This window comes from Arthrobacter sp. DNA4 (genome assembly GCF_024362385.1).
Taxonomy (GTDB): domain Bacteria; phylum Actinomycetota; class Actinomycetes; order Actinomycetales; family Micrococcaceae; genus Arthrobacter.
Map to the genome: position 1 here is coordinate 1,184,292 of NZ_CP101466.1, position 230,686 is coordinate 1,414,977.

Annotated in this window: 190 protein-coding genes, 2 tRNA genes and 13 pseudogenes (1 of these 205 running past the window's edge); 120 read left to right on the forward strand and 85 right to left on the reverse strand. The window is 66.8% G+C overall.

Annotated elements, in window-relative coordinates; genetic code table 11:
• Both NMQ03_RS05580 and NMQ03_RS05585 read right to left on the reverse strand, forming a co-directional pair.
• Positions 1–507 carry the beginning of a four-carbon acid sugar kinase family protein gene (locus NMQ03_RS05580; RefSeq protein WP_255174756.1) on the reverse strand. It extends 693 nt beyond the left edge of the window, so only the first 507 of its 1,200 coding nucleotides appear in the window; the start codon lies at positions 505–507; its stop codon lies beyond the left edge, outside the window.
• Complete coding sequence (locus NMQ03_RS05585) at positions 504–1,493, reverse strand: 2-keto-3-deoxygluconate permease (RefSeq protein WP_255174757.1); 990 nt, start codon at positions 1,491–1,493, stop codon at positions 504–506. Before NMQ03_RS05585 ends, NMQ03_RS05580 begins: the two co-directional genes overlap by 4 nt.
• A 187-nt stretch (positions 1,494–1,680) precedes the next feature.
• Between NMQ03_RS05585 and NMQ03_RS05590 the strand changes: the two genes are divergently transcribed.
• Positions 1,681–2,346, forward strand: a complete 666-nt coding sequence (locus NMQ03_RS05590; RefSeq protein WP_255174758.1) for a DUF3841 domain-containing protein — start codon at positions 1,681–1,683, stop codon at positions 2,344–2,346.
• A gap of 497 nt (positions 2,347–2,843) precedes the next feature.
• Positions 2,844–3,686, forward strand: coding sequence for a triacylglycerol lipase (locus tag NMQ03_RS05595; protein WP_255174759.1), 843 nt, complete (start codon positions 2,844–2,846; stop codon positions 3,684–3,686).
• 87 nt (positions 3,687–3,773) lie between these two features.
• Here the strand turns inward: NMQ03_RS05595 and NMQ03_RS05600 are convergent, their stop codons facing one another.
• The gene (locus NMQ03_RS05600) at positions 3,774–4,994 is read right to left on the reverse strand and encodes an aromatic acid/H+ symport family MFS transporter (protein ID WP_255174760.1); all 1,221 of its coding nucleotides are present in this window, start codon (positions 4,992–4,994) and stop codon (positions 3,774–3,776) included.
• A gap of 220 nt (positions 4,995–5,214) precedes the next feature.
• On the opposite strand from NMQ03_RS05600, the gene NMQ03_RS05605 reads away from it, so the two are divergent.
• The 3 genes from NMQ03_RS05605 to NMQ03_RS05615 all read left to right on the forward strand — a co-directional run bounded on the left by NMQ03_RS05605 (position 5,215) and on the right by NMQ03_RS05615 (position 8,923).
• Positions 5,215–6,489: a S8 family serine peptidase gene (locus NMQ03_RS05605; protein WP_255174761.1), complete on the forward strand. Its 1,275-nt coding sequence runs from the start codon at positions 5,215–5,217 to the stop codon at positions 6,487–6,489.
• Positions 6,490–6,564: 75 nt separating this feature from the next.
• Complete coding sequence (locus tag NMQ03_RS05610; protein ID WP_255174762.1) at positions 6,565–7,566, forward strand: hypothetical protein; 1,002 nt, start codon at positions 6,565–6,567, stop codon at positions 7,564–7,566.
• Positions 7,567–7,663: 97 nt separating this feature from the next.
• Positions 7,664–8,923 carry a S8 family serine peptidase gene (locus NMQ03_RS05615; RefSeq protein ID WP_255174763.1) on the forward strand — a complete coding sequence of 420 codons (1,260 nt, stop codon included), beginning with the start codon at positions 7,664–7,666 and terminating at the stop codon, positions 8,921–8,923.
• A gap of 27 nt (positions 8,924–8,950) precedes the next feature.
• Here the strand turns inward: NMQ03_RS05615 and NMQ03_RS05620 are convergent, their stop codons facing one another.
• Positions 8,951–11,179 (reverse strand): PKD domain-containing protein, encoded by a 2,229-nt coding sequence (locus tag NMQ03_RS05620; RefSeq protein ID WP_255174764.1) that lies wholly within the window; start codon positions 11,177–11,179, stop codon positions 8,951–8,953.
• A 165-nt stretch (positions 11,180–11,344) separates the two neighbouring features.
• Positions 11,345–12,921, reverse strand: a pseudogene (locus NMQ03_RS05625) (alkaline phosphatase).
• Between the two features lie 187 nt (positions 12,922–13,108).
• Between NMQ03_RS05625 and NMQ03_RS05630 the strand changes: the two are divergent.
• Positions 13,109–13,891 (forward strand): SDR family oxidoreductase, encoded by a 783-nt coding sequence (locus tag NMQ03_RS05630; protein ID WP_255174765.1) that lies wholly within the window; start codon positions 13,109–13,111, stop codon positions 13,889–13,891.
• A gap of 16 nt (positions 13,892–13,907) precedes the next feature.
• Here the strand turns inward: NMQ03_RS05630 and NMQ03_RS05635 are convergent, their stop codons facing one another.
• On the reverse strand, positions 13,908–15,893 hold the full coding sequence (locus NMQ03_RS05635) for a S8 family serine peptidase (protein ID WP_255174766.1): 1,986 nt from the start codon (positions 15,891–15,893) through the stop codon (positions 13,908–13,910).
• 329 nt (positions 15,894–16,222) lie between these two features.
• Positions 16,223–17,512: a GAF domain-containing protein gene (locus tag NMQ03_RS05640; protein WP_255174767.1), complete on the reverse strand. Its 1,290-nt coding sequence runs from the start codon at positions 17,510–17,512 to the stop codon at positions 16,223–16,225.
• A gap of 142 nt (positions 17,513–17,654) precedes the next feature.
• Here NMQ03_RS05640 and NMQ03_RS05645 point away from each other — a divergent pair, with 142 nt between their 5' ends.
• The 8 genes from NMQ03_RS05645 (at position 17,655) to NMQ03_RS05680 (ending at position 27,587) form a co-directional block, all read left to right on the forward strand.
• Positions 17,655–19,445 carry an NAD(P)/FAD-dependent oxidoreductase gene (locus NMQ03_RS05645; RefSeq protein ID WP_255174768.1) on the forward strand — a complete coding sequence of 597 codons (1,791 nt, stop codon included), beginning with the start codon at positions 17,655–17,657 and terminating at the stop codon, positions 19,443–19,445.
• A 24-nt stretch (positions 19,446–19,469) separates the two neighbouring features.
• Entirely contained in the window at positions 19,470–20,525 is a 1,056-nt protein-coding gene (locus tag NMQ03_RS05650) for a 2,3-butanediol dehydrogenase (RefSeq protein WP_255174769.1), read from the forward strand.
• A 431-nt stretch (positions 20,526–20,956) separates the two neighbouring features.
• Complete coding sequence (locus NMQ03_RS05655) at positions 20,957–21,673, forward strand: hypothetical protein (protein WP_255174770.1); 717 nt, start codon at positions 20,957–20,959, stop codon at positions 21,671–21,673.
• A gap of 8 nt (positions 21,674–21,681) precedes the next feature.
• Positions 21,682–22,353: a type II CAAX prenyl endopeptidase Rce1 family protein gene (locus NMQ03_RS05660; RefSeq protein ID WP_255174771.1), complete on the forward strand. Its 672-nt coding sequence runs from the start codon at positions 21,682–21,684 to the stop codon at positions 22,351–22,353.
• Positions 22,350–22,991, forward strand: coding sequence for a class I SAM-dependent methyltransferase (locus NMQ03_RS05665; RefSeq protein WP_255174772.1), 642 nt, complete (start codon positions 22,350–22,352; stop codon positions 22,989–22,991). The genes NMQ03_RS05660 and NMQ03_RS05665 overlap by 4 nt, the downstream gene beginning before the upstream one ends.
• 91 nt (positions 22,992–23,082) lie before the next feature.
• Positions 23,083–25,353 carry a magnesium-translocating P-type ATPase gene (gene mgtA, locus NMQ03_RS05670; protein WP_255174773.1) on the forward strand — a complete coding sequence of 757 codons (2,271 nt, stop codon included), beginning with the start codon at positions 23,083–23,085 and terminating at the stop codon, positions 25,351–25,353.
• Positions 25,354–25,512: 159 nt separating this feature from the next.
• Positions 25,513–25,791 carry a hypothetical protein gene (locus NMQ03_RS05675; protein ID WP_255174774.1) on the forward strand — a complete coding sequence of 93 codons (279 nt, stop codon included), beginning with the start codon at positions 25,513–25,515 and terminating at the stop codon, positions 25,789–25,791.
• A gap of 116 nt (positions 25,792–25,907) precedes the next feature.
• On the forward strand, positions 25,908–27,587 hold the full coding sequence (locus tag NMQ03_RS05680; protein WP_255174775.1) for a GAF domain-containing sensor histidine kinase: 1,680 nt from the start codon (positions 25,908–25,910) through the stop codon (positions 27,585–27,587).
• A gap of 56 nt (positions 27,588–27,643) precedes the next feature.
• On the opposite strand, the gene NMQ03_RS05685 is transcribed toward NMQ03_RS05680, so the two are convergent.
• The 3 genes from NMQ03_RS05685 to NMQ03_RS05695 form a co-directional block, all read right to left on the reverse strand.
• Entirely contained in the window at positions 27,644–28,330 is a 687-nt protein-coding gene (locus NMQ03_RS05685; protein WP_255174776.1) for a response regulator transcription factor, read from the reverse strand.
• Between the two features lie 88 nt (positions 28,331–28,418).
• Positions 28,419–28,742, reverse strand: coding sequence for a hypothetical protein (locus tag NMQ03_RS05690; protein ID WP_255174777.1), 324 nt, complete (start codon positions 28,740–28,742; stop codon positions 28,419–28,421).
• Positions 28,743–28,765: 23 nt separating this feature from the next.
• Positions 28,766–29,347, reverse strand: a complete 582-nt coding sequence (locus NMQ03_RS05695) for a hypothetical protein (protein ID WP_255174778.1) — start codon at positions 29,345–29,347, stop codon at positions 28,766–28,768.
• A 272-nt stretch (positions 29,348–29,619) separates the two neighbouring features.
• Between NMQ03_RS05695 and NMQ03_RS05700 the strand changes: the two genes are divergently transcribed.
• Complete coding sequence (locus tag NMQ03_RS05700) at positions 29,620–30,321, forward strand: hypothetical protein (RefSeq protein ID WP_255174779.1); 702 nt, start codon at positions 29,620–29,622, stop codon at positions 30,319–30,321.
• A gap of 26 nt (positions 30,322–30,347) precedes the next feature.
• On the opposite strand, the gene NMQ03_RS05705 is transcribed toward NMQ03_RS05700, so the two are convergent.
• The 4 genes and pseudogenes from NMQ03_RS05705 to NMQ03_RS05720 all read right to left on the reverse strand — a co-directional run bounded on the left by NMQ03_RS05705 (position 30,348) and on the right by NMQ03_RS05720 (position 33,707).
• A complete protein-coding gene (locus NMQ03_RS05705) occupies positions 30,348–31,430 on the reverse strand; it encodes a tellurite resistance/C4-dicarboxylate transporter family protein (protein WP_255174780.1) in 1,083 nt (360 codons plus the stop codon).
• A gap of 20 nt (positions 31,431–31,450) precedes the next feature.
• Positions 31,451–32,359 (reverse strand): SRPBCC family protein, encoded by a 909-nt coding sequence (locus tag NMQ03_RS05710; protein WP_255174781.1) that lies wholly within the window; start codon positions 32,357–32,359, stop codon positions 31,451–31,453.
• A gap of 99 nt (positions 32,360–32,458) precedes the next feature.
• On the reverse strand, positions 32,459–33,229 hold the full coding sequence (locus tag NMQ03_RS05715; RefSeq protein ID WP_255174782.1) for an alpha/beta fold hydrolase: 771 nt from the start codon (positions 33,227–33,229) through the stop codon (positions 32,459–32,461).
• A gap of 84 nt (positions 33,230–33,313) precedes the next feature.
• Positions 33,314–33,707: pseudogene (locus NMQ03_RS05720) on the reverse strand (TfoX/Sxy family protein).
• Positions 33,708–33,940: 233 nt separating this feature from the next.
• On the opposite strand from NMQ03_RS05720, the gene NMQ03_RS05725 reads away from it, so the two are divergent.
• The 6 genes and pseudogenes from NMQ03_RS05725 (at position 33,941) to NMQ03_RS05750 (ending at position 38,171) form a co-directional block, all read left to right on the forward strand.
• Positions 33,941–34,429, forward strand: a complete 489-nt coding sequence (locus NMQ03_RS05725; RefSeq protein ID WP_255174783.1) for a hypothetical protein — start codon at positions 33,941–33,943, stop codon at positions 34,427–34,429.
• A 10-nt stretch (positions 34,430–34,439) separates the two neighbouring features.
• Positions 34,440–35,661 (forward strand): annotated as a pseudogene (locus NMQ03_RS05730) (Nramp family divalent metal transporter).
• The gene (locus NMQ03_RS05735; RefSeq protein ID WP_255174784.1) at positions 35,658–36,068 is read left to right on the forward strand and encodes a hypothetical protein; all 411 of its coding nucleotides are present in this window, start codon (positions 35,658–35,660) and stop codon (positions 36,066–36,068) included. Before NMQ03_RS05730 ends, NMQ03_RS05735 begins: the two are co-directional and overlap by 4 nt.
• Positions 36,055–36,402: a PRC-barrel domain-containing protein gene (locus NMQ03_RS05740; protein WP_255174785.1), complete on the forward strand. Its 348-nt coding sequence runs from the start codon at positions 36,055–36,057 to the stop codon at positions 36,400–36,402. The genes NMQ03_RS05735 and NMQ03_RS05740 overlap by 14 nt, the downstream gene beginning before the upstream one ends.
• Positions 36,403–36,605: 203 nt before the next feature.
• Positions 36,606–36,809 (forward strand): cold-shock protein, encoded by a 204-nt coding sequence (locus NMQ03_RS05745; RefSeq protein ID WP_015936345.1) that lies wholly within the window; start codon positions 36,606–36,608, stop codon positions 36,807–36,809.
• Positions 36,810–37,217: 408 nt separating this feature from the next.
• Positions 37,218–38,171: a plastocyanin/azurin family copper-binding protein gene (locus NMQ03_RS05750; RefSeq protein WP_255174786.1), complete on the forward strand. Its 954-nt coding sequence runs from the start codon at positions 37,218–37,220 to the stop codon at positions 38,169–38,171.
• Positions 38,172–38,236: 65 nt separating this feature from the next.
• Here the strand turns inward: NMQ03_RS05750 and NMQ03_RS05755 are convergent, their stop codons facing one another.
• Positions 38,237–38,971: a FadR/GntR family transcriptional regulator gene (locus NMQ03_RS05755; protein WP_255174787.1), complete on the reverse strand. Its 735-nt coding sequence runs from the start codon at positions 38,969–38,971 to the stop codon at positions 38,237–38,239.
• Between the two features lie 190 nt (positions 38,972–39,161).
• On the opposite strand from NMQ03_RS05755, the gene NMQ03_RS05760 reads away from it, so the two are divergent.
• The 3 genes from NMQ03_RS05760 to NMQ03_RS05770 all read left to right on the forward strand — a co-directional run bounded on the left by NMQ03_RS05760 (position 39,162) and on the right by NMQ03_RS05770 (position 42,091).
• A complete protein-coding gene (locus NMQ03_RS05760; RefSeq protein ID WP_255174788.1) occupies positions 39,162–39,707 on the forward strand; it encodes a gluconokinase in 546 nt (181 codons plus the stop codon).
• 36 nt (positions 39,708–39,743) lie between these two features.
• Positions 39,744–41,147, forward strand: coding sequence for a GntP family permease (locus NMQ03_RS05765; RefSeq protein ID WP_255174789.1), 1,404 nt, complete (start codon positions 39,744–39,746; stop codon positions 41,145–41,147).
• A gap of 116 nt (positions 41,148–41,263) precedes the next feature.
• The gene (locus tag NMQ03_RS05770) at positions 41,264–42,091 is read left to right on the forward strand and encodes an SDR family NAD(P)-dependent oxidoreductase (RefSeq protein ID WP_255174790.1); all 828 of its coding nucleotides are present in this window, start codon (positions 41,264–41,266) and stop codon (positions 42,089–42,091) included.
• 8 nt (positions 42,092–42,099) lie between these two features.
• Here NMQ03_RS05770 and NMQ03_RS05775 read toward each other — a convergent pair whose 3' ends face one another.
• From NMQ03_RS05775 to NMQ03_RS05790, 4 genes are all read right to left on the reverse strand, one after another.
• Positions 42,100–42,897, reverse strand: a complete 798-nt coding sequence (locus NMQ03_RS05775; RefSeq protein ID WP_255174791.1) for a hypothetical protein — start codon at positions 42,895–42,897, stop codon at positions 42,100–42,102.
• 169 nt (positions 42,898–43,066) lie between these two features.
• Complete coding sequence (locus NMQ03_RS05780; protein ID WP_255174792.1) at positions 43,067–44,767, reverse strand: phospholipase C; 1,701 nt, start codon at positions 44,765–44,767, stop codon at positions 43,067–43,069.
• A 61-nt stretch (positions 44,768–44,828) separates the two neighbouring features.
• Positions 44,829–45,845, reverse strand: a complete 1,017-nt coding sequence (locus NMQ03_RS05785; protein WP_255174793.1) for a DUF6454 family protein — start codon at positions 45,843–45,845, stop codon at positions 44,829–44,831.
• Positions 45,846–45,981: 136 nt separating this feature from the next.
• Positions 45,982–47,394 (reverse strand): PLP-dependent aminotransferase family protein, encoded by a 1,413-nt coding sequence (locus NMQ03_RS05790; protein WP_255174794.1) that lies wholly within the window; start codon positions 47,392–47,394, stop codon positions 45,982–45,984.
• Between NMQ03_RS05790 and NMQ03_RS05795 the strand changes: the two genes are divergently transcribed.
• On the forward strand, positions 47,393–48,319 hold the full coding sequence (locus tag NMQ03_RS05795) for a DMT family transporter (RefSeq protein WP_255174795.1): 927 nt from the start codon (positions 47,393–47,395) through the stop codon (positions 48,317–48,319). The genes NMQ03_RS05790 and NMQ03_RS05795 overlap by 2 nt on opposite strands.
• A 20-nt stretch (positions 48,320–48,339) precedes the next feature.
• Positions 48,340–48,960 (forward strand): FMN-binding negative transcriptional regulator, encoded by a 621-nt coding sequence (locus tag NMQ03_RS05800; RefSeq protein WP_255174796.1) that lies wholly within the window; start codon positions 48,340–48,342, stop codon positions 48,958–48,960.
• Between the two features lie 21 nt (positions 48,961–48,981).
• Here the strand turns inward: NMQ03_RS05800 and rlmC are convergent, their stop codons facing one another.
• Positions 48,982–50,109: a 23S rRNA (uracil(747)-C(5))-methyltransferase RlmC gene (gene rlmC / locus NMQ03_RS05805; protein ID WP_255174797.1), complete on the reverse strand. Its 1,128-nt coding sequence runs from the start codon at positions 50,107–50,109 to the stop codon at positions 48,982–48,984.
• Between the two features lie 209 nt (positions 50,110–50,318).
• Between rlmC and NMQ03_RS05810 the strand changes: the two genes are divergently transcribed.
• Together NMQ03_RS05810 and NMQ03_RS05815 are read left to right on the forward strand one after the other, a co-directional pair.
• On the forward strand, positions 50,319–51,755 hold the full coding sequence (locus NMQ03_RS05810) for an amino acid permease (RefSeq protein ID WP_255174798.1): 1,437 nt from the start codon (positions 50,319–50,321) through the stop codon (positions 51,753–51,755).
• Between the two features lie 95 nt (positions 51,756–51,850).
• Positions 51,851–52,612: an IclR family transcriptional regulator gene (locus NMQ03_RS05815; protein ID WP_255174799.1), complete on the forward strand. Its 762-nt coding sequence runs from the start codon at positions 51,851–51,853 to the stop codon at positions 52,610–52,612.
• Between the two features lie 3 nt (positions 52,613–52,615).
• Here the strand turns inward: NMQ03_RS05815 and NMQ03_RS05820 are convergent, their stop codons facing one another.
• Positions 52,616–53,377, reverse strand: a complete 762-nt coding sequence (locus NMQ03_RS05820) for an IclR family transcriptional regulator (RefSeq protein WP_255174800.1) — start codon at positions 53,375–53,377, stop codon at positions 52,616–52,618.
• 100 nt (positions 53,378–53,477) lie between these two features.
• Here NMQ03_RS05820 and mmuM point away from each other — a divergent pair, with 100 nt between their 5' ends.
• Together mmuM and NMQ03_RS05830 are read left to right on the forward strand one after the other, a co-directional pair.
• Positions 53,478–54,434, forward strand: a complete 957-nt coding sequence (gene mmuM / locus NMQ03_RS05825) for a homocysteine S-methyltransferase (protein ID WP_255174801.1) — start codon at positions 53,478–53,480, stop codon at positions 54,432–54,434.
• A 55-nt stretch (positions 54,435–54,489) separates the two neighbouring features.
• On the forward strand, positions 54,490–54,837 hold the full coding sequence (locus NMQ03_RS05830) for a DUF3846 domain-containing protein (protein WP_255174802.1): 348 nt from the start codon (positions 54,490–54,492) through the stop codon (positions 54,835–54,837).
• On the opposite strand, the gene NMQ03_RS05835 is transcribed toward NMQ03_RS05830, so the two are convergent.
• On the reverse strand, positions 54,834–55,388 hold the full coding sequence (locus NMQ03_RS05835; protein ID WP_255174803.1) for a dihydrofolate reductase family protein: 555 nt from the start codon (positions 55,386–55,388) through the stop codon (positions 54,834–54,836). The genes NMQ03_RS05830 and NMQ03_RS05835 overlap by 4 nt on opposite strands.
• Positions 55,389–55,610: 222 nt before the next feature.
• Here NMQ03_RS05835 and NMQ03_RS05840 point away from each other — a divergent pair, with 222 nt between their 5' ends.
• On the forward strand, positions 55,611–56,006 hold the full coding sequence (locus NMQ03_RS05840) for a hypothetical protein (protein ID WP_255174804.1): 396 nt from the start codon (positions 55,611–55,613) through the stop codon (positions 56,004–56,006).
• 16 nt (positions 56,007–56,022) lie between these two features.
• Here the strand turns inward: NMQ03_RS05840 and NMQ03_RS05845 are convergent, their stop codons facing one another.
• Together NMQ03_RS05845 and NMQ03_RS05850 are read right to left on the reverse strand one after the other, a co-directional pair.
• Positions 56,023–58,098, reverse strand: a complete 2,076-nt coding sequence (locus NMQ03_RS05845; protein ID WP_255174805.1) for a bifunctional diguanylate cyclase/phosphodiesterase — start codon at positions 58,096–58,098, stop codon at positions 56,023–56,025.
• Between the two features lie 213 nt (positions 58,099–58,311).
• A complete protein-coding gene (locus tag NMQ03_RS05850) occupies positions 58,312–58,581 on the reverse strand; it encodes a GlsB/YeaQ/YmgE family stress response membrane protein (RefSeq protein ID WP_043452229.1) in 270 nt (89 codons plus the stop codon).
• Positions 58,582–58,780: 199 nt separating this feature from the next.
• On the opposite strand from NMQ03_RS05850, the gene NMQ03_RS05855 reads away from it, so the two are divergent.
• Positions 58,781–59,644, forward strand: a complete 864-nt coding sequence (locus tag NMQ03_RS05855; RefSeq protein ID WP_255174806.1) for an HAD family hydrolase — start codon at positions 58,781–58,783, stop codon at positions 59,642–59,644.
• 3 nt (positions 59,645–59,647) lie between these two features.
• Here the strand turns inward: NMQ03_RS05855 and NMQ03_RS05860 are convergent, their stop codons facing one another.
• Together NMQ03_RS05860 and NMQ03_RS05865 are read right to left on the reverse strand one after the other, a co-directional pair.
• Entirely contained in the window at positions 59,648–61,012 is a 1,365-nt protein-coding gene (locus NMQ03_RS05860; protein ID WP_255174807.1) for a UDP-glucose/GDP-mannose dehydrogenase family protein, read from the reverse strand.
• Positions 61,009–62,166, reverse strand: a complete 1,158-nt coding sequence (locus NMQ03_RS05865) for a glycosyltransferase family 1 protein (RefSeq protein ID WP_255174808.1) — start codon at positions 62,164–62,166, stop codon at positions 61,009–61,011. Before NMQ03_RS05865 ends, NMQ03_RS05860 begins: the two co-directional genes overlap by 4 nt.
• A gap of 258 nt (positions 62,167–62,424) precedes the next feature.
• Between NMQ03_RS05865 and NMQ03_RS05870 the strand changes: the two genes are divergently transcribed.
• Positions 62,425–63,282, forward strand: coding sequence for a DUF2382 domain-containing protein (locus tag NMQ03_RS05870; RefSeq protein WP_255174809.1), 858 nt, complete (start codon positions 62,425–62,427; stop codon positions 63,280–63,282).
• A gap of 438 nt (positions 63,283–63,720) precedes the next feature.
• The gene (locus NMQ03_RS05875; protein ID WP_255174810.1) at positions 63,721–65,037 is read left to right on the forward strand and encodes a DUF6350 family protein; all 1,317 of its coding nucleotides are present in this window, start codon (positions 63,721–63,723) and stop codon (positions 65,035–65,037) included.
• A 13-nt stretch (positions 65,038–65,050) separates the two neighbouring features.
• Here the strand turns inward: NMQ03_RS05875 and NMQ03_RS05880 are convergent, their stop codons facing one another.
• Positions 65,051–65,482, reverse strand: a complete 432-nt coding sequence (locus NMQ03_RS05880) for a hypothetical protein (protein ID WP_255174811.1) — start codon at positions 65,480–65,482, stop codon at positions 65,051–65,053.
• 39 nt (positions 65,483–65,521) lie between these two features.
• Between NMQ03_RS05880 and purN the strand changes: the two genes are divergently transcribed.
• Positions 65,522–66,103 carry a phosphoribosylglycinamide formyltransferase gene (purN, locus tag NMQ03_RS05885; protein WP_255174812.1) on the forward strand — a complete coding sequence of 194 codons (582 nt, stop codon included), beginning with the start codon at positions 65,522–65,524 and terminating at the stop codon, positions 66,101–66,103.
• Positions 66,104–66,110: 7 nt separating this feature from the next.
• Here the strand turns inward: purN and NMQ03_RS05890 are convergent, their stop codons facing one another.
• On the reverse strand, positions 66,111–67,463 hold the full coding sequence (locus tag NMQ03_RS05890) for an MFS transporter (RefSeq protein WP_255174813.1): 1,353 nt from the start codon (positions 67,461–67,463) through the stop codon (positions 66,111–66,113).
• A 142-nt stretch (positions 67,464–67,605) separates the two neighbouring features.
• Between NMQ03_RS05890 and purH the strand changes: the two genes are divergently transcribed.
• A complete protein-coding gene (gene purH, locus NMQ03_RS05895; protein ID WP_255174814.1) occupies positions 67,606–69,291 on the forward strand; it encodes a bifunctional phosphoribosylaminoimidazolecarboxamide formyltransferase/IMP cyclohydrolase in 1,686 nt (561 codons plus the stop codon).
• 121 nt (positions 69,292–69,412) lie between these two features.
• Here the strand turns inward: purH and NMQ03_RS05900 are convergent, their stop codons facing one another.
• Positions 69,413–69,586 (reverse strand): hypothetical protein, encoded by a 174-nt coding sequence (locus NMQ03_RS05900; RefSeq protein ID WP_255174815.1) that lies wholly within the window; start codon positions 69,584–69,586, stop codon positions 69,413–69,415.
• A complete protein-coding gene (locus tag NMQ03_RS05905; protein ID WP_255174816.1) occupies positions 69,570–70,538 on the reverse strand; it encodes a serine protease in 969 nt (322 codons plus the stop codon). The genes NMQ03_RS05900 and NMQ03_RS05905 overlap by 17 nt, the downstream gene beginning before the upstream one ends.
• A gap of 328 nt (positions 70,539–70,866) precedes the next feature.
• On the opposite strand from NMQ03_RS05905, the gene NMQ03_RS05910 reads away from it, so the two are divergent.
• Positions 70,867–73,086: an NADP-dependent isocitrate dehydrogenase gene (locus NMQ03_RS05910; protein ID WP_255174817.1), complete on the forward strand. Its 2,220-nt coding sequence runs from the start codon at positions 70,867–70,869 to the stop codon at positions 73,084–73,086.
• 87 nt (positions 73,087–73,173) lie between these two features.
• Here the strand turns inward: NMQ03_RS05910 and NMQ03_RS05915 are convergent, their stop codons facing one another.
• The 7 genes and pseudogenes from NMQ03_RS05915 to NMQ03_RS05945 form a co-directional block, all read right to left on the reverse strand.
• Positions 73,174–73,695, reverse strand: coding sequence for a hypothetical protein (locus NMQ03_RS05915; RefSeq protein WP_255174818.1), 522 nt, complete (start codon positions 73,693–73,695; stop codon positions 73,174–73,176).
• Positions 73,692–74,993: a serine/threonine-protein kinase gene (locus NMQ03_RS05920; protein ID WP_255174819.1), complete on the reverse strand. Its 1,302-nt coding sequence runs from the start codon at positions 74,991–74,993 to the stop codon at positions 73,692–73,694. Before NMQ03_RS05920 ends, NMQ03_RS05915 begins: the two co-directional genes overlap by 4 nt.
• A gap of 282 nt (positions 74,994–75,275) precedes the next feature.
• Positions 75,276–76,712 (reverse strand): hypothetical protein, encoded by a 1,437-nt coding sequence (locus NMQ03_RS05925; RefSeq protein WP_255174820.1) that lies wholly within the window; start codon positions 76,710–76,712, stop codon positions 75,276–75,278.
• A 90-nt stretch (positions 76,713–76,802) separates the two neighbouring features.
• The gene (locus NMQ03_RS05930; protein ID WP_255174821.1) at positions 76,803–77,762 is read right to left on the reverse strand and encodes a hypothetical protein; all 960 of its coding nucleotides are present in this window, start codon (positions 77,760–77,762) and stop codon (positions 76,803–76,805) included.
• A gap of 141 nt (positions 77,763–77,903) precedes the next feature.
• Entirely contained in the window at positions 77,904–79,040 is a 1,137-nt protein-coding gene (locus NMQ03_RS05935) for a Gfo/Idh/MocA family protein (protein ID WP_255174822.1), read from the reverse strand.
• 139 nt (positions 79,041–79,179) lie between these two features.
• Positions 79,180–79,887 (reverse strand): ABC transporter ATP-binding protein, encoded by a 708-nt coding sequence (locus NMQ03_RS05940; protein WP_255174823.1) that lies wholly within the window; start codon positions 79,885–79,887, stop codon positions 79,180–79,182.
• 2 nt (positions 79,888–79,889) lie between these two features.
• Positions 79,890–81,307, reverse strand: a pseudogene (locus NMQ03_RS05945) (ABC transporter permease).
• Between the two features lie 352 nt (positions 81,308–81,659).
• Between NMQ03_RS05945 and NMQ03_RS05950 the strand changes: the two are divergent.
• Positions 81,660–83,045, forward strand: coding sequence for a polysaccharide lyase family 1 protein (locus NMQ03_RS05950; RefSeq protein WP_255174824.1), 1,386 nt, complete (start codon positions 81,660–81,662; stop codon positions 83,043–83,045).
• Between the two features lie 78 nt (positions 83,046–83,123).
• Here NMQ03_RS05950 and NMQ03_RS05955 read toward each other — a convergent pair whose 3' ends face one another.
• From NMQ03_RS05955 to NMQ03_RS05970, 4 genes and pseudogenes are all read right to left on the reverse strand, one after another.
• Positions 83,124–84,221, reverse strand: a complete 1,098-nt coding sequence (locus tag NMQ03_RS05955) for a sugar-binding protein (RefSeq protein WP_255174825.1) — start codon at positions 84,219–84,221, stop codon at positions 83,124–83,126.
• 49 nt (positions 84,222–84,270) lie between these two features.
• A complete protein-coding gene (gene mmsB / locus NMQ03_RS05960; RefSeq protein WP_255174826.1) occupies positions 84,271–85,557 on the reverse strand; it encodes a multiple monosaccharide ABC transporter permease in 1,287 nt (428 codons plus the stop codon).
• 45 nt (positions 85,558–85,602) lie between these two features.
• On the reverse strand, positions 85,603–87,159 hold the full coding sequence (gene mmsA / locus NMQ03_RS05965; protein ID WP_255174827.1) for a multiple monosaccharide ABC transporter ATP-binding protein: 1,557 nt from the start codon (positions 87,157–87,159) through the stop codon (positions 85,603–85,605).
• Between the two features lie 131 nt (positions 87,160–87,290).
• Positions 87,291–88,480, reverse strand: a pseudogene (locus tag NMQ03_RS05970) (ROK family transcriptional regulator).
• A 235-nt stretch (positions 88,481–88,715) separates the two neighbouring features.
• Between NMQ03_RS05970 and NMQ03_RS05975 the strand changes: the two are divergent.
• Positions 88,716–89,575, forward strand: a pseudogene (locus NMQ03_RS05975) (nitrilase-related carbon-nitrogen hydrolase).
• A 10-nt stretch (positions 89,576–89,585) separates the two neighbouring features.
• Here the strand turns inward: NMQ03_RS05975 and NMQ03_RS05980 are convergent.
• Positions 89,586–91,202 carry a PucR family transcriptional regulator gene (locus tag NMQ03_RS05980; protein WP_255174828.1) on the reverse strand — a complete coding sequence of 539 codons (1,617 nt, stop codon included), beginning with the start codon at positions 91,200–91,202 and terminating at the stop codon, positions 89,586–89,588.
• Positions 91,203–91,486: 284 nt separating this feature from the next.
• Here NMQ03_RS05980 and NMQ03_RS05985 point away from each other — a divergent pair, with 284 nt between their 5' ends.
• Complete coding sequence (locus NMQ03_RS05985; protein WP_255174829.1) at positions 91,487–92,917, forward strand: amino acid permease; 1,431 nt, start codon at positions 91,487–91,489, stop codon at positions 92,915–92,917.
• Positions 92,914–94,650 (forward strand): NAD(P)/FAD-dependent oxidoreductase, encoded by a 1,737-nt coding sequence (locus NMQ03_RS05990; RefSeq protein ID WP_255174830.1) that lies wholly within the window; start codon positions 92,914–92,916, stop codon positions 94,648–94,650. Before NMQ03_RS05985 ends, NMQ03_RS05990 begins: the two co-directional genes overlap by 4 nt.
• Here the strand turns inward: NMQ03_RS05990 and NMQ03_RS05995 are convergent.
• A pseudogene (locus tag NMQ03_RS05995) lies at positions 94,647–95,163 on the reverse strand (gamma carbonic anhydrase family protein). The gene NMQ03_RS05990 and the pseudogene NMQ03_RS05995 overlap by 4 nt on opposite strands.
• A 40-nt stretch (positions 95,164–95,203) precedes the next feature.
• On the reverse strand, positions 95,204–96,064 hold the full coding sequence (gene purU, locus NMQ03_RS06000) for a formyltetrahydrofolate deformylase (protein WP_159632582.1): 861 nt from the start codon (positions 96,062–96,064) through the stop codon (positions 95,204–95,206).
• A gap of 276 nt (positions 96,065–96,340) precedes the next feature.
• On the opposite strand from purU, the gene glyA reads away from it, so the two are divergent.
• The 10 genes from glyA (at position 96,341) to NMQ03_RS06050 (ending at position 105,296) form a co-directional block, all read left to right on the forward strand.
• The gene (gene glyA, locus NMQ03_RS06005; RefSeq protein ID WP_159632581.1) at positions 96,341–97,639 is read left to right on the forward strand and encodes a serine hydroxymethyltransferase; all 1,299 of its coding nucleotides are present in this window, start codon (positions 96,341–96,343) and stop codon (positions 97,637–97,639) included.
• Positions 97,640–97,642: 3 nt separating this feature from the next.
• Complete coding sequence (locus NMQ03_RS06010) at positions 97,643–98,545, forward strand: bifunctional methylenetetrahydrofolate dehydrogenase/methenyltetrahydrofolate cyclohydrolase (protein ID WP_255174831.1); 903 nt, start codon at positions 97,643–97,645, stop codon at positions 98,543–98,545.
• A 183-nt stretch (positions 98,546–98,728) separates the two neighbouring features.
• On the forward strand, positions 98,729–99,865 hold the full coding sequence (locus NMQ03_RS06015; RefSeq protein ID WP_255174832.1) for a sensor histidine kinase: 1,137 nt from the start codon (positions 98,729–98,731) through the stop codon (positions 99,863–99,865).
• The gene (locus NMQ03_RS06020; RefSeq protein WP_255174833.1) at positions 99,862–100,527 is read left to right on the forward strand and encodes a response regulator transcription factor; all 666 of its coding nucleotides are present in this window, start codon (positions 99,862–99,864) and stop codon (positions 100,525–100,527) included. The genes NMQ03_RS06015 and NMQ03_RS06020 overlap by 4 nt, the downstream gene beginning before the upstream one ends.
• A 151-nt stretch (positions 100,528–100,678) precedes the next feature.
• Entirely contained in the window at positions 100,679–101,011 is a 333-nt protein-coding gene (locus NMQ03_RS06025; RefSeq protein WP_255174834.1) for an SHOCT domain-containing protein, read from the forward strand.
• Positions 101,012–101,086: 75 nt separating this feature from the next.
• Positions 101,087–101,650 (forward strand): hypothetical protein, encoded by a 564-nt coding sequence (locus tag NMQ03_RS06030; RefSeq protein WP_255174835.1) that lies wholly within the window; start codon positions 101,087–101,089, stop codon positions 101,648–101,650.
• 10 nt (positions 101,651–101,660) lie between these two features.
• A complete protein-coding gene (locus NMQ03_RS06035; RefSeq protein WP_255174836.1) occupies positions 101,661–102,494 on the forward strand; it encodes an exodeoxyribonuclease III in 834 nt (277 codons plus the stop codon).
• A 16-nt stretch (positions 102,495–102,510) separates the two neighbouring features.
• Positions 102,511–103,554, forward strand: a complete 1,044-nt coding sequence (gene trpS, locus NMQ03_RS06040) for a tryptophan--tRNA ligase (protein ID WP_255174837.1) — start codon at positions 102,511–102,513, stop codon at positions 103,552–103,554.
• 4 nt (positions 103,555–103,558) lie between these two features.
• Complete coding sequence (locus NMQ03_RS06045) at positions 103,559–104,263, forward strand: 2'-5' RNA ligase family protein (protein ID WP_255174838.1); 705 nt, start codon at positions 103,559–103,561, stop codon at positions 104,261–104,263.
• 58 nt (positions 104,264–104,321) lie between these two features.
• On the forward strand, positions 104,322–105,296 hold the full coding sequence (locus NMQ03_RS06050; protein WP_255175542.1) for a YihY/virulence factor BrkB family protein: 975 nt from the start codon (positions 104,322–104,324) through the stop codon (positions 105,294–105,296).
• A gap of 21 nt (positions 105,297–105,317) precedes the next feature.
• Here the strand turns inward: NMQ03_RS06050 and NMQ03_RS06055 are convergent, their stop codons facing one another.
• The 5 genes from NMQ03_RS06055 to sdhC form a co-directional block, all read right to left on the reverse strand.
• Positions 105,318–106,094, reverse strand: coding sequence for a S9 family peptidase (locus NMQ03_RS06055; protein WP_141940544.1), 777 nt, complete (start codon positions 106,092–106,094; stop codon positions 105,318–105,320).
• A gap of 177 nt (positions 106,095–106,271) precedes the next feature.
• On the reverse strand, positions 106,272–107,054 hold the full coding sequence (locus NMQ03_RS06060; protein WP_255174839.1) for a succinate dehydrogenase iron-sulfur subunit: 783 nt from the start codon (positions 107,052–107,054) through the stop codon (positions 106,272–106,274).
• Position 107,055: 1 nt separating this feature from the next.
• The gene (gene sdhA / locus NMQ03_RS06065; RefSeq protein ID WP_255174840.1) at positions 107,056–108,855 is read right to left on the reverse strand and encodes a succinate dehydrogenase flavoprotein subunit; all 1,800 of its coding nucleotides are present in this window, start codon (positions 108,853–108,855) and stop codon (positions 107,056–107,058) included.
• A gap of 108 nt (positions 108,856–108,963) precedes the next feature.
• Positions 108,964–109,425 carry a succinate dehydrogenase hydrophobic membrane anchor subunit gene (locus tag NMQ03_RS06070; RefSeq protein WP_255174841.1) on the reverse strand — a complete coding sequence of 154 codons (462 nt, stop codon included), beginning with the start codon at positions 109,423–109,425 and terminating at the stop codon, positions 108,964–108,966.
• Between the two features lie 3 nt (positions 109,426–109,428).
• Positions 109,429–109,764 (reverse strand): succinate dehydrogenase, cytochrome b556 subunit, encoded by a 336-nt coding sequence (gene sdhC / locus NMQ03_RS06075; protein ID WP_026265921.1) that lies wholly within the window; start codon positions 109,762–109,764, stop codon positions 109,429–109,431.
• A 320-nt stretch (positions 109,765–110,084) separates the two neighbouring features.
• Here sdhC and NMQ03_RS06080 point away from each other — a divergent pair, with 320 nt between their 5' ends.
• The 28 genes and pseudogenes from NMQ03_RS06080 to NMQ03_RS06215 all read left to right on the forward strand — a co-directional run bounded on the left by NMQ03_RS06080 (position 110,085) and on the right by NMQ03_RS06215 (position 139,080).
• On the forward strand, positions 110,085–111,218 hold the full coding sequence (locus NMQ03_RS06080; RefSeq protein ID WP_159632567.1) for a mannose-1-phosphate guanylyltransferase: 1,134 nt from the start codon (positions 110,085–110,087) through the stop codon (positions 111,216–111,218).
• A gap of 97 nt (positions 111,219–111,315) precedes the next feature.
• Positions 111,316–112,533: an amidohydrolase gene (locus tag NMQ03_RS06085; RefSeq protein WP_255174842.1), complete on the forward strand. Its 1,218-nt coding sequence runs from the start codon at positions 111,316–111,318 to the stop codon at positions 112,531–112,533.
• A 127-nt stretch (positions 112,534–112,660) separates the two neighbouring features.
• A complete protein-coding gene (locus NMQ03_RS06090; RefSeq protein WP_255174843.1) occupies positions 112,661–113,095 on the forward strand; it encodes a MarR family winged helix-turn-helix transcriptional regulator in 435 nt (144 codons plus the stop codon).
• A 44-nt stretch (positions 113,096–113,139) separates the two neighbouring features.
• On the forward strand, positions 113,140–113,571 hold the full coding sequence (locus NMQ03_RS06095) for an organic hydroperoxide resistance protein (protein ID WP_255174844.1): 432 nt from the start codon (positions 113,140–113,142) through the stop codon (positions 113,569–113,571).
• Positions 113,568–114,584 (forward strand): NADP-dependent oxidoreductase, encoded by a 1,017-nt coding sequence (locus NMQ03_RS06100; RefSeq protein WP_255174845.1) that lies wholly within the window; start codon positions 113,568–113,570, stop codon positions 114,582–114,584. The genes NMQ03_RS06095 and NMQ03_RS06100 overlap by 4 nt, the downstream gene beginning before the upstream one ends.
• 294 nt (positions 114,585–114,878) lie before the next feature.
• Positions 114,879–115,949, forward strand: coding sequence for a BMP family protein (locus NMQ03_RS06105; RefSeq protein WP_255175543.1), 1,071 nt, complete (start codon positions 114,879–114,881; stop codon positions 115,947–115,949).
• A 180-nt stretch (positions 115,950–116,129) separates the two neighbouring features.
• Positions 116,130–117,716 carry an ABC transporter ATP-binding protein gene (locus NMQ03_RS06110; RefSeq protein ID WP_255174846.1) on the forward strand — a complete coding sequence of 529 codons (1,587 nt, stop codon included), beginning with the start codon at positions 116,130–116,132 and terminating at the stop codon, positions 117,714–117,716.
• Positions 117,717–117,837: 121 nt separating this feature from the next.
• Positions 117,838–119,086: pseudogene (locus tag NMQ03_RS06115) on the forward strand (ABC transporter permease).
• Positions 119,083–120,408: an ABC transporter permease gene (locus tag NMQ03_RS06120; RefSeq protein ID WP_255174847.1), complete on the forward strand. Its 1,326-nt coding sequence runs from the start codon at positions 119,083–119,085 to the stop codon at positions 120,406–120,408. Before NMQ03_RS06115 ends, NMQ03_RS06120 begins: the two are co-directional and overlap by 4 nt.
• Positions 120,409–120,428: 20 nt before the next feature.
• Positions 120,429–120,836, forward strand: coding sequence for a cytidine deaminase (locus NMQ03_RS06125; RefSeq protein ID WP_255175544.1), 408 nt, complete (start codon positions 120,429–120,431; stop codon positions 120,834–120,836).
• Complete coding sequence (locus NMQ03_RS06130) at positions 120,833–122,149, forward strand: thymidine phosphorylase (protein WP_255174848.1); 1,317 nt, start codon at positions 120,833–120,835, stop codon at positions 122,147–122,149. Before NMQ03_RS06125 ends, NMQ03_RS06130 begins: the two co-directional genes overlap by 4 nt.
• Positions 122,150–122,155: 6 nt before the next feature.
• The gene (locus tag NMQ03_RS06135) at positions 122,156–122,785 is read left to right on the forward strand and encodes a DedA family protein (protein ID WP_255174849.1); all 630 of its coding nucleotides are present in this window, start codon (positions 122,156–122,158) and stop codon (positions 122,783–122,785) included.
• Between the two features lie 133 nt (positions 122,786–122,918).
• Entirely contained in the window at positions 122,919–123,644 is a 726-nt protein-coding gene (locus NMQ03_RS06140; protein ID WP_255174850.1) for a DedA family protein, read from the forward strand.
• A gap of 53 nt (positions 123,645–123,697) precedes the next feature.
• Entirely contained in the window at positions 123,698–124,834 is a 1,137-nt protein-coding gene (locus tag NMQ03_RS06145) for an adenosine deaminase (RefSeq protein WP_159632554.1), read from the forward strand.
• Between the two features lie 79 nt (positions 124,835–124,913).
• On the forward strand, positions 124,914–125,504 hold the full coding sequence (locus tag NMQ03_RS06150) for a MazG nucleotide pyrophosphohydrolase domain-containing protein (protein ID WP_255175545.1): 591 nt from the start codon (positions 124,914–124,916) through the stop codon (positions 125,502–125,504).
• Positions 125,505–125,622: 118 nt separating this feature from the next.
• Positions 125,623–126,903: a phosphopyruvate hydratase gene (gene eno, locus NMQ03_RS06155; protein WP_110542781.1), complete on the forward strand. Its 1,281-nt coding sequence runs from the start codon at positions 125,623–125,625 to the stop codon at positions 126,901–126,903.
• Positions 126,904–127,039: 136 nt separating this feature from the next.
• Positions 127,040–127,717, forward strand: a pseudogene (locus NMQ03_RS06160) (septum formation initiator family protein).
• A 27-nt stretch (positions 127,718–127,744) separates the two neighbouring features.
• Positions 127,745–128,416, forward strand: a complete 672-nt coding sequence (locus NMQ03_RS06165) for a DUF501 domain-containing protein (protein ID WP_255174851.1) — start codon at positions 127,745–127,747, stop codon at positions 128,414–128,416.
• Positions 128,413–129,360 carry a Ppx/GppA phosphatase family protein gene (locus NMQ03_RS06170; RefSeq protein ID WP_303694922.1) on the forward strand — a complete coding sequence of 316 codons (948 nt, stop codon included), beginning with the start codon at positions 128,413–128,415 and terminating at the stop codon, positions 129,358–129,360. Before NMQ03_RS06165 ends, NMQ03_RS06170 begins: the two co-directional genes overlap by 4 nt.
• 3 nt (positions 129,361–129,363) lie before the next feature.
• The gene (locus tag NMQ03_RS06175) at positions 129,364–130,746 is read left to right on the forward strand and encodes a S8 family serine peptidase (RefSeq protein ID WP_255174852.1); all 1,383 of its coding nucleotides are present in this window, start codon (positions 129,364–129,366) and stop codon (positions 130,744–130,746) included.
• A gap of 59 nt (positions 130,747–130,805) precedes the next feature.
• On the forward strand, positions 130,806–132,269 hold the full coding sequence (locus tag NMQ03_RS06180; protein ID WP_255174853.1) for an NAD(P)/FAD-dependent oxidoreductase: 1,464 nt from the start codon (positions 130,806–130,808) through the stop codon (positions 132,267–132,269).
• Between the two features lie 112 nt (positions 132,270–132,381).
• Positions 132,382–132,455 (forward strand) — tRNA-Leu (locus NMQ03_RS06185).
• A gap of 247 nt (positions 132,456–132,702) precedes the next feature.
• A complete protein-coding gene (locus NMQ03_RS06190) occupies positions 132,703–133,935 on the forward strand; it encodes a branched-chain amino acid ABC transporter substrate-binding protein (protein WP_255174854.1) in 1,233 nt (410 codons plus the stop codon).
• Positions 133,936–134,087: 152 nt separating this feature from the next.
• On the forward strand, positions 134,088–135,095 hold the full coding sequence (locus tag NMQ03_RS06195) for a branched-chain amino acid ABC transporter permease (protein ID WP_159632548.1): 1,008 nt from the start codon (positions 134,088–134,090) through the stop codon (positions 135,093–135,095).
• Positions 135,092–136,339 (forward strand): branched-chain amino acid ABC transporter permease, encoded by a 1,248-nt coding sequence (locus NMQ03_RS06200; RefSeq protein WP_255174855.1) that lies wholly within the window; start codon positions 135,092–135,094, stop codon positions 136,337–136,339. The genes NMQ03_RS06195 and NMQ03_RS06200 overlap by 4 nt, the downstream gene beginning before the upstream one ends.
• Positions 136,336–137,316 (forward strand): ABC transporter ATP-binding protein, encoded by a 981-nt coding sequence (locus NMQ03_RS06205; RefSeq protein ID WP_255174856.1) that lies wholly within the window; start codon positions 136,336–136,338, stop codon positions 137,314–137,316. The genes NMQ03_RS06200 and NMQ03_RS06205 overlap by 4 nt, the downstream gene beginning before the upstream one ends.
• The gene (locus NMQ03_RS06210) at positions 137,309–138,016 is read left to right on the forward strand and encodes an ABC transporter ATP-binding protein (protein WP_369693215.1); all 708 of its coding nucleotides are present in this window, start codon (positions 137,309–137,311) and stop codon (positions 138,014–138,016) included. Before NMQ03_RS06205 ends, NMQ03_RS06210 begins: the two co-directional genes overlap by 8 nt.
• A 149-nt stretch (positions 138,017–138,165) precedes the next feature.
• Positions 138,166–139,080, forward strand: a complete 915-nt coding sequence (locus tag NMQ03_RS06215; RefSeq protein ID WP_255174858.1) for a Bax inhibitor-1/YccA family protein — start codon at positions 138,166–138,168, stop codon at positions 139,078–139,080.
• 101 nt (positions 139,081–139,181) lie between these two features.
• Here NMQ03_RS06215 and galK read toward each other — a convergent pair whose 3' ends face one another.
• Both galK and galT read right to left on the reverse strand, forming a co-directional pair.
• On the reverse strand, positions 139,182–140,369 hold the full coding sequence (gene galK, locus NMQ03_RS06220; protein WP_255174859.1) for a galactokinase: 1,188 nt from the start codon (positions 140,367–140,369) through the stop codon (positions 139,182–139,184).
• Positions 140,366–141,523 (reverse strand): galactose-1-phosphate uridylyltransferase, encoded by a 1,158-nt coding sequence (galT, locus tag NMQ03_RS06225; RefSeq protein WP_255174860.1) that lies wholly within the window; start codon positions 141,521–141,523, stop codon positions 140,366–140,368. Before galT ends, galK begins: the two co-directional genes overlap by 4 nt.
• A 101-nt stretch (positions 141,524–141,624) precedes the next feature.
• On the opposite strand from galT, the gene NMQ03_RS06230 reads away from it, so the two are divergent.
• From NMQ03_RS06230 to NMQ03_RS06245, 4 genes and pseudogenes are all read left to right on the forward strand, one after another.
• Entirely contained in the window at positions 141,625–142,581 is a 957-nt protein-coding gene (locus NMQ03_RS06230; protein WP_255174861.1) for an aldose 1-epimerase family protein, read from the forward strand.
• A 35-nt stretch (positions 142,582–142,616) separates the two neighbouring features.
• Positions 142,617–143,958, forward strand: a pseudogene (locus tag NMQ03_RS06235) (AI-2E family transporter).
• A 3-nt stretch (positions 143,959–143,961) separates the two neighbouring features.
• Positions 143,962–145,198 (forward strand): annotated as a pseudogene (gene ilvA / locus NMQ03_RS06240) (threonine ammonia-lyase).
• Positions 145,199–145,206: 8 nt separating this feature from the next.
• The gene (locus NMQ03_RS06245) at positions 145,207–145,836 is read left to right on the forward strand and encodes a rhomboid family intramembrane serine protease (RefSeq protein WP_255174863.1); all 630 of its coding nucleotides are present in this window, start codon (positions 145,207–145,209) and stop codon (positions 145,834–145,836) included.
• A 120-nt stretch (positions 145,837–145,956) separates the two neighbouring features.
• Here the strand turns inward: NMQ03_RS06245 and greA are convergent, their stop codons facing one another.
• Together greA and NMQ03_RS06255 are read right to left on the reverse strand one after the other, a co-directional pair.
• Positions 145,957–146,451 (reverse strand): transcription elongation factor GreA, encoded by a 495-nt coding sequence (greA, locus tag NMQ03_RS06250; protein ID WP_159632538.1) that lies wholly within the window; start codon positions 146,449–146,451, stop codon positions 145,957–145,959.
• 151 nt (positions 146,452–146,602) lie between these two features.
• Entirely contained in the window at positions 146,603–147,061 is a 459-nt protein-coding gene (locus NMQ03_RS06255) for a DUF4307 domain-containing protein (protein ID WP_255174864.1), read from the reverse strand.
• 133 nt (positions 147,062–147,194) lie between these two features.
• Between NMQ03_RS06255 and mca the strand changes: the two genes are divergently transcribed.
• Both mca and NMQ03_RS06265 read left to right on the forward strand, forming a co-directional pair.
• Positions 147,195–148,100: a mycothiol conjugate amidase Mca gene (gene mca, locus NMQ03_RS06260; RefSeq protein ID WP_255174865.1), complete on the forward strand. Its 906-nt coding sequence runs from the start codon at positions 147,195–147,197 to the stop codon at positions 148,098–148,100.
• A 97-nt stretch (positions 148,101–148,197) separates the two neighbouring features.
• Positions 148,198–148,539, forward strand: a complete 342-nt coding sequence (locus NMQ03_RS06265) for a hypothetical protein (RefSeq protein ID WP_224025447.1) — start codon at positions 148,198–148,200, stop codon at positions 148,537–148,539.
• 24 nt (positions 148,540–148,563) lie between these two features.
• On the opposite strand, the gene NMQ03_RS06270 is transcribed toward NMQ03_RS06265, so the two are convergent.
• The gene (locus NMQ03_RS06270) at positions 148,564–149,307 is read right to left on the reverse strand and encodes a hemolysin III family protein (protein WP_255174866.1); all 744 of its coding nucleotides are present in this window, start codon (positions 149,305–149,307) and stop codon (positions 148,564–148,566) included.
• A gap of 147 nt (positions 149,308–149,454) precedes the next feature.
• On the opposite strand from NMQ03_RS06270, the gene NMQ03_RS06275 reads away from it, so the two are divergent.
• Complete coding sequence (locus tag NMQ03_RS06275; RefSeq protein WP_255175547.1) at positions 149,455–150,216, forward strand: isoprenyl transferase; 762 nt, start codon at positions 149,455–149,457, stop codon at positions 150,214–150,216.
• A gap of 239 nt (positions 150,217–150,455) precedes the next feature.
• Entirely contained in the window at positions 150,456–151,874 is a 1,419-nt protein-coding gene (locus tag NMQ03_RS06280) for a PhoH family protein (RefSeq protein ID WP_255174867.1), read from the forward strand.
• Between the two features lie 426 nt (positions 151,875–152,300).
• Here the strand turns inward: NMQ03_RS06280 and NMQ03_RS06285 are convergent, their stop codons facing one another.
• Together NMQ03_RS06285 and NMQ03_RS06290 are read right to left on the reverse strand one after the other, a co-directional pair.
• Positions 152,301–152,948, reverse strand: a complete 648-nt coding sequence (locus NMQ03_RS06285) for a GNAT family N-acetyltransferase (protein WP_255174868.1) — start codon at positions 152,946–152,948, stop codon at positions 152,301–152,303.
• Between the two features lie 42 nt (positions 152,949–152,990).
• On the reverse strand, positions 152,991–153,785 hold the full coding sequence (locus NMQ03_RS06290) for a hypothetical protein (RefSeq protein ID WP_255174869.1): 795 nt from the start codon (positions 153,783–153,785) through the stop codon (positions 152,991–152,993).
• A 60-nt stretch (positions 153,786–153,845) separates the two neighbouring features.
• On the opposite strand from NMQ03_RS06290, the gene NMQ03_RS06295 reads away from it, so the two are divergent.
• The gene (locus NMQ03_RS06295) at positions 153,846–154,391 is read left to right on the forward strand and encodes an A24 family peptidase (RefSeq protein ID WP_255174870.1); all 546 of its coding nucleotides are present in this window, start codon (positions 153,846–153,848) and stop codon (positions 154,389–154,391) included.
• 40 nt (positions 154,392–154,431) lie between these two features.
• Positions 154,432–154,902, forward strand: coding sequence for an NUDIX domain-containing protein (locus tag NMQ03_RS06300; protein ID WP_255174871.1), 471 nt, complete (start codon positions 154,432–154,434; stop codon positions 154,900–154,902).
• An 18-nt stretch (positions 154,903–154,920) separates the two neighbouring features.
• Here the strand turns inward: NMQ03_RS06300 and NMQ03_RS06305 are convergent, their stop codons facing one another.
• From NMQ03_RS06305 to NMQ03_RS06325, 5 genes are all read right to left on the reverse strand, one after another.
• A complete protein-coding gene (locus tag NMQ03_RS06305) occupies positions 154,921–156,606 on the reverse strand; it encodes an MDR family MFS transporter (RefSeq protein ID WP_255174872.1) in 1,686 nt (561 codons plus the stop codon).
• Positions 156,603–157,274: a TetR/AcrR family transcriptional regulator gene (locus NMQ03_RS06310; protein WP_255174873.1), complete on the reverse strand. Its 672-nt coding sequence runs from the start codon at positions 157,272–157,274 to the stop codon at positions 156,603–156,605. The genes NMQ03_RS06305 and NMQ03_RS06310 overlap by 4 nt, the downstream gene beginning before the upstream one ends.
• A 146-nt stretch (positions 157,275–157,420) precedes the next feature.
• The gene (locus NMQ03_RS06315; RefSeq protein ID WP_159632527.1) at positions 157,421–158,848 is read right to left on the reverse strand and encodes a class II fumarate hydratase; all 1,428 of its coding nucleotides are present in this window, start codon (positions 158,846–158,848) and stop codon (positions 157,421–157,423) included.
• An 87-nt stretch (positions 158,849–158,935) separates the two neighbouring features.
• Positions 158,936–159,550, reverse strand: coding sequence for a carbonic anhydrase (locus tag NMQ03_RS06320; RefSeq protein WP_255174874.1), 615 nt, complete (start codon positions 159,548–159,550; stop codon positions 158,936–158,938).
• Positions 159,551–159,559: 9 nt separating this feature from the next.
• A complete protein-coding gene (locus NMQ03_RS06325) occupies positions 159,560–160,240 on the reverse strand; it encodes a DUF4245 domain-containing protein (protein ID WP_255175548.1) in 681 nt (226 codons plus the stop codon).
• Positions 160,241–160,464: 224 nt separating this feature from the next.
• On the opposite strand from NMQ03_RS06325, the gene glpX reads away from it, so the two are divergent.
• Together glpX and NMQ03_RS06335 are read left to right on the forward strand one after the other, a co-directional pair.
• A complete protein-coding gene (glpX, locus tag NMQ03_RS06330) occupies positions 160,465–161,487 on the forward strand; it encodes a class II fructose-bisphosphatase (RefSeq protein WP_200830737.1) in 1,023 nt (340 codons plus the stop codon).
• An 89-nt stretch (positions 161,488–161,576) separates the two neighbouring features.
• Positions 161,577–162,632: a peptidoglycan bridge formation glycyltransferase FemA/FemB family protein gene (locus NMQ03_RS06335; RefSeq protein ID WP_255174875.1), complete on the forward strand. Its 1,056-nt coding sequence runs from the start codon at positions 161,577–161,579 to the stop codon at positions 162,630–162,632.
• Between the two features lie 90 nt (positions 162,633–162,722).
• On the opposite strand, the gene manA is transcribed toward NMQ03_RS06335, so the two are convergent.
• From manA to NMQ03_RS06355, 4 genes and pseudogenes are all read right to left on the reverse strand, one after another.
• Positions 162,723–163,967: a mannose-6-phosphate isomerase, class I gene (gene manA / locus NMQ03_RS06340; protein WP_255174876.1), complete on the reverse strand. Its 1,245-nt coding sequence runs from the start codon at positions 163,965–163,967 to the stop codon at positions 162,723–162,725.
• Between the two features lie 42 nt (positions 163,968–164,009).
• Positions 164,010–165,659, reverse strand: a complete 1,650-nt coding sequence (locus NMQ03_RS06345; protein WP_255174877.1) for an LCP family protein — start codon at positions 165,657–165,659, stop codon at positions 164,010–164,012.
• Between the two features lie 10 nt (positions 165,660–165,669).
• Positions 165,670–166,247, reverse strand: a pseudogene (gene purE, locus NMQ03_RS06350) (5-(carboxyamino)imidazole ribonucleotide mutase).
• On the reverse strand, positions 166,244–167,392 hold the full coding sequence (locus tag NMQ03_RS06355; protein WP_255175549.1) for a 5-(carboxyamino)imidazole ribonucleotide synthase: 1,149 nt from the start codon (positions 167,390–167,392) through the stop codon (positions 166,244–166,246). Before NMQ03_RS06355 ends, purE begins: the two are co-directional and overlap by 4 nt.
• A 222-nt stretch (positions 167,393–167,614) precedes the next feature.
• On the opposite strand from NMQ03_RS06355, the gene NMQ03_RS06360 reads away from it, so the two are divergent.
• Positions 167,615–168,175 carry a GtrA family protein gene (locus NMQ03_RS06360; RefSeq protein WP_159632519.1) on the forward strand — a complete coding sequence of 187 codons (561 nt, stop codon included), beginning with the start codon at positions 167,615–167,617 and terminating at the stop codon, positions 168,173–168,175.
• A gap of 13 nt (positions 168,176–168,188) precedes the next feature.
• Here NMQ03_RS06360 and NMQ03_RS06365 read toward each other — a convergent pair whose 3' ends face one another.
• On the reverse strand, positions 168,189–168,890 hold the full coding sequence (locus NMQ03_RS06365) for a TIGR03089 family protein (protein WP_255174878.1): 702 nt from the start codon (positions 168,888–168,890) through the stop codon (positions 168,189–168,191).
• Between the two features lie 390 nt (positions 168,891–169,280).
• Between NMQ03_RS06365 and NMQ03_RS06370 the strand changes: the two genes are divergently transcribed.
• Genes NMQ03_RS06370 through NMQ03_RS06380 form a run of 3 tightly spaced genes read left to right on the forward strand, consistent with a single transcriptional unit; the run spans position 169,281 to position 174,962 of the window.
• The gene (locus tag NMQ03_RS06370; RefSeq protein ID WP_159632517.1) at positions 169,281–169,814 is read left to right on the forward strand and encodes a WhiB family transcriptional regulator; all 534 of its coding nucleotides are present in this window, start codon (positions 169,281–169,283) and stop codon (positions 169,812–169,814) included.
• A gap of 29 nt (positions 169,815–169,843) precedes the next feature.
• The gene (locus NMQ03_RS06375; RefSeq protein WP_255174879.1) at positions 169,844–173,206 is read left to right on the forward strand and encodes a glycosyltransferase; all 3,363 of its coding nucleotides are present in this window, start codon (positions 169,844–169,846) and stop codon (positions 173,204–173,206) included.
• A complete protein-coding gene (locus NMQ03_RS06380) occupies positions 173,199–174,962 on the forward strand; it encodes a DUF5719 family protein (protein ID WP_255174880.1) in 1,764 nt (587 codons plus the stop codon). Before NMQ03_RS06375 ends, NMQ03_RS06380 begins: the two co-directional genes overlap by 8 nt.
• Before the next feature lie 58 nt (positions 174,963–175,020).
• Here the strand turns inward: NMQ03_RS06380 and NMQ03_RS06385 are convergent, their stop codons facing one another.
• Positions 175,021–175,533, reverse strand: coding sequence for a metallopeptidase family protein (locus NMQ03_RS06385; RefSeq protein ID WP_159632514.1), 513 nt, complete (start codon positions 175,531–175,533; stop codon positions 175,021–175,023).
• A 118-nt stretch (positions 175,534–175,651) separates the two neighbouring features.
• Between NMQ03_RS06385 and NMQ03_RS06390 the strand changes: the two genes are divergently transcribed.
• From NMQ03_RS06390 to NMQ03_RS06405, 4 genes are all read left to right on the forward strand, one after another.
• Entirely contained in the window at positions 175,652–176,038 is a 387-nt protein-coding gene (locus tag NMQ03_RS06390; RefSeq protein WP_255174881.1) for a DUF3499 domain-containing protein, read from the forward strand.
• A 79-nt stretch (positions 176,039–176,117) separates the two neighbouring features.
• Positions 176,118–176,345 carry a Trm112 family protein gene (locus NMQ03_RS06395; protein WP_159632512.1) on the forward strand — a complete coding sequence of 76 codons (228 nt, stop codon included), beginning with the start codon at positions 176,118–176,120 and terminating at the stop codon, positions 176,343–176,345.
• A gap of 75 nt (positions 176,346–176,420) precedes the next feature.
• A complete protein-coding gene (gene ahcY / locus NMQ03_RS06400) occupies positions 176,421–177,887 on the forward strand; it encodes an adenosylhomocysteinase (RefSeq protein ID WP_255174882.1) in 1,467 nt (488 codons plus the stop codon).
• A 64-nt stretch (positions 177,888–177,951) separates the two neighbouring features.
• Complete coding sequence (locus tag NMQ03_RS06405; RefSeq protein ID WP_255174883.1) at positions 177,952–179,190, forward strand: Ig-like domain-containing protein; 1,239 nt, start codon at positions 177,952–177,954, stop codon at positions 179,188–179,190.
• A 1-nt stretch (position 179,191) separates the two neighbouring features.
• On the opposite strand, the gene NMQ03_RS06410 is transcribed toward NMQ03_RS06405, so the two are convergent.
• Positions 179,192–179,992 carry an RDD family protein gene (locus tag NMQ03_RS06410; RefSeq protein WP_255174884.1) on the reverse strand — a complete coding sequence of 267 codons (801 nt, stop codon included), beginning with the start codon at positions 179,990–179,992 and terminating at the stop codon, positions 179,192–179,194.
• 88 nt (positions 179,993–180,080) lie between these two features.
• On the opposite strand from NMQ03_RS06410, the gene NMQ03_RS06415 reads away from it, so the two are divergent.
• On the forward strand, positions 180,081–181,073 hold the full coding sequence (locus NMQ03_RS06415) for a stage II sporulation protein M (protein WP_255174885.1): 993 nt from the start codon (positions 180,081–180,083) through the stop codon (positions 181,071–181,073).
• Positions 181,074–181,197: 124 nt separating this feature from the next.
• Positions 181,198–182,409: a TIGR01906 family membrane protein gene (locus NMQ03_RS06420; protein ID WP_255174886.1), complete on the forward strand. Its 1,212-nt coding sequence runs from the start codon at positions 181,198–181,200 to the stop codon at positions 182,407–182,409.
• On the opposite strand, the gene NMQ03_RS06425 is transcribed toward NMQ03_RS06420, so the two are convergent.
• Together NMQ03_RS06425 and NMQ03_RS06430 are read right to left on the reverse strand one after the other, a co-directional pair.
• A complete protein-coding gene (locus NMQ03_RS06425; protein ID WP_255174887.1) occupies positions 182,400–184,229 on the reverse strand; it encodes a long-chain fatty acid--CoA ligase in 1,830 nt (609 codons plus the stop codon). The genes NMQ03_RS06420 and NMQ03_RS06425 overlap by 10 nt on opposite strands.
• A 67-nt stretch (positions 184,230–184,296) precedes the next feature.
• Positions 184,297–186,024 carry a dolichyl-phosphate-mannose--protein mannosyltransferase gene (locus tag NMQ03_RS06430; protein WP_255174888.1) on the reverse strand — a complete coding sequence of 576 codons (1,728 nt, stop codon included), beginning with the start codon at positions 186,022–186,024 and terminating at the stop codon, positions 184,297–184,299.
• 45 nt (positions 186,025–186,069) lie between these two features.
• Here NMQ03_RS06430 and rsmI point away from each other — a divergent pair, with 45 nt between their 5' ends.
• On the forward strand, positions 186,070–186,945 hold the full coding sequence (gene rsmI / locus NMQ03_RS06435; RefSeq protein ID WP_255174889.1) for a 16S rRNA (cytidine(1402)-2'-O)-methyltransferase: 876 nt from the start codon (positions 186,070–186,072) through the stop codon (positions 186,943–186,945).
• A gap of 204 nt (positions 186,946–187,149) precedes the next feature.
• Complete coding sequence (locus NMQ03_RS06440) at positions 187,150–188,649, forward strand: NAD-dependent succinate-semialdehyde dehydrogenase (protein WP_224025469.1); 1,500 nt, start codon at positions 187,150–187,152, stop codon at positions 188,647–188,649.
• 61 nt (positions 188,650–188,710) lie between these two features.
• Here NMQ03_RS06440 and NMQ03_RS06445 read toward each other — a convergent pair whose 3' ends face one another.
• The 3 genes and pseudogenes from NMQ03_RS06445 to NMQ03_RS06455 form a co-directional block, all read right to left on the reverse strand.
• The gene (locus tag NMQ03_RS06445; protein WP_255174890.1) at positions 188,711–191,188 is read right to left on the reverse strand and encodes a DUF3488 and transglutaminase-like domain-containing protein; all 2,478 of its coding nucleotides are present in this window, start codon (positions 191,186–191,188) and stop codon (positions 188,711–188,713) included.
• Positions 191,185–192,648: pseudogene (locus NMQ03_RS06450) on the reverse strand (DUF58 domain-containing protein). The gene NMQ03_RS06445 and the pseudogene NMQ03_RS06450 overlap by 4 nt, the downstream one beginning before the upstream one ends.
• Positions 192,649–192,657: 9 nt before the next feature.
• Positions 192,658–193,758, reverse strand: coding sequence for a MoxR family ATPase (locus tag NMQ03_RS06455; protein WP_255174891.1), 1,101 nt, complete (start codon positions 193,756–193,758; stop codon positions 192,658–192,660).
• 162 nt (positions 193,759–193,920) lie between these two features.
• On the opposite strand from NMQ03_RS06455, the gene NMQ03_RS06460 reads away from it, so the two are divergent.
• The 5 genes from NMQ03_RS06460 to NMQ03_RS06480 all read left to right on the forward strand — a co-directional run bounded on the left by NMQ03_RS06460 (position 193,921) and on the right by NMQ03_RS06480 (position 200,106).
• Positions 193,921–194,826, forward strand: a complete 906-nt coding sequence (locus NMQ03_RS06460) for a TatD family hydrolase (protein WP_255174892.1) — start codon at positions 193,921–193,923, stop codon at positions 194,824–194,826.
• A gap of 255 nt (positions 194,827–195,081) precedes the next feature.
• Entirely contained in the window at positions 195,082–196,281 is a 1,200-nt protein-coding gene (locus NMQ03_RS06465) for a resuscitation-promoting factor (protein ID WP_255174893.1), read from the forward strand.
• A 112-nt stretch (positions 196,282–196,393) separates the two neighbouring features.
• Positions 196,394–197,266: a 16S rRNA (adenine(1518)-N(6)/adenine(1519)-N(6))-dimethyltransferase RsmA gene (gene rsmA, locus NMQ03_RS06470; RefSeq protein WP_159632499.1), complete on the forward strand. Its 873-nt coding sequence runs from the start codon at positions 196,394–196,396 to the stop codon at positions 197,264–197,266.
• Positions 197,263–198,240 carry a 4-(cytidine 5'-diphospho)-2-C-methyl-D-erythritol kinase gene (locus tag NMQ03_RS06475; protein WP_255174894.1) on the forward strand — a complete coding sequence of 326 codons (978 nt, stop codon included), beginning with the start codon at positions 197,263–197,265 and terminating at the stop codon, positions 198,238–198,240. Before rsmA ends, NMQ03_RS06475 begins: the two co-directional genes overlap by 4 nt.
• A gap of 33 nt (positions 198,241–198,273) precedes the next feature.
• On the forward strand, positions 198,274–200,106 hold the full coding sequence (locus tag NMQ03_RS06480; RefSeq protein ID WP_255174895.1) for an ABC-F family ATP-binding cassette domain-containing protein: 1,833 nt from the start codon (positions 198,274–198,276) through the stop codon (positions 200,104–200,106).
• A 55-nt stretch (positions 200,107–200,161) separates the two neighbouring features.
• Here NMQ03_RS06480 and NMQ03_RS06485 read toward each other — a convergent pair whose 3' ends face one another.
• Complete coding sequence (locus NMQ03_RS06485; RefSeq protein WP_159632496.1) at positions 200,162–200,788, reverse strand: TetR/AcrR family transcriptional regulator; 627 nt, start codon at positions 200,786–200,788, stop codon at positions 200,162–200,164.
• Positions 200,789–200,922: 134 nt separating this feature from the next.
• Here NMQ03_RS06485 and NMQ03_RS06490 point away from each other — a divergent pair.
• The 9 genes from NMQ03_RS06490 to sufU all read left to right on the forward strand — a co-directional run bounded on the left by NMQ03_RS06490 (position 200,923) and on the right by sufU (position 212,980).
• A tRNA-Gln gene (locus tag NMQ03_RS06490) sits at positions 200,923–200,994 on the forward strand.
• Between the two features lie 103 nt (positions 200,995–201,097).
• Entirely contained in the window at positions 201,098–202,576 is a 1,479-nt protein-coding gene (glmU, locus tag NMQ03_RS06495; protein ID WP_255174896.1) for a bifunctional UDP-N-acetylglucosamine diphosphorylase/glucosamine-1-phosphate N-acetyltransferase GlmU, read from the forward strand.
• 2 nt (positions 202,577–202,578) lie between these two features.
• On the forward strand, positions 202,579–203,559 hold the full coding sequence (locus tag NMQ03_RS06500) for a ribose-phosphate diphosphokinase (protein WP_255174897.1): 981 nt from the start codon (positions 202,579–202,581) through the stop codon (positions 203,557–203,559).
• A gap of 276 nt (positions 203,560–203,835) precedes the next feature.
• Positions 203,836–204,459, forward strand: coding sequence for a 50S ribosomal protein L25/general stress protein Ctc (locus NMQ03_RS06505; RefSeq protein ID WP_255174898.1), 624 nt, complete (start codon positions 203,836–203,838; stop codon positions 204,457–204,459).
• A 120-nt stretch (positions 204,460–204,579) separates the two neighbouring features.
• A complete protein-coding gene (pth, locus tag NMQ03_RS06510) occupies positions 204,580–205,185 on the forward strand; it encodes an aminoacyl-tRNA hydrolase (RefSeq protein ID WP_255174899.1) in 606 nt (201 codons plus the stop codon).
• A 208-nt stretch (positions 205,186–205,393) separates the two neighbouring features.
• Positions 205,394–208,030 carry a LuxR family transcriptional regulator gene (locus NMQ03_RS06515; protein WP_255174900.1) on the forward strand — a complete coding sequence of 879 codons (2,637 nt, stop codon included), beginning with the start codon at positions 205,394–205,396 and terminating at the stop codon, positions 208,028–208,030.
• Between the two features lie 70 nt (positions 208,031–208,100).
• A complete protein-coding gene (locus tag NMQ03_RS06520; RefSeq protein ID WP_255174901.1) occupies positions 208,101–210,671 on the forward strand; it encodes a helix-turn-helix transcriptional regulator in 2,571 nt (856 codons plus the stop codon).
• A 511-nt stretch (positions 210,672–211,182) separates the two neighbouring features.
• Positions 211,183–212,508 carry a SufS family cysteine desulfurase gene (locus tag NMQ03_RS06525; RefSeq protein ID WP_255174902.1) on the forward strand — a complete coding sequence of 442 codons (1,326 nt, stop codon included), beginning with the start codon at positions 211,183–211,185 and terminating at the stop codon, positions 212,506–212,508.
• Between the two features lie 22 nt (positions 212,509–212,530).
• Positions 212,531–212,980 (forward strand): Fe-S cluster assembly sulfur transfer protein SufU, encoded by a 450-nt coding sequence (gene sufU / locus NMQ03_RS06530; RefSeq protein WP_159632488.1) that lies wholly within the window; start codon positions 212,531–212,533, stop codon positions 212,978–212,980.
• Positions 212,981–213,068: 88 nt separating this feature from the next.
• Here the strand turns inward: sufU and NMQ03_RS06535 are convergent, their stop codons facing one another.
• From NMQ03_RS06535 to NMQ03_RS06545, 3 genes are read right to left on the reverse strand one after another with little or no spacing between them, the layout of a single operon-like run.
• The gene (locus tag NMQ03_RS06535) at positions 213,069–213,290 is read right to left on the reverse strand and encodes an SCO4848 family membrane protein (RefSeq protein WP_255174903.1); all 222 of its coding nucleotides are present in this window, start codon (positions 213,288–213,290) and stop codon (positions 213,069–213,071) included.
• Positions 213,291–213,293: 3 nt separating this feature from the next.
• Positions 213,294–213,791, reverse strand: coding sequence for a DUF2505 domain-containing protein (locus tag NMQ03_RS06540; RefSeq protein ID WP_255174904.1), 498 nt, complete (start codon positions 213,789–213,791; stop codon positions 213,294–213,296).
• 44 nt (positions 213,792–213,835) lie between these two features.
• Entirely contained in the window at positions 213,836–215,341 is a 1,506-nt protein-coding gene (locus NMQ03_RS06545) for an SDR family oxidoreductase (RefSeq protein ID WP_255174905.1), read from the reverse strand.
• A 235-nt stretch (positions 215,342–215,576) separates the two neighbouring features.
• On the opposite strand from NMQ03_RS06545, the gene mfd reads away from it, so the two are divergent.
• Positions 215,577–219,263, forward strand: coding sequence for a transcription-repair coupling factor (mfd, locus tag NMQ03_RS06550; protein WP_255174906.1), 3,687 nt, complete (start codon positions 215,577–215,579; stop codon positions 219,261–219,263).
• A gap of 6 nt (positions 219,264–219,269) precedes the next feature.
• Positions 219,270–220,082 (forward strand): metal-dependent hydrolase, encoded by an 813-nt coding sequence (locus tag NMQ03_RS06555; RefSeq protein WP_255174907.1) that lies wholly within the window; start codon positions 219,270–219,272, stop codon positions 220,080–220,082.
• An 80-nt stretch (positions 220,083–220,162) separates the two neighbouring features.
• On the opposite strand, the gene NMQ03_RS06560 is transcribed toward NMQ03_RS06555, so the two are convergent.
• The 6 genes from NMQ03_RS06560 to nirB all read right to left on the reverse strand — a co-directional run bounded on the left by NMQ03_RS06560 (position 220,163) and on the right by nirB (position 227,276).
• Positions 220,163–220,426, reverse strand: a complete 264-nt coding sequence (locus tag NMQ03_RS06560) for a hypothetical protein (RefSeq protein WP_255174908.1) — start codon at positions 220,424–220,426, stop codon at positions 220,163–220,165.
• Between the two features lie 52 nt (positions 220,427–220,478).
• Entirely contained in the window at positions 220,479–221,198 is a 720-nt protein-coding gene (gene deoC / locus NMQ03_RS06565) for a deoxyribose-phosphate aldolase (protein ID WP_255174909.1), read from the reverse strand.
• A 147-nt stretch (positions 221,199–221,345) separates the two neighbouring features.
• Positions 221,346–222,215 (reverse strand): FAD-dependent oxidoreductase, encoded by an 870-nt coding sequence (locus tag NMQ03_RS06570; protein WP_255174910.1) that lies wholly within the window; start codon positions 222,213–222,215, stop codon positions 221,346–221,348.
• A 224-nt stretch (positions 222,216–222,439) separates the two neighbouring features.
• Complete coding sequence (locus NMQ03_RS06575; RefSeq protein WP_255174911.1) at positions 222,440–223,588, reverse strand: uroporphyrinogen-III synthase; 1,149 nt, start codon at positions 223,586–223,588, stop codon at positions 222,440–222,442.
• Between the two features lie 14 nt (positions 223,589–223,602).
• Positions 223,603–224,634 (reverse strand): uroporphyrinogen-III C-methyltransferase, encoded by a 1,032-nt coding sequence (gene cobA / locus NMQ03_RS06580; protein ID WP_255174912.1) that lies wholly within the window; start codon positions 224,632–224,634, stop codon positions 223,603–223,605.
• Positions 224,635–224,636: 2 nt separating this feature from the next.
• A complete protein-coding gene (gene nirB, locus NMQ03_RS06585; protein WP_255174913.1) occupies positions 224,637–227,276 on the reverse strand; it encodes a nitrite reductase large subunit NirB in 2,640 nt (879 codons plus the stop codon).
• Between the two features lie 259 nt (positions 227,277–227,535).
• Between nirB and nirD the strand changes: the two genes are divergently transcribed.
• Complete coding sequence (gene nirD / locus NMQ03_RS06590) at positions 227,536–227,916, forward strand: nitrite reductase small subunit NirD (RefSeq protein WP_255174914.1); 381 nt, start codon at positions 227,536–227,538, stop codon at positions 227,914–227,916.
• 49 nt (positions 227,917–227,965) lie between these two features.
• Here the strand turns inward: nirD and NMQ03_RS06595 are convergent, their stop codons facing one another.
• A complete protein-coding gene (locus NMQ03_RS06595; protein WP_255174915.1) occupies positions 227,966–229,714 on the reverse strand; it encodes a phospho-sugar mutase in 1,749 nt (582 codons plus the stop codon).
• A 57-nt stretch (positions 229,715–229,771) separates the two neighbouring features.
• The gene (locus NMQ03_RS06600) at positions 229,772–230,590 is read right to left on the reverse strand and encodes a purine-nucleoside phosphorylase (protein ID WP_255174916.1); all 819 of its coding nucleotides are present in this window, start codon (positions 230,588–230,590) and stop codon (positions 229,772–229,774) included.
• Positions 230,591–230,686 lie beyond the last annotated feature (96 nt).

Sequence of the window (230,686 nt, forward strand, 5' to 3'; positions counted from 1 at the left end):
CAGGTCCTCCGGGGTGCGGTGCGCCTCCCGGCCCACCAGTTCAGTCGAAAGACCTCCGGCGGCAAGCGCTGCCGCCACGTCGCCGTCGAACCTTCCCTGTGCGGTCTGCGCACCGTTGACGTGGACGATGCCACCCACGGTGGTCCTTCCCGTGGCCGGAAAGGCAGGGGCCACCAATGCCATACCCCTGACGCCACTGACGGCAGCCAGCGCTGCGGCAACCTCGGCACCGACGTTGCCGCGGAGCAGCGAGTCGATCTTCTTGAAGATCTGCCGGTCCTGTTCCATCGCCCGTGCCACGGCCGCGGTGACGGCGGCTGCTGCATCTTCCGCTGAAAGGTAGCGGCTCTCGGTGTTGACCGACAGGATGTCCGCTTCCGGCCAGGACGAGTCCAGGTCGAGGATCACGGAACTGCTGTGGGTGGGTCCGTAGGCTGCGGCCGCATCTGCCGCTCCCGTCAGGTCGTCGGCGATAATGGCCCAGCGCTTGGCTGCGGTGGTGTTCATACTGCTGGGGTTACCTCGCGGGTTTCCACGGGCTGCTTGGCTTTCAGGCGCTTAGCGTACCAAGCGACCATGAGGGGGCAGCCGATGGCGGTGACCACCACGGAGGCTGCCACCAGAACCGTGGCGGGACCCGCCGCGGCGGAGTAGGCCGGGTTGGCTGCGGCCACCAGCATGGGGACGGTGGCTGCGTTGCCTGCGGTGGTGGCTGCCGCGAGGCCGGCGATGCCGGAGCCGCCGGTCAGCTTGTCCGCGAAGAAGAGCACGGCGCCGCCGCCGATCAGCACGAACAGGCCCAGGGCCACACCGAGCAGTCCTGCGTTAAGCACCTGGCCCAGGTTCAGGCCGAAGCCGAGGGCCAGGGCGAAGAACGGAATCAGCACCGGGGCCGCGGAGGAAAGGAACTTGCGCATCGCCGGGTCCAGGGCACCCAGGATGGCACCGAGGAGCAGGGGGATGATGGCACCCACCAGGGCCTGCCACGGGAAAGCTGACAAACCTGCGACGCCGAGCGTCACCATGGTCAGGAACGGGCCGGATTCCAGCGTCATCACTGAGTAGGCCGCAACGTCCTTGGGCTTGCCGTACTGGCCCATCAGGGCCATGTACATGCCGCCGTTGGTGTCGTTGAGCGCGGCCAGGATGGCCAGGACGGACAGGCCCGAGAGCAGGCCGCCGTCGATGGGAAGTTCACCCATGAACCGGCCGGCAATGACGCCGATGATGATGGCGAACAGGACCTTGCTGCCGAACAGGACGCCGCCCTTTTTCAGGATGTACGGGGTGGCCTTGATGTCGATGCTCGCGCCCATGCAGACGTAGAACACCGCGAGGATGGTGGTGCCGCCGGTGAAGAGCGCGCCCGTGAAGGAGCCGAAGAACTTGGCGGAATCCGGAGCGAAGGTGCCAAGAATGGCGCCGATGAGCAGGGGAATCAGCATCATGCCGCCAGGAACCTTTTCCATGGTGGCCTTGATTGGGACAGACATAAAGCAACCTCATTGTTGTCTGGGGGAGAGGGGAGGTCGGGCTGCAGGCCCGAAGCATGATGTAGATCATAGCCACTGCTGCGCGATTGGCGCAAGACATATTGCGCGAAACGCGCAAGAGTGGCGGTAGCCACGCACCCGACCTGCCGCCGTCGTCATTGTCAGTGGCAGGCCTTACCCTCGGCCTGTGTCAAACTTTCCCGTTACCCGTGCCCGCGCGGACCGCGCAGTTCCCGCGGGCCGCGTCGGCTACGACCTGAACGACGACCGCCTCCTGCTGCGCACGTTCCAGCCTGAAGGGGTTCTGGAGGAGCTCCTTACCACCGGGCAACTCATCCCGGATCCGAGCCGGGCGGAGCCGCTGTTCGCCGATGCCTACGACTGGATGCTCCGGCAGATGGACCGCCGCCTTCCCACCGGCGGCGACGGGGCCCTTTGGTTCTGGGCGCGCATTACCCGTGAGTACCTGGTTGACAGCTGCAGGCAGCACCGCGGCGACGTTCTGCTGACCTGCCGGATCCCGCGGGAACGGGTTCTGATGTCCCACTTCTCGGACTGGCACCGCGCCCTGGGCGGCACACCTCACGTGCCGGAATTGCCGGGCGAGAGCGACGATGACTATGGCGCGCGGCTGGACCGGATCTGGGACGAACTCAACGAGCGCAAGCGGGCGGCCGGTGTGCTTGGCAAGGGGTTCCGGGACTGGCCCGAGGATCTGCGCAGGGATCTCGAGCGGAGCTGGGAGCAGTTCCTCGACCCGTCAACCTACGGCAGGTGGGACACCGTGCAGGCAACGGCGCATGCTCTGTACGCCGAAGACGTGGTAGGCGCTGTGCGACTGGACCCGCGATAGGAGCCCGTCGGGTGCGGGAGTTCCCGGGGCCTGCCTGAGTGCCCGCCGCGGGAAGGCTGGCATCGGGCGCGACTGTAGACCCGCCGCGGGAAGTGGGTCGCTGCTGCCACCCGACCGCGCGGACCGCCAGCTCCGCGGGAGCCCCCGAAATCGCCGGAACGGTGCCGGGACGCCGGAACGGAGCGGCGATCCGGCACCGTTCCGGCGTCTTCGGCGTCGCCGGCGAAACTGCACGTTCGTGCAAACACCCGTGATCGCTTGTCCCGCCGCCGGGAGGCCCAGAATTTGCTACTCACCAGTAACAACGAGTGTGCCGTGCGTCAAAGTTGCCGGGGCGGCTCGTGCTGTTGAGCCCGGGTTTTGGCCGCACGTTCGTGCACTTCCGCTGCGCAGGAGCAGCAACACTGCCAGCATGGAAAACCTCGGCCGGAACTGATGGTCACCCCCAAGGCCATCAGCCCCGGCTTCCCCATAGACAGACGAACAAAGAGGTTTCCATGTCATTCCTTAGCCGGGCCCTGTCCATATCCGCTGCTGCAGTCCTCGCCTCCTCATTGATGGCCGCTCCCGCCCAGGCCGTCGACGTGTCCCCGCCCGGAGCCAACGACTGGTCCTGCAAGCCGTCGGCCGAGCACCCGTATCCGGTGGTCCTGGTTCCGGGGACTTTCGAGAGCATGGAGAAGAACTGGTCCACGCTGTCGCCGTACCTCAAGAGCCAGGGGTACTGCGTCTTCGCCCTCAACTACGGCGAAACGAACGGGGTGTACGCCACGGCGCCGGTCAAGGATTCCGCGAAGGAGCTGGCCCCGTTCGTTGATGCTGTCCGTGGCGCCACCGGTGCCAAGCAGGTGAACCTGGTGGGCCACAGCCAGGGCGGCATGATGCCCCGCTACTACATGGGCTTCCTGGGCGGGGCCAAGTACGTCCATCAGCTTGTCGGCATCGCACCGTCCAACCACGGCACCGAAGGCGTGATCCTTCCGCCGCCGGACCTGCTTCCCACGCCCGACTACACCGCGGCAGGCTGTGCGGCCTGCGCGGACCAGCAGGCCGGTTCGCCCTTCATGCAGGAGCTCAACTCCATCGGCGATACTGTCGCCGGCCCGGCCTACACGGTCATCTCCACCATCCACGATGAGGTGGTGATCCCGTACAACAGCCAGTTCCTGAACGGATCCGCGCGGCAGGTCACCAACATCACCATCCAGGACAAGTGCCCGGCGGACGTCTTCGAGCACGACCAGACGCCGAACGATCCCGTGGTGCACCAGCTTGTGGGCAATGCGCTCGCCCAGGCGTCGGGTCTGGCGGATCCCGCCTACCAGCCCGCCTGCATTTAGGACGTCAAAGCAGTACGACGGCGGGAGGCCGGCTTCCAGAGCCGGCCTCCCGCCGTCGTCATTGTCTGAGGCGCCGGGCAGGTGGCGTCAGTTGCTGCGCTCCTCCACCGGCTGAGTGGCGGCAATGGAGTGCGGTACCGTCACGAGCGCCACGACGGCCAGGGCGCCGGCGGCGGCGAACGCGTAGAAGCCCCACGGGTAGGCGATGCCGGCGGCAACCAGGCCGCCGGTCACGGCAGGTCCGGCGATGGCTCCCACGCGGCCCACGCCGGCGGCGAAACCGAGGGCGGTGGCGCGCAAGCGGGCCGGGAACAGCTGGCTGACCCAGGCGTACACGAGCACCTGGGAGCTGAAGACGAACACTCCTGTGACGAAGACCAGGGCGTTGAGCAGGATGGCGTTATCAACCTTGACGCTGAGAAGGGCAAGGCAGACGGCGGACAGGCCAAACCAGAGCAGCACGATCCGCTTGGTGCCGTGCTTGTCCGCCAGGATGCCGGCGATGATGAGGCCGGCAACGGCGCCTAGGTTCAGCACCAGGAGCAGTGAGATGCCTGCGCTGACGGGATAGCCGGCGGAAGCCATGAGCTGCGGCAGCCAGGTGTTCAGGCCGTAGACCAGCAGGAGCCCCATGAACGAGGCGGCAGCGATGGCCAGGGCCACCAGGGGATACGGCTTCTTCGCCAGGTCGCGGACACCGGCCTTCTCCTGCCGCTTGGCGTTCCGCTCTGCCGGCAGGGTCTCGGGGAGCTTGAACCAGAGGAGGGGCACCAGGGCCAGGCCCGCGATGCCGCCCACCACGAACATAGTGCGCCAGTCCGGGATGACCATCAGCGCCAGGAAGGCCGTGGCCACCGCACCTGCGTGGTAGCCGGTCATGGTCCGGGTGGTCGACTTGCCGGCGGAACCGGCGGGTGCGTAATCGTTCATGTAGGCCAGGGCGACCGGAAGGCAGGCGCCCAGCCCCAGGCCGGCCAGCAGCCGGAACGTGCTGAAGACAGCCACGTTGGGAGCCCACACCACCGCGATGGTGAAGATGGAGAACCACAGAACGCAGGCAACCAGCAGCTTGCGGTGCCCGAACCGGTCCGACAGCGGGGCAATGAACAGTGCGCCGAGCCCGACGCCGACGAGGGAGATGGTTGCGGCCAGGGTGGCGCCGACCGCGTCGAAGCCGAGTTCGCCGGTTTTGATGAGTGTGGGAATGACGGTGCCAAGCACCACCAGGTCGAAGCCGTCCAGGACCATGGCCAGCCAGCAAAGCCAGACCGGCCAGCGTGACGCGCGGGTGGAAGGAGACGTAGTCATGTAATCCTCTTTGATCAGGGAAGCGGGAGCAGCACGCCGCGATGCGAGCCCGGTCACCAGGGGGAGTGATCCACGGCATGCTTTCTGAAGGGAGGCTACCGTTAAGTTCATTAAACGTACAAATGTTCGATTAGCGAACACCGGGTGGCGAAACTCCTCTTACCAGAGTTGCTTATGGCAAGGCCTATTCAGGTGGGGCCCGTGGGGCGCAAGATAAGCCATGAAAAAGATGCTTACCGCAGCCCTGGCTGCGATGGTCCTGGTCCTCAGCGCCGTAACGGCGGCTGCCCCGGGGAACGCCGCCGCGCCGTCCTCGCCGTCCTCGCCAGTACCGGGACAAATCCTGGTCAAATTCCGGGACAACAGCGCCGCTGCAGGGGTCCTTGGCCAGCATGGGCTCACGGACGGCCCGGCGGTAGGCAGCACCGGCGCCCACCTCATCACAGTGCCGGCGGGCAGGGAACTGCAGCTCGTGGCTGCGCTCGGCCGCAGTTCCGCCGTTGAGTACGCCGAACCGGACGAATTGGTTACCGCCGCCACGGCCGACCCGTACTTCGACCGCCAGTACGCCCTGCAGAACACGGGCCAATCCTTCACGAACACCGACGGAACGGTAACCGTCGCCGCGGGCACCAACGACGCCGATGTGGACGCCGTCGAGGCGTGGGCTGTCACCAACGGAACCGGCGTCCGGGTGGCCATCATCGATTCCGGGGTTGCCATCAACCACGAGGACATCTCATCCAAGGTGGTGGACCGGGCAAACTTCAGCGACACCCAGATCCTCGCCCCGGAGGATTACGACCAGTACGGCCACGGCACCCACGTGGCCGGCATCGTGGCGGCCACGGCGGACAACTCCCTGGGCGTGGCAGGTGTATGCCCGGGCTGCTCCATCCTGGACGCCAAAGTCCTCAACAGCAGCGGGTCCGGCTCTTCCTCGGGCATTGCCAAGGGCATCGACTGGGCCGTCGGCAAGGGTGCCAAGGTCATCAACATGAGCCTGGGCCAGCGGGTGTCGTCACGGACCCTCGAAGCTGCCGTGAACAACGCCTGGAACCAGGGAGTGGTAATCGTAGCCGCGGTAAGCAACGCCGGTACCCAGGCCCAGGTCTACCCGGGCGCCTATCCGAACGTCATCGCAGTAGCAGCAACCGACAACAATGACGCCAAGGCATCCTTCTCCACGTACGGCAAGTGGGTGGACGTCGCTGCCCCGGGGGTCCGGGTCTACTCGACCCTCCCGAACTACACGTCCGTCCTTGGCACGCAGAACAAGCTTTCGCCGGGCTACGACATCCTCAGCGGCACGTCAATGGCCGCGCCCATTGCCGCTGCCACTGCCGCACTTGTGTGGAGCACCCCATCGGGCACCTCAAACGCATCCGTCCGCGCCAAGGTGGAATCTTCGGCTGACCCCATTCCCGGCACGGGTTCCTACTGGGCCCATGGGCGGGTGAACGCCTGCAAGGCAGTCGGCGCCCCGGGTTGTTGAGCGTGGCAGGCGGGGGGACAGGCCCCGCCGTCGTCCTCCCGCCGTCCGGTCCTGATTCTCGAAGGAGGTAACGGGATGCAGCCAGCGCTCCCTCGTTCCAGACGCTTTCGGCTCGCAGCAGCAACGGCCGTGGGCCTGCTGGTGCTCTGTGCCACGGGCTGCGCCGGCACCCCGGCTCCACCGGGCAGCGCGTCACCGGCGCCGGATATCCATATCGCTGCTGTGGGTGACATGAACCCCCCTGCGAATACTGACCCGGACAGCCCATCCGGACGGAACGGTGCGGCAATCGCCAAGCTGGTCAAGAACAACGATATTGACGCGTTCCTGGGACTCGGGGACTTCCAGTACAGCACCGGATACTGCGAGGACTACGTGAACTTCTGGAAACCGCTGTGGGGCGGCACCCTGCCCAGGATGTACTGGGTATCCGGCCCGAACCACGACTGGCAACCCGGCCGCAACGAAGACCTGGACAACTTCATGAACGGCGAATGCCCTGGATCCGCGGACAAGGCAGCGATCAACGAAGAGCGCGGGTTCACCCCGAACGGCCAGCCGTACTCCAGGGATTTCGGGAAGTGGCACTTCGCGTTCCTGCCATCCGCGCTGTGGCGGTACGACACAGCGGACGCCAAGGCCGCGACCGGCTGGCTGGATAAGGATCTTTCTGCTGCGGAGGCGGCGGGCCAGCACCTGGCAGTCGTGTACCACGAGCCGTACTTCACGTCGGAGACGAGCGAGCACCGGCGGACGGCTGCCCAGAAGCCGTGGATAGACGTGATGTGGAAGCACCGCGTCCGGCTGACCCTCTCAGGTTCGCAGCACAACTACGAGCGGTCCTGCCCCGTCAACAAGGCAGACCAGTGCGTCGATGAGGGCATGACCGCGTTCCAGGTTTCCACGGGAGGCATAGACCTGCGTCCTTTCACCAGCAGTCCGCAGTACATCGCGAAGCGGTTCAGCGACACTCACGGGTTCCTCCGGCTTACGCTTCATGCCGATGGTTCATTCGACTGGAACTTCGTGGCCACCACGGGGTCAGGGGAGGATTCGGGAACCCGCTCCGCGCCGTGACCACACCTGGTGATTCTGCCCGCGAGGCGCGGCGGAGACCATCTTTGGGGCTTTTACCCCTAGCCGGACTGCGCGGCGCAGGGCAAAAATAGCCGGCATGAGAAAACTCTTCGCCGCCGGTCTCACGGCAGCCGTCATGGTGCTTGGCCCTGTCCCGTTGGCCCTTCCCGCCACCGCCGCGCAAGGTGCGCCTGCCGCGCTCGGGCACATCATTGTCAAGTTCCGCGACGCCGGTGCTGCCGCCAACGTCCTCCACCGGCACGGCCTCGCTGGTGGGTCCAGCATCGGCGGCACGGGCGCCCAGTTGGTCAGCGTTGCCCCGGGAGGCGAAACGCAGCTCATCGACGCACTAAGCCGGGATCCCGCCGTCGAATACGCCGAACCGGACCAGCCGGTGGGTGCCGCCACCTCTGACCAGTATTTCCCCCGCCAGTACGCCCTGCAGAATGACGGCCAGTCGTTCACCAACACCGCCGGCGACATCACGGTCCCCGCCGGCACCAAGGACGCTGACGTGGACGCCGTCGAGGCGTGGAACACCACCACCGGCAACGGCATCAAAGTCGCCGTCCTGGATTCCGGCGTCGCCAGCGACAACCCGGACATCGCCTCCAAGGTGGTGGCCCGCGCCAACTTCAGCAGCTCAGCCACCAAGGCCGGCGACCCCGTCGCGGAGGACTACTACGGCCACGGCACCCATGTGGCCGGCAACGTCGCCGCGACCGTGGACAACACCATCGGGGTGGCCGGCGTCTGCCCGGGCTGCACCATCCTGGTAAGCAAGGTCCTCAACGACAGTGGCGTCGGGTCCAGCTCCAGCCTGGCAAGCGGCATCGACTGGGCGGTCAGCAACGGAGCCAGGGTGATCAACATGAGCCTGGGAGTGCGGGCGTCGCGCACCCTGGAAGCCGCCGTCAACAACGCCTGGAACAAGGGGGTGGTGCTGGTGGCTGCGGCGGGCAACGGCGGCAACCAGACCAAGATCTATCCGGGCGCCTACCCCAACGTCATCGCCGTCGGCGCCACCGACAACAACGACGCCAAGGCCTCCTTCTCCACTTACGGCGCCAGCTGGGTGGACATCGCCGCGCCCGGCGTGAACGTCTACTCCACGTTCCCCAACCACCCGTTCGTCCTGGCAACACAGAACAACCGCTCGCAGGGCTACGACGTGGGCAATGGCAGTTCGATGTCCTCGGCCATCGTGGCCGCTGCCGCCGCCCTCGCCTGGAGCGCACACCCCGGCGCGACGAACGCGTCCATCCGCGCGGATGTGGAATCCACTGCCGACGAGGTTGCCGGCACGGGCACCGACTGGGCATACGGCCGGGTCAACGCGGCCGCCGCCGTGAAGTAGCCCGGTGAAGTAGCCCGCGGCCGGAGCCTAGCCCGCGGGCTTCAGGGCGGCCTGCCAGGCGGCAACCGCACGCGCCCCGCCCAGGGTCCAGGTGGCCGTCCCTGCTGAACCTGCCGTGCCCTGGACCTTGTCCGCGAGCTCGGCGATCTGGCCACCGGCGGCCTGCCAGCGCTGGGTCCAGCCGCTGGGTGCTGAGGATACGACCGGGGATGCGCAGTCGCACCCCACGCCGCCGATCAGCATGGCGCCGTTGGTGGAGGTTGTGATGCTCGGGGCGGTGATGCTGGTGGCGGTGTACGTGGCGTCCACGGCCGTCGCGACCGAGCTGTCAAGCGGCGTGGTGTTGTTCACGCCCCGGTAGCCGGTGATGCCGCCGCCCCACTTCACGGCGGTGCCGAGGCTCCACGAGTAGCTGGCAGGATCCGAGGCGCCCACAACGTGGTAATAGACGAAGACCCTGGCGCCGGAGGTGGACGAACTGTTGATGCCCAGGCCGTTGACCAGCGGAGCCCAGCCCGCCGGGACGGATGCCATGGACGGGTTCAGGTCTGCCGTGATGGCGGCGACCAGGACGTCGCCGGCCGCAGTGCCGGCGGGAGCGCTGATGGAGACGGCGGAGGCGGCTGTTCCTGCGTAGGTGGTCACTGAGCCGACGGCGGTGATGCCGGCGGACGCCGTAGCTGCACTGACGGTGACGGTGGTGCTCGCCGAGCTGGAACCGGCGCTGTTGGTGGCGGTGAGCTTCGCGGTGTAGGTACCGGCTGCCGCGTAGCTGTGGGCGGGATTCTGCGCCGTGGACGTGCCGCCGTCGCCGAAGTCCCAGGCCCAGGACGTGGGCGTGCCGGTGGACGTGTCGGTGAAGGCGACGTTCAGCGGCGCGGTCCCGGAGGTGGGGGAGGCCGAGAAGGACACCACCGGTGCCGTGGTGGCGGATCCCAGCGGGCGGTCCGAATACCAGTAGCGTTTGGCTACGTCGTCGCTGGCCATGACCACGATGCCCGTGGAGCTGTCCACCCCCTGCTTGGTGGTGGTCACATTGTTCATGTTGGACGACGAGGCGCTTTGGATGATGGGAGTCCCGCGGCCGGTGCCGAAGACCGGGTTGTCCATGGACGCCGTCTTCTCGTAGATACTGCCCGCAACCCCGGAGTACGCGCAGCCGCCGACCGTGGTGGGCGGTGCGGTCTGGAAAGCATGGACCAGGTTGTTCTGGGTGTCCAGGACAATCTGCGGCCTGCTGACGCAGTCGCCCGTGGTGGAGATGGTCGATTGCGTGAAGGATCCCGTGCCCGGTTTGAAGACGAGCAGCAAAAGCTGCGGCAGCGTGGGATCACTGGAGACGTCGTTCAGGCTGGTTTTCACCGCAGCGAAGACCCGTCCGCTGGTATCCGACTGCAGGGACTTGATGTTCAGGTGGTCATCGGCCTGCCCCTGGCCCCGGATGGCCGGCTGGAAATTCCAGGACGACGACGCGGTGGGGGAGGTCCCGTCCGTGCGCGAGGCCCACCACACCGAGCCGGTGAGCTGGTCGCTCCACATCACGCCGATCTTGTTCTTGTTGTAGGACACCACGGCGGAGATGTCGTCCGGTGCCGGGTGCGGGTTGGAGACCGGGAGGACGAACGGCGCAGCCCAGCTGGAACCGCCGGGCGCCGAGTTGTTGACGTAGACCGTGTTGGTGAATCCGCTGGTGCTGTTGCCGGCCACCTGCGTCCACGTGGCCCAGATGGCGCCGGTGCTGTCCTCATCGATGGTCATCGACTCGCTGCTGTTGTTGGTGATGACCGTGGGGAACCCGGCGTCCAGCGTGTACTTCCCGCCGGAGTAGCTGTACCGGTAAAGGTAGGCGGGCTGTCCGGCGGCAGAGGGCACCGGGTTGGCGTCGGTGGAGACCGTGACCACGTGCGAGGCGATATAGAGGTGGCTGCCGTCCCACATGGTGTCCGCCAGGGTGCTGCCGCGGGTGTCACTGACCACGCCCGTGTTCACCCAGGTGGCGCTGGGGCGGTCCAGCCGGTAGATGCCCCAGCCGCTGCCGCTGGTCCACATGTCCGCCCACCAGGAGCCGTCATTCCACCAGAGTTTGCTCTGCGGTTTGTCAGAGGTGGGCGGATTGGCGACGCCGGAATAGGTGATGCTGGGGGTGCCGTAAACGGAGTCGGCGGATGCCGGGGGAGACGCGACGAGGGCAAAGCCAACTACCAGGGCCAGGACCACCGCGTGCCGTAACCACCTGGGGAAAACTGCGATCTTCATGGCCGTCTCCTGGGCGCTGATGCCGCAATGGCGGATGCTCTTGTTCCTGAGGTACCAACCGCCGGCCCAGTCTCGACGGAAACCCCATGAGGCTCCAAGAATAGGCCTGAGTAACTCAAGGAACAAGAGCATCTGCCGTCACGGCTGACGCACATGCCGCCGAGGTCAGGCGCGCGGCTGCAGCCCCGGGACGCCGTCGCGGATCTCGAAGGAGGCCTTGGTGGAGACCGGCGCACCCGGTGTCGTGACATGCTCCAGCACCCTGAAGTCCGCGGTCATGGCGTCCCTGGTGATGCGCGTGTTCACGTAGCCGCGGTTGTCGTTATAGAACTTCAGGTGCGGGTTCCAGGCCATGGTGGCGTCCGTGGTGGAGCCGGTGCCGTTGCCCGTGGAGGTGATGGAGGTGCAGACGAGCTCCGAGCCCACCACAGGGGAGGCGGGATCCTTGTAGTCCACCTTGACGTCATTGGCCCAGTTGCGGTGCACATCGCCGGTGAGCAGGACGGCGTTCCGGACGTTTGCGTTCACCCAACCTTGGGTGATGCGGCGGCGGGAGGCCGCGTACCCGTCCCAGCCGTCCATGGACACGTCGTCGATCTCCGGTGCCTTATTGCGGTCGCGCTCGGCGAAGAAGACCTGCTGGCCCAGGATGTCCCACCGCTGGGTGGAATTCCTGAATCCGTCCAGCAGCCACTTCTCCTGCTCGGCGCCGGTGATGGTCCGGTCCTCCGCCAGCCGCTCGGTGACGTTCTTCTTCCAGCCGTCGCCAGCCAGCTGGTCGTCACGGTACTGCCGGGTATCCATCATGTGGAAGTTGGCCAGCTGGCCCCACTGGATCCTGCGGTAGATCTTCATGTCCGGGCCTGACGGGAGCGACGACGGGCGGAGCGGCATGTTCTCGTAGTAGGCCTGGAACGCGGCGGCGCGTCGCTGCCGGAAGTGCTCGGTGCTGTCGTTGAGCTGGCCGGCGTCGTTGTTCTCCGGCACGTCGTCCGCCCAGTTGTTGTCCACCTCGTGGTCATCCCAGACCACTGCCCAGGGTGCGATGGCGTGCGCGGCCTGCAGGTCGGCGTCGGCCTTGTACTGGGCGTGCCGCTGCCGGTAGGTCTGCAGCGTGACGGTCTCGGGGCCCTCGTGGTCCCGCGGGTTGCCGCCGCCGATCACGTAGCTGCCCTTTTTGTATTCGTAGAGGTAGTCGCCAAGGTGCAGCACCAGGTCCGGGTGGTCCTCGGCCAGGCGGCGGTAGGCGGTGAAGTAGCCGTGCTCGTAGCAGCTGGCGAATGCCATGGCCAGAGCGGCGGGTGTCTCGTGCAGCGCAGGGCTTGTAAGCGTCCGGCCCACGGGGCTCACGTGGCGCGGAACCGGTAGAAGTACTCGCGGCCCGCCTTCAGGCCCCGGAGTTCCACGTGCACTGAGTGCGCGGCCTCAGGACGCGCCTGCTCCACGCCGCGGGCCACCACGTTGCGCATGCCCTGGTCTTCGGCCACCTCCCACTGCACCGCCACCGGCCGCGACGGCATGCCGCCCAGTCCGTCCTCCGCCACGGGGTTCAGCGCCAGGCGTGTCCACAGCACGAAGCCATCCGGCCACGGCTCGCCGGAGGCGATGCCGAGCATGAAGGGATCGGTGCGGAGGCCGGCGTCGTCCGCGGTGGAAACGGCGACGGCGGCACTTGGCAGGGCGGCGACGAGGCCGGCTCCGAGGCCGGCGGAGATGAGGGTTCTGCGGGAGATGTTGTCCATGGCTCCCACGCTATTTCCAGCCGTTGTACAGGCTTTGAGGAGGATATGAATGAGCGGTTAACTGCGTGACAAGGATTGTTATCTATCGCTTTGGGTCCCGCGGTGGACGGGCCTTTGGACTCTGGCTTCCGCAGGGCCTGCCGGGCAGAGTTGGGGCCGACCCATCCGGCCAGGGAAAGAAGACGCCATGCCCCGCACGTCCGTTATCACCGGCGCCGCCTCCGGCATCGGCAAGGCAACCAAGGAACTGCTCGAGCAGCGGGGCGAACGCGTGATCGGAGTGGATCTCCACGATGCCGAGGTGGTGGCTGACCTCTCCACCGCGGAGGGCCGCGCCGGCCTGGTGGACGCGGTACGAAAAGTCAGCGGCGGCAGGATCGATGCCATTTATGCAGTGGCCGGGCTTGCCATCGCGGCTCCCGTCACGGTGGCCGTGAACTTCTTCGGCACAGTCGCCTCGGTCGATGGGCTCCGGCCGTTGCTGGCCGGATCGGAGGCGCCCCGCGCCGTGGTGGTGTCCTCCATGGCCGCCCTCATGGCCACCGACGATGAGCTGGTGGCGATGCTCACCGCCGGGGACGAGCCCGGTTCCTTGGCCCGGGCCGGGGTCCTGGCCAAGGAACCGGCCACCACCGGCGGCCTCATTTACTGCTCCACGAAGCTGGCACTGTCGCGGTGGGTCCGCCGGCAGGCTTCCACTGCAGCGTGGGCAGGGGCCGGGATCCCGCTGAACGCCGTGGCGCCCGGTGTCATCGCCACCCCCATGACCGCCGAGCTGATCGATACCGAACAGGAGCGCGAGGCGCTGCTGAAACAGGTCCCGATGCCGCTGAACGGCATCGCGGAACCCATCGTGGTCGCCCGCCTGCTGGCCTGGCTCAACAGCGCCGAAAACACGCACCTGTGCGGTCAGGTTGTCTATGTTGACGGCGGCAGCGACGCTGTCCTGCGAGGTGACTCCGTCTGGTGACGGAGGGGGCCGGCCCCTAGCTGATGGCAGTCATGACGTTCCAGCCCGGGCCCACGTTGATGCGCCAGCCGAACAGGCCGTTGCCTAGGCCGGGGTAGGTCCAGAGGGTTCCGTTGGTGTCGCGGGCGACGAGGTCCGGTTTGCCGTCTCCGGTGAGGTCGCCTGCTGCGCTGATGGCGGTCATGACGTTCCAGCCGGGGCCCACGTTGATGCGCCAGCCGAACAGGCCGTTGCCCTGGCCCGGGTAGGTCCAGAGGGTGCCATCGGTGTCGCGGGCGACGAGGTCTGGTTTACCGTCCCCGGTGAGGTCGCCTGCTGCGCTGATGGACGTCATGACGTTCCAGCCGTCGCCGACCTTGATGCGCCAGCCGAACAGGCCGTTGCCGAGGCCGGGGTAGGTCCAGAGGGTCCCGTTGGTGTCGCGGGCAACCAGGTCCGGTTTCCCGTCCCCGGTGAGGTCGCCTGCTGCGCTGATGGACGTCATGACATTCCAGCCGTCGCCGACCTTGATGCGCCAGCCGAAGAGCCCGTTGCCGAGGCCGGGGTAGGTCCAGAGGGTCCCGTTGGTGTCGCGGGCGATGAGGTCAGGCTGACCGTCTCCCGTGAGGTCGCCTGCTGCACTGACCGCGGTCATGACGTTCCAGCCGTCGCCGACCTTGATGCGCCAGCCGAACAGGCCATTGCCCTGGCCCGGGTAGGTCCAAAGGCTCCCGTTGCCGTCCTGTGCCAGGAGGTCTGCCTTGCCGTCGCTGGAGAAGTCCCTGGCCACCGGAGCCGCAGCCGGACCGGTAAAGAGCAGGCGGTTCGGGGTGCCCGTTGACACGTTGGTGACAGTGCCCTGGGTGGCGGCGGACGTGAGCTCCGCTGCCACCGCAGCAGGCGTCTGCTGCGGGTTCCGCGACAGGGAAAGCGCCGCGGCACCGGCAACGTGCGGAGACGCCATGGACGTACCGCTCAAGGTGGCTACCGACGTGGTGGAGGTGTCCCAGTCGGACTGGATGCCCACGCCCGGTGCGTACAGGTCAACGCAGCTCCCGTAGTTCGAGAAGCCTGCCTGCCGGTCCGAGGAATCGGTGGCGGCGACGGTCAGGGCCTCGGCCACCCGTGCCGGGGAGGTGGTGCAGGCGTCCACCGCGGCGTTTCCGGCAGCCACCACGGCTGTGACGCCGTCATTGATGATTCCCCTGATGGCGTCATCCAGGGTGGTGCTGGTGGGGCCGCCAATGCTGAGGTTGGCCACCGCGGGCGTGCCGGCGGCATGCTGGGACGCGATCCAGTCGAGCCCCGCGATGACGTCCGAGTCATATCCGGAACCGTCGCAGCCGAGCACCCGCACCGGAACCACGCTGGCTGATTTGGCCACCCCGAAGGTCTTCCCGGCGATGATGCCGGCGACATGCGTGCCGTGGCCGTTGCAGTCGCTGCTGCCCTTGCCGTCGGCGATGGCCGTCCAGCCCGCGGCCACCCGGCCGCCAAAGTCCGTGTTTTCCGCCAGGACGCCGGTGTCGATGACGTAGGCGCTGACGCCCGCGCCACTGGAGGTGGGCGTGAAGGTGTTCGAGAGCGGAAGCGCCCGCTGGTCGATCCTGTCCAGGCCCCAGGGCGGTGACTGCTGGGTGTCGGAAACCGAAACGGGCGAATCCGGCTCAATCAGGGAGATCCGGGGCGAATGTGCCAGGGCAGCCGCCTGCCATTTGGTGGCGGTGATGGCCGCTCCCCGGACCGCTGCGGAGAACGTCCTGCCGACCCGCACACCCTGGGACCGAAGGGACTGCGCCTCCGCTGCCACGTCCGAGCCCTTTGTGAAACTGACCAGGTAGCGGCCCTCGTCACCGGCCAGGGGGACGGCCGCCTGCGCGCCACCGCTGACTGCGGGCGAGGGCAAAGGAGCGACGGTCACCACAGGGGTGGATGCCGTGGCCGGGGGAGCCGTCAGCATGACGGCAGCCGCGGCTGCCAGCACCGCGCCGGCAGGGCCCCGGAATCGCTTGGAAAATGACATGGGTGGCCTCCTGTGACCGATCCATCCTGCGGTGAACAAACCTCGAGCGGTTCCGCAAGCCGTTCCGGGCACGGCAAAGGAGGCAGGTGTTGGCAACGGGTACAACGGTAAGCAGTAAATTCGGTAGCCCCAGACATCCCTTGTGCTCCCCAGCTTTCGGCGGAAACGGAAACCATTTCCTGGTCCACACTGCCCGTCCTGTCCAGGATCCCCGGCTGAGCCCGGGGTCTGTTTTCCAGCGCAGGCGTAGCGCCTGGGCAGCCGGACGGTGTGGTCCCGGCCATTTTACAACTCCCCGGTTACGGAAGCGGCGGCCCCAGCTTGCACGCTCAACCAGCGGGGCAGGACGCCCGGAAGGCCAGGTACCGCGGATCGCCGCGGCCCACCAGCCGGCCCAGTGCGTCGACAGCCAGCGGGTCAACAGCTCCCATGTCGGTGGAAAGCCACTGAACCAACAGCGAAGCGTCCCCGCAGGCCCGCACGGCCGATCCAACGGCCATGTCCAGTTGGTCCCGCAGCAGTTGCACCGCAAGGGCAACCGACCGGCGCAGCAGGGGTGCCCGGTACGCTTCCAGCGCTTCCGCCACAAGCCCGTCGCGCAGCAACCGGAGCACCCGCCCTGAATCGGAATGTCCGGCCAGGCCAGGGGCCAGGCGGTAGGGGTTGGACTCCACGGCGCCGCCCAGCATGGACCGCACCCGGAACATCTCGGTCCGGATGGCCTGCGGGGTTCCGGCATCCCCGTGCAGCTCGTAGGCCAGTTCCTCCGCGGACCAGCCCTGCGACCGCGAATCCAGCAGCGCCAGGATTTCCGCCCGGCGCAGGGTCAGCGGCGTGCGGCTCCCGTCAGCGAACACCGCCGTGGGCTTGTCGCCGAGCAGTTCCAGCGACTCCACCGCCACGGTCCGGGCTGCAGTGGGCGCAGGCCGCCGCGACGCACGCACGGAATGCCGGGCACCCGGGGAGGTGCCGCCGTCTGACGTTCCCAGCAAGGCTTCCGCCACCCGGACGGCGCACCGGACCATCCGCAGGGTGTCCGCGCTGATGGTGTCCAGCGGTCCGGACACGTCCAGTACGCCCAGCACCCGTCCCGTGGCCGGGTCCGTAATGGGCGCCGCCGTGCAGGCCCACTCGTGGTGCGTGCGCACCAGGTGCTCGGCGGAGAACAGCTGCACGGCGCTGCCGGTAACCAGGGCCTCGCTGATGGCGTTGGTGCCGATGCCTGCCTCGGACCAGTCCGCGCCTTCGGAGAACTCCAGCGTGTCGGCCCGCCGGAGCACGGCCGGGCTGCCCACCCGCCACAGGATCTCGCCGCTGGCATCGGTGAGGACCAGCAGGTGGCGGCCGGACCGGGATTCATCGGCCAGGAGGTCGTGGAGCGCCGGCATCACCTGCTGCAGACGGTGTTCCCGCCGCATTTCAAGGACCTCGGACACCTCGTGCAGGTGCCGCGGGCTGTGCTGGTCCGGGCTGATGCCCAGGGCCATGGAGCGCCGCCACGACTCCACCAGCGGCGTGGGGATCTCGGGCCGCGGGACACCGGCGATGACCAGCTCGTGCGCGCGCCGCAGCGTCCGTGCGTACCGCGCCGGGTCCGAAAACCTCTGGCCGTAGTCCACCGTTTCCTCCTCGCAGCCGGCTCCCTTGCCGGATCCGTGTAACGCCGCTGTTACCCACGCCGGGTTCAACTAGTGATGCAGCGCACGCCCGCCCCAGCATATCGGGCAGGCGGGGCCCATGAAACAGCACAAAGGAGTGGAGATGACCCAAACACCCACGGCTGCCGCCCAGGCCTGGCTTGCCGGGCTGGATGAGGCGCTGCAGCGGCGCGACGTGGACGCCGCGCTGGAGCTCTTCGAGGACGACTGCTACTGGCGGGACTTCGTGGCGTTCACCTGGAACCTCAGGACGCTGGAAGGAAAGGCAGACATCCGCCGCATGCTGGAGGCCACCCTGGACCGCGTGCAGCTTACCAACTGGGCGCTCGCCGAGGACGCCACCGGCGGCACGGAGAACACGGAAGCGTGGATCACGTTCGAGACCGGCGCGGCCCGCGGCTACGGCCACCTCCGGCTCCGGGACGGCAAATGCTGGACGCTGCTGACCACCATGCAGGAGCTCAAGGGCTTCGAGGAAAAGAAGGGTCCGCGGCGCGAGCAGGGCGTGGCCCACGAGATTGTCCGGGGGCGCCGGTCCTGGAAGGAGCTCAAGGAGGAGCAGGAGGCGCGGCTGGGCTACGAGGAGCAGCCCTACTGCGTGATCATCGGCGGCGGCCAGGGCGGGATTGGCCTCGCCGCCCGGCTGAAGCGGCTTGGCGTGCCGACCATCATCGTCGAGAAGAACCAGAACCCCGGCGACTCCTGGCGCAACCGCTACAAGTCCCTGCACCTGCACGACCCCGTCTGGTACGACCACCTGCCCTACCTGAAGTTCCCGGACGACTGGCCCGTCTTCGCCGCCAAGGACAAGATCGGTGACTGGCTGGAGCATTACACCCGCATCATGGAGCTGAACTACTGGTCCGGCACCGAGTGCGTGGGGGCTGCGTACGACGACGGCACACAGGAATGGGCGGTCAACGTCCTTCGCAACGGCGAACCAGTGACACTCCGGCCTAAGCAGCTGGTCTTCGCCCTGGGCGTCTCCGGCTACCCGAACATCCCCACGTTTGACGGCGCCGGGTCCTTCCTGGGCGAGCAGCGGCACTCCTCCCAGCACCCGGGCGGCGGGGACTGGACGGGCAAGAAGGCCGTGGTGATCGGCTCCAACAACTCGGCGCACGATATCTGCGCCGACCTCTGGGAGCACGGCGCCGACGTCACCATGGTCCAGCGGTCCTCCACCCACATTGCCCGCAGCGAGTCCCTGATGGACCTGGCGCTGGGGGACCTGTACTCGGAGCGGGCGCTCGCGGCCGGGGTGACCACGGAGAAGGCCGACCTGCTGTTCGCCTCCCTGCCCATGCGCGTCCTGCCCGGGGCCCAGGTGCCGGTGTACCAGGAGATGGCATCCCGGGATGCTGGGTTCTACTCCCAGCTGGAGGCAGCCGGGTTCGACCTGGACTTCGGCGTGGACGGGTCCGGCCTGTTCGTGAAGTACCTGCGGCGCGGCTCCGGCTACTACATCGACGTCGGCGCCTCCCAGCTGATCATCGACGGCAGGGTGAAGCTGAAGAACGGGCAGGTCACCAAGATCACCGGCAACGCCGTGGTGATGGACGATGGCACTGAGCTGGAGGCGGACCTGATTGTCTACGCCACCGGGTACGGGTCCATGAACGGCTGGCTGGCGGACCTGGTCTCGCCCGAAATTGCGGACCGTGTGGGCAAATGCTGGGGATATGGCTCAGACACGCCAAAAGACCCTGGTCCGTGGGAGGGGGAGCTGCGCAATATGTGGAAGCCCACCAACGTGCCCAACCTCTGGATCCATGGTGGCAACCTGCACCAGAGCCGGCACTACTCCGCCTACCTGGCGCTGCAGTTGAAGGCCCGGATGGAAGGACTCGACACACCGGTCTACGAACTGCAGCCCAGCCACCACACCCGCTAGCCGCGTTTACAGCATGGAGGAATCATGAAGGCAGCACGTTTCCACGCCCGCAAGGACATCCGGATCGAGGACATCCCGGAGCCGGAGCTGCGGGCGGGGGCGGTGAAGATCGACGTCGCGTGGTGCGGCATCTGCGGCACGGACCTGCACGAGTTCCTGGAGGGACCCATCTTCTGCCCCGCGCCGGGGCATCCGCACCCGCTGTCCCACGAGGAATCCCCGGTGACCCTGGGGCATGAATTCTCCGGGACTGTGGCTGAAGTCGGCGAAGGCGTGGAGGGGCTGGAAGTGGGTGACAACGTCGTCGTCGAACCCTATTTCGTGGACGGGACCTGCGACATGTGCCAGGCGGGCAGCTACCACCTGTGCCGGCAGATGGGGTTCATCGGGCTGTCCGGCGGCGGGGGAGGGCTGAGCGAGAAGATCGTGGTGGACCAGCGGTGGGTGCATCCCATCGGCAACATCCCGCTGGACGAGGCCGCACTGATCGAACCGCTGTCCGTGGCACACCACGCGGTGGCGCGCAGCGGCGTCAAGGCCGGCGACACCGCGCTGGTGGGCGGGTCCGGGCCGATCGGCCTGCTCACGGCGGCGGTCCTCAAAGGCATGGGCGTGACCACGATCATCAGTGAGCTCACCCAGGCCCGCAAGGAGAAGGCCACTTCCAGCGGCGTGGCGGACCACGTCCTTGACCCAAGCAAGGAGGACGTCCCGGCGCGGGTTCGCGAGCTCACCGGGGGCACCGGGGCGGACGTCGCCTTCGAATGCGCGGGCGTGAACGCCGTCCTGGACACGATGCTCGACGCCGTCCGGCCCGGGGCTGTGGTGGTGAACGTGTCCATCTGGGGTTCGCCCGCCACGGTGGACATGCAGAAACTGGTGGTGAAGGAGATCGACCTGCGCGGCACCATCGCCTACGTCCGCGACCACCCCGCCGTGATCAAGATGGTGCAGGAGGGCAAGGTGGACCTCAAGCCGTTCATCACGGGCAGGATCGCGCTGGAGGACCTGGTGGAGCAGGGCTTCGATACCCTCATCAACCACAAGGACACTGCCGTAAAGGTGCTGGTGCATCCGTAAAGCCGGCGAAGCTGCGGGGTGGGGCGTCGTTCACAGCCCGCAGCCTTCCTGCTGCCGCAGCCGCCCTCGTGCTTCCGCGTCAGGGTTCGGGAAGCTCCGCCGGTTCGCATGTCCTTGAATCCACAGGCGCCCCGATGTACAGGTAGGCCGGGCTTTTCGCCCGGATACTGACCATTGCTCCGGCCGCGTTCGCGCTGCTCATCGTCCTCGTTGCGAGGAAGCACCTGCCGTCGGCCAGCTTGTGCACGCTGGCCGTCAGATGCATGGTCCAGCTGATGCCGGGGAGCTGTTGTTCCAGGGCGGCGATCAGCTCCGCACGCAGTCCGGAGCCAAAGGTATGGCTTGGACTTTAGTCCCTGTTGTGGAGTAACCCCCAGGCGTACCTTGAGGGTGGGTTCCACAGCCGCGGAACCTGCATCCAAGGGGGCATCATGACCAAGCCCAGGCTTTCGGCATTCAGCGTTCTCGGGCTCAGCGGCCTGATGGTCCTCACCGCCTGCTTCGGCCCGCCGGCGCCGGGCCCCACCACCAGTTCCGCGGCCCCCAGCCCCACCGCGAGCAGCGCCGGCCCCACCACGACAGCGAGCCACACCACGACGCCGGCCCCCACCATGACGGCGACCCCGACGACGCCGGGCAGCACCTCAGCCGCGCCCACCACCCCAGCGGCCACGCCGCCGTCGTCCGCCCCGGCAAGCGCGCCGCCCACACAGGAACCCACCCCAACGGGGCTGCCTGAACAAACCGGCCCGTTAACCATCTACTACGTGGCGGTGGGCGACAACGGCGTCTCGGGACCGAAGATCGGGTGCGGTGACAGCTTGGTGGCCACCACCACGGCACCCGTCCGCTTCACGGACCAGGTGGGCCCCAGCGTCGGGACCCTGCTGGCCAATAAGAGCCGGGATGTGGGCCTGTCCGGGCTGATCAACGTCCTGTACCAGTCGAACCTGACCTACCTCGGCGGCGAGCTGAACGGCAGCACCATCACTATCTGGCTCTCCGGGCAGTTCATGCTGGCCGGCGTCTGCGACATCCCGCGGGCCAAGGCGCAGCTTGAGTACACGGCCATGGCCGCCTCCGGGGCCACGAGCGCACAGGTGTTCGTCAACGGTAAGCCAATAGACGAAGTACTGAGCCTTAAGTAATGGGTCCGGTGAGCCGTCCTTCCGCCCTGCGCCAGCTGGCGGCCGCAGTCCTGCCGGTGGCGGTGCCCGCCGTGATGCTGCCGGTCTTCCGCCAGGTGGTCCGCCGGTTCGGGGACCGGCGCGGCTACCAGGCGGGGTTTGCCGCTTACTGGACGCTGTGCTGGGGAATGGCCCTTGCAGTGGTAAGCCCGCCCCGGCTGGTGGAGCTCTGGCGGACGCCGGACGGTCCGGTAACGCAGCGGCGCGGGTTATTCCGGGGCATTTTGCTCCTGCCGCCCGCGGGTGCCATCACCACCGAATTGATCCCCAACGCCAGGGCAGCGGGTACGACGGCGGCGCTCACCGCCATGGGCATCGGCGTCACCAACGCGATGGCTGAGGAGGCGCTCTGGCGGGGTGTGCCAATGGCTGTCTCTCCTCACCGGAAAGTCCTTGGCTGGCTCTGGCCGGCCCTCGGTTTTACGGCATGGCACCTGGTTCCGCTGTCCATTCAGCCCCATCCGCGGGGCCGCTGGCCGGTGCTGCTGGGTGCCGGGCTGATCGGCCTGGGGTACGGATGGGCCGCCCAAAGGAGCGGGTCACTCCTGGCCGTGTCCATTGCGCACGCCGCCACCGACTCCTGCGGCGTCCGGGCCGCGCGAAACATCTGGTTGCCTGTGAGCGGGGAGGTATCCGGTTGAACAGCCTGCAGCACCCGATCTTCGCCCGTGCTTTTGCCCGCGCCGTGGGCAGAATGGACCGTGGCGGGGCCCTTGAACACCGCCGACGCATCCTGGCCGGGCTGCAAGGATCAGTGATTGAAATTGGTGCGGGAACCGGATCCTCTTTTCCGCTCTACCCACCGGCCGTCACCCGCGTCCTGGCCCTTGAGCCCGATGACTATCTGAGGAGCGTGGCGCAGCAGGCAGCAGCATCGGCCAGTGTTCCGGTGACTGTTGTTGATGCGGCCGCCGAGCACATCCCCGCGGAAACCGGCAGCGCTGACGCCGTGGTGGCCAGCCTGGTCCTCTGCAGCGTCAAGGACCAGGCCGCCGTCCTTGCGGAGATCCGCCGTGTCCTGCGCCGTGGAGGAACCCTGGCCTATTACGAGCACGTCCGGTCCGGACACCCTTTGCTGGCCAAGGCAGAAGACGTGCTGACCCCGGTGTGGGGACGGTTCATGGGCGGCTGCCACCTCAACCGGGACACCCTTGCCGCCATCACCGCAGCAGGATTCAGTGTGCAGGACAACGAACGGTTCGGCTTCCCGGTGCAGCGGCTGAACCCTTCCCTCGCCCACATCCTGGGCACGGCCACCAGTCCCAGCGTGCAACATTGATCCGGAACGACGGCGGCAGGCGGCGTCCCGCGGTCGTACCCTTGTGCTCTAAAGGGAACATCCCAGCCTCGCCTTTCCGAACGGATCCGGCATGACAGACGTGAACGTCCGGGAGCGCAGCTCCCTCCAGTTGGCCATCACCGACGCCGCGAGCCTGACGGCGGACCAGGCGCTGGCGCACCTGGGTTCCGGCCCGGGCGGCCTCAGCGGGGAGGAAGCGGCCGCCCGCCTCCAGCAGTTGGGCCCCAACGCCGTCCGCACGCACCGCGCCAACGCCTGGGCCGTACTGGGGCGGCAGTTCGCCAGCCCCATCCTCATCCTCCTGATTGTCACCGCCGGGTTGTCCCTCTTCCTGGGCGACGCCACCAACTCCATCGTCATCGGCGTGATCCTGCTGGCCAGCGTGGGCCTCGGCTTCACCAACGAGTACCGTGCGGAGCGGGCCTCGGAAGCCCTGCACGACCGCGTAACGCACCGGGCCGTGGTGCTCCGCGACGGAACCACCAGGGAAGTGGACGTTACCGCCCTGGTGCCGGGCGACGTCGTCCATCTCTCCCTGGGCGCCATCATCCCGGCGGACATCCGGCTCCTGACCACCAACAACCTTCTCTGCGATGAAAGCATCCTCACCGGGGAGTCCCAGCCTGCGGCCAAGGAAGCTGCTCCCGTTGCCGCCGGTTCAGCATTGGGAGACCTCGCCTCCTGCGTGTTCATGGGCACGGTGGTCCAGTCCGGCGGCTGCACCGGGGTGGTGGTGGCCACCGGCGGCCGGGCCGAATTCGGGCGCATAGCACTCGGGCTGGGCGAGAGGCAGCCGCAGACCGAGTTCCAGCTGGGACTCAAGCGGTTCTCCTTCCTGCTGCTGCAGGTAGCCATGGTGCTCACCTCGCTGATCTTCGTGGCCAACCTGCTGCTGCAACGTCCGCTCATCGAATCCCTGCTGTTCTCGCTGGCAATTGCCGTCGGCATCACCCCTCAGTTGCTCCCCGCCGTGGTCAGCACATCCCTGGCCACCGGCACCCGGCAGCTGGCCAAGCGGAAGGTGCTGGTCAAACGCCTGGTATGCATCGAGGACCTGGGGGACATGGACATCCTGGTCACGGACAAAACCGGCACCCTCACTGAGGGCAGGATCAGTTTCACCCGGGCGCTGCCGGTAATGCCGGAAACATCCGATGACAGGCTGTTCAGACTGGGGCTGCTGGCCACGGAGACCGACTACACGGAAGGCAGAACCTCCCGGGCCGGTCAAAATCCGCTGGATGCCGCCCTCTGGGACAGCCCCGGTGCCTCCGCATTCGAACCGGCCCGCTATGAACGGCTGGATCTCATCGGCTTCGACCACCAGCGTCGCCGCACCACCGTGCTGGTCCGTGAAGCCGGCGGTCCCGCGCAGCTGGTCACCAAGGGCGCCCCGGAGGACGTCCTGGCCCTGTGCGGGCCCACGCCACCCGCCGTCCAGGCGTTGCTGGACGAGCAGTTCGACGCCGCCTCCCGGGTGGTTGCCGTGGCCACCCGTCCGGCTGCAGACCTGGTGGAGCTGGCCCCGGCTGATGAGCATGGGCTGACGCTGGCCGGGTTCCTCGTTTTCCTGGACCGGCCCAAAGCCAACGCCCGGCAGTCCCTGGACCTGCTGGAGGCGTTGGGAATTTCAGTAAAGATCGCCACCGGGGACAACGCCAAAGTGGCTGAAAGAGTCTGCGCGGATCTGGACGTGATCTCCGGCGGCACCCTCACCGGCGCCCAGGTTGAGGCCATGTCCGACGCCGACCTCGCCCCCGCCGCCCGAACGGCAACGATCTTCGCGCGCGTGTCGCCCGAACAAAAGGCACGCATCATCGCCCTGCTGCGCCTCAGCGGCGGATCGGTGGGCTTCATGGGTGACGGCGTCAACGACGCCCTGGCACTCCACAAGGCGGACATCGGCATCTCCGTCGATACCGCCACTGACGTTGCCAAGGACGCAGCCGACGTCGTCCTCCTGGACAAGGACCTGGGCGTGCTGGCGGACGGCGTGATGGAGGGGCGGCGGATCTTCGCCAACACCATCAAGTACGTGCTGATGGGCACGTCCAGCAACTTCGGCAACATGTTCAGCGCGGCAGCAGCCTCCGTGGTGCTGAGCTTCCTGCCCATGCTGCCGGGCCAGATCCTGCTGAACAACCTGCTGTATGACTCCGGGCAGCTGGCTATTCCGGGGGACCGGGTGGACAAGGAGCAGCTGCGGGCGCCGTCCCACTGGGACATCGCCTTCATCCGCCGGTTCATGCTTCTCTTCGGGCCCATCAGTTCGCTGTTCGACTTCGCCACCTTCGCCCTGATGCTGTTCGTGTTCACCGCTGCGCCGGGGAGTTCCGGGTAGCTGGTTCATCGAATCCATCGCCACCCAGACGCTGATTATCTTCGCCATCCGCACACGGCGTGTTCCCTTCCTGCGCAGCTTACCGTCAGCCGGCCTGATCGCCGCGTCGCTCGGCGTGGTGGCGCTGGGAATCTTCCTGCCGCTCTCGCCCCTGGCCGCGTGCTGGGCTTCGACCCCCTGCCGGTACCGTTCTTCCTGGCGCTGCTGGGCATGGTGGTGGTGTATCTGGTGCTGGTGGAGCTCGCCAAGCAATGGTTCTTCGCCCGCGACGCCCAGCAGCTGCCGGCGCCGCCGCCGCCCGTCCAGCGCCGGCACGCCACCCACCACATCTCCCGGCGGGCGTTCCGGTTCAGCATCCCCGTCAAGGTAGTCCCGTCGGGGGCCGGCACGGGCAGAAGACGCCGGATACGGCGGGACAGGCCTGTCCGTAATCATTAGTCCAATCGCCAATGATGCTTGTTAGCATGGTCGCAGAGACACTGGGGGCTCTTAAATAACGGATCCGGGGTGATGCAGCCCGCCGTGGATGCGCTGATTTTTGGAGCGTAATTTTCATGTGGCGTGAACCTATTAGGCGGCGGACCCGGGAACTCCTGCGGGAGTTTGTAGAGCGGGCGGATGATCTTGTCCGGGCACAGGAACATGTCGAGGGGCTGCTCGGCGCAGTGGTCTCCATGACAGAGGACCTGAGCCTGGAAGCGGTACTGGACCGGTTGGTGCAGTCGGCGTGCGAACTGGTGGGGGCGCGCTACGGGGCCCTGGGCGTCATCGGCGACGACCAACAGCTCAGCCACTTCATCACCGTGGGCATCGATGAAGAAGGTGCCCGGGTCATCGGCGACCTGCCCACAGGCCATGGCGTGCTTGGGGAGCTGATCCGCGAACCCAAGCCGTTGCGACTCCATGACTTGGGCGAGCATCCCATTGCGGTGGGGTTTCCCGCCAACCACCCGCCCATGAGCACCTTCCTGGGTGTACCGGTCCGGGTCCGCAACGAAGTCTTCGGGAACCTCTACCTGACCGAAAAAATCGGTGAGCAGGACTTCACAGGTGAGGACGAGGACCTCGCTGTTGCCCTGGCGGCTGCGGCCGGCGTGGCCATCCAGAACGCAAAGTTGTTCGATGACAGCAGGCGCCGCCAGCGGTGGCTGGAGGCGGGAATGGAAGTCAGCGACCGCTTGAAGGACCAGCCGCGTTCCGATATCGAGAACCTGGACATGATCGCCGAGCACGCCCTCAACGCCTCGGCCTCCGTCCTGTCGCTGATTGCGTCGGTGGGTGCGGACGGAACCATCAGGTGCCGGACCTCGGTGGGCGCCCAGGCGATGCCCGGGGGCCAGGAACTGCCCGCCGCCGCACTCCTGTCTGAAGTGCTGGAGACAGGGGAGTCCCGGGTCCTGGCCGACCCGCTCCTGGTGTTCGATCCGACATCCGCCGAGAAGCTTGGGCCGGTCCTGGTGGCCGCCCTGGGCAGCAACAGTGACGGCCATCGCGACAGCGTCCTCATCCTGGCCAGGGCTGTTGGCGGAACGCGGTATACGGACGTGGATGTTGAGCAAAGCGCCGTATTTGCATCCCGGATAGGCCTGACGCTGGACCTGCTCAAGGCGAACCAGTTGCGCGAAGAGCACGCCCTGTTCATCGACCGGGAACGGATCGCGGCGGACCTGCACGACCTGGTGATCCAGCGTCTCTTCGCTGCCGGGTTGAGCATCCAGGGCCTGCGCCGCTACACCGCGGACCCGCCTGCCCATGAGCGGCGCATCGCCGGGATCACCGCCGAACTGGACGACTGCATCCACCAGCTCCGCGACACCATCTACTCGCTCCAGGCCCGCGAGCCCGGCAAAGAACTTCTCAGCGGCCGCTTGCTGCGCGCTGTGCAGGAAGCCGCGAACGCCGCCGGGTTCCTCCCCAGAATTCAGATTTCAGGCCCCGTGGACGATGTGGTGGACGATGAGGTTGCCGAACAACTGCTGCGGGTGCTGTATGAGGGCGTCAGCAACGCGGTGCGGCATTCCGGATCGGAGGACATCTCCATCCAGCTCGCCGCGCAGGACGGTGAGGTGGTCCTGACCGTCCGCGACACCGGTCGCGGGTTCAAGGACCCTGAGCGGGTCAGCGGGTTGGCCAACATGAAGAACCGGGCCACCCGCCTGGGCGGGGACTGCATTATCGACAGCATCCCCGGCAAAGGCACCAGTGTGACGTGGAGGGCACCCGCTGGCGGCTGAGCGGGCCGTACCGCGGCGGACTCCAGAAGGTTATACGGTGACGGCCGGGACGCAGGTCAGTGCAGCAGTTCCCACGCCCGGGGGATCGGTGCAGGGATCAGGTGACTCCTCCGGCGGAAGCCAAGTTTATGGAGCACGGAGGAAACCGTGGCGGAGACGGTGGCGTCGGGCAGCACCATCTCCTGCCCGATCTGGGGGTTGGTGAGTCCGCGGGCCATGAGGGCAAGGACGTTCCGTTCGGTCCGCGTCATGGCCTTCAGCCAGGGGGCCGAAGCGCTGGCGTACAGGCTCTCGGCCACCCGCTCCCTGACGCTGGGGCCGATGGGTGGGATACCGGCGGCGGTGCTGCGGATGCAGTTGATCAAGGCGTCGTTGTCTCCGATCCGCTTGAGCACGTAGCCTGAAGCGCCTGCCAGGACCACTGCCCGTACGGCGTGCTGTTCGTCCCAGCCGGTAAGGATCAGGCACCGCACGTCAGGAGAGGTGGAGCGCAGGTCGCGGCACACCTCGATGCCAGTGCCGTCCGGCAGCCTGTCGTCCAGCACCACGATGTCCGGTTGCAAAACGTGGATCAGGCGGCGGGCTTCTGCAGCGGACCCGCTTTCGCCCACGACGTCGAAACCAACGTGCTGGAGCAGGTCGCCCAAGCCCCGGCGGACCATTTCGTGGTCGTTGAGGATGAAGACCCGGATGGACGGGACGGGAGACCAGGACTCATCGGGGGGTGCTGCAGGTGTGTTCATGAAGACGCTCTCATCGACTCGATGTCCTCCCCGGCTGCCCTTTCCCTGCAGCCGCCCCTCCGGAAGGACCTCATTAAAACATCGGCACTTACTGCCATTCAATTCCCAGCGCCGTCCCGGAAGAGGCCGGAATCTCCCGGGGGACGCTGCAAACGGCGCAGACGGTGCTGTGCTCCGGCCCGGCCACCCACTGGTGGGACTCCTCCAGCCGGTATTCGTACCGGCCTCCGAGCTTTTGCAGTCGGTTCAGGGCCACGCTGGCAGTTTCCCACGAACCCCAGCGGCCCACCACCCCTCCACTGTCCTTGGAAATGACATTGCACCCGCCGTGCCCGAGCTCGGTGCCGTGCTTCAGGCCGCCTGGCGGTTCGTTGCCGGCGTGTACTGCCTTGTACTCGTCCATGGTTGCCATGTTCCGTACCCTTCTGCCCCGGCTCAGGCGGCCTGCTGCTGTGGCCGGGCGAGGAAGACCTCCAGCGACTGGAGCGTGTCGACTGCGTCCTGGAAGACCGGGTTGCGGTGCGGATGCAGCCGGTGCAGCAGCCCTCCGTTGTATTGGAGCCGGCGGCGTGCGGTGCTGACGGCGCGGACAGCGTGCTTGAGATCTTCAGGACGGCGCGGCAGGACGCTGTTCAGGCACTGGATCGATGCAAGGGCGACGGCCAGGACGTTGGCATCCATTTGCTGGCCCGCTGCCCGGTGCTGCCGCAGCTGGGCGGCGAGACCGTCCCAGATGTCCCGAGCGGCCGCCCGGGCCACCTCTGTCCGGGCCCCGTTTGCGGAGAGTCCCCGGTCCAGGAACGCCTTGTACAGGGGGTCGAACCGGCCGGTCAGCGCTTCTGCCTTCTCCATGTCGTCACCGTCCGGAGCTGATGCCGGGACGAAATTGGACGGGTGGAGAAGCATCGCCCGCCGGCGCGCGGCGTCCGCCTGCGACAGGGGCGCGGGACGGAAGGTGAGGATGTCAGCGGACATGTCGGCCCTTTCAAAATCCAGCAAGCTGGGGTGCGGCTGCATGCCGGCGGGCATCCTTGACGGTGCCTCCGGCGGAAAGTCACTGGGGGTTTCACTGTGGAAAGCCGCTCCGGCCTCGCAATCTGAGGACCCGGACGGTGCCTTTACAAGAATGCCAAGCCTCCCGCGCCCGCTATAGGGCTGAAGGTCCCGTCCTCGAAGCGGGCCACCGGCGATCACCGGGGGCTTTGTGCCCTGTTTCAGGGTCCGGGGCCGCCCTAGCCTGAAACAAGCAGGGCAGTGTAAGGCCGCCTGCCGGATCCGGGAGGCACACGGTGAAATCGGCAAACGCAAGCATCATCGCAGGCGTGATCCTCATTGCCCTGGGCGGCCTGTTGCTCCTGGACCGGCTGGGCGTCATGAACACTTCAGCGTTCGTGGCGCCGCTGATCTTCGCGGCCGTGGCGGTTCTGTTCCTGTCCCTGTTCATCCGGCGCCGGGAGAACTGGTGGGCGGCGATCCCCGGATCCGTGTTCCTGGGCCTGGCCGCGGTCGTCATCGCCACCGAGCTCACAGGAGGAGCCTGGGGTGCGGCCTTCCTCTTCCTCTTCATGGGGGCCGGGTTCGGCGCCGTGTTCGTGCGGGAACCGGGCAATTGGTGGGCGCTGATCCCGTCCGGTGTCATGTTCACGCTGGCAGTCATCGTGGGCCTCCCGCAGGAACTGCAGGGTGCACCCACTGCGGCCGTCCTCTTCCTCGGCCTGGCGGCCACCTTCGGCGTGCTTTCCCTGGTCCCGGTCCGCGTCGATGAGGCCAGCCATTACACGGAACGGATGAAATGGCCGTTGATTCCGGCCGGCATCCTTGCCGTCATGGGCCTCATTTTCGTGCTGCAGGCCATGGCCGTGCTGATCCCGGTGGATTTCGTCTTCCCTGCGGTGATGATCGTGGGCGGCATCGCCCTCATGGTCTACGCCTACCTTGCCCACCGCGATGGCCGCCAGAGGGCCCACGGTCCCGGCCCGCGGGCAGGCTGACTCCGGCACGCTGTGCGGGACCCCCGTCAGGTGCCAGTCCGCGGCCGGGACGGGGCAACGAGCGTGGCCCACAGATGCCAGAGCATGGCCCCGAAGGTGGCGAGGAACGCTGCAACCGCCAGCCACAATTCGGCCCGGCCGATCGCTGCCACCAGGGGCAACTGGTCCGCCCGGCCCAGGTAGATCCCGGCCACGGCGTACATGCCGAGGGGAAAGATGACGCTCCACAGGCCAGGCTCGTAGGACAGCGGCACCCGGTGCAACACGTGGCGCCACCAACCGGCGGCCAGGAGTACCGGGAAGAGCCATGAGGCGAAGGACCAGAACACCACGGAGGCTCCGGCCACCAGCCCGCGTGTGGCATCGACCATGGGCGCACCCGCCATCTCCACGATCCGCGCACCCGCCAGGACGCTGATGGCCATCGCACCCATGGCCACGAAGTACTGGGGGCGGAGGTCCTGCGGCAGGATGGGGTAGGTCATGAGCCGCAGCGAGACTAAGATCCCCACGGCCGCATAGAGGATGAGCCCCACCGACCAGGCGACGACGGCGACGAGTGCCAGGGGCGCGCGCCAGTCGGGGCCCGCGAGTGGCTCGATCGACGCGGCCGCAACCGCCACGGACTGGCTGGCCACGCACCAGATGAACCAGGAGCCGTTGGCATCCTTGACCACGGGCCGCTCGGACCTTCCCAGCACTGCCGTCCACGGCACCACATAGCCGAGCACCACCCAGGCCAGCACGGCAACCGCAAGCAGCACCGCCGTCGCGCCCTGCCATCCCGCCATGCCAAGGCGCGTCCCCAGCACGTTTGTTCCGGCGATGAACGTGAAGAAGCCAAACGCCCGCCCGGGATCCATGAAGTCGCTGCGCACGACGGCGGCGAACCTGGCCAGGCGGAACAGGCTAAGCACAAGAATCAGGAGGTAGGAGAGGGCGCACACCACCAGCACCGCCATGGACATCGCGTGGAAGCCCTCAAGGTCGAGCCCCACGGAGATGATGCCGCTGGCCATGGTGAGCGCGAAGTAGCCGGGGGTGAGCGTCCGGACCGCCTGGCTGGCGCGGGAGCCGAAGGAGTTCCGGGCGTCGGTGGCGGTGTCCATGGCACCAAGCTTAGGGCGGCTCAGAGCCCGCCAGTGCGGTGTTCCGCCTTCGCCTTGATACCGGCCAGCTGGTCGGCCTGGCCGCGCTCGGACATCTTGATGATGAGCGCGTCGACCGCGGCCTCCGCCATGTTCCGGGGGACGGTATCGGACCGGATGCTGAGCCGGGTACCGCCGTCCCCGGGCGCCACCTCCACCCGGAAGACCGGGCCCAATGCCGCCTTGGACGTGAAGTGGCTCTTTGGGACGTACTCGGTGTATTCGTGCGTGGTCTTGAGCGGAATGCCAAGGACTTTCCACGACGCCTGGAACGTGGTCCCCACACCCTCGGGGGTGGTCACCAGGTCCGAGATCTGGACGTCCGGCCCCAGCCAGACCCGCGGATCCTTCACCAATTCGAAGACGTCCTCCAGCGGGGCGGCGATGGTCACGCTGTCAGACCAGGCCAGTGTCTGGCTGAACTTCGCCTCGCTGGCGTGCGGGACCGTCTTCTTCCCGGTCTCCAGCAGGCTCTTGACGTTGGCCACCATGCCCTGGATGTCGTCTTCGGTCAGTCTGGCAAACAATGCCTGGGCGGGAACCCGGACCAGGGGTGCATCGATTTCCAGGGCTGACTCGACGGCCAGTTCGGTGCCGCTTCCATTGAGCGGTTCCAGGGAAAACGTGATGACAGGCCCCACGGACGCCTTGGATACGATGCGCTTGTTGGGCATCACCTCCCGGTACTCGTGGGTCACGTGCATGGGAATGCCCCACGCCTTGGCGGACCAGCGCGCGGACGTGCCCACGCCGTCGGGTTTGATGTCCAGGTTGGTGACGTCGCTGTCTCCGGGGAAGGCCGTCATCCAGTTTGTCGGGTCGCTCAGGAAGGTGAAGACCGTTTCCACGGGGGCCTTGATCACGGTGCTCCGGAGAATAGTCCTGGTCATGTCCTGTCTCCTTTCCGGCAGGGCGGGATTCCTGCATTGTCCCTTCCAGTGCAGTCCCCGGGGCGCCGCAGAAACAGAGGAAAAGGTCCCAGCCGGCAGCTACGACGCTGCCTGTGCCCGTGCCCGTGCCCAGTGCGCACCCAGCAGCGCGGCAACCCGCTCCGGCTCCGCACGGTGCGGCGGGTCGAAATGGTGCTTACCGGGAAACACCTCCAGCCGGAAATCAGGGAAGACGCGGGCCAGGCGCCCAGCGTTGTCCCCCTGCTCATCCGGGCTGCTCATGCCGCCCAGCACAAAGAGCACCGGTTTATCGAAGGCAGCCAGCTTACCGCGGTCCAGGGCATAGGTGTTGAACGCATGCAGGAAGGCGCTGATCCCCGCCGGGCGCCTGGCCATCCACGGCGGCGGCGGGCCCGGCGGCGGAGGCGGCAGGACGGCGTCGGGCTTCACCTGCAGCCTCATGAAGGCGGCCATGAATTCCTCCTGCGGCAAGTCGCCCAGTTCGCCGTACCGGTGCCACAGCCGCGTGTGCTCCGGGCTCCAGTCCCAGGTGCCCGCCCAGGCTGGCTCGAGCAGGGCCAGGCTCAGCAGCCGTTCCGGGTGCCGGGCCGTGAGTGCCAGGGCCGCTGCGCCACCACCGGAATACCCCAGCAGATGGAAGGTGTCCCAGCCGCGGGCGTCCGCCTCGCGAAGCACGCCGTCCGCTTCGGTATCCAGGCTCCAGCCCGGCGGGGGAGTATCACCCGCATAGAGCTCAAGGTCCTTGGCCACGGCCTCAACGGTGCCTCCCAGTGCCGCCAGCAGCGCGCCGTATGCGGGGCCGGCGGGGAGGACGCTGCCGGGCAGGAGGATGACCCGGAACGGTTCCATGGCAAGGGCTCCTTCAGGCCGCACGGCAACGGTGCGCCGCCGATGTGCTGGTTTCCTTCGGGGGTGCTGCAGGGGCGGACACGGTTACTTCGCCGCCGCTCCGCGGGCCCCGGTTTTGGTGGCCCGGGCCTTGGCTTCCTTAGGCGGCAGGGTGGCGACGTAGGCCAGGGCCTTTTCGGCCCAGGCCCGCGCCCGGGTGTCATCGCCGTCGCCCTCTTCATTCCACACCTCCGGCAGTCCGGTGTAGCCACCCATGGGCCTGTCCGAACGTCACGGTCCGTTCGGAGGACTCCAGCAGTTCCTTGTCCTCGCGGGAGAGCTTCACACCAATGGTGGACCCGAACAGCCCGGCGAACATGTTGCCGTTGACGAACGCTCCCAGGTTGCCGAACATCGGCTTCACCACAACTCCGGGATGGCTGGGAACCACGCGGCGGAACCGCTCTTTTTCTTCCTCGGTTGCCTTGGGCATTTCCATGGCGTCACCTTCCGGTGGCAGGGTTTTTCCGCAGATCTGGATGCAGGATATGCCCGTTCGGTGCCGCCGTCGAGGGCTGGCCGCCACCCCGGTGCAGCAGGCAAGAATTCCGCCCCTGAGCAGGTCAAACTTCACGGCTGAGTGCTATACCTAACCGTAGGCAACTAAAATTTGGCTGCCTGGCGAAGGGCGAATTCCGAGGATCCGGGGGCTTCCCCGGAGGGTTGGAGGCGATGGTGCTGACAACTCCAGGGCCGGCCCCGGCTGGACGCAGCACGCGGCCGGGCCGGAAGCACCTGGGCGGGCTGGCCCTCGCTGCGCTCACCCTGCTCACCGGCTGCAGCGGCGGCACCAGCCAGTCAGTGTCCACGGCACTCAAGGACAGTTCCTCCGCCGTCGCCACCGCCCGCATCGCGCTCCGCCAGGACATGGACGGCAAACTGACCCGTGCCGCCACCTCCACCACGCTTGACGATGAGCTCAAGGAGATCCAGACCAGCCGGGGCACGGTCCTGAAGCTCTCCCCGGCCACCCAGGAGGACCGCGAGACCCAGAAGCAGGCGCTGGACGTGCTGGACCAGTGCGCCGCCGGCTTTGCCACGGCACGCGCCGCGTTGGCAGCGAACGACGGCGGCACCCCCTCCGTGTCCGACGGGGACAAGGCGCTCGCCGGCGCGCAGGACGCCCTCAAGCAGCTCGAAGGCAAGGTGGGGTCCCAATGAAGGCTGAACCGTGAAGCGGCTCCTGGGCGTCGCGCTCGGGATCCTCACCGCCATCGGCGGGTTTGTGGACATCGGGGACCTGGTGACCAACGCCGTCGTCGGATCCCGCTTCGGCCTGTCCCTGGTGTGGGTGGTGGCTGTGGGTGTGGTGGGGATCTGCCTGTTCGCCAACATGTCCGGCCGGGTGGCGGCGGTGTCCGGCCGGGCTACGTTCGAGGTGATCCGCGAACGGCTGGGACCGCGGGCCGGGCTGGCCAACCTTTCGGCGTCGTTCCTGATCAACCTGATGACCGTGACGGCTGAGATCGGCGGCGTTGCCCTGGCCCTGCAGCTGGCCAGCAGCGTGTACTACCTGCTGTGGATTCCCGTGGCGGCGCTGGCAGTGTGGCTGGTGGTCTGGCGGGTCCGGTTCACCATCATGGAAAACGTCACGGGCCTGCTGGGGCTGACCCTGATCATCTTTGCGGTGGCACTGTTCCTGCTCAAGCCGGACTGGGCCGCGCTGGCCGGACAGCTGGCGCCTGCCGTGCCGGAACAGGAAACGGTGTGGACATACAGCTATTACGCCATCGCCCTGTTCGGCGCGGCCATGACCCCGTATGAGGTGTTCTTCTTCTCCTCCGGTGCCGTGGAGGAGGGGTGGAAGGTGAAGGACCTGCTCCAGGAGCGGATCAACGTCCTGGTGGGATTCCCGCTGGGCGGCCTGCTGTCCGTCGCCATCGCCGCGTGCGCCGCCGTCGTCCTGCTGCCGGCCGGAATCTCGGTGACGTCGCTGTCCCAGGTGGTCCTGCCCGTTGCGGAGGGCGCCGGGAAGATCGGGCTGGCGCTGGTCCTGGTGGGGATCGTGGCGGCGACGTTCGGTGCGGCGCTGGAAACCACGCTCTCCAGCGGCTACACCCTGGCCCAGTTTTTTGGCTGGTCCTGGGGCAAGTTCCGCCGCGGAGGCCGCCCGCTTCCACCTGGCCATGATCGTGTGCCTGTTGGTGGGCATCGCGGTCCTGGCTACAGGCGTGGATCCCGTGCTGGTCACCGAATATTCGGTGGTGTTCTCGGCCATCGCCCTGCCCCTGACCTACCTGCCCATCCTCATCGTGGCCAACGATCCCGAGTACATGCGCGAGCATGTCAACGGGCGGGTTGTCAATGTCCTGGGCATGGTCTACCTGGTGATCATCCTGGTGGCCTCCATCGCCGCCATCCCCCTCATGATCGTGACAGGAGCCGGTTCATGACATCCTCACCCGACCCGCTGCTTCCGGCCCCGCAGGTGGCCGGCCGCGTCCTGGACGCCCAGTTGCACCTGCTGGACCGGCAGGTTTTGGACCACGACGGCGTCCCGGTCACCACCGTCGACGACCTCGAGCTGAGCGGGCCCGCAGTGGACGTGGAGATTGAAGCGGGGACGGCGGCGCCGGTCGTCACTGCATTGCTGACGGGGTCGGTGCTGGGGACGCGCATCTTTGGCGGGAGGCCGCCGTCGTCCCGGCTGATCCGGATCCCGTGGAAGGACGTGGCGGAGGTGGGCGTGGTGCTGCGGCTTGGCATCAGCGGGGAGCCGCTGGACGCGAGCTGGGTGGAGCGGTGGGTCCGGGACAAGATCATTGCGCGCATTCCGGGAGGCCGCCATGATCCTCGGTGACCTGCTGGGCACCCCCGTTCATGATGCCGACGGCGGGAGGCTGGGCCGGGTGGCAGATGTCCGGTTCGTCCTGGACGGCACCCCGCATCAGCTGATGGCGGAGGCGCGCCTGCTGGGGCTGGTCGTCGGCCCGCACAGCACGGCCTCCTTCATGGGCTACGACCGGAACGGCCTCACGCGGCCCCGGCTGGTGGCCCGGATCCTCCGCTGGCGGCACCGCGGATCCTTCCTGGTGCTGTGGGAGGACATCGCCCTGGTGGGCTCACACTCGGTCCGGCTACGGCCCGGGTTCACCCGCTACAGCCCGGCGCTGCAGGACACTGCGAAGGGATAGGACGGAGTTGAACAGGCCTGCAATTAGGCGTGCGGCGGATCTCCTGTAGAGTTGACCCTGTTGTTGTGTTTATGCAGTTGGTAGTTCAGGCAGTACGCACGGTCGAAAGTCCGTGTTCTTCTGAAGTAGCGGTTTTTGAACACCCCACGCCGGAGGGCCCGAAAGTCGGGACGTTCCCTCCACCTTCACGAAGGACAAGAATAATGGCTACTGGTACCGTCAAATGGTTTAACGCTGAAAAGGGCTTCGGCTTCATCTCCCCGGACGACTCCTCGCAGGACGTTTTCGCGCACTACTCCGCGATCAACTCCTCCGGCTTCCGCTCCCTCGAAGAGAACCAGAAGGTTTCCTTCGACACCGAGCAGGGCCCCAAGGGTCCCCAGGCCACCAACATCCAGGCTCTCTAATTTCCTAGGGATCCGGGACCGTTAGGTTTCAAAAGCAGGGCTTGCCGTTTCGCGGCAAGCCCTGCTTTTTTGTTAACCCGGGCCTTTTGTGGTCCGCTCCCAGGCCCTCGATTTTGCCTCCTCGACAAAGTTCAGTTGAAGGAGCAATCTGTTTAGTGCGTACGTACGCAGCGTGCCAACCCCACGCCCACGGCGGCGTTTGGAAAACTCCAACCAGCGCGGCACCAGTTGGGGTGGTGCATGTCCGGCACGATGCTCGGTAAGCCCGGCTGCCTGCGCTCCCCGGCATCGGCAGCCGGCACTTTCACTCCGATAATCAGTGGCCGGTTCGGCCCCATGAGCAGTGACTTGAATCGGCCATAGCTGTATACCGGCTGATGGCCGGTTGCCGTTCAAGGAAGCATTGCTATGAAGAGTAGTCGGGGAAGCAATTCCAGATTCAAGACACTGGCGTTTATCGTTGCCTTCGCTGTTTCGCTGCTGGCCTCAATGGCTGCAGCAGGCCCCGCCTCGGCGGGCCAATTGGGCCACCGGACGTGGCAGGTCCAGGTGGGCTCTGAGTCCCGCAACCAGGCAATCCAGGGCATGCAGTTCCTCCCCTCGGAGATTTTCATCAACGAGCAGGACACCATTACGTGGGAGGCCAACTCCGCGGAGATCCACACAGTGACATTCCTGGCGTCGGGACAGCCGTTGCAGCCATTCGATCCATTCAACAACGATGAGTTGTTGAAGCGCGGAGGGGACAGCTACGACGGGCATTCGTACTACAACTCGGGCCTCCTGGCCAACGTTGACGTGCCCGGCTTCCCGGACGCCAGGAGTTACAGCCTGGCGTTCCCGCGCGAAGGCGACTTCACCTACTACTGCCTGGTCCACGGCATGGTGATGAAGGGGACGGTACACGTCCGTGAGCAGGGGACTGACTATCCGTACAGCCAGTCAGACTACGACAAGTCATCGCGGGCCGAGGAGCGGTCCATCCTGCGGGACGGACGCGAGCTCACCGCGGACCTGGCGGACCAGGCCAACAGCCACAGGGTGATCGCAGGCGGTGACGACGGCGTTGCGATGGTCATGCGCTTCGTGCGGCCCGCCGTGACGGTGCATGTGGGCGATACCGTCGTGTTCGCCAATACCGGCATGGACGCTCCCCACACCGTTACGTTTGGTACCGAACCGGCGAACATTTTCGCCCCGTCCGGCGATCCGACGCATTTCACCGGGGGCAACCTCAACTCGGGCATCATGTGGCCCGGCGCTGAGTTCGCGGTGACGTTCCAGACAAAGGGCACCTTTGATTACATCTGTGCACTCCATGACTACATGGGCATGGTGGGCAAGGTGAAGGTCGTCGACTGACGCCTGGTTTCCACGCGGTCCGGTTGGGGCGGTTGCCCCGGCCGGACCGCTTTGCGTGTCCCCAGTCAGTGCAGCCCCATCGCCTCGCGCACTTCGTCGAGGATGTGGTGCATGGCGCGTTCTGCCACGGCAGTGTCTCCGCCGGCCACGGCGGCTGCCACATCCTCGTGTGCCTGCAGCGCCTCGGCCCGCGGCTTGAACGGCATGAGCCCCTGCCGGGTGCGGCTGGTCAGGACCTCCGCCACCATTCCCTCCAGCGCCCGGAACATTTCGTTGCCGCAGCTGCGCAGCAGCAGTTGGTGGAACGCGATGTCGGCGGCAAGGAAAGCCTGCAGGTCCCCGGCTTCCCCCAGCCGGCGGAGGTCCCCGGCCAGGGAGACCAGCTGTGCGCGTTCGGCGGCGCTGGCCCGGCGTGCGGCGCCGGCGGCAGCGATGGGCTCGACGGCGATGCGCAGCTCGGTGAGGCTGCTGTACTGCAGCTCCCGCCGGTCCGAGGCCAGCCGCCACCGCACCAGCTTCGGGTCGAAGACATTCCATAGCGACGGGTCCTGCACCACGATGCCCACCCGCCGCCGGGAGTAGACCAGGTTCATTGACTCCAGGACTTTCATGGTGTCCCGGGCAACGGTGCGCGAAATTCCGTAGTCGTGCTGCAGGCCCTCAAGGGTAAGCCTGCTTCCCGGCGTGAGGCGCCCGGAGGCGACAGCGACCCCCACCGCCTCCAGCACCCGTTCGTGCATGGCCGGGGAGGACCCGCCGTCGTGCATTTCATCGCCATCCTGGACTGTCGCCGTCGACATTCTTTCCCCGTTCGCTCATGCGCCGCTGCGCCCTCCCAGAATACCGGGGATTGGACCAAAGGTATGACTTGTGACACGAATAGATAGCATCTTTTGGACAGAAAGGTGATACCTTATCGCTTGGCCCGTTTCAGACGGGTCCACCGCGAGCTTCTTCGAAAGCCAAAGACGTCTTCTCCGGAGGTATGACATGCAGTATCCAGCCACGCACCTCGTGGTCATGGGCGTTGCCGGTTCCGGCAAATCCACCCTGGCCGCGGCCCTTTCCCGCCAATTGGGCTGGGCATGCGCCGAAGCGGACGAATTCCACCCCGCCGCAAACATCGCCAAGATGAGCCAGGGCATCCCCCTCCAGGACGAAGACCGCTGGCCGTGGCTGGAGGAGATCCGTGACTGGATGACCGCCCAGGCTGCCGCCGGCAAGAGCACGGTCCTTACCTGTTCCGCGCTCAAGCGTGGCTACCGCGAGCTGTTGTCCGGCGCCCAGGGCCGGGTCATCTTCCTCCACCTGGACGGCGGGGCGGACCTGATCAGCGAGCGCATGCAGGGCCGGGAAGGGCATTTCATGCCGCCTACGCTGCTGCCCAGCCAGCTGGCTACCCTGGAGCCGCTGACCCAGGAAGAGATCGCCGCCGGCAGTCTCCGCCTCGACATCTCGCGCTCACCCGAAGAGCTGGTCGCCGCCGTCGTACAGGCCCTCAACCTCCCCACCGGCCAGGCGCCCGGCGCGTCCTGACCCCCCAAATCCCCAACCCTGTTTCAAAGGAGAACCATGACCATCGAAGGATGGACCCAGACGATGGGCGCAGGTCCGTTGCTGCTCATCGCCGCGGCGGCAATTCTCGTGCTGCTGTTCCTGATCATCCGGCTGCGGATCCACGCCCTGATCGCCCTGATCCTCATCAGCCTCGCCACGGCCTTCGCCACGGGAATCCCCGCCAACAAGGTGGTACCCGTCCTGGTTGACGGCTTTGGCACCACCCTGGGGACCGTGGCCCTGCTGGTGGGCCTGGGCGCGATGCTCGGCCGAATCGTGGAAACCAGCGGCGGCGCCAAGGTCCTGGCCGACTACCTGATCGGCATCTTCGGTGAAAAACGCGCCCCGTTCGCCCTGGGCCTGGCATCACTGATCTTCGGCTTCCCCATCTTCTTCGACGCCGGCCTGGTGGTCATGCTGCCCGTGGTCTTCGCCGTCGCCCACCGCCTGGGCGGGGGAGTACTCCGCTACGGCCTGCCCGCCGCCGGCGCCTTCTCGGTGATGCACATCTTCCTGCCGCCGCACCCGGGCCCCGTCTCCGCTGCCGCCTTCTTCGACGCGAACATCGGCCTGGTGCTCATTGCCGGCCTCATCACCGCCATCCCCACGTGGTACGTCACCGCCTACCTCTACGGCCTGTACACGGGCAAGAAGCTGGTCCTCCCCGTCCCCGAAATCCTGGGCCACGCCAGCGCCGAGGCCGAGGCGCACCCTCCCCGGTTCCGCACCATCATCGGCCTGCTGCTCCTGCCGCTGGTGCTGATCTTCCTCAACACCGGCCTGAACACCCTGGCTTCCTCCGGTGCGCTGGATGAGTCCGTCAAGAAGGAACAGTGGTTCCAGGTCCTGCGCACCATCGGTGAAACCCCGGTAGCCCTGCTCATCGCAGTGCTTGCGGCGCTGTTCGTGCTGGGAACCCGACGGGGCCGCGACGCCGGTGCCCTGGAGAAGCTGCTCGAGTCCTCCCTGGGGCCGGTCTGCTCCGTCATCCTGATCACCGGTGCCGGCGGCATGTTCGGCGGCGTCCTGCGCACCTCCGGCATCGGCAAGGCGCTGGCGGACGTGCTGGGCAACGTGGGCATCCCGCTGATCCTGGCCGGGTTCCTGATCTCCGCCATCCTGCGCATTGCCCAGGGCTCAGCCACCGTCGCACTGACCACCACCGCCGGCCTGATTGCTCCCGCCGTGGCGGGTGGCGGCCTGAACGGCATGCAGATCGCCGCCATGGTCATCGCCGTGGCCGCCGGATCCGTGGTGGTGTCCCACGTCAACGACTCAGGCTTCTGGCTGGTGGGCCGCTTCTTCGGGATGGACGTCAAGACCACCCTGAAGACCTGGACCGTCATGGAAACCCTCATCGGCGTGATGGGCTTCGCCGTCGCCGCCGTCATCTTCCTGGTGGCCGTCGCGGTGGGCTGACCCCTCCTGTCCGGGAGCACGGCGGGGCGGCTGGTGGGAACACCGGCCGCCCCGCCGTCGTTATGCCCCTTGGTGTGCCATGCCGGTGCACCACCCAGCCGACCAAAGGACACCCCTTGACGACTTCCCGCACCATCGTGATCACCGGCGCCAGCGACGGCATTGGCGCGGCAGCCGCAAGGACGCTGGCCCAGGCAGGGGAGCAGGTGGTCGTCGTCGGCCGTTCCGCCGGCAAGACCCGCGCCCTGGCCGGGGACATCGGCGCCGACCACTACCTGGCCGACTTCGCCGACCTTTCACAGGTCCGTGACCTCGCGGAGAAACTGAAGGCAAACTACCCGCGCATCGATGTCCTGGCCAACAACGCCGGCGGGATCATGGGCAAGCGGACGCTCACCGTGGACGGCAACGAGACGACCTTCCAGGTCAACCACCTGGCGCCGTTCCTGCTCACCACGCTGCTGATGGACACGCTCACCGCCAGCGACGCCAAGGTGATCAACACCTCCAGCGCCGCCAACAACTTCGGCAAACTGGACCTCTTCGACCTCAACGCCGAGCACGGGTACAGCACCAACCGCGCCTACGGCACGGGCAAGCTCGCCAACATCCTGTTCACCTCCGAGCTGCACCGCCGCTTCCATGACCAGGGGATCACGACGGCGGCATTCCACCCGGGCGTGGTCCGCACCAACTTCGCTGCGGAGTCCGGCAGCTCGTGGCGGCACGCCTACACCACCCTGCTGAACCGCTTCATGCTCAGCCCGGACCAGGGTGCCGACACGATGCTTTGGCTCATCAACGGCACCGCCGGCACGGACTGGATTTCCGGCGCCTACTACGCCAAGCGCGCCCTGGCCAAGGCCAACGCCCAGGCCTACGACGCCGGACTGGCGCGCGGGCTGTGGGAGAAGAGCGAAGAGCTGGTCAAGGCCTTTGCCTGACCGCTGTTTCACTCACAGCCGACGCCGTCGTGGTCTGCATCCAGTCCGTAGATATCGCGGCCGATGACCTCGACCGGGCCACGGACGTAGGCCGGTCCGTTGCCGCTTCCACCTGCGCAGTCAACGTCGGAGGCGATGGGAACGCAGCCTGAGTAGTTCGGGTCGCAGCCGGGGTTCGTTCCCGGCACGGGCTGGGGTGCAGGCAGGGGCGCAGGAGCGGGAGGTGCGGCGGCCTTGGCGGCGGCCTCTGCAGCGGCCTTGGCTGCAGCCGCGTCCTGGGCCGCCTTCGCCTCAGCCGCTTGCCGGGCAGCAGCCTCTGCCGCGGCCTTATCGGCGGCGTCCTTGTCCGCTGCGGCTTTGTCCGCGGCCGCCTTGTTCGCCGCCGCTTTGTCTGCCGCAGCCTTATCTGCCGCAGCCTTATCTGCCGCGGCCTTTGCGGCGGCCGCGGCCAGTTTGTCGGTGACCTGCCTGGACACTGAGGCCTCGAGCCACACCAGCCTGCCCGACTCGTCCTTGGTGCATATGTACGTGGTTCCGCCAGAGACCTGACGGGCACTGATGCTTGTGCAGGGTGTGTCCGCGATGGGCTTTGCAGAGGGTGTTGCCGTGGTGGATTCGGTGGCGGGGCCGGCCGCCGCGGTCAGCGAAGCCTGCGTTGTGCAGCCGGTCAGGAGCAGCAGCGCGACGGCGGCGGTCCCGGCGCCCAGGGCCTTGTTCGCGCCCTTCCGCCGGAGGCCGGCGGCCGTGGGTTCCTGTTCCCGGCGGCGGGCAGGAAGAGGAGTGGAAAAGTTACGACTGGCAGGCATGGGTCCCCCAATGGCGTGCGCTGGATGCGGATGGCACGGCCAGCGTAGCTTCGTCCATCAGGGGGAGCCGCGGTTAAGCGCAAATCTTGAGTGTTAAGCGGCAGGAGCGCTGCCCGGTTGATGCCGGACAGCGCTCCCGCCGTTCCTGCTCTGCAGCAGCGGGGTTATGTCATTGCCCTGCAGGGTGCCCGTTGTGGGTGATCGAGGCAACGGCGCCCGTCTGTTCGTTCAGCAGGACCTTGTCGTTGCGCTCATGATGGAAGTTGAACATTGCATCCACTGACCCGGCCTTCGCATCGGCCGAGGAGTCGCCGATCTGGCCGGTGTGCCAGTTGTCCTCGATGAACCTAAGGATGGAGGCCTGGTCGGTTTCGGTGTGGTCCACAAAGTTCTTCTTCGCATACGGGGAGATGACCACCAGGGGCTGGCGGGTACCCGGTCCGCAGCGGTCGGCGTAGCCGCCGGCCACGGGGACGCCGTTGGCAGCGGCGTTCAGGCACCATGCGGCGTCGTCGGTGCCGGTGGAGGCGTTCTTCGGCTGCGCGGCGGCGTGGTCGTACCAGCCGTCGGAATCGTCATAGGCGAGTACCACGGCGGTGTTGTCCCAGTTCCTGGACTGCTGGATCTGGTTGACGGTTTTGGCGATGAAGTTCTGTTCGTCGACCGGATCCGAGTAGGCGGCATGGCCGTCCTGGAACTCCGAGGCCTTGAGGAAGGACACGGCAGGCATGTTGTCGCTGTCCACCACCTTGCTGAAATCGGTCAGGTCGTACTGGTGGTTGGCCTGGCCGTCGTGCCCGATTTCCGCGTCCGATGCCGGCGCCAGGTGGTGCGGGTTGGCAGTGGAGGCGTAGTACTGGAAGGGCTGGTGGTGCGGGGAGTAGTCCACCACGGAGGCACCCGCGGCGTTGGTGTGGCTGGCAAGGCATGATGCCGGGGTGCCATCGGCAGCGGCGGCGGTGGGCGCGAAGCCGCCCTGGAACCAGCCCCAGGACGTACCCTGGGCGTTGAGCAGGTCGCCGATGTTCCGGCCGGTCATGCCGGCAAGGTTGTTGGTCTTGGCGTGGCTGTTGTTGGAGCAGTCATCGTAGACCGGGTCGGGGTCGTTGATCACTGTTCCGACGCCGTTCGCGTCGGGCTGCCGGACCGCGCTGCTTCCGGTGGCCGGCGTGGCGACGGGCTGGCCGGCGGCGGTGTATTCCTTGGCGCCGTGGGTCTGGCCCGAAATCAGGTTCAGCGCGCCGGGGGTGGAAGGACCGAAGACGGTGCTGAAGTGGTTGTCGCTCATGGCGTAGTTCTGGGCGTAGTTCCAGATGCCGGTGACGGTGTTGCCGTCGTAGTAGTCCATGGTCAGGCCGGGGCGGCCGTACTGGTTGGTGCCGCAGGCGTCGCGGCTGGTGAACTGGACGAACTTGTCCATGAGCCCGCCGTTGTAGGCGTTCTGCTCGGCCTTGTAGCCGTGGTCCTGGTCGCACGTGACGGCCTGCATCGGGGAGAGCCGTGCGGGCTGGACGGAGTTGGGGTTGTTTGGTGCCAGCAGGCCGGCGTTGGCCAGGGTATTGATGTCCCTGGGTGTGTCGTCCGCCGCCGTGAAGGAGCCGGCAGGGGAGCCTGAGCCCTGCAGCGCCTCACCCGGAGTGTTTGCCGCTTTGGGATAGGTGGCGAAGTAGTGGTCGAATGACACGTTTTCCTGGAAGAGGACCACGACGTGCTTGATGGGCGTCGCCGTGCCGTTTGGGGTGCCGGCGGCGGTGGCCGGCACAGCACTGACGCCGACCAGTCCGGCCGTCACTGCCGAAGCAGCCAGGACGGCCGCGCCGGTGGCCGCAGCAACTCTATTTCTGGTGAATCTCGGTGCGGTAAAAGGCATGGGGTATCCAATCGTTCCTGCTCGAATGCATTGCCGCCGAAAGCGGCAGGTGCCGGGGGTGCTACTTGGAGGTGGCGTCGGCCTCGTAGGTGAGGATCTCGGTGCCATTGCCTTCGTCGCCGTTGTCGGGGGCCACCGTCATGCTCAGGTGGTTGCCGTCGGCGGTCATTTTGAACGGGTTGCGGGTGGCCACGTGCCCGGCAGTGGACCACTGCTGGAACGGGACCTCACGTGTCACCTGATGGGATTTCAGGTCGATCATTGCCATGCCGCCCTGTTCATAGGTGGCTGCTGTCCCGCCGGCGGACGGAGTCTGCGGAAGGTTGGTCACTCCGGCGCAGAGCATCCTGGCATTGGGGACGTACTGGCAGTCCTGGTAGTCGATGAAGTAGTTCGGGTTCTCCCAGGTGGACAGCTCCTTGCCCTGGAGGTCCCATTCGGCGAACCGACGGGAACCCCGGGTGTTGCCCACGAGGTGTCCGGTCTGCTTGTCCAGGACGATGCCGCCGAAGTGGTCTTTGACCTCAAACTGCTTGTGCACGTCCAGGGTCTGTGCGTCCACCTTGTAGATGATGGCGCTGCTGTCCGGCCGGTACTGGGCTACCGGAACCCACACGTTGGTGCCGTCGAAGTCGATGCCGCCCGGGTGGTACATGTCGCCCTCGCCCAGGATGATGTCCTTTTGAAGGTTGCCGGCCTTGTCCATGACAAACAGGTGGCCGATGCCTTTGCCGGGCGTGCGGTCGTACCCGCCCTGGGGAGTGGGGTACTTGACGGTGGGTTCGAGGATCTGCACGGCCGAGAGGAAGATGTGGTCCTGGCTGTAGGCGATTCCCTCGGTGTGGTAAGTGGGGAAGTTCAGCTTCAGCCTGGACGTTTGCTGCCAGGCGGTGTTGCGGGTGACGGAGTCGAACGCGGTGGCCAGGTCAGTGTCCGTGTCATGGTGGGTTCCGGCTGCGGGACTGGTGCCCTGCGCCGGGACGGTGGCCTGTGCTGCGGCGGTTCCGCCGGCCGCGCAGGCGGCAACGATGAGGGAGGCGGCCAGTGCCAGGGAACGCCGGTTGGGTTTGGGGCTCATGGTGGGGGGCCTCTTAAGGTTGGGGTCTCAACAGGAGCTCTCAAGTTACTAATGGGTAATGAACCGGGAATGGCGGAACGGTGAACTGCCGCTGTCGCAGGACTGACCGGTTGGCGCCGGCGGCTGCCCCGGCACCCTAACGGCTGTTGCGCGCGAGCGCCTCTCCGATGATGCGGGCACCTTCCGGGTAGGCGCCGGGGTTCGGTCCTGAGTAGTTGAGGCGGATGAACGCGCCGGCGGGCTCGGCGGGAAACCACTCGGTGCCGGCGGCGATGATCACGCCGGCGTCCCCGCAGTCACGCACCAGCCGTGGAAGGTCCGTGGTGTCCGGCAGCCGCAGCCACAGGTTCAGTCCGCCCCTTGGCAGGTTGTCGAGGTGTGCCTGCGGAACGTGCTCCCGGATGCTGGCGGCCAGCAGGTCCCGGCGGGACTGCAGTTGCTGGCGGAGGCTGCGCAGGTGGGTCTGCCATCCGGGTTGCGTCACCACGTCCAACGCCGCTGCCTGCAGGAGTCCGCTGACATACATTGACTCAGCGGCGCGGTGGCCCAGGATGCGTTCCCGCGCCGGCCCGCGCACGATCACGGCGGCAATGCGGATGGCCGTGGACACGCTCTTGGTCAACGACCTGATGTAGACCACATGGCCGGAATCATCCTGCGTGGCCAACGGGACGGGGTTCGAGGTGATGCCGAAATCGTGGGCCCAGTCATCCTCCACCAGGAAAGCGCCATGCCGGCGGGCAATGTCGAGGATCTCGTCGCCCCGGCCCGCCGCCCACTGCGCCCCGGTGGGATTCGCATAGTTAGGCTGCACGTAGAACGCCCGGGCCCCGGTCTCGGCAAAGGCACGGTCCACGTCGGCGGGGTCCGGGCCATCGGGCCCCGTGGGCACCGGGACCACCCGCACCCCGGTCTGGGCGGCGGCCAGGATGGCACCCCAATACGACGGCGACTCCATGAGCAGAGGCTGTCCCGCGCCCACCAGTGCGCGGAAGATGGAGCTGAGTCCGCTTTGGCTGCCCGGCAGGACGATGACGTCGTTTGGCGTTGGGGGCGTAATTCCCACCGGGGTTGCCGAGCCCAGCTCCTGGGCGAACCACTGCTGCAGTTCGGGCATGCCGGCGGCGGGCGGCCGGGACAGGGCGGCGTCGCCGCGGGCGGCGCGGGCCAGCGCGGACCGGACCAGCCGTTCCGGCAACAGCTCGCGGTCCGGGTAGCCGGAGTGGAACCAGATGGCCTCGCCGGGGACACTGCGCATGGTGCCCGACGACGGCGGCAGCGGAGATGACGGCGAGCGCAGCGCTGCGGTCTGCCAGCCATAGTCCGACGGGCGTGCGGTGCGGACGGCACGGACAAACGTCCCGACGCCGGGCCGGCTTTCGATCAGGCCCTGCGAGGCCAGCGCCTGCAGGGCCTTCTGGACCGTCACCGGGCTCGCCTGGTACTCGGCCACCAGCGAGCGGGTCGACGGCAGTTTGGCGCCGGGCGCCGCTCCCGCAAGCCATTGCCGGAGTGCCGTCGCGATCCGTGAACTGCTATCGTTGTTCATGAAAGAACATAGTAGCGCTACTGTCCTTGATGGCCCACTGATACTGCCCCGGCCGTCCACCGGGATCTGGTGGGGCCTGCTGGGCGTCGCGGCCTTCTCCTTCACCGTTCCCTTCACCCGCGTGGCCGTGGCCGCGATCCCGCCGCTGTTCATCGGTTCCGGCCGGGCCGTGGTGGCCGCTGCCCTTGCCGCCGCAGCGCTCGCCATCACCCGCCAGCGGCTGCCCCATCCAGGGACCTGGCTGCGCCTGGCGCTCGTAGCCGGCGGCGTCGTCGCCGGCTTTCCGCTGCTTACTTCCTACGCCCTCACCGCCGTGCCCGCCGGGCACGGCGCCGTGGTCATCGCACTCCTGCCCGCCGCCACGGCCACCGTGGCCGTGCTGCGCACAGGCGAGCGGCCACCGGCCCTCTTCTGGGCCGTGACGGTGCTTGGCTCCCTGGCAGCCATAACCTTTGCCGTCCTGCAGTCCGGGGGAGCGGGACAGTTGCACTGGGCGGACCTCCTGCTGCTGGGCGCCGTTGCCTGCGCTGCGGTGGGGTACGCGGAGGGTGGCCTGCTGGCCCGCGAACTGGGCTCCTGGCAAACCATCGCCTGGGCGCTGGTCCTCGCCGCGCCGGCAATGCTGGTCCTGGCCGTTGTCTCCGTCCAGGGCCAGCCGCCGTCGGCCACTCCCGCCCAATGGGCCGCGTTCGGCTATCTGGCAGTGGTCAGCATGTTCCTTGGCTTCTTCGCCTGGTACCGCGGGCTGGCCACCGGCCCCATGGCACAGGTGAGCCAGATCCAGCTGCTGCAGCCGGTAATGAGCATCTGCTGGGCCGCGCTCCTTTTGGGCGAGGCACTGACCTGGACCACGGTGGCGGGCGCCCTCGCCGTCATCCTCTGCGCCGCCGCGGCCGTCCGCATCCGGCTCAAACCAACCTCCTAGCCGCACGAAAGGCCACTCCCATGTACATTCCCGCCCACTTCGCCGCCCGGCCCGGCGCCATCCGGAACCTCCTGGCACACGCCGGTGCCGCCAATCTCGTCACCATGACCGACGGCGGCCTGCTGGCAACGCTGCTGCCCGTCGCGTTCAACCCGGGGGTGGGGGAGCATGGCGCACTGCAGGCGCACATGGCGCGGAACAACCCGCAGTGGTCCAGCGCTCCCACCGCGGAGGCGCTCGCCATCATCCAGGGCCCCGATGACTACATCTCGCCGTCGTGGTATCCCGCCAAAGCAGAGCATGGCCGCGTGGTTCCCACCTGGAACTACAGCACCGCCCACGTCTACGGCGAGCTGGTGGTCCATGACGACGCCGGCTGGCTGGCACGGCATGTGCGGCACCTGACCGGCCTGCACGAGGGCGGCCGGCAGGATCCGTGGACTGTGGACGACGCCCCGGAGAAGTTCATCGCCGGGCAGCTGCGCGCGATCGTGGGCGTGGAACTGGTGATCACCAGGATCGAAGCGAAGGAGAAACTGAGCCAGAACCGCTCCGATGCCGACGCCGCGGGGGTGGCGGCGGGCCTCCGGGCCGACGGGCGGGAAGCCGGAGCGGCCGCCGTCGAACGCGTCCGCCCCTGAGTCCCGGGAATCAGGCGGGCGCTAGGCTGTCCGTTCCAGGAGCACCATCACCTCGTAGTGCGTGGTCTGCGGGAACATGTCCAGGACCCGTGCCCGCCGTGCAGTGAAGGACGGGAGCGCGGCCAGGTCGCGGGCCAGCGACTGGGCGTTGCAGCTGGAGTACACCACGTGCTGCACGTCCGAGGACTCCAGCCAGCCGCACAGCTCCTTGCCGATGCCGCGCCGCGGCGGGTTCACGATCACCAGTTCCGGCGACTGCTCCGCGGCGAGGGCGAACGCGGTGGCGTCCCCGGCGTGGAACTCCATGCCCGCCAGGCCTGCCTCGTCACTGCTGAGCCGCGCCGAGACGATGGCCTCGCTGCTGGCTTCAATGCCGGTAACCGTCCGGGACGGGGCAGCGCTGTGCAGGGCGAAGCCGCCCACGCCGCAGTACAGGTCCCACACCGAGCCCGGCGCCAGTTCGTTGACCCACTCGCGCCCCTGCCGGTACAGGGCCGCGGCCATGCCGGTGTTGGTCTGGAAGAAGCTCTGGGGCCTCAGGTGCAGGTTGATGTCATTGACCCGCATCTCCAGGGTGGACTGCTCCGTCAGCAGGATCTCGCGGTCGCCTTCGAGTACGGCCTTGTGCTCCGGAAGCAGGTTGACGGAGACCACCTTGACCTGCGGCAGGTCGGCCAGGAGCTCCGGAAGGTGCTTCCGGATCCGCGGCAGCACCTGTTCCGATCGAAGCACCAGGCGGAGCATCACGTCACCTGCCGGGGATTCGGTGATGATGACGTGTTTGAGTTCACCGGTCCGGCGTGGAACGTCGTAGGGGGTCAGGCGGAGGCGGCGGATGTAGGTGGCCAGCACCGGGAAGACGGCCCGCAGGCCGGGGGAGCAGACGCCGCACTTGCGCAGGTCCACGCCGTGGCCGTCGGCGTCGAGGATTCCGATGGTGGGGTTCTGCGCCGTCCCGCCGATCACCATCTTGGCCTTGTTGCGGAAGCCGGACTCCTGGCTGGCCACGGGCTCCAGCCACTCCAGCGAGGCGTGGTCGGACAGGAGGCCCTGGCAGTGCAGCTGCTTGCCGGTCAGCTGTTCGCCGTACGGCCTGCCCATCTGGGTGCAGGAGCGGCAGGTGCCGGCATCAAAGTAGGAACAGCGCATGACTGCACAAGTTTACCCGGTCGCCTTCCCGGCCAGGACGGGAAGGCGCGACGGCGGCACCCGGCCATGTGCCGCCGTCGTACCTTCCATCGGGGCTCCAAACGTAACTCCGTGCAATATGAGCATGCTTCCATGCTTTTGATGCTGCTAAATTCGGCAGCCGTGCTACTTTCGGCACTGACACCGTGCATTTCTTCGTTTGGAGACCCGTGGAACCCACACCCCCGCTCACCCTCGATCCACGGCCTGCGGCGCCGCAGCCCGTGGAGTCCGTCCTCCGCCGTTCCATGGGGCCGCGCCATCTGGTCATGATCGCCATGGGTGGGGTGATCGGCTCCGGCCTCTTCGTCAGCTCGGGCTACACCATCTCCCAGGCCGGCCCGCTTGGCGCCGTCATCGCGTACCTGGTGGGCGCCTTCGTGGTGTACCTGGTCATGGCATGCCTGGGCGAACTCGCCATCGCCTATCCCGTGTCCGGCGCCTTCCATATCTACGCCGCCCGCTCCATCGGACCGGCCACGGGGTTCGCCACGGCCTGGCTGTACTGGCTGTGCTGGGCCGTGGCCATCGGCTCAGAGTTCACCGCGTCCGGGCTCCTCATGCAGCGCTGGTTCCCCGACGTCGACGTGTGGGTCTGGTGCCTGGTCTTTGCCGCCATCCTCTTTGGCTTCAACGCCGTCTCCTCCCGGTTCTTCGGCGAGGCCGAGTTCTGGTTCGCCATCGTTAAGGTGGCCGCCATCATCGGCCTGATCGTCCTGGGCGGGGCGGCGTTGTTCGGCTTCCATCCGCTCAGCAACGGCGGCAACCACCCGCTCCTGCTCCAGAACTTCGCCACGGAATCGGGGCTCTTCCCCAACGGATTCACCGGCATCCTGGTCACGGTCCTGGCCGTCTTCTATGCCTTCTCCGGGTCGGAACTCATCGGCGTCGCCGCCGGTGAAACCAAGGACCCCGCAACCGCCATTCCCAAGGCCATGCGCACCACCGTGATTCGGCTGCTGATCTTCTTCGTGGGCGCCATTACCGTTATCGCCGCCACCATCCCCTACACGGAAGTGGGGCTGGATGAGAGCCCGTTCGTCACTGTCTTCTCCGCCATCGGCGTCCCGTTCGCCGCGGACATCATGAACTTCGTCATCATCACGGCCCTGCTGTCCGCCGGAAACAGCGGCCTCTACTCCTGCGCCCGGATGCTGTATTCACTGGCCGACGAAGGGCAGGCACCACAGGCCCTGAAGAAGCTGAGCCGCCGGGGCATCCCCCTGGTTGCGCTCTCCGTGAGCATGGTGGGCGGCCTCGCTTCCCTGCTCAGCAGCGTGGTGGCCCCGGAAACGGTGTACCTGGTCCTCGTCTCCGTGGCAGGCTTCGCCGTGGTGGGGGTGTGGATGTCCATCACCGCCTCGCACTACTTCCACCGCCGTGCCTTCATCCGCGACGGCGGCGACCTCTCCACCCTCGCCTACCGGGCGCCCCTGTTCCCGCTGGTCCCCATCCTCGCGTTCTCCCTCTGCGTCATCTCCCTGGTCGGCATCGCGCTTGACCCGGCCCAGGCGGCGGCGCTCTACTTCGGCATCCCCTTCGTCGGCGCCTGCTACGCCTACTTCCACTTCCGGCACGGACGCAGCTTCGCGCGGGCAGGCCGGTAGGCAGGGCACGGACGACGACGGCAGCGCCGCGGGTGGAACGAGCAGCGCCCGTGGAACAATGGGGCCGTTGTCAGCAGCCGGGAGGGCAGGAAAGCGTGGAATCAACCGCCGAGGCGTCCTCGATGGCGCAGGGACTGCGGATCCTGCGGCACGTGGTGGAACGGGAAAAGCGGGGGCAGGCGCCGCTGGGCGTTTCGCAGCTCGCCGCGGAGCTCGGCATGGAACAGAGCCGGGTGTCGCGCCTGGCCCAGGAGCTGTGCGGCCTGGAACTGCTGGAACGCTTTGACCGCGGACCATTCCGGACAGGCCCCCGCTTCTTCAGCCTGGCCTCCGCCTTGAACACGGGCTGGGTCCGGGAGGCGAAGCCGCTGCTCGAGGAGCTGGTTGCCGGGCTTGGAGTGCGGGCACGGCTTTCGATCCGCGACGGGTACCGGGTCATCCTGCTCCGCGCCTCGAGCAATGAAGCCGTGCCCGGCAGTTTCGTGGTGCCCGGCATGGTCACGCCCGTCTGGTGCACCGGCGCCGGGAGGGCCCTGCTGTGGGACTTCGACCGGTCCGCCCTGGCGGACCTGCTCGCGGACGTGAATTACATCGGCATCGGCGGACCGGGCGCTGCCCACACCACCGACGGCATCTGGGACCTGCTGGTGCGGGACCGCACTGCCGGCTTCATCGCCGCCGAGGAGGAGTTTGAGCACGGCGTGGTGGAGCTGGCCGTGCCAGTGCGGGACGCCGGCGGTTCCATCATGGGGGCGCTCAGCGTGCTGGGCAGCCGGGGAGAGTTCGGGGCTGATTTCGCCTCGGCGGCAGCTGTGCTTTCGTCCGCCGCCGCGCGCCTCAGTGCACCCGGAACCTGACACTCAGCTCCGGTAGCCGAGCCTTGACTCAAGCCAGGATCCCTGGGCCACCAGGGCAGCTGCGCACGATTCCCGCCGCGGTTCCAGCCGGTCCTTGATGCCCACGATCTGCAGGGCCGCCACCACGTCGCCCTTGAAGTCGCGGACCGGCACGGCCAGGGAGTACAGCCCGGGCTCGGCTTCTTCATCCACGATCGAGTATCCGCGGGCGCGCGCGGTTTCCCGCCGCGCCAGGAACTCATCCACGCCTGCAGGCGTGTTGGGGCCGTGGCGCGTGAACGCGACCTTTGAAAACACGCTCCGGACCTCCTCTTCCGGTGCTTCCCACAGGACCGCCTGGCCGGCGTCACTGCAGTAGGCAGGATAAGGGCGGCCCAGCCATGAACCCACCAGGTTGCTGCCGGCCGGGACGCTCTCACCGATGGTCACCGTGCTGTCACCGCTCAGCACTCCAAGGAAGCACGCCTCATTGGTCCCGGCGGCCAGGGCGTCCAAGGCGGCGGCGCCGTCGGCCTGGAGCCGGCGTTCGGTCAGGAGCTGCGCGTCGGTGTAGACCGACCAGTCCAGGACGTAGGTGCGCGCCGCAGTGCGGGCCAGGAAGCCTTCCTGTCCGCCGGTCCGCAGGCTGCGGGACACCTGGCTCCGGTCCCGGTCCAGATCGGCGGCGACCTCGGCAGCGCTGCCGCCGGGAAACCCCCGTGCGTGGCGTTCCCCAACGGCAAGCAGGGCCTGGATTCCGCGGCCCATGCTGGAGGTCTTCGACATAAAAGTTAGTCTAGCGATCCGAAAGGGGCCCTCCGGTGTGGCCGGTTGCTGGTGCCGGTAACACTCAGTAAAAGCATGAGCCCATGCCTATAGTGAACTCATGCCTCCCATTTCTTCCCTCTCCGCCGCACTGGAATCCGGTCGCACCCTGATTGCCGACGGCGCCCTGGCCACCGAGCTGGAGGCGCGCGGCTGCAACCTGGACGACCCTCTGTGGTCGGCCAAGGTCCTGCTCGAGCAGCCCGGGCTTATCCGGGACGTGCACCGCGACTACTTCGCGGCGGGGGCGAACATCGCCACCACGGCCAGCTACCAGGCAACGCCCCGGGGGTTTGCGGCACGGGGCATGGCTGAGGAGGAAGCCCTTGACCTGGTTGCACTGTCCGTACGGCTGGCGGATGAAGCCCGGCGGGAGCACCTGATGGAGCATCCGGACGCCGGGCCGCTGCTGGTGGGGGGCTCCGTGGGCCCGTACGGCGCCTACCTCGCGGACGGCTCGGAATACCGGGGGGACTACAGCCTCGCCCCCGGCGAGTTCGAGGAGTTCCATGCTCCCCGCGTAGCGGCACTGGTCAAGGCCGGCGTGGACTTCCTCGCCTTCGAGACGCTGCCCTCCTTCGCCGAGGCGGAGGCCCTGCTGGCACTCAGCCGGGAACACGGCGTCGACACCTGGTTTTCCTTTTCCCTCCGCGACGGCGGCCACATCAGCGACGGCACGCCGCTGGCCGATGTGGCGCAACGCGTGAACGGGCACCCGCACGTTGCGGCGGTCGGAGTGAACTGTGTGCCCCTTGACCTGGTAGGCCCGGCGCTCGCCGCCCTGCGCCTGCACACGGAGATACCCCTGGTGGCCTACCCGAATTCGGGGGAGACCTACGATTCCGCAACCAAGACGTGGAGCCAGGCAAGCGGAGGGTACGGCGGCTCGGCCGGGGGAGGGGCGCCTGCAGGCCTTGCCGCCGGTGCCGGTGAATGGCAGCAGGCGGGCGCACGCATCCTGGGCGGCTGCTGCCGGACCACTCCCCGGGACATCGCCGCATTGGCCGCGCAGGCGTAGCGTTCCGGGAACACTGCCGCCTCCACGGGTGTTAAACCCAGTGGAGAAGCGAACAATGGACACCAGAACTTACACAGCACTTGTCATACCGGTAAGCAATGCCGAGCCCATCCGCCTGGAGCAGGTGGACGCGGACCTGAAGGCCCTTGAAGCCCTGGTGGGCGGCCCGCTGGAATCGGTGATCCGCGGCGACTGGCATGTCTACCTCAACGCGGAAAGCGTCACGAGGCTCCTGCCGGTCAACTTCCGCGCGGGGCAGCTGATGCACGAATGCGGCCTGGACCTTGACGGGATCCGCGGCACCGCAGTGTTCCTGGGCCGTGGCGAACACGGCACCGAGGCAGACCTCCCCGAGCACCTGGAGCGGCTCGTGGAGGAGCTTTTCGGAGCATTAGCCGCCTAATCCCTGGCGCGTACCCCGTAGGTGCTTAGCACGTTGCCCTTGCTGGTTGCCGACTGGTCCTGCAGCACCAGGCGGGTCAGTGGGTCGCCGTCCTCGAACAGCCGGCGGCCGCTGCCGGCGATCACCGGGTGGGTCATCAGCTGCAGCGAGTCCAGCAGACCGGCGAACAGCAGCTGCCGCACCACGGAGATGCTTCCGCACACGGCGATTTCCCCGCCGTCGCGTTCCCTTAACGCGCCCACGAACTCCGTCAGCGGCGCGTCCATCACCCGCGAGTTCTGCCATTCCAGCGGTCCCGTCAGCGTGTGCGATGCAACGAACTTCTCCACGGGGTTGATGAACGCGGCAAAGTCCTGGTCCTGCGGGGCGGTGGGCCAGTAATCCGCCCACTCCTGGTAGCTCACGCGGCCCAGGATGACGGTGTCCACGGTGTTGATCATCCTGGCCAGGCCCGTACCGAGCTCCTCGTCGAAGCTGTCGAACTGGAACTTGAAAGGTTCGGACACCACCCCATCCACGGAGTGGAACAGGCCGGCAGTGACTTTGCGCATGGGAGCCTCCAGATAATATGCGGACAGGCCTTACGGTATTCGGCCAAGTCCTGTGCGGGAAGGGTTTTGGGCCGGTCGTTTCGGCCCCCGGATCCGGACGACGCCGGCAGTCACGTTAGCTTCATCACTCGCCGTGTTGTCTTGCGCAGTTTCGAACCTGCCGGGCCCCATACTGGTGAGTGAACGGCTTTCGCCGTCCCCCGGCCAGGCAGGAGGAAGTGCATGGAAACCCTGAAAAAAGTCGTGACCAACCAGTATTTCCCTGCCGGCGCCGTGCTGTCTGCCGTCCTGCTGTTCTGGGTTGTCGCCATGCTGGGCGGGCTGTCGCTGCTCAACAACAACCAGCCGCCGTTGACCACCCTGACCTGGATGCTGTTCGTCTACGCCGCAGCTGTGCTGACGCCCCTCGCGGGACTGCTGGCCGCCGCCGACCTGGTGCGGCGCTGGCGCCGCAACCGTGCTGCCGTCCCGGCCCCCTCCGCGGCCGCCGGCACGGTCAACGTTCCTGCCGGTGCCGGGGAATCGGGCCAGCCCGCCCAGCCCCAGGCTTCCCAGTCCCAGAACTCCCAGCCCGCGCCGGCCAAGCCGCAGCGCCCGGGCCGCCAGGAAGCAGCCTGACCCCGGAGTCTTCCGGCTACCTGCCTTTCAGCGCGTTGAGGGCCTCTTCCGCGTGGTGCAAAGCCTGGTGCAGCCTGTCGCCGGGTTCCGGCAGCGAGAACATGTACCCCTGCAGTGAATCGCACTCCAGCGCCGTCAGGTAGTCCGCCTGCGCCGCCGTCTCGATGCCCTCCGCCGTCACGGTCAGGCCCAGGCTGTGCGCCATGTTGATCATGGAGCTGAGGATGGGCAGGCGCTCATTGCCGGTCCGCACCATGGACACGAAGGTCTTGTCGATCTTGACGGTGTCCACGGGCAGGTCCTGCAGCCGGCCCAGCGAGGAGTAGCCGGTGCCAAAGTCATCCAGTGCCACCCGGGCACCCGCGTCCCGCAGTGCGCTGAGCTGCTGGATCAGGCTGCAGTCGGCGTCGAAGAATACGCTCTCGGTAACTTCCACGACCAGCTGGTAAGGCGCTACACCGCTGGCTTCCGCCAGTCGCAGGACGTTCCCGGCGAAATCGGGTTCCTGCAGTTGCACGCCGGAGACGTTCACGGCCAGGGACCGTGACGGATCCCCGCTGAGCCACTGTGCCAGCTGCACCATTCCGGTGGCCATCACCTCGGCCCCGATCTCGCCGATCAGCCCGGTGCGCTCGGCGAGTGGGATAAAGATCGACGGCGGTATCCGCTCGCCGCCCCGGTCCCACCTGGCCAGCGCCTCCATTTGGACCACCTGCCCCATGCGGTGCGAGACGATCGGCTGGAAGTCCACGGTGATTTCACCGCGGGGCACGGCCAGCTGGAGCCCGCTTTCCATGTGCGTCCGCTGCACCAGCGCCTGCATCATGTCCGGGTGGAACCGCAGGAACCGGTTCTTGCCGGCGGCCTTGGCGGCGTACATCGCGATGTCCGCATGCCGCAGCAGTTCGGAAGGGCCCACGCTGTCCTGGCCCAGGGAGGCGAGCCCCAGGCTCAGGCTGGGGCGGAGGACGGTGCCGCCGATAGTCACCGGGACGTGCAGGCAGCGCACAATGCACGCCGCGATTGCGTCGGCGTCGGGGCAGGCAGTCAGGAGCACCACAAACTCGTCGCCGCCCAGCCGGGCCACGACGTCGGCCGTGGGAACGCAGCCGCGGAGCCGGCGTGCCACCTCGATGAGCATGTCGTCGCCCGCCTGGTGGCCAAGGATATCGTTGACTTCCTTGAAGTCGTCGAGGTCCAGGAGCAGGACATCCACCGTCTTCAGCCGCGGTTCCTGCAGGGATTCGGCCAGGGCATCGTTGAAGACGGCCCGGTTGGCGAGCCCGGTCAGCGGGTCCTGGAAGGCCATGGCGCGCAGCTTCTCAGCCTGCACGGCGAGGTCCATCATGGCCTGCTGTGCCTGCTCCTGAGCTCTCCGCCGCGGCGTCACGTCGCGGAAGCTCCATACGCGGCCCACAATTTTCTCGCCCACGCGTTGCGGGCGGGAATAGCGCTCCAGGGTGCGGCCGTCGCGGAGTTCCACCACGTCGTGGCTTTCGCCTGCCGGGTCCTCCTGGACTTCGCCCAGCCGCGCGACGAAGGGCACTGGATCTGCGATCTGCGCCATGACCAGCCGGAGCGCCGGCTCCTCGCTGTCGGCCTCCATCATCTCGGGAGGGATGCCCCACATGGTGAGGAACTGGTCGTTGAATCCGGCCACGCTGCCGTCGGTGGCGATGACCAGGATGCCGTCTGCGGTTGATTCAAGGGTGGCCGTCAGCAGGGACATGGCCTCGCGGAGGTTGGCGTCGGCCGTCTTGCGGTGCGCAGTGCCGCGGGCCGAAAGCAGCAGCCGTGCGCCGGCCGGGTCCTGCCCGGGGAGGACGGCCACGGCCAGTTCAACGGGGACCTCGGTTCCGTCCCCGCGCAGGGCGCTGATTTCCAGCGGCGGTGGATGCTCTTCCGGGTGGGTGAGGAGCTGGTGCAGCAGGTGGGCCACGTCGTCGCGGAAGCCCTCGCCGATCAGAAGCCGGTGGTCCAGGCCTGCGAAGGCGTCCCGGGGCAGGCCAAACAGCCGTGCCGCTGCCGCGTTTACCGCCAGGACGGTGCCGTCCGCAGCCAGGGCCATAAGCGCATCCGGACTTGCGTCCATGACACCGCCAAAAGTTTGTAATGCCACATTGTTGTCACGGCCCGAAAAACCGGTCATCACACCACCCCTTCGCAATCATAAAGGCCGCAGGGGGAAATTGGGCCGGTCACCCTAACTTCATGTTGGTCCAGCAAAAACCTGGCCCCGGACGTAAAAAGCGCCGGACCCCACAATGGGGTCCGGCGCCTCTTACTGATGAATATGGGAAAGCGGCTACACCCGGCGGCCGCTGCGGTTGGTGACGGCGCCGTAGATCAGCAGCACGATGATCGAGCCGAGGATGGCCAGCAGCCACGTCCTGATGTCGAAGAATTCGGCCAGTCCGCCGCCGAAGATCAGTGATCCGATCCAGCCGCCCAGGATGGCCCCAACGACGCCGAGGACCATCGTGATCACCCAGCCGCCGCCTTGGCGTCCCGGCAGGATGGCCTTTGCAATGGCTCCAGCAATCAGGCCCAAAATGAGAAATCCAATAATGCCCATGTTGCCACTCCTTGTCAGTAAGTTGTACCGGGCCCCCATTTCCGGTTCCCTCATTCAATCAGCAGGCTTACTACTCTGCAAGGCTTTCAATATCACAGGATGACTGTCAGTTTGACCCGAATTCGGGAAATTTTTCTCCGCCGGTAAAGCGGCTGCAGCTAGGATTGGATGTCCCTGCATCTGGTGAAGGAGCTCCGGCATGTCCAGCCACACCCAGCGGCCGCGAGCCATATTCCTTGACATCGACGGCACCTACGCCGATCACGGGCTTGCTCCGGAGGTCCATGTGGACGCCGTCCGGACCGCCCGGAAGCGGGGCCACCTGGTGTTCGTCTGCACCGGACGTCCCCTGTCCATGGTGCCCGGGCACATCCTCGAGGCAGGATTCGACGGCACCATTACCGGAGCCGGTGCCAGGGTGGAGGTCAGCGGTGAAGTCCTCAAGGACACCCGCTTTGAGCCGGAGTTGGCGGCACGCATCGTCGAAACGCTCGACGCGCACGGTGCCGCCTACATCCTGGAAGCGCCGGAGGCCCTGCATGGCCGCACGGGCGTGGACCGGCGGCTGCGGGAGGTCCTTGGGCCCATCTTTGCCGGCCGGCCGCAGCATGACGGCGTCCTCAGCACGGATGTGGATCCGCTCGAGGACATCCTGGGGCCCATGCAGTACAGCGACGACCTCCGCGCCACGTCCTACGCCAAAATCTCCTGCTTCGATTCACCGGTGCCGCTGAGCCGCCTGATGGAAACCTTCGGCCCCGGGGTGGGGCTGATTCCCAGTTCGCTGTCGGCGCTGGGCGAGCGTGCCGGGGAGATCCACATGGCGGGCACCCATAAGGCCGTGGGTATCCAGGTGGTGGAGGCCCGGCTCGGCCTGGACCGGGCAGACATCGTGGCCATCGGCGACAGTGCCAATGACGTCGAGATGCTTGAGTACGCGGGCGTGGGTATCGCCGTGGAAGGAGGCCATCCCTCCGTTCTTGCCGTAGCGGACAGGGTTACTGCCGCGCCGGCCGGTGGCGGCGTTGCGCTGGCCTTCGCCGAGCTGGGGCTCCTGGGCTAAGCCTCAGTATGCGGCCGCCGCCAGGGCACCCGCGGTGGTCCCGAGCCCGCGCACCACCCAGCCCTGTTCCTGCCAGGCCGCAGCATCCAGCACATTGCGCGCGTCCAGGACCACCCGGCGTCGTACCTGCTGCCCGGCCGAGGAGGGGCACAGCCGCCGGTACTCGTCCCATTCGGTGAGGAGCAGCACCAGCTCGGCGTCCTGGAGCGCCCGCGCCGCGGAGGCCTCGAAGCGCAGGCGTGGGTAGCGGCGCCACGCAAGGTTCACTGCTTTGGGGTCCGTGACGGTCACATGGGCACCGGCGGCGGCCAGCCGGTCCGCAACATCCAGTGCAGGGGAGTCGCGGATGTCGTCGGTATCCGGTTTGAAGGAGGCACCCAGCACGGTGATGGAACGCCCGGCGAGCATCCCGCCACACAGTTCCGCCGCCAGGCGCACCGTACGTTCCCGCTGGCCCAGGTTCACCGCATCCACCAGCCGCATCCAGTCCTCCACCGCGGGCACGCCGAGGGCGGCGGCCTGGGTGCGGAAGCTGCGGATGTCCTTGGGCAGGCAACCGCCGCCGAAACCAAGCCCCGCGTGCAGGTACCGGCCACCGATCCGCGGATCCAGCCCCATCGCCTCGCTGAGTTCGGTGACATCAGCACCCGCGGCATCGCACAGTCCAGCGACGGCGTTGATGAAGCTGACCTTGGTTGCCAGGTACGCGTTCGCGGCCGACTTGATGAGTTCTGCCGTGGCGAAGTTGCAGACCAGGCGCGGGATCCCGGCAGCCAGCAGCGGCTCATAGACAGCGTCCAGGGCCGCCGCCACCCCCAGGGGCGCGCCGGTGGCGGGGTGGAAGGCGGCGGCCCGGCCGCCGTCCACGCCGTAGACCAGCCGGTCCGGGACCAAGGAGTCTTTGACGGCGGTGCCCTGCCGGAGGAACTCCGGATTCCAGCCGAGCAGCACATCAGGCCGTGCGGCCAGGACGTCCTGGAGCATGTCCACGGTGCCAACGGGCACCGTGGATTTACCGACGACGACGGCGCCCGCGGCCAGGTGCGGCAGCAAGGCCGCCGCGGCGGAGACCAGGAAGGTGAGGTCGGCGGCGTCGGACGTCCTGTCCTGCGGCGTCCCCACGCACAAAAAGTGCACCTGTGCGTCCCCTGCCCCGGCGGGATCGGTGGAGAAGCGCAGCCGTCCGGTGGCGCGGCCGTGCTCCAGCAGTTCATCCAGTCCAGGTTCGTGGAACGGTGCGGCACCCTGTGCCAGCTGCGCCACCTTTCCGGGGTCGACGTCGATGCCCACCACGGTGTGGCCCATGGAGGCCAGGGTTGCTGCGTGGACCGCGCCCAGGTAGCCGCAGCCGATCACGGATATCTTCATGATGATGCTCCTGCCTTTGAAACCTTCTGTGCGGGTGCGGCCGCCCCCGCGATGACGTCCGCGTAGTGCTGCACCAGTTCCGTGCAGAGCGCGGGCCAGGTTCTGTCCTGGACCGAGGCGTGTGCTGCGGCCGCAAATGCCCGCCGTTTGGCGTCGTCGCCCACGAGGTCCTGCACCCGGGCCCGCAAGGCGGACAAGTCGCCCGGTTCGTAGAGCCATCCGGTGCGCGAGTTCTCCACCAGATCCAACGGGCCGCCCCGGCCCGTGGCCACCACGGGTACGCCCGATGCCATGGCCTCCTGGATGGTCTGGCAGAAGGTTTCGAACTCGCCGGGATGGACGAACAGGTCGAACGATGCCACCGCCCGTGCCAGGTCATCACCGCCCAGGAAGCCGGTAAACGCCGCCCCGGGTAAGGCCGCCTCAAGGGCTGCCCGCTGCGGGCCGTCGCCCACAACCACCAGCCTGGTGTTGGGAATGCCGGCGAGGGCGGCAAGGTCTTCCACCTGCTTTTCGACCGCCAGCCTGCCCACGTAGCCGATGATCCGTTCCCCGCCCGGGGCCACTGAAGCCCGCCACCCGTCGTCGCGCTTTTCCGGCGAAAACCGGGCGGTGTCCACACCGCGCCGCCACATCCGTACCCGAGGGATGCCCCGGCCGCGCAACTGGTTCAGCGCGAACGTGGAGGGCGCCAGGGTGCGTGTTGCCAGTAAGTGGATGTTCTCCACCCGGTTCCAGGCCCAGTTCTCCAGGAAGGGCACGCCGTACCGGGCGGCGTAGCTCGGAACTTCGGTCTGATAGATGGCCACGATGGGGATGCCCAGCTGGTGCGCAGCCTGCGCGGCACGCCAGCCCAGCACGAACGGCGAGGCAAGGTGGACCACATCGGGCGCGTACTCGGCAAGGATTCGCTTGACCCGGTACACCCCTCCCAGCGCCACCCGCACGTTCGCATAGCCCGCCAGCGGGACCGCGGGCAGCCTGTGCACCTCCGCCCCCTTGACGCGGTCCCCGGCCTCCCCGTCATGTCCGGAGGGCGCGAGGACCAGAACCTCATCGCCGCGCTCCTGAAGGTGGTCCAGGACCCGCAGGATGGAGTGGGTGACACCGTTCATCAACGGCAAAAAAGATTCGGCAACAATTGCGATCCGCACCCTTCAACCGTGGGCGCCTTCCTTGAAATGGCGGGGGAGAAAGCGTTACCCGAAGGAAAAGGCCGGATGAACAACTGCCCCTGAGTTTCAAATTATTTAGTAAGTAGGCTTGGCATCTGATGCTAAGCATGCTTACGGTAGTGGGGCGGTCAGCGCAAAGCCTCAAGCAGCCGGGGCGGAAGCCAGACGTCGGGGACAACCCGCGCCAGGACATCCATTGCTGGCAGACCCAGTGCAAAGACACATCCAAGGAGAGTCATGCTCAACAGGGAAAATCTTGAAAACCTGCTCACCAAGGGCGGCAACGTCGTCGGTTCCGATGGCACCAAGATCGGTTCGATCGGACAGTTGTACGCAGACGACGACACGGGTGAGCCCACATGGGTCACGGTCAAGACCGGCCTTTTCGGAACTTCGGAGTCGTTCATTCCGGTCGAGGGCGCCCACCACCAGGGCGACGACCTGGTGGTGCCTTACACCAAGGAACACGTCAAGGATGCTCCCCGCGTGGACGCAGACGGTCACCTCACCCCAGAGGAAGAGGACCGGCTGTACACGTACTACGACCGTGGCGCACGGACCTACACCGAGGCCCGGACCGGCACCGACAGGGATGTTGACCTGCAGGGCGACGCCGACCTGAACGCCGGCACCCCCACGGCAGGCATCACATCCGACCGCGACACCTACGACCGCGACACGGATGCCCGGGGAGCCGTTGGCCACGACACCTCCGGTCCCACCACGGACGACGCCATGACGCGGTCCGAGGAGAGGCTGCACGTGGGCAAGGAGCGTGAGGCCACCGGCCGGGTACGGTTGCGCAAGTACGTCACCACCGAAAACGTCACCAAGACCATCCCGGTGGAGCGCGAAGAAGTCCGGATTGAGCGTGAGCCCATCACCGACGCAAACCGCGGTGCCGCCCTCGGCGGACCTGACATCAGCGAGGAAGAACACGAAGTGATCCTCCACGAGGAGCGCCCCGTCGTTGAGAAGGAAGCTGTTCCGGTGGAGCGGGTCCGGCTGGACAAGGACGTTGTCCGCGACGACGTCACGGTCAACGAGGAAGTCCGCAAGGAGAACATCGAAACAGACGGCGATCACCGCCGCTGACCGGCGCGGGGGCTTCGGCCCCCGTCCCGCGGGCGGGCTGATTGAATCAGCAGCCCTGACACGGTGAACGGCGCCGGGAGCTACCTTGGGGGCTCCCGGCGCCGCTGCCGTTTAAAACGCTGGTGCAGCCGCGCCGGAAGCGGTGGCTGCACCAGCCAGTAGGACGAATATCTTCAGAACTTACGGTTCATCTCTCATTCGCGGCTCCTGTTTTCCCGGTTGACGGTATCCGGGTACACGGCTGGCAGCGTCCACGTCCGGCAGCCAGCAGAAATCGCACCATGCCCTCAGCGGGGCGGCGGGTTTTGGTTTCTACCAATTTTACGGCGGGGCAGGGCAAAAAGCGCCGCACGCCGGGGCACTTGATTGGTGATCAGTGCCGCCCTGGAGCCTGTCGTTCGCGGGTCCGGCACGCCCGGCGTGACACCATGGAACACGATGAAACTGCGCGCTGATCAGACCGGAGACCGTGGCCTACCCATGCCGTTATGGCTGCAGGGTGCCCTTGAAGCGGCGCAGGCGGCCATCATTTCGGCCCTGGTGGTCGTGGCGCCCATCGTCGCTGTCTGGGCCACTGCGGGATTCCAAAACGGGCAGTTCGAAGTCCTGGCCCGCCTGGCCGGGCAGTCCTGGCTCCTGGTCCACGGGGTGCCGCTGGAACTTGCCGGCACAGGACCCGGGACTGCCACCCACGGCGGGTCCGGCATCCTGAGCCTGATTCCCCTGGGCCTGACCCTCATCCCGTTCCTCCTGGCCTGGCGCGCCGGCCGGCGGCTGGCCCGCGCCTCCTATACGGACCAGCTGTGGCAAGCGCTGCTGGGCTCGTGGGCAGTGTATGCAGCGTTCGGCGCTGCCACCGGGTTCGTCTGCCGCAGCACCGACGTCGGCATCAACCTCTGGTTCGCCATGCTGGTTCCCCTGGTCCCGTTCGGGCTGGGAATGGTGATTGGCGCACGGAGGGAGGCCGGGTCCTGGAGCCGGCTGATCGGCGTTGACGCCGTGGACTGGATCTCGCGCACCAGCCAGCACTCACGCTGGGCCGGATCGTACTTCGCATCCGCGGCCAAAGCAGGGTCCGTCGCCGTGCTGTCCGCCCTCACCCTGGCCGCAGTGCTGCTGGCGGCAGACCTGTTCATCCACTGGAACCTGGTGGTTTCCGTTTATGAAGCGCTCGACGCCGGCCCGGTGGGAGGTGCCGCCCTCACCATCGCGCAGCTCGGCTTCCTGCCCAACCTTGTGGTGTTCGCCCTCGCCTGGACGTCCGGCGCCGGATTTGCCATGGGGGCAGGCTCCCAGGCCGGGGCGCTGGGCACCGCCGTCGGGCCGCTTCCGTCCATACCGGTCCTGGCTGGCATCCCGTCGGGGTCCCTGGACTACGCCTTCGTGGCCCTGGTTGTTCCGGTGCTGGCAGGTGTCATGGCGGGATGGTGGTTCCTGCGGGAGGGCGAAAACCACTTCGACGAATGGCTCGCCATCAAGGTCCACGCCCGCTGGTTCACCGCCGCCGTCTCCACGCTGGTGCTCGGCGTGCTCGTGGGGGTGGCGGCGGGCCTGCTGACTGCCTCCCTGGCCTGGATCGCCAGGGGGTCAGCCGGCCTTGGCCGCTTGACGGCCATTGGGCCCGACCCCCTGTGGACCGGCCTGTGGGTCGCTGCCGAGGTAGGCATCGGCGTCGTTGTCGGTTACGCTGCCGGACCGTGGCTGGAGCGGGAGAAGACCGGGGCAGCGGAACACGATGCGGAGCTGGTCCACTAGGACCAGGCCGCGGCTAGCGGACCTTGGCGGGCAGGACGTCCTGGAACTGCGCCATGCACGCATGGGTCGCCCGGTCCGTCAGCGCCCGGCCCAGGCACGCCTGGTACTCGCGCACTTGGTCAAACAGGACCATGGTGGTGACGATCAGCAGCACCATGACGGCGGCCACCACCAGCCCTGAAATGGTGCCCAGGAGAACCAGCCTTGATTCCTTAAGGCGGATTGACCGGACCAGCAGGACTATCCCCAGGACCAGGCCCGCGGCGGTCAGCACGGTTGCCAGCCACAGGTAGCCGACGTCCAACTGGTACACGAAGAACGATCCGAAGACCGAGACCACGAACATCCGGAACAGGGTGCGGGTCTTGGCAAGGGAAGCTTTCGCCGCCTCGCTGAGCGGGGGCCTGACCTGCTGCTGCCCGCTCCGGCCCGGTTCGCTGTTCATGTTTTCCAGCGTACGCGAGCCTGCACCTAAGCTGGACCAATGCGTATCGTCGTCCTCGTTTCCGGAACCGGGTCCAATCTCCAGGCAGTTATCGACGCCGTCAAGGCGGGGGACCTCGACGTGGACATCGCAGCGGTGGGCGCGGACCGCGAGGGAACCTACGGCGTCGAGCGCTCCGCTGCCGCCGGGATCCCCACCTTCGTAGTGGACTTCAAGGCTTACCCGGACCGCGCAGACTGGAACGCAGCGCTGACCCGGGCTGTGGCCGCCTACAAGCCGGACGTGGTGGTGTCATCCGGGTTCATGCGGATCGTCAGCCCGGAGTTCATCGACGCTTTCCAGGGCAAATACCTCAACACGCACCCGGCCCTTCTCCCGGCCTTCCCCGGTGCGCACGGCGTGCGCGATGCCATGGCATACGGCGTGAAGGTCACCGGCTGCACCGTGCACTGGGCAGACGCCGGCGTGGACACTGGCCCCATCATTGCCCAGGAAGCCGTGGCCATCGAGGACACCGACACCGAGGAAACCCTGCACGAGCGCATCAAGGTGGTTGAGCGCCGGCTGCTGGTCTCCACCCTGGCCGCCTTGGCCGCCGACCCCGCGTACTCCGCCGCCTAGGGCGGGTTTACTGCAGGCGCGCCTGCCGGGTTTCCGGGGAGAAGAACGCCATCCACAGCACGGAGGCCAGCACCAGGGCACCGGCCAGGGCGAAGGATGTGGCCAGCCCGAATTCCGGCCAGAAGTAGTTGGCAAAGATCAACGGCCCAAAACCGGCACCGAGACGCGAGAATGTGGACGCCCAGCCGAACCCGGTGCCGCGCAGTTCGGTGGGATAAAGCTCAGAGACATACGCATAGAGCACCGGAATGGCCACCTGCACCACGAACCCGAACACCAGCAGCCAGAACACCGCGGCCGTGGGGATGTCCACCACGAACGCCACGATCACCAGGGTCAGTGCGGACAGCGGACCGGTGATGGCAAGGATCCATTTACGCCCCACCCGCTCCACCAGGAGCGCCGCCACCACCACGCCCAGGAAGCCGACGGCGGCCATGGACGCCGTGGTGACGAACGCCTTGTATTCGGCGAACCCGGCGCCGATAAGGATCCTCGGCATCCACGTCAGGGACAGGTAGTAGACCAGCAGGATGCTGAAGAACAGGGCCCAGGCGGCAGCCGTGATCTTCCAGTTGAACTGCCACACCGAGCGCAGCTGGGTCCAGGCGCTGCCGGCGGAAAGCCGTGGAACGTCCCGGGCATCGGGAAGGCTGTAGGCGCGGGGTTCCGCCCCGGTGGCTTCCACCAGCCCGTCGATGATTGTGGCGGCCTCCTCCCGCCGGCCCTTCCTGATCAGGAACAGCGGCGACTCCGGCACGCTCCGCCGGATCCAGAAGACCAGCAGGGCGGGAAGCACCATCACCAGCATGGTCAGGCGCCAGTCGCCGTAGAGGGCCACCAGTCCGGCGGAGACGAACCCTGCCAGGGCTGCGCCGATGGGCCACCAGCCGTCCATGGCTGTCAGCACCTTGCCGCGCTGCTTCCGGGGGGTGAACTCACCCACCAGGGCGTAATCCACGGGAATGCAGCCACCCAGGCCAAACCCGGCCATGAACCGGAAGACGCAGAACCAGATGAAGTCGGGGGCGAACGCGCCCAGGACGGTAAACACCGAGAACAGCAGCAGGGTGGCGGTGAAGGCCTTCTTGCGGCCCACGGTGTCCGCAATCGTTCCCCAGATGAAGGCACCCAGGGCCATGCCGATCAGGTTCGCAGTACCCACCCAGGCGGCCTCTCCGGCGGAGAGCGACCAGTGCTTGGAGAGCAATGGAATCAGGATGCCGTTCAGGGTCACATCCCAGGCGTCGAACATGAAGCCGAGGCCCCCGATCAGGAAGATCCTGCCCTGGACTTTCCATCGCCAGGGAAGTTCCTGGACCACCTGTTCGCCGCTGGGCACAGTGGTGTAAGTGTTCATCGCCGCCTCCTGTTCAAAACTCTAGCCCGCGCCCACGGCGTTCACACTCCGGCCGACACACCGGCCAACCGCGCCTTCGCGATAAACTGGCCCTATCCCCACCAACCGCGGCCCTGTTCCGCGAGATAAGACGGAGACATTTGTGAGCTTCACGCAGCATGAGCGCGTATCCATTGACCGTGTACCCATCCGCCGGGCCCTGATCTCGGTTTACGACAAAACCGGTCTGGAGGAGCTCGCAACGGGCCTGCACGCCGCGGGCGTAAAGCTCGTCTCCACCGGTTCCACGGCCAAGAAGATCGCCGCCGCGGGCATTCCCGTGCAGGAGGTTGAGGAAGTCACCGGTTCGCCCGAGATGCTGGACGGCCGCGTCAAGACGCTGCACCCGCGCGTCCACGGCGGAATCCTGGCGGACCGCCGCGTCCCGGCCCACATGGAAACCCTCGCCAGCATGGACATCGAAGCCTTCGACCTGGTGGTGGTGAACCTCTACCCGTTCGTGGATACGGTCAAGTCCGGTGCCGCGCAGGATGACGTCGTGGAGCAGATCGACATCGGAGGCCCCGCCATGGTGCGCTCGGCCGCGAAGAACCACGCCGCCGTCGCCATCGTGGTGGATCCGTCCTTCTACGGCCAGGTGGTGGAGGCTGCCGCCGCCGGCGGCTTCGACCTGAAGACGCGCCGCCGCCTCGCCGCCAAGGCATTCGCCCACACCGCCGCCTACGACAACGCGGTGGCCACCTGGACCGCCAGCCAGTTCCTGGACGAGGACGGCGACGGCGTCATCGACTGGCCCGCCTACGCCGGCCTGTCCCTGGAGCGTTCCGAGGTCCTGCGCTACGGCGAGAACCCGCACCAGCAGGCTGCCCTGTACGTGGACAAGGCTGCGCCGATGGGCATCGCCCAGGCGGACCAGCTGCACGGCAAGGCCATGAGCTACAACAACTTCGTTGACGCCGACGCCGCCCTGCGCGCCGCCTACGACTTCGCTGAGCCCGCCGTCGCCATTATCAAGCACGCCAACCCGTGCGGTGTGGCCGTCGGGTCCGCCGACGCCGCGGACCCCATTGCCGATGCCCACGCCAAGGCCCACGCCTGCGATCCGGTCTCCGCGTACGGTGGCGTCATCGCCGCGAACCGCACCGTTACCGCCGGCATGGCGAACACCGTCAAGGACATCTTCACCGAGGTGGTCATCGCCCCCGGCTTCGAGCCCGAGGCAGTGGAGATCCTCTCCAAGAAGAAGAACATCCGCCTGCTCGCCCTGCCCGAGGGCTACGGCCGCTACCCCACGGAGTTCCGCCAGGTCTCCGGCGGCATGCTGGTCCAGGTCAGCGACAAGGTGGACGCCGACGGCGACAACCCCGCCAACTGGACCCTCGCCGCCGGTGAAGCCGCGGACGGGAAGACCCTCGCGGACCTTGCCTTCGCCTGGACCGCCTGCCGGGCCGCGAAGTCCAACGCCATCCTCCTCGCAGAGAACGGCGCCGCTGTGGGCATCGGCATGGGCCAGGTCAACCGCCTGGACTCCTGCCGCCTGGCCGTGGAACGGGCCAACACCCTGGGCGTCACGGTGGAGTCCGACGTCGAAGGTGCCGGCGGCGCTTCCAACGCGGACGCGAGCGGCGCACCAGAGCGTGCCCGCGGTGCCGTGGCCGCCTCTGACGCGTTCTTCCCGTTCGCCGACGGGCTGCAGATCCTGATCGACGCCGGCGTCCGCGCCGTGGTGCAGCCGGGCGGTTCCGTCCGGGATGAGGAAGTCATAGCGGCAGCGAACGCCGCCGGCATCACGATGTACTTCACCGGAGCCCGCCACTTCTTCCACTGATCCCCACCGCCGCCCTCACCTCGCTGCGCTCGGCCTGGGAACCCGGGCGGCGTGGGCCCGGATAAACGAAACGGCGCCCGTCCCCTTCGCAGGGGACGGGCGCCGTCGTCGTTGGGCTGGTTCAGTCCTTCTCCTCTTGGCGGGGACCGGGCTCCGGGAGCTGAATCTCCCGGGGCTTCGCCGCCGCCATCCGCTCCTCTGTCCAGTACTCGAGGACTTCCTCGGGGGACTGGTTCAGGTCCACGTGGCTGACGGGATCCTCCTTCGGATCAGGTGCCTTAGGACTTTGCTGCACTGTTGAAGGTCGCTTGGATGACTTTGCCCCAGTACGGGCCGTACATCACAGCTGAGCCGTTGTAGCCATAGCTGTTGATGGAGTTCTGTACGCCGTCTGAGCCGATGCCGATGAACCACGGTCCGCCCGATGAACCGCCCGTCATGTCGCACGGGATGCCCTGGGTACCGAAGTGGGGGTTGTTGGGGTCATCCGTGGCCGTACCGGTGCAGCTGAACAGGGACGTGCCGTTGAACGGCGAGGCCTGTGGGTAGCCGTACGACGTGTAGGTCAGGCCCCGTGCCTGGTTGAAGGCAGTGCCAGAGCCGCCGACAACGTCGGTGAGTCGGTCACCGTTGCTGTCCTTATTCACGACGGCGAAGCCGGTGTCATAGGTCATGTCGCCGTTGGAGGCCCACTGGGTGGGGGCGTACAGGGCCCTGGCGGTCCATTTGCCGTAGGGTGCCGCGCCGTTGTCGTAGGCGGGCACGAAGACGAAGTTGGTGGCGTACGCGCCCGGGCCCTCGTTCACGCAGTGACCGGCGGTAGCCACGGTGCTGCCGTTGGTCGAGGCGACGGCGTTGCCCGAGCACACATAGTTGGTGCCGCCCATGGTGAAGAAGACTTTGCCGATGTGGGAGACGGGATCCTCGCTCTGGGCAATGGTGGGCTTGCCCTTGGTCCCCTTGGTGGAGGAAGGCTTGCCCTTCTCGACAAGGGCGGCGCTGGAGCGGTTGCCGCGGCCCAGCGCCTTGCTTACCAGGGCGTCACCTGAAACGGCGCTCTGCATACGCTCCGGGGTCCAGTAGTCCGCTGCGCCGTCTGCATTGAGCGTGACGCCGGCCACGGACGGTGCCTCATGTCCATCCGACGGTGCCGGCGCGGCTGAGGCCCCGCCCGCCGAGGTGAGTGCCAGCACGGCGGCAGCCGAGAAAGTCAGGAGGCCGGAAGCCAGAGACCTGGTGCGTGTCATTGTTGTCCTGTCTGAACGGGGTTTGGCCCTGGATCGGGAGTGACTTAGCGAATTTATCGCCACGGGACAAGTTTGTACACAGTAGTGAGATATCAAATACCGGCTTAGGACCCTTTCCCTGCCCCGGCTGTCTTCTGGTTGACGACGGTGGCCCCGGCACCCGGGCGTGTCCCGCCGTCGGCCGTTCTCTATCGCTGTAATCCTGCTCACCGCCGGGGTAACGCTGGGACTCCGGTACGGTTCAACGCCATGTCCTCGGGTAAGTTGTACATGGTGAAATAGACCGAATTTTTCACAATCAAGCCGACCCACAGGGAGACGCCCGCGCATGTCCAAGATTATCTACACCCACACCGACGAAGCGCCGATGCTGGCTACCTATTCGTTCCTGCCCATCATCGAGGCGTTCGCTTCGACTGCAGGTGTGGAGGTGGAGACCCGCGACATTTCGCTCGCCGTCCGCATCATTGCTGTGTTCGGTGACTACCTCACCCCGGAGCAGCAGATCGGTGACGCCCTTGCTGAACTCGGTGAGCTGGCGAAGACGCCGGAAGCCAACATCATCAAGCTGCCCAACATCAGCGCCTCCATCCCGCAGCTGAAGGCGGCCATCGCCGAGCTGCAGGGGCAGGGCTACGCCCTGCCGGATTACCCGGACAACCCCTCCTCCGACGAGGAAACCGCCGTCCGCTCGCGCTACGACAAGATCAAGGGATCCGCCGTGAACCCGGTCCTGCGTGAAGGCAACTCGGACCGCCGCGCCCCGCTGTCCGTCAAGAACTACGCACGCCAGAACCCCCACTCCATGGGCGCCTGGACCGCTGACTCCAAGACCAACGTGGCCACCATGGGCCAGGACGACTTCCGCTCCAACGAGAAGTCCGTGGTCATCGAGTCAGACGGCACGATCGCCATCCAGCTGGTCCGCGAGGACGGCTCCGTGAAGGTCCTGAAGAAGGCATTCCCCGTCCTGGTAAGCGAGGTCATCGACGGCACCGTGATGCGCGCCGCCGCCCTGGACGAGTTCCTGAAGGCCCAGGTTGCCCGTGCCAAGGAAGAAGGTGTGCTGTTCTCCGCGCACCTGAAGGCCACCATGATGAAGGTCTCGGACCCCATCATCTTCGGCCACGTGGTCAAGGCCTACTTCTCGGAACTGTTCCAGACCTACGGCAAGCAGCTCTCCGCCGCCGGCATCAGCCCCAACAACGGCCTTGCCGCCATCCTCAGCAGCCTCGAGGACCTGCCGGAAGACGTCCGCGACGGCGTGCAGAACCTGATCAAGAAAGGACTGGAAGACGGCCCCGCCCTGGCCATGGTGGATTCTGACAAGGGCATCACCACCCTGAACGTCCCCAGCGACGTCATCGTGGACGCCTCCATGCCCGCCATGATCCGCAGCTCGGGCCACATGTGGGGCCCGGACGGCAAGGAAGCGGACACCCTGGCGGTCCTGCCGGACAGCTCCTACGCCGGCATCTACCAAGTGGTCATCGATGACTGCCGCGCCAACGGCGCCTACGACCCCACCACCATGGGCACCGTGCCCAACGTCGGTCTCATGGCACAGGCGGCTGAGGAATACGGCAGCCACGACAAGACGTTCGAGATCCAGGAAGCCGGCAAGGTGCAGATCGTTGACGGCTCCGGCAACGTCCTGATCGAGCACGAGGTCTCCGAGGGCGACATCTGGCGCGCCTGCCAGACCAAGGACGCCCCCATCCGCGACTGGGTCAAGCTGGCCGTCACCCGCGCCCGCGCCTCCCAGACCCCTGCCGTGTTCTGGCTGGACGAGGAACGCGCCCACGACGCCAACCTGATCGCCAAGGTCAACGAGTACCTGAAGGACCACGACACGGAGGGCCTGGACATCCAGATCATGGCCCCGGTCAAGGCCACTGCCTTCACCCTGGAACGCATCCGCAAGGGCCAGGACACCATCTCCGTCACGGGCAACGTGCTCCGCGACTACCTGACGGACCTGTTCCCCATCCTGGAACTGGGCACCAGCGCCAAGATGCTCTCCGTGGTCCCGCTGATGAACGGCGGCGGACTCTTCGAGACCGGCGCCGGCGGCTCGGCCCCGAAGCACGTCCAGCAACTGCTCAAGGAAAACCACCTCCGCTGGGACAGCCTGGGTGAATTCCTGGCCCTGGCCGTGAGCTTCGAGCACCTGGCCACCACCACGGGCAACGCCCGCGCCCAGGTCCTGGCCGACACCCTGGACCGCGCCACCGGAACGTTCCTGCTGGAGAACAAGTCCCCGAGCCGCCGCGCCGGTGAGCTCGACAACCGTGGCAGCCACTACTTCCTGGCCCGCTACTGGGCCGAGGAACTGGCCAAGCAGACCAACGACGCCGACCTGGCCGCCGCGTTCAGCTCGGTCGCCAAGGAGCTTTCCTCCCAGGAGGAAACGATCGTGGGCGAGCTGGCCGAGGTCCAGGGCTCACCTGTGGACATCGGGGGCTACTACCGACCGGACGACGCCAAGGCTTCGTCCGTGATGCGTCCTTCCGCCACCCTGAACAAGGTCATCGCCAGCCTGGCCTAATACCGGCTGGTAAGGCAGAGAGAAGCGGTGCCCCGGTTTCCACCGGAGCACCGCTTCTTTTGCTTGGTCGCCTTGGCGGGCGCGGGTTCAGTTCTTGCCTTTGCCCTTGTCGCCGTTGTTCTTTCCGCCGTCCGTTCCGTTGCCGGCGGTGTTGCCCTGTGCCGGTGCCTGTGCCGGTGCCGGTGCCACCTCGGGAGCTGGCTGCGGCGCAGGTGCGGGGGAGGGGTCCTGTGCTGCCTGGCCGTCGGCAACGCGGGCGTCTTCTGCAGCCTTCGCGGCCGCCGCCTGCGCGGCAACCGCTTCAGTGAGGTCTGCCCGGACGGCGGTGGCCACCGTGGTGATGCTGCGGCGGCGCTCTTCGGAGACCTGGCCCTCTGCCTGGGCAGCTGAAAGGTCCGCTTCCAGACCCTCCAGTGCCTTCAGCGCGGCTGCCGGATCGTTTTGGGATGAAGCCTGGGTGACCTCAAGGACCCGTGCCTGGAGCTGTGTTGCCGCTTGGCGCTGCAGTCCGCTCCCGGGGGCGGCGCAGGCGTTGAGGACGGTGGCAGCCAGCAGGGCCGCGGTGCAGGCCAGCAACAGCCGGCCCGGCACACCCTGCCGCAGGCTCACGGCGCCACGCTCTTTTGAAGTTCCTGGAGGTGGTCGCCCAGGACGCCCGTCACCGTGGGGTAAGGGACGACGTCGGCGGGCCGGGCGGTGATGCTCATCAGCACCGCGGCAGCGGCTGCGGCGATCACCAGGGCAGCGAGCACTACGGCCAGCCAGATCCGCTGGTTCCTTGACAGGCGGGGCTTGCCGGAGGCCTTGGCCGGGGAGGGGGCGGCTGCCGTCCCGGAACCGGATTGCCGGACAGGATCAGATTCAGGCACAGGATCAGATGCGGTTGCAGGAGCCTGGGCCGACGGATCGTCAGAGGACCCGGAAGCCATGGCCCCGGTGGCCTCAGCTGCCTCCCGGACTTCATCCACTGATTCTTCGGCAGTGATGGTCGGAGGGTGGAAGGGCATGGTAAGCAGTACCCGCGTGGTCTCCGGCGCCAGTTCTCCGGGCGTTGAGGCCGGGGAAACCAACGCCTGGCGGAGGGCGGTCTCTATGTCGGCGGCCGATGGCCGCTCCAGCGGCTCGATGGTGGTCATGGAACGGATGAGGTCGGCCCATTCGGAGGGGACGTCGTCGGGAATTTCCGGGGCGCGGTGGAGCCGGGCAACCGCGGATTCCACGGCGCTGCCGGGGTATTCCACGGTGCCCTTGATGCATTCCAGCAGCACCAGCCCGAAGGAGTAGATGTCCGTGGCTGACGACAGCGGCTTTCCCAGGGCCTGTTCCGGGCTGAGGTAGGCGGCGGTGCCCACCATGGTGCCCGTGGCCGTGAGCCGCGTAGAATCGACAATCCTGGCGATGCCGAAGTCCGTGAGCTTGGGCCGCAGTGGCTCGCCTGGCCGGATCTGGACCAGGAGGATGTTGCCCGGTTTGATGTCGCGGTGGATGATGCCCAGGCCGTGCACATAGGCCAGCGCGTCGGCGATGCCTGCGCCGATGACGCTCAGCTCTTCAAGGGGTACCCTGCTGTGCCGGATACGGGCACGCAGGTCCTGGCCCTCCACGAGCTCCATGGTCAGGAAAGGCCGGGGCTCATCCGGAATGCGGTCATCGATACCGGCGTCGAAGAGGGTTACCAGGCCGGGGTGGTTGAGTGTGGCGAGGAGCTGGATTTCCGCTTCCTGGCGCTTGAGTTCCTCCGCGTCCGGGGCCTGCGGGGCGAAGAGCTTCAACGCCACATCGCGGCCCAGGTTTTCGTCCCGCGCACAGTACACCGATGACATTCCGCCGCGGCCAATGACATCACCCAACCGGTAGCGACCGCCGACAACTTCATTCTTGATGGAGCTAGGCGATTCCGCCACCATGACCGTTCCTCCCGGTGCGCTGCGGCACTGTCGTACCTCAAATTATACGGGCGGTGAGGTGGAACCGGCGATTGACCGGGGTCTTTCCCGTGGCGGCAGGCCGACGGCCCGGCGGTGAAAGCGTCTACCTCCACCGCCGGACCATTGGCTACAAGGACATGTGTGCTGATGACATGTTTTGTATCGTTGCTTCGTTTCCGGGCTGGTGTCCTCCTTCCGTCAGCCCGCTGAGCGCTGCCGCTTCAGGCGCCTCGCTGCGGGCGTTTCCTGTTGCGGGTGAAGTTAGGACACCTTGCGCTTGCGGAGCGCCAGGAGTCCGGCGGCCAGGAGCAGCAGGGCGAGGGGGACCAGTGATCCGTCCCAACCGGTGTTGGCGAGGCCGGTGTGGGCACCGCCTCCGTTGGCAAGGGCAGCATTGCCGCCGGCCGGGGTGCCGCGGGGTACCGTCACGGTGGCGATTGCCCCGCCCACCGCAGTTGAGCCGTCCGGTGCTGCCGTGAAGCCCTCTGCTCCCGTATCACCGGTGCCCCCGCTGGAGTCACCGTCCGTGGTGCCATTACCAGCGCCGTTGTCGCCACTGGTGTCCGAGCCCGGGGTGCTGGTGCCGGGATCCATTGTTCCGGGATCAACTGCTCCCGGATCAAGGGTGCCGGTGTCGCCCGTGGTTCCGTCGCCCGGGGTGGAGCCGGGACCTGATGTTCCCGGCGTGCCCGTGGTGTTGTCGCCGCCGAGCCCGATGCCGAGGTCAACGCCAAGATCGACAACAGCATCCAGGCCGCTGCCGTCTGCAGTCCCGGCGCCCACAGCAGCACCAAGGTCTGCGGCTGCATCGATGGCTCCTGCCGTGTCACCGTTAGTGACAGCCCCGAGGGTGATGTCGAGGGCTGCGTCCACCGTGCTGCCGGCTCCGGTGGCGTCACCATCTGTGAGGCCGCCCAGCCCCAGGCCTACGGCTGCATCGACCACGAGGTCTGCCGTGGTGCCGTCCGTAGTACCAGTGCCGGCGGTGGCGGGGTCGGTGATGGTCACAGTCCCGAGGCCGAGGTTGACGTCTGCCGCGGCTGCCAGGTCGGTGGTGCCTGTTGTAGCCCCGGTGCCGGGGGTTGCAGGATCAGTAGTCGCCACAGTGCCGAGTCCGAGGTTGACGTCTGCTGCCGCTGCCAGGTCGGTGGTGCCGGTGGTGACGGGATCGGTGGCTGTCACTGTCCCGAGTCCGAGGTCCACGGTGGCGCCGACGGCGAGGTTCGCCGTGGTGCCGTCCGTCACTCCGCTGCCGCTGGTTGCAGGATCAGTAGTCGCCACGGTGCCGAGTCCGAGGTTGACGTCTGCTGCCGCTGCCAGGTCGGTGGTGCCGGTGGTGGCGGGATCGGTGGCTGTCACTGTCCCGAGTCCGAGGTCCACGGTGGCGCTGACGGCGAGGTTCGCCGTGGTGCCGTCCGTCACTCCGCTGCCGCTGGTTGCAGGATCAGTAGTCGCCACAGTCCCCAGCCCCAGGTTGACGTCCACTGCGGCGGCGACACCTGTTGATCCGGACGGCGTTGGGTCACCCAGCAGGCCCAACGATGTCGAGTCAGCGGGTGCCGCCGCCGAGATGAGGGCGGAGGCGGAAAGGTCCGTCCCCCTGGTGGTGTCCGCCGCGTTGGCGGTGGCGCAGCCGAAGGCCAGGAGGCCGCCGGCAAAGAGGGTGCTCAGCAGCCCTCTGCGAAGAGTGCAGTTCATGGTGTTTACTCCTGAAATAGTTGAGTGTCCGGGCGCTGGACAGCTGCCCGTAAAGCCGCGTGCTGCCCTCGGGAGGGCAGAGGGCCTCAACTAGTCAGGGGAAGAACCGGGGTCGAATGACACCGGCGCAGGGGCATGCTCGGGGGACCGGTCGGCGCGAACACTCCCGGCCCGGTCAAAGTCAAAGTAGAAGGGGTTGAACCACGCGGCGGCAGGGGATGTGCCGCCCGATGATCCTCCGCTGCCCGTGCCGGACGCCGGGGCTGCGGGAGCCTGGGCAGGCAGGGGCAAGGGGTCCGGCAGGGGCTGCTCTGCAACAGAGCCAGCCGTCGCGGATACCTCGAACTGCGGCGCCGCCGTATGGGCCAGGATGCCCGCGCCCGAGGGTTCCATGCTCGTACCGTTGTGGGCTGCGGGTGAGGCGGATGACGACTCAACAGCCTGGTCAGATTCCGGGGCCGTGACCATGCCATCCGGCGCATCTTCCACGGCTGCGGGCTGATCCTGGGCGGGAGCAGGGACTGCTTCGGTGGGGACATCCACTTGCACGGCATCCAAAGGCGGGACGGGCAACGGGGCAGCGCCGGTCAAAAGATCTGAAACCGGTTGGAGCACCGGCTCAAGGACCGGAACCGTCTCGGCTGCAGGGGCTGCAACTTCCTGGGCCACACCGGCAGCCACGGTATCGGCCAACTCAACAAGGGGAGCCGAGACCTCGGAAACAGTTCCGGCCGGAACCAGCTGGTCCACCACGGGAACGGCGGCAATAAGGTCGTCTGCGAGGCCGGCAACCGGCGTTACGACAGGCTGCAGCAGCCCGGGGGATTCGGCGGGTCCAGTCGTGGAGGCGGCAGGAACGGGTGAAACCGTAGCCGCAAGATCATGGCTCAGGGACGACACCGAACTGGTAACGCCACCGAGCAGTGAAGTGGAATCGGTCCCGGCATCGGCAGTTGCAGCCGTAGATGAAAGGGTTAACCAGGTGGCCGCGGCCGCTCCTGCCAGGAGCACCGGGCGCAGGGCATGCCATGGAGAACTACTACGAGCCATGCGTACCACCCCCCAGTGACCGGCGCAATCGATGCTTTCTAAATGCTAAGACTGCTTATCGCATGAAGTCCAGCATTCACTCAAGGGAATTTACAAATGCCGGTAACGGACGCAGAAACTGTCAATGGCAGAACCGGGCCGTCACGGTGACTTTACGTTCGGGCAAGAGCTGCCCGCCGCCGTCGTACGCCGCCTTTGAGGATCCTGCTGGTGGCTGTCGTTGGGGTAGGTCACTCCGAGTTGGGCGCGCACACCGTCGAAGAGGCGCATGGTGTTCAGGGTGTCCTCAAGCGGCATGACCGGACTCTCGGTCAGCCCCTGCTGGACACACCTCATCACCTCGCGCAGCTCGTAGGCGTAGCCCTTTCCCACGACGTCGAAGGTCTCCGTCCGGCGATCCTCCCACCCCTTGGCGATGACGAGTTCGCGGGGGTTGTTGATGGAACCAACGCTTTGCAGGAAGCCCAGGCTGCTTACCACCGTGGCAGTGCGGGGTCCGTGGGCCAACAGGGAGGAGGTGAGCTGGACCTGGGCGGCGTGGCCGTAACCAAGGCTCAGGGCGTTCTGCGCATCGACGCCGTCGTCGTTGACGAAGCCTGTGGCGCTCACGGTCTGCGGGAAGCCGAGCGTGCCGAGCGCCCATAGGAGCGGGTAGACGGACAGATCCAGCAGTGCGCCCCCGCCGTCCTTCCGGGCCCACAGCCTCGCGGTGGGAGAGTACGGTGCCGGGAAGCCAAGGTCAGCGGTCACCCAATGGATGTCGCCCAGCTCTCCGGAAGCAGCGATTTCGAAGGCACGCTGCATCGAGGGCAGGAACCGGCTCCAGACCGCCTCCATGAGGAAAAGCTTCCGGCTGCGCGCCACCTCGATGAGCTCCGCCGCTTCCCGGGCGTTGATGGTGAAAGCCTTCTCGCACAGCACGTGCTTGCCGGCGTTGAGGGCGGCGAGAACCATCTCGTGGTGCTGCGCGTGCGGCGTCGCGACGTACACAACATCCACGGCGTCATCGGCGAGCAGCCGCTGGTAGCCGGGCACCCCGCCGTCGTCCCCGTACGCCTTGGAAAAGTCATACGCCACGGCAAACGCGTCCGCGCTGTCCTGCGCCCTGGAACTGACCGCGTACAGTTCGGCATCATCAAGCAGCGCGAGATCCTGGGAGACGGCGCGGGCAATGCTGCCCGTGGCGATGATTCCCCAGCGCAGGGGAGCCCCGGTGGCGGACCGGGGATCCTGGTTGGGCTGGGTGGAAAGCCACGGCTTTGCGATCGGAGCAGTCATAGCTGCAATCCTGTCACAGGGCCGCCGGACGGCCCCGGAATTCCGCACTTTGTGCGGTGGCGGGCAGCGGGAAGAGGCCGACGGCGGGAGGATACGTTGGGCGTTCCCCGCCGGCCCTGCCGGGCCAGGTTTCTCCGGGTCAGGCCGTGGCGACGACGGCGCTCCGTCCCCGGACCGGCTCTTCCGTCAGCTTGCCCTGCTGCAGGCGGAACCGGCGGTCGGTCTTGTTCGCCAGGACCTTGTCGTGGGTGACCACCAGGATGGTGGTGTTGTGGTCGCGGCTCAGTGAGCTGAGGAGCTCGATGATGTGGTCGCCGGTCTGCTCATCCAGGTTGCCGGTCGGCTCGTCGGCCAGGATCAGCTTCGGCTCGTTGGCCAGGGCACGGGCAATGGCCACGCGCTGCTGCTCGCCGCCGGAGAGCCTGTTGATCCGCCGGTCGTGCTTGGACGGATCAAGCTGGACCTGTTCCAGTAAGTCCTTGGCGCGCTGCAGCCGGGCGGCCCTGCGGACCCCGGCGAACTCCATGGGCAGCATGACGTTGTCCAGGGCGGACAGGTTGGGGATCAGGTTGAACTGCTGGAACACGAAGCCGATGTCCCGGCGTCGGTATTCCGTCAGCTTGGTGTCCGGCAGGCTTGCCAGGCTGACGCCGTCCACCACGACGTCCCCGCTGGTGGGTTTGTCCAGCGCGCCCAGCAGGGACAGCAGGGTGCTCTTGCCGCTGCCGCTCTTGCCCACGATGGAGGCCAGGGTGCCCTGCTCCAGGACAAAGCTGACGTCGTTGACCGGCTTGATGGTGCGGTCACCGGACTTGAAGGTGCGGACGAGGTTCTTGACTTCAATCATGGCTATTCTCCTCGCAGGACTTCGATGGGACGGATGCGCGCGGTGAGCAGCGCGGGGACCAGGGCGCCGATGATGGCGACGCCGAACACGGCGGCGATGCCACCGGCGATGACGCCGGGTGATGCGCTCGCGGTGACCGAGTTCAGCAGTTGGGTGGCGCCACCGAAGGGGCCGCCCTGGAAGCCGCCTGCCCCGCCGGGCCCGCGGCCCGTGGTGGCAGTGGTTCTGGTGGTGTTGCTGCTGATCAGGGCGGACGCGATGCCGCCGCTGGCGAAGGATGCGATGGCTGCGCCCACTGCGCTGCCCAGGGCCGCCAGGACCAGGGCTTCGAGGACGAACTGCAGGCCGATGGTGCGGTTGGGTGCGCCGATGGCCTTCAGGACGCCGATTTCGCGGCGGCGCTCGCGGACCAGCATCACCATGATGAGCAGGATGATCAGTCCGGCGGTTCCGAGGGCGGCAATGAAGGCGATGAAGGAGATGTTCTTGACGCTGTCCAGGGAGCTGACCGCGGTCTGCAGGTTCTGCCCCTGGGTGACGTCGGCCTTGCCGGTGCCCAGGGCGGCCTGCAGGGCCGTCTTGGCGGAGGCGACGTTGTCCATCGAGTTGACGGTGACGATCATGCTGGACAGTTCACCCGGTGTCCCGGCGAGCGTCTGGGCGGTGGGGAGCGTGACGTAGACGGCGTTGTTCCCGAAGGCAGTGCCGGCGTCGAACAGTCCCGTCACCGTGTAGGTCTGGTCGTTGATGGTGAAGGTGGACCCAACGGTGAGGCTGTTTTTCTCCGCCAGCGTGGTGCCCAGCAGTGCTCCGGTGGAGGCTGCCGAGTAGTCACCCAGCCCGGTGCCCTGCGTAATGTTCAGCGCCTTGCCCGTGGTGTCCACTTCAGCGCCGATGCCGGTGGCTGTGATCGGCAGGGACCGGGCCGGCTGCTGTGTGGTTCCGGTGGACCCGGTGGTTCCGTTGGCCTGCTGGTTGCGGTTGCCCAGGGTGCCTGCATCCACTGCCGCGGTGAGGCTTGTGGTCAGGGTGGCCGCGGCCTGGCCGCCGGGGCCCGCCTGCCCGGTTTGGCCGCCCGGTGCGGTTTGTCCAGCCTGCGCCGTCTGTGCCGCGGCAGCAGCCGTGTTCCGCAGCCGCAGTGATGAGGTCCCGACGACGGCACTGACGTTGGGGACGCCGGCGGCGGTGGCTGCCTGGTCGGCTGTGAGCGGCTCGCCGCCGCCTTCGAAGCCTTGGCAGGGTTGACGGTCAGGACGGTGCCGACGGAGGCGTTAAGCTCCTGCACTTTCGCCCCGACTGCCTGGTTCGCCACCAGCATGGCCAGTGCCAGGCCAATGGCGACGGCCAGCACCGCAACAACAGCTGCGGTGCGGACCTTGTTTCTGAAGGCATTGCCTACGCTTCGGGCAAGGACGCTCACGTTACTCCTATGGCTCAGGTGCCGGCGCGGGAGGCCGGCTTCGCATCAACCCTCGCCGGGCATGCTGTGCAGGAATCCGGCCAAAGCTGTGTGTGTGCTGTGAAGTACTATTGACAGCTTTGTCACAGGAGTACTACTTATTAAGGGTCTCCTCAGAAAGCGTTTTCTGACTGGAGGCGTAAACCCATCCGATGCACCACGTACCAAGGCATGTGGTCTATTTGGCATGCCGGAAACCAGGCCAATGACGTCCCTGAAAAAGCTTCGACCCTCCTCAACCATGCAGCGGTCCCTACCGCGCGTCGCTTCGATCTCCACTTCCGTCGCCTGTGCGCTGGCCTTCGGAATTTCCATGGCAGCTCCCGCCCCGGCTACGCCCGCTCCAGGCGGCGGCGGCATCATCCGTGCCGATGATGGGGCACCAACTGGCTGGGCCGCCGTCGGAAGCGGTACCAAGGGCGGCGCCGGCGCACCTGCCGCAAACATCTATGAGGTGGGCACACTTGCCGGGCTGAGAACTGCACTCGCCAACCATGGCGAGCCAACAGCGCCGAAGGTGGTTTACGTCAGTGGCACCATCGACGGAAACCAGGCCCCGGACGGCCGCATCCTCGGAGAGCAGGACTACGCGTCCGGATACGACATCACCAAGTACATGTCCTGCTTCGGGCCGGAGGGCAAGGCGTGGAGCGACCAGACCTTCGATTACTGCAAAAAGCAGCGCCAGCTTCGCCAGACGGGCAGCAACAACATGAAGCGGCAGATCGAGGTCAGCATCCCAAGCAACACCACCCTTGTTGGGGTGGATGGCGGCGCTGGCTTCGTGGGTGCCAACATCGTGATCCTCAACTCCTCGAACGTGGTGATTCGAAACCTCAGCATTGAAGCGCCCGTGGATTTCTTCACCACATGGTCTCCCGACGACGGTGACGGTGCCTGGAATGCGCGCTTTGATGCTGTCTCTTCGGTGACCTCCGACCACGTTTGGATAGACCACGTCCAATTATCCGACGGCAGGTTCCCCGATATTGAGGCGCCCATGGGCTTCCGTGGGAAGCCTGCGAACCGACACGATGGACTGCTGGATCTTAAGGACGGCACCAATTTCGTCACTGTTTCCAACAGCAGGTTGTCGAACCACGACAAGACCATGCTCCTGGGCTCGGGCGATGAGCATGTGGATAAGGACGGCGGGAAGCTTCGTGTCACGTACATTGGGAACCTTTTCGAGAACATCCAGCAGCGCGGTCCGCGCGTACGCTTCGGCCAGGTCCACGTGGTCAACAACTACTTCGTTGGCAGCACGGATCATCCCGAGTACCCCATGATCAGTGAAGGGCAAGGCGGGCACAGCTACTTCCTCGGCGCCGGATATGAATCACGAATCTATTCCGAGCGGAATGCGTTCGAGTACACCGGGCCCGGAGCTGACCAAAGCGTCATGGTCAGCAGCTACAACGGCAACCGCTTCAGCGATACTGGGTCCTGGTTCAATGGCTCGGAAGCCGACCTGAACGCCGTAGCCCGTGCATCTTTTGAGCAGCACCGCGCGGAGGCTCTTACTGAAGCAGAAGCGACAGGAATTCCCGCCGCCGACTGGACCGGCTGGGACTTCACCACAGATGTTGGCTGGGACCCCAATGACGCATATAGCTACAAGGCATTCACAACACGGGAAGCCGTCCGGAACCACGCCCTGCAGTTCACGGGACCGGGGGTGCTGAGCGTCAAGCGATAAGCACACGCAGGAATGCCCGGCCCCACCGAGGGACCGGGCATTCCGGTTGCCGGGCGTACCGGCTGGTTCTAAAGGGTGTTACTTGGTGATCGGGCCGAGTACGGGATCGTCCTTGTAGGCCGTCTTCACGTTGGCGGCGGTCACGATGACCGGCTCCAGCAGGTAGGCCGGAACGGTCTTGACCTTGTTGTTGTAGGACTTGTCGTCGTTGACCTCAGGCTTCTTGCCTGCCTGGAGGTCCTTGACCATGGTGATCGCGTGCTCAACGAGCTTGCGGGTGTCCTTGTTGATGGTGGAGTACTGCTCGCCCGCGAGGATGGACTTGACGGATTCAACCTCGGAGTCCTGGCCGGTGATGACAGGAATCGGCTTGCCGTCTGCCTTGACCGAGGTCAGGACGGCGCGGGCCAGGGTGTCGTTGGGGGAGAGTACTCCGTCCAGGGTTGCGCTGCCATAGCTGCCCGTGAGCAGCGTGTCCGCACGGCGCTGGGCGTTCTCTGCCTTCCAGCCCTGGGTCACTGCCTGCTCAAAGCCGGTCTGGCCGGACAGGACCTTGAGGGTGCCGTCGTCGATCTTCGGCTTCAGGACGCTCATGGCGCCGTCGAAGAACACCTTGGCGTTGGCGTCGTCAGGGGAGCCGGCAAAGAGCTCGATGTTGTACGGGCCTGTCGGCTTCTTGGCCTTCATGCCGTCCAGCAGGGCCTGTCCCTGGAGGACGCCGACCTTGAAGTTGTCGTAAGCGACGTAGTAGTCCACGTTCTCGGTGTTCAGCAGCAGGCGGTCATAGGCGATGATCGTGGCGCCGCTGTCCTTGGCCTGCTTCAGCTGCGTTCCCAGCTGGGAGCCGTCGATGGCGCCCACGATGATGACCTTGGCACCCTTGGTGACCATGGCGCTGATCTGGTTCTGCTGCTCCGACACGCCGCCGTTGGCGAACTGGACGTCAGCCTTGAACCCTGCACCGCTGAGGCCGTCGTTGAAGAGCTTTTCGGCCAGAACCCAGTTTTCACTGGTCTTCTGCGGGAGTGCCACGCCGATGGACGAGTCCTGCGGGAATCCGCCCGCGCCGCCGCTGGCTCCGCCCGAAGGGGACTCCGAGCGGCCGCAGCCCGTCAGCGCCAGTGCTGCGATGGCAGCAACCGCTGCGGCCTTCCCTGCTTTACCAATCATTCGCATTGTTGGTTCTCTCTCTGTGTTGTGTGTAACTCGGTCAGGTCGCGCGAGCTCAGGCTTCCCTGGCGATCGCTTCCTTGGTGGAGGTGGTCTCGTCGGGCTGGAGCGGGTTGCTCGGGCCACTGCCGGAGGGACGGTTGAAGTTCCTGGTCAGCATGCCGATGATCGAGGTCTTGCCCTGGGATTTGTTGTAGACGTCGAAGGCGACGGCGATCAGGAGCACCAGGCCCTTGATGATCTGGGTAAGGTCGGCGCCGACGCCCAGGAGCTGCAGGCCGTTGTTGAGCACTGCCATGACCAGGCCACCGATGATGGACCCAATCACGGTGCCTACGCCGCCGGTAACAGCGGCGCCGCCGATGAAGACTGCCGCGATGGCGTCAAGTTCCCAGCCGACACCATCGAACGGACCTGATGCGGTGGACCGGCCGACGAAGATCATGCTTACCAGGCTTACCAGGATGGACATGTTCATCATGACCAGGAAGTTGACCTTCTTGGACTGGACGCCGGAGAGCTCTGCTGCATGGCGGTTGCCACCCACTGCGTAAACGTGGCGGCCGATGACCGTGCGGGAGGAGATGAAGCCGTAGATCAGGACCAGGACGGCCAGGATGAGGCCCGGGATGGGGAAGGACGTGCCCGGACGGCCCGTGGCGAACAGGTATGTGGCGTAGAGAATGGCGGCGCAGACGAGGACCAGCTTGAGGACGGTGACCCACATTTCTGGAACTTCAGCACCGAGTGCCTTGGCCCTGGCGCGGGACCGGAGTTCGCTGACAACCACGAAGGCAGCGGCGGCAAGGCCGAGCAGCAGGGTCAGGTTGTTGTAACCGATGTTGGGTCCTACTTCGGGCAGGTAGCCGGAGCCCAGGTACTGGAAGTCCGAGGGGACGGGGATGGTGTTGGACTTGCCCACGAACTGGTTGAAGCCGCGGAAGAGGAGCATGCCGGCCAGCGTCACGATGAACGCCGGGATTCCGACGTACGCGGTCCACCAGCCCTGCCAGGCACCGATCAGGGCACCCAGGAGCAGGCCGAGGAGGACCCCGGCATACCAGGGAATACCCCAGTCTCGGATAGCCAGGGCCACGGTGACGCCCACGAAAGCCGCGACCGAGCCGACGGAGAGGTCGATGTGTCCGGCAATGATCACCAGCACCATGCCGATGGCCAGGATGAGGATGTAGGAGTTGCCGTTGAAGAGGTTGATGACGTTGCCGGAGGTAAGCGTCCGGCCTTGGGTGGCAATCTGGAAGAAGATGATCAGCGCCACCAGGGCGAAGATCATGCCGAATTGGCGGGTATTCCCACCAAAAAGCTTCTTGAGGGCGTTCATGGTTTCAGTCCTTGTGTCCGGAAGGTTCTGGAATGGGCCAGAGGGTCAGGCGGCTTTGCGGGCGGAGGTCATCAGCTTCATCAGGCTTTCCTGAGTGGCCTCGTCTTTGTTCAGGACGCCGGTGATGGCGCCTTCGAAGATCGTGTAGATGCGGTCGGACAGGCCCAGGAGTTCGGGGAGCTCCGAGGAGATGACGATGACTCCCTTGCCCTGGTTGGCCAGCTGCTGAATGATGCCGTAGATCTCGTACTTTGCCCCGACGTCGATGCCGCGCGTGGGCTCATCCAGGATCAGCAGGTCGGGATCGGTGAACATCCACTTGGCCAACACAACCTTCTGCTGGTTGCCGCCGGAGAGTTTGGCCACGCCTTCCTCCACGGAGGGCGTCTTGGTGCGCAGGGATTTGCGGTATTCCTCCGCCACCGTGAACTCCTGGTTGGCGTCGACCACAAAGTTGTGGCTGACTTTCCTCAGGTTCGCCGCCACGGTGGTGGTCTTGATGTCGTCGAGCAGGTTCAGGCCCAGGGTCTTGCGGTCCTCGGTGACGTAGCCCAGCCCGGCGTCGATGGCCTGGCGGACATTCTTGAGCGTGACCTCGCGGCCGTCCTTGTAAATGTGGCCGCTTACGAACCTGCCGTAGGACCTTCCGAAGACTGATCGGGCCAATTCCGTGCGTCCTGCCCCCATCAGGCCGGCAAATCCCACGATCTCGCCACGGCGGACGAAAAAGTTGGAACCCTTGCACACGAGGCGGTCCTGGACGGCCGGGTGGCCCACGGTCCAGTCCTTGACCTCGAAAAACACTTCCCCGATTTTGGGGGTGTGGTCCGGGAACCGGGATTCGAGGGTGCGGCCCACCATGCCCTTGATGATCCGGTCCTCGTCGACGCCGTCAGCCTTGACGTCAAGGGTCTCAATGGACTGGCCGTCGCGAATAATGGTGATGGAGTCGGCGATCTGCTCGATCTCGTTGAGCTTGTGGGAAATGATGATTGAGGTAATGCCCTTGGCCTTTAGGCCCAGCATCAGGTCCAGCAGGTGCTGTGAGTCCGATTCGTTCAGGGCCGCGGTGGGCTCGTCCAGGATGAGGATCTTCACGGACTTGTTCAGGGCCTTGGCGATTTCCACCAGCTGCTGCTTGCCGACACCGATTTCCTTGATGGGGGTGTCGGGGTCGTCCCGCAGGCCCACACGCGCCAGGAGGTCCAGGGACCGCAGCCGGGCCTCGGCCCAGTCGATCACGCCGCGCTTGGTGGGTTCGTTGCCCAGGAAGATGTTCTCCATGATGGACAGTTCGGGGATCAGTGCGAGTTCCTGGTGGATGATCACAATGCCCGCGTGCTCGCTGGCGCGGATGTCCCGGAACTGCTGGACCTGTCCCTGGTAAACGATGTCGCCGTCGTAGCTTCCGTACGGGTACACGCCGGACAGGACCTTCATGAGCGTGGACTTGCCTGCGCCGTTTTCGCCGCAGATGGCGTGGATCTCGCCGGCCTTCACCCTAAGGCTCACATTCGACAAGGCTTTAACGCCGGGGAATTCCTTGGTGATGGACCGCATCTCGAGGATGACCGGATCCGTGTGCGTGGTCTGGGACGTCATGAACCCTAACCCTCCAATGCAATGACTTCTTTGTCCGGTAAGCAAAGCGCAGGGCCGTCTGAACCAAAAGTAAACTGGATCACAGCTATTGTCGTCAAGTCTTTAACGCAATTACCGGATAACGAAATGGTCTAGGGCTTCCGGATGCCGGCGTGCTGGAAGACGAGGGCAGCCGCTCCCAAGGCCTCTGCACGGTCGCCGAGCGAGGACATGGTGAGGGTTGTCGTCTCACCGATTACCGGCACTGCATGGCGGATCAATCCTCTGCGGATGGGGTCCAGCAGGATGTCGCCAAGGCCCGCCAGGGGTCCTCCCACCACGATGACCTCGGGGTTGATCAGGTTGGCCACGTTGCCCAGTGCGCGGCCCACGGCCAGTCCGGCATCGTCCACGACGCGAAGGGTGGCGGAGTCCCGGTTCAGGGCTTTGCGGACAATGTCAGCCGGAGTCATCGGAGGGTCTTCGCCGCGGCTGAGGAGCTCGATCATGGTGGTGGTGGAGGCGATGGTTTCCAGGCAGCCGCGGTTGCCGCAACGGCACACCAGGCCCTGCTCATGGATGGTCGCGTGCCCTATTTCGCCGGTGATTCCCACGTTGCCGTAGTAGGGGGCGCCGTTGAGGATCAGGCCGGCGCCGATGCCCGATCCGATTTTCATGAACATCAGGTTGCTGACCCCGGAGTGCTGCCCCCACGTCACCTCGGACCAGGCGCCAAGGTTGGCGTCATTGTCAACAAACACGGGAATTCTCAAGGTTTCCTCAAGGTGCTGGAGGATGTTGATGCCCACCCATTCGGGAAGGATTGCGCCCTGGGCCACCGTCCCGGTCCGGCGGTCGATGGGGCCCGGAATGCCGACGCCGCGCCCACTACCGAGGAGCGCTCCACCCCGCTTTCCCGCAACAGTTTCTCCAGCACCGCCACCGCGGCCTGGATACCGTCATCCGCCTGGTGGCCCAGGGGGAGCATTATCGATTCTTCGGCGATGACGTGGTAGCTGAGCGAGGCGAGGACCACCCGCAGGTGCCGCCGGTCGAAGTCGATGCCCACGGCCACGGCGCCGTTGCTGTTCAGCCGCACGTTCAGTGCCCGCCGCCCGGAACTGGTGATCGGCTCGGTGGATGCCAGGCCCGAATTGAGCATGATCTTGACGATGTTGGAGACCGTGGCGGTGGACAGCCCCGTCTGCCGGGCCAGTTCCGCCTGGGTGGACGGGCCGCCCATCAGGGTCTCGATAATCCGCTGTTGGTTCAGCTGCCGCAGGGCGGACTGCGATCCGGGATTTTTAGGTTTGCTCCTCGTTGAGCGCGTAGTTGCGGACATGCTAAGAAGATTGCCCTACCGCTGCGCTTGTAGTCAAGAAGTTAACGCATGACTCCGGCGGACGCAGTTGGCAACGGTACGCAGGGCTCCGACCGAATCCCCGTGCATTCCGTCCCGGCCTGCGTGCGGGTGGGTCCAAACGACCCGTCATCCACCGTCTGCGGCTGGCTAGGCTGGTAGGCGGAAACAGTCCAGCCCAGCCACGTTCCCGTGGACGGGCATGAAGAAGGTGGTAATGATGCTGCTCTCCGTCCTGCAGGCGAACGCGGTGGTCCTGGATATTGGGGCAAACCTGCGCATCGTGGACGATGCCGCCCGCCGGGCCGCGCAGGCCGGCGCCCACGTGCTGCTCACGCCGGAACTGTTTCCCGTGGGCTACGCCCCGCTGCGGCTGCGCAGCGAACTGGATCCGGCGGCCCTCCCCGCCATCCGCGGACGCCTGGCGGACATTGCGCGCCGGAACAGGATCGCGCTCGTCTACAGCCTGCCCGCCCCGGTGGGCGCCGAACCGAAGTCCGCCGGTGCGGCCGGATGGCACATCTCAGCCACCCTGGTGGACGCCTACGGCGTGGAGATCCTCAACTACGCCAAGGTGCACCTCTTTGGCGGTGAGGAACGCGAGGCATTTGTCGCAGCCGGGGAACCTCCCGCCGTCGTGGATTTCCACGGCATCCGTACCTCACTGCTGATCTGCTACGACATCGAGTTCCCGGAGGCCGCACGGGCGGCTGCTTCCCGGGGCGCCGAGCTGGTCCTGGTGCCCACCGCATTGTCGGCCGGCTTCGAGGCAGTGCCGCAGGTGCTTGTCCGCGCCCGTGCGCTGGAAAGCCAGCTCACTGTGGCGTATGCCAACCACTGCGGAACCGAGGACGCCTACGCCTTTGGTGGCGGAAGCGTGGTGGCGGGGCCCGACGGGACGCTCCTCGCCGAGGCCGCGACGCCCCGGCGCTGCTGTTTGCCGAGGTGGGCGCGGAGGCCGTCCGGGCAGCACGCAATGAGGTCCCGTACCTGCGGGAACGCCGGCCCGGACTGTACCGGGAGTGGGAGGAAGCTCTACTGCGGGAACCGGGCCACCCGGGGGGCAGCGGCGAGTAGCCGCTGCCCGTCAGTCCGCCCTGCCTGCCAGGTTGTCTGCATACTGCAGCGCAATCCACAGCTCTGCCCGCACCTGTGCCTGGTTCAGGTCCATCTCGAGCAGTTCACCCAGGACGCCGATCTGCCGCCGTACGCTGTTCCGGTGCAGGCCCAGCAGCTTGGCGGACGCGTCCCAGCTGCCGTTCTCGCTGAGCCAGCCGCGGAGGACTGCCAGCAGCGGATGGCGCCGGTCCGGCTCCAGCGCCAGGACCGGCCGCAGGAGGCGTTGGGCCAGCAGTGTCCCGGCGTCACGGCCCAACAGTCCGGTGACCGACCAGGACACCTCATCGGCCCGGATGCTCACTCCGCTCCTCTGGACCTGGCTGCGCAGGGAGGTAGCGCGCTGGTAGGCGGCGGGCAAGTCCGTGAGCTCGGTCGGTTCGCCGACCACCAGGCGCCACCCGAGCTTCTCCACATCGGCAAGCAGGGCATCATCCACCCTGAGCCGGGTCACGGCGGCGAACCCGTAGTCAGTGATCTCCACCAGTTTTGTGTCGAGCATCCGGCGCCACTGCAGCAGCTCCCGGACCGGGCCGTCACCGGCCGGCCAATGGGGTGCTTCCACGTTGATGCCCTGCACAACCCGCATGGGCGCGGACCGGGTGGAGGAAAGGCTCTGCGCCATCAGGTCCTTGAGCCCGTTTACATGCTTGGTGCCGCCCGTGGTGAGGCTTTCGGGGTGCAGCAGGACGGCGGTGGCCAGCTGGCTCGGGGCCAGTGACCCGCTGGTCCGTTGCCGCACCAGCAGCTCGAGCAACCCGACCGCGGACTGGACCACGTTGTTCTGCGCAGGGGTCAGCGGAACGTCGGAGCCCAGAACCAGGGCACCAAGATTGGCGTCCTTGGTGCTGCGCAGCGGGTGGCCCACCACCAGCGCCGAGCCCGGCAGGTCAAAGCCGTCCATCTCCACCCGCGGGCCGCGGCCGGACAGCAGCCGTTCCAGCATGGGTTCGAGCAGGGAAAGTTCGACGGCGGTGCTGCCGCCGGCACTGGTGCCGCGTGCCCGGACCCGGCCGTCCGCCCCCACCATGACCGCCCATACGGGCACGCGCTGGACCAGGGCGGCCAGCAGCTCATGCTCCGGTCTGGGTGAGAGGACAGCCCGCATGAGTTGCCGGTTGGTCTCCGCCAGCTGTCGGAAAACCCGGGCATTGTCGGTCTCCAGGAGCTGTGAGAACTGGAGGCCGATCGCCGCGAACGGAAGCGACTCAGGCACCTCGAACAGGGTGAGGTTGTGCCGCCGGCACGCGTCCAGCACCACGTCCGGGACGGCATCGAAGTAGGGCCTGATCCCGAACCCGAGGGCCGCCACCTTGGCCTCCACCAGCCGCTGGACATACCCATCCACCCTGGCCGGCGTGCCGCCGTCGCCCAGGAAGGGAAGCCCGGCGGTGAGCAGGAACTCACCCTCGGGCAGGTAGGGTGTGGGGTCCTCCAGTTCGCTGGGTTCAACCCACCGCAGGAGACGGCCGCCGCTGCCGCCGTCGTGGAGCGTTTTCAACAGCGGCGGCAGCTGGTCAAGGAACTGCTGGAGGGTGACGAAGCTCAGCCGTCCGGACTCCGCGGGTTCAGCGGTCGTGGCTAGCACCGGCGTCGGCCGGCTTCCGGCAGCCGGCGCACCCGGGGGCCGCAGGCGCCGTATTGCAGGATCCGCTGTGTTTGTGCATAAAGTCTCACGGTGGATCACTATAAGTCATTTTGCACCGGGTTGAGAGTTGGCTCACATGCCAATGTTGGTGAGGGGAAACCGACAACTACTCTGAAGGGACGTCAACGGTGACTGTGCCTGTGACCACCGAAAAACCCATTGCGCCAAGCGTCGGACGGCCTGGCCTCCGGGCCCAGTTGCTCCGGCGTAAACCGATAGGCCAAATGGTCAGCGAAGCCGAAGGTGCCGGTGCGGGAACCGGCCTGGTGCGCAGCTTCGGCGTTCTGCACCTGACGATGATCAGCGTGGGTGCCACCCTGGGGACGGGCATCCTGGTGATCCTCGGCGAATCGGTTCCGCTGGCCGGGCTTACCATCTGGATTTCATTCATCATCGCCGGCCTGGCCGCGCTGCTCTCCGCGGTGTCGTACGCCGAGATGGCCGACCTGGTTCCGGCCGCAGGGTCGAGCTACTCCTATTCCTACGCCACCATGGGAGAGGGCATGGCCTGGATCTGCGGATGGTGCCTTGTCCTTGAATACGCCGTTTCCGTGGCCGCCGTGGCCGTGGGCGCGGGCCAGTACGTCAACGAAACGCTTGCCGTGTTCGGGCAGGTGCTGCCCGACGCGATGTCGCAGCCTCCCGGCGACGGCGGCCTGGTGAACGTCCCGGCGGTGGCCATCGTCGTGCTCGCCACCGTCCTGCTGGTCCGCGGGGCTCGGGAAAGCGCCTGGATCAACACGGCCATCGTCGTCGTCAAAGTAGGCATCCTGCTGTTCTTCTGCGCCGTGGCTTTTACCGCCTTCAACGCAGGAAACTTCGAGCCGCTCATGCCCATGGGGGCCGCAGGCGTATCCGCCGCCGCTTCCAGGGTGTTCTTCTCCTATATTGGGTTTGATGCCGCCTCCACGGCCGGCGAGGAAGCCAGGAACCCCAAGCGCGACCTGCCCCGCGCCATCCTGCTGTCCATGGTGATCGTCACCAGCATCTACGTCCTGGTGGCCGTTGCCGCCATCGGCGCCCGCCCGTGGGGCTGGTTCGACGGAACCGAAGCCGCCCTGGTCCAGATCCTTGAGGAGACCACGCACCAGCCGTGGATTGCGCTGGTCTTCTCGGTGGGCGCCGTCCTGGCCATTGCCAGCATCGTGCTCACCGTCCTGTACGGGCAGACCCGCATCCTCATGTCGATGTCCCGGGATGGACTGGTTCCCCCGGTCTTCAGCCGCGTCTCACCCCGCACCGGCACCCCGGCCGCCGGTACCCTGATCGTGGGCACCGCCGTCGCCCTCACCGCAGGGCTGGTGCCGCTCGGCGCCCTGGCCGACGCCACCAGCATCGGAACCCTGTTCGCGTTCGCGCTGGTCAACGTGGCCGTTATCTACCTGCGCCGCAACCGCCCGGACTTGAAGCGCAGCTTCCGGGTGCCGCTGTACCCTGCCACCCCCGTGCTGGGCACGCTGATGTGCGCCTACCTGATGGCCAACCTCGGCGCCGATACCTGGGTTGTGTTTGGTGCCTGGATGCTCGTCGGTATCGCCATCTACTTCGGCTATGGACGCCGGAACTCCAAGGTAGCGGCCCTGAGCGAGCTCGACTACCGTGAACTGACCGCCAAGGCCCCCAGCCAGGAACCTGTGAAAGCAGAACAATCATGACCATCGCCACCGAACTGCCCGCCTTCGACCCCTCGAGCACGTCCACGCCGCCGGCGGATGCGGCAGGGCGGGACGCGGGGGGACAGGCAGCGCCCATCACTATGTTGAACCCCGATTTCCCGTTCAGCTACGACCACTACCTCGACCACCCGGACGGACTGGGCGCAGTCCCGCCGGAGCTGTACGGCACGGAAGTGGCCGTGATCGGCGCCGGGCTTTCCGGGCTGGTCACCGCCTATGAACTGATGAAACTCGGGCTGCGGCCTGTGGTCTATGAAGCGGACCAGATCGGCGGGCGGCTCCGCACGGCCAACTTCCCGGCAGCGCCCGGCGTGGTGGCTGACCTCGGGGGGATGCGGTTCCCAGTCTCGGGCAAGGCTTTCTACCACTACGTGGACCTGCTGGGCCTGGAGACCCAGGACTTCCCCAACCCCCTTGCCGAGGCCACTTCCAGCACGGTGATCGAACTGGCAGGCAAGAAGTACTACGCGGAAAAGCCAAGCGACCTTCCGCCGTTCTTCCGCGAAGTGGCCGACGCCTGGAAAGCCGCAGTCAACGACGGCGCCAGGTTCGCGGAGATGCAGGATGCCATCAAGGCCCGGAACATGGCCAGGATCAAGGAACTCTGGAACGAACTGCTCCCGCTCATGGACGAGCAGACCTTCTACGGGTTCATCGCCGCGAGCGAGTCCTTTAAGAAGGCAGGGTTCGCACACCGGGAGGCGTTTGGCCAGGTGGGGTTTGGCACCGGCGGCTGGGATACCGATTTCCCCAACTCCATCCTGGAAATCCTGCGCGTGGTCTACACGGATGCCGACGACCAGCACCGGCTCATCCGCGGGGGAGCGCAGAGGCTGCCCGAGGCACTGTGGCAGCACGCGCCGTCGGACATGGTGCACTGGCCCGCCGGCACCTCCCTGGCCTCGCTGCACTCCGGCTCGCCCCGCGGCGCGGTCGGAAAGATCAGCCGGGACCCGGACGGAAACCTGCGGGTGCGTGAACGGTGGGGCCGCGAGGCCAGCTACCCGGCCGTGGTGACCACCTGCCAGTCATGGCTGCTGTCCACCCGCATCCACACCGAGGAAGCCTTGTTCCCCGCCGAACTGTGGACCGCGATGGAGAAATCGCACTACATGCAGTCCTCCAAGACCTTCGTCATGGTGGACCGGCCCTTCTGGAAGGACATCGATCCCGCAACGGGCCATGAGGCCCTGTCGATGACCCTGACCGACAGGCTCAACCGGGCCACCTACCTGCTGGACAACGGTCCGGACCAGCCCGCCGTCATCCTGCTCTCCTACACCTGGAATGACGACGCCCTTAAGTGGCTGGCCCTGGACGCCGACGAGCGGGTGGAGCTGATGCTGCACTCGCTGGAGCAGATCTACCCCACCGTTGACATCGCCAGCCACATCGTGGGCCAGCCCATCACCGTGTCCTGGGAGGCGGACCCCAACTTCATGGGCGCCTTCAAGGCGAACCTGCCCGGGCATTACCGCTACCAGCAGCGGCTGTTCACGCACTTCAAGCAGGACAGGCTGCCGGAATCCCAGCGCGGCATTTTCCTGGCGGGCGACGACGTCTCCTTCACCGCCGGCTGGGCCGAGGGCGCCGTGACCACCGGGCTGAACGCGGTGTGGGGCGTGGTGAAACACCTGGGAGGGTCATCGGCACCGGGCAACCCTGGTCCGGGCGACCTGCTGGACCAGTTCGGGCCAATCAGCCTCGACTAGCCAGCGTGGAGCTCGCGGTGTTTCGCCGCGAGCTCCACGTAGCGCGCCGCGTTGGCGCGGACGCCGTCGAACTCTTCATCCGTGAGTTCGCGGCGCACCTTGGCGGGCACGCCCGCCACCAGCGAGCGGGGCGGAACCACTGTTCCTTCCAGCACCACGGCGCTACCGCAACCAGCGAGCGCCGATCACGGCACCGTTGAGGATGGTGGCGCCCATGCCGATCAGGCAGTCGTCCTCCACCGTGCAGCCATGCACGACGGCGGCATGCCCCACGCTGACCCGCTGGCCCACCGTGCAGGGGAAGCCGGGGTCGGCGTGCAGCACCACATTGTCCTGCAGGTTGCTTCCGGCGCCCACGGTGATGGCCGCTGTGTCGGCGCGGACGGAGACGCCGTAGAAGGCGCTGGCGTCCGGGCCCAGGGTGGCATTGCCGATGATCGAGGCCGACGGGGCCACGAACGCTGAATCATGGACAGCCGGGGAATTGCCGGCGAAAGGGTAGAGAGGAGCCATGGCTTCACCCTAAGCCACCCCTCCACCCAACCGCTGCGACCTAGTTGAAGACCACCGTACGGTTGCCGTCCAGCAGCACCCGGTGCTCGGCATGCCACTGCACGGCCTGCACCAGCGTGCGGCCCTCCACGTCCCGGCCCATCTGCACGAACTGCTCGGGCGTGCGCGCATGGTCCACGCGGATGACTTCCTGCTCGATGATCGGCCCCTCGTCCAGGGCCGCGGTCACATAGTGTGCCGTGGCTCCGATCAGCTTCACGCCGCGGGCATGCGCCTGGTGGTACGGCTTGGCACCCTTGAAGGACGGCAGGAACGAATGGTGGATGTTGATGGCCTTGCCGGTCAGGTCGGTGCAGAGCTCGTCGGAGAGGATCTGCATGTAGCGGGCCAGGACGGTCAGCTGGATGTCGTGCTCGGCGATGAGGGCGCGGAGCTTGTCCTCGGCCTGGACCTTGGTGTCCCTGGTCACGGGGATGTAGTGGAACGGGATGCCGTAGAACTCGGCGAGCCCTGCCAGGTCCTGGTGGTTGGAGACAATGGCGGGGATTTCAATGGGAAGAGTGCCGGAACGCTGCTGGAAGAGCAGGTCGTTGAGGCAGTGGGCCGAGGTGCTGGCCATCACCAGGGTGCGCACCTTGTCGCCGACGGTGTCGAGGTTCCACTGCATGGAGAACGCTTCCGCCACCGGCTCCAGCGCCGCCCGCAGCTCGGACTTGGGTGCCGCAGTGGTCACTTCCACGCGCATGAAGAAGTTGCCGGTGGAAGGGCTGCCGTACTGCTGCGAGTCCATGATGTTGCACCCTGCCACCAGCAGGGCTCCGGCCACGGCGTGCACGATTCCGGGGCGGTCCGGGCAGGACAGGGTGACGACGTACGCTTGGTTCAGCTGCTCTTGATTCACGCGTAATAGCCTACCCGCGCCGCGGGTGCCGGTTTTGGTAGGCTGGAAGGGTCGCAACTGGCGTTGGGTGGCTAACCACCAGGGAGCGGCAATCACGAAGACCACGGATCGTACGCCTGGGCCGAGGGTCATGTCTTGCCGGAATTGGGGTTGCCCCTGCGTCAGCACAGCAGCACCATGTTCGGGCTTTCACGCCCTGTCATCAACGCGGTGCGAAAGCGCGCCAGCCGGTAGCCTGACCTAAGCAGTGCCCGTATCCCTAGCCAGGAGTTCTTCGTGACTACTACAGCCACCTCAACCACAGCCGTCAGCAACCAGCCGCTGGCTGAGCTTGACCCCGAAATCGCCGCAGTCCTTGACCAGGAGCTGGGCCGCCAGCGCGGCACCCTGGAAATGATTGCTTCCGAGAACTTCGCGCCCCGCGCCGTGATGGAGGCCCAGGGCTCGGTCCTGACCAACAAGTACGCCGAGGGCTACCCGGGCCGCCGCTACTACGGTGGCTGCGAATACGTCGACGTTGCAGAGCAGCTGGCCATCGACCGGGTTAAGGCCCTGTTCGGCGCCGAGTTCGCCAACGTCCAGCCGCACTCCGGTGCGCAGGCCAACGCCGCCGCGCTCTCCGCCATGATCACTCCCGGCGACAAGATCCTGGGCCTGTCCCTGGCCCACGGCGGCCACCTGACCCACGGCATGAAGCTGAACTTCTCCGGCAAGCTGTACAATGTGGCTGCCTACCAGGTGGAGGAAGACAACTTCCGGATCGACATGGACAAGCTCCGCGAGCAGGCCATCGCCGAAAAGCCCCAGGTGATCATTGCCGGCTGGTCCGCCTACCCGCGCCACCTTGACTTCGCCGCCTTCCGCTCCATCGCCGATGAAGTGGGTGCGCTCCTCTGGACCGACATGGCCCACTTCGCCGGCCTGGTGGCAGCCGGGCTGCACCCCAGCCCGGTGCCGCACTCCGACGTCGTCACCTCCACCGTGCACAAGACCCTGGCCGGTCCCCGCTCGGGCGTGATCCTTGCGAAGGAACAGTGGGCCAAGAAGCTGAACTCCAGCGTCTTCCCCGGCCAGCAGGGCGGCCCGCTGATGCACGTCATCGCTGCCAAGGCCGTGGCCTTTAAGATCGCCGGCACCCAGGAATTCAAGGAGCGCCAGGAGCGCGTCCTGGAAGGCGCCAGGATCATCGCCGACCGCCTGAACCAGGCCGACGTCGCCGAAGCCGGCGTCTCCGTCCTCACCGGCGGCACGGACGTGCACCTGGTGCTGGTTGACCTGCGCAACTCGCAGCTGGACGGCCAGCAGGCCGAGGACCTCCTGCACTCCGTCGGCATCACCGTCAACCGCAACGCCGTGCCGTTCGATCCGCGCCCGCCGATGGTCACCTCCGGCCTGCGCATCGGCACCCCGGCCCTGGCCACCCGCGGCTTCGGTGCCAACGAGTTCACCGAGGTTGCCGAGATCATCGCCACCGCCCTCAAGGCAGGCAGCAGCGCCGACGTCGAGGCACTCCAGGCCCGCGTGGACAAGCTGGCGGCCGACTTCCCGCTCTACCCGCAGCACGAGCAGTGGTAAGCAATGACTGAAACCACAACCGCACAGATCCTTGACGGCAAGGCCACCGCCGCTGCCATCAAGGCCGAGCTGACCGAACGCGTGGCCGCACTCAAGGCCAAGGGCGTCACTCCGGGCATCGCCACTGTGCTGGTAGGCGCTGACCCTGCCTCGCAGCTGTATGTCTCCATGAAGCACAAGCAGTCGGTGCAGATCGGCATGAACTCCATCCAGCGCGAGCTCCCGGCGGACGCCACCCAGGAACAGGTGGAGGCCCTCATTGATGAACTCAATGCAGACCCCTCCTGCCACGGGTACATCGTGCAGTTGCCGCTGCCCAAGCATCTGGACACAGACGCCATCCTGGAGCGGATCGACCCGGCCAAGGACGCGGACGGGCTGCACCCCACCAACCTTGGTAAGCTGGTGCTCAACGTCAACAACAAGATCACCACGCCGCTGCCGTGCACCCCGCGGGGTGTCATCGAGCTGCTGGAGCGCAACGGGTACAGCCTGGCCGGCAAGCACGTTGTAGTGGTGGGCCGCGGCGTCACGATCGGCCGCTCGATCGGCCTGCTGCTCACCCGGCGGGACGTCAACGCCACCGTGACCCTGACCCACACCGGCACCACCAACCTGTCGGAGCTGCTGAAGCAGGCGGACGTCATCGTGGGCGCGGCGGGCGTGAAGCACATCGTCAAGGCCGCGGACGTAAAGCCGGGCGCTGCACTGCTGGACGTCGGCGTCACCCGCGAGACCGATCCGGAGACCGGCAAGAGCCGGGTCTACGGGGACATCGATCCTGCCGCTGCCGAGGTGGCGGGCTGGATCTCACCGAACCCCGGTGGAGTGGGCCCCATGACCGTGGCGCTGCTGATGACCAACGTTGTGGAGGCTGCGGAACGCGCAGCAGGCGTCGGGGAGTAGTCCCGGCCCAAAGCGCTCGACGGCGGCCCGGTACCTTTCGCAGGGAAGGTGCCGGGCCGCCGTCGGCCGTTTAACCGCAGCGCAGGCTAAGCCAGGCGCGGCCGTGCACCTACTCCCGGGGGAGTACGGGCGCTACGCCGCCCATCTGATTACTTTCGCAGCCCGCGGGAATAGGCTCGGACCATGCAGCGCCGTTTCAGGGGACCACCCACCGCCGTCATCGTGATGGTGGTCGCCGTGATCCAGGTGGTGGGGTCGGCGTTCGCGTCGGTGCGGCAGCCCGGACACGCGCCGCTGGACCCCCTGGCGCTGGCATTGCTGCTGCTGGGGCCCGGCGCGCTGGCTTTCCGCCGGCGCGCGCCGCTGGTGATGCTGCCCGTTGCCGCCGGGGCCACCGCAGCCTACCTTGCCCTGGGCTACGCGTGGGGCCCGGTGGTCCTGTCCTTTGCGCTGGCACTGATCCTGACGGCGGCGGCCGGAAAGCGCGCTGTGGCATGGTCCGGGGCCGTGGCGGGAATCCTGGCCTTGTTTCTTGCCGCCGCGCGCAGCGGCGATGAAGCGGCGTTCGTCCGCGCCTTCGCCGGGTCCTCATGGCTGGCCATCCTGGTCCTGATCGGGGAAGGGGTGCGGTTCCGCGGCGAACGGGTGGCCGAACGGCGCCGCCAGGAGGCCGCGGCGGAGCAGGCTGCCCGCGACGAATACCGGCTTGCCCTGGCGCGGGACATCCACGACGTGGTGGCCCATTCGCTCTCCCTGATCAATGTGCGGGCCTCGGTGGCGCTGCACCTGGGCGAGAAGGATCCGGCGCAGTTCCGCCCTGCCCTGGAGACCATCAAGGCAGCGAGCAGGGAATCATTGGCTGAAGTCCGCCAGCTGCTGGGCGTCCTCCGGGAAGATGCGCCGTTGAGCCCCACCAGCCGGCCCAGCCTGGGCCGGGTCCCGGAAGTCGTTGACAACGCGCGGCGGGCCGGGCTCGATGTCCGGTTCCAGGCCGGCCCGGATCTGGACCACGTTCCGGCTGCAGCCCAGGAAGCGGCGTACCGGATTGTGCAGGAGGCCCTGACCAATGTGGTCCGGCATTCCGGGGCGCGGACAGCCCGGATCACCATCCACGCGGCGAAAGGGGAGCTGCTGGTGACCGTTGACGACGACGGCGCCGGGGCCGGCACGGCACCCGAAGGCAACGGCATCACCGGCATGCGGGAGCGGGTGGCAGCTTTGGGCGGCAGGCTTGAGCTGGGGCCGGCGCAGTCCGGTACGGGCTGGCGGGTCCGCGCGGTCCTCCCTCTGGCCGCCCGTGCAGGGCAGGAACCAGGATGATCAGCATCCTGCTGGCCGATGACCAGAACCTGATCCGCGCGGGCTTCCGGGCGCTGCTGGACGCCGAAGCCGACATGACGGTCGTGGCCGAATGCGGGACCGGGCGCGACGCGGTGCGGCTGGCCCGCCAGTGGCATCCCGACGTGGTCCTGATGGATATCCGCATGCCGGACGTTGACGGCCTGGAGGCAACACGGCAGATCCTCTCCGACGCGGCGCTGCCAGGTACCCGGGTGGTCATACTCACCACCTTCGAGCTGGACGACTACATCGCCGAGGCGGTGCGGGCAGGGGCTGCCGGGTTCCTGGTCAAGGACACTGAACCGGCCGAGCTGCTGCGTGCAGTCCGCATTGTGCACGACGGCGATGCGCTGCTCTCGCCCTCGGTGACGCGGCGGATCATGGCCCAGCTGGCGCGGCACTCCCGCGCCGCCGAACCGCCGGTGGCACTGGACCGCATCACCGACCGGGAGCGGGAAGTCCTCCAGCTTGTGGGGGAGGGTTTGAACAATGCGGAAATCGCCGGTCGCCTGTTCATCACTCCGCTCACGGCCAAGACGCATGTGTCGCGGATCATGGTGAAGCTGATGGTCAGGGACAGGGCGCAGCTGGTGGTGCTGGCCTACGAATCCGGCCTGGTCCGGCCCGGCTGGGCAGGCTGAGTCCGTACGGGAAGCAGCAGCGGGACTCCCCGGGGAGTACGCGGCCCGGTGCAGGTGACTCCCGCCGCCGGACGCCCCGGCCGGGGTGCGGCAACGAGACTCGATACAAGGCCGGATCCCCGGCCGGTTAAGAGAGTCTGGAGAACAAAAAATGTTGGCTTCACTGACCACCGCACTGTCCACCACCGCACTGTCCACTGCGGCCCTGTCCGCGGCTGCGCAGGTGCTTACCGATACGGTCGTCTATGGACCCTGGCACGGTGCCTTTTCCCCCTGGTTCCTGTTGTTCCCGCTCTTCTGGATCCTGGTCATCGCGCTGTTCATCTTCGTGGCCCGCAGGACCTGGCGCCGCAACCAGCACTGGGCAGCCGCCCAGGGGGCCGAAGGAGTGCTGCGTGAGCGCTATGCCCGGGGCGAGGTTGACGAGACCGAGTACCGGCAACGGATGGAGGTCCTGCGCAGCGGGGACCGGCGGCAGAAGTGACCCGGCCCGCCCGGAGCTGTTCGCCGGCGGTGGAAGGCGGCCGAAGCACAGGCCGGCGTTTGAGACAATAGCTCCATGCGAACTTTGGGCAGCTCCTCGTCATCCGCCAAACCCGCCAGGGCCGGTTTTTCGATGTTCCGGATCAGCGGGCCCGGCCTGATGGTCCTGGTGACGGCGTTCATTGTGGCCGTCATCTTCGCCGCCAACCAGAACGACGTCGTGGGCTGGGTTGTTGCCGTCATCGCCGCGTTCTGGCTGGCACTGGCCGCCTTCGTGGTCTTCAGCATCCAACGGGCCGCCAAAAAAGCCGGTGCCAAGCTGTCCGAGGCACAAAGCGCCTTCCACACCGCAACCGGCCGCGCCCCGGTGCAGGCATCGGCCGATCATGGGGGCACCCGGGTGGTGTACGAACGCACCGAGGCCGACGAAGTGCGCGACCTGAAACTGGACCACTCCTTCAAAATCGTCCAGGTACAGATCCGCGTAGTGGAAGAGGAACGGGCCAAAGGCGCCGCCGCCAACCAGGACACCATCAACCGCGCGCTCGAGACCATCGAGATCACGGCCACCAATGCCCGGGACATGATCAAGTCCTCCGGCGGCAGCGGAGAGCCGGTGACCGGAACCATCATCGACTAGAGTGGAGCGGGTGAGCTCGGCATTGAACAAGGACCACCTTCGCATCGCATCAGTCAACGTCAACGGCCTCCGGGCTGCCTACAAAAACGGCATGGCGGCGTGGCTGGAGCCGCGCGAAGTGGACATCCTCTGCCTGCAGGAAGTGCGCGCCCCTGACGCCGTCGTCCGGGAGCTGCTCGGGGAAGGCTGGCATATCCTGCACGCCGAGGCGGAAGCAAAAGGCCGTGCCGGCGTCGCCATCGCCTCCCGCCAGGAGCCGCTCGAAACCAGGAACGGCATTGGGGATGACTACTTCGCCACGGCCGGGCGCTGGGTGGAGGCTGATTTCCGCATACCTGACGCTGCGGGGAACCCCGTCCAGCTCACCGTTGCCAGCGCCTACGTGCACTCCGGCGAGGTAGGGACTCCCAAGCAGGACGACAAGTACCGCTTCCTTGACGTCATGAGCACGCGGCTTCCGGAGCTGACCAAGCACAGCGACCACGCGCTGGTGGTGGGGGACCTGAACGTCGCCCACACGCCCCGGGACATCAGGAACTCCAAGGGCAACCTCAAGAAGGCTTACCACCTGCCGGAGGAACGCGCCTACTTCGACCGTTTCTTTGGTGAGGAAATCGGCTGGCATGACGTCCACCGGAACCTTGCCGGCGACGTCGACGGGCCGTACACGTGGTGGTCCTGGCGCGGCAAGGCGTTCGACAACGACACCGGGTGGCGCATCGACTACCACATGGCCACCCCCGGACTGGCAGCGTCCGCCATTTCGGCCGTTGTTGACCGTGCAGCCTCGTGGGATACCCGCTTCTCCGATCACGCCCCGCTGGTAGTGGACTACCAGCTCTAAGCCCGAAAGTTTTTCCATGACCACCCAGACTTCCTCCACTGCCAAGAAGCGCATCCTTTCCGGCGCCAAGCCCACTGCGGATTCCCTGCACCTGGGCAATTACATCGGCGCCGTGCGCAATTGGGTGGACATGCAGGCGGAATACGACGCCGTCTTCTTCATCCCGGACCTGCATGCCATCACGGTGGATTTCGATCCCGCCGAACTGGCCAAGCGCACCCGCATTGTGGCGGCGCAGTACATCGCCGCCGGCATCGACCCGGACAAGAGCATCTTCTTTGTCCAGTCCCATGTCCCGGAGCACGCACAGCTTGCCTGGGCGCTGAACTGCATCACCGGTTTCGGTGAGGCGTCCCGGATGACGCAGTTCAAGGACAAGACCCAGAAGTCGGGCGCTGACGCCGCAACGCTGGGCCTTTTCGCCTACCCCACGCTGATGGCTGCGGATATCCTCCTTTACCAGAGCGATCTGGTGCCGGTGGGCGAGGACCAGCGGCAGCACCTGGAACTGACCCGGAACCTCGCGCAGCGTTTCAACACCCGGTTTGGTCACACGTTCACGGTTCCCGAGGCGACAATCGTCAAGGAAAGCGCCAAGATCTACGACCTCCAGAACCCCAGCGCCAAGATGTCCAAGACGGGGGAGTCCCCCAACGGTGCCATCCAGTTGCTGGAGGATCCCAAGATCGCCGCCAAACGCATTAAGTCGGCAGTGACGGACGCAGGCACGGACATCCGCTTCGACGCCGAGGAGAAGCCCGGGGTCTCCAACCTGCTGACCATCTACTCTTCCCTGACCGGGAAGTCGGTGGCGGAGCTCGAAGCCGAGTACCAGGGGAAGATGTACGGCCACCTCAAGGTGGACCTTGCGGAGGTGGTGGTGGACTTCATCACTCCGCTCCGCAACCGGACCAACGAGTTGATGGCTGATCCCGCCGAGCTTGACCGGCTGCTGGCCCTCGGTGCGGAACGGGCCCGGGAAATTGCCTCTGTCACGTTGGGCCAGGTGTACCAGCGCATGGGTTTCCTGCCGTCCCTCAGCCTCGCAGGAGTCCGCTAGCGCCATGTCTTCGAGAAACGTCACCGCCAGGGGAGGTGCCTTCTCCGCCGGCCAGGCGGAGCGGTCCCTGGCCGACCGCTTCGAAGACCAGTCCGGCCACAACGCGGCAACGGACCATGAAGTTGCCCGCAGCGACGAAATCAGTGTGGGCGTCATCCTGGGCTTCCCCGCCGAGATAGCTGACGAACTGCAGCGCTGGCGCGCGTCCTTTGGCGATCCCCTGGCCGGGGTGGTGCCCGCGCACATCACGCTGGTCACCACTACTCCCACCCAGGACTGGGAGGCCACGCTCCGGCATGTCCGCGAGGTGGCCCGCTGGCAGAGCCCCTTCATGGTGACCATCGCCGGAACCGGAACTTTCCGGCCGGTTTCGCCGGTGGTGTTCATCAACGTGGAGGACGGCTTCGAGGAGTGCGTGGACCTGCACCGCAAGCTGCAGCAGGGTCCCCTTCACCGCGAACTGCCCTTTGCCTACCATCCCCACGTCACCATCGCCCATGATGTCGCCCCTGAAAGCCTGGATGAAGCCGAAACGGTGCTGAAGAACTACAGGGCCACCTTCCCCGTGGTTAGCATGGGACTCTATGAGCATGATGCCGACGGCATCTGGCAGCTACGGGAAGAGCTGGACTTTGGGACCGAAACTGACAACCACGCCGGCACCAGCTTCACGGACGCTGCCGCGGACACTACAACCGAAAGCGGCTGACCGGCAGCCGCTGCCCACCGAGCACGCCCAGCTGGAGCTGGCCGTCATCCAGAAGCGGATGGAATGGGGGAAAGCCAGGAGAGCGGGCGGCGGCGTGGTGCCGGGCCTGATGGCACTGGTCCAGTTGCTGCTGGCCAAACTCAACACCTTGCGCCCCATGCGGGCCTTCCAGCACTACAACCGCCAGCACGGGCCCCTGCTGAGCGCCGGGATTGGCTTCCGGATGTTCTTCTCCATCACCGGCCTCCTCACCACCGGTTTTTCGATAGCCGGGCTTGTCCTCAGCGGGCAGCCGGCCCTCCTTGACACCATTGTTGCCACGGTGGCGCAAAGCGCCCCGGGCCTCCTGAAAGTCGGCAACGGGGACGGACTGGTGGACCCAAAGGACCTCCTGAACCCGGGGAGCCTCGGCTGGACGGCGGTTATTGCCGCCGTGGTCACCATCATCACCTCGCTGGGCTGGATCAACGGGATGAGGGACGGGCTGCGCGGCGTCCTCCAACTTCCTCCGCTCGTGGTCAACCCCATCCTGGTGAGGCTGCGCGATGCCGGAACCCTCCTGCTGCTGGGGCTGGCCCTGGTGATCAGCGCGGGTGCCTCCCTTGTCTTCGGCACGGCGGCGGGCTGGGTGGTGGGCTTCCTGCATCTTAGCGACGCCGTGGCCGGACCCCTCACCACGTCGGTCAAGATCGTGGTGCCGCTGGTCCTGAACTGGGTCACAGCGCTGATCATGTTCCGGCTCGCGGCCGGACTCAAGTTGTCCCGGCAGGCGCTGCTCGAAGGCACCATCCTCGCCGCCGTAGGCACCACCGTTCTGCAGATCTTCAGCACCGAGCTGCTGGCAGGTGCCAGCCGGAACCCAATCCTCGCCTCTTTCGCCATCATCATCGGCCTGCTGATCTGGTTCAACCTGGTCAGCCAGGTCTACCTTGTCTCAGCCGCGTGGTCGGCGATCCGTGAGGCTGACCTGGAGTCCGGCGGAGCTCAGCGGAAAACCATCCTCGGCGCGCGGCGGGCGACGCCCCAGACCTGACCTGCATCGCCCAGCGGCCGTCTAAGAGCCGTTCCCTGCGTCCAGGTACTGGTCAGCCCAGGCGGCGATAATCCGCGCTGCCCGGGCGGCCTGGCCCTTGCCGGTCAGGAGGTGGTCGCTTCCCTCCAGGGAGACGAAGTTCCGCGGGTGGCGGGCGGTCTGGAAGATGGTGCTGGCATTCTCAATCCCTACGGTGTTGTCGGTAGGGGAGTGGAGCACCATCAGCGGCTTGTGCAGCTGCCTGATGCAGTCCGTCAGGTCCGCGTTCTCAAGGTCCTCCACGAAGTGCCGGCGGATTTCCACGCGCTTGCCGCCCAGGTCCACTTCGGCGCTGCCCTCACTCAGGATCCGGTCGAGTGCGGCATCGAACACATGGGCTACGTGCTTGGGGGAGAAGGGCGCTCCCACGGTGGCAACGGCGTCCAGTTCCGGAATCTCCCGGGCAGCGGCAAGGACCGCAGCGCCGCCGAACGAATGGCCCACCAGCAGCGAGATTTCCTTCCCCTCGCTGCGCATGAATTCCGCCGCCTTCACCGTGTCCGCCACCTTGTGGCTGAAGGATCCGGCAGACCATTCCCCGGCGGAGCCGCCCAGGCCAACGTTGTCGAAACGCAGCATGCCGATGCCGCTGTCCGCCAGCGCCTTGCACATCCGTGCCGCGGAGGGGCTGTCCTTGCCCAGCGTGAAGCCGTGGGAAAACACTCCCCAGCCCTTGACCGGGCCCTCGGGAACATCAATGATGCCGGACAGCATTTCGCCCGTGGAACCTGCAAAGGACACTTTTTCGGAGCGGGACAAAGGGGACCCTTTCTGCGGCCGGACAGTTTGCTCTATCACTTGTGGTCCCTAAACCCCCGGCTTAGGGACCAAAGCTGATAGAGCATCCGGGGTGCTTAAGTGCTGGAACGACGACGGCGCCCTCCACCACATGTGGTGGGTGACGCCGTCGGCCGTAATACTGTTGCTGGAACTGCCCTAGATCCTGCGGGCCAGGATGGCCTGCTTGACCTCGGCGATAGCCTGCGTGACCTGGATGCCGCGGGGGCATGCTTCGGAGCAGTTGAAGGTGGTGCGGCAGCGCCACACGCCTTCCTTGTCGTTGAGGATCTCCAGGCGCATGTCGCCGGCATCATCGCGGGAGTCGAAGATGAAGCGGTGCGCGTTCACGATGGCGGCCGGGCCGAAGTACTGCCCGTCGGTCCAGAACACGGGGCAGGAGGACGTGCAAGCAGCACACAGGATGCACTTGGTGGTGTCATCGAAGCGCTCACGGTCCTCAGCGGACTGCAGGCGCTCCCGGGTGGGCTCGTGGCCCTTGTTGATCAGGAAGGGCATGACTTCGCGGTACGACTGGAAGAAGGGCTCCATGTCCACGATCAGGTCCTTTTCCACCGGCAGGCCCTTGATGGGCTCCACCGTGATGGGCTTGGACGTGTCCAGGTCCTTCAACAGGGTCTTGCAGGCAAGGCGGTTGCGGCCGTTGATGCGCATGGCATCCGAGCCGCACACGCCGTGGGCGCAGGAACGGCGGAATGACAGGGTGCCGTCCGTCTCCCACTTCACCTTGTGCAGGGCGTCCAGGACACGGTCCGTTCCGTACATGGTCAGGTGGAAATCGTCCCAGGTGGCTTCCTCGGAAACCTCCGGGTTGTACCGGCGGACCCGCAGGTGGACGTCGAACGTGGGGATCTCGCCTCCGCCGCCGACGCCGGCGGGCAGTTCAACCTTTGAGGCTGGCTCAGCGATTTCGGTGCTCATCCTAGTACTTCCTCACCATCGGCTCGTAGCGGGTAAAGACGACCCGTTTGGTGGCGAGGCGGATACCGGCGATTGATTCCGCCGATCCGTCAGCCGGCGCGTGGTCATCCTTGTACGCCATGGAGTGCTTCATGAATTTCTCGTCGTCACGCTCGGGGAAGTCCTCGCGGAAGTGTCCGCCGCGGGATTCCTCGCGGTGCAGGGCAGCCACGGTCATGACCTTGGCCAGTTCCAGCAGGAAGCCGAGCTCAACGGCCTCGAGCAGGTCCAGGTTGAAGCGCTTGCCCTTGTCCTGGACGTTGATGCGCTTGTACCGCTCCTCGAAGGATTCGATGTCGCGCAGCACCTGGTTCAGGGTGTCTGCCGTACGGAACACCTGCATGTTCGCGTCCATCGTGTCCTGCAGTTCCTTGCGGATCTGGGCTACTTTCTCATCGCCGGTGCCGTTGCGGGCAATGTCCAGCAGCTCGGTGGTGTAGGCCAGCGGGTTCTCCGGCAGCTCCACGTACGGCGCGGTCTTTGCGTACTCCGCGGCGGCAATGCCTGCGCGCTTTCCGAAGACGTTGATGTCCAGCAGCGAGTTGGTGCCCAGGCGGTTGGAGCCGTGGACGGAGACGCAGGCAACTTCACCAGCGGCGTAGAGGCCGGGGATCACGGTGTCGTTGTCCTGCAGGACCTCGGTCTGGATGTTCGTGGGAATGCCGCCCATGGCGTAGTGCGCGGTGGGGAACACCGGCACCGGCTCGGTGTACGGTTCCACGCCAAGGTAGGTGCGGGCGAACTCGGTGATGTCCGGGAGCTTGGCGTCGATGTGCGCCGGTTCCAGGTGGGTCAGGTCCAGGAGGACGTAATCCTTGTTCGGGCCGCAGCCGCGGCCTTCGCGCACCTCATTGGCCATGGAACGGGCCACGATGTCACGCGGCGCCAGGTCCTTGATGGTGGGGGCGTAGCGCTCCATGAAGCGCTCACCCTCGGAGTTGCGGAGGATTGCACCTTCACCGCGGGCGGCCTCGGACAGCAGAATGCCCAGGCTTACCAGGCCTGTCGGGTGGAACTGGAAGAACTCCATGTCTTCCAGCGGGATGCCGCGGCGGAAGGCGATGCCCATGCCGTCACCGGTCAGGGTGTGGGCGTTGGACGTGGTCTTGAAGACCTTGCCGGCGCCACCGGAGGCGAACACCACGGACTTTGCCTGGAACACATGCAGTTCACCGGAGGCGAGGTCGTAGGAGACGACGCCGGTCACGCGCTTCTGCTTGTAGGCAGTGCCGTCTTCGCGGACAGCGTCCTCTTCAACCGTCAGCAGGTCCAGGACGTAGTACTCGTTGTAGAACTCAACGTTGTGCTTGACGCAGTTTTGGTACAGGGTCTGCAGGATCATGTGGCCGGTACGGTCCGCGGCGTAGCATGCACGGCGGACGGGAGCCTTGCCGTGGTCACGGGTGTGGCCGCCGAAGCGGCGCTGGTCGATGCGGCCCTCGGGCGTGCGGTTGAAGGGCAGGCCCATCTTTTCCAGGTCCAGCACGGCGTCGATGGCTTCCTTGGCCATGACCTCGGCGGCGTCCTGGTCAACCAGGTAGTCGCCGCCCTTGACGGTGTCGAAGGTGTGCCATTCCCAGTTGTCTTCCTCGACATTGGCAAGGGCTGCACACATGCCACCCTGCGCCGCACCCGTGTGCGAGCGGGTGGGGTAGAGCTTGGTCAGTACTGCTGTGCGCGCGCGCTGACCGGACTCGATCGCGGCGCGCATGCCAGCGCCACCGGCACCGACGATGACGACGTCGTACTTATGGACCTGCATACCAGACGCTCTTTCTCTCAAAATTCGCTATAAAACAACGGGGCGGCTTTGCCTGCTCCGCAAAACAGGGCCCGCGGACAAGCCCGCGGGCCCAGGGTCGTGCCAGTGCTAGGCAGGGCAGAAGCCACCCGGAAGGGCAACGCCGTTCACTACGGGGCACGGGTTGAAGGTGAAGATGACCAGGGTGCCCAGGAGGATGATGACCACAGCGGCCGCGTAGAGAACGGTCTTCAGCCAGCGGCGGGTGGACGTCTTCTCGGCGTAGTCGTTGATGATGGTCCGCACGCCGTTGGTGCCGTGCAGCATGGCCAGCCACAGCATGGCCAGGTCCCAGAACTGCCAGAACGGGTCGGCCCACTTGCTTACCACGAAGCCGAAGTCAATGGCGTGGATGCCTTCGCCGACCATGAGGTTCACGAACAGGTGGCCGAAGATGAGGACCACCAGCACCACGCCGGAAAGGCGCATGAACAGCCAGGCGATCATCTCGAAGTTGCCCTTGGAACCGCCGCTGCGGCGGTACTGGGGAGCGATCCGGCCGCTGCGGGGGCTCTCGATGGTTGCAGTCATGGCTTAGTGACCTCCGAGGGCGAGGGACAGGTGGCGGATGGAGAAGGCGACCATGGTCACGACCCAGAGGGCCAGGACTGCCCACAGCATCTGCCGCTGGTACTTGGCGCCCTTCTTCCAGAAGTCGACCGCGATGATCCGCAGGCCGTTGAAGGCGTGGAAAACGATGGCAGCCACTAGTCCGGTCTCACCCAGCGCCATCAGCGGATTCTTGTAGGCGCCGATCACGGCGGTGTAGGCCTCCGGTGACACACGCACCAAGGAGGTGTCCAGGACGTGGACCAACAAGAAGAAAAAGATCACTACACCGGTAATACGGTGTCCTACCCAGGACCACATGCCTTCACGGCCGCGGTACAAGGTGCCAGCTGGTTTTGTCGGCACTGATAAACCTCCCTGCAACACAGCGGCGCTGGCATGAGATCCATGCGGGGGGAACGCCTGCTGTGAGAGCACTCGTAGCTCAGGCCTAAATCTAGGCTTCGCTAACAGCTTATTCAATTTAGACGATTGTTGGTGCCCAGCGCTGGAGCGGATTTTGCGGGGAAATGAGACAAACACCACATCCGTGCTGGCCCGGAGGCCGGGGCAGAGGCCAAAACGCGGGCACGTGCGCCGCCACAGGAGCCGCGCGCGGCCCTTCAGCTAAAGTAGCCGTGATGAGTACAGACAAAGTGACAAGCCCGGCTTCACCCCTTGACCGCTTCATTGCGGTGATTCCGGCAGGCGGAGTGGGGACCCGCCTCTGGCCTCTGTCACGAGCAGCAGCTCCCAAGTTCCTTCACGACCTCACCGGATCGGGCAGCACGTTGCTGCGCGCCACCTACGACCGGCTGCATCCGCTCGCGGGCAACCGGATGCTGGTGGTGACCGGCCAGGCGCACCGTGAAGCCGTGTGCCGCCAGCTTCCCGAGGTGCGTGACTCCGACCTTGTCCTGGAGTCTGAGCCCAAGGACTCCGGTGCGGCAATCGGCCTTGCGGCGGCAATCCTGCACGAACGCGATCCCGACACCATCATGGGTTCCTTCGCCGCCGACCAGGTGATCAGCCCGGACAACCTCTTCCAGGAGGCAGTCCGGGAAGCCATCCATACCGCTGCTGCCGGTAAGATCGTGACCATCGGCATCAAGCCCACCCACCCGTCCACCGGTTTCGGTTACATCCGTTCCGGCAAGGCCCTCCACATTGAAGGCGCCCCCAGCGCCCACGACGTTGTGGAGTTCGTCGAAAAGCCGGACGAGACGGTGGCCCAGCAGTACGTGGACAGCGGCGACTACGTATGGAACGCCGGCATGTTCGTGGCGCCCGTGTCGCTGATGCTCAAGCACCTCGAGGCCAACCAGCCCGAACTGTTCCAGGGCCTGCAGGAAATCGCCCGTGCCTGGGACACCCCCCAGCGTGACGAGGTCACTGCCCGCATCTGGCCCACCCTGCCCAAGATCGCCATTGATTACGCGGTGGCCGAACCCGCCGCCGAAGCCGGGGACGTCGCCGTCGTGCCCGGTTCCTTCCGCTGGGACGACGTCGGCGACTTCGCCTCGGTCGGCCGCCTCAACAGCGCCAAGGAAGTGGACGACGTCACCGTTCTCGGTGAAGGCGCCCGCGTGTTCACCGAGAACTCCAGCGGCGTTGTTGTCACCGACACCAAGCGTGTCATCGCCCTGATCGGAATCCAGGACGTTGTCATCGTGGACACCCCGGACGCCCTTCTGGTGACCACCATGGCCAATTCCCAGCGCGTGAAGGCTGCCGTGGACGCCCTTAAGGCGAGCGGGGACACGGACGTCCTCTGACCGGGAACCTGCCGGCACTCCACGTGCCGGCAGGGCCGGGATGTAATGCGGCTCAGCGAATGGGCGCTAATGCCGCCACCCTCGCTAGAGTGAAACAGTGCGCAACTACACTACTGAAGCCGAGCCCACCGCCCTGGTGGCTCCCTGGCTTGAACCGCTCCTGCCGGAACTGCTCGAATTCCGCAGGGACCTGCATGCGCACCCGGAACTGTCCTTCAAGGAGTTCCGCACCACGGACAAGCTCGCCGAGCGGCTCGAAGCTGCAGGCCTGAGCCCCCGCCGCCTGGAAGGCACCGGCCTGACGGTGGACGTAGGCGAAGGCCCCATCGCAACAGCCCTGCGCGGTGACATCGACGCCCTGCCCATCATCGAGGAGACGGGCCTGCCGTTCGCGTCGAAGAACCACGGCGTGACCCACGCCTGCGGCCATGATGTGCACACCACCACCATGCTGGGCATTGCCCTGGTCCTGCACCGGATGCACCAGGAAGCACCCCTCGGCGCCACCGTCCGGATCATCTTCCAGCCCGCCGAGGAGACCATGCCCGGCGGCGCGCATGCCTGTATCGAACAGGGCGTCCTGGACGGCGTACCCCGGATCCTCGCCCTCCACTGCGACCCGCGGATCGAAGTGGGCAAGGTGGGCACCAGAATCGGTGCCATCACGTCCGCCTCGGACACCATCCGGATCGAACTGTCCGGGCGCGGCGGCCACACCTCCCGCCCGCACCTCACTGAGGACCTCGTGTTCGCGCTGGCGCAGATTGCCGTCAACGTCCCGGCCGTGCTGTCCCGCAGGGTGGACGTCCGCAGCGGCGTTTCCGTGGTGTGGGGCCAGATCACCGCCGGCTCGGCGCCCAACGCGATCCCCGGCAGCGGCTACATGGCGGGAACCATGCGCTGCCTGGACCGGGACGCCTGGCATGCCGCCGGTGAACTGCTCGACGAGGTGGTGCACCAGGTGGCCGCGCCCTACGGCGTGGACGTCCACCTTGAACACACCAGGGGAGTGCCGCCGGTGGTGAACTCCGAGCATGAGACGGCGATCATCGAGGCCGCTGCCCGCGCCGAGATCGGGGAAAGCGCCGTGGTGCTGACACCCCAGTCCATGGGCGGCGAGGACTTCGCGTGGTTCCTGGCCGAACTTCCCGGCGCGATGATGCGGCTGGGCACTAAAACGCCCGGCGGCGAGGACTACGACCTGCACCGCGGCGACTACATCCTGGACGAACGGTCCCTGGGCCTGGGCATCCGGGTGCTCACGGCAGCAGCCCTGCGCACCATCCGGGACCTGGAGCAGGCGCCCCTTTCCTAGCCCCGTCCCGCCGGGGGCCGGCCGGGAGGTGCGGATCCGGCGGCGGGAAAGCACGACGGCGGTTCAACCGTGGCGGTCCGCATGGCGGTAAGTTGTGCACAACTTAGTTGTGCGTTATGGTAGTTTCATGACCGAAGCACCCCGCCTGGACCGGCAAGTATGTTTTGCGCTCTATTCGGCGTCCCGGGCCGCCACCGCCGTCTACCGGCCGGTCCTGGACGAGCTGGGCCTCACCTACCCGCAGTATTTGGTCATGCTCGTGCTGTGGGAAAGCGAACCCCGGGGAGTCAAGGAACTCGGCGGGGAACTCGGCCTTGACTCAGGCACCCTGTCGCCCCTGCTCAAGCGTTTGGAAGCCCTCGGGTTCGTGGAACGCCGGCGGTCCGGCGAGGATGAGCGCCGCGTCGCCATCCACCTGACCCCCGCCGGGCGAAGCCTCAGCGGCCCGGCCAGCGCCATCCCGCAGCGGCTGGCCGACGCCGCAGGGCTCTCGCTGGATGAACTTGAACGGCTGCGGACCACCCTGGGCAAGCTCACGGCCGCGCTGCATGAATCACTCTGAACGCTGAATCCGCCACCATCCCATCTACAGGACGGACTTATTTCGTGAAAACTCTCTACACCGCCGAGGCACTGGCCTCGGGCGAAGGGCGTGACGGTACCGCACGCAGCAACGACGGCCGGCTGGCCGTGGACCTGGCCAGCCCTGTGGAACTCGGGGGCAGCGGCCAGGGCACCAACCCTGAACAACTCTTCGCCGCCGGCTTCGCCGCCTGCTTCCACTCCGCACTGCGCCTGGTCGGCCGCAAGGCAGGCGCAGACCTCACGGACTCGGCCGTCGCAGCAAAAATCCACCTTGGGCAACTGGACGGCGGTGCCGGCTTTGGGCTGGCCGCCGAACTGGAAATCGCCCTTCCCGCCCTGGACCTGGCCACCGCAGAGGACCTGGTGGCCAAGGCGCACCAGGTCTGCCCCTATTCGAACGCCACCCGCGGCAACATCAACGTCGACCTCAAGATTCTGGAGTACGCAGCATGAGCACAGCCCTCGCAACCACCACCCGTGAAATCCGGCTCGCCTCCCGCCCCGTGGGGCGCCCCTCCGGTGACAACTTCGAACTCGCAGAGTCACCGCTGCCCGCACTCGAAGACGGCCAGATCCTGGTGCGCAACCTCTTCATGTCCGTGGACCCCTACATGCGGGGCCGCATGAACGACGTCAAGTCCTACTCCGCTCCCTTCGCTGTAGGCAAAGCGCTCGACGGCGGCGCGGTGGGTGAGGTGATCGCGTCCCGTTCGTCAGCACACAAGGAGGGCGACGTCGTCGTCCATTCCCTGGGTTGGCGGGAGTATGCGGTGGTGGACGGCAGTGCTGCCAACCCTGCCCGCACTGACCTGGCACCGGCCTCGGCTTTCCTCGGCGCCCTGGGCATGACCGGGCTGACGGCGTACACCGGCCTGTTGAAGGTAGCGGAATTCAAGCCGGGGGACGCCGTGTTCGTCTCGGGCGCCGCAGGTGCAGTCGGTTCCCTGGTCGGTCAGATCGCCAAGGCCATGGGCGCCTCGCGGGTCATCGGCTCTGCAGGCTCGCCCGCCAAGGTGGAACGCCTCCTGGAGCTGGGCTTCGACGCCGCGTTCGACTACCACGATGGTCCCGTGGTGGAGCAGCTGCAGAAGGCAGCAGGCCCCGCCGGCATCGACGTCTACTTCGACAACGTGGGGGGCGAGCACCTGGAGGCGGCCCTGGCGGTCCTCAATGTGGGCGGCCGGGTGGCAATGTGCGGCGCGATCGCACAGTACAACTCCACCGAACCGACTCCCGCACCGCACAACCTGATGCAGGCAATCGGCAAGCAGCTGACCCTGCGCGGCTTCCTGGTGGGCGGCCAGCGGCAGCACGCGGCTGAGTTCGCGGAGAAGATGGCCGGCTGGCTTGCGGACGGCACCGTACGCTACGACGAAACGATCGTGGACGGGCTGGAGAACGCGCCGCAGGCGTTCATGGACCTCCTGGACGGGGCAAACACCGGCAAGATGCTGGTCCGGCTGTAGCCGCCGCAGGCATCCGCGAGCAGTAGGGGCACCGCTTTCCGCGGTGCCCCTACTGCTTGGTAACAACTTGTAAACAATCTCCCGGATGGACTTCCGGCGTGCTATGGGGACGTGGCGCAGGCCACTAAAGTAAGTGCCATCAGTGCGCTCCGGCGCAGTGCTGCGTGCCTTCAGTGAAAACAGAATTTCAGCGCCGAAACGGACACTCATTGAATTCCAGCCCGTAGCGCCACTCGCATCATCCCTGGAGGAAAATTGAAGAAATCACTGCGTGCCAGCTTCAAGCGCGGTTCAATGGTAAGCGTGGCCACCCTCGGTGCGTCCGCGCTTGTACTTACCGGCTGCGGTGCGGCCCCCGAAGCCGGAAGTACCGCATCCGCAGGTGCCAGCGACTACACAGGCTGCATCGTTTCGGACTCCGGCGGGTTCGATGACCAGTCCTTCAACCAGTCCTCCTATGAGGGCCTGAAGAAGACCGAGAAGGACCTTGGCATCAAGGTCAACCAGATCGAGTCAAAGACCAACAACGACTTCGAACCCAACCTGCGAGCCATGGTTACCGCCGGTTGCAACCTGACCATCACGGTCGGCTTCCTGCTGGGCGACGCCACCAAGGCACAGGCAACGGCCAACCCGGACAAGCACTTCGCCATCATCGACTTCGGCTATGACCAGCCCATCAGCAACGTCAAGCCCATCATCTATGACACCGCCCAGGCGGCATTCCTGGCCGGTTACCTGGCCGCAGGCACCACCAAGACCGGAACCGTGGCCACCTTCGGCGGCATCAAGATCCCCACCGTCACCATCTTCATGGACGGCTACGCGGACGGCGTGAAGTACTACAACCAGCAGAAGGGCAAGAACGTCAAGCTGCTCGGCTGGAACAAGGACGCCCAGGACGGCAGCTTCACCGGCGACTTCGAAAAGCAGGACGTTGGAAAGCAGCTGACCAAGAACTTCCTGGACCAGGGCGCTGACATCGTCATGCCGGTGGCCGGTCCCGTGGGCAAGGGTGCAGGAGCCGCGCTCAACGAAGCCAAGGCTGCCGGCAAGGACGTCAAGCTCATCTGGGTTGACTCCGACGGCTACCTCACCGCCCCGGACTACAAGGGCATCATGCTCTCCTCGGTCATGAAGCAGATGGGCGAGGCCGTGGAGACCGTGGTCTCCGAGGACAAGGACGGCAAGTTCAACAGCACCCCGTACGTGGGCACGCTCGCCAACGACGGCGTGCAGCTGGCACCCTTCCACGACCTCGATTCCCAGGTCCCCGCGGAACTGAAGTCCGACCTCGAGAAGATCAAGAAGGACATCGTCGACGGCAAGCTGAAGGTCGAGTCCGCAGCAAGCCCCAAGGCCTGACCCACCACACGAAGCGCCACCGCCGGTCCGTCACCCACTGGCCGTCCGGTGGCGCTTTTTGCTGGCCTGACGTTTACCGCGCGCGGCCGGCGCCTCCCGGTACTGCAGCCACTAGGCTGGTGCTGCAGCCATATATCCCGTCCGGTCTGATCACCGGACGCTTCGAGATTGGTCAGAGTTTTGAAACTTGAGCTTCGAGGGATCACCAAACGCTTTGGCACGCTGCTGGCCAACGACCACATCGACGTGGTGGTTGAGCCCGGGCAGATCCACTGCCTCCTTGGAGAAAACGGGGCGGGCAAATCCACCCTGATGAACGTGCTCTACGGGCTGTACGAGCCCACCGAAGGCGACATCCTCATCGATGACAAGCCCGTCACCTTCCGCGGGCCCGGCGACGCCATGGCTGCGGGAATCGGCATGGTGCACCAGCACTTCATGCTGGTGCCGGTCTTCACCGTGGCCGAGAACGTAGCCTTGGGCGCCGAACCCACCAAGGCTGCCGGCTTCCTCAACCTGGACCAGACCCGGCAGCGCATCAAGGAGATCTCGGACCAATACGGTTTCGACGTGGACCCGGACGCCCTGGTGGAGGACCTGCCGGTGGGTGTCCAGCAGCGGGTGGAAATCATCAAGGCGCTGGTCCGGAATGCCAAGGTACTGATCCTCGATGAACCCACGGCCGTGCTCACGCCTCAGGAGACGGATGAACTCCTGGACATCATGCGCCAGCTCAAGTCGCGCGGCACCTCCATCGTCTTCATCTCGCACAAGCTGCGCGAGGTCAAGGAAGTCTCGGACACCATCACTGTGATCCGCCGGGGCAAGGTGGTGGGCACCGCCGATCCTGCCGCCTCCACCACCGAGCTCGCCTCGATGATGGTGGGCCGGGCCGTGAGCCTGACCCTGGACAAGGCCGCTGCCCAACCCAGGGAAACCACGTTCGACGTCCGCGACCTCACCGTCGTCGCGCCCAACGGCCAGCACGTGGTGGACCACCTCAGCTTCCACATCAAGCGCGGCGAAATCCTGGCCATCGCCGGCGTGCAGGGCAACGGGCAGACCGAACTCACCGAAGCCATCCTGGGCCTGCAGGAGCGGGTCACCGGCTCCATCGTCCTGGACGGCAAGGAACTCGTGGGCCGGTCCGTCAAGGAAGTCCTGGACGCCGGCGTCGGGTTCGTGCCCGAAGACCGCAAGGTGGACGGGCTGGTGGGCACCTTCTCCGTGGCCGAGAACCTGATCCTCGACCTGTATGACAAGCCGCCCTTCGCCAAGGGGATCAGCATGAGCCCGGCGAAGATCATGGAGAACGCCAAGGCGCGCATCGGTGAATTCGACGTCCGCACACCGTCGGCTGCATCGGCGGCCGGAACCCTGTCCGGCGGCAACCAGCAAAAACTGGTCATGGCCCGTGAGCTCTCCCGGCCCCTGCGCCTCTTCATCGCTTCCCAGCCCACGCGCGGCGTGGACGTTGGCTCCATCGAGTTCCTGCACCGGCGGATCGTCGCCGAGCGCGACCAGGGCACCCCGGTGATGATTATTTCCACCGAGCTCGATGAAGTCATGGAACTGGCCGACCGCATCGCAGTGCTCTACAAGGGCAAACTGGTGGGCACCGTTCCCGCCGGGACCAGCCGGGACGTCCTGGGCCTCATGATGGCAGGCATCCCGCCGGAAGAACACGCACCGGCAGACCATGCACATACCCCGCAGGCCGGCACCCCGGCCCCTGCCGCCAACGCCGAGGGAGCCGACCATGCCTGACCAGCAAGCCCCAGAAAACGCCCCGGACCCGCAGTCCGCACCTTCGCCGCACAACAGCCAGGTGACTGCACCGGGGGAACAGACCGCGGCAGTGGTGGCCGTCGATACCGCCGGCGGAGCCATGCAGCCCTCAGCGGTGCTTACCACGGCCCAGAGCGGACAGCTGCCCGGTGGCTCCGACACCGTTTTGCGCCGGATCTTCACCGGCAGCGGCATGGTATCGGTGCTCGCGGTGCTGCTGGCGCTGATCCTCGGCGGCTTGCTCATCGCGAGCACCGACAAACAGGTCTCCACCACCGCTACTACTTCTTCGCCCGGCCCACGGACATGCTGGCGGCGGTCTGGAATGCCGCCACCCGCTCCTACATCGCCCTGTTCCAAGGTTCGGTGTTCAACCCCGCGGCAACGGGCTGGCAGCACAGTTCGCCCCCTTCATGGAAACCCTGACCATCGCCACGCCGCTCATCACGGCGGCCTGGGCGTGGCGCTGGCATTCCGGGCCGGGCTGTTCAACATCGGTGCGCAGGGCCAGATCATCGTGGCGGGCATCCTGGCCGCGTGGGTGGGCTTCGCGCTGCACCTCCCGGTGGGACTGCACCTGCTGCTGGTGCTCGTGGCCGGAATCGTCGGCGGCGCCCTCTGGGGCGGTCTCGCGGCCTGCTCAAAGCACGCACCGGGGCACACGAGGTCATCCTGACCATCATGTTCAACTACATTGCGCTGTACTTCCTGCGCTACCTGCTGAACACGCCCGCATTCCAGCGGCCGGGGAGTCGAATCCGATCTCGCCCATCCTGGATCCCAGCGCCGTTTACCCGCAGATCCTGGGCAGCCAGTACAGGCTGCACCTCGGCTTCATCCTGGCCATCGGCGCCACGGTCCTGGTCTGGTGGCTCCTCAACAGGTCCACCGTTGGCTTCGAATTCCGGGCCGTTGGCGCCAACCCCAAGGCAGCGCAGACAGCCGGCATCAACGTCTCCCGGTCCACCATCCTGGTCATGGCCATCGCCGGCGGCCTAGCCGGCATGTCCGGCGTGGCCCAGGTTGCCGGCACCGAGAAGGTGCTCACCGACGGCGTCGCCGCCACATACGGCTTTGACGCCATCACGGTGGCACTGCTGGGACGTTCGACGCCGTGGGGCACCTTCGCCGCCGGCCTGCTGTTCGGCGCCTTCCGCGCCGGGGCGGTCCAGATGCAGATTCAGACCGGCACCCCCATCGACATCGTCCTGGTGGTGCAGTCCCTGATTGTCCTTTTCATCGCCGCACCGCCGCTGGTCCGGGCCGTCTTCGGCCTGAACCCGCGGCGCAGGAAGCCCGCGCGCGCAGCCAAGTCCGGGCAGGCAGCCACTACCGGAGGTGCCGCATGAGCACAACAGTTTCATCGTCCAGGCCCGGCAGCCCGCAGCCCGGGGGCTCCAAGGCAGCCGCACCCACCGCGGCGCTTTCGGCCAAACCGGTCAGCTGGAAGACTCCCGTCCTGCTCACGGTGTTCGCCCTTGTCTCCCTGGTGTTCTTCGGCTTCCTGGCACCCAGCCAGACAGCCAGTTTTGGTATCTCCACAGGGGGCGACTTCTTTCAGCTTCCGGCGCTGGAAATCAATGCCTTTGCGGGCGGCATCGTGCTGTCGGTGCTGCTCGTGGCACTCGCCGCCTACGCCGTCTTCCTCAAGACCAGGAACCAGCCCGCGCCCGGCTGGCTGGCGGTCACCTTCATCGTGATCTTCGTGGCGGCCTTCCTCATTTGGGTGGTGGGCGGGGCCCGCACGCCCACCATCTCGCTGGCCGTCCTCATCGCCGGATCCGTGACGCTCGCGGTTCCGCTGGTGTTCGGTTCGCTGTCCGGTGTCCTGTGCGAACGCGTAGGCGTGGTGAACATTGCCATCGAGGGGCAGCTCCTGGGCGGGGCGTTCACCGCGGCCATCGTTGCCAGCATGACCAGGAACGCCTTCATCGGACTGCTCGCTGCAGCAGTTGCCGGGGCGGTGGTGTCCATGGTCCTGGCCCTGTTCAGCATCAAGTACCTGGTCAACCAGATCATCGTCGGCGTCGTCCTCAACGTGCTGGTATCCGGCGTGACGGGCTTCCTGTTCAGCACCGTGATGCAGGCCAACAAAGCACAGTTCAACTCGCCGCCGGGCCTGGACGTCATTGATATCCCCATCCTTTCCGCGATCCCGATCATCGGGCCCATCCTGTTCCGGCAGTCCCTGGTGGGCTACCTCATGTACGTGGCCGTCGCGGTGGTCTGGGTCGGCCTGTTCAAGACCAGGTGGGGCCTGCGCGTCCGTGCGGTGGGGGAGCACCCGCAGGCGGCCGACACCCTGGGCATCAACGTCAATGCCACCCGGTTCTGGAACGTCACCCTGGGCGGTGCCGTCGCCGGCATTGGCGGCTCCTTCTTCACCCTGGTAGCGATCGACAGCTTCACCAAGGAAATCTCCGGTGGCCGCGGCTTCATCGCCCTGGCGGCGCTCATCTTCGGCCGCTGGAACCCGGTGGGCGCCTTCTTCGCGGCACTGCTGTTTGGGTTCGCGGACAACCTGCAGAGCATCGTGACCATCATCGGAACGCCCGTGCCCAGCCAGTTCATGGCCATGCTGCCCTACCTGGTAACCGTCCTCGCCGTCGCCGGCCTGGTGGGCAAGTCCAGGGGGCCTGCCGCCAGCGGCATCCCCTACGTCAAGGGATGACCGCCGTGGACAAGGGACAGATGGACCCGGCACAAATGGTGGACTGGGCAGCGCTGGAGTCCGCCGCCGTCGACGCCATGAAGAATGCCTACGCCCCGTATTCAAAGTTTCCGGTGGGAGCCGCAGCCCTGACGGGGGACGGCCGGATCGTCAGCGGCTGCAACGTTGAGAACGCCAGCTACGGGCTTACCCTCTGCGCGGAGTGCGTCCTGGTGGGGGAACTGCAGATGACGGGCGGGGGACTGCTGCGGGCGTTCTACTGCGTCGACGGCCAGGGCACCGTCCTCATGCCCTGTGGCCGCTGCCGGCAGCTGCTGTACGAATTCAGGGCTCCCGGCATGGAGCTCATGACCAGCCAAGGCATCAAAACCATGGACCAGGTGCTGCCCGACGCCTTTGGTCCCGAACACCTGGAGGAGACCCGGTGACCGACAGCAAAGCCGAAGCGTTCGACGCCGTTGATATCATCCGCACCAAGCGCGACAAGGGGACGCTGAGCCCCGAACAGATCGACTGGACCATCGACGCGTACACGCGTGGGGCCATCGCGGACGAGCAGATGGCAGCCCTGAACATGGCCATCCTGCTCAACGGAATGGACCGCACCGAAATCGCCCGCTGGACGGCCGCCATGATCGCCTCGGGAGAGCGGATGGATTTCTCCAGCCTTCGGCGCCCTGACGGCGGCCTGAAATACACCACCGACAAGCACTCAACCGGTGGGGTGGGGGACAAGATCACCCTGCCCCTGGCTCCGCTGGTGGCAGTGTTCGGCGTTGCTGTCCCGCAGCTGTCCGGCCGCGGGCTCGGGCACACCGGCGGCACCCTGGACAAACTCGAGTCGATTCCGGGATGGCGGGCCAACCTGGCAAACGACGAAATCCTGGACCAGCTCCAGGACGTGGGGGCGGTCATCTGCGCCGCCGGTGCCGGCCTGGCCCCGGCGGACAAGAAACTCTATGCCCTGCGCGACGTCACGGGAACGGTTGAGGCCATCCCGCTGATTGCCTCCTCCATCATGAGCAAGAAGATCGCGGAGGGCACCGGGTCCCTGGTCCTGGACGTCAAGGTGGGCAGTGGAGCCTTCATGAAGGATGAAGCCAAAGCCCGCGAACTGGCCGAGACCATGGTGGCGCTCGGCAAGGACGCGGGGGTCAACACCGTCGCGCTGCTGACCAACATGAACACCCCCTTGGGACTCACGGCCGGCAACGCCATTGAAGTCGAGGAATCGGTGGAGGTGCTGGCGGGCGGCGGCCCGGAGGACGTGGTGGAACTGACCGTCCGGCTCGCCGAGGAGATGCTGGCCTGTGCAGGGGTCCACGACGCCGACCCCGCCGCCGCCCTCAAGGACGGCCGGGCCATGGATGTCTGGAACCGGATGATCACCGCCCAGGGCGGCGACCCCCGCGCGGCGCTGCCGGGGGCCAGGGAATCCGACGTCGTCTATGCCCCCGCCGATGGGGTGCTGGTGGAGCTGGATGCGCTCGCCGTCGGTGTGGCTGCGTGGCGGCTGGGTGCCGGCCGCGCCCGCAAGGAGGATGCGGTACAGGCGGGGGCCGGGGTGCGCATGCATGCCAAACCCGGCGCCACCGTGCGGGCAGGGGAGCCCCTGATGACACTGCTCACCGACACTCCGGAGCGGTTCGCCCGTGCCCGGGAAGCCCTGGAACACGCAGTGGTCATCGCTCCGGAAGGTTCGCGGCCCGCCCAGCAGCTCATCATCGACCGCATAGCATAGGGACCCATGCAGGCCATCAATGACTTCATCCTCGCCGCAGCCGGTCAGCCGTGGGTGCTGGTCCTGGTGCTGGCGTGCTGCGTCATTGATGGCTTCTTCCCGCCCGTTCCCAGTGAGTCCGTGGTGGTGGGCCTCGCCGCCGTGGCCGCCACCGCGGATGTTCCCAACCCGCTGCTCCTGGTGCTTGTAGCGGCAGCGGGTGCATTCCTCGGGGACAACATCGCGTACCTGCTGGGCCGCCGGGTGGGCACCAGGCGCTGGGCGTGGATGCGCGGGCCGCGCATGCAAAGCGCGTTCCGCTGGGCGGGCCGGGAGCTGCACAAACGGCCGGCATCGCTGATCCTGGTGGCCCGCTTCGTCCCGATCGGCCGGGTGGCGGTAAACCTGACCGCCGGGGTCACGCATTACCCGCACCTGCGGTTCGTGGGCCTGACCGTCCTTTCGGCGAGCCTGTGGGCTTACTACTCGGTGGCGATCGGGCTGTTTTTTGGCCAGTGGTTCGAGAACAACCACGTCCTGGGCGCAGCGATTGCCATTGTCTGCGCGGTAGCGCTGGGCATCGTGGTGGACCTGGTCATCAACAAATTCCGGGGCAAACCCAACGTGGTGGAACGGATCCGGGAACCCGGGGCCTGACCAGCGCGTTTAAGGGGTAATTCCGGGCATTGGGGCGTAGCGGACAGGGCCCGGGGCGTGGGACACTTAGGAACGATTTCCGCTTTGGCTGCGGCACTTTGGCTGTGTCATTTTTATACAGGAGCAACACCGCGTGGAGTTTATTAATGAGGCCGTGCTCCATGCAGCGGGCCAGTGGTGGATATACCCGGCGCTGCTGGTGTTCTTCTTCGTGGACGGCTTCGCCATGGTGGTCCCCAGCGAGACCCTCATCGTGGCGCTCGCAGCCTTCTCGCGGCACAGCGGCGAACCCAATCTCTGGATCCTGGGCCTCACTGCACTTGTTGGCGCCATTGCCGGTGACAACATGGCCTACATGCTCGGCCGCAAGATCGGCCTGGAGCGGTGGGGATGGATGCGCCGGTCCAAGGTCCGGAAAGTCTTCGCCTGGGCCCGCTATGAACTCGAGAAACGCGGCGCGGTACTGATCTTCACCGCCCGCTACATCCCCTGGGGCCGTGTGGCGGTCAACTACGTCGCCGGAAGCACCGGCTTCTCGCACCGCAGGTTCTTCGTCTTCGACGCCTTTGCCTGTGTGACGTGGGTGGCCTACTCCCTTGGCATCGGCCTGCTGGCCAGCTCGTTCCCGTGGCTGCACCACAACCCGCTGCTGAGCGCGGGCATCGCCGTCGTCTTTGCCATTGTCCTGGGTGTTGTCATCGACCACCTGCTCCGCTGGTGGCACAAACGGCTGGGCCGGCATGACGCCCCCGAGGCGGACGAGTGGGCCGAAGGGTCCTCCGGTTCCGGGCAGGAACGCAGGCCCGGCACGCAGGCCCTCGTGGTGCCCTCGGCAGAAGCCGGTCCCGCGGCCAAGTAGCGGCCGGCTTTGAACGGCTGGCTTTGAACTGCGGCCCACCCTAAGGTGGGAACGTGACTGAGCCCATTGTTGACGCTGCCCCTGCCATCGATTTTGACCTGAAGAGCCTGCCCAAGGTTTCCCTTCACGACCACCTGGACGGAGGACTCCGTCCGGCCACCATCATCGAGCTGGCGGAGGCCGTTGGCCACACACTTCCCTCAACGGACCCCGTGGCCCTGGGACAGTGGTTCCGCGAATCAGCCGACTCCGGATCCCTGGTCCGCTACCTGGAAACTTTCGACCACACGGTAGCCGTCATGCAGACCTACGACGGCCTGTTCCGCGTGGCCAAGGAGTTCGTCGAGGACCTTGCGGACGACGGCGTGGTGTACGGCGAGGTGCGCTGGGCGCCCGAGCAGCACCTCCAGAAGGGGCTCAGCCTTGATGAGGCCGTGGAGGCAGTCCAGGACGGACTGGAGGCCGGCGTCGAGGCCGTCTCCGAGACCGGACGCGAGATCCAGGTGGGGCAGCTGATCACCGCCATGCGCCACGCCGACCGCGGCCAGGAGATCGCCGAACTCGCCGTCCGCCACCGCAACCAGGGCGCAGTGGGCTTCGACATTGCCGGCGCCGAGGACGGATTCCTGCCCAGCCGCTTCAGGGACGCCTTCACGTACCTGGCCCAGCACAATTTCCCCGCCACCGTACACGCAGGCGAGGCTGCCGGGCTGGAGAGCATCCAGTCCGCGCTGGTGGACGGCCGCGCCCTCCGGCTGGGACACGGCGTCCGCATCGCCGAGGACATCATGGTGGAATTCGACGATGACGAGGAAGCCGGGGACACCGTTGGCCTGGTCACCCTCGGCGACCTCTCCAGCTGGGTCCGCGACCGCGGCATCGCCCTGGAAATCTGCCCTTCCTCCAACCTGCAGACCGGCGCCATCGCGGAGTTCGGCGAAGGCATCGAAAGCCATCCCCTGGACATGCTCTACCAGCTGGGCTTCAACGTCACCATCAACACCGACAACCGCCTGATGAGCGGCGTCACCCTGACCGACGAGTTCAACCTGCTGGTGGAAACCTTCGACTACGACCTCGATGACCTGCTGGAGCTGACCCTCAACGCCGCCGAGGCATCCTTCCTGCCCCTGGAGGAAAAGGAAGCGCTGGTGGAGTACATCAACGACGCCTACGCCAACCTTGGCTGATCCGGATTCGCGGCCCGGCAGTTCTGCAACGGCGGAACTGCTGGGCCTGATTGCCCAGCTGCGCGTGCACTGCCCCTGGATGGGCGCCCTGACGCACGCGTCGCTGGTGGAATACCTCCTGGAGGAGGCCTACGAAGTGGCCGAGACCATCGAGGAAGGCCACCCCGACGCCGAGCTGCAGGGCGAGCTCGGTGACGTGCTGCTCCAGGTGGTGCTCCATGCCCGCCTGGCTGAGGAGCGCGGCGCCTTTACGTTCGACGACGTGGCGCGCGGCCTGGGTGCCAAAATGATCCGGCGGAATCCCCATGTCTTCCGGCCTGACGGCTCCCTGCAGGACAGCTTCCCGGCCACCGTGGCGGAGATCGAGCAGAAGTGGGATGCCGTAAAGCGGGCCGAAAAGCCGGAACGGCAGGACCCCTTCGAAGGCATCCCGCAGGCCCTCCCGGCGCTGGCCAGGGCGCAGAAGTCCCTGGACCGTGCAGCGCGTGCTGGCCTTGGGCTCCCCGCGGGGACTCCCGTCCCTGAAAGCGAGGACGAGCTCGGAAACCTGCTGCTCGCCGTCGTGCGTTCTGCGCGGGACAACGGCATGGACGCTGAGCGCGCCCTGAATGCCGCCGTCCGCCGCTACCAGCGTGACCAGAGTGACCAAAGCGACCAAGCGCCATCATGACGTCCCGGCCTTGACCGGTTTGAGTAACCCGGAGCACTCTCGACTAGGCTGGACCGTGACGAGTACGTCGAGTTTTCTGCCTGATTCCCCCCGTTAATCGCCCATAAGGAGCAAATTCATGGCGCTTATCGATGCCATCCACGCCCGCGAGATCCTCGATTCCCGCGGCAACCCCACCGTTGAAGTTGAAGTCCTGCTGTCGGACGGCCAGATCGGCCGCGCCGCGGTTCCCTCCGGCGCCTCCACCGGTGAGCACGAGGCCGTTGAACTGCGTGACGGCGACAAGGGCCGCTACCTGGGCAAGGGCGTGCAGAAGGCCGTCGACGCCGTGATCGACCAGATCGCCCCCGCCCTGACCGGCTTCGACGCCACCGACCAGCGCAGCATCGACCAGGCCATGCTGGACCTGGACGGCACCCCCAACAAGGGCAAGCTGGGCGCCAACGCCATCCTGGGCGTCTCCCTGGCAGTCGCCAACGCAGCCGCTGCTTCCGCCGACCTGCCGCTCTACAAGTACTTGGGCGGCCCGAACGCCCACGTCCTGCCCGTGCCGCTGATGAACATTCTCAACGGAGGCTCCCACGCCGACTCCGACGTCGACATCCAGGAATTCATGATCGCCCCGATCGGCGCCGAGACCTTCTCCGAGGGCCTGCGCTGGGGCGTTGAGGTCTACCACAACCTCAAGTCCGTACTGCAGCAGAAGGGCCTGTCCACCGGCCTCGGCGACGAAGGCGGCTTCGCACCGAACCTGCCGTCCAACCGTGCAGCCCTGGACCTCATCACTGAGGCCATCAAGAACGCCGGCTACACCCCGGGCAAGGACATCGCCCTGGCCCTGGACGTTGCCTCCTCCGAGTTCTACAAGGACGGCGCGTACCAGTTCGAAGGCAAGTCCCTGTCCGCCAGCGACATGAGTGCGTACTACGGCGAACTCGTTGCCGACTACCCGCTGGTCTCCATCGAGGACCCGCTGGACGAGAACGACTGGGACGGCTGGAAGACCCTCACCGACGCCATCGGCGACAAGGTCCAGCTGGTGGGTGACGACCTCTTCGTCACCAACCCCTCCATCCTGCAGCGCGGCATCGACACCAGGACCGCCAACTCCCTGCTGGTCAAGGTCAACCAGATCGGTTCGCTGACCGAGACCCTGGACGCCGTCAGCCTGGCCCAGCGTGCCGGCTACACCACCATCACCTCGCACCGCTCCGGCGAGACTGAGGACACCACCATCGCGGACATCGCCGTGGCCACCAACGCCGGCCAGATCAAGACCGGTGCACCGGCCCGCTCCGAGCGCGTAGCCAAGTACAACCAGCTGCTGCGCATCGAAGAGGAACTGGACGACGCCGCACGCTACGCCGGCCGCAGCGCCTTCCCGCGTTTCAAGGGCTAGTAACCGCCTAAACCCATCCGCGGTGGCTATGGTTGAAAGACCATAGCCACCGCTGTTGTTTCCAGCAGCATTTGTTCAGCAGTGAACGTCCAGCACAGATAGTGGCGGCCCCGGCAGGCTGCGTTTCAGGAGTGTCATGGCTACCCGCCGCCCCAAAGTTCCCAAGGTCGCACCCGCCCGTCCAGCCAAGGCAACGGACGACGACGGATCCTCCGGCGGTGCCGAGGTCATCCGGGCGGATTTCCGGCCGGCCAAGGGCGGGTCCGCGGCAGCCCCCGCACCTGCAAAGGACAGCCACGCGGGCGGAACTGCTGCAGGCCGGTCCGGGAAAGCGGGGGAGGCCAAATCTTCGAAGCCCGCCGCCGGGCGCAAAGGCAGCAGTCCCGTTGACGGCAAGGATGCCCGCAGCCCCGAAGAGGAGCAGCATCCCGTCCCCGCCAAGGCGTTTTCCGGCCGCATGCTCGCACTGGCCGTGGTGATGATCGCCATCACCGTGATGCTGGCCCCCACAGTCAAGATCTTCTTCGACAAGAAGGCCGAAATAGACGCCCTGAATGCTGACATCGCCGCCCGCCAGGCCGAAGGCGACGTCCTCCGCCAGCAGGTGTCGCGCTGGCAGGACCCCAACTACGTCAAGCAGCAGGCCCGCGACCGCATTAACATGGTTATGCCGGGCGAAACCGGCTACTGGGTTTTTGGCAGCGATGAGTACCGGAGAAAGCAGTAGCCCCGCGGCGCAGCAGCACAAGACCCCGCCGATCTGCCGTGGGTGGATTCCCTGTGGGAGTCCATCAGGCGCGCGGCCACAGACTGAACCGCACAGGAAGGACGGCCCGCGACAGTGGAACACAACACGGCAGCCGCCCGGGACGAATCCCGCCAACCAACAGCACACGACCTTGAAGTACTGAGCAGGCAGCTGGGACGACCCGTCCGCGACGTCGTGGAGATTCCGGCCCGCTGCGTCTGTGGCAACCCCCTCGTGGCAGCCACCGCGCCCCGGCTGAGCAACGGCACCCCGTTTCCCACCACCTTCTACCTGACGCACCCGGTGATCACGTCCGCGGTTTCCAGGCTTGAGGCTGCCGGGGTCATGAACAGCATGAACGAGCAGCTGGCCGCTGACGCCGGGCTTGCCGCTGCCTACCGGGCGGCCCACGGGGAGTATCTGGCCGCCCGCGACGCCATCGGGCAGCGTTCCGGAATCGGTCCGGTGCCGGAGATCGACGGCGTGTCCGCCGGCGGGATGCCCACCCGCGTCAAGTGCCTGCATGTCCTGGTGGGCCACTCCCTTGCTGCGGGCAGCGGCGTCAACCCCCTGGGGGACCGGGCCCTGGACATGATCACTGAGTGGTGGACTGCTGACAAGTGCTACTGCGACGGCGCCTGGGACACCACCGGCGAGGCACCATCCCGGGACCTGAGCCGCCACGGGCCCCAAGGGCTCCCGGACATTGTGGGCCGCCCCGCCCCGGTCCGGAAATCCGCCGGAACCACAGAGGCATCCGAATGACCCGCGTCGCCGCCATCGACTGCGGCACCAACTCCATCCGGCTCCTGATCGCCGACATTGACCGCAGTAATGGCGGCACAAAGCTCACCGACGTCGTCCGGGAGATGCGCGTGGTCCGGCTGGGCCAGGGCGTGGACGCCACCGGCGAACTGGCTCCGGAGGCACTGGAACGCACGCTTGGCGCCACGGCCGACTACGCCCGCCTGATCAAAGAGCATGGCGCAGAGCGGATCCGGTTCGTTGCCACCTCCGCGAGCCGCGATGCACGCAACCGGGACGTCTTTGTGGACGGCGTCAGGGAGCTGCTGGGAGTGGAACCGGAGGTCATCTCCGGGGACGAGGAAGCGGCGTTGTCCTTTGCCGGGGCCAGCAGCGTGCTGCCCGTCCTCGACGGGCAGCAGGTGCTCGTGGTGGACCTCGGCGGGGGAAGCACCGAATTCGTCCTGGGCACCGCCGCCGGCGTGACCGCTGCCAAATCCGTGGACATCGGCTGCGTCCGGCTGACTGAACGGCACCTGCGCAACGATCCGCCCACTGCCGAACAGATTGCCGCCGCGGAAGCCGACGTGGACGAAGCCATGGCCCGCGCCGGACGCGACGTCCCCCTGGAACGCGCCACCGCCGTCGTCGGTGTGGCCGGGTCCGTCACCACCGTCACCGCGCACGCGCTCCGCCTGCCGGAATACTCGCCCGACGCCATCCACGGGGCTGCGCTGCCCATCGGGGACATCCGCGAAGCCGCCACCGACCTGCTGGAGATGACCCGGGCCGGGCGGGCTGCGCTGCCGTACATGCATCCCGGCCGCGTGGACGTCATCGGCGCCGGGGGACTGGTGTGGCGCCGGATCCTCGAACGGATGGGGGAGCTGACCGGCGGGAAGGTCACCGCGGCCACCGCAAGCGAGCACGACATCCTTGACGGCATCGCGCTGAGCATCGAGTAGCCCATGCATCCCACCCCAGCTTCAAGCCCGCTTGTGTCCCGTGCCGCGGCCGCCGCGGTGGCCCTCCTGCTGGCCGCGTGCTGCCTGTTCGCCGGCCTGTTCACGGCCCCCGCCGCACACGCCGACGAGTGGCGCGATAAGGAGTACTGGCTCGCGGATTCGGGCATTACCAAGGCCTGGGAAGTGTCAAAGGGCGCCGGCGTGAAGGTGGCCGTCATCGACAGCGGCATCGATGCCCAGCACCCGGACCTCAAAGGCGCGGTTGTCGGCGGTTACGATGCCTCCGGCTCAGGCCAGCCGGACGGCCAGAAAAGCGTCGGCTCCAAGCCTGAACACGGCACCCTGGTAGCCACCATGCTCGCAGGCCGCGGACACCAGCCCGCCAGCGCGAGCCCCAGCCCCAGCCCCGGGCCGGCTGTTCCGCCGGACGGCATCATCGGCGTCGCGCCCGAAGCGCAGCTCCTCTCCGTCTCCACCTGGCTGGGCTCGGCCAACCCCTCGGGCAAAAGCGACCAGGACCAGATTCCCGAGGCGGTCCGCTGGGCGGTGGACAACGGCGCCAAGGTCATCAACATCTCGCTCGGCAGCACCACGCCGCAGTGGCCGCAAAGCTGGGACGCCGCCTTCCTGTACGCGGAACAGAAGGACGTGGTCATCGTAGCCGCCGCCGGAAACCGGGTGGGAGGCAATACCCAGGTGGGCGCCCCTGCCACCATTCCCGGCGTGCTCACCGTCGCCGGCCTGGACCGCAAGAACGTGGCCAGCGTGGACGCCTCCTCGCAGGGCATCAGCATTGGAGTGGCTGCGCCGGCCGAGAACCTCCTGGGCGGCCTTCCGGGCGGAGGCTATGCGGAATGGGCCGGAACCTCCGGGTCCACGCCCATCGTGGCAGGCGTTGCTGCCCTGATCCGGTCCAGGTGGCCGGACATGAGCGCCGAACAGGTGATCAACAGGATCGTCTCCACGGCGAAGGACGCCGGCGCCCCGGGGAAGGATCCACTGTACGGCTTCGGCATCCTCAACGCCGAGGCAGCGCTCAAGGCTGACGTCCCGGAGGTTTCAGTCAATCCGCTGGGCACCATCGCCGAGTGGATCCGCGTGCACAGGCGGGGCAACGCCGCCCCGGCAACCCCGCTGCCCACCGCAACCTCAGCGCCCAGCGCGGCACCCACGCTGCCCGAAGCCACCGTTCCCGCCGCGAAGGCGCCGTCCCAGCGCGACAGTGCCATCGGCGCCGCCGTCGTGATCGGTTTTGCCGCCCTGTTCGTGGCCATCATCGCCGCCGCCGGCATCCAGCTCCGACGGGCGGCTCGCAACCCTTCCCTTGCCGTGGAAGAACCGGACACGGGCGTGGTGGAAAGGGTCAAATCGCGGCCTGATTCCTAGGTTACGGGGGCCTCCGCACGGCTAGTGAAGATTTTCACAAACTCCTGTATCCTTGAACAATGGCAACCACCCCACAGCTCCAGGACCGTCCCAGGGTACTCGTCGTCGGCGGCGGGTACGTCGGCCTGTACGTAGCACTGAAACTGCAGAAGAAGATCGCGAATGCCGGTGGCATCGTCACCGTCGTTGATCCCCTGCCCTACATGACTTACCAGCCCTTCCTCCCCGAGGTGGCAGGTGGCAACATCGAAGCCCGCCACGCAGTGGTCTCCCACCGCCAGCACCTCAAGCAGACGGAACTCATCCAGGGCCGCGTCACGTCGATCGACCACGTCAACCGGACGGCCGTGGTGGCTCCTGCCGACGGCGGCGAGAACTTCGAGGTTCCCTACTTCGACGTCGTGCTCGCAGCCGGCGCCATCACCCGCACCTTCCCCATCAAGGGCCTGGCGGACAAGGGCATCGGCCTGAAGACCATCGAGGAAGCCGTTGCCCTGCGCAACAAGCTGCTGGAGCGCATCGAGGTTGCCTCCACCATGGCGGACCCTGCAGCCCGCGCCAGGGCCCTCACCTTCGTGGTGGTCGGCGGCGGCTTCGCCGGCATCGAGTGCATCACCGAGATGGAAGACCTCGCCCGTGCCGCCGTGCGCAACAACCCCCGCATCAAGCAGGAGGAAGTCCGCTTCGTCCTGGTCGAAGCCATGGGCCGCATCATGCCCGAGGTCACTGCAAAGCAGGCTGACTGGGTGGTTGAGCACCTGCGCAGCCGCGGTATCGAGGTCCTGCTGAACACCTCGCTGGACAGCGCCGAAGGCACCCTGAAGCTCATCAACCTCCCGGACAAGACCCCCGCCCAGGAGTTCGAGGCAGACACCCTGGTGTGGACGGCCGGCGTGCAGGCGAACCCGATGGTCCGCTCCACCGATTTCCCGCTCGAACCCCGTGGCCGCGTCCGCGTCCTGCCGGACCTGCGCATCGCAGGCGACGAAGGCATTGTGGAGAACGCCTGGGCCGCCGGCGACATCGCCGCTGTCCCGGACCTCACCGGCAAGGGCCTCCCGGACGGCACCTGCGTCCCCAACGCCCAGCACGCCCTGCGCCAGGCCAAGCGCCTCGCCAAGAACCTGTGGGCTTCCCGTTGGGACAAGCCGCTGGCCGACTACAAGCACAAGAACCTTGGTGCCGTAGCAGGCTTCGGCGAATGGAAGGGCGTCGCCAACATCAACCTCCTGGGCCGCATCGGCCTCAAGGGTGGACTCGCATGGCTGGCCCACCGTGGCTACCACGGCATGGCCATGCCCACGGTGGAGCGCAAGTTCCGCGTCATCCTGAACTGGATCATCGGCTTCTTCGCCGGACGCGACACCACGCAGCTGATGGACCTGGACAACCCCCGCGGTGCCTTCGTCTCGGCAGCCACCCCGGCACCGAAGCCTGCCGCTGCGCCCGCAGCGGTTCCGGCCGCCGGCTCCAGCGCTGCCGCCGCCGCTCCCAAGGAAACGGTAGCGGCAAACGCCAAGTAGCGCGCCTGTTCCACCACGCTTCACAGCGCACGACGGCGGCTGTCCCCTTTGCGGGGCGGCCGCCGTCGGCGTTTCCAGCCAACGCGTCCCGGGCAGGTACCATTGACCCGGCGCCCCAGTAGCCCAATTGGCAGAGGCAGCGGACTTAAAATCCGCGTGTTGTGGGTTCGAGTCCCACCTGGGGTACATCCTGTCCCTTCCGGCGCCGCCAGGGTTTGGACACCAGGAAGCCGCCTGCACAGCAGGCGGCTTCCTGCGTTTAATTCCGCATAGGCAACGACTGTTATAAGGCTGTGACCTCAGTCACTTAGTTTCGCTGCTGTCTATGCATTAGCTTGAAGCTAAATCAGGAATACCTGGTCCCATTCCGGGCGCCGAAGCGCCCCATTGATCCGCACGCGCATCGCATGGCCCTGTTTCGGAAGGCAGACAAATGTACCGAAAGAAAGTCCTCACCTCGTTGGCAGCAGCAGCCACATTCAGCATGCTGCTGTCGGCCTGTGCCAACCAGGCGGGCCCCGGCACCACCGAAAGCTCGGGTTCGTCCAGCAAGGTGAACATCCCCGCCATTTCGAAAGTCGACGTCCCTGCCGGTGCGGTAAAGCCCGCCGGTGACGGCAAGGCGACCTGCCCCGCGACCACCACGCTCGCCTACGCAGGCGCGCAGACCGGCCCCAACGCCCAGCTCGGTGTCAACATCTTCAACGGCATCCAGCTGGCCATTGACCAGCACAACAAGTCCAACCCGGGCTGCCAGGTCCAGTTCAAGAAGTTCGACACTGAAGGCGACCCCAACAAGGCCACCGGCCCCGTCACCCAGCTGGTGAGCGAGTCGGACATTGTTGGTGTGATCGGCCTGCCGTTCTCCGGCGAGTCCAAGGCCACGGGCAACATCTTCGAGCAGAAGGGCCTGGTCCACATCACCCCGTCGGCCACCAACCCCACACTGACCGAAAACGGCTGGACCACCTTCTTCCGCGGCCTCGGCAATGACGCCGTCCAGGGCCCCGCAGCCGCCAAGTTCCTCACCGGCAAGCTCGGCGCCAAGAAGGTGTACCTGGTCCAGGACGACTCCGACTACGGCATTGGCCTGGGAACCTCCACCTCCGCGGGCCTGGGCAGCGCCCTGGCCGGAACGGAGAAGGTGACCACAGGGCAGAAGGACTTCTCCGCCGTGATCTCCAAGATCATGAACGCCAAGGCCGACGCCGTGTTCTACGCCGGCTACTACGCCGAAGGCGCACCGTTCGACCAGCAGCTGGTTGGCAAGGGATTCGCCGGAACGTTCGTAGCGCCTGACGGTGTGAAGGACGACCAGTTCATCAAGCAGGCAGGCGACGCTTCCAACAACGCCTACTTCACCTGCCCCTGCCTCCCGGGCGAGCTCATCCCCGACTTCGCCTCGGCCTACAAGGACGTTTCCAAGGGAGCGGAACCCGGTACGTACTCCATCGAGGGCTACGACGCCGCAACCGTCCTCCTCTCCGGCATTGACGCAGGCAAGCAGAGCCGTGCGGACCTGCTGGCCTGGGTCAAGGCCTACGACAAGGACGGCCTGAGCAAGCACTACAAGTGGGATGCCAAGGGCGAGCTCCAGGCCCCGACCGTCTACGGCTACAAGGTGGAAAACGGAAAGATCGTTCCCATCGGCCCCATCGGGGAGTAGCAACCAGCATGAACCGGCTGTGGGGGCCAGCATCAGCAGGCCCCCACAGCCTTTTCTTGGCTTGGCAGCAGCCCAGGACCAAGCAACGTCAATAGACACAAGTCCCACGGCCGGGCCCACAAGGCCGCGTGCAACTGGATCAGGATGTTCCCATGCTTCCCTCTCTTGTCCCACTACTCCCGATGGAAAACGACTGGATCACCTTCGACATACCGTCGCTGGCCCAGAACTTCTGGAGTGCCACGTTTGACGGCCTCACGTTCGGGGCCATTTATGCGCTCGTAGCGTTGGGCTACACCCTGGTTTACGGCGTCCTGAACCTCATCAACTTCGCCCACTCGGAAGTGTTCATCGTTGGCTGCTACGCCGTCTTCTTCACCCTCAGCAGCCTTGGCTTCGGCCCTTCAGCTCCCCGGCTCGACATCTGGGCCATCATCCTGAACCTGTTGCTGGCGCTGGTCCTGGCCATGGTGGCGTCAGCCGTGACAGCCTTCCTGCTGGAGCGGATCGCCTACAAACCCCTGCGGCAACGGAACGCGCCCCGCCTGGTCTTCCTGATCACGGCCATTGGCGCTTCCTTCACCATCCAGTACCTCATTTACCTGTGGCGTGGCCCCAGCCCCGAACTGGCCCTGACCATGTTCCGGCCCACCCCCATTTTCGACGTCTTCGGTACCATCATCGATTCGCAGCAGCTGGTGATCATCATCGCCGCCGTGATCATGATGGTGGGCATCGACAGGTTCATCAGCAAGTCGCGCACGGGCCGCGGCATCCGGGCGGTCGCCCAGGACCCCGACACCGCCACGTTGATGGGCGTCAACAAAGAGCGCATCATTATTACCACCTTCGTCATCGGAGGACTGCTCGCAGGAGCCGCCGCCTTGTTCTACGTCATGAAAATCCCGTCCGGTGTCCAGTACAGCGGTGGTTTCGTCCTGGGCATCAAGGCGTTCGCTGCCGCGGTGCTTGGCGGCATCGGCAACGTGCGCGGTGCACTGCTGGGCGGACTGCTCCTTGGCCTGATCGGCAACTACGGCCAGATCCTGCTGGGCAACTCGCAGTGGACCGACGTCGTGGCGTTCGTGGTGCTGGTGCTCGTGCTGCTGCTGCGGCCCGAGGGCATCCTGGGAACCTCCCTTGGAAGGAGCAAAGCATGAGTATGACGGACGGCCCCACGCCGCTGCAGACAGCCGCGGCCGAGCAGGCAGCAGAGGAACGCGAAGCATCGTCAAAAGCGCCGGGCAGGAGCACACTCCGGCAGCAGGGCAAACGCAAGCCCGGCTACTTCTCCGACCGCTGGCACGCCCTGTCCCGCCAACAGCAGTGGGCCTTCCTGGTCATCGTGGTCGTCCTGGCCTACCTGCTGCCGCTGCTCAACCCGCCGATCATCACCACTGAACCCGGCAACAACTTCGCCCTGGCCTGTTTCGACATGGCACGCTTTGCGCTGATCGCCGTTGGCCTCAACATCGTGGTGGGGTACGCCGGCCTCCTGGACCTTGGCTACGTCGCCTTCTTCGCGGTGGGTTCGTACGTTGCCGCCATGCTGACCAGCCCGGATTCGCCCTACCTGCACATCCCTTACCTGTGGACGCTTCCGGTGGCCATGGCAGTCACCATGTTCTTCGGCGTCATGCTGGGCGTGCCCACACTCCGGCTCAGGGGCGACTATCTCGCCATCGTGACGCTCGGCTTCGGCGAGATCATCCGCATCCTGGCCACCATCATTCCTGCCATGAAAGGCCAGGTGGGTTTCCAGAACGTCGGCCACCCGCCGGGTGACGGGGCTGACGGAACGCCGATCTTCTCCAACTCAAACGGTGTGCCCTGGTACTGGCTGACCTTGACCATCATCATCATCGTCACCCTCCTGGTGGGCAACCTGGAACGCAGCCGGGTAGGCCGCGCCTGGATTGCCATCCGCGAGGATGAGGACGCCGCGGAAATCATGGGTGTTCCCACCTTCAAGTACAAGGTGTGGGCCTTCGCGATCGGTGCTGCCGTCGGCGGCCTTTCCGGAGCACTCTTCGCCGGGCAGGTGGGGTTCGTCAACAACCAGAAGTTCGACGTCACAACATCCATCCTGTTCCTCGCCGCAGTGGTGCTGGGCGGGGCCGGCAACAAGGTGGGCGCCATCCTGGGTGGAGCCCTGGTCAGCTACATCCCGTTGAGGTTCACGGCCATTGCCGAATACAAGTACCTGATCTTCGGGATTGCGCTGGTGCTGATCATGATCTTCCGTTCCCAGGGACTTCTGCCCGCACGGCAGCGGCTGCTGGCGTATGGCAGGACGGCACTTAATAAGGTCACCAGCCGCGACGGCACGGAGCCGAAAGACCCGAACAATCCACCAGCCGGCCCCGGGACGCATGCGGCCGGACAGAGAGGAGCGGAGGCATGAGCTCCGAGGAAAGGCACGCGGGCTCCAGCAGTGTGGAGGAGCAGTTGGCCCAGGACAGCACAGGCCAGGACAGTACGGTTCAGGACGGTTCGGCGGCCCCCGTCGCGCCGGAGCTGGACATCGAGGCCCTCGCCGAAGCAGGAGTGGACCAGGAATTGGCCGAGAAAGTGGCCCCGGACCGCGATATCGCGGTCAAGGTGGGCGACAACATTGTCGAGGTGCAGAACCTGACCATCAAGTTCGGCGGCCTGGTGGCACTGGACAACATCAGCTTCAACATCAAGCGTGGCGAGATCCTGGGCCTCATCGGGCCCAACGGCGCCGGCAAGACCACGTGCTTCAATGCGATGACCGGCGTGTACAAGCCCACCAGCGGAAAAGTGGTGCTGGAGGGGCAGGTCCTGAACGGCATCAAGCAGCACAAGATCACCCGGCTGGGCCTGTCCCGCACGTTCCAGAACATCCGCCTGTTCGGGGAAATGACAGCCCTGGAGAACGTGGTGGTGGGCCTGGACGCGCGGCACCGGACCAGCGTGGGCGGAGCACTGCTTCGCCTGCCCACCCACATCAAGGAGGAAAAGTCTGCCATTGAGCGCGGCATGGCCCTGCTGGACTTCGTGGGCATCGGCAGCCATGCGCATGTCCTGTCCCGGCAACTGCCGTACGGCTACCAGCGGCGGCTTGAGATTGCGCGTGCCTTGGCCACTGATCCAAAGGTCCTCTGCCTGGACGAGCCGGCTGCCGGCTTCAACCCGGCCGAAAAAGAGGAACTGATGGCGCTGATCCGCACCATCAGGGATGAGGGCTACACCGTGCTGCTGATCGAGCACGACATGAAGCTGGTCATGGGTGTGACAGACCGGATTGTCGTACTGGAATTCGGGAAGAAGATCGCGGACGGACTGCCGCGGGAGATCCGCGAAGACCCGCGTGTTATTGCTGCTTACCTAGGGGAGCCTGAAGATGACGTTGCTTGAACTTGAGGGAGTGTCCGTCCACTACGGCCGCATCCAGGCCCTGCGGGACATCTCCTTCACCGTCGACGAAGGCGAAGTGGTGGCGCTGATCGGTGCCAACGGTGCCGGCAAGACCACCACCATGCGGACCATCTCGGGCCTGCTGAACTGCTCCGAAGGCAGGATCACTTTCGAGGGCCAGGACATCACCAAGATGAAGGCCCACATCCGCGTGGTGCACGGAATCTCCCAGGCCCCCGAAGGGCGCGGCATCTTCCCGGGGATGACCGTCATGGAAAACCTCGACATGGGAACGTTCGGGCGCAAAGACAGAAGCGGCGTAGCGAAGGACCTGGACCGCGTCTTCGACCTGTTTCCGCGGCTGAAAGAGCGGGAAAAACAGTTCGGCGGCACGATGTCCGGCGGTGAGCAGCAGATGCTGGCCATCGGCCGGGCTCTCATGTCCAATCCGAGACTGCTGCTGCTCGACGAGCCCTCCATGGGCCTCGCCCCACAGTTCATCCGCCAGATTTTCAAGATCATCAAGGAAATCAACAACCAGGGCACCACGGTCCTGGTGGTGGAGCAGAACGCCAACCAGGCTCTGGCCGGGGCGCACCGCGCCTTTGTGCTGGAGACGGGGGAGATCACCCACAGCGGCACGGGCAAGGAACTGTTGGAAGATCCCACCGTCAAGGAGGCCTACCTGGGCGTGGGTTAGTTCCCGGTGGGGCCCGGTGCGTCCAGGGGCGCAACGGTCACGGTTCGGTTGCAACCGGGCCCCTTGGGAACTTTCCCGGCGGCCCCCGCGTGGGAATTGGTAGCGTAACAACAAGCTCATCACCCACCCCACAATGGAGGAATCCCGCAATGGCACTTGGCGGCAACCCGATCTTCAACGGAAAGAGTTTCCGTGGAGCCACCCAGGCACCGCCTGTACCGCAGGCCCCTTATGGCGCTCCCTATGGCCAGCAGCCCTACGGCCAGCAACCGTATGGCCAGCAGCCCTACGGCCAGCAGGGCTGGGGCACGCAGCCCCAGAGCATGACTGACGAACAGCTCCGGCAGATGTACAGCCAGCCCTCGGCTGGCCCCGCCGACACCGGCCGGATGACGTTCGACGACGTCATCATGAAGACCGCCGCATGCCTCGGCGCCGTGGTGGTGGGCGCTGCCATCACCCTCACGGTGGCGCAGCAGCTGGCCTCCATGCTGATGATCGTCGGAGCCTTGGGCGGCTTCGTCCTGGCCCTCGTGAACACGTTCAAGAAGCAGCCTTCACCGGCACTGATCCTGGCCTACGCGGCATTGGAAGGTCTCTTCCTCGGCGGCCTGACCCGGATCCTGGACGGCATGTTCCCCGGCGTCGGGCTGCAGGCCGTGATCGGCACGCTCTCGGTGTTCGCTGTGACCCTGCTGCTGTTCAAGAGCGGCAAGGTCCGCGCCACCCCGAAGGCCATGCGGTTCTTCATGATCGCCATCATCGGCTACGCCGTGTTCTCCCTGGTCAACATGGTGATGATGTGGACCGGCGTCCTGCAGCAACCCTTCGGCATGCGCAGCATTGAGATCTTCGGCATCCCGCTGGGCGTCTTCATCGGCCTGTTGGCCATCGGCCTCGCCGCCTTCTCGCTGATCATGGACTTCACCAGCATCGAGGAGGGCGTCCGCAATGGTGCCCCGCAGCGCTTCTCCTGGACGGCCGCCTTCGGCCTGACCGTCACGCTGGTCTGGCTCTACGTGGAGATCATCCGCCTGCTGGCCATCCTGCGCGGCGACGACTAGGCACACCGGCAACTTCCGCCGTCGTACGTTAACCAACCGTGGGCCCCACCAAACTGGTGGGGCCCACGGCCGTTAACGTGCCCCTGACGGACCGCGCCTGCCTAGGCGATCCGCATGGCGCCGGCGGCGGGGGAGACGGTGAAGATCTCAGGCGCCGCGAAGCCGGCGTCGGCAAAAGCCCCGGCGACAGCGTCACGCACCTTCTGTTCCGCGTCCACCGGCGTCAGGGCAATTGCCGCCCCGCCGAAGCCGCCGCCCGTCATGCGTGCGCCGATGGCGCCGTTGGCACGGGAGGTGTCCACGGCCAGGTCCAGTTCCGGGCACGAGATTTCGAAGTCGTCGCGCATGGAGGCGTGGCTGGCGTCCAGCAGCGGGCCGATGGCGCCGGGACCGGGGCCGCCCAGCAGCTCCACGGTCTGGAGCACCCGGTTGTTCTCGGTGACCACGTGCCGCACGCGACGGAACGTGACCTCGTCCAGCAGCCCGCTGGCTTCCTCAAGGTCCGCCACATCCAGGTCCCGAAGGGCCTTCACCCCCATGACCTCCGCGCCCAGCTCGCAGGATGCCCGCCGCGAGGCGTAGCCCCCGTCGGCGTGGGAGTGCGACACCTTGGTGTCGATCACCAGGAGCACCAGGCCGGCGGGTCCGGTCTCAAACGGAACCAGGCGCGCCGTCTGGTCCCGGCAGTCCAGGAACACTGCGTGGCCTTTTGACCCGCGCAGGGATGCGGACTGGTCCATGATGCCGGTGGGTGCCCCGACGAAGTCATTCTCAGCCCGCTGGGTTGCCAGCACCATGTCCTCGGCCTCCAGCCCGGCGCCCGTGAGGTCGTTCAGTGCGGTAATGACGGCACATTCAATGGCGTGCGACGACGACAGGCCGGCGCCGAGCGGAACGTTTGAGTCCAGGAGCAGGTCCAGCCCGGGGACGTCGATCCCCCGTTGCCGCAGCGCCCACACGACGCCCAGGGGGTACTTGGTCCAGCCCTTTGCCGTTCCCGGCTGCAGGGCTTCGAGTTTGGTGCTGACCACCCCCTGGTCGCCGTACGTGGACAGCAGCCGCATGGTGGCGTCCTGCCGCACGGCGACGGCCACCCGCGCGGTGCGGTCGATGGCGAAGGGCAGGACGAAGCCTTCGTTGTAGTCCGTGTGTTCGCCGATGAGATTGACCCGGCCGGGCGCCTGCCACACGCCGTCGGGAGCGCTGCCGAACTCCTGCTCAAAGCGGGCGCCCAGGTCCTGCGGTGTGGCAACTGCGGCCTGGTTGTTGTCCTGGTTCCGGGTGGTCACGCGGAGGCTCCTTCCGGGGTGGCTGCGAGGGCGGCAGCAGGCGTGGACGACGGCGGGACGGCAACATTGCGGAGCCGTTCCGCCACGCTTTCGGGAGTGGTGTCATTGATGAAAGCGCCCATGGCTGCCTCCGACCCGGCCAGATACTTCAGCTTGTCGGCTGCCCTGCGAGGGGAGGTCAGCTGCAGGTGGAGGTATCCCGCCGGCCGCAGGACGTCATCCAGCGGGGCTTGGTGCCATGCGGAGATGTACGGAGTGGGCGTGGGGTACAGGGCGTCGACCCGCTTGAGCAGGTCCAGGTAGACATGCGCCAACTCATCCTTTTCTTCCCCGCCCAGGGCGGCGAGGTCGGCGACCTGGCGGTGCGGCACCAGGTGGATTTCCAGGGGCCACCGGGCTGCGAAGGGCACGTAGGCGCTGAAGTGCGTCCCTTCCAGCACCATCCTGCTGCCGTCCTCCCGCTCGGCGCGCAGCAACGAACCGGTCAGGGTGTCCCTGCCGTCCCTTGCGTCGTAGTACTTCCGGGCCGCCGCACCCAGGACGCCGGCGCGGGGCGTGACGTAGGGGTAGGCGTAGATTTGCCCGTGCGGGTGGTGCAGCGTAACGCCGATGTCGGCGCCGCGGTTTTCGAACGGGAAGACTTGCTTGACCCCCGCCATGGCACTGAGGGCAGCGGTGCGCTGCGACCAGGCTTCAATCACGGTCCGGGACCGCTCCTGGCTCAGCCCGCTGAAGGATCCGGTGTGGTCCGGGGTGAACGACACCACCTCGCAGCGGCCGTACGCAGGGCCCTTCGTTCCCCATCCGGCATGCTCAGGGACCGGCCCCAGCGCCGGTCCCAGGGAGGGGAACCGGTTCTCGAAGACCACCACGTCATAGTCCGCGGCAGGAATCTCGGAAGCATTCCCGGGAGTGGTGGGACAGATGGGGCACTGGTCTGCCGGCGGAAGGTGGGTGCGGGCCTGGCGGTGGGCGGCAACGGCTACCCATTCGTCCGTCAGCTCATCGAAGCGGACCTCGCCCGGTTCCCCCCGCGGCGGCAGGCCGCGGTGGTCGGTGGTGAGGTTGCCGGTGCGCGGGGTGCTGGTGCCGGCGTCATCGAAATAAATCAGCTCCCGGCCGTCGGAGAGTCTGGTGCTGGTAATCCCTGTCATGCAAAAAGTGTGGCACAAGCGATCAGAAAAGAATAGTTAACAACAAAAAGTAACATGACGAGGGATGGAGGTGTGGCGCCGCCCGTTATACGGTAATCCCCATGACTGCCTCTTCCCCACAGGAAACCTCCCTTGCATCCACCCGGGCCTGCGCCACCGGCCGGCAATATGAACTGCGCCGGGGTGATGCCGTGGCCGTGGTCACCGAGCTCGCGGCCGGGCTGCGCTCGTTCAGCCGGGGCGGGGTCCTGCTGACCGAGACCTACGGGGACGATGAGATCTCCCCGGGTGGGGCCGGCATCACGCTCGCCCCCTGGGCCAACAGGGTGGAGGACGGGCAATGGTTCCTCGACGGCAGGAAACAGCAGCTGGACATCACCGAGGTGTCCCGCAACAACGCCAGCCACGGCCTGCTTCGAAACGCAGGCTATGCCCTGGTGGGGGAGTCCCCGCACGCCGTGGCGCTGGAAGCGGTCGTCTTCCCGCAGCACGGCTACCCCTTTCTGGTGCGGCACCGGGTGGACTACCAGCTGTCCGAAGACCTCGGGCTGCGCGTCCGGCAGACCCTCACCAATGACGGGACGGCGGCAGCGCCTTTCGTCCTCGGCGCGCACCCCTACCTGCGGGTGGGTGACACTCCGGTCGAGGAACTGAAGCTGACAGTTGCCGCCGATACCCGGCTGGTGACCGATGAGCGCTTGATTCCGCGCAGTTCGGCCCCTGTCGACGGGGACGTTGACTTCCGTCCAGGCCGGCACGTCGCGGACCTTGCCGTGGACGTGGCCCTGACGGACCTCCGCTTTGAGGGCGGCGTGGCCCGGCACATCCTTGCAGCGGGTGACGGCAGTGCGGTGTCGCTGTGGCAGGACGAATCCTGCCGGTACGTCCACATCTACGTGAGCACCGTGTATCCAGGCCGGACCCGGGCCGTGGCGGTGGAGCCAATGACGGGGCTTACCAACGCCTTCAACTCCGGTGACGGCCTCCGGTGGCTGCCTGCCGGGGAGTCCTTCAGCATGGAATGGGGGATCGACTACACACCCGGCGCGGGCCGGTAGTTTGCATTGGGCCACCGCTGGGGAAGTATTGGGATATGACGCCAAAAGAGGACGACGTTACCCTTGCCCACCCAGCACCGGTCCAACCGGCTCCCGCCGCGCCGCCGCGGCCGCACCCTGAGGGTCCTGACGGACCGTGAGCTGGACAAGGACATACCGTACGGCATCCGCATCGCAGCTTCCTGGTCGTGGCGGCTCGGCCTGATCCTCCTGATGGCGGGAACGCTGGTGTGGCTGCTCAGCCACATCACCCTCCTGATCATTCCGATCATGGTGGCCGCACTCCTCGCCGGTCTGCTGAGCCCGGTCACGGCATGGCTGAAGCGGCGGGGGCTTCCCGCGGGACTGGCCGTCGCAGTGACAGTCCTTGGCTTCATCGGCGTTATCGCCGGTGCACTGGCCCTGGTGGGCAGGCAACTTGTGGTCGGTTTCGGCGAACTGTATTCCCAGGCGCTTGAGGGCGTCCGGCAGGTCCAGGACTGGCTGTCCGCCGGGCCTCTGCACCTGACCGCCGCACAGATCGACCAGTACATCAAGGAAGCCACCGACGCGCTGCAGAACAACAGCAGCAGCATCCTTAGCGGCGCCCTGTCCTTCGGCAGCACCGCCGGTCACTTCGCCGCCGGCATGCTCCTCTCCCTGTTCATCCTCATCTTCTTCCTCCTGGAAGGTGACCGGATCTGGGCGTTCCTGGTCAGGATGCTTCCCCGGAAGGCCCGGGCGGCGACGTTCGGTGCAGGCCGCAAGGGCTGGGCGTCCATGGTCAGCTACGCCCGCATCCAGATGTTTGTCGCGGCTGTCGACGCGCTTGGCATCGGCGTTGGCGCCGCCATCATCGGTGTCCCGCTGGCGCTTCCCCTGGGCGTGCTGGTGTTCCTCGGCTCCTTCATCCCCGTGGTAGGTGCCCTTTTGACGGGCGTCGTCGCCATTCTGCTGGCCCTGGTGGCCAACGGCCCCATCAACGCCCTGATCATGCTGGCCATCGTCCTGCTGGTCCAGCAGCTTGAAGGCCACATCCTGCAACCCCTGGTCATGGGCAAGGCAGTATCGCTGCATCCGGTGGCAGTCATCCTCAGCGTTGCGGCCGGCTCCTACCTCGCCGGGATCCCCGGCGCGCTGTTCTCCGTGCCCATCCTGGCCGTAGCAAACTCGGCTGTTCGCTACATCGCCGCCAGAACGTGGGAACATGAACAGGTGCCGGTAATTGCCGGGAAGCCCATTACGGCCGGAGCGGGCGGGGACAACACCATCGAGGACGTTGAGCCGCCGTCTGCACCTGGTTCGGGGCGGGACGCGGCGTCCGGCACCCCAGCTGAACACCGTGATGCCCGTGCTTCCTCCCCGGAAGGCGCCGGAGCAGAACCCAAAGGAGAGTAGTCCGTGAAGATCCTTGAAACCCTTCCCGTCACACTGGACGATGTCCTTGAGGCGCAGAAGCTGCTTGACGGGATCATTGCGCGCACGCCCGTGGAATCGTCCCGGGCGCTGGGGGGCATGGTGGGCGGGGACGTCCATTTCAAATGCGAAAACCTGCAGCGCGCCGGCTCGTTCAAGGTCCGCGGTGCCTACGTCCGGATGGCCCGGCTCTCGCCGGAAGAGAAAAACGGGGCGTGGTGGCGGCGTCGGTAGCAACCACGCACAGGGCGTTGCCGTTGCCGCCAAAAGCCTTGGCATCAAGGCCCGGATCTACATGCCGCTGGGCGTAGCGCTGCCCAAGCTTGCCGCCACCCGCAGCCACGGTGCCGAAGTCATCCTCCACGGGCACAACGTGGACGAGGCGCTCGCTGAAGCCCAGCGCTACAGCGATGAAACCGGCATGGTCTTCGTCCATCCGTTCGACAATGTGGATGTGGTGGCAGGCCAGGGGACCGTGGGCCTGGAAATCCTTGAGCAGGTTCCCAACGTTGACACAGTCCTCATGGGCGTGGGCGGCGGCGGGCTCCTTGCGGGGGTCGCCGTCGCCATCAAGGCCCGCGCAAGGGAACTCGGCCGGGAGATCCGCATTATCGGCGTCCAGGCGGAGAACGCCGCCGCGTACCCGCCCTCGCTTGCCGCTGACGCCCTGGTACCGCTGAAGCGGGTCTCCACCATGGCGGACGGCATTGCCGTCGGACGCCCGGGACAGCTGCCGTTCAGCATCATCCGCGAGCTGGTGGATGACGTGGTCACCGTCAGCGAGGACTCTCTGGCCCGAGCGCTGATCTTCCTGCTCGAGCGGGCCAAGATGGTGGTGGAACCGGCCGGGGCAGTGGGCGTGGCAGCACTCATGGACGGCAAGATCGAGAACCCGGGATCCACGGTGGTGGTCCTCTCCGGCGGAAACATCGACCCCATGCTGATGCTCAAGGTCATCCAGCGCGGCCTCTCCGCCGCCGGGCGCTACATGACCGTGCGGATGATGCTTGATGACCGCCCCGGCTCCCTGGCAACCATTGCCCGCATCATCGCCGAAAATGATGCCAACGTCACCGGCCTGGACCACACCCGGGTGGGGGGATCCATCAGCATGGGCGATGTCTCGATCACCGTGAACCTGGAGACCAAGGGCCACCAGCACGGTGAGCAGGTCCTCAGTGCCCTCCGTGCCGAGGGTTTCCAGCCGATCGTTGTGCACTAGGACCGGCCATGGCCGGACTGGGCAGCGGACTGCCGGGTAACGGAGGCGGCCCGGCGCGGCAAACCATCGCCGCGCGCGCCAAGGGCGGCCTCGTGGTTCTGGGCGGCTTCGTGGCCCTGCTGTTCGCCATCGAGGTGGTCAACACGCTGATGATGGGCGCCCTCACGCGGACCTTCGGCCTGCGGCCCAGGAGCGCCGACGGGCTGCTGGACATCTTCACCTTCCCGCTCCTGCATGCCAACCTGAACCATCTGCTGTCCAACAGCCTGCCCCTGGTCATCTTCGGCTTCCTCGTGTTCCTCTCGGGGCTCCGTGTGTTCCTCACCGCCCTGGCGTTCAGCTGGCTCGGCAGCGGAGTCACCGTTTGGCTTATCGGCAACGGTGTCACGGTGGGCGCGTCCGGCCTGGTCTTCGGGCTCTTCGCGTTCCTTTTGGTGCGTGGGTTCTTCAACCGCAGCTGGCGGCAGATCCTGCTCGCGGTGGTCCTCTTCATGGGGTACGGGAGCATCCTGCTGGGCGCCCTGCCGTTCGTGGCAGGCTACGTGAGCTGGCAGGCGCACCTGGGCGGCGCCGCGGGCGGGGTAGTGGCGGCATTGCTGCTTCGTCCGCGCCTCCCTGCGCTCCCGCGCCAGTCCTGACCTCCAGTCCTCCCCGACGGCGTGCCCGGGCGGTCCCTACGGCGCAGACAGAAAAGCGGCGGCCGTCCCAGTGGGGACGGCCGCCGCTTTTGCCGGACCGGCTTGCTGCTTGTCCTGGCGTTACCCGGCGTAGGGCTTGGCGGAGAGGATCTCCACCTTGATGTCCTTGCCGTTCGGTGCAACGTAGCTGAGGGTCTCGCCCTCCTTGTGCCCCAGGATGGCCGCACCAAGGGGGGACTTCTCGCTGAAGACATCCAGGTCCGAGTCGCCGGCGATTTCGCGCGACCCCAGCAGGAAGGTTTCCTCATCCCCGGCGATCCTGGCAACCACGAGCATGCCGGGCTCAACGATGCCGTCATCGGCAGGCGCTTCACCCACATGGGCGTCCCGGAGCAGGACCGTCAGCTGGCGGATGCGGGCTTCAATCTTGCCCTGTTCCTCCTTGGCCGCGTGGTAGCCCCCGTTTTCCTTGAGGTCCCCCTCTTGCCGCGCTGCTTCAATCTTCTGGACGATCTCCGCCCGGCCTGCGCCGGAAAGGTGGTCCAGCTCTGCCTTCAGGCGGTCAAAAGCTTCCTGGGTAAGCCAGGCTGCAGATGCGCTGTTGGTGGTAGACACGGACTTCTCCTCTAGTGGTCCTACATGCAAAAGACCCCGCCACGGTGGCCACTTGTGGAACAGTAACCAGCTCAGCGGGGTAAAGGTATCTCTCCATTGTAGTCAATCCCGTGGAGATAACCCAACAAGCAAGCGTCGCGCATCACATCCCTTACGACTCCCCGCCGGGAATCCAGCAGCTGTCCACCACGCCGGACACGGACGCCGACTCCGTGCGCAACGTGACGCGCTGGGCGACTGTCCGGCCGCCGTCGGGCGTTGAGTCCCCCGGGGACGGCGGGATGTCCACCACTTTCCAACCCACCACGGCAAACTTGGCGTCCAGCGCCTTCACGGCGCACTTGACGGGCTTGGCCGGTTCCCGGGTCACCTGGAAGTCGACTTCGGCGAGGGTGGCATCGGCGGTGCTGTAACCCACATCCTTGAACGTCACCCCGGAGAGCGAATTGGACGTGGTCACCCAGGCCAGGAACCCGATCCCCACGGCCAGCGCGACGCCGATGGCCAGCGGGGCGGCCTTGGGGGAAAGCCGGCGCTTTTTAGCACCATACCGATTGGCTAGGCTAGTGTCTGCGGGCACGGATTGGGCCGTCTGGTCCGGGGAAGTCACCGGACCAGTTTAGTGCCCATTCCGCCGGCGCTTTCGCGGTGGCACCAACTGCCGGCTAGGCGCGGCGCCCGCCCGCATCACCCGTAAGCTGCCCCAGAGCCGCTAAAGACGAAATTAAGGAGCCGTCCCCTCCATGACAGCGCCCAGCAAATCCCAGGTGCCGCTCCGGCTGCTCGCGGTCCACGCCCACCCGGATGACGAATCCAGCAAGGGTGCTGCGACCATGGCCATGTATGCATCCAACGGCGTGGATGTCCTGGTGGCAACCTGCACGGACGGCTCCCGCGGCGACATCCAGAACCCGGCAGTTGAAGGTGAGCCGCATCCCAAGCGGGACATGGCCGTCGCGCGCAGGCTGGAGATGCAGCGGGCCGCTGCCATCCTGGGCATCCGCCAGCGGTGGCTGGGCTTTGTAGACTCCGGCCTCCCGGAGGGCGACCCGCTCCCGCCCCTTCCGGCCGGCTCCTTCGCCACCCTGCCCCTGCAACAGGCGGCCGCGCCCCTGGTGCGGCTGGTCCGGTCCTTCAAGCCGCACGTCATCCTCAGTTATGACGAGAATGGCGGCTACCCCCACCCGGACCACATCATGGCCCACAGGGTAGCCGTGGAGGCGTTTGAGGCAGCAGGGGATCCGGAACGCTACCCGGACGCGGGGGAGGCGTGGGAGCCCAGCAAGCTCTATTACGACCGGGCCTTCAGCCCGGAGAGGTTCCGGGCACTGCACTTTGCGCTCGAAGAGGCAGGTCTGCAGTCCCCGTATGCCGAGCGCCTGGCCGCGTGGCTGGAGTCTGATGCGGAGGGGCACACGCCACCTCCTGCCGCCCACCCCACCACCACCCAGGTGGACTGCGGCGACTTCTTCGAAATGCGCGACGACGCACTGCGCGCCCACCGCACGCAGGTGGACCCGCTGGGGTTCTTCTTCGCGGTGTCGCCGGACATGCAGCGCCGGGTCTGGCCTTGGGAAGACTACTCCCTGATCCACTCCCGGGTGCCGTCCGAACTCCCCGAGAAGGACCTGTTCGCCGGGCTAAGATAGACAGGCAGGACATTTCTATCTTGTGTAGAAGACGGGTGCGGCGACCGGCCGTTCCGTTCGCATCCTGCTGCATCCGTTCCACCAGAAGGTATTAACCGTGCATTCTCTGCTCCTCAGCCTCGCCACCACGCCGAGCCCGCTGCCCACTCCGACGCTCCGGGACGGAATATCCGAGGACCAGGTAACGCCGGGCCTTCTGGGGTTCATCATGACGGCCTTCTTTGTTGTGGCCACCGCCCTGCTCATTGTGGACATGGTGCGGCGGATCCGCAGGGTACGCTACCGGGCCCAGGTGGAGGAAGAGCGCCTGGCCGCCGCTGCCGCGGCAGACGTTGACGCCGCAGACGCCCAGGATGGGCTCGACGACGGCACCCGCCAGGCAGCGCCGGACGCCAACGGAAACGGGCCGGCAGACGGGCTCCCGCGGCCCCGCGAGTAAGAGGGTCCCGCCGCCGGGGCGGCTTTAGGCGAGGACCGCCAGCGCGATCGCCACGAAGTGGGCTGCGAAGGCAAACACGGTGAACGCGTGGAACAGTTCGTGGAAGCCGAAGTGGTAGTAGCTGAAGTTGGGCTTCTTGAGGGCGTAAAAGACAGCGCCCGTGATGTAGAGGACGCCGCCCACGCAGATCAGCACTGCTGCCGGAATGCTGGCCTGGAAGAACTGCGGCAGGTAGAACAGCGCGCCGCAGCCCAGCGCGATGTAGATCGGAACGTAGAGCCAGCGCGGCGCATCAGTCCAGAGCAGCCGGAACAGCACTCCGAGGATGGCTCCGGCCCAGATCACCCACAGGAGCACCACAGCCTGCTGGCGTTCCAGCAGGGTCCATGCCAGTGGCGTGTACGTGCCGGCGATCACCAGCATGATGTTGGTATGGTCCAGCCGCTTCAGGATGAGCTTGACCCGCGGGGACCAATTGCCGCGATGGTAGACGGCGCTGACACCGAACAGCAGAACGCCGGTGGCAGCGTAGATGGCAGACGTGACCCGGCGGTCAACCGTGGGGGCGAGGACAACCAGGATGACCCCTGCGGCAAGTGCCAGCGGGGCCGTGACGGTGTGGATCCAGCCGCGCCATTTGGGCTTGACCATCAGTAGTTCCGCCAGGCGGACCGCGGCATCATCCACCGCGCTGGGCTCCGGATCCTGGCTGGAGTTCCAGTCCTCGGGCCGGGGCGCCGGGGAGGCCTGCGGGGAGTCGCTGTTCATGGCACCAGAATAACTTACGGACCGGTAAGTTACTGATCGGTAACATACTTTCAGACCTGTCATGAGGTCCTCCCCGTCCCGGGGTGTCCCGGGCGGTAGCCTAGGATGTGGATGTAGGTACGGCAGGAAAGTCAGGTGAGTGGACGCGTGGAGTTGCCCGGGTTCCTCTATGGCTATTACGAGCGCCGGCTGCTCAAGGACCTCCCGCGCGACCGCATTCCCCGGCACATTGGTGTGATGGTGGACGGAAACCGGCGCTGGGCCAAGCAATTCAATGCCCCCACCGCCCAGGGCCACCAGGCGGGTGCGGACAAGATCCACGAATTCCTGGGCTGGTGCCAGGAGCTCGGCGTCAAGGTGGTGACGCTGTACATGCTCTCCACGGACAACATGAACCGCTCCAGCGAGGAACTGGACCTCCTGATGGGGATCATCGCCAACACCCTGGACCGGCTGGACGAAGACGCGAACATCTCCGTGCATGCCATGGGTGCCCCGGAACTGCTTCCGGACTACCTGGCCGAGCGGCTGAACAAACTCACGGCCAGGACTCCTGTCCGGGAAAAGATCCATGTCAACGTGGCAGTGGGGTACGGGGGCCGCAGGGAGATCGTCGACGCCGTCCGTGAACTCCTGCATGACGCCGTCGCCAAGGGCACGGACATTTCCAGGCTCGCCGATGACCTGTGCGTCGATGACATTTCCCGGTACCTGTACACCCGGGGCCAGCCGGATCCGGACCTGGTGATCAGGACGTCGGGGGAGCAGCGCCTCTCCGGCTTCCTGATGTGGCAAAGCGCCTACAGCGAGTTCTACTTTTGCGAGGCCCTGTGGCCCGCCTTCCGCAAGGTTGACTTCCTCCGCGCCCTGCGGGACTACGCCGGGCGGCAGCGGCGCTTTGGCACCTGAAACCCGCGGTTCATCACGAGTTCATACATCCGCCGGAGAAATCGCCGCCAAATAGTTGCGGAAATGACCCGGAGTGGATTTACGTTATATCCATCAGCAGGCAAAACCGCCGGCTGATCGGGGAGGCCAGTACATGGAGCGAAACATCGCACCGGGTGTATGGGAGGCCGGATCCGGCCTCGTGGCCGAGCCGCCTCACCAATAACAATTCCGGGCTGGCGCCCGGGGCTGGAGTCGATGTGGCTACTTCTGAACAACTGCCCGAGGTCCTGGTTGGACAGGGCGGAAAAGCTACCTCTCGCGCCGAGCGAGCCACCTCTGTGACCGGCGCAGCAACTGATGCTGCGGCCGGTCTTGCTGTCTCCGGAAGGGAAGCCGACATCCACACCTTCGTCATCGACACCTCCGTCCTGCTCTCCGACCCGCGGGCACTCCTGCGCTTCGCCGAACATGAGGTGGTGGTCCCCGTCGTGGTCATCACCGAACTCGAAGCCAAACGGCACGATCCGGAACTGGGCTATTTCGCCCGGAATGCCCTGCGGCTCCTGGACGACCTCCGGGTCAAGCACGGCGGCCTGAACCAGCCCCTGCCCATCGGGAATGAGGGCGGCACCCTCATGGTGGAACTGAACCACATCTCCACAGAGGTGCTCCCGCTGGGCTTCCGCAGCGGGGACAATGACAGCCGCATCCTCGCCGTCGCCAAGAACCTGGCCAACGAGGGGCGCAACGTCACGGTTGTCTCCAAGGACCTGCCCATGCGCGTCAAAGCATCCGCCATGGGGCTTACTGCCGACGAGTACCGGAACGAGCTGGTCAAGGACTCCGGCTGGACCGGCGTTGCCGAAGTCGAGGCGGACGAACAGGACATCGCCACCCTCTACGGCCACGAACCCGTCTTCATCCCCGCCGCCGCGGAACTGCCCGTCAACACCGGGCTGGTGCTGCTCTCCAACCGCGGCTCCGCACTGGGCCGGGTGGGCGCCGACAAGCAGGTCCGCCTGGTCAAGGGCGACCGTGACGTGTTCGGCCTCCACGGCCGTTCCGCCGAACAGCGGCTGGCCATCGACATGCTGATGGATCCCGGCGTGGGCATCGTATCCATCGGTGGCCGCGCCGGCACCGGCAAGTCGGCACTGGCCCTCTGCGCGGGCCTCGAAGCTGTGCTGGAACGCCGCGAACACCGCAAAGTGATCGTCTTCCGGCCCCTTTTCGCGGTGGGCGGCCAGGAACTCGGTTACCTGCCGGGTTCCGAGTCCGAGAAAATGAACCCCTGGGCACAGGCAGTCTTTGACACCCTGGGCGCCCTGGTCAGCCAGGAAGTGGTGGAAGAGGTCATGGACCGGGGAATGCTCGAGGTCATGCCCCTCACCCACATCCGCGGACGTTCCCTCCACGATGCCTTCGTGATCGTCGATGAGGCCCAGTCCCTCGAAAAGAACGTCCTCCTCACCGTCATGAGCCGCATGGGCCAGAACTCCAAGATCGTGCTCACCCACGACGTCGCCCAGCGTGACAACCTGCGCGTGGGACGCCACGATGGAATCGCCGCCGTCGTCGAAACCCTGAAAGGACACCCCCTCTTCGGCCACATCACCCTGACCCGCTCGGAACGTTCACCGATCGCGGCCCTGGTGACGGAACTCCTGGAGGGCTGACCTCACCTAAGCAAGGGGCCGTGGCCGGTTCGCCGGGCCACGGCCCTTGTGCGTGACCGGGGTTGGGTTCGTCCGCCCCGAGCGCTTCGCCGTCGCTTAGACACCTCCCGGCGCGCCGCTCCGGTCGCTGGGCGACCTGCGCAACGCTCTGGTCGGCGATGCGCTCCTAGGCGAAGCGTTCGGACCGGACGTGTGCCAAAGCCCACCGGAGGCAACGGCAAGCACAAGCCGGGTTGCGGCCCTTCTCGTAGGAGCGCATCGCGGCGCTTCGGCCACCGTAGGTCGCCCAGCGACCGAAGGTGGCCCTATGCGCTGTAAGCGTCGTCCCGAGGGACCCGGCGCGAGCCTGCGAGCGTTGGGAAGGGACCTACGCGCTAAGCGACGGAGAAGGACCGTGGCCCGGCGTACCCAGCCACGGACAGGCACTCAACGCACGCCGAGGAACTTGGCCGCTGAGTCGTGGCCTTGGACCTGCAGTTCCCAGTCCGGGCGGTTGAAGGTTTCCGGGGTGAGGCGGACGTGCTGGAGAGTTTCGACTTTGGTGCCCCAGGCTTTGCGGGTGGTGCCGTTGAGTTCGTAGCCGAGGGAACGGGAGACGCCCAGGGAGGCGCTGTTCCAGGCGGCGGCCTCCGACTCGGCGACTTCCGCGCCGAGCCACTCAAAGGCCCACAGGACGACGGCGGCACGCATCTCCCTGCCCAGTCCCCGGCCCTGGACGGACTTCTTGAGCCAGGAGCCGGTGGTGACGGTCTTCAGCACCGTGAAGTCCTTGGCGCCAACGTCCTGGCACCCGATGAACTGCCCTTCATGCCAGATCCCCAGGAGCAGCGTCCAGTGCTCCGGCGTGAACTCTCCGCGGCAGCGCCAGTACCAGCGAGCCATGTTGGAGCCCAGTTCGTCACCGGGCAGCTCGGTCCACGGCGTGCTGAACGGGTTCGTGGCGGGGTCGTGGATTCCGCTGCGGGCGGCGTCGACAGCCGCCGGGATGTCCTGGTCGGTGATGGGCCGGAGCTCCAGCCGGGGCGTGGTCAGCCTGAGGTCGAACAGGGGCCAGATGGAGCTCATCGTCGTCATCCGCGAAGCCTAGCCGACCTGGGCCGGGAGGACCTGTCACGATCAGGCCGGAATGTCCCAGCTGATGTGCCGGCGGACGTCGGTGAGGTTCATGGACTGGGCCAGGAACAGGTCATCCAGCATGTACTCGTCCACGGCGATGATCCGGATCCAGTGGCCATAGCCTTCCGTCTCCCGTTCCAGCGACTGGCTGGACACACAGACGCCGGTCCCCACGTCCACGCGCAGCAGGGACCGGCCGGGCAGGCACAGGGGCGCGGCAGGATCAATGGGGCGGTAGGCGGCGTTGGGCACCACCACCGCTTCAATGGCGGACCGGCCTTCGTGCCCGGAATACCGCACCTCCCTGATGTCCAGCGCGTTGCTGCCGGGAAACTCGATGGGCACGGGTGCATTGCCCGCGAGCTCCACAGGGTCCAGCGCAGCCGAGAAGCGGCCGTTGCCGAATCCGGGCTCGCCGTAAGCGGCCTCGGGGCGCCGGCGTACCAGTCCGGCGTTGTCATAGACGGGGGTGACCAGGTGCGGGGGGAGGAGCCAGGACTTGCGCGTGGCGCTCACATAGAAGACGTCCCGGGAGTCGTTGATCCCCGTAGTGCTGTGCAGGACCAGGCGCTCCGGGCTTTCGAGCCGGAGCGCGCCCGGACGGCGCAGCCAGGCGCGGACGAAGGTGGAACCGGGTGCGGGGGCTGCGGCAAAGGCCTGGTCCCAGTACTCAAACCGCAGCGACTGCCACTTCCAGGGGGAGGAGCGGCAGAGGTTCCGGAACACGGCGGCCAGGTCCGCCGGGGCGGCAGGTGATTCCGGAACCGGGCTGCGCCGGGAGTCCCAGGTTGACATATCCACATTTTACGCGGGGCCGCTCCGGCGGGAATGGGTGGATCCAGTAGCATCCGAGGGGTGATTGGACGACTCGGTGAACTCTGGCAGCACACCCCGCTTGCCTTCTGGCTGGTGCTGGCGGCCTGCCTCTACTTTGCGGTGATGGCGGTGCGGCTGACCATCATCGACGTTCGGCACCACCTCCTGCCCAACCGGATCGTCTTTCCGTCCTATGCGGTGGTAAGCGTGCTCCTGCTGGCGGCAGCCGCCGTTGCCTGGACCAGCCCGTTCCAGGCGGCCGGTGACACCACAGGGATCCTGTCGGCCCCCGCCCTCCGCGTGGTGGCCGGGGCCGGAATCCTGTGGCTGTTCTACTTTGTCCTCCGGTTCGTCTATCCGCCCGGCATGGGGTTCGGTGACGTTAAGCTCGCGGGAGTGCTGGGCATGTACCTTGGCTATCTCAGCTGGGGACACCTCTTCGCGGGGACCTTCCTGGCCTTCCTGCTGGGCGGCCTGTGGTCCGTAGCCCTTCTTGCCGCCCGGCGGGGGACCTTGAAGTCGTCCATCCCGTTCGGGCCGTTCATGCTCGCCGGGGCCGCAGCCGCCATGCTGCTTCCCGCCTGAGCGGCGGGGCCTCTGCTTGGTGATTGGATAGGCTGGCGCTATGCCTGCACCCGAATACGTCCTGAAGCTGCGCAAGAAAATCGGCAACGATCCCATTTGGGTGCCCGGTGTGCGGGGCGTGGTGGTGGATGACGCCGGCCGGATCCTGCTGGCCCAGCGGGCAGACAACGGCCAGTGGGCTCTCGTCAGCGGCATGCTGGACCCCGGGGAGCAGCCGGCCCGCGGCCTGATCCGTGAGATTTTCGAGGAAACGGCTGTGGTGGCCGAGGCCGAGCGCGTGGTGTCAGTGGGCGCTGTGGGTCCGGTCACCTACCCCAACGGTGATGTCTGCGAGTTTTTGGACGTGGTGTTCCTGTGCCGCTACGTCTCCGGCGAGGCCAGGGTCAATGACGACGAATCCCTGGCCGTGGGCTGGTTCGGCCTGGACGAACTTCCCGACCTCATGCCCGGGCACCTCACCAGCATCCGCCAGGCGCTCGCACCCTCCGCAGCCGTCCACTTCGAGCCGTAGAGGCTGCCGCGACGCCGGTCAGCGGCCCTGGGAAACCAGCTCGCCGTCGTCGTCCTTCACCGTGCCCCCGCCACGTCCGGCTTCCACGTCGCCGGCAGTAGTGCCGTGAAGGCCGGCGGCGAGCCGCTCCGCTTCCTCCCCGCCCACGGCTTCGCCGCGTGCCACCATACCGGCGGTGTCGGACAACGGGATCTGCTTCAGCGTGATGGCCAGCAGCAGGGCCACGGCGATGAAGGGGAGCAGGTACCAGAACACGGGCGCCAGGGAATCGGCGTAGGCGTTCACGATGGCGTCGCGCAGCTGTTCCGGGAGTTGGCCCAGCGCCTGCGGGTCCAGGGTCCGGGTGGACTGCCCGGCCTGCTCAGCGGACGCCCCTGCCCCCGTGAAGGCGTTGGTCAGCGCCTCGGAAAGCCGGGTGGTGAAGATGGAGCCGAACACTGCCACGCCCATGGCGGCGCCTACCTCGCGGAAGTAGTTGTTGGTGCTGGTGGCGGTGCCGATCTGGTCAGCCGGCACCGAGTTCTGGACCACCAGGACCACCACCTGCATGATCAGGCCAAGGCCCGCACCGAAGACGAACAGCTGGAGGCAGATGACCCAGATGGGGGTGCTGGCAGCAAGGGTGGTCATCCACAGCATCGCGGCCATGGTCAGCGCGGCGCCCAGGATCGGGAACATCTTGTACTTGCCGGTCCTTGAGATCCGGATGCCCGAGTAGATGGAGGTGCCCATGAGCCCGGCCATCATCGGAAGCATGAGGAGCCCGGATTCTGCGGCGGAGGTGCCGGAGGACATCTGCAGGAACGTGGGAACGAAGGCGATGGCGGAGAACATGCCCAGCCCCAGGGTGAAGCCGATGGCCGTGGCATTGATGAAGATCCGGTTCCGGAACAGCCTCAGCGGGATGATGGGGTCCTCGGCGCGCCGCTCAACCAAGACGAAGGCGGTAGCAGACACCAGCAGGCCCGCCCCAAATGCCCAGGTGAGGGGCGAATCCCAGCCCTCGTCCTTCTTGCCGCCAAAGTCGGTGAAGAAGATCAGGCACGTGGTGGCGGCGGACAGCAGCACAACGCCCAGGATGTCGATCCGTTTTTCGGCCTTCTTGTTGGGCAGGGTCAGGGCAAACCAGGCGATGGTGAAGGCGGCAAGGCCGACCGGGATGTTGATGTAGAACGCCCATTCCCAAGTGAGGTGGTCCACGAAAAAGCCGCCCAGCAGCGGGCCGGCCACGGCGGATAGGCCGAAGATGGCGCCGAGCGGGCCCATGTACTTGCCGCGCTCCTTGGCGGGAACAATGTCGGCGATGATCGCCTGGGAGAGGATCATGAGGCCGCCGCCGCCCAGGCCCTGGATGGCGCGGAAGGTGACGAAGCCCCAGAAATCGGTGGCCATTGCGCAGCCCACCGACGCGAGCGTGAAGAGCGCGATGGCCACCAGGAAGAGGTTGCGGCGGCCAAGGATGTCACCGAACTTACCGTAGATCGGCATGACGATGGTGGTGGCCAGCAGGTAGGCGGTAGTAATCCAGGCCTGGTGCTCCACGCCGCCAAGCTTGCCCACAATGGTGGGCATGGCCGTGGAGACGATGGTCTGGTCCAGGCTTGAGAGCAGCATTCCGGCGATCAGCGCGGAGAAGATGATCCAGATGCGTTTTTGCGTCAGCAGAAGGGGCCCTGCCGGCGCCTTGGTGGGGGCGGTACTCATGATTGTCCTTCTGCTGCGGGGGTGTCAGGGGTGTTGAACGGTTGTGAAAACAGGACGCTGGCGGCGGAAATGTTCTCCAGCAGCAGGTCCGGGTAGCTGCGGGTGTTGCCGTCGGAGAAGTAGGCCATGCTGCTCTTGCGGGCGATGGTGCTGAGCAGCACCACGGCCATCTGCACCACCGGGTGGTCGGCGGACACTCTTTCACGCCGGGCGACGTCCCGGGCGAACTGGGCCTCGCGCTGCTCCGTGACGCCGATGATCCTGAGGATGAGCTGCGGTTCCTTGCGGACCACCCCGATGAGCTGCCGGGTGTCTTCTTCCGAGGCTGACATGCCTTCGGCTAATCGCAGGGAGAGTGTCACCAGGTCCCGAAAGAGCGTTGGGGAGATCTGTCCGGCCGGTGATCCGGCTCCGCCGGCAATGAAGTCCTCGATGATGTCGGACGGAATGTCATCGTCCACGTGGCCGATGATGGCGTCTTCCTTGGTGGGGAAGTAGTTGAAGAAAGTCCGGCGGGAGATGCCCGCGGCCTCGCACACTTCCTCCACGGTATAGCCGGTGAGCCCGTGCTCGGCGGTCATGCTCCGCGCGGCAGCAGTGATGGCGCGCCGGGTTGCAGCCCGCTTGCGTTCACGCAGGCCGGGATCGGAAGTTGCACTGTTTGTCACAAAGTAAAGTTTTGCACTCTGTTGAATTGAGTGCAAATTGTGAGCTGGTAAGCAGGTTAAAGTTCGACGGCGGCCGGTCACCTTTCATTCAAAAGATGACCGGCCGCCGTCGGACGCTTTGGCCTTGTTGGGCCCTGTCTGGCTTGTTAGGCCTTGTGGGCCGGAGCCGTCATGGTGGTGACGTCCAGGGCCTTGTCGAGATCAGCCTCGGAGACCTTGCCGTCACCCTCGCCGACGAAGCCGAGCTTCTCGGTGGCCTGGCGGATGGTCAGGCCCTCCTTGACGGCGGTCTTGGCGATCTTAGCCGCGTTCTCGTACCCGATGTACTTGTTCAGCGGGGTGACGATGGACGGGGAAGCCTCGGCCAGGAAGCGGGCGCGCTCCACGTTGGCGGTTATGCCGTCGATCATTTTGTCCGCCATGACGCGGCTGGTGTTGGCCAGCAGGCGGATGGACTCCAGCAGGTTGGCGGCCATGACCGGGATGCCGACGTTCAGTTCGAAGGCGCCGTTGGTGCCGGACCAGGCGATGGCGGTGTCGTTGCCGATGACCTGTGCGGCCACCATGATGGAGGCCTCGCAGATAACCGGGTTGACCTTGCCGGGCATGATGGAGGAGCCGGGCTGCAGGTCCGGAATGGCGATCTCGCCCAGGCCCGTGTTGGGGCCGGAGCCCATCCAGCGGAGGTCGTTGTTGATCTTCATGAACGAGATGGCGATGTTGCGCAGCTGGCTGGACGCTTCGATCAGGCCGTCGCGGTTTGCCTGGGCCTCGAAGTGGTCGCGGGCCTCGGTCAGCGGCAGGCCGGTATCGGTGGCCAGCAGCTCGATGACGCGTTCGGGGAAGCCTGCGGGGGTGTTGATGCCGGTGCCCACGGCGGTGCCGCCGAGGGGAACCTCAGCCACGCGGGGGAGTGAGGCATTGATGCGCTCGATGCCGTAGCGGACCTGTGCGGCGTAGCCGCCGAACTCCTGGCCCAGGGTGACCGGGGTGGCGTCCATGAGGTGGGTGCGGCCGGACTTTACGACGTCCTTGAACTCAACGGCCTTGCGCTCCAGCGACTCTGCCAGGTAGCCCAGGGCGGGGATGAGGTCGTTGATCAGGGCGGACGTGGCAGCGACGTGCACGGACGTGGGGAACACGTCGTTGGAGGACTGGGAGGCGTTGACGTGGTCGTTGGGGTGGACCACCTTGTCGCTGCCTGCGGCCTTCAGCGCACGCGTGGCCAGCTCTGCGAGGACCTCGTTGGTGTTCATGTTCGAGGACGTGCCGGAGCCGGTCTGGAAAACGTCGATCGGGAAGTCGCCGTCGTACTTGCCGGCAGCCACCTCATCGGCAGCGTCTGCAATCGCCTTGGCCAGCTCGCCGTCGAGCACGCCCAGTTCTGCGTTGGCCTGGGCGGCAGCCTTCTTGACCCGGGCAAGCGCTTCGATGTGGGTGCGCTCCAGGGTCTTGCCGGAGATGGGGAAATTCTCTACTGCCCGCTGCGTCTGCGCGCGGTACAGTGCGTTCACGGGGACGCGGACTTCGCCCATCGTGTCATGTTCAATGCGGAACTCTTCAGTGGAAGTCATGGGGCTAGCTTATGGCTCCCGGCCGCCCCATCGAAAACCGTTAAGGGAGCATTGCCGGCGGCCCGGCGGGCCGCCGGCGTGGGGTTCCTAGAGCTCGCCGATTCCGGAAACAAGGTCGGCGCGGCCCTCTGCCAGGCGGTAGGAGAGGCCGATGACCGCAGTGCGGCCGTTTTCAATTGCGTCCGAAATCACACGCGAACTGTCCGCAAGCCGATGGGACATCTGCTTGACGTTCTCCACCACCATGTCATTGACCTCGGGCTGGTTGTTCCGCAGGGACGTCAGGACGGAAGGCGTAATGCGTTCCACGAGGTCGCGGATGAAGCCTGCGGGCATTTCACCCGTCTCCACAGCGTCCCTGGTGGCGGTCACTGCGCCGCAGCTGTCATGCCCGAGCACAACGATCAGCGGCACCCCCAGCACCGCAACGCTGTATTCGAGCGAGCCCAGGACGGCGTCGTCAATCACTTGTCCGGCGGTGCGGACCACGAAGACGTCGCCGAGGCCGACGTCGAAGATAATTTCGGCAGCGAGCCGGGAGTCGGAGCAGCCAAAAATCACGGCGAACGGATTTTGCGTATCCACCAGCGATGAGCGCCGCGAAGCGTTCTGGTTGGGATGGGAGGACTCGCCGTTTACGAAACGTTCGTTGCCTTCGCGCAGGCGGCGCCAGGCCAGTGCAGGGGTCAGGTTAGTCGTCACGGCCCCACTTTACGGGGTGGGACCCGCCGACGGTGAAACCGTGACGGCCGGGTTGCTCTCCAGGGAGTTCACGACGGCGGCCGCGAGGGTTGCGAACTCGTCCAGTTGCGCTGCACCGGAGAGGACGACGGTGCTGCCGCGGTAGTTCAGGACCATCGACTTTTCGCCCTTGCCGGTGTCACGCAGTTCCCATTCCCGGCCACCGGCATTCCGCGAGCCGGTAACGGGGGCGTTTTTGGTCTGCTGGAGCAGCCAGGTGGGGTTGGCCTGCGTGGTCTGCACCAAGGCGATGAAGGACGTCTTGGGGGTCACGTAGCCAACCTCCCAGGTAGGCACGCCGCTGCCCGTCCCTGCTTCCCACCGGGCGTAATTTGCCCGGAAGGCGTTGCCGGTGTCCGGCGCAACGGGTGTGAATCCCGCCACATCTGCCGCGTTCCGGGCCACCGACGCCACGTCGATGTCCGGGCGGTACCCCTCGCTTTTGGGCTGCGGATTCATGAGGACAACGGGCAGGAACGCCGCGATGCTGAGCACCAGGGCAATGATCATGCCGATCACCGAAGCATTGGCGCGCTTGGCCGCGGCCGCCGGAATGACGGGCTTCACCGGGGTATCGGCGCTGCTGTCCGCGGCGCCGGGACGGCCATCGGGCTGTGCCGGGCCGGAGCTGGGACTGGTGGCTTCCTGCATGTCATTCACCCCTCTATAGTCGCCCATCCCGGAGCCGGAGTTCCATTCGGGCCGGTTCGCGGGCCCCTGCCGGCGGCAAGGCACATTTCGGGGTTGCGTCACGGGCCACCCCCAGCGCGGCGCCGCGACTATGATCGGTAACAGAGGAATCACCGTTCTGCTGCACCGGCGGGCGGGTTCAATGATCGCCACTCGAAGAAGAGGTTCACGTGTCACCAGCGTCCATGACCCAGAAGTACTCCACGATTTCGCCGTCCCTTGCGGTGGGCCACGACGAGCCGGACCGCAACCTTGCCCTTGAACTTGTCCGCGTCACCGAAGCCGCGGCCATCGCCGGCGGCCACTGGGTTGGCTTCGGTGACAAGAACACCGCCGACGGCGCCGCCGTCGACGCCATGCGTTCTTTCCTGCAGACCGTCCACTTCAACGGCGTTGTGGTCATCGGCGAGGGCGAGAAGGACGAAGCGCCCATGCTGTTCAACGGTGAGCGCGTTGGCGACGGCACCGGCCCCGAGGTGGACGTCGCCGTCGACCCGATCGACGGAACCCGCCTGACCGCCCTTGGCATCAACAACGCACTGGCCGTCCTGGCTGTTGCCGAGCGTGGCTCCATGTTCGATCCCTCTGCCGTGTTCTACATGGAAAAGCTCGTCACCGGCCCCGAAGCCGCAGACATGGTGGACCTGCGCCTGCCGGTCAAGCAGAACCTGCACCTGATCGCCAAGGCCAAGGGCGTGAAGGTCAACCAGCTCAACGTCATGATCCTCGACCGCGACCGCCACCGCCCGCTGGTGGAGGAGATCCGCGAAGCTGGTGCCCGCACCAAATTCATCATGGACGGCGACGTCGCCGGGGCCATTGCCGCGGCCCGCTCCGGCACCGGCGTGGACGCGCTCATGGGCATCGGCGGCACCCCCGAGGGCATCGTGGCGGCCTGTGCCATCAAGTCCCTTGGCGGCGTCATCCAGGGCCGCCTGTGGCCCACCAGCGACGAAGAGAAGCAGAAGGCCATCGACGCCGGGCACGATCTCGAACGGGTGCTCTCCACCAACGACCTCGTCTCCAGCGATAACTGCTACTTCGCCGCCACCGGCATCACGGACGGCGACCTGCTCAAGGGCGTGCGCTACTCCAAGGACAAGGTCCTCACCCAGTCCATCGTGATGCGTTCCAAGTCCGGAACCATCCGTTTCGTGGAGGGCGAGCACCAGGCCAGCAAGTGGGAAGGCTACGCCCGCAAGAACTGACCGCCAGGTCCTGCTGACTGCGAAGCCCCCGGTGCGCCACACGCGCGCCGGGGGTTTTGGCGTTAAGGCCTTGGTATAGGGTTTAAGCCATGATTCCTGCTGTTGTTCCCTGTACTGACCGCGCCCTCTGGGACGAGCACGTTGACCGGTTCCAGGGGCATCCGCAACAGCTGTGGGGCTGGGGCGAGACCAAGGCGGCGCACGGCTGGTCCGTGGACCGGGTCCTGGTCAAGGCCGGGGACGAAACCATCGGCTGCGCCCAGCTCCTGGTCCGCCGGCTTCCCGTCCCCTTCCGTGCCCTGGTCTACATTCCCCGGGGACCCATGTGCTCAGTGGAGAACGCGCAGTTGGTCCTGAACCGGCTGGCCGAGCACGCCGCCCTCCGCCACCGGGGCGTGGCCCTCAGCATCGAACCGGACTGGGACCGGGATTCCGCATTTGCCGGTGCCGTGGCCGCCGCGGGCTTCCGGGAATCCACCAACACTGTCCTCATCCCGCGCACGCTCATCCTGGACCTCAGCCGCTCCGACGATGAGCTGATGGCCGAGATGTCCAAGTCCACGCGGGCAAACATCCGCAAGGCCATGCGCAGCGACGTTGAATTCCGGAAGGTCAAAAACGATTCCGAGCTGGACGAGGTGCTGGCCATCTACCACCAGACCGCGGAGCGGGCAGGATTCGGCATCCACGAGGACCAGTACTACCGGGACATCTTCCGGAACCTCGGCGACTCCTCGCCGATCATCGCCGCGTTCGATGGCGAGCAGATGCTTGCCTTCACCTGGCTTTCGCGCAGCGGCGCCACCGCCTTCGAGCTCTACGGCGGTGTCTCCGCCGAGGGCCAGAAGCAGCGGGTGAACTACGGCGTGAAGTGGGCGGCGCTGCAGGCCATGCGGGAAGACGGCTGCAGCCGCTACGACTTCAACGGCCTCCTGAACGACGGCATTTCCGATTTCAAGAAGCAGTTCGCCAGGCACGAGAACATGCTCATGGGAACGTGGGAACGGCCGTTGTCGCCGTTCTACCCCGCCTACTCGAAGGCCATGCCGCTCGCCCGCAAGGGCCTCCAGCAGGCGCGCCGGCTGCTGAAAGGCGCAGCCGGGCAGGTCCGCCCATTGGTCCGGAAGCTGCGTCCGGGCAGCTAGCCGCGGCAACCAACCCGGTGAACGCCAAAGGGCGGCGACGGCACCAGCCCGGTGCCGTCGCCGCCCTTGCTGTTGCGGCTGCCGGAAGTGCTAGAGGCCGGTGGTCACGGCGAAGGCCAGTGCCGGCCCGGTGCTGCCGGCCACCCGGTGGACGTTGACCGGGGCCTCGGCCGCGGCGATGAACGCGCTGCCGCCCTGTGCGAGTTCCAGGTCGCCCTTGGGGGAGTCGAGGTAGACGGCGCCGGTCACCACGATGACCACTGCCGCGCCTGCCTGCGCCAGCGGGACCGGAGCAGCGTCCGGCCCCAGTTCGATGCGCTGCAGCTGGAACTCCCCGAAGGGGGGACGGAACAGTTCCTGGTCCATCACCGTCTTTTCGGCGCCGAGCATCGGAACAGCCACAGGGTGGAAATCGATGGTGTTCAGGAGTTCCGGGACGTCCACGAATTTGGGCGTCAGGCCGCCGCGCAGGACGTTGTCCGAGGACGCCATGACCTCCACGCCCAGCCCGTGGAGGTAGGCGTGCACGTTGCCTGCGGGAAGGTAGACCGCCTCACCGGGCTTCAGGGAGATCCGGTTCAGCAGCAGTGAGATCAGCACGCCGGGATCGCCGGGATACTTTTCGTTGAGGCTGATGACAGTGCCCAGCTCGGCCTGGTAGGGCTCAAGGGGTGCCCCGGACAGGAGAGCTGCCACCACCAGGGCGGTGTCCTCTGCCACGCCCTGGCCGCCGGCGATCAGCCGTTCAAAGGCCTGGCGCAGTCCTGCGCTTTCATCCGGGGCGGCAAGATCGTCGATCAGGGCCTGGACCAGCTCCGGGGGCTGGCTGCCCGCGGGGAAGGCATCCGCAACGTGCTGCAGGATCTTCCGGGTCTCGGCCACCGGCCGGAATCCGCACAATGCCTCGAACGGCGTGAGCGCGAAGATCATCTCGGGCTTGTGGTTGTCATCCTTGTAGTTCCGGTTCGGGGCATGGGCATCCAGTCCGGCTGCGTTTTCCCGTGCGAATCCTTCCCGGGCCTGGTCCAGGCTCGGGTGGACCTGGAGGGAGAGCGGCTGCGCGGCCGCAAGGATCTTGGCCAGGAACGGCAGCCGGGGGCCGAAGGCCGCCACGGATTCCGCGCCCAGGAAATGTTCCGGGTCGGAGGAGATCAGGGAGTCCAGCGGGCTCCGCGTCCCGTCCTCCGGCAGGTGCGCCACCGACGGCGAGTCAGGGTGCGCTCCGATCCACAGTTCGGCCTCCGGGCGCCCCGACTCGGGACGCCCCAGCAGCGAGGCGATCGCCGTCGTCGAACCCCAGGCGTAGTCCCGCAGGACGTTGTCAATCTCGTACAAAACCGTTCCGTTCCTTGATGGTTGGGAGCTGATGGGTGGGCCCTAGAGCGGGGCGCACTGACCGTTGGTGGCCACGAGTTGGCGGATCGCCTCTTCGTTGCCCTCCAGCTTGAGCTGGGTCAGCATCTCTTCGGTGATCGGCTCGCCGTCGGGTGTGGTGGTCACCGGCGTGAAGTCCGACGGCGAGGGCTGCCGGACAGCGCTGCCCGCGGCGGGCAGGGTGGCGGGGACAGCCCCGGCCGCCTGGACGTGTCCGGCGCCTGCCTGCGGAACTGCCGTGCCGTCGTCGGGAATTCCTGCCGACTGTGCACCCTTGGCGGATGCCGATGCCAGCAGCTGGTCCACCCGTTCGTGGATCTGGTCGAAATCGGGGTTCGTGGAGAACGATGCATCGAAGTCCGGCGGCCCGATGGTCAGCCGTTTGACGTCCTTGCCCCGCGCCTTGATGGCGAGGTCCAGGAAGCTGCCCAACTGGGCGGAAGAGATGTTTGACTCCACCACCTTTGTTCCCGCGCCGGCGATGTCCTCGAACTTGGACAGCAGGGTGGCGGGGTCAAGCTGTTTCAGCATTGCCTGCTGCACGCACTGCTGGCGCTGGATGCGGGAGTAGTCATCCACGTACTCGCGCGACCGCCCGTACCAGAGGGCCTGCGCGCCGTTGAGCGTCTGGTCCCCGGCCGGAATCCACCCGAGGGGCATCCCGTGGGTCTTGGTGGCCTCGTCGAAATAGCCGCTCATGGGAACCCAGCCGCCGGCCTTGATCCGGATGCCGCCCATGGCGTCGATCAGGGTGGAGAACCCCTCCATGTCAACGAGTACGTAAGCCTGGATCTTCATGCCCAGCGTTCCGGAAACGGCTTCCATGGTTGCCTGCGCCCCGGGGTCCGCCACGCCGGGATAGAGGTCCGCGTGCTCGTTGGTAACCTCGGTGTTGATGGCGTTGATCAGGCACTCGTCGCCGCAGTCGTAGCCGTCGGGGTAGAGGGCCCGCATGGGGGAGCCTTCGCTGAACTGCGCGTTCTGGAAGTTCCTGGGCACGGAAATTATGGCGGTCTGGCCCGTTTGGGCGTCCACGCTCAGGATGGACAGGCTGTCAGGCCGGCGGCCCGTGCGGTCATCGCCGGCGTCGCCGCCCATCATGAGGAAGTTGTACCGACCGTCCACCGGCTCGATGGCGGGACCGGACGAGAAGATGTTGCCGATGGCGTTGCGGCCTACGTTCAGCAGGTAGGCGGCATACCCCATGGAGCCGCTGCCCAGAACCAGCGCCACCACCAGGGCAATGCCGACGGCGGGGCGGGCCCGCGGTGCCAGCAGGACAGGGCGGATGAGGCGCAGGGTATTCAGGAACAGCAAAGCCCAGCCGAGGGCCAGTGCCGACATCACCACCACCAGCAGCAGCGAGGTGACCGGGTTGGTGGCGATGCTGATGACCAGGCTCCGGTTGACCAGCAAGAGCACCACTGCCAGCAGCAGGAGTGCCCACACGCAGAGCGTTACCCGCAGGGCTGTCCGTCCCAGCTTCCTGTCGCCTGCCACGAGCTGGGCGCTGCCCGGTACCAGGAGGGTCAGCAGGACCAGGACGAAGGCACGCTTGGTCCGGACCGCGGGAGAAGCGCTGACCGGATAGCGGACCGGGTCCGTCAGTGATGGACCGGAGCCGGTATTGAGAACGCTGCTGCTGCTGGCCATGCCCGGCGCCCTAACGGCTGCCCCGAAGAGCGCTGGAGCCGCCGGGGAAGACTTCGCTGACTTTTTGCCGCAGGTTCGCGCCCTTGCGGGCGGCGACGGCGTTCAGGTCCGCAGCGAAGTCGAGGAGATCGGAGCGCAGGGACGCGGCAAGTTCATCGGTGCCGGACGCCAGCATCCGCACGGCCAGGAGCCCTGCGTTGCGGGCACCGGCGATGGAAACCGTGGCCACGGGCACGCCTGCCGGCATCTGGACGATGGAGAGCAGGGAGTCCATCCCGTCAAGGGTTTTCAGGGGAACAGGAACCCCGATCACCGGCAGGGGCGTGACGCTGGCAAGCATGCCTGGCAGGTGGGCCGCGCCGCGGCAATGATGACGCGCAGCCCGCGCTCGTGCGCGGTTTGGCCGTACCGGATCATCTCGGTGGGCATCCGGTGGGCGGAGACGACGTCGGCTTCAAAGGGGATGCCGAATTCGGCCAGGGCGTCCGCCGCAGCCTCCATGACCGGCCAGTCAGAATCGGAGCCCATGACCAGGCCCACCAGGGGGCCCGCGGCGGAACCGGCGGCGGGGGTGGCTTCGGCGCTCATGCGTTCTCCTCGAAAATTGCGGAAGGTTCTTCGGTGGTAACCCGCCCGTCACGGATGATGCCCGCCACGGCCGTGGCCCGGCGGCGGACGGAGTCCACCTCCGTCGTCGAACTGCCCATCAGGTTGACGTGGCCGATCTTGCGCCCGGGCCGCACCGACTTGCCGTAGCAGTGCACCTTGGCAGCAGGTTCGGTGGCCAGCGCCATGGGGTAGGCGGAGTACAGATCCTGGTTGTCTCCGCCCAGGAAGTTCTTCATAACGGTCACGGGTGCCAGCGCGTCGGTGGCACCCAACGGCAGGTTCAGGACTGCGCGGAGGTGCTGTTCGAACTGGCTGGTGATGGAACCGTCCTGGGTCCAGTGGCCGGTGTTGTGCGGCCGCATGGCCAGTTCATTGATCAGGAAGCCAGCCCCTGTGCCCGGGGTTTCGAACAGTTCCACGGCAAGGACGCCGGTGACGTCAAGCTCGGCGGCGATGCGCAATGCTGCGTCCTCAGCTGCGGCAGCAACCTCCAGCGGGATGTCCAGCGCGGGTGCGATCACCTCGTCGCAGACGCCGTCCACCTGGATGGTGTGGACCACGGGCCAGGCGCGGGCCTCGCCGTCGGGGGTGCGGGCCACGAGCGCGGAGAGTTCGCGGGTGAACTCGACCTTCGCCTCGGCCAGCAGGGGACTCATGGCGGCAAACCAGTCAGCGGCTTCCGCGGCCTCTTCGGCTGAGGCGACGATCCGCACACCCTTGCCGTCGTAGCCGCCCCGGGGGGTTTTCAGTACTACGGGCCAGCCTGTTTCGTCCCCGAAGCGGACCAGCGCGTCAACGTCCGCCACGGACGCCCACGCGGGATTGGGCAGTTCCAGCCGGTCGATGGCGGCACGCATGACCAGCTTGTCCTGGGCATGGACCAGGGCATCCGGTCCGGGCTGGACGTTAACTCCGGCATCCTGCAGGGCGCGGAGGTGGTCCGTCGGTACGTGCTCGTGGTCGAACGTCATCACATCCAGGCCTTCTGCGAAGTCCAGGAGTGTCTGCAGGTCCTTGTAATCGCCCACCGGTGTGGCAGGGACGGCCGACACTGCCGAAACGTCCTCACCTTCAGCGAGGACACGCAGTTCAAAGCCGAGTGCTGTAGCGGCAGGGGCCATCATTCGCGCGAGCTGGCCGCCGCCAACCACGCCTATCACTGGAAAAGTCACATCTGCCAGCCTACCGAAGACGGGCCCGATCCCGCTTTTACGGCCCGGCGGGGGAACGGTATTTTCCATGGGCGGGACATAGGTCACCTGCTTCTGCCGGGCGGCTCAAAGCTTTGGGGGCTAAAATGGACCTTTGGCCGAGTGGCCCACAGTTCGTCGCGGCCATGGAGGGTCATGTTTAGTGCACTTGCAGATCGTATCCGGGGGCTCGCCTCACTCTTCTGGCGTGAGGTGGCCAAGTTCGGTGCGGTGGGCGGTGTGGCGTTCGTCATTGACAACGGCCTGACCTATTACCTGATGCACGGCCCCATGTCGGACAGCGAGGCGAAGGCACGATTTGTGGGCGCGACCGTTGCCACGGTCTTCTCGTGGGTGGCAAACCGCTTCTGGACCTTCCGGCACCGCCGCCAGGCCAACGTGCTCCGCGAGTTCATCATGTTCGTCATCATCAACGGCATTGGCATCGGCATCTCCACCGGGTTTACGGCGCTGGCCAAGTACTGGATGGGAATCGACGACAAGAACCTGCTGTTCCTCGCGGGCGTGGCCGGCATCCTGGTCGCCACGGTTGTCCGCTTCTTCGCGTACCGGTTCCTGGTCTTCAACCAGGAACTGGACCAGGAGCCGGAATTCTCCCACGACCACGAAATCATCGAAGCCCACCCGCACCGCGAGCCCGCACGCGCGGCGGAGCGTCCGGCGCCTACTTCCGCCGACGGCGGCCCGCAGGCCTAGCGCTCACCAGCTGCTAGCTGCCGTGGATGCGTTCGTCCGCGCGCAGCTTGTCGGTGAGGGCCACATCGGGATGGGTCAGCACCACCGAACCGTCGCGCTGCCAGGCTCCCAGCGCACTGGACAACGCTGATTCGAGTCCCCGGTCTGCGGGGATATGAACCCTGGCGCCGTCCTCATGCTGCAGGGCAAAACCGGTCAACAAGTCCCGGTGGGGGACGGTATGCCCGTCGGCGGTCCGGAGGGCGCAGCCTGCCGGATCCGGATCGGTGTGCGGCATGAACACGTCCCCGTGGGAACGCACTTCGGCCGCGTAGTCGATCCAACCCGCGGGAAGACCGCCGGCCCACCGCATGGCGAGGGCGGGGAGCGCCACGGCGATGACAGCGCCATGCTGCCCAGTGGCCGCAGTGGGATCGTCCGTGGCGAGGAAGTCGGCCGGGCCGCCGTCGAATACTGTTTCCAGGCCAAGCTGCCAGCCGGCCAGCGCCCACACCATGGCTTTCCAGTGCGCCGGAAGGGCAAGCCGCAGCCGCATGCCCGGCTCCGCGTCCAGTTCGTCCTGGAGCAGGTTGCTGGTCTTTGCCACCCAGTTGTCCAGGACCCGTCCGGACAATTCCACCCGCTCCGAGTCTGGGCCGTACCACGTGAGGCGTGGGGCCGTGGAGTTGCCCGAGCGAAGGGTGCCCATCAGGTCGATTGCGGGGGTTGTCGTCATGGTTTCATCCTGCCACTCCGGTTTTGCCCCGGTCATCCGGCGGCAGCGGCGTTTCCCTCGCACGCAACAGGAAGTGGTGTTAATCACTATCGTTGCTAAGTGTGCTTGCTATTTCGGCGAAGACCGGGTATTTTCCCCGCCAGCCCTGCGTTTTGGAGGGGTTTCAGGCCCCTAACGCCACGCTGCCGTCCCCGCCACGCCGGGGCCGGGGAAAATCCCGGGCGTGGCGTACGCAAACTTCTGAACCGGGACTGTCTATTATCCCGGCAGCGGCTTGACTAGCCCTAGTTACACACGTGTAATTAGGTAACTAAAGCAATTGCGTAAATACCGGCACACAGCCGAGTGTCCACGTATCCAGGCAGTGGCTGAAACATCAGGAGGGTCGCCGTGGGGCAAGCAGAGCGTATCCAGGAAGATGCCGTCGTGGCCGGTCAGGCAACGGCAAAGTACCGTGCGCGGGGGGTGCCCAGCGATTGGTACGTGGATCCCGCCGATCCTGATGCTGCGGAGCGGTACAACAGGAATTCCACCAGCGTCCTCGAAGACCAGGCTACGGCGTTCCTTGCAGCGCATGAAGCCCTCCTGGACGGCGGCGCGGAGCCGGAAGACGACCTCGATCCGCCCATGGAAATTGCTGCCGCCGGGACGGCCCAGCCGGTCTGGATCGGGCTGCCGCTCCAGCAGGACTTCGACGACGAAGGTGAACTGGGCTGGCAGACGGACGCTCTGTGCGCACAGACGGATCCGGAGGCCTTCTTCCCCGAAAAGGGCGGCTCCACCCGCGATGCCAAGAAGGTTTGCGGCGCCTGCAACGTGAGGTCCCAGTGCCTTGAGTACGCGTTGGCCAATGACGAACGGTTCGGTATCTGGGGAGGCCTTTCCGAGCGTGAGCGCCGGCGGCTAAGGAAGCGAGCAATCTAATTCTTCAGGACGTCCATGTCACTGCCGTTGTGGTTGCCCACAACGGCAGTGCCTATCTGCCCAGAACCCTTTCAGCCCTGGCGGCCCAAACCCGCCCGGCTGACCGTGCCGTTGGCGTCGACACCGGCTCCGGCGACGATTCCTGCAGCCTCCTCAGGGAGGCCCTGGGCGACGCCGCCGTTCTCAGCCAACCCCGGGGCAAAGGCGGCATGGGTGCCGCCGTCTCCGCCGCGCTTTCAGCGCTGGTGCCCTTCGACGGAAACGCCGACGGTGGCCGGACAGAGTGGATCTGGCTGCTGCACGACGACGCCGCGCCCGCGCCGGAAGCCCTCGCGGAACTTTTGGGCGCTGTGGAGCGCGCACCCTCGGTGACTGTTGCCGGCTGCAAGCAACTGGACTGGCATTCGCCGCGGAAACTGATGGACGTGGGCCTTTCCACCAGCAGGTGGGCCGAGCGGCTTACGCTCATCGACGCCGATGAGATGGACCAGGGCCAATACGACGGACGCACCGATACCTTCGCCGTGAATTCCGCCGGCATGCTGGTGCGCCGCGACGTCTGGGAACACCTGGGCGGTTTCGATCCCGCCCTCCCCGGCAGCGGCGACGACGTCGACTTCTGCTGGCGGAACCGCCTGGCGGGACACCGCGTGGTGGTGGTGCCCGCGGCCAGGATGTTTCATGTGGCGCACCGGCCGCACGCCCTGGGCAACCCATCCGCAGCCCGCAAGGCGCAGGTCCACCTGCGCCTGAAGCACAGCCCGCTGTGGATGGTTCCCATCCATGGCCTCGGCGCATTGCTTGGCAGCCTCTTCAAGCTGGTCCTGAGCATCGTGGTCAAAGACCCCGGCCACGGCATCTCCCAACTTCTTGCCACGTCCGCCGCCCTGGGGCGGCCCAGGGCCGTGGCCAAGGCCCGCCGGGCAGCCAAACGTACGCGCCGCATCCGCCGCTCCGTCATCCGCAAGCTCCAGACCCCGCGCCGTGAGGTGTGGAGCCACCGCCGGTCCTTGATGGAGGCGCTGGGATCCGACGGGTCAGGCGCCGACCACCTCGTGCAGGATCCGCTCGCGCACCAGCCCACCGGCGACGCCGCGGACGACTTTGCCGCCCTCGCCACCAGCAAGCGCGGCTGGGTGGGCAACGGTGCCCTGGCAGCCGTCATCATCGCGTCTGTGGCCTCGCTGCTGGCGCTGGCAGGACTGTTCCGGGCCCAGGCTGTAACCGGCGGCGCCCTGATCCCCGTGTCCGCGGGGCTGGGGGACATCTGGCACAACGCCTCCAGCTGGTGGATCAGCCTGGGTGCGGGCCTTCCCGGCCGAGGCGATCCCTTCGACTATGTCCTGTGGGTCATCGGCCTCTCCGGCGGAGGCGATGCCAACGCCGCCATGGCCTGGCTGCTTCTGCTCGGTGCCCCGCTGTCCGGACTCACCGCGTGGTTCGCCGCCGGCGGGGTGACCGAACGCCGCCGGCTCCGTTTCGCGGCCGCAATCTTCTGGGCTGCCGCACCGGCGCTCCAGGCCGCGCTGAACCAGGGGCGGGCAGGGGCGTTGATCGCGCACATCATGCTGCCGCTGGTCGTCCTGGGCCTGCTGCGCGCAACGGGCTCGGCCGTTGGACACGGACGGTTCAGCACCACCGCGGCGTCCATCTACCCGGCTGGTGAGCAACTCCCGGCCAAGGCGGGCATCAACGGAGTCCCGTCGTGGACAGCGGCCGCAGCTGCCGGCCTGGCGCTGGCGGTCACCACCGCGTCGGCGCCCTCCCTGCTCATCCCCGCCACCGTGGTCGTCGTGCTGTGCGGCCTCCTGCTGGGATGGCGCGGACGGACAGTGTGGTGGGCGCTGCTGCCCAGCGCAGCCCTGTTTGTCCCCTTTGCACTGTCCACACTCGACAGGCCGCGTGCACTCCTGGCCGACCCGGGACTCCCACTGGGATTCGACGCCGCTCCGCTGTGGCAGCAAATCCTGGGCCAGCCCTTGTCATTCGACCCCGCCGGCGGCCTCCAGGGATTGGCGGCCTTCACGGGCGGGACAGCGCCCTGGGCCCTGCTGCTGGCCGTGCTCATCGCAGGACCGGTGTTGATCCTTGCCATTGTGGGACTCTTCAGCGCCGGACGCCGCGCCCGGACTGCCAGATGGTTCTGGACCGGTTCCATCATTGCTCTGGCCGGTGGTTGGCTGGCAGGCCACGTTGCCACCGGCCTGAGCGCGGATGTCATGGTGACGCCATTCCCCGGACCCGCAGTGTCCGCCGCGTCCTTTGCCCTCCTTGCAGCCGCCCTCCTCGGTGCCGAACAACTGCTGTCCGCAGCCGACCGGGCTTCCGGTGACGGCGCGAAGACCGGGACGGCGGCCCGCACCGTCCTGGCGCTCGGCCTGGTGGTACTGCTGGCCGGGCCACTGGCAGGCATGGCCGCCTGGTCCGCGCAGAACCTGCTGCGTCCGGCCACCGCTGCCGCACCCGCACCCCAGGCTGTCCCACCCGCTTCATCCGCTGCGGCGTCCGGGAACGGGGGAGCGCTGGGTGCTGCGCGGCTGGTGCAGGCCGCGACCGGACGCTCCCTTCCCGCCACCGCCATAGACCGCGGAACCGGTCCGGAACAGACGCGCACCCTCCTGCTCAGCACCGGAGACGACGGCACCTTCAGCGCGTCGTTGATGCGCGGGTCCGGCACAACGCTGGACAGCCTCTCCGCCATCGCCTCCGCCCGAAACATCATCGGTGCCCCCGGTGCTGAAGAAGTGCGCGACGACGACGACGTCACCGCAGCCGTCCGATGCGTTGTAGCCACCATGGTTGCGGGGCAGGGCGTGGATCCCCGTTCCGACCTCGAACAGCTCGGCGTTGGCTTCGTGGTGCTCCGCTCCGCGGATACCGCCGCCCAGCTGACCGCAAGCCGGATGGACGCAGTCCCCGGCCTGGTGGCCGTGGGGCAGACCGACGTCGGCTGGCTGTGGCGGATCAGCCCGCTGAACCAGCGGAGCCTCCAGGCCGCCGACGTGGCGCACCGTGTCCGTATTGTTGACGCCGGCGGTTCGGCCACAGCGTTGGTCGCTTCCGGCACCGACGACGTCGACGCAGCTGTCCCTGGGGGACCGGAAGGCCGCCTGGCAGTACTTGCCGAGCGGGCGGATCCCGGGTGGAGTGCCTGGCTCGACGGGCGGAAGCTGACCTCCACCACCTCCGGCTGGGCACAGGCCTTCACCCTCCCCGCAACCGGCCAGCTGACGGTCCGCTACGAGAACCCGTGGTCGTTCTGGGCTGCTGCCGGTCAAATCGTGGTGATTGGGCTCACCGTCATCCTCGCAATCCCCATGCCCGCCCGGCGGCCGCGGACCGGCCTCTCACGGGACGAGGGCTCCCTGCGTAAGGAACACCAACATGCATGAGCACACCCCACCGGCTGCCAAGGCGGGGGCCGGCGCCGGAGCGCCGGACGCTGCCGAGGCGCCGCTGCCCGCCCAACAGCCGGCACCGGCGGGGAAACCCGCTTCCGCCGGAGAGCTTGCCGTGGCGGAAACCGGAGCCGGCCGCGGCCGGAATTCGTCCGGCCGCGGCTCCACTCGGATGCCTGGCGGGAAGAGCCGTGCCGCTTCCGTCGCCGGAGTGGCGGCAGGCGTCCTGATTCTTGCCGGCGGCGGAGCTGTGGTGGCCGCCGGATCGTTGATGCCCGAGCCTGCCTCCAGCCGGACGGTCCCGGCTGCCGAAGCCGCTGTTCCCGCGGGGGCGAGCCTCGGCGTGTGCCCGGGTCCTGCGCGGCTGCTGGAGGGCACCGAGGCCGGCACCGATGCCCAGTTCCGGCCGGAATCGGCCACTGCGGCAACCCGGGTCAGTGCGGCAGTGCTCAGCGCCGGAGGTGTGCTGCCGGGGAGCCGGATGGCGCACCTGGATGGGACGGCCGCCGTCGACATCGCCAAGGACCCGGGCCCGGCGCCCACGCCCGGGGCCCCCCAGGAACTCCGTGCCGGAGTGGTGGCGGACCGCACCGTGGACCAGGTGAACGTCCTGAGCGCCAACGCCGTGGCAAACCAAAATGCGTCCGCCGCGGGCGCCATGAAATACACGGCCACCGACGGCGACCTGCAGGGCAGTGCTGCGGCCACCTGCGTGCAACCCTCGAACGACCAATGGCTGGCGGGTGCCAGCACCACGGTTGGCCGCACCTCCATCCTCGCGCTGACCAACGCCTCCAGCACACCAGCCACGGTGAGCCTTGAACTGTTCGGCTCGGGCGGCCAAATCCAGGCGCCCGGCAGCCGGGGGCTGCTGGTGGCCCCCGGCACCACACGCAGCGTAGTCCTCGCCGGCCTCGCACCCAACGAGTCCCAGCTCAGCGTGCACGTCCGCAGCGCCGGTGGACCGGTTGCAGCCTCGATCCAGCAAAGCTTCCTGCGCGGCCTTACCCCGGGCGGGGTGGACTACATCAGCCCCGGGACTGCCCCTGCGGTCCGTCAGGTGATGACAGGAGTGGACATCCAGGACCCAGCCGGACTCGCTGCCCTGACGGCACAGCCCGGGTACCGTGACGCCGGGCCGGCCCTCGAACTGACCGTTCCCGGCGCCTCCGATGCTGTGGTGGAAATCAAGCTGTACGGACGGGACGGCCAGCACGCGCTTCCCTCCGGCGGCGTCATCACCGCAAAAGCCGGTTCAACCACCGAGGTGTCGCTGGCCGGGGTACCCGCCGGGCAGTACACGGTAGCCGCCTCATCCGACGTCTCCTTCCTCGCCGCGGCACGGATGAGCCGCGGGTTCCAGGCGGGACAAGCCTCGGATGTGGCGTGGGCGGCATCGGCCGTGCGGCTCGGCAGCCAGCACGTGGTTCCAGTCCCCAAGGGCGGCCAGCGCCAACTGGTGTTCGGGGTCCTGGATACCAGGGCCACCATTACCTATGCCCCCATCACGGCTGACGGAAAGGTGCGTGCCGCGGCCTCCGCAGACATAGCGGGCGGCACCACGGCCTCCATCAGCATTCCTGCCCAGGCCGAGGGCGCGGACGTGGTGGGCTATGTGGTCTCCGCCTCCGGTGACGCCGCCTATGGAGCGGTGCTCGTGGGGCAGGACGGCCGCAACGATGTTTCCTCCCTGGCCTTCCTGGCTGCTGCTGCGGGCCAGGAAACGGTGCCGGTCACGCTGGGCTACTAAGGCGGCCCCCGCTACTAAGGGGGTGACGGAGGTCCGGGCTCTGCGTGGCGGCGCCGGTTCAGTAGCGGCGGCGATACACGGGATCCAGGGTCTCCGGTGCCACGCCAAGCATCTCCGCCGTGTGTTCGACCACCACGTCGTGGACCAGGTCCTGGAGCTCTTCGACGCTGGAGCACGCCTGTTCCACCACGCGCCGGTACACCGTAATCATGGGTCCGTCTTCACCCGCGGCGGGTGTGTAGGAGCCCATGGGTGGCGTGGACGCATTCGCGGCCAGCTGCTCGAGGTCCGGCGGGATCTCATCCACGCCAAACCGTACGCCGTCCAGGGTCTTGCCCCAGATGTCGTGCAGCCGCTGGGCTGAGTCCAGCACCATGTCGTCGAAGCGGTCGGCGCGCGTGCGGTATCCGGGATGGGTGGGCAGCATCACCTCGCCGCGGAGGCCGCGGCCGTGCCGGTTCCGGCGCCGCCTGGAGAAGCTCCTGCCGGCGGTTTCCACACCCGATGCCGCGGGGGCATCCGGGTCAGCCAACCGGACCGAAAAACCTGATTCATGGTTCGATGACTGCATACATCGACTGTAAACCCGGGGGAGCATTTACGCGATACATCCCCTCTGCTCCGGGGGCGCGTCGGGCCTTGCCTGCAATGCACGGGTTTTGGGTGCCGAAGGGGTAGTCTGTGATGTCGTGGGAGCTATCCGTCAATGTTCAAGGTCTGCCTGCCGCCAGTCGGCGGTAGCCACCCTGACGTACGTGTACGCGGACTCCACCGCCGTCCTGGGTCCGCTCGCCACCTACGCCGAACCGCACTGCTACGATCTCTGCGAGCAGCACGCTGATTCTTTGACGGTGCCCCGCGGCTGGGAAGTACTGCGCCTGGCAATGCCGTCCACCCCGCAGCAGCCGGGACCCGATGACCTGCTGGCGCTTGCCAACGCTGTTCGCGACGCCGCCGCCCTCCCTCCGGAGCCGCAGGCGCCTGCCCAGCGGGCACACCATTCCGCCCTGGAAGCTCCGGCCGTCACCGAAGGCGCACGTCGGGGGCACCTGCGGGTCCTCCGGGAACCTTCCTGAGCCCCATCTGGCGGTAGGCTGGAAGCTGCACATCTTTTCCGCTACCGGCGCGAGCGCGCCCGCCAGGGAGCATGAACAAATGCCAAAGATCAGTCCCGAGCTGTTGTCCGTCCTGCGTTGCCCCGTGACCGGCTCGCCCCTGGTCCAGGAGGGGGAGGAGCTGGTGGCCACCGCCGCCGGGGATACGGGCGTCAGGAACCGGTACGCCATCGAGGACGGGATCCCTTTGCTGCTGCCTCCGGAGCTGCTGGCTGCAGCAGCCTCGGCAGGTTCCGACCAGCACGATCCCGCTGCGGCAGGGCACTAGTTCGCCTGCCTCCGCACGCACAGAAACAGCAGCACGGGGACTGGACCAGGACCCGGACCAAGCAAAGGACCACCCATGACTTTTGACTACAAAGTTGCCGACATCTCGCTGGCGGAAGCCGGCCGGCACCAGATCCGCCTGGCCGAGCACGAAATGCCCGGCCTGATGTCCCTCCGCGAGGAGTTCGGCCCCACCCAGCCCCTCAAGGGTGCCCGCATTGCCGGTTCCCTGCACATGACGGTGCAGACCGCCGTGCTGATCGAGACCCTTACGGCACTGGGCGCCGAGGTCCGCTGGGCCTCCTGCAACATCTTCTCCACCCAGGACGAAGCCGCCGCAGCCGTGGTGGTGGGCAAGGGCACCGTCGAGGATCCGCAGGGCGTGCCGGTGTTCGCCTGGAAGGGCGAGACCCTTGAGGAATACTGGTGGACCGCCGAACAGATCCTCACCTGGCCCGGCGCCGAAACCAACCCCGAGCTCGGTCCCAACATGATCCTGGACGACGGTGGCGACGCCACCATGCTGGTGCACAAGGGTGTGGAGTTCGAGGCCGTTGGCAACGTTCCGTCCGCGGATCCCGAGGATTCGGAGGAATACGGCATCTTCCTCGACGTGCTGCGCCGTTCCCTGGCCGCAGACGCGCAGAAGTGGACCCGGACCGCTGCCACGATCAGGGGCGTCAGCGAGGAAACCACCACCGGCGTCCACCGCCTGTACCAGCTGGCTGACCAGGGCAAGCTGCTCTTCCCTGCCATCAACGTCAACGATTCCGTGACCAAGAGCAAGTTCGACAACAAGTACGGCATCCGCCACTCCCTGCCCGACGGCATCAACCGGGCCACGGATGTGCTCATGGGCGGCAAGGTCGCCGTCGTGTGTGGCTATGGCGACGTGGGCAAGGGTGCCGCCGAGGCCCTCCGCGGCCAGGGTTCGCGCGTGATCGTCACGGAGATTGACCCTATCTGCGCGCTGCAGGCAGCCATGGACGGCTACCAGGTGGCCAAGCTGGAATCCGTCCTGGCGCAGGGCGACATCTTCATCACCACCACGGGCAACAAGGACGTCATCCTGGCCGAGCACATGGCCGGTATGAAGAACAAAGCGATCGTGGGCAACATCGGCCACTTCGACAACGAAATCGACATCGCCGGGCTGGCCCGCATCCCGGGCGTCAAAAAGGTCGAAATCAAGCCGCAGGTCCACGAATGGGTCTTCGATGAAGGCACCGCCACCGAACGGTCCATCATCGTCCTGTCCGAAGGCCGCCTGCTGAACCTCGGCAACGCCACGGGCCACCCGTCATTCGTCATGAGCAACTCCTTCGCCAACCAGACCATCGCCCAGATCGAGCTGTGGACCAAACGGGACCAGCACGAGTATGAGAACAAGGTCTACGTCCTGCCCAAGGTCCTGGATGAAAAGGTGGCGCGGCTGCACCTGGACGCCCTGGGCGTTGAGCTCACCGAACTGAGCAAGGACCAGGCGGAGTACCTGGACATCGATGTGGTAAGCCCCTACAAGCCTGACCACTATCGTTACTGAGACGTAAGGGCCCGGGCGCGTTCAAGCGCCCGGGCCGTTATTTTCTGCACGTAGGATCGAAAACATGGAGCCTGATGTAAAGCCCCGTCGCAAGGGGACCACCAAGAAAGTCCTTGCCGTGGCGGCCGTCTGTGTCCTGGCTGCCGTGGGCGGGGTTTTCGCCGCTGTCGCTCCAGGCCTTGCGGGCGGACCCCTTGAATCCGAGGCAGGCTCCGCACTGCGGACATCGCCGGGCATCGCATCGCCCGTTGTGCCGCCGGTCAAGCTTGACGCCGCCCCGGCCAACGGTGCCAAGCAGGTCAATCCCGCCGCCCCGGTGTCCCTGAAGGTAGGCAACGGGATCATCCAGCGTGTCACCCTCGCCAGCACTGCCGGGAAGACCATTGACGGCAGCATTGACCCCAGTGGGACGTCGTGGTCCGCCACCGCTCCCTTGGAGTTCAATACCGAGTACAGCTACACGTACGTGGTCAAGGACACTGCAGGACGCGAAACCAGCACCACCCAGTCCTTCAACACCGTCTCCAGCTCGCATGAGGCGGACGCCGCCATCTATCCGCTGAACGGCATGAAGGTTGGCGTCGGCCAGCCCCTGCAGATCATCTTCAGCGAGCCCGTGACCAACCGTGCCGCCGTGGAAAAGGCCATCAAGGTCACCACCACGGCAGGACAGGCCGGAGCCTTCCACTGGTACAGCGACACCATGGTCCGGTACCGGCCCGAGAACTTCTGGGCGGCGAACTCCACCATCACCATGGACATGCAGCTTTTCGGCGTCGACCTTGGGAACGGCCAGATCGCGAACTTCAACAAGAAGGTGAACGTCAACATTGGGGACAAGAAGGTGGCCGTCGCGGACGCCACAGCCCACACGTTCACGCTGAGCGTCAACGACCAGCCCGTCAAGACGCTGCCCGTCAGCATGGGGGACAAGCGCTTCCCTTCCGCCAAGGGATACGCGGTGCTGATGGAAAAGAACCGGTTCGACCACTTCAGGGCTGCCAGCATCGGCCTGAAACCGGGTGACCCCGCCTTTTACGGTGAGGCCGACGTCGAATACACCATCCGCCTTACCCTGAGCGGCGCCTACATCCACCAGGCACTCGAGTCCGCCTATCCGTACATCGGGAACACCAATGTGTCCCACGGCTGCATCGGGTTCCTCCCGGACGGGGCAGCCTGGGTGTTCGACAACATGGGAACCGGTGACGTCGTCCAGATCATCAATACCGAGGGTGATTATGCTGCGAACACCGACGGGTTTGGCGACTGGAACATTCCGTGGAGCGAGTACGACAACTGAGTCAATCGGCGAAGGGCAGGCGCTGCAGCCGCTGGCCTGTCTCCGTGTTCCGCCGGCGTGACTGCGTCAACCTGGTGTACTCCCTGTTCCGGCGTTCAGCGACGACGGCGGCCAGGTAGTCATCGGGACCGGTCCCGGTTGGCGGGGCGGGTGCCACATGGGCCGACAGTTCCTCGGCGATCGCCTGGGCCATCCCTGCCCTGGAAAGCGGAGCCATCCGCCCGGCCTGGCGGATGAACTGGGCGGCCCTGCGCGCCGTGGCGTCGGGGATACGTCCAATGTCCGCCGTGGCAGCCCAGGACTGCAGGTACGGCGGCACGAAAACCCGGACGGCCGCTTCCGCTGGAACCCGGCTGCGCACAGCGTACGTGCCGGCGAGCAGGTCGCCGAGCCGCCGGGATTTGTCGTTGAAGAGTGCCACGGCGAGGGCAAGCCCGCCAAACGTCAGGTAAATCTCAAGGAATCCGGTCAGCCCGCGGATCACGGCGTGCCGGAAGCGGATGGCGCCCCCGTCCTCACGCACCACCCGCAGGCCGGTGGCCAGTTTGCCGAGCGACCGGCCCCGGGTCAGTGTTTCCACCCCCACCGGCACCATCACCAGGCAAAAAACGACGGCGGCCAGGCCAAGGGCGCGCGCTGCTGCATCGTCCAGGTCAGCGCCGGCGATGGACAGGCCAATCATGATTAACACGAGCAGGACCACATGGACGACGACGTCGATGACCAGGCCCAGGGCCCGGGCAGCGAAGCTCGCGGGCCGCAGCTCGAGTACTACTGCCTCGCCGGTGATTATCTGGCTCACACTGCGTCCCCGCCCTTCGCAGCTGCTGGTATGGACCGTCCGATGGTGCGGACGGTCAAAGTCTAATGCCGGGCGCTAGGCTGTAGCCGTGGACATGGATGCCTTCGCCGCCGTTAACGCCGACAAATGGGCGCGGCTGCAGGAGCTCGCGGGAAAAGGCAGGCTCACCGGCGTCGAGTCTGACGAGTTGCTGGCGCTGTACCAGTCGACGTCCGGCCACTTGTCGCTGGTCCGTTCCGTGGCCCCGGAAAGCGGGCTGTCGGCATCCCTCTCCGCCACGCTTGCCCAGGCCAGGACGCGTTTTACCGGTGCACGGTCCAACGCCATGGCGGACCTTGCGAGGTTCTTCGTGGTGGCACTGCCGGCTGCGCTGTACCGACTGACCTGGCTGACGTTGGCGTGTGGAGCAGCCTTCGTCCTCATCGCCGCGGCGTACGCGGCATGGATCGGGACGTCACCGGAGGCACTCAGGGCCGTAGCCTCTGAGACCGCCGCCGCCCAGTACGTGGAGCAGGACTTTATCAACTACTACTCGGAGAACCCTGCAGCGTCCTTCGCCGGAGCCGTATGGACCAATAACGCGTGGATCAGTGCCCAGGCCGTGGCCCTGGGGATCACCGGGGTCTGGGTGCCGATGATCCTGTTCGGCAATGCCCAGGGAGTGGGCATTGCCGCCGGAATCTTCGCGTCCGCCGGCAAATCGGACGTTTTCTTCAGCTACATCCTGCCGCACGGACTGATGGAGCTGACCGCCGTCTTTGTTGCCTCGGCCGCGGGACTGCGGATCTTCTGGGCCATGGTCTCGCCCGGGCCGCGGACCAGGGGACGGGCGGTCGCGGAAGAAGGCCGGTCGCTGGTTACGGTGGCCGTGGGGCTGGTCTTCGTACTGTTCGTCTCGGGGTTGGTGGAAGGCTTTGTCACGCCCAGTCCGCTGCCTGCCTGGGCCAGGATCGGCATCGGTGCGGCAGTCCTCGCCGCGTACTGGATCTACGTCCTGGTGTGGGGCAGGCGCGCATTCCTCGCCGGGGAACGCGGCGACCTCCGCCGGGAAGACGCGGGCTACACGGAAATCGCTGCCTGAATCGTTGTAATCCTGCCGGGGTGGTTCCTCGCCCAGCGGAAGTCCCGGACGGTAGGCTCGAAAGCAGAATCGATCGCACCGGCGGCATGGGGCCGGTGCGGAACCCAACGGAAGTGACGCTGCTGTGAATGACGAAACACCGGTCCGCGCCAAAAGCGCTGCGCCGCAGCCGGAACCTTTGCTGGATACGTCCGGGGACTCCGATGAGCCCGCGTTCTCCTGGCTGACGCCCACTGGTGGCGGCAAGACCGGCGGCGACAAGTCCGGCGGGGGAGAACCCCGCGGCGACAAGTCCGGCGGGGGAGAACCCGGCGGCGACAGGCCTGACCGGCAGGAGTCCGTGGCGGAGGGTAAGGCCGCCCAACCCGAAAGCCGTGCACACCGAAAGGCTGCGGAAGCCGCCGTCGAATCCTCCGCCACGGGAAATCCCGCTGCGGCCCGTCCGCTGCGGCCGGGCGCCGGCCTGCCGACCGCCGCCACGTCCACGGATGGGCATGCCGGCAGCAGTGCTTCGCCGGTTTTCAACGAGCCCCTTCCCACCTCCGCCCTGCACGTCCGTCCCCCTGAGGAGGAAGTGGAGCGCCGCAACGCCCAGCGCGAAAGCGCCGCGAATGCCAAGCCTGTGGCGCCCCGCGTCATGCAGGTCCTGCTGGCCATCATCTACCCGTTCATCCTCCTGATCCTTGCCGTCCGCGCAGTGACCACCCCGCTCTTCCTCTGGGTGGAGTACAACCGTCCCGGTTTCCCGGGCGACGGCTATGGCTTCAGCACCGACGACAGGATGACCTACGGCTCCTACGCGGTGGACTACCTCCTCAACTGGGCCGGCCCGAGGTATCTGGGCGATCTGGTGCAGCGCGGCGGCGAAAAACTCTTCAAGGACGGCGAAGTCAGCCACATGGCCGACGTCAAGACGGTCATCATGTCCACCTTCGGCGCCGGTGCGCTGCTGCTCCTCCTGGCGCTGATCGCAATCCTGTACCTGCGCAGGCGCAGCACCGGCGGAGTCCGGCGCGGCCTCTTCGCCGGCTCCATCATCACGCTGGTCCTCATCCTGGGCCTGGGCGCACTGGCGGCGCTGGGCTGGCAGCAGTTCTTCACCGAGTTCCACCGGATCTTCTTCGCTGACGGGTCCTGGACGTTCAGCCTGGACGACACCCTGATCAGGCTGTTCCCCAGCCAGTTCTGGATCGACGCCGGCATCGGCATCGGCGCCCTGGTGCTCCTGGCATCCATCGTGACGCTGGTGCTCACGTGGCCCACCCGACGCCGCCGAGGTGTTGCACCGCAGGAAAAGCGCGGGGACGCGGAACAGGAAAAGGTGGATCAGCCGTAGATTTTGGCGATCTCCGCCTGGAACTCCTTGACGACGGCGGCCCGCTTCAGCTTCAGTGACGGCGTCAGGTGCCCGGACTCTACGCTGAATTCGGCGTCCAGGAGCCTGAACGTCCGCACCGACTCGGCTTTGGACACCATCTGGTTGGCAAGGTCCACTGCCTCCTGAAGGGCGGCCAGGACCTGGGGGTCACCGGCAGCTTCACTGAGGGGGAGCGGAGGCAGGCCACGCTCGGACCGCCAGTCAGCAACGCCTTCCGGGTCCAGCGTCAGCAGGGCCGAGACGAAGGGCTTGCCGTCGCCCACCACCACCGCGTGGCCCACCAGCTGGTGGGCGCGGATCTTTTCCTCCAACGGCCCCGGCGCCACGTTCTTGCCGCCTGCAGTGACCAGCAGGTCCTTCTTCCGGCCGGTGACGGTGAGGAAGCCGTCCTTGTCCAGGACACCAAGGTCACCGGTGCGGAAGAAGCCGTCCACGAACGCCTCGGCGTTCGCCGCCGGGTTGCCGTGGTAGCCCCTGAAGACGCCGATTCCCTTGACCAGGATTTCGCCGTCTTCAGCCACGCGAATGGTGGTGCCTGGAATGGGGATCCCCACGGTTCCCACCTTGGTGCGGGACGGCGTGTTGGCGGTGCAGGGCGCCGTGGTCTCGGTCAGCCCGTAACCCTCCAGGACGGGAATGCCCACGCCACGGAAAAAGTGTGCATCCTCGGACGCCAGCGCACTGGCGCCGGAAACGGTGTATCCCACCTCTCCGCCCAGCGCCTGGCGCAGCCGCGGATAGACCAGCCGGTCGTACACTGCATGCCGGGCCCGGACCAGCAGCCCAGGACCCGGACCCTCGCCGCGGCTCTGCCGGTCAAGTTCCCGGGAGTGCGCGATCGCGGCTGCTGCCGCGGCATCGAACAGCCTCCCCTTGCCTGCCACGGCGGCCTTGTGCGCTGCCGTTGCCCGGACCTTTTCGAAGATACGGGGCACCACCAGCAGGAAAGTGGGCCGGAACGTGCCGAGGTCTTCCAGCAGCTGCGCCGCACCGGGGGTGTGTCCCAGGGTTGCCCCTGCGGCCAGGCAGACCACCTGGACGGCCCGGGCCAGCACGTGGGCCAGCGGCAGGAACATCAAGGTGCGGGCCTGGTCCTTTTGCAGGATTTCGGGCAGGAACGCAACGATGTTCCGGGCCACCAGGGCGAAGTTCCCGTGCGTGATCTCGCACCCCTTGGGCTTTCCCGTGGTGCCCGAGGTGTACACCAGCGAAGCGAGGTCGGCCAGCCCCGCGCGGCTTCGCTGCCGCTCCAGCTCGGCATCGCTGACTCCGGTGCCTGCAGCGGCGAGGCTGGCAAGGTCCGGGGCCTCGCCGTCGTAATCCATCCGCACCACGTTGACCAGGCGGTCGCTGAGCTCGGCGGAACCTGCCACCACGCCGCTGACGAGCTGGACCGTGGCGCGGTCGCCGGCGAAGACGCGGCGGACTCCTGCGTCCTGGATGATCCACTGCACCTGGCTTGCGGAGGACGTCTCGTAGATGGGTACCGTGACGCCGCCGGCGAACCAGATGGCAAAGTCCACCAGCGTCCACTCATAGGAGGTGCGGGACATGACGGCCACGGTGTCGCCGGGCTCCAGGCCACCGGCGATGAGGCCTTTGGCCAGGGCGCTGACGTCCTGCAGGAACTTCTGCGCGGTGACATCCACCCAGCCGTTGGGGCCCTTCCGCCGGTACAGGGCGTGGGCCGGGTTGGCGGCGTGCTGCTCCAGCAGCAGGTCCGTCACGTTGCTGCCGGCGTCAAGCTCAACCAGCAGTTCGGTACTCGCTTCTCTCACAGCAGGTCTCCGTTTCCGCTGCCACGCCGCGGCAGCGGCTCCATCAGGTCTCTGTTGCCATCCTGCCCTAGATCCAGGATGGCATCCACATCCGGACTTTCCAGTCGACGTACGGGATCACTTCGGCGGTCCAGATCGGGTAGAAGAATGCCGAGAGCAGCAATACCGCAGCAAGGAACAGGACCACCAGGTACAGGCCGGAGCGACGGCGCCACGGCGGATCCGAGGACCTTCCCAGCACCAGCCCCAGGCAGTACACCAGGGCCAGGACAAGGAACGGTTCAAAGGAGACCGCGTAGAAGTAGAACATGGTCCGCTCCGGATACATGAACCACGGCACGTAGCCCGCAGCGACGCCGGCCAGCACGGCCCCGGCGCGCCAGTCCCGGCGTCCCGCCCACCAGAACAGCAGGACCACCAGCGCGATGGCCGCCGGCCACCAGATCAGCGGGTTCCCGACCGACAGGATGGCGGAGGTGCACTTGTCCACGTCACAGCCCGGGGTGCCCTGGGGCGGGGATTCATAGAAGAACGACGTGGGCCGCCCCATGACCAGCCAGCTCCAGGCGCTCGCCTGGTAAGGGTGCTCCGAACTCAGGCCCTGATGGAAGTTGTACGCTTCCAGGTGGTAGTGGACAAGGGACCTCACGGAGTCCGGGAGCCATCCCCATTCTGCCGAAGGATTGCTTTCCGCCCAATGGCGGAAGTAGGCGTTGTCCGACAGGAACCAGCCTGTCCAGGTCGCCGAGTAGACGATCCCTGCCACCGGGACCATGCCGAGGAACGCCGGGATGCCGTCCCGGATGGCTCCGCCGCTGATCCAGCCCCGGATGCCCGCCACCCGCCGGGCGTTGAGGTCCCAGAGCACGGTGAGGAGGCCAAAGCCGGCCAGGAAGAACAGGCCCGACCACTTGGTTCCCACCGCCAGGCCCATGCAGACCCCGGCGGCAACCCGCCACCAGCGCACCCCCAGCCATGGGCCCGTCAGCAGGGCCCGGGCCGGGGGCTGTCCGCCGTTCGCGGCAGCGGCGCGTGCCAGCCGGGCGGCCAGGCGGCGCCGCCCATCGTCGCGGTCCATCAGCAGGGCACCGAAGGCGGCGAGGATCCAGAACGTGAGGAAGATGTCCAGCAGCGACGTCCGGGACATCACCAGGTGGTGGCCGTCGACGGCGAGGAGCAGCCCCGCGGCGCCCGCCAGGGGAAGCGAGCGGAACAGTTTCAGGGCGATCAGGGAGACCAGCAGCACGGTGAGGGTGCCTGTGAGTGCTGCCGCGAAGCGCCAGCCAAAGGGGTTCTCCGGCCCGAACAGCCACATGCCGGCCGCAATCATCCATTTGCCCACCGGCGGATGGACCACATATTCGGGAGTGTTCAGCAGGACATCGGGGTTCCCGGCGTTGAAGGAATCATTGGCTTTGTCCGGCCAGCTGCGTTCGTAGCCGCTGATGAGGTAGGAGTAGGCGTCCTTGACGTAGTACGTCTCGTCGAACACCAGCTTGTGCGGCACTTCGAGGCGGATGAACCGGAGGAGGCCGCCGGCCACGGCCGTGAGCACCGGGACCAGGATGTACCAGAGCCGGAGCGACGGCGGGTAGTCGCGCCAGGATGGTCCGGTACCGATCAGCCTGGTCTTCAGCGCCTCGGCCGTGAACGCTTCATTCGGCCGTCTGATCCAGGGGCGGCCTGCTTTCCCGCCGTTTTCCCCTGCAGTGGCGCCGGTGCCGGCAGGGGATGCCGCCGGGCTGGGTTTCCCGGCCCCGGCGGGCCGCGTCGAGGTCTGCGTCACGAGCCCCATGCTACCTTTTGCGGCTGGAAGACCCGGCCGCAGTAGGCTTGGTGGGTGGACCCGAACCCCAGCCCCCTTCCCGAGCCCGCCACTTCGACGGCGGGACGGATCGTCCTTGCCGCCACTCCCATCGGGAACACCGGCGATGCCTCCGCCCGGCTGGTGGAACTGCTGGGCACCGCGGACATCGTGGCGGCAGAGGACACCCGGCGGCTCCACCGCCTGGTCCAAAGCCTGGGTGTTGCCGTTGCGGGCCGCGTTATCAGCTACCACGAGCACAATGAGGCCACCCGGACGGCTGAGCTCCTGGACCAGGTCCGTGCAGGCAGCACGCTTCTGATGGTCACCGACGCCGGGATGCCTGCGGTGTCAGACCCCGGTTTCCGGCTGGTGGAGGGGGCCATCGCCGCGGGACTTCCGGTTACCGCTGTCCCCGGGCCGTCCGCGGTCCTCACGGCACTGGCACTGTCCGGCCTGCCCACCGACCGGTTCTGCTTTGAAGGATTCCTGCCCCGCAAGGCCGGTGAGAGGGCCTCGCGCCTCGCGGACCTTGCGGGGGAGCGGCGCACCATGGTGTTCTTCGAGGCACCGCACCGGCTTGAAGCCATGCTGCGGGCCCTGCGGGAGAGGTTCGGCCCGGACCGGCCCATCGCAGTGTGCCGCGAACTGACCAAGACGTATGAGGAAGTCATCCGCGGCACCGTGGGCGAGCTCCTCCAGTGGGCTGAGGACAACGAGGTTCGCGGCGAGATTGCCGTAGTGCTTGGCGGCGCGCCCGAACAGGCGGCCGGGACGCCGGAGGACCACGTTGCGGCCGTCAATGAACTGGTGGCCCAGGGCATCCGGCTGAAGGAGGCCGTGGCCGCCGTCGCCGAAGATGTCCGGGTCAGCAAGCGGGAGCTTTATTCAGCGGTCCTCGCCGCCCGCTAAGGCCCGTTAAGGCCCCGGCCGGTCCACTCCCGGGCCAGTGCTGCTGCTCTGTGCAGCTGCACAGCACGGCGGCGATTCCGCAGTGCGCAACGGCGTAGACCATGGGGTTGGCCCGCAGTAGTCTGGCTGTTAATCAGCCCCATGATCCCGGTCACTCCGGCCGCGGCGACGGGCTGCCACAACCCTACCGACGAGGGAGTCATCGTGACTGTCACTGCACAGCCGGCCGTTACCGCCGAGCGCGAAACCCGGCTTTTGGCCTCCGTTCCCACTGGGCTGCTCATCAACGGTGAGTGGCGCGACGCCGCGTCCGGCAAGACGTTCGACGTCGAGGATCCCGCCACCGGGAAGGTGCTGCTGAGCATTGCCGACGCCGGTCCCGAAGATGGTGCGGCGGCCCTGGACGCTGCCGCGGCGGCCCAGGAGTCCTGGGCGAAGGTACCGCCCCGCGAACGCGGGGAAATCCTCCGCCGGGCCTTCGACCTGGTGACGGAACGGGCCGAAGACTTCGCCCTCCTGATGACCCTGGAAATGGGCAAGCCGCTGGCCGAAGCCCGCGGCGAAGTGACGTACGGGGCCGAGTTCCTGCGCTGGTTCTCGGAGGAAGCAGTACGTGCCTTTGGGCGTTACTCGGTGTCGCCGGACGGCAAGTCCCGCCTGCTGGTGGCCAAGAAGCCGGTAGGCCCCTGCCTGCTGATCACCCCGTGGAACTTCCCGCTGGCCATGGCCACCCGCAAGATCGCGCCCGCCGTCGCTGCCGGCTGCACCATGGTGCTGAAGTCCGCAAACCTCACGCCGCTGACGTCCCAGCTGTTCGCCGCCGTCATGCAGGAGGCCGGCCTGCCCGCCGGTGTCCTCAACGTCATCCCCACCTCCACGGCTGGGGCCACCACGGGACCGCTGATCAAGGATTCCCGCCTCCGCAAGCTGTCCTTCACCGGCTCCACCGAGGTTGGCCGCCGCCTGTTGGCCGATGCCTCCGAAAACGTTCTGCGCACCTCCATGGAGCTGGGCGGCAATGCCCCGTTCCTGGTCTTCGAGGACGCCGACCTGGATGCTGCCGTCACCGGCGCCATGGCCGCAAAGCTCCGCAACATGGGCGAGGCCTGCACCGCTGCCAACCGGTTCATCGTCCATGAGTCGGTGGCGGCCGAATTCGCCGAGAAGTTCGCCGCGAAGATGAAGGAAATGACTACCGCCCGGGGCACCGAACCCGAATCCAAGGTGGGCCCGCTGATCGACGGCAAGAGCCGGGACAAGGTGCACGAGCTGGTCTCCGACGCCCTCGCCTCCGGTGCCAAGGCAGTCCTGGGCGGCGCTCCCGTGGAGGGCCCGGGCTACTTCTACCAGCCCACCATCCTCTCCGGCGTTTCCGAGGGGACCCGGATCCTGTCCGAGGAAATCTTCGGCCCGGTGGCCCCGATCATCACCTTCAGCAGCGAGGACGAGGCCGTCCGGCTGGCCAACAACACCGAATACGGGCTGGTGGCGTACGTCTTCACCAAGGACATCAACCGCGGTATCCGGATGGGCGAGCGGCTGGAAACCGGCATGCTCGGCCTGAACGCCGGGGTCATCTCCAACGCTGCAGCACCTTTCGGTGGCGTGAAGCAGTCGGGCCTGGGCCGCGAAGGCGGCCTGGAAGGCATCGAGGAGTACCTCTACACGCAGTACATCGGCATCGCCGACCCCTACGCCGGCTAGGCCCGGCAGTCCGCAAAACCACACGTGCCGGCCGGGACTTTCCCGGCCGGCACCTGTGTGTTCAGCCCCCGCCTGCCTTGCTGCCGCCGTCGTCCGGCGCTGCCCTGAAGCGTGTCCGGGCGTGCGGCACCCGGCGGATGGCACGGCCGGCTGCGCTGAACGGCATCCTGAGCAGGCGGCCCAGTCGCAGGGTGACCGACGGCGGGAGCCACGAAGCAGCCCAACGCCTTGGCAGCGGGGCATTGGCGCGGAGTGACGCCTCCACGGCGGAAACCCCGGCTGCAAGGTCCTGGACTGCTGAGTCGGCGGAACTACCGGCGCCCGGACGTCCATACCTGTGGTGCTCAAAGGCTGAGGTGAGGGAGGCCACGGCTTCGTGGGCGTCCTGGTCCATACCGCCGGGCTCGCCCAGCAGTGTGCTGCGGAACCGGGCCGCGTAGGCCCGCGGTGTCTCGCTGTTTCCGGCGGGCAGCCCGTAGTCCGTGCCGAGGTCCCGGAGCTCGCTCCACGCCAGCGGGACGGCCAGGTCCGGGCGCTTCGGGTGCAGCCGCCGGGACCGGGCGGCGGCGCGGACCAGGTGCGGGGCGGCGGCCAGCAGTACCAGGCCCACCGCTCCGGCCGTTCCAAGGAGCCAGGGCATCAGGGGCACGCCATCGCCGGAGCCGCTTCCGCCTGCGCCCGGGAGGGCCTGTGCCGTTGCGCTGGGGGAAGGTGCGGGTACCGGGACGGTGTCGGGAATGAGTCCGTCGTTGTTGCCCAGCGATTCCGCCACTGATGGTGCTGAGGTCTCTGTGGCGTAGTCAGGGACCACCCCCCGCGAAGGGGTCGGTTCGAAGGGCACCCAGCCCAGGCCCTGGAAATACAGTTCCGGCCAGGCGTGGGCGTCGCGGGCATCGGCCTCGTACTCCGGGAGGGGTCCCTGGCCGGTCACCGTTATGGTGGCCCCAGTCAGCCTGCCGGGGGCGTAACCCACAGCGATCCTGCTCGGAATGCCTTCCAGCCTGGCCATCATTGCCATCGCTGAGGCGTAGTGGATGCAGTAGCCGCTCTTCTGCTGCAGGAAGTCTGCCAGGACGGCGAGCCCGTTGCCGTCGTAGCCGCCCTGCACCGGTGACTGCAGCGAGTAGGTGAACTCGGACGAGCGCAGGTACTTCTGGATGGCCATGGCTTTTTGGTACGGCGTCCCGGCGGCTCCGGCCACAGTCTGTGCAGTGGTTTTGACGATGTCCGGCACATTGCCCGGAATCCTGGTGAAGACGTCGGGGATGCCGCGTGCCGGAGCCGAGGACTGGGCCAGCAGGGCTGCGGAGAGCTTGGGCACGGCAGAGGTCACCAGGTATTCCTGCCGCCGGGTGGTGGTGTCCGTGCCCTTGATGCTCAGCGTGGCCGGATCCCAGGTCCACTGGCCGCCCAGGCCCCGGACGGTTTCAGGGGCATAGGGGACCGGCAGGTAGGGGCTGGTGAAGGAACCGGCGTCGACGGCGGTTACCAGGCGCACCTGTTCGTCGGTGAGGACTTGATAGCCGGGGTCGATCCGGCCGTCAAGAGGGACCCGGGATGCGTTGCGGTCGTCGGGGCCCCAGGAATCGCCGTCGAAATTGTCCACGGTCACCGAGCGCAGGTAGAGGGGCGTGGGTGAATTGGTGGCATACGTGATCCTGCCGCTTCCGTCAGGGGTGCGCAGGCTGTTGCCCAGGGTGATCATCGGGTTGAGGCCGGTGGAGGCGCCCCACGGATTCAGTCTGGACCCCTGGGGGAAGGTGCCGCGGTCGAAGCCTGGAATGGCCAGTGGCAGCACCAGGGTGGCGGCCAGGGCCACGGCCCCGGTCAGCGCGGCGCGGCGCATCAGTCCGGGACTGCGTGCCGATCCGCCCTGCAGCCTGCCGTCCGGGGCAAACCACTGGCTGAAGGCAAGGATCAGCAGGTATCCCGCCGTGGTGGCAAGGAAACTCCCGACGCCCACGCTTTGGGGTTTGATCATGGCCGGGACCACCAGCAGGGCCAGCAGGCCGGTGCCGGAAGCTGCCGGCATCCCCAGGGGCACCGCCAGGGCATCGACCAGAATGACCGCCAGGCCGAGCACGGCACAGACCACCATGACAATTCCGGCGTTGGGCGCCACAGGCGCTGTCTCTGCGAGCACGGTTTCGCTGGCGCGCTGGATCAGCCGGTCCAGCTCAGGCAGTGTGGCACCGGTGGGGACCACCCAAAGGAAGCTGGAGCTGCGGAAGAAAGTCATGGTCAGGACGCCGCCCAGCACCACGAACCCTCCGGCGGTGACCAGCAGCGGCTGGGCGCGGATGGAACGGAGCACGGCAAGCGTGAAGGCCACCGCCAGCACGGTGGTCATGGCGGGCCAGTACCAGTTCCAACCGCGAAGGACACCGTTCAGGGACAGGGCCGCCCCGCAGACCGCCAAAGAGATTGCCGCCGCCATGGCCCAGGGATAGGCGCCCGTACCCGTGCGCCCCGCAGGAATCCGCCGATTGTCCCGGGCCTGGTGTCCGTAGCCGGTCGTCCGGGCCGGTGCGATCGTCATTTCGCCACCCCCGCTCCCCGGCGGACCTCCGATGCGGGCGCCACGGGCAGGGCGGGGTCCTGGGCGAACTGGCCCCAGGCAGCAGCAAGCCGGGTCTTCGGCGCCGCGGCTACGGCCCGCCAGCCGCCCTGCCGCAGCACGTCGAGGACATCCTGGAACTCCGCGGGCCGTTCCACCGCAAGGAGTGCGAACGCATCGGTCCCGTACGCTGCAGCCGGTGCCAGGGCTGCTGCTTCCTCCTTGGTAATCCGGCCCAACACTGCGATCAGTGGCCCCCGCATGCGGTGCGCGGACAGCTTGTCCATCAAGCGGTCATCAAATGCCGGCGGCCCCTGGTCGCTGCCCGCATGCGTCCGCGCCCCGGCAGCAGCCCGCCGCTCTGTGTTCCTGCCGGGCAGGTCCGGGTGCGCTCCGTCCCGCCGCGGGTGGAGCGTGCCGGAGAGATGGATGGCAGCCAGGCTCTCGGCGATCGACTGCAGGCCGGATGCGCCGCTGTACTCTTCCGCCGCAGGCTCCGGAGAGGAGGGCGAGTGCAGGAATGCCGGGTCGCCCCCGGAATCCAGCAGCCGAAGGCTGTAATTGCGCTCAGCCAGGTGGGCACTGACGGACATGGCGGCAACAACGGACCACTCGAAGGTGTCGCTGGTGGCGGGCGCATGCCCATCGTGGCCGGGAAGCCCCGGCATGGATGTGCCAAGGCCGCCGGCAAACGCGCCGGAACGGTGGTCAAGGATGAGGGTCGCTTCCGGCGTGGTGACCGATTCCTCCTGCCGGACCATCAGGGCCCCGTGCCTGGCCGTGGCCGCCCAATGGACCCTCCGCATGGGGTCCCCGTGGCGGTACTCGCGGGTCATGACATCGTCGTCGCTGGGGTTCGCGCGCACGCGGGTGGCGGTGACGCCGTCGTTGCCCCGCGCTCCGCCCAGCCCGGTGGCAGGCAGTGCGACGGCGGCCGGCGTCACGGTGAGGACGTCGCCGTCGTCAATGGGCCGCCGGTGCAGCGAGAGGCCGAAGGGGTCCGTGAACTCTGCCGTTACCGGCCCAATCCTGAACTGCCCGCGATACCTGGAGGTGAGGTGGTATTCGTAACGGCTCGTGCCGCCGGTGGCGGAACGGGACGGGAACCGGAACGCAGGTGCCTGGCCAAACTGTGCCGGCAGCCGCTCCTCCATGACCACCCGCCCGCTGCCGGGGCCGGTCCTGGCCACCGCAAGATTCACAATGGCCGGTGCCGACGTTTCCACCGGGGAAGGGTTGAATTCCCGGTAGACCCGGAAGCGGGGTTTCACCAGGCGGACGCCGCGAGGAGACGAGCGGGAGCACCAGCAGCAGCAGTGCCAGCGTTAAAAGGTCACGGCGCCCCATGACCTGGGCTGCCGCCAACGTGAAGGCGCGGCCGCCAGCATGCCCCATCCGCGCCTGGTGAACAGGTGCTTCGGGAGCGTATGCAGGAAGGCCATGGTTTGCCCCTACCGGTTCCTGCCGCCGGCGGCCGCCGCGGCCCGGTTGGGCTGCCCCGGGGCCGCCTGGGGCACGGGCAGCCGGGACAGGATGCCGCGCAGGACGCTGTGCGGGGTCTCGCCTGCGCCGGCAGCCTTCCGGTCAAGGATGATCCGGTGCGCCAGGACGGCTTCGGCCACATCACCGACGTCGTCCGGAAGCACAAAATCGCGGCCGTCCAAGGCAGCGGTGGCCTTGGCGGCGCGCAGCAGCTGGAGCATGGACCGGGGGCTCGCGCCCAGCCGCAGCAGCGGGCTTTCCCTCGTGGCCCGCCCTATCGAGACCGTGTATTCCTTCACTGGATCCGAGACGTAGACCTGCTGGACGGAGGCGATCATGGCGGCGACATCGGAAACGGTGACCACGGGGGAGACGGTGGCCAGCGGCGAGACCGCCTGGTGCGTCTCAAGCATCTCGATCTCTGCGTCTTTGTCCGGGTAGCCCATGGAAATCCGGGCCATGAAGCGGTCCCGCTGCGCCTCCGGCAGCGGATATGTCCCTTCCATTTCGATGGGGTTCTGGGTGGCTACCACCATGAACGGCTCATCGAGTTTGTAGGACGTGCCGTCCACCGTGACCTGGTGCTCCTCCATGCATTCCAGGAGGGCCGACTGGGTCTTGGCGGACGCGCGGTTGATTTCGTCACCGATGACGATGTTGGCGAACACTGCGCCGGGCCGGAATTCGAAGAGCCTGGAAGCCTGGTTGTAGATGGACACCCCGGTCACGTCGGAGGGGAGGAGATCGGGGGTGAACTGGATGCGGTTGACGGTGCAGTCAATGGTCCGCGCCAGGGTTTTTGCCAGCAGGGTCTTTCCGACGCCGGGCACGTCCTCCACCAGCAGGTGGCCCTGGGCGAGGAGGACGGTGAGCGCCAGCTTGGCGGCATCGGACTTGCCGTCGATGACGGTATTGACAGTGGTCAGGATGCGTTGTGCTGCTGCGTGGAAGGCACCGGAATCCATGGCTGCCTGCCGGTGGCCGTTCAGGTGGCTGACGGAATCGGCGACGCCGGCCAGGTTGAGGTTCGGTGCGCCTGCGTTGTTGGCAGTGCGTCGGTGGGGTTCCATCGGCAACCTTTCAGCCCGGCTTTCACCTGGACGTGACAGCAAGCCTGCCTTCGCCCCTCGGTGGGCGTGCGCGTGTCTTCGTTCCAGACTACTAACACAACTGCCGTGCCCGACAGAGAGTTCCGGCAAATATGGGGAGCCTTCGGCCGTTAGGCTGGTTGGATGTGCAATTCGTCGATTCCCGCCGCCTACCGCGTGCGCGCCGCAGACGCGGAACCGGAGGCCGACGCCGGGCGCCGGAAGGATTTCCCGCCTGCGCCGGAGCCCCTGCCGGTACCGGTCATGGACAACCACACCCACCTGGACTTCCCGGAAGGAAAGGGACCAGTGGGGATCAAGGCTGCACTGGATGCGGCAGAGGCCGTGGGTGTGCAGGGTGCCGTGCAGGTGGGCTGCGACCTGGAGTCCTCGCGGTTCACGGTGGAGGCGGTGGACCAGGACGAACGGCTCCTGGGAGCCGTGGCACTGCATCCCAACGATGCTCCGCACTACGCCTCCCGGGGCGGACTGGAAGCGGCGCTTGCCGAGATCGAACAGCTGGCCGCGCATCCCCGCATCCGGGCCATCGGCGAAACCGGGCTGGACTTCTACCGCACGGAAGGTGAGGGGCTGCGGCACCAGGAGTACTCCTTCAGGCGCCACATCGACATCGCCAAGCGCCTCGGCCTCACCCTGCAGATCCATGACCGGGACGCGCACAGCGACGTGGTCCGTGTGCTCCGGGAGGAAGGTGCACCGGAAAGGGTGGTGTTCCACTGCTTCTCCGGTGACGAGGACCTGGCACGGACGTGTAACGAACAGGGCTGGTGGATGTCTTTTGCCGGCACCCTGACCTTCAGGAATGCCGCCAACCTCCGTGCCGCGCTCGCGGTCGCGGACCGGGAGCTCATCATGGTGGAAACGGATGCTCCCTTCCTGACGCCGCACCCGCATAGGGGGCGTCCGAACGCGAGCTATATGGTCCCTTACACCGTGCGCGCCATGGCAGAATTGACAGGCTCCGACCTCGCCGCCCTGTGCACCTACATCAGCGAAAATACGGTGCGGGCATACGGATCCTGGGCCTGATTCCACTCTTCTGTGGCACTCTCATTTGCATACCTGGTATGCAAAAATGTTGGCTGCTTTATAACGCTACGGTTACAGTGGAAAACTATTAGCCGGGGTCGGGGAAGGCCAACGGGTAATTTCACTCCATGTGCAGCCGGGCCGGCCTGTCCAATATCCGGCCTGCCGCTGCGCGGAGTGTGGCGGCGCACTGGTGCCCGGACTCTCCTTTTCGAGGTTGCTCCGGGCATTTTATTGCGCATTCCCCGTGCCCGGATGGACCGAGAGTTACGGGCAATCGTGATCAAGTTCTTCACATCGGACGGCAAGTTCAGCTTTATAAAGGTTGGCGCCCAGCTGCTGGTGCTTTGCGGCCTGGTCGCAGGCCTCGTAGCCTTCGTGGGCAATAACAAAACAATTACGCTCAACGTGGACGGCAAAGCGTCGTCTGTGCAGTCCTTTGGTGGAACAGTGGCACAGGTGGTCAAGAGCGCCAACTTGGACCTGAAGCCCAGCGACCGCGTTTCCCCCGCCCTTGACGCCACCGTCCAGAACGGCACCGTCATCAACATCAACCAGGCCAAAGAAGTCAAGGTCAGCCTTGACGGTGCCGAGAAAACGGTCAACACCACGGCGCAGGACGTCGAGGACCTGGTGACTGAACTCGGCGTGGCCAGTGCCTCGACCGTTTCGGCGCCCAAGGATGCCACCCTTTCGCTCGCCGGTTCCTACGTCTCCATCTCCACGCCCAAGACCGTCAGCATCGTCGCCGACGGCAAGGTGAACACCGCCACCACCACCGCCCCCACGGTCGGCAAGGTCCTTGAAGACTCCGGCGTGACCCTCGGCGCCAATGACCGCACCTCCCAGCCGGTCAACGCCAACGTGGTGAACAACATGGTCATCAAGGTTTCCCGGGTTGACACCGGACAGACCGCCGTCACCAGCGAGGACGTTCCCTTCGAAACCGTCACCGCCGAAAGCGCGGACATGCTCAAGGGTGAGAAGGAAGTGACACAGGCCGGGGCCGCCGGAAAGATCGAGCGCACCTTCAAGCTGGTGCTCGTTGACGGCCGGGAGGCTTCCCGCACCCTGGTTTCGGAGAACGTAGCGGTCCAGCCCGTCACCGAGAAGGTCACCGTGGGCACCAAGGCCAAGCCTGCACCCCAGGCCGCCGCGGCCCCCGCTGCCCCCGCAGGCGCCAACACCGGCGCAGCAGCACCGGCCATGATGAATGAAGCCATGTGGGACAAGATCGCCCAGTGTGAGTCCACCGGAAACTGGAGCATCAACAGCGGCAACGGCTACTACGGCGGCCTCCAGTTCGACATCCAGACCTGGATTGGCGCCGGCGGCGGCGCTTACGCGCCCAACGCCAGCCTGGCCACCAAGGCGCAGCAGATCGACATCGCCAACCGCGTCTACGCACAGCGTGGCCTGTCACCGTGGGGCTGCGGCTGGGCCGCCAGCCGCTGATCAGCCAGCATCAACGCGCAGGAAACAGCTGTGGCCGGCCCCGGGTACTCCGGGGCCGGCCACAGCCGTTAACCGGGGAGGGCCAAAGTGCCGCGCGGGATAGGATACCTAGGTGACTGAACCGATCCCCGCCGTTCCTGCACCGTTGTTCGGTGCCTCCGACATACGCCGGATGGCAGAGGAAATTGGGGTCAGGCCCACCAAGACCCTGGGCCAAAACTTTGTCATTGACGGCAATACCATCCGCCGGATTGTGGCCGCAGCAGGCGTGGGGCCGGATGAAACAGTGCTCGAGGTCGGTCCGGGGCTGGGCTCCCTGACGCTGGGGCTGCTCGACGCGGCAGCGGCGGTCGTCGCCGTCGAAATCGACCCCGTCCTTGCCGCAAAGCTCCCCGAAACCGTGAAGGAATGGCGCCCGGCCGCCGCCAACGCGTTCCACCTGGTGCACGCCGATGCCATGAAGGTCACCGAACTGCCGGTGCAACCCACGGCGCTCGTAGCCAACCTGCCCTACAACGTGGCAGTTCCCGTGGTGCTGCACCTCCTGCAGCATTTCCCCAGCCTGCAGCACGGCCTGGTGATGGTGCAGGACGAGGTGGCAGACCGTTTGGCAGCCGGACCCGGGTCCAAGACCTACGGTGTTCCGTCCGTCAAGGCCGCCTGGTACAGCCAGATGCGCAAGGCCGGCGTGATCGGCATGAACGTCTTTTGGCCGGCCCCCAAAATCCATTCCGGGCTTGTGGCCTTCACCCGGCGCGAACCCCCCGCCACCACCGCCACCCGCGAACAAGTGTTTGCCGTAGTGGACGCCGCGTTTGCGCAGCGGCGCAAGACGCTCCGGGCTGCCCTGGCAGGCTGGGCCGGGGGAGCACCGGAAGCTGAGCGCTGCCTGCTGGCAGCCGGCGTCGACCCCACCGCACGCGGCGAGGTCATCGACATCGCCGCATTCGCCAGGATCGCCGAAGCCAGGGAAAACCGCCCGTGAACGCGGGACTTGAGAGGGCGGGCGGGGGGCGTTTCGCGGCCAGGACGGTGCGCGTCAAGGCACCCGGCAAAGTTAACGTGTCCCTGGCCGTTGGGCCGCTGCGGCCTGACGGCTACCACTCGGTGGCCAGCGTCTACCTCGCGGTGTCCCTCTATGAGGAAGTGGCAGCCACCAGCACCGCCGCCCCGGGAATCACCATCAGCCTCAGCCCCGAAAGCACCCTGGACCTCGACGCCGTCGACATCCCCCTGGACAGCAGCAACCTGGCCTACAAGGCGGCCGCCATCATGGCCGACGTCTCCGAACACGCCACCGGCGTGCACCTGGAGATCACCAAGCGGGTCCCGGTGGTAAGCGGCATGGGCGGCGGATCCGCCGACGCCGCTGCCACGCTCCTGGCCTGCGACGCCCTCTGGAACAGCGGGCTGTCCCGCGAGGAACTGGCACACCTTGCAGCGGAACTGGGTGCCGACGTCCCCTTCTCGCTCCTGGGTGGAACCGCCGTCGGGCTTGGCCTGGGCGACGAACTCTCTCCGGCCCTGGCCAAGGCGCAGACCCACTGGGTCCTGGTGGTGGCCGACTACGGCCTCTCCACTCCCGAGGTGTACCGGACCCTGGACCGGCTGCGCGACGCCGAGGGAATCGACGCGGGGGAACCCACCGGTGTTGACCCGAAGATCCTGGCGGCGCTGCGGGGCGGCGACGCGGAATCCCTGAGCCGTGTGCTGGTCAACGACCTGCAAAGGGCGTCCATTGAACTCTCGCCTGCGCTGCGCGATACGCTGGGAATCGGCGAGTCCCACGGCGCCATGGCAGGCATGGTCTCCGGATCCGGCCCCACCGTGGCTTTGCTGGCCGAGGATTCCGTGGCAGCTGCTGCCCTCGCAGAGGACCTGCAGCGCTACGGCCTGACAGCACTCGCGGTCCACGGCCCGGTCCCGGGCGCGCGCATCATCTCCGACACCCTCCTTTAATACTTCCAGTCCGGCAGCAGAAAGCAGTTCCCTTTGGCACACCTTCTTGGCGGCGAAAACCTCACGGTTTCCTACGCAACCCGCACCGTCCTGGACGGCATCACCCTGGGACTGGAGGAGGGGGACCGGATCGGCATGGTGGGCCGCAACGGTGACGGCAAGTCCACGCTGATGCGCCTGCTGGCCCTGCGCTCCACCCCGGACTCCGGCCGTGTCACCAAGCGTGGCGACGTCAACGTGGGGTACCTGGACCAGAGCGACGTGCTCGACGGCGACCTGACGGTGGGTGCCGCGATCGTGGGTGACCAGGCGGACTACGAATGGGCCCGCAACCCCCGCATCCGGGAGATCATGGGCGGCCTGGTGTCCGACGTCGACTGGCACGCCAATGTCCACGCCCTCTCCGGCGGCCAGAAGCGGCGGGTGGCCCTGGCGAAGCTGCTCATCGAGGACCACGACGTCATCATGCTGGACGAACCCACCAACCACCTCGACGTCGAGGGCGTTGCCTGGCTGGCCCGGCACCTGAAGACGCGCTGGCGGCCAAACCAGGGCGCCTTCCTGGTGGTGACCCACGACCGCTGGTTCCTCGACGAAGTCTGCACCAAGACCTGGGAGGTCCATGACGGGATCGTGGACCCCTTCGAAGGCGGTTACGCCGCCTACGTCCTGGCCCGTGCGGAACGGGACCGGATGGCATCAGTGGTGGAGGGTAAGCGCCAGCAACTGGTCAAGAAAGAACTCGCCTGGCTGCGCCGGGGTGCCCCTGCCCGGACCGCCAAGCCGAAGTTCCGGATCGAGGCAGCCAACGCGCTCATCGCCGACGTACCGGCTCCGCGTGACTCCATGGCGCTGAGTAAGATGGCCACCGCCCGCCAGGGCAAGGACGTCCTTGACCTTGAGAATGTGTCCCTGAACTTCCAAGGCGGCGACGACGGCAGGAAGCTCTTCGACAACATCACCCTGCGCCTGGCCCCGGGGGAGCGCCTGGGCCTGGTGGGCGTCAACGGCGCCGGCAAGACCACCCTCCTCAAGCTGCTCAACGGCGAGATCACACCCGACGCCGGCCGGCTGAAGCGGGGAAAGACCGTGGTCACCGCGGTACTCACCCAGGAAGTCAAGGAGCTCGACGACGTCGCTGACCTGCGCGTGATCGAGGTCATTGAGCGGGAAAAGCGTTCCTTCAACGTGGGCGGCAAGGAATTCACGGTAAGCCAGCTGGTGGAGCAGCTCGGGTTCACCAACCAGAAGCAGTGGACGCCGGTGAAGGACCTCTCCGGCGGTGAGCGGCGCCGCCTGCAGCTCCTCCGGCTGCTGGTGGGCGAACCCAACGTGTTGATGCTCGACGAGCCCACCAACGACCTCGACACCGATACCCTTGCCGCCGTCGAGGACGTCCTGGACGGCTGGCCGGGCACCCTGGTGGTGGTCAGCCACGACCGCTACCTGCTCGAACGGGTGACCGACCACCAGATGGCACTGCTCGGCGACGGCAAGCTGCGTGGCCTGCCCGGGGGCGTGGACCAGTACCTTGAGCTGCGCGAGTCAGCCTTGGTAAGCTCAACCGTGACCGGCGGCGGAAACCCGGTGACCAGCGCCGGGCAGGCGCAGGCTGCCGGGGGGACCGGCGCAGGCCCCTCCGAGGCCGAGAAGCGCGAGGCCCGCAAAACCCTCAACAGGATCGAGCGGCAGCTCAAGAAGCTGGATCAAGAGGAGAAGAAGCTTCACGACGACATGGTGAAGACCACCGAGGCCGGCAACTTTGACAAGCTCGCCGACCAAAACAAGCAGCTCAAGGAGCTCACGGACGAAAAGGACGCTCTGGAAATGGAGTGGCTGGAGTCCTCAGAACTCCTCGGCGACTGAACTCACCCTAGGTGCCGGAGCCAGCCCTTCGCCGCGGATGGAACCACGGCGAGGCTTACGGCTCGGACTGCAGCTCCGGGTCCTTCTTGAGGCCGGTCAGGCCGTTCCAGGCGAGGTTGACCAGGTGCGCGGCAACGGTTTGCTTGTCGGGCTGGCGGCTGTCCTGCCACCATTGCCCCGTCATCGCCACCATGCCCACGAGCATCTGGGCGTACATGGCGCCGTCTTCGCCGCTGAGGCCGCGGCGGGAGAATTCGTCGGAGAGGATGTGTTCGACGCGGGCGGTGACGTGGGACAGCAGGGTGGAGAAGGCGCCCTCGGGCTGTGAGGGCGGCGCGTCGCGCATCAGGATGCGGAAGCCCTCTGTGCGTTCCTCGATGTAGGTAAGCAGGGCCAGGGCGGCGCGTTCCACGAGGACGCGGGGCTTGGCTTCCTCGGTGAGGGCGGCGTTGACCGCGTCCAGCAGGATGTGGAATTCGCAGTCCACCACTTCCGTGTACAGGCCTTCCTTGGAACCGAAGTGTTCATAGATGACCGGTTTGGACACTCCCGCGCAGGCTGCAATCTCCTCGATGGTGGTCCCGTCCAGCCCGCGGACGGCGAAAAGGCCGCGGCCGACGTCGATCAGCTGGCTCCGGCGCTGCAGGCCAGTCATCCGCATCCGCGGAAGGTTGTTGCTCACCTTCCCATCATGCCCCACCACCGGCGGCGCTATTCAGCGGGGCGGGCGGGAGCGGAACGCCCCGTGTCGCGCGGGGCCCTGAACCCGTGGCAAAATAGGGACTTGTGCCCCGGGCCTTGAGTCCTCCGGCACGGTCCGCTCTGGTGTAACGGCAGCACCCCGGCCTTTGGAGCCGTGGAGTATAGGTTCGAATCCTATGGGCGGAACTGCTGCGCGGGGCGCGATCATGAGGATGGCACCCGGTGCCCGGCGGCCTGGGCCGCCGGACGCCGCCAAGCGCCAGCACAACCAAGCAAGGAGAGCCCGTACGTGATCCCCGAGAATGCCGGCCCGGCCGCTGTAATCGTTCTGGCAGCAGGCGCCGGTACCCGGATGAAGTCGCGTACCCCCAAGATCCTGCATGAAATCGGCGGCCTCTCCATGGTGGGCCACGCCCTCCGGGCGGCCCGCAGCATAGCCCCCCAAAGGCTTGCAATTGTGGTGCGCCACGAACGCGACCTGGTGGCCGGCCACGTATCGGCCCTCGACCCGGACGCCGTCATTGTGGACCAGGACGACGTGCCCGGCACCGGCCGCGCCGTGGAAGCCGCCCTGCATGCCCTGCACGCGGATGAGGACCTGGCTGGAACCGTGGTGGTCACCTACGGTGACGTGCCCCTGCTGTCCGGCGACCTGCTGAAGGAACTCGTTGCCACCCACGAACGCGAAGGCAACGCCGTGACGGTCCTCACGGCGGTCCTGGATGATGCCGCCGGCTATGGCCGTATCCTGCGCGGCGAGGACGGTTCCGTCACCGGCATCCGCGAACACAAGGACGCCTCCGAGGCCGAAAAACTGATCCGGGAAGTGAACTCCGGGATCTACGCCTTCGACGCCGCCGTGCTCCGCGAGGCGCTGGCCAAGGTGACCACCGACAACGCCCAGGGCGAGAAATACCTCACTGACGTGCTGGGACTCGCACGCGAGGCAGGTGGCCGCGTTGCCGCCGTCGTCACTGCTGACCGCTGGCAGGTGGAAGGCGCCAACGACCGCGTCCAGCTCGCAGCACTCGGCGCCGAGCTGAACCGCCGCACGGTGGAGGCCTGGATGCGTGCCGGCGTCACTGTCGTGGACCCCTCCACCACCTGGATCGATTCCTCCGTCACGCTGGACGAGGACGTCCGGCTCCTGCCGAACACCCAGCTGCACGGCACCACCACGGTGGCCAGGGACGCCGTCGTTGGCCCCGACACTACCCTGACCGACGTCGAAGTCGGCGAGGGCGCCACGGTGGTCCGCACCCATGGCTCCGGCTCGGTGATCGGCCCGCGCGCCGCCGTCGGCCCCTTCACCTACCTTCGCCCCGGTACCGTCCTGGGCGAAAAGGGAAAGATCGGCGCCTTTTACGAAACCAAGAACGTCACCATCGGCCGTGGCTCCAAGCTGTCCCACCTGGGGTATGCCGGGGACGCCGAAATCGGCGAGGACACCAACATCGGCTGTGGCAACATCACGGCGAATTACGACGGCGAGAAGAAGCACCGCACGGTGATCGGCTCGGGCGTCCGGACAGGCTCCAACACGGTCTTTGTTGCCCCGGTCACCGTGGGGGACGGCGCCTACAGCGGTGCCGGCGCGGTGATCCGCAAAGACGTACCGGCCGGTGCCCTGGCGTTGAGCATCGCTGCACAGCGCAACACCGAAGGCTGGGTTCCGGCGCACCGCCCCGGAACCCGCTCCGCCGAACTGGCCCAGGCGGCCACCAATGACTCCTCAAGTACCCCGGCATCTACAGAAGAGGGCAAGTAACAATGAGCGAAATTACGGCGCACGGCGAGAAGAAGCTGGTGCTTGCCTCCGGGCGGGCCCATCCGGAGCTGGCCCGGGAAATCGCCAAGGAGCTCGGCACCGAACTCCTCCCGCTGGATGCCTACGACTTCGCGAACGGCGAGATCTACGTCCGTGCCGGTGAAAGTGTCCGCGGCACTGACGCCTTCGTGATCCAGGCGCACCCCGCACCGCTGAACAACCACCTCATGGAACAGCTGATCATGATCGATTCGCTGAAGCGGGCTTCCGCCAAGCGGATCACCGTGGTGTCGCCGTTCTACCCGTATGCCCGCCAGGACAAGAAGGGCCGCGGCCGCGAGCCCATCTCCGCCCGGCTGGTGGCGGATCTCTACAAGACCGCCGGCGCAGACCGCATCATGAGCGTAGACCTGCACACCTCCCAGATCCAGGGCTTCTTCGACGGCCCGGTTGACCACCTGATGGCCATTCCGCTGCTGGCCGACTACATCCGGACCCGGGTGGGCTCGGACAACATCACCGTCGTATCGCCGGACACCGGCCGCGTCCGCGTCGCCGAACAGTGGGCCGAACGCCTGGGCGGCGCACCCCTTGCCTTCGTCCACAAGAGCCGCGACCTCACTGTCCCCAACCAGGCGGTCTCCAAGACCGTGGTGGGCCAGATCGAGGGGCGCACCTGCGTCCTGATCGACGACATGATCGACACCGGCGGAACCATCTCCGGAGCCGTCACCGTCCTGAAGAACGCCGACGCCAAGGATGTCATCATCGCGGCCACCCACGCCGTCTTCTCCGACCCCGCCGCCCGCCGCCTCTCGGAGTCCGGCGCGCGCGAAGTGGTGGTCACCAACACGCTCCCGCTGGGTTCGTCACAGCGCTTCCCGCAGTTGACGGTCCTTTCGATCGCACCACTGATCGCCAGGGCCATCCGCGAGGTGTTCGACGACGGTTCGGTCACCAGCCTCTTCGACGGCAAGGCCTAAGACAGTACTAAAACGAAACCCCGCCGGCAGGAGCCGGCGGGGTCTGGGCCCACGCCCTCAGGGGGCAGGTGGGGATTTAAGGAAATGGTCCCCGCACTGGTAGGCTTTTAGGCGATACCTTGGCGAGGGAGGGCATAGCCTCCGTTATCGACTGGGTCTGCGTCCCTCCTGCGAGGGACTGCCTTCTTGAAGGGCCGCCTTCCGGCCGCCCGGCGTTGAAGGTCACACCAGACCTCCGCCCTTGCTGAACCCCGTTTAGTCTTCAAGGAGATTTACATGTCTGAGCAGAAGCTCGCAGCAGAACTGCGCACCGAATTCGGCAAGGGCTACGCCCGCCGCGCCCGGATGGCCAACCTGATCCCCGCCGTCATCTACGGCCACGGCGCAGACCCCATCCACGTGACCCTGCCGGCAAAGGCCACCACCCTGGCGGTCCGCACCCCCAACGCACTGCTGTCCCTGGACATCAACGGCGAAGGCCACCTGGCCCTGGTCAAGGACGTCCAGCGCGATCCCGTAAAGCAGATCATCGAGCACATCGACCTCCTGACCGTCCGCCAGGGCGAAAAGGTCACGGTTGACGTTCCGGTCCACGTTGAAGGCGAAACCGCCCCCGGCACCGTCCACAACCTGGAACTGACGGTCGTCTCCCTCGAGGCCGAGGCAACCCACCTGCCCACCGCCATCGAGGTCAGCATCGAAGGCCGCGCCGCCGGCGAGCACATCCACGCTTCCGACCTGGTCCTGCCCCAGGGCACCGTCCTCCTGACCGACGCCGAGGCACTCGTGGTGAACATCTCCGAGGCCGTCGAAATCGCCGAGGAAGGCGAAGAAACCGAAGCTGCCGCTGAAGGCGCAGCAGAGGAAGCTCCCGCAGTTGAAGAAGAAGCAGCCGAGTAACCACTCCGCCGTTTCCCGCCGTGGCCGGACCTCCAGGGGTCCGGCCACTGCCATGTCCGCAGGCCGGCGTCCTTCCGGGCGCTGCCATCCTGTCCACACCGTCCCCCTAGGATTGATCCCATGACAGACACCTGGCTGATCGTCGGCCTCGGCAACCCCGGCGCGCAGTACCAAGGCAACAGGCACAACGTGGGCCAGATGGTGCTCGATGAAATCGCGGACCGCATCGGGGCCGGCTTCAAGACCCATAAGGCCCGGGCCCAGGTCCTTGAAGGCCGGCTGGGCATTGGTGGGCCCCGGGTGGTCCTGGCGAAGCCGATGAGCTACATGAACGTTTCCGGTGGCCCGGTCTCCGCCCTTGCCAACTTCTATGGCATTGCCCCAGACCATGTGGTCGCGGTGCATGACGAGATCGATATCCCGTTCAACACGGTCAAACTCAAGCTCGGGGGCGGGGAAGGCGGCCACAACGGGTTGCGGGACATCTCCAAGGCGCTCGGCACCAAGGACTACTTGCGGGTCCGTGTCGGGGTGGGCCGTCCGCCCGGCAGGATGGACACCGCCGACTACGTACTGCGCGACTTTGGCACCGCGGAGCTCAAGGAACTGCCCTTCCTGCTGGACGACGCAGCCGATGCCGTAGAGTCCCTGCTCCGTGAGGGGCTCACCGCCGCCCAGCAGAAATTCCACCCTGCCAATGCGGCCTCACAACAGACAGAAACGTAAAAGTTCCCTCCGGCCCTGTTTCCGTGTCTGTGCCACAGGGTACTCTTCTTCCTATGCGGGGGAGCAATGGGGCTACATCCCGCTATTGCAGGATGTAGGGGAAAAGTTCATGTCGATCGAGCCACTCAGCTGGGGACGTGGGTCAACGCCGCAAGGTGACGGGCTGCCCACGCCGACTTCCGGGGCCCCGGAGGGCCAGCAATGGTCCATGCCTGCACGAAGCGCCAATCTCGACGCTGTCCGCACCGCCCTGACCAGCGAAAACTCTCTGGGTGTTGTGATCACCGGCGGCAGGGGAGTGGGTAAGTCCTCCTTGGCCCGCGCAGCAGTGGCGGACCTCGGTCCTGACGTTTGGTCTTTGCAGCTCCGGAGCGGCCCTTCAGGCTCCACCACTCCGTACGGCTGCCTGTCGTTCCTGCTGGCCCGGCTGCCGCAGGCCTACATGGGGTCGCCCACCGCCATCCTGCGCGGCATCACCTCGCTTATCCGCAGCGACGCCGCCGGGCGGCCCTGCGTCATTACGCTGGACACTTCCACCAGCATCGACGACATGAGCGCCGGCGTGCTGCTCAACGTCCTGCTGACCGGTACGGCGAAAATTGTTGCCGTTGCCCCCAACTCCAGTGACTTTCCGGCGGATTTCCACTGGCTGCTCACAGACCGGAAGCTGACCGAAGTACGGCTCAGCAACCTCAACGAGCTGCAAACCAGGCAGGTCCTGCTGTCTCTGCTGGGCCACCGCGTCGCTTCCTCCCTGGTCAGCACCTACCACCAGATGGTGGGTGGAAATCCCTTGCTCCTCAAAGCCCTGGTCACCGAACAGCAGCTCTCCGGAAACCTTGTCCTGTCTGACTCCGTCTGGACGCTGCGGGACAAGGTGGTCCTCGACGGCGCTGCCAGCCTCGATGACATCGTCCGTTCCCGGTGGTCGCGGGAAACACCGGAAACCCGGGAAGTCATCGAGATGCTCTCCTGTGCCCGGCGGGTGGAGCTCTCCAGCCTTACCGCCATTTACGGCGCGGACGTGGTCGCGGACATGGAAGACGGCGGACTGCTGGAGATCGATGACTCCGAGCACCGCTGGGTGTCGCTGCGGGAGAAATACATCGGGGACGTCGTCAGGACCTGGCTGAGCATTTCCCGCCGGCGGGAGCTTCGCAACGTGTTGCTGGGCGGCCGGGAGCCGGATCCGGCAGCCATGACGGTGGAAGAACTGATGTCCTTTGCCGCCTGGACCCACGAGTGCGAGGCCGAGCTGGCGCCGGCGCTCGCGTTGGCGGCGGCCCAGGCTGCCGTCCAGCTCTTCGATCCCCGTTTTGCTTTGACCTATGCGGAGATGGTGCAGAGGACCGACGCCGGATGGGCGTCCGCGCAGCGGCAAAAGGCCGCGGCGTATCTGCAGTTGGACCTGCCGGTCCAGGCCCTCTCCGCACTGGAGGATATCTCCCAGCCAGAACTTGAGGCCCTGGACTTTGAGGAATATGCCCAGGTGGTTGCCGCCAAAGCGCGGGTCATGCGCTCCCTTCCGGAGCAGGCGGCCAAGATCCCGGAACTGCTGGCCTCCGCCCGGGAACGGCTGGGCCGGACGGCCCAGGGGTTGTCCTGGCCTGAACCGGCCGCGGTGGCAGTGAACCGCATCTCCCTGAGCGAATTCGAATACCGGGCCCATACCGGTGAGCACGCTGCCATGATCCCCGCGCTCGAACGCGCGGCCGATCCTGCCGTCAACCCTGACACGGAGTTCCGGCTCCAGTCCGCGATCACCTTGATGAGCGCTCTCGCGCTGACCGGTCGCGAGATGGACGCCCTGGGCCTCATGCGCCAGCTCGGCGGCCAGCTCACCGACGCCTCGCACATCGTCGGCCTCCGTGAGCGTTACACCAGGGAGGCTTACTTCGTCCTGCTGGTGGCGGGCCAGTGGCGGCGCTGCATCGATCTCCTCACCCCCTTCAGCACAGGCCAGCCCCACCGGCTGCCGTACCGCAGCGCCGCCACCGAACTCGCGGCCGGGGTGGCCTTTGCTTTTTCCGGCCGCGGCGAGGCCGCCCTGGAGCCCTTGATCTCCGCTGCAGCCCAGCTGGAGCTGCAACCGGTCCAGGCGGCGCTGCGGACCGCGTACGCGGCCACGGCCCTGGCTTATGCGCAGACCGGCAATGCGGCGTTCGCCCGCAAGTACCTCACCAAACTGCAACGCACTTCCGGCAAGGCAGGATTCGCCACGGAAAGCATCATCGAATTCTGTGCGCTGGTCGCCGGGCGCTGGCTGGGGGACTCGGAAGCGGTGGCCGTCCTCAAGCAGGGGGCCCGCCGTAACCTGGAGGCGGGCAGGCACACTATCGCCGGCATCTACCTGCTGGCAGCAACCGTGAACGGCAGCGACACCGACTTCCGTCTTCTGGAGGACATCGCCGGTCACCGGCAGGGCCCGCTGGCGGAAGTGTCACGGCTGATCGCCGTCGGAAGCAGGACAAAGGACGCCAAGGCCCTGCTCGCCGGCGGCGAACTCGCCGCCACGCTCGAACTCGATGCCGTGGAAGCGCGGTGCATGGCACTTGCGGTGGATTTCGCCCGCCAGGAGGGGGACGCCCTCTCTGCGCGAACGGCGCAGGCACGGTTGGACATCCTGGCCGCCACAGTGTCCAACCTGCCCATCGTGCCCAGCAGTGGGAGCCCGCTGCTGACCAGCCGGGAACGGCAAATTGCCCGAATGGTAAGCCGCGGCGCGTCAAACCGCGACATCGCCATGGAAATGGGTGTGTCAGTCCGCACCGTTGAAGGCCACCTGTACCAGGTCTTCACTAAGCTGGGCGTGACTTCAAGGGGTGATCTGACTGGACTCGTCTAATGGCCACAAGCCGCCGGCTGCGCACCGGCTCCTGACCGGCCGCCGGGAGCCGGTGGACCGGATCTGCAACATGGTGCGGAACGGCACCCACCAGGCCGTCTTCATCATGGCCGGCGCGGGCATTGGAAAGTCGGCAGTGACTGACGCCGTGACGGAGCGCCTCGCCGGGAGCATGAGCATCCTGCGCATCCACGCCAGCTCGGCCTTGGCAGGGGTGCCGTTCGGGGTCCTCACTCCCTATACGGGGGAGCTCACGGCGGAGGAGTCCGTGTCACCCGTGGCGGTGCTCCGTTCCATGTGGTCATACTTCGAGAAGCTGAAGGGCGGCAACGGAGCTCCCGTCCTGCTTGCCGTGGACGATGCCCACCACCTGGATGACGCATCGGCAGGCGTGCTGGCCGAGGTGATCTCGGCCGGCTGGGCCACCGTGGTGGCGGCCGCCCGTCCCCGGCCCGGCCTGCCGCAGCCGCTGGACCAGCTCTGGTACGACGGTCTTGCCGAGCGCGTGGACCTCCGTCCCCTCAACCGCGAACAGATAGAAGAGGTCCTGGCCCACGCCCTTGACGGCACAGTCCCCGGAGCGACTGTGGACGCCATTTGGAACGCGTCGGGAGGCAATCCCCGGATACTTGATGCCCTGCTCCATGACTCTGCTGAATCCGGTGTCCTCGCCAAACGCAATGGAATCTGGATGCTGCTGGGCTCCCTGCCCGCGGACGGGCCACGCCTCGCAGCGGTGGTGGCCAAGGACCACCTCCGGCGCGGACCCGAGGAACAGGAAGCCCTGAAGCTCATCGCCCTGGCAGGGCCGGTGGGCCGGAAAGTCATCGAAGACATCAGCGGGGCTGCGGTGGTCCGTTCACTGCTGGACCAGCAAATGATCGTTGAAACGCCCGGCATCCCGGCCGAGCTTGCCATCTGGAACGGGCTCTTTGCCGGCGCCATCAGGAGTACCGTTTCCGTCTCCCGGAGCCTCCAGCTGCTGGAGAAGGTCAAGGCCCACCAGGACCCCACCCTGCTGCAGGGGGAGGGCCGGCTGCGGTCCGTGGAATGGGCCCTGGAGTGCGGACTCCGGGTCAGTGACGACGAGCTGCTGGCGGCAGCCAAAGAGGCCCTGCTGAGATTCCGCAACCACAGTGCGCGTACCATCGCGGCCCGCATCCACCATCCTCCGCTGGTTCCACTGGCCCAGGCCATCCAGGCGCGGGCGCTGTACAACGAAGGCTCCTATTCGGAGGCCGCGGCCCTCCTGGACGCCTGCTGGCTCCCGCTGGCGGAGGACACTGAGGGTCCGGCGGTCCTGCTGCTCCGGGTTTCGGCACACCAGGCCCTCGGCCACCCCCTTGGCGTGGTGGCGGAGGACGTCGAAAAGCACGCAGCACCTTCCGGCGGCGAAAAGAGCTGGCAGGAAGAACTCCTGCACCTGCTGCAGCTGGCTGCCGAGGTCAACATCCAGGCGCTGAACGACCACGTGGATGTGATGCGGAAGCGCCGCGCGGGCACCGGCGGCGAACCGCTCCGTGCCATGGCCGAGGGGCTGCTGGCCCATGCCCTGGCTTCGGCTGGACGCCCCGTCCAAGGCCTGGAGGCTGCCCTGCTGGCAGCCTCGGAGCTTCCCCCGCTGGAGGGCAGCCTTTTTTTCTTCCCGGAGTTCGTGCTGGGACGGCTGGTCTCCGACTACCTGGCCATGGGTGAATGGGAGTCAGCTGAGCGGGAACTCAACCACTACGCCGCCGGAAATGCGCCCGGGGCCGCCACCTTCAACGGAAGCCTTGAGCTGCTCCAGGGCTACTCATTGCTGCGGCAGGGGAGGATGGAGCGCGCCTACCAGGTGCTGCTGCCCGCCGTCGAGGCGCTGCGGCTCAACGACCCGCTGCAGCTGTACCGGTTCGGCACCGCACTGGGCTTCTACGCCGCTGCCAGGCTGGGGGACTCGGAACAGGCTAAGCGCCTGGAACAGGATCACAAAGATGCCGGCGCCGGCTGGCCCGCGCATGATCTCCTTGCCGAAGCCTACGTGTCCGCGGCTGCTGAATACCTTGTCCGGGACGGCAAGGGCCTGGCCGCTTTGCAGACGCTGATGACCACCACGGAGGCGTCCGCCCGGACCGGAAACCTCCTTGAAGTCTTCGCGATGTGCTGGGACCTCGGTGACCCCTCGGTTGTCCCCATGGTGCAGACGGCCGCCCCCGGGGTGGAAGGCCGCTGGGCGGAAGCTCTGCTGACGCTGGCCGCCGCCTGGGAAAACGCCGACGGCGATACCCTCATGGCAACGGCTGCCTCGCTGGAGGAGGCAGGCTTTGTCAACCTGGCCCGGGAAGCGTATGCCCGTGCCAGCACGGTGCTGGAACAGGCCGGCGAACGCCGCCGGTCCCGGCAGGCTGTAGCCCAGCGTGAGAAGTGCGACCACGAACTCGGGGAACGGTTCCGGGAAGGCCGCTTCATTGCAGCTGCGCCGGTCGTCCGCCTCACCAGGCGGGAACAGGACATCGTGGAGCTGGCAGTGCAGGGGCTGACGGACCGGGAGATTGCGCAGCGGCTGATGGTCTCCGTACGGACGGTGGAGGGCCACCTGTACCGTACCTACGTCAAGCTCGGGGTCCGAAGCCGCGATGAGCTGGAGTCCGCCCTCCCCAAGTAGGTCCCCGGCCGGGCCGCGCCCCCGCTGTTTTCCGCACATTTGTCCGTTCCCAGGCCTGCGGGCCCTCGTGCAGGTAGCCGGTGCCCACGGGACGCCGGTACCCGGTGCCCACGGGACGCCGGTACCCGCTGCCCGCGGGACGCCGGCCGCGTAGGAGCACCGCGCCCCGGTAGTTCTCCCCCGGGGATTCGAGTACTTCCTACTCGTGTACGGGAGGCCGCCACGGGCTTTACTTAAGGAGGCAAAGCAAAGCGGCCGGCTGGAAGCCGCGGAGCAGGCCGAACAGGACATTGAGGCCCTCTCAACTTCCGGTCCCCTCGGGGCCCGGGCATAGACGGGGCCGGCGACGTCAGAGTCTTCTGAGACCGAGACTCTCCCCCCAGCCGTCGCCGGCCCTCTGCTCCCTCGGCTGAAGCCCGGGGCAGCGGTGGCGGCTGCCCCTCCCGGGCGGCCGCCGCAGCCGTGTGTGGGACAATTGGGTGTCAGACATTGGCAGCCCAAGGAGTTCGTTTTGGCCGTAGTATCAACGCCAGCCACACTGGAACATGCCGTCCCTGTCATGGACAACGCCGAGGTGCTGCGCATCCGCAATGACTTCCCGGTCCTCAACCAGCTGGTCAACGGGCAACCGCTGGTCTACCTCGACTCCGGGGCCACGTCGCAAAATCCCTTGAGCGTCATCGAGGCGGAGCAGGAGTTCTACGAGCAGCGCAACGCTGCCGTGCACCGCGGGGCCCACCATCTTGCCGTGGAGGCCACGGAAGTCTTCGAAGATGCCAGGCAGACCATTGCCGACTTCATCGGTGCGGACTATGCCGAAACCATCTGGACGTCCAACGCCACAGAAGGACTGAACCTCCTGTCCTATGCGCTGTCCAATGCCGGGCTGTGGGCTGCCCAGGGGCGTGGCGACCAAGCCCTCAGGGGACTGGCCCTGAAGCCCGGCGACGAAATCGTGGTGACGGAAATGGAGCACCACGCCAACCTGATTCCGTGGCAGGAGCTGGCATTCCGTACGGGGGCCACACTCCGCTACATCCCCATCGGGGATGACGGCAGCCTCCGCATGGAGCAGGCGGAAAGCATCATCGGCCCGCGCACCAAAGTCCTGGCCTTCACCCACGCCTCCAACGTCCTGGGAATCATCAACCCCGTGCAGGAGCTGACGGCCCTTGGACATGCCGCGGGCGCCCTGGTCGTCCTGGATGCCTGCCAATCCGCGCCGCACCTGCCCTTGGATGTCAAGGAGCTGGACGTGGATTTCGCGGTCTTCTCCGGCCACAAGATGCTTGCCCCCACCGGGATCGGAGTGCTGTACGGGCGCCAGGAGTTCCTGGATATCCTGCCGCCGTTCCTGACGGGCGGATCGATGATCACCACTGTCACCATGGAACGGGCCGAATACCTTCCGGCGCCCCAGCGTTTCGAAGCCGGGACGCAGCGCATCTCCCAGGCGGTGGCCCTGGCCGCCGCCGCCAACTACCTGACCGAGACGGGGCTGGACCGCATCCACCGGTGGGAGGCAGAGCTGGGCCAGCGCATGGTGGCGGGACTGGAGGGCATTCCCGGCATCAGGGTCCTGGGTCCGGCCGCCGGCCGGGAACGGATCGGCCTTGCCGCGTTCGACGTCGAAGGTGTCCACGCCCACGACGTCGGGCAGTTCCTGGACTCACGGGGAATTGCCGTCCGCGTGGGGCACCACTGCGCCCAGCCGCTGCACCGAAGGCTGGGCCTGACCGCCACCACCCGGGCCAGCGCCTACCTCTACAACACCACTGACGACGTGGACCGCTTCCTCGAAGCCGTCGCGGGCGTCCGGGCCTACTTCCGCGCCTAGCGGAGAAGACGAAAGGTACACCATGAGCCTTGACCAGCTGTACCAGCAGATCATCCTGGATCATTCCAAGGCCCGCCACGGCAGCGGGCTCGCCGCCACGGAAGCGCCTGAAGGCACGTCCACGGGGCAGTCGCACCAGCTCAACCCGGTGTGCGGAGACGAAGTGACCCTCCGGCTTGCCGTCCAGGAGGGAAAGGTGGCCCAGATTGCCTGGGACGGGGCCGGGTGCTCCATCTCCATGGCCTCCGCGTCGGTCCTCACCGATCTCGCCGAAGGCATGACGGTGGCCGAACTGCATGAAGTCATCGACAGCTTCCGGGAGGTGCTGCGCTCCCGGGGCAAGGTCCACGCCGATCCTGAACTGCTGGGGGATGCCGCTGCGTTCGAGGGAGTTGCCCGCTACGCCGCCCGGGTCAAGTGCGCCATGATTTCCTGGGTGGCGGCCGAGGACGCGCTCAACCAGGCAGCCTGAGCCGGACAGCAAACAGCCCGGGCCTTCCTCCAGCAGGAGGAAGGCCCGGGCTGTTTCGTGCGGAAAACGCCTGGCTTGGCCGGGAAGCTCAGCCGAGCAGGCCGAGGACGCCGATCACGGCGGTGGCCAGTCCGAGCACCATGGAGATGCTCACCAGCACTACATGCACGGTCAGGAACCTGGTTGCCTCGCCGGCGGCATCACGGGCCCGCGGATCCTTCATCACCCGGCGCAGGAACTGCGGCCAGACCACCAGGGACCAGACGCCGGCGATGATCAGGACCAGCGCGGCGAAGACGGGAAGCTGCATGGGCTAGTGGCTTTCCAGCCAGGCCTGCGCCTGGGCAGCCTGCAGGTTCAGTGCCTTGGCCACCATGGGCTCAGCGGCGTCGGCGATCTTTCCGCCCAGGAACGGGACGGAGGACTTCACGGCGCCTTCCAGCTCAACGCGCGTTCCGCCGCCGTCAGCCACCAGCCGCTGCACGGCCGTGACATCCACCGGGGCGCCGGCGATCTTCAGCGAGATGTTGCTCTGGCGGGAGCCGTCTGCCGAGGGTGCTTCCCAGTTCTCCACCTGGGTCACCTTGAGGTTCTCACCCACGAATTTCCGGGCGATTTCCGGCAGCCGCGTGGTGGGGAGGGTGCGTACGGACGTGGTGTTGAAGGCCCCTGCAGTGTCGCCGTCCACGCTGAAGGATTCCAGGGTGCCGCCCACCAGCTGGCTGACGTGGCGCTGGAAATCTTCGTTCACCAGCACAGCGGCAACGCTGTCAACGGAGTGCGGAAGGGTGGTGGTTGCGCTCAGCGCCATGGGTCCTCCTGGGACGTCGGGAAAGGATTTACGCCTCCAACATCCTACGGGGTCAGCTGGGCGCGGTCCGCATCGGCCAGTTTCTGCGCGGCCGTGGTGATGTTCCGTGCCATGGCGGGGAAGATCAGGCTGTGGAAGGGAAGGACGGCGAGCCAGTAGAGCCGTCCGCTCAGGCCCTTGGGAAAGAAAATGGCGCGCTGCCGGTAGCGGCTGCCACCGCCGTCGGGCTCCACGGACAGCTCCAGCCATGCCCGCCCCGGCGCACGCATCTCCGCCCGCAGCCGCAGCAGGCTGCCGTGTTCGATCTTCTCCACCCGCCACCAGTCCACAACTTCCCCCGTCACCAGCGTGTGCGGGTGCCGGCGGCCGCGGAGCAGGCCTGCGCCGCCGGTGAGTTTGTCCAGCCAGCCACGGACCTGCCAGGCCAGGGGCAGCGAGTACCAGCCGTTGCGTCCGCCGATGCCTTCAATAATGGTCCAGACATGGGCGGGATCCACGTCGCCGTGGAACGTCCGCTCGTCGATGTACACCTTGTGCCCGGCCCAGTCGGGGTCGCTGGGCAGCGGGTCGGAGTCGGCGCCCGCATTGGCCCACGTGGTTTCCACCTGGCCGTCCCGCTCCTTGCCCAGTGCCAGGGCCACCGCTGTCCGGTAAGGGGTGAGGCCGCCGTCGGGCTGGGGAATGTACTGGTCGACGTCGTGCTCGTTGGACACCGCGTCATGCTGCAGGGACTGGACCAGGGGTACGGCCATGGAGAGCGGTATGGGGGTGGTGAGGGCCACCCACATGCCGGCGAGCTTGGGTGCCGGCACCGGCAGCGCCAGCACCACGCGGTAGGGCAGTCCCGCCTCCGCGGCATACTCCTTCATCATCCCCGCGTAGGTCAGCACCTGCCGGCAGCCGATGTCGAAGGTCCGGTTGATGGCGCCCTCCAGGGACGCGGCGGACACCAGGTAGTACAGGACATCGCGCACAGCGATGGCCTCGATCCTGTTGCGCACCCAGCTTGGCGCCGGCATCAGCGGCAGCGTCTCGGAGAGGTGGCGGATCATTTCGAAGGACGCGGAGCCGGAACCGATCACCACGCCCGCCTGGAAGACGACGGCGTCCACCGGGCTGTCCAGGAACACCTTGCCCACCGCCTCCCTGGACCGCATGTGGGTGGACAGCTCGACGTCTTGGGGATGCAGACCGCCCAGGTACACGATCCGCTGCACTCCCGCGGCGGCGGCAGCGTCCGCGGCGGTCCTGGCCATGGCCTTTTCCTTCGCTTCGAACCCGGCGCCTGCCGCCATGGAATGGACCAGGTAGTAGAAGACGTCGACGCCGGACAGGGCGTCGCGGAGGGCGTCGCCGTCATCGAGGCTGCTTTGCACGACGTCCACTTTGTCCCGCCACGGGACACCGGCGATCTTCTCGGGAGAGCGGACCAGCACTTTCACGGTGTGGCCTGCCTCGATCAGCCTGGGCACCAGCCGGCCGCCGATGTAGCCGGTGGCACCGGTAACGAGGACGGTCTTCGGTGTTGGCTGGGCACTCATTGCAGTCATGCTGGCTCCTGTTCGTCCCAAGCAATTCGCAGCGGCGGCCCATGAGGACGGCTGCCCCGGCGAAAAGGCTGCGGAAATGGATCGGCTTTGCCAGCCTAGATCCATTCCCCGGAGATAGGTGCCGTGCTGCCATGTCGTTCCTGCGCGGTAGGCTGGGAGTACCCGGGATTCGCAGAGAATTTCGGGTTTTCGCGTTGCCTGCTTGTTTTCGATGAACACCACAGGAGCTTCTGCCATGAGTCTTCCCGGCCAGTCCGCCGCCGGCACATCCAGCACGGGCAAGTCCGCCGCGCTCCCGACGCTGGACGGACTCCGCCGCGCCCTTGAACCGGACCAGACATTCGCCCGGGTCGGTGCCGAGGCCGCCCGTGGCTTTGCCGTCCGCGGCCAGGATTACCAGATCAGTGCCCCCGCGGGCCTGCGCCCCGTGCTGCTGGCGGAGATGGCGGACGGCCTCGCCGCGGCCGCAGCAGAACAGTCCGCGGAGCCGGGCGTCGTGCTTGCCGTCACCGCCACCGGCCGTGAGGCGGAGGACCTGTCCGCAGCCCTGCGCGCCTACCTGCCCGCCCATTCGGTTGCAGAGTTCCCCAGCTGGGAGACCCTCCCGCACGAGCGGCTTTCGCCCCGTTCGGACACCGTGGGCCGCCGGCTGTCCGTGCTGCGCCGGCTGGCACATCCGGAAAGTTCGACGACGGCCCGGCTGCGCGTCGTCGTCGCGCCCGTCCGCGCCGTGGTCCAGCCCGTGGTGGTAAGCCTTGGCGACCTGGTGCCCGTCACCCTCAAGGTTGGCCAGGACGTTCCGTTCAGCAGCGTGGTGAAGAGCCTCGCCGACGCCGCCTACGCCAGGGTGGACATGGTGACGCACCGCGGCGAGTTCGCTGTCCGCGGCGGCATCATCGACGTCTTCCCGCCCACGGAGGACCATCCCATCCGCGTTGAGTTTTTCGGGGACGAGGTGGACCAGATGCGCTGGTTCGCGGTGGCCGACCAGCGCTCGCTGTCCGCCCCGGGCATCCACCACCCCACCGAACTTCACGCCCCGCCATGCCGGGAAATCCTGATCACCCCCTCCGTGATGTCCCGCGCGGCCACGCTGAAATCCCAGCTTCCGGCCGCCGCCGACATGCTGGAGAAGATCGCCGGCGGCATCGCGGTTGAAGGCATGGAGTCGCTGGCGCCTGTCCTGGTGGATGCGATGGTTCCGTTCGTGGACCAGCTGCCGGCCGATTCCATCGCCGTGGTGATCGAACCGGAGAAGGTGCGCACCCGCGCCCACGACCTCGCTGCCACCAACGAGGAGTTCCTTGAGGCGGCGTGGTCCACCGCGTCCGACGGCGGCTCGGCACCTTTGGACCTCAGCTCACAGGCGTCGGCCGCGCTGCATTCGGCGAGCTTCCGGTCGCTGGCCGAAACCCGCGGCTCAGCGCTGGCGCACGGCGTGTCCTGGTGGTCCATCACCTCGCTGGCCCAGGATGCGGAGCTGCTGCCGGAGATCGACGTGCTGAACCTGCACGCCCGGGAACCCCGTGGCTACCAGGGCGACGTTGCCGAGATGATGGACTTCATCGGCTCGCACGTCCGCGACCAGTGGCGGATCGTGGTGGCCACCGAGGGCCCGGGGCCTGCGCAGCGCCTGGCGGAACTCTTCCACGAGAACGACATCCCCTGCGCCCGGGTGGACAGCCTGGACCACGAGCCCCAGGCGGGCATCATCGAGGTAACCACTGCCGCCGTCGGCCGTGGGTTTGTCCTGGACGGGCTCAAGATCGGCCTGCTCACCGAGGCCGACCTGCTGGGCCGAACCTCTGCCGGGTCCACCAAGGACATGCGGCGGATGCCCTCCAAGCGGCGCAACGCCGTCGACCCCCTGCAGCTGGTGGCGGGGGACCATGTGGTCCACGAACAGCACGGCATCGGCCGGTTCGTGGAACTTATCCAGCGCAAGGTGGCCGGCGGCGGCGACGGTGTGCGGGAATACCTGGTGCTGGAATACGCACCCGCCAAGCGCGGCGCCCCCGGCGACCGCCTGTTTGTCCCCACAGACCAGCTGGACCAGGTGACCCGGTATGTCGGTGGCGATGCTCCGGTGCTGAGCAAGATGGGCGGCGCGGACTGGGCCAGCACCAAGTCCAAGGCCCGCAAGGCAGTCAAGGAGATCGCCGGTGAACTGATCCGGCTGTACTCGGCCCGCATGGCCTCCCGCGGCCACGCCTTCGGCCCCGACACCCCCTGGCAGCGCGAGCTCGAGGAAGCCTTCCCCTACGTGGAGACGCCGGACCAGTTGACCACCATCAACGAGGTCAAGGCGGACATGGAGCGGGAAATCCCCATGGACCGGCTGGTGTCCGGCGACGTGGGCTACGGCAAGACCGAAATTGCGGTGCGCGCTGCGTTCAAGGCCGTGCAGGACGGCAAGCAGGTGGCGGTGCTGGTGCCCACCACCCTGCTGGCCCAGCAGCACTACGAGACCTTCACCGAGCGGTTCTCCGGTTTTCCCCTGCGCGTCAAGCCGCTGTCCCGGTTCCAGTCCGCCAAGGAGTCCAAGGAAACCGCCGAGGGCGTCAAGAGCGGCGCCGTGGACGTGGTGATCGGCACCCACCGGCTGCTGTCCAAGGACTTCGAGTTCAAGGACCTCGGCCTGGTGATCGTGGATGAGGAACAGCGGTTCGGCGTTGAGCACAAGGAAGCGCTGAAGAAGATGCGCACCAACGTGGACGTCCTGGCCATGAGTGCCACCCCGATTCCCCGCACCCTGGAGATGTCCCTCACCGGCATCCGGGAAACCTCCACACTGGCAACCCCGCCGGAGGAGCGGCACCCGGTGCTGACCTACGTTGGCCCGTACACGGACAAGCAGACCTCCGCCGCCATCCGCCGCGAGCTGATGCGCGAAGGGCAGGTGTTCCTGGTCCACAACCGGGTGTCCACCATCGAACGGACCGCGGCGAAGATCCGCGAACTGGTCCCGGAAGCCCGGGTTGAGGTGGCGCACGGCAAGATGTCCGAAAGCCGCCTGGAACAGATCATCGTGGACTTCTGGGAACGGCGCTTCGATGTCCTGGTGTGCACCACCATCATCGAGACCGGCCTGGACATCTCCAACGCCAACACGCTGATCGTGGACGGGGCGGACAAGTACGGTCTGTCGCAGCTGCACCAGCTCCGCGGCCGTGTGGGCCGTGGCCGCGAACGTGCCTACGCGTACTTCCTGTACCCCTCCGAGAAACCCCTGGGTGAGGTGGCGCTGGAACGGCTCAAAGCCGTTGCCGCCCACAACGAGCTCGGTGCCGGGATGCAGCTGGCCATGAAGGACCTGGAGATCCGCGGTGCCGGCAACCTGCTGGGCGGGGAACAGTCCGGCCACATCCAGGGGGTGGGTTTCGACCTGTACATCCGCCTGGTGGGCGAGGCCGTGGCGGACTTCCGTGGCGAAGCAGAAGAGAAGGCCGCGGAGATGAAGATCGAGCTGCCGGTCAACGCGCACCTGCCGCACGACTACGTTCCCGGCGAAAGGCTTCGCCTGGAGGCCTACAGGAAGCTCGCCGCAGCCCTCACCAACGAGGCCATCGACGAGGTCCAGGCCGAGCTGGTGGACCGCTACGGCGAGCTGCCGCTGCCTGCCCGGAACCTGGTGGAAGTGGCACGGTTCCGTGTCGCCGCCCGCGAGGCCGGCCTCTCCGACGTGGCGCTGCAGGGCAACTTCATCAAGTTCTCCCCGGCCTCGCTCCCGGAGTCCAAGACCATGCGGCTGAACCGGATGTACCCGGGATCGCAGTCCAAGCCGGCCATGGACGCCATCCTCATTCCCAAGCCCAAGACGGCACGGATCGGCGGCCGGGACCTCCAGGACGCCGAGATCCTGGAATGGGCCAACGGCGTCATCCGGAATATCTTCTCCGACGCCCCGCTGGCGGTGAGTTAGCACTTGATGGGAGGACACCACGCCGCGTCGGGAGCCGCGGCGTGGGTAGCTGTTGCGTCCACCGGCCCGTACACCCTGGGCTGGTACCCGCTGGATCCCACCGGCATCCTGATCGGCGGCATGGCCACCGCGGGCACCGCACTGGTGTGCGACTGGGACCACCGGTCCAGCACGGTGGCCCATTCGCTGCCGCCGCTGTCCAACGTGATTGCGCGCGGCATTGAGAATGCCAGCGGCGGGCACCGGCAGGGCACGCACTCCATCCTCGGGGCGGCGTTCTTCGTCTTCCTGGTAAGCCTGGCATCGCAGATCCACATGGACACAGACTGGGGGCGCCTGTCCGTCGGCGCCGGGCTGTTGTGCATGTTCCTGATCAACATCGCGGCGAAGGCACTGAAACTCTTTCCCAAGAGCGGCTTCATCTCCAACTGGATCTTCGCGCTGGTCATGGTAAGCCTGGTCACGGCCTACGCGCCGGAACAGTGGACCTGGCTGCCCACGTCGATGCTGATCGGGGTGGTGGTGCACATCGTCGGAGACCTCATCACCACCGGGGGAGTGCCGCTGCTGTGGCCGCTCGTGGTCCGGCCGCCGAAAATGCTCCGCCGGCTGCCCTTGCTGCGGAACATCTGGCGTGCCAACGGCGCCCTGTCCGTGCCGCTGCTGGGCCGCGCGGGTTCCAAGCGGGAATGGCTGGTGCTGATCCCGGTGAGCGCCTACGCCATGGTGGGGATGACCATGGTAAGCTGGGCCATTGCCCAGCACCACTGGGGCCGCGTGGCGGCAGCCGCAGGCGCCTGGATCAGGCTCTGGTTCTAGCCGGCGGCACCATTATCACCAGACGAAGAAGGGACCCCGGACAATGTCCGGGGTCCCTTCTTGTGCTGCTGATCAGGTCTTTAGTGCTCGCCGGCCGAGTCCGAACGGCCAAAGATGGTCTGCGGAAGCCAGAATGCCAGGGCGAAGAGGCCCAGGCAGACGGCCATGGGCCACGGGTTGCCCAGGGTGAGGAAGGACAGTGAGTAGATGGCGCCCAGGAACAGGGCGAAGCAGATCACGAACAGGACCACGCTGGTGGCGAGGTTGTTTTCGTTCTGCGGGGTCCGGACCGATTCCTGGCTGGACGCCGAGTCCCTGCTGGACGCGTTGATCTGGCTGGACATGTGTTCCTCCTCGGCCCCGCGGGGCTTGATCTGTGGCGGCTTCCGGCCAGGGTCAGTAAGCGGCTGAACCCTGTTCACCCTTGACGATGGCAATTCCGGAGCTGGCACCAATTCGTGTTGCACCTGCTGCAATCATAGCCTGCGCATCGGCAAGGGACCGTACGCCCCCGGAGGCCTTGACCCCCACCTCCGGGCCCACGGTCCTGCGCATCAGGGCCACGTCCTCGACGGTGGCGCCCCCGCCGTTGAACCCCGTGGAGGTCTTCACGAAGTCGGCTCCGGCCTCCACGGCAGCCTGGCACGCCAGCACCTTCTGCTCATCCGTCAGCAGGGCTGTTTCGATGATCACTTTCAGGATGGCACCGCCGGCGTGCACGGTCTCAGCCACGGCGGCGATGTCCTCCGTCAGGGCGCCCTTGTCACCGGCCCTGGCGGCAGCAATGTTGATCACCATGTCCACCTCTTCGGCGCCGTCCAGGACTGCGCCGCGGGCTTCGAACGATTTCACGTCCGTGGGAGTGGCCCCCAGGGGGAAGCCCACCACGGAGCAGGTGAGGACGCCCGAGCCCCTGAGGGCGGTGGTGACGGTCTTGACCCAGATGGGATTGACGCAGACCGACTTGAACCGGTACTCGGCCGCCTCGGCGCAGACCTTCAGTACGTCAGCTTCCGAGGCCTCAGGCTTGAGCAGCGTGTGGTCAATGTAGGAGGCGATGTCCGCGCGGCCGTCCGGGTGGGCGGTGCCTGCGTGAACGGTGGCTTCGTTGCTCATGATGGTCCTCTCGGAGTGCCTTGTGGGCCCGGCGTTGACTCGGTTTCGGGAACCATCTTGTCACAGCGGGCCGCACCGCAGCATGCCCCACCCGGAGCGCCGGGAGCGCCAGGAGAGCCCGGCGCCCCCGCAGCGGGGCACGGCCGCTCAGGCCGCCTGCAGGGCCGGCGCTTCCGCTGCCGCCGTCAGCAGCTGGGTGGCGCAGGCGCCTGCCGCCGAAGCCGCTGCCACCAGCAGTCCCAGCCGCACGCCGTCGAACGCTGCCGCGTCCCCGATCGCCCAGATCCCCGGAACAGACGTGCGGTAGTCCCGGCTGATCACGATGCCACCCCCGGCTGCGGTCTGCAGGCCTGCGCTGGCGGCCAGCCCGTCGCGGGAGACCCGTTCCTCGGCCAGGACAACAAGGTCACCGGTCATGCTGCTGCCATCCTCGAAGACCACGGCGGACGCGGGCGCCCGGGAGGCGGATGCACCGGACACGACAGCAGGGATGACGGCGGCAGGGCGGGCGGTGGTGCGGATGGGCCGGACACCCTTGGCCCGCAGAACCGCTTCGGCCTGTCCCGCCGCGGCTCCGGTGCCCACCAGGATCCCCACCGGGCGCCGCCCCAGCTCCCGTGCCACCTTCTGTACGGAGTTCGCGATGCGCGGTGCGTCGTCGATGGTGGCATAGCTCAGGCATTGCGCGGCCCCGTCCACCGGGTTCGCCACGGGGGCGGAGCCGGTGGCGATGACCAGTTGGTCGTAGGCGAACTCCATGCCGTCAGCCGTGGCCACGGTGCGGTTGACCGCGTCGATGTGGCTGGCAGGCTGGCCAAAGCGTACGGAAACCTGGGGCAGCAGGGCCAGCTCCAGCAGCTCGGCGGGAGTGTCATCGCGGTTGCTCAGCACGGTGATGGTGCCGCTGAACCGGGCGCGGTCCAGCTGCGCCACCAGGGCCTGCGCAGCGGGGCCGGCACCGGCAATGACAATGCGGGTTGCGGTGGAGGTGGACGGTGAGGGTGCCGGAGCGGACATGTGCTGGCCCTTTCGCTGGCGGCCGGTAAGCGGCCGGAACTTCGTGATGGAACACAGCGTAGGCGGGCGTCTTTTCCGGGGTGTTTCCCTTCAGTTGCTGTTTAGCGGACCCGTGTTCGCCAGTATTTACCCGCCGGTAACAGAACCCGTGACGCACCTCTCATTCGTCCGTCCGCCGACACAAAAGCCGCCGCGCCGGGCGCTGGGCGCCCGGCCGCAGCCACCTAGACGCGGATCCGGTACCCGCGCTTGACCACGGTTTCGATCAGCTTGCCGTCCGGCAGCGAGGACCGCAGGCGGCTCACGGTCATGTCCAGCGCGTGGACGGAGCCGCGCAGTTCCAGCAGGTCGGACAGCGATTCGCGGGACAGGACCGCGCCGCCGGCGCCCAGCAGGGCGCGCAGGAGCAGCAGGGGAGCCGGTGCCAGTTCCACCTGCCGGCCGTCGATGCGCAGGCTGCGGCCACGTAGCTCGATGCTCCCGGAGCGGGTCTCCAGCCGCCGGACGTGGTTCAGTGCCAGGTGCTCGCATACCAGCCGGATGAGTGCGCCCATGCGGAACCGCTCGGGGATGAGCGGCGTGATCCCGGCGTCCAGGAGGGGCTGCGCCGTGACAGGACCCACCACGGCCGTGGTGACGTTCAGTTTCAGGCTCTCCACCAGCTGCTTGTAGAGCCCCATCTCATGGGCCGTGCTCCACATGGCGTCCACGGCGGGGGCGCTGGTGAAGGTCAGGACGTCCAGGTTGCCTGTGCAGGCGGCGTCGATCAGCCGCGGAAGCCTGTCCTCGCCGTCGGGCTTGACCCAGCGGTAGGGCGTGACTGTCAGGACCGTGGCACCGGACATCCGCAGGCGCTCGATCTGGCGGACGTCGGTGTAGCCGTGCAGCTGCATGGCGACAGTCTTGCCCCGGACGCCCTCGGTGAGCAGCATGTCCACCAGGGTGGAGGTGGTTTCGTCGCTGCTGATGCCGACGTCGGCAAGGCCGGCCGCGCGCACCGCACCGCGGGCTTTCGGTCCCCGGACGAACATGCGGCAGCTGCCCAGCGTCTCCAGCAGCTCGTCGCCGATCCCGAAGGAATCCGCTGCCTCGCACCAGCGGCGCATGCCATAGGCGGTGGTGGCAATGCAGAGGTCGGGTTTGGCCGCGATGATGGCCCGGGTGTCCTCGATGAGGCGCATGTCCTCCTGGACGGGGGCGATCTTCAGTGCGGGGGCGTGCAGCACTTCAGCGCCGCGCCGTTCCAGGGCCTCGATCAGGTCGCGGGACCGCCGGTCCGAGGTGACGCCGATGCGGAATCCCTCCAGCGGCGACTCCGCGGCGTCGGTGGATTCTTCAGCCTGCGGTGATTCGGCCGGTGCAAGTGCAGTCATGGGGGTCAATCCTTTCATGATCCCAGCAGCGAGGCCGCCAGCCTGTCCAGGTCGGCGGCGGCACCGGCGTGCTGCTGGTTGGCTTCAGCCACCCGCACCACCTCACCGATGACCAGCACGGCCGGGTTGCTGCAGCCGGCCGCGGCAGAGGTGATGGTACCCAGATCGGCGATGGTGGTGCGCTGGCCCGGCCGGTATCCGCGTTCCACCACTGCCATGGGCATGTCCGGGCGCATCCCGGCGCGGCGAAGGCCGGCGGCGAGCTGGTGGAGGGTGCCGATGCCCATGAGCACCACGATGGTGCCGCCCAGGCCGGCCAAGTGGTGGTGCTCCTTTTCGGTGAGCGGTGCATGCCCGGAGACGACGGTGAACATGTGGCTGACTTCCCGGTGGGTGACCGGGATGCCTGCAGCGGCGGGCACCGAGATGGCGCTGGTCACGCCGGACACCACCTGGACCTGGACGCCGGCGGCCACGCAGGCGGCTACTTCCTCGCCTCCGCGGCCGAACACGTAGGGGTCCCCGCCCTTGAGGCGGACCACATTGTTCCCGGCCAGTGCGCTTTCCACCATCAGCTTTTCGATATCCGACTGGCTGACCTTGTGGTGCCCCGGCTTCTTTCCCACATCCACCAGTTCCGCGGACGTCAGCAGCGGCAGTTCCTGGTACGGAGCGAGGCGGTCATAAAACACCACGTCCGCATCGCGCAGCGCCTTGACGGCGGCCACGGTGAGCAGGTCGCTGGTGCCCGGGCCGCCCCCTACCAGGGTGACGTGCCCGGCGGCACCGGCGGCAGGTTCGGCAGCGACGGGGATGCCTGCGTCCCGGCAGCGGTCCAGGAGGCCGGCCCAGCCGGGCTGCCCGTCCTCGACGGCGGCAACCAGGAACAGTCCTTTGGGCAGCGGGGCGCCCTGGGCGTTGTACGGGCTGGTGAGGCGGTGGACGACGGCGCCCGCGGCTTTGTACCGCCGCACCGCCTGCCGCGCGGCAGCAGGGGTGCCGGTCACCAGGACGTCCCGGCCGGTGAGGTCGATACTGAGCTGCATGGTTATGCCTCGTTTCCAGGGGTGGTCGTGGTGGTGCGGACCGGGATGGAGGCCCCGATCAGGACTTTCCCCTTCTCCTCCGCAGTGGCGGGCCGCATCTGGCCGCGCTCGTCCGGAACGAAGGTGATGGAGTCGTCTTTTTGGTCGGGTGCGTTGACGAACGAGCGGAACCGGCGCAGGCGCTCGGGGTCCTTCAGGGTGTCAGCCCACTCGTCGACGTAGGTGTCCACGTGCTTGGCCATGGCAGCCTCGAGGTCTGCGGCGATGCCCAGCGTGTCCTTGACCACCACGTCCTCCACGTGTTTGATGCCGCCGTCGAGCTCTTCCTGCCACCGGGCCGTGCGCTGCAGGCGGTCCGCCGTGCGGATGTAGTACATGAAGTAGCGGTCGATGTACTTGATCAGGGTCTCGTCGTCCAGGTCCTTGGCCAGCAGCTGTGCGTGCGCCGGCGTGGCTCCGCCGTTGCCGCCCACATAGAGGTTCCAGCCGTCGGCGGTGGCGATCACGCCCACGTCCTTGCCGCGGGCCTCGGCGCATTCGCGGGCGCAGCCGGAGACGCCCATCTTGAGCTTGTGCGGGCTCCGCAGGCCGCGGTAGCGCAGCTCCAGCTGGATGGCCATGGCTACGGAGTCCTGGACACCGAACCGGCACCAGGTGGAACCGACGCAGGACTTCACCGTCCGCAGGCTCTTGCCGTAGGCCTGGCCGGACTCGAAGCCGGCGTCCACCAGTTCCTTCCAGATCTCCGGGAGCTGTTCCAGCCGGGCGCCGAACATGTCGATCCGCTGGCCGCCGGTGATCTTGGTGTACAGGCCGTACTTTTCGGCGACGGCGGCGATCACTCCGAGCTTCTTCGGGGTGATTTCGCCACCGGCGATGCGGGGGACCACCGAGTAGGTGCCGTCCTTCTGCATGTTGGCCAGGGCGCGGTCGTTGGTGTCCTGCAGGGTTCCGCGGCCTGCGTCCAGCACGTAGGCGCTGTTCTGGCTGGCCAGGATGTTGGCGATGGTGGGCTTGCAGATGTCGCAGCCGTCGCCGGTGCCGTACTTGGCCATGATCTCCTCGAAGGAGGTCAGTCCCAGGACACGGATGGCGTCGAAGAGTTCCTGCCTGGACAGTTCAATGTGCTCGCACAGGGCCTTGGAGACCTCGACGCCGGACTTGGTCAGCTCAGTTTCCAGCAGCTTCTTCAGCATCGGCACGCAGGAGCCGCACTGGGTGCCGGCCCGGGTGCAGCCCTTCAGCTCGCCCAGCTCCTGGACGGGGGCGTTGCCCTCGCAGGCGCCGCAGCCGTTGATGGTGTCCCGGATGGTTCCCGCGGTGACGTTGTTGCAGGAGCACAAGGTGGCGTCGTCGGGCAGTTCGGTTTCGGGAGCATCGCCGCCGCCGGCCGCGCTGAGGAATGCGCCGGGCTCCGCGGGAAGTTCGCGGCCCAGGAGCGGGCGCAGGCTCATGTACGGAGAGGCGTCGCCCACGAAGATGCCGCCGAGGAGGGTCTTCGCGTCGTCGGTGGTCACGATCTTCTGGTACACGCCGCGGGCGGGGTCGGCGTAGACGATTTCCAGGGCGTGTTCGGTCCGGGCGAAGGCGTCACCGAAACTGGCTACATCCACCCCGGACAGCTTGAGCTTGGTGGCGGTGTCGAAGCCCGGGAAGGTGGCGTCGCCGCCGTGAAGCCGGTCGGCCACGATCTCGGCCATGGTGTTGGCGGGGGCCACCAGGCCCAGGCACATGCCGCCGAAGTTGGCCACTTCGCCGATGGCCCAGATGCCCGGTACTTCAGTGGCGCAGTAATCGTTGATGACCACCCCGCCGCGGGGGCCCAGGCTGAAGAGCTGGTCTTCGCCCTCGGCTGCGCGGAAGAGTTCGTCGCGGGGTTTGACGCCGACGGCGACAATCACCAGGTCTGCCGGGATGACGCGTTCGTCAGCCATGAGCACTCCGGTGACCTGGCCGTCGTCGTCCGCCAAAATCTCGGACGGGAACACCCCGCCGTGGACCTCGAAGCCCTTGGCTTCGATGAGCCGGCCCAGGGCCTGGCCCGCGCCCTCGTCCAGCTGGGTGTTCATCAGCCAGGGAGCCCCGTTGATGACGACGGGGGTGGCACCGAGCTGCTCGGTGCCGGCGGCCGACTCAAGGCCCAGGAGTCCGCCGCCGATGGTCACCGCGTTGATTTTGCGGCCGAGCTTCGCGGTGAGTTCGACAATGGCTTTGTTGATGGCCCACACGTCCTCGAGCGTCCGGTACACGTGGGCGTGCTCAGCACCGGGGATGGGCAGGCGTACAGCGTCCGACCCCGTGGCCACCACCAGCTGGTCGTACTCGTAGCTGTGGCCGGCGGCGGTTTCCACGCTCTTTGTTTCCGGATTGATCTTCACCACGCGCTCGCCGGTCTTCAGGACCAGCGATCCGTGGTCCCACATGGAGGCGGTGCCCAGGGTGAGGTCCACGCCGGCATCGGTGAGGGCCTTGGAAAGTGCGACCCGGTCGTAGGGGAGGTGGGCTTCCTCGGTGAGGACCGTGACATGCCAGCCGTCGAGGCCGCGGGCATGCATGGCGTCCGCAAAACGGTGGGCCGCTGGGCCGCCGCCGGCGACGACGATGCGGCGCGGAGTCTCTGTGCTTGAAGTCTGTTCGGTCACTGTGGGCCTTTCGCATGGGCCGCAGACGGTGCTCTGCAGCTTGTGCATCCAGCCTAGGAAGGGGCAGTTTCGCCTCAGTTTCCCAATTGTTTCGTCAACTTAACTTCTGCATCACGAACGCATTTCCGCCCGCGTTAGGTCTCTTTTACGCGCCGGACACATTCACCGCACCCCTTTGAAACACCCGGACCCTAGCGTGGGACACGGCCGCAAAAGCTGCCAATGCAAGGGACAACAGGCACAGGGAAAGGAGCCGGACATGACGGCAACACTTGAACTTGGGGCGCTCGCCGCCGAATCAGACACCGCCGGGTTCGGGACCGGCTGGCACCGTGTCTGCATGGTGGATGACCTCGAACCGGCATGGGGCGAGGCCGCCCTGGTGGCAGGCCGCCAGGTGGCACTGTTCCGCACCGGCCCCAGCGAAGTCTTCGCCGTGGCGCACGAGGACCCTGCCACCGGAGCCCACGTCGTGGCCCGCGGCATCCTCGGTTCCAAGGGCACCCGCCCCACGATCGCCTCGCCGCTGCACAAGGAGGTCTACGATCTGGAGACCGGTGAATGCTTCACCACTCCGGGCCTGCGGCTGGCAGCGTTCCGCACCCGTGTCAGGGACGGCTTCGTCGAGGTGGAGCTCTAGGATTTTCCGCAGGGAAAGGGCGCGCCGAAGCGGCGTGCCCTTTCCGTGGTTAAAGACCCAGCGCCTCGCTCACGTCGTGGAGGACTTCGTCCAGCGAGGCGCGCGCAGCCTGGCGTGCCGCCGGCAGTTCCGCGGCGGAGCCCACCTGGTGGATGACTTCCAGGTAGCACTTGAGTTTGGGCTCGGTGCCGCTGGGCCGGATGATCACGCGGGTCAGGTTCCGGGTGATGTAAAGCAGGCCTTCCGTCGGCGGCAGCTGCGCGCTGCCTTCGGCCAGGTCCGTGAATACCTCCACCGCTGACTGCCCGAACGACTCCGGCGGCGAAACCCGGAGGCGGTTCATCATGGCGTCCAGCAGTCCCAGGTCCGCAACCCTGATGCTCAGCTGGTCGCTGGCATGCAGGCCGTGCTGGAGGTAGAGCTCGTCCAGCGTGTCGAAGACCGTCTTGCCTGCGGCTTTGGCAGTGGCCGCGAGTTCGGCGATCAGGACCGCGGCGGAAATGCCGTCCTTGTCCTTCACCTGATCCGGGGCGACGCAGTATCCCAGCGCCTCCTCGTACCCGTAGACCAGCCCCGGGACCCGGGAAATCCACTTGAATCCGGTCAGCGTTTCCTCATGGTCGAGTCCGGCGGCCGCCGCGATGCGCGCCAGCAGACGGGAGGACACAATCGAATTGGCGAACACACGCCGGCCGTCACCCTCCGCGACGGAGTCGCCGTCCGCGAGCCGGGCCACCATGTGGGCGCCCAGCAGGGACCCCACTTCGTCCCCGCGGAGCATGCGCCACGCGCCGGTGTCGGGGTCCTTGGCCGCCACGGCAGCCCTGTCGGCGTCGGGGTCGTTGGCGATGACCAGGTCGGCGTCCAGCCGTGCCGCTGCTTCCAGGGCAAGGTCCAGTGCGCCGGGTTCCTCAGGGTTGGGGAAACTGACGGTGGGGAAATCGGGGTCTGGATCGGCCTGCTCGGCCACCACGGTGACATCCGTGAAACCTGCCGCCTTGAGTACTTCCAGCGCCGTCCCGCCGCCGACGCCGTGCAGCGGGGTCAGGACAATCCGGAGATCGCGGGCCGGAAAGCGCTCCGGCATGGCCAGTGCCGCCGTCGCCCGCTGGTAATCGGCGGCGATGGAGCCGTCCAGGACGGTCCATCCGTCCCCTGCCAGCGCTATGGACTCCAGCGGCCCCACGGCGCTGATGCGCGCGGCGATTTCGGCATCGTACGGCGCCACGATCTGGGCGCCGTCGCCCTCTGCCGTTACCGCGTGCCGCCCCAGGTACACCTTGTACCCGTTGTCCTGCGGCGGGTTGTGGCTGGCGGTGACCATGACGCCGCCGTCGCACTCCAGGGCGCGGACAGCGTAGGCCAGCAGGGGAGTGGGGAGGGCTTCCGGCAGCAGGAAGGTCTCGATGCCGGCCGCGGTGAAGATCGCCGCCGTTTCTGCCGCGAAAATATCCGAGTTGTACCGGGCGTCGTAGCCGACGACGGCACGCGGCCTGGTGCCGGCCGCCGCCTTGGCCACGGCCTCCACCAGGAACGCCGCGAGTCCTGCTGCAGCCCGGCGGACCACCACCCGGTTCATCCGGTTTGGGCCGGGGCCCAGCGCGGCCCGCAGTCCCGCGGTGCCGAACTGCAGTGTGCCGCGGAAGCTGTCTTCCAGTTCCTGCCGGGCCGCGGGATCGCCATCCTCCACAAGGCGGACCAGCCCAAGGAGCGAGGCCTCCGTTGCGGAATCCGGGTCTTGGGCAGCCCATTCGCGGGCTTCGGCGAGCAGGCGAAGTTCGGCATCGGAAGACGTCATGGGCATAACGCTATCGTCATTGCCCGCCCACGTGGCGCACCCCGGGCGCCTGGCCCGCTAGAGCCGGGCGATGATGTCAGCCAGCAGCCTGGAAATGCGCGGGCCCGCTGCCTGGCCGGACTCGATCACTTCCTGGTGGCTGAGCGGCTGGGGGCTGATGCCTGCTGCAAGGTTGGTGACCAGCGAAATACCGAACACCTCCATGCCGGCATGACGGCCTGCGATGGCCTCGAGCGCCGTCGACATGCCGATCAGGTCCGCACCGATCCGCTTGGCATACTGCACCTCTGCCGGCGTCTCATAGTGCGGGCCGGGGAACTGTGCGTACACGCCCTCGTCCAGGGTGGGGTCCACTTCCCGGCCCAGCCCGCGGATCCGCGGCGAATACAGGTCCGTCAGGTCCACGAACGTCGCGCCTTCCAGCGGGGAAGCGGCGGTGAGGTTGATGTGGTCCCGGATCAGTACCGGGGTGCCGGGGGCCCAGTCCTCATTGAGGCCGCCGCAGCCGTTGGTGAGGACAAGGGTGCTGCATCCGGCAGCCGCAGCGGTCCGGATGCCGTGCACCACGGCGCGGACGCCCTTGCCCTCGTAGTAGTGGGTCCGGGCGCCCAGGACCAGGGCGCGCTTGCCGGACGTGGTCAGCACGGAGCGGATGGTGCCAACGTGGCCCTCCACGGCGGGGGCGTGGAAGCCGGGAACCTCCTCGGCGGACAGGGTGGCGGTGGTCTCGCCGATCAGGTCTGCGGCCTCGCCCCACCCGGAGCCGAGAACCAGGGCGGTGTCATGGCGGTCCACTCCAGTTTCTTCCGCAATGTAGTCCGCGGCGGCGCGGGCGGCGGCGAACGGGTCCGTGTTCAGGAAGTCTGTTGTACTCACCAGTACAAGTTATCCTGCCGCCCATGTTGCCCCGGTCACGGCAGGCCCGGAAAGCACCCTGGTTTCTTGGTGGTCGGGCCGTAAATGGGAGAGAAT

Excerpts from the sequence above, each read along its gene's own strand:
- NMQ03_RS05585 (WP_255174757.1), bottom strand. The coding sequence starts at position 1,493 with ATGTCTGTCCCAATCAAGGCCACCATGGAAAAGGTTCCTGGCGGCATG.
- NMQ03_RS05595 (WP_255174759.1), top strand. The coding sequence starts at position 2,844 with ATGTCATTCCTTAGCCGGGCCCTGTCCATATCCGCTGCTGCAGTCCTC.
- NMQ03_RS05600 (WP_255174760.1), bottom strand. The coding sequence starts at position 4,994 with ATGACTACGTCTCCTTCCACCCGCGCGTCACGCTGGCCGGTCTGGCTT.
- NMQ03_RS05605 (WP_255174761.1), top strand. The coding sequence starts at position 5,215 with ATGAAAAAGATGCTTACCGCAGCCCTGGCTGCGATGGTCCTGGTCCTC.
- NMQ03_RS05610 (WP_255174762.1), top strand. The coding sequence starts at position 6,565 with ATGCAGCCAGCGCTCCCTCGTTCCAGACGCTTTCGGCTCGCAGCAGCA.
- NMQ03_RS05615 (WP_255174763.1), top strand. The coding sequence starts at position 7,664 with ATGAGAAAACTCTTCGCCGCCGGTCTCACGGCAGCCGTCATGGTGCTT.
- NMQ03_RS05620 (WP_255174764.1), bottom strand. The coding sequence starts at position 11,179 with ATGAAGATCGCAGTTTTCCCCAGGTGGTTACGGCACGCGGTGGTCCTG.
- NMQ03_RS05630 (WP_255174765.1), top strand. The coding sequence starts at position 13,109 with ATGCCCCGCACGTCCGTTATCACCGGCGCCGCCTCCGGCATCGGCAAG.
- NMQ03_RS05635 (WP_255174766.1), bottom strand. The coding sequence starts at position 15,893 with ATGTCATTTTCCAAGCGATTCCGGGGCCCTGCCGGCGCGGTGCTGGCA.
- NMQ03_RS05645 (WP_255174768.1), top strand. The coding sequence starts at position 17,655 with ATGACCCAAACACCCACGGCTGCCGCCCAGGCCTGGCTTGCCGGGCTG.
- NMQ03_RS05650 (WP_255174769.1), top strand. The coding sequence starts at position 19,470 with ATGAAGGCAGCACGTTTCCACGCCCGCAAGGACATCCGGATCGAGGAC.
- NMQ03_RS05655 (WP_255174770.1), top strand. The coding sequence starts at position 20,957 with ATGACCAAGCCCAGGCTTTCGGCATTCAGCGTTCTCGGGCTCAGCGGC.
- mgtA (WP_255174773.1), top strand. The coding sequence starts at position 23,083 with ATGACAGACGTGAACGTCCGGGAGCGCAGCTCCCTCCAGTTGGCCATC.
- NMQ03_RS05680 (WP_255174775.1), top strand. The coding sequence starts at position 25,908 with ATGTGGCGTGAACCTATTAGGCGGCGGACCCGGGAACTCCTGCGGGAG.
- NMQ03_RS05685 (WP_255174776.1), bottom strand. The coding sequence starts at position 28,330 with ATGAACACACCTGCAGCACCCCCCGATGAGTCCTGGTCTCCCGTCCCG.
- NMQ03_RS05690 (WP_255174777.1), bottom strand. The coding sequence starts at position 28,742 with ATGGCAACCATGGACGAGTACAAGGCAGTACACGCCGGCAACGAACCG.
- NMQ03_RS05695 (WP_255174778.1), bottom strand. The coding sequence starts at position 29,347 with ATGCAGCCGCACCCCAGCTTGCTGGATTTTGAAAGGGCCGACATGTCC.
- NMQ03_RS05705 (WP_255174780.1), bottom strand. The coding sequence starts at position 31,430 with ATGGACACCGCCACCGACGCCCGGAACTCCTTCGGCTCCCGCGCCAGC.
- NMQ03_RS05710 (WP_255174781.1), bottom strand. The coding sequence starts at position 32,359 with ATGACCAGGACTATTCTCCGGAGCACCGTGATCAAGGCCCCCGTGGAA.
- NMQ03_RS05715 (WP_255174782.1), bottom strand. The coding sequence starts at position 33,229 with ATGGAACCGTTCCGGGTCATCCTCCTGCCCGGCAGCGTCCTCCCCGCC.
- NMQ03_RS05725 (WP_255174783.1), top strand. The coding sequence starts at position 33,941 with ATGGTGCTGACAACTCCAGGGCCGGCCCCGGCTGGACGCAGCACGCGG.
- NMQ03_RS05735 (WP_255174784.1), top strand. The coding sequence starts at position 35,658 with ATGACATCCTCACCCGACCCGCTGCTTCCGGCCCCGCAGGTGGCCGGC.
- NMQ03_RS05740 (WP_255174785.1), top strand. The coding sequence starts at position 36,055 with ATGATCCTCGGTGACCTGCTGGGCACCCCCGTTCATGATGCCGACGGC.
- NMQ03_RS05745 (WP_015936345.1), top strand. The coding sequence starts at position 36,606 with ATGGCTACTGGTACCGTCAAATGGTTTAACGCTGAAAAGGGCTTCGGC.
- NMQ03_RS05750 (WP_255174786.1), top strand. The coding sequence starts at position 37,218 with ATGAAGAGTAGTCGGGGAAGCAATTCCAGATTCAAGACACTGGCGTTT.
- NMQ03_RS05755 (WP_255174787.1), bottom strand. The coding sequence starts at position 38,971 with ATGTCGACGGCGACAGTCCAGGATGGCGATGAAATGCACGACGGCGGG.
- NMQ03_RS05760 (WP_255174788.1), top strand. The coding sequence starts at position 39,162 with ATGCAGTATCCAGCCACGCACCTCGTGGTCATGGGCGTTGCCGGTTCC.
- NMQ03_RS05765 (WP_255174789.1), top strand. The coding sequence starts at position 39,744 with ATGACCATCGAAGGATGGACCCAGACGATGGGCGCAGGTCCGTTGCTG.
- NMQ03_RS05775 (WP_255174791.1), bottom strand. The coding sequence starts at position 42,897 with ATGCCTGCCAGTCGTAACTTTTCCACTCCTCTTCCTGCCCGCCGCCGG.
- NMQ03_RS05780 (WP_255174792.1), bottom strand. The coding sequence starts at position 44,767 with ATGCCTTTTACCGCACCGAGATTCACCAGAAATAGAGTTGCTGCGGCC.
- NMQ03_RS05785 (WP_255174793.1), bottom strand. The coding sequence starts at position 45,845 with ATGAGCCCCAAACCCAACCGGCGTTCCCTGGCACTGGCCGCCTCCCTC.
- NMQ03_RS05795 (WP_255174795.1), top strand. The coding sequence starts at position 47,393 with ATGAAAGAACATAGTAGCGCTACTGTCCTTGATGGCCCACTGATACTG.
- NMQ03_RS05790 (WP_255174794.1), bottom strand. The coding sequence starts at position 47,394 with ATGAACAACGATAGCAGTTCACGGATCGCGACGGCACTCCGGCAATGG.
- NMQ03_RS05800 (WP_255174796.1), top strand. The coding sequence starts at position 48,340 with ATGTACATTCCCGCCCACTTCGCCGCCCGGCCCGGCGCCATCCGGAAC.
- rlmC (WP_255174797.1), bottom strand. The coding sequence starts at position 50,109 with ATGCGCTGTTCCTACTTTGATGCCGGCACCTGCCGCTCCTGCACCCAG.
- NMQ03_RS05820 (WP_255174800.1), bottom strand. The coding sequence starts at position 53,377 with ATGTCGAAGACCTCCAGCATGGGCCGCGGAATCCAGGCCCTGCTTGCC.
- mmuM (WP_255174801.1), top strand. The coding sequence starts at position 53,478 with ATGCCTCCCATTTCTTCCCTCTCCGCCGCACTGGAATCCGGTCGCACC.
- NMQ03_RS05830 (WP_255174802.1), top strand. The coding sequence starts at position 54,490 with ATGGACACCAGAACTTACACAGCACTTGTCATACCGGTAAGCAATGCC.
- NMQ03_RS05835 (WP_255174803.1), bottom strand. The coding sequence starts at position 55,388 with ATGCGCAAAGTCACTGCCGGCCTGTTCCACTCCGTGGATGGGGTGGTG.
- NMQ03_RS05840 (WP_255174804.1), top strand. The coding sequence starts at position 55,611 with ATGGAAACCCTGAAAAAAGTCGTGACCAACCAGTATTTCCCTGCCGGC.
- NMQ03_RS05845 (WP_255174805.1), bottom strand. The coding sequence starts at position 58,098 with ATGGACGCAAGTCCGGATGCGCTTATGGCCCTGGCTGCGGACGGCACC.
- NMQ03_RS05850 (WP_043452229.1), bottom strand. The coding sequence starts at position 58,581 with ATGGGCATTATTGGATTTCTCATTTTGGGCCTGATTGCTGGAGCCATT.
- NMQ03_RS05855 (WP_255174806.1), top strand. The coding sequence starts at position 58,781 with ATGTCCAGCCACACCCAGCGGCCGCGAGCCATATTCCTTGACATCGAC.
- NMQ03_RS05860 (WP_255174807.1), bottom strand. The coding sequence starts at position 61,012 with ATGAAGATATCCGTGATCGGCTGCGGCTACCTGGGCGCGGTCCACGCA.
- NMQ03_RS05870 (WP_255174809.1), top strand. The coding sequence starts at position 62,425 with ATGCTCAACAGGGAAAATCTTGAAAACCTGCTCACCAAGGGCGGCAAC.
- NMQ03_RS05875 (WP_255174810.1), top strand. The coding sequence starts at position 63,721 with ATGAAACTGCGCGCTGATCAGACCGGAGACCGTGGCCTACCCATGCCG.
- NMQ03_RS05880 (WP_255174811.1), bottom strand. The coding sequence starts at position 65,482 with ATGAACAGCGAACCGGGCCGGAGCGGGCAGCAGCAGGTCAGGCCCCCG.
- purN (WP_255174812.1), top strand. The coding sequence starts at position 65,522 with ATGCGTATCGTCGTCCTCGTTTCCGGAACCGGGTCCAATCTCCAGGCA.
- NMQ03_RS05890 (WP_255174813.1), bottom strand. The coding sequence starts at position 67,463 with ATGAACACTTACACCACTGTGCCCAGCGGCGAACAGGTGGTCCAGGAA.
- NMQ03_RS05905 (WP_255174816.1), bottom strand. The coding sequence starts at position 70,538 with ATGACACGCACCAGGTCTCTGGCTTCCGGCCTCCTGACTTTCTCGGCT.
- NMQ03_RS05910 (WP_255174817.1), top strand. The coding sequence starts at position 70,867 with ATGTCCAAGATTATCTACACCCACACCGACGAAGCGCCGATGCTGGCT.
- NMQ03_RS05920 (WP_255174819.1), bottom strand. The coding sequence starts at position 74,993 with ATGGTGGCGGAATCGCCTAGCTCCATCAAGAATGAAGTTGTCGGCGGT.
- NMQ03_RS05925 (WP_255174820.1), bottom strand. The coding sequence starts at position 76,712 with ATGAACTGCACTCTTCGCAGAGGGCTGCTGAGCACCCTCTTTGCCGGC.
- NMQ03_RS05930 (WP_255174821.1), bottom strand. The coding sequence starts at position 77,762 with ATGGCTCGTAGTAGTTCTCCATGGCATGCCCTGCGCCCGGTGCTCCTG.
- NMQ03_RS05935 (WP_255174822.1), bottom strand. The coding sequence starts at position 79,040 with ATGACTGCTCCGATCGCAAAGCCGTGGCTTTCCACCCAGCCCAACCAG.
- NMQ03_RS05940 (WP_255174823.1), bottom strand. The coding sequence starts at position 79,887 with ATGATTGAAGTCAAGAACCTCGTCCGCACCTTCAAGTCCGGTGACCGC.
- NMQ03_RS05950 (WP_255174824.1), top strand. The coding sequence starts at position 81,660 with ATGGCAGCTCCCGCCCCGGCTACGCCCGCTCCAGGCGGCGGCGGCATC.
- NMQ03_RS05955 (WP_255174825.1), bottom strand. The coding sequence starts at position 84,221 with ATGCGAATGATTGGTAAAGCAGGGAAGGCCGCAGCGGTTGCTGCCATC.
- mmsB (WP_255174826.1), bottom strand. The coding sequence starts at position 85,557 with ATGAACGCCCTCAAGAAGCTTTTTGGTGGGAATACCCGCCAATTCGGC.
- mmsA (WP_255174827.1), bottom strand. The coding sequence starts at position 87,159 with ATGACGTCCCAGACCACGCACACGGATCCGGTCATCCTCGAGATGCGG.
- NMQ03_RS05985 (WP_255174829.1), top strand. The coding sequence starts at position 91,487 with ATGGTCAGCGAAGCCGAAGGTGCCGGTGCGGGAACCGGCCTGGTGCGC.
- NMQ03_RS05990 (WP_255174830.1), top strand. The coding sequence starts at position 92,914 with ATGACCATCGCCACCGAACTGCCCGCCTTCGACCCCTCGAGCACGTCC.
- NMQ03_RS06010 (WP_255174831.1), top strand. The coding sequence starts at position 97,643 with ATGACTGAAACCACAACCGCACAGATCCTTGACGGCAAGGCCACCGCC.
- NMQ03_RS06015 (WP_255174832.1), top strand. The coding sequence starts at position 98,729 with ATGCAGCGCCGTTTCAGGGGACCACCCACCGCCGTCATCGTGATGGTG.
- NMQ03_RS06020 (WP_255174833.1), top strand. The coding sequence starts at position 99,862 with ATGATCAGCATCCTGCTGGCCGATGACCAGAACCTGATCCGCGCGGGC.
- NMQ03_RS06025 (WP_255174834.1), top strand. The coding sequence starts at position 100,679 with ATGTTGGCTTCACTGACCACCGCACTGTCCACCACCGCACTGTCCACT.
- NMQ03_RS06030 (WP_255174835.1), top strand. The coding sequence starts at position 101,087 with ATGCGAACTTTGGGCAGCTCCTCGTCATCCGCCAAACCCGCCAGGGCC.
- trpS (WP_255174837.1), top strand. The coding sequence starts at position 102,511 with ATGACCACCCAGACTTCCTCCACTGCCAAGAAGCGCATCCTTTCCGGC.
- NMQ03_RS06045 (WP_255174838.1), top strand. The coding sequence starts at position 103,559 with ATGTCTTCGAGAAACGTCACCGCCAGGGGAGGTGCCTTCTCCGCCGGC.
- NMQ03_RS06050 (WP_255175542.1), top strand. The coding sequence starts at position 104,322 with ATGGAATGGGGGAAAGCCAGGAGAGCGGGCGGCGGCGTGGTGCCGGGC.
- NMQ03_RS06060 (WP_255174839.1), bottom strand. The coding sequence starts at position 107,054 with ATGAGCACCGAAATCGCTGAGCCAGCCTCAAAGGTTGAACTGCCCGCC.
- sdhA (WP_255174840.1), bottom strand. The coding sequence starts at position 108,855 with ATGCAGGTCCATAAGTACGACGTCGTCATCGTCGGTGCCGGTGGCGCT.
- NMQ03_RS06070 (WP_255174841.1), bottom strand. The coding sequence starts at position 109,425 with ATGACTGCAACCATCGAGAGCCCCCGCAGCGGCCGGATCGCTCCCCAG.
- sdhC (WP_026265921.1), bottom strand. The coding sequence starts at position 109,764 with ATGTGGTCCTGGGTAGGACACCGTATTACCGGTGTAGTGATCTTTTTC.
- NMQ03_RS06080 (WP_159632567.1), top strand. The coding sequence starts at position 110,085 with ATGAGTACAGACAAAGTGACAAGCCCGGCTTCACCCCTTGACCGCTTC.
- NMQ03_RS06090 (WP_255174843.1), top strand. The coding sequence starts at position 112,661 with ATGACCGAAGCACCCCGCCTGGACCGGCAAGTATGTTTTGCGCTCTAT.
- NMQ03_RS06100 (WP_255174845.1), top strand. The coding sequence starts at position 113,568 with ATGAGCACAGCCCTCGCAACCACCACCCGTGAAATCCGGCTCGCCTCC.
- NMQ03_RS06105 (WP_255175543.1), top strand. The coding sequence starts at position 114,879 with ATGGTAAGCGTGGCCACCCTCGGTGCGTCCGCGCTTGTACTTACCGGC.
- NMQ03_RS06120 (WP_255174847.1), top strand. The coding sequence starts at position 119,083 with ATGAGCACAACAGTTTCATCGTCCAGGCCCGGCAGCCCGCAGCCCGGG.
- NMQ03_RS06125 (WP_255175544.1), top strand. The coding sequence starts at position 120,429 with ATGGACCCGGCACAAATGGTGGACTGGGCAGCGCTGGAGTCCGCCGCC.
- NMQ03_RS06135 (WP_255174849.1), top strand. The coding sequence starts at position 122,156 with ATGCAGGCCATCAATGACTTCATCCTCGCCGCAGCCGGTCAGCCGTGG.
- NMQ03_RS06150 (WP_255175545.1), top strand. The coding sequence starts at position 124,914 with ATGGGCGCCCTGACGCACGCGTCGCTGGTGGAATACCTCCTGGAGGAG.
- eno (WP_110542781.1), top strand. The coding sequence starts at position 125,623 with ATGGCGCTTATCGATGCCATCCACGCCCGCGAGATCCTCGATTCCCGC.
- NMQ03_RS06170 (WP_303694922.1), top strand. The coding sequence starts at position 128,413 with ATGACCCGCGTCGCCGCCATCGACTGCGGCACCAACTCCATCCGGCTC.
- NMQ03_RS06175 (WP_255174852.1), top strand. The coding sequence starts at position 129,364 with ATGCATCCCACCCCAGCTTCAAGCCCGCTTGTGTCCCGTGCCGCGGCC.
- NMQ03_RS06180 (WP_255174853.1), top strand. The coding sequence starts at position 130,806 with ATGGCAACCACCCCACAGCTCCAGGACCGTCCCAGGGTACTCGTCGTC.
- NMQ03_RS06190 (WP_255174854.1), top strand. The coding sequence starts at position 132,703 with ATGTACCGAAAGAAAGTCCTCACCTCGTTGGCAGCAGCAGCCACATTC.
- NMQ03_RS06195 (WP_159632548.1), top strand. The coding sequence starts at position 134,088 with ATGCTTCCCTCTCTTGTCCCACTACTCCCGATGGAAAACGACTGGATC.
- NMQ03_RS06200 (WP_255174855.1), top strand. The coding sequence starts at position 135,092 with ATGAGTATGACGGACGGCCCCACGCCGCTGCAGACAGCCGCGGCCGAG.
- NMQ03_RS06205 (WP_255174856.1), top strand. The coding sequence starts at position 136,336 with ATGAGCTCCGAGGAAAGGCACGCGGGCTCCAGCAGTGTGGAGGAGCAG.
- NMQ03_RS06215 (WP_255174858.1), top strand. The coding sequence starts at position 138,166 with ATGGCACTTGGCGGCAACCCGATCTTCAACGGAAAGAGTTTCCGTGGA.
- galT (WP_255174860.1), bottom strand. The coding sequence starts at position 141,523 with ATGACAGGGATTACCAGCACCAGACTCTCCGACGGCCGGGAGCTGATT.
- NMQ03_RS06230 (WP_255174861.1), top strand. The coding sequence starts at position 141,625 with ATGACTGCCTCTTCCCCACAGGAAACCTCCCTTGCATCCACCCGGGCC.
- NMQ03_RS06245 (WP_255174863.1), top strand. The coding sequence starts at position 145,207 with ATGGCCGGACTGGGCAGCGGACTGCCGGGTAACGGAGGCGGCCCGGCG.
- mca (WP_255174865.1), top strand. The coding sequence starts at position 147,195 with ATGACAGCGCCCAGCAAATCCCAGGTGCCGCTCCGGCTGCTCGCGGTC.
- NMQ03_RS06270 (WP_255174866.1), bottom strand. The coding sequence starts at position 149,307 with ATGAACAGCGACTCCCCGCAGGCCTCCCCGGCGCCCCGGCCCGAGGAC.
- NMQ03_RS06285 (WP_255174868.1), bottom strand. The coding sequence starts at position 152,948 with ATGACGACGATGAGCTCCATCTGGCCCCTGTTCGACCTCAGGCTGACC.
- NMQ03_RS06290 (WP_255174869.1), bottom strand. The coding sequence starts at position 153,785 with ATGTCAACCTGGGACTCCCGGCGCAGCCCGGTTCCGGAATCACCTGCC.
- NMQ03_RS06300 (WP_255174871.1), top strand. The coding sequence starts at position 154,432 with ATGCCTGCACCCGAATACGTCCTGAAGCTGCGCAAGAAAATCGGCAAC.
- NMQ03_RS06305 (WP_255174872.1), bottom strand. The coding sequence starts at position 156,606 with ATGAGTACCGCCCCCACCAAGGCGCCGGCAGGGCCCCTTCTGCTGACG.
- NMQ03_RS06315 (WP_159632527.1), bottom strand. The coding sequence starts at position 158,848 with ATGACTTCCACTGAAGAGTTCCGCATTGAACATGACACGATGGGCGAA.
- NMQ03_RS06325 (WP_255175548.1), bottom strand. The coding sequence starts at position 160,240 with ATGCAGGAAGCCACCAGTCCCAGCTCCGGCCCGGCACAGCCCGATGGC.
- glpX (WP_200830737.1), top strand. The coding sequence starts at position 160,465 with ATGACCCAGAAGTACTCCACGATTTCGCCGTCCCTTGCGGTGGGCCAC.
- NMQ03_RS06335 (WP_255174875.1), top strand. The coding sequence starts at position 161,577 with ATGATTCCTGCTGTTGTTCCCTGTACTGACCGCGCCCTCTGGGACGAG.
- NMQ03_RS06345 (WP_255174877.1), bottom strand. The coding sequence starts at position 165,659 with ATGGCCAGCAGCAGCAGCGTTCTCAATACCGGCTCCGGTCCATCACTG.
- NMQ03_RS06355 (WP_255175549.1), bottom strand. The coding sequence starts at position 167,392 with ATGATGGCCCCTGCCGCTACAGCACTCGGCTTTGAACTGCGTGTCCTC.
- NMQ03_RS06360 (WP_159632519.1), top strand. The coding sequence starts at position 167,615 with ATGTTTAGTGCACTTGCAGATCGTATCCGGGGGCTCGCCTCACTCTTC.
- NMQ03_RS06365 (WP_255174878.1), bottom strand. The coding sequence starts at position 168,890 with ATGACGACAACCCCCGCAATCGACCTGATGGGCACCCTTCGCTCGGGC.
- NMQ03_RS06380 (WP_255174880.1), top strand. The coding sequence starts at position 173,199 with ATGCATGAGCACACCCCACCGGCTGCCAAGGCGGGGGCCGGCGCCGGA.
- NMQ03_RS06385 (WP_159632514.1), bottom strand. The coding sequence starts at position 175,533 with ATGCAGTCATCGAACCATGAATCAGGTTTTTCGGTCCGGTTGGCTGAC.
- NMQ03_RS06395 (WP_159632512.1), top strand. The coding sequence starts at position 176,118 with ATGCCAAAGATCAGTCCCGAGCTGTTGTCCGTCCTGCGTTGCCCCGTG.
- ahcY (WP_255174882.1), top strand. The coding sequence starts at position 176,421 with ATGACTTTTGACTACAAAGTTGCCGACATCTCGCTGGCGGAAGCCGGC.
- NMQ03_RS06405 (WP_255174883.1), top strand. The coding sequence starts at position 177,952 with ATGGAGCCTGATGTAAAGCCCCGTCGCAAGGGGACCACCAAGAAAGTC.
- NMQ03_RS06430 (WP_255174888.1), bottom strand. The coding sequence starts at position 186,024 with ATGGGGCTCGTGACGCAGACCTCGACGCGGCCCGCCGGGGCCGGGAAA.
- NMQ03_RS06445 (WP_255174890.1), bottom strand. The coding sequence starts at position 191,188 with ATGACGATCGCACCGGCCCGGACGACCGGCTACGGACACCAGGCCCGG.
- NMQ03_RS06455 (WP_255174891.1), bottom strand. The coding sequence starts at position 193,758 with ATGGAACCCCACCGACGCACTGCCAACAACGCAGGCGCACCGAACCTC.
- NMQ03_RS06460 (WP_255174892.1), top strand. The coding sequence starts at position 193,921 with ATGTGCAATTCGTCGATTCCCGCCGCCTACCGCGTGCGCGCCGCAGAC.
- NMQ03_RS06465 (WP_255174893.1), top strand. The coding sequence starts at position 195,082 with ATGGACCGAGAGTTACGGGCAATCGTGATCAAGTTCTTCACATCGGAC.
- NMQ03_RS06500 (WP_255174897.1), top strand. The coding sequence starts at position 202,579 with ATGAGCGAAATTACGGCGCACGGCGAGAAGAAGCTGGTGCTTGCCTCC.
- NMQ03_RS06505 (WP_255174898.1), top strand. The coding sequence starts at position 203,836 with ATGTCTGAGCAGAAGCTCGCAGCAGAACTGCGCACCGAATTCGGCAAG.
- pth (WP_255174899.1), top strand. The coding sequence starts at position 204,580 with ATGACAGACACCTGGCTGATCGTCGGCCTCGGCAACCCCGGCGCGCAG.
- NMQ03_RS06515 (WP_255174900.1), top strand. The coding sequence starts at position 205,394 with ATGCCTGCACGAAGCGCCAATCTCGACGCTGTCCGCACCGCCCTGACC.
- NMQ03_RS06520 (WP_255174901.1), top strand. The coding sequence starts at position 208,101 with ATGGTGCGGAACGGCACCCACCAGGCCGTCTTCATCATGGCCGGCGCG.
- sufU (WP_159632488.1), top strand. The coding sequence starts at position 212,531 with ATGAGCCTTGACCAGCTGTACCAGCAGATCATCCTGGATCATTCCAAG.
- NMQ03_RS06535 (WP_255174903.1), bottom strand. The coding sequence starts at position 213,290 with ATGCAGCTTCCCGTCTTCGCCGCGCTGGTCCTGATCATCGCCGGCGTC.
- NMQ03_RS06540 (WP_255174904.1), bottom strand. The coding sequence starts at position 213,791 with ATGGCGCTGAGCGCAACCACCACCCTTCCGCACTCCGTTGACAGCGTT.
- NMQ03_RS06545 (WP_255174905.1), bottom strand. The coding sequence starts at position 215,341 with ATGACTGCAATGAGTGCCCAGCCAACACCGAAGACCGTCCTCGTTACC.
- mfd (WP_255174906.1), top strand. The coding sequence starts at position 215,577 with ATGAGTCTTCCCGGCCAGTCCGCCGCCGGCACATCCAGCACGGGCAAG.
- NMQ03_RS06555 (WP_255174907.1), top strand. The coding sequence starts at position 219,270 with ATGGGAGGACACCACGCCGCGTCGGGAGCCGCGGCGTGGGTAGCTGTT.
- NMQ03_RS06560 (WP_255174908.1), bottom strand. The coding sequence starts at position 220,426 with ATGTCCAGCCAGATCAACGCGTCCAGCAGGGACTCGGCGTCCAGCCAG.
- deoC (WP_255174909.1), bottom strand. The coding sequence starts at position 221,198 with ATGAGCAACGAAGCCACCGTTCACGCAGGCACCGCCCACCCGGACGGC.
- NMQ03_RS06570 (WP_255174910.1), bottom strand. The coding sequence starts at position 222,215 with ATGTCCGCTCCGGCACCCTCACCGTCCACCTCCACCGCAACCCGCATT.
- NMQ03_RS06575 (WP_255174911.1), bottom strand. The coding sequence starts at position 223,588 with ATGACTGCACTTGCACCGGCCGAATCACCGCAGGCTGAAGAATCCACC.
- cobA (WP_255174912.1), bottom strand. The coding sequence starts at position 224,634 with ATGCAGCTCAGTATCGACCTCACCGGCCGGGACGTCCTGGTGACCGGC.
- nirD (WP_255174914.1), top strand. The coding sequence starts at position 227,536 with ATGACGGCAACACTTGAACTTGGGGCGCTCGCCGCCGAATCAGACACC.
- NMQ03_RS06595 (WP_255174915.1), bottom strand. The coding sequence starts at position 229,714 with ATGACGTCTTCCGATGCCGAACTTCGCCTGCTCGCCGAAGCCCGCGAA.